This window comes from Microbacterium sp. (assembly GCF_031180975.1).
Lineage (GTDB): Bacteria > Actinomycetota > Actinomycetes > Actinomycetales > Microbacteriaceae > Microbacterium.
Genome location: NZ_JAPSLI010000002.1, coordinates 169,364 through 361,598, shown reverse-complemented (window position 1 = coordinate 361,598; position 192,235 = coordinate 169,364). Strand labels below are relative to the sequence as shown.

Genomic DNA, 192,235 nt, shown 5'->3' with positions numbered 1-192,235 from the left:
AAGAGCGCGTCGGGCCCGCACTCTACGACACCGGACTCGACGCCGGCGAGGGCCTCTGGCTCAGAACCGGGTGGGCAGGACGATCATGACACGCCCGACCCGTCCACACTTTCTTGCCGATAACCCGCCGATAACCCACAAACGAACAAGACCCGGGTCCGATGGACCCGGGTCTTGTTCGTTCTGTGCGCGAGGGGGGACTTGAACCCCCACGCCCTATGCGGGCACTAGCACCTCAAGCTAGCGCGTCTACCTATTCCGCCACCCGCGCATTTCAGTCGTTGCCGACCGAAGAACGACATTAGCACGTTCCCCTGGGTGGGACGAACCGGCAGCGCACCCGGGCGCGCCATCGGGCTTCGATAGCCTGAGGGCATGTCCGAACCGTCACTGCCCGAGGTCGTCGAGATCGCCCGCGACCTCATCCGCATCGATACGTCCAACTGGGGCGGGGGCAGGGCGAACGGCGAAAGAGAGGCGGCCGAGTACGTCGGCGCCTACCTGGAACGGCTTGGGCTGACGCCCGAGTACTACGAGCCAATTCCTCGCCGCACGAACGTGATGGCGCGCGTGCCGGGACGCGACGCGAGCCGTCCCGCGCTGGTCGTGCACGGCCACCTCGACGTCGTCCCCGCCATGGCCGACGACTGGAGCGTCGACCCGTTCGCCGGTGTCGTGCGCGACGGGATGCTGTGGGGGCGCGGCGCCGTGGACATGAAGAACATGAACGCGATGATCCTCACCGCCGTCGCCGAGATGCTCCGTGCCGGCGAACGGCCGGAACGCGATCTGATCCTGGTGTTCTTCGCCGACGAGGAGAACGGCGGAGTCGAGGGGTCAGCGCTCGTCGTCAAGGAAAGACGCGACTGGTTTCGGGGCGCGAAGGAGGCGATCAGCGAGGTCGGCGGATACTCCATCACCGTCGACGAGCGACGTGCGTACCTGCTCCAGGTCGGTGAGAAGGCGCTGATGTGGCTGCGCCTGGTTGCCAAGGGGCGCGCCGGCCACGGCAGCCGCTTCCACGACGACAATGCGGTCACACGCCTCGCCGAGGCGGTCGCCGCTGTGGGGCGAACACGCTGGCCGATCCGGCTGACGCCGACCACGCGCGCGCTGCTCGACGGGCTGAGCGCGCTCACCGGACGCTCCGTCGACGACCCCGACGCCCTCGCGGCGGCGGCGGGACCCGCGGAAGCCTTCCTGCGCTCCACGTTCCGCACCACCACCAACCCGACCGCGCTGACCGCCGGCTACAAGCACAACGTCATCCCTGAGACGGCAGAGGCGCTCATCGACGTGCGCGTGATCCCCGGCACCGAGGACGACGTCCTCGCCGAGCTGCAGCGCATCGTCGGCGACGACGTCGAGATCCAGACGGTGGTGCGCGACATCGGCATGGAGACGCCGTTCGAAGGGTCGCTGGTGGATGCCATGGTCGCGGCGCTCGGACGCCACGACCCCGGAGTCCCCGTGATCCCGTACCTGCTCGGCGCCGGTACCGACAACAAGGCGCTCGCCTCGATCGGCATCACCGGCTACGGCTTCGCGCCTCTCCGGCTCCCGGCCGACCTCGACTTCACCGGGATGTTCCACGGGGTCGATGAGCGGGTGCCCGTAGACTCGCTTGTCTTCGGCCAGCGCGTGCTCGCCGACCTCCTGCGCACCTGCTGACCGGCATCCGCACGCCGGCGCACGACGAAGAACCCCAGCCCAGCTCAGAAAGCGACGTATGCACCTGCTCGAAGCCCTCATCCTCGGCATCGTCCAGGGACTCACCGAGTTCCTCCCCATCTCGTCCAGCGCACACCTGCGCATCCTCGGCACCTTCCTGCCGTCCGGGGAGGACCCTGGGGCGGCGTTCACGGCCATCACCCAGATCGGCACCGAGACCGCCGTGGTGGTGTTCTTCTGGCGCGACATCGTGCGGATCATCGGGCAGTGGTTCCGCTCGCTCACGGGCAAGGCGCCTCGCAATGATCCCGATGCGCGGATGGGCTGGCTGATCATCATCGGCAGCATCCCGATCGTGGTGCTCGGCCTGGTGTTCCAGGAGAAGATCGAGACCGTGCTGCGCTCGCTCTGGCTGGTCGCGATCATGCTGATCGGCTTCGGCCTGCTGCTCGGCATCGCCGACTACGTCGGGGCGAAGCGCCGCAAGCTCAGCGACCTCACCTATCCGCATGGTGTCGCATTCGGATTCGCGCAGGCGCTCGCGCTGGTCCCCGGTGTATCCCGCTCCGGCGGCACGATCACCATCGGACTCTTCCTCGGCTACGAGCGGGCCGCCGCCGCCCGGTACGCCTTTCTGCTCGCGATCCCCGCCGTGTTCGGCAGCGGCTTCTTCCAGCTGTTCAAGCACTGGGACGACCCCAACCAGCACTTCGGCCTCGGCGAGACCTTCGCCGCCACCGGTCTCGCGTTCGTCGTGGCGCTCGGCGTGATCGCGTTCTTCATGAACTGGATCTCCAAGCGCAGCTTCCTGCCGTTCGTGATCTACCGCGTGCTGCTCGGGGTCGTGCTGCTGGTGCTGCTCGGCACGGGGGTCATCCCCGCCAGCTGAGTGCCGACCGCCCTGCGCCCTTCGTCCGGCTCAGCGCTTGTCGAATCCGTCGCCGCGGCGACGGAGATAGCGCTCGAACGCCTGGGCGATGGCGTCGCCCGAGGCGTCGGGGGAGTCCCAGGTGTCACGGGTGCGCTCGAGCTGGCGGATGTATTCCGTCATCTCCTCGTCCTCCGCCGCCGCCGCATCGATCGACGCCTCCCAGGCGGCCGCTTCGGTGCGCAGATGTTCGCGAGCGGGGCCGAAACCGGTGAGCTCCTCCAGCCGGTCCAGCAGCGCCAGCGTCGCCTTCGGCGACGGCGCGGCGGTGGCGACATAGTGCGGCACGCTCGCCCACAGGCTGGCAGCGGGGATGCCGGCGATCTCGGCGAAGTGCTCGAACACGCTGAGGATCCCGACCGGACCCTCGTACGTGGACTTCTCGAGACCATGCGTCTCGCGCACGGCCTCGTTCTGACTCGACGCGAACACCGAGATGGGACGCGTGTGCGGCACATCGGACAGCATCGCACCGAGGGTGATGAAGCCGGTCACGTCGTCGCGCAGTGCCACGTCGATGAACTCCCCGGCGAACGCCTGCCAGGCGCGCGCGGGCTCCGACCCGGTCAGCAGCCACAGTTCGGTGCCGTCCTCCTGCTCCAACCGCGGGCGCCACAGCGACGCCTCCGGCCAGCGCAGTTCACGACGTCCGGACGCATCCATCCGCGTCGAGGGGCGCGTGTACTGGTAGTCGAAGTAGAGCTCGGGGTCGACGGAGTGCACGAGCTCGTAGTCGGCGGAGTCGCGAAGCTGCGCGATGGCGCCGCTGGCGGCCTCGCCGGCGTCGTTCCAACCGTCGAAGGCGGCGACCACGATACGTGACCCGAGAACGTCCACCCGCTCTCCTTCCTGTCTATGCCCCGCCGGGGGATCACTCCAGGCTAGTCGCCCGGGCAGGCCGGCGGGCGGCCTGCGGCTAGGCTGGTTCGGTGAGCAGCAAGCCCAGCGCAGTCCTGTGGGACATGGACGGAACACTCGTCGACACCGAGCCGTACTGGATGGCGGCCGAGACCGAGCTCGTCGAGTCCTTCGGCGGGCGATGGACCCACGCGGAGGCCATGCAGCTGGTCGGCAATGGCCTGATGGACAGCGCCATCGTGCTGCAGTCGGCCGGGGTCGACATGGCTCCAGAGGCGATCGTGCAGACGCTCACCGATCGCGTCGCCGAGGCTCTCCGCACCCGCGGCGTCCCGTTCCGCCCCGGCGCCAGGGCACTGCTGGCGGATCTCCGCGCGAACGGCATCCCCACCGCCCTGGTGACCATGTCGTTGCGGCGGATGGCGCTGGAAGTCGTCAATCTGATCGACTTCGAGGCCTTCGACCTCGTGATCGCCGGCGACGACGTCACGCTGCCCAAACCGCATCCCGAGCCCTACCTCACCGCCGCGGAGCTGCTCGGCATCGACATCGCCGACGCGGTCGTCATCGAGGACTCGCCGACCGGCGTCGCAGCAGGGCGATCCTCCGGCGCCGTCACCCTCGGCGTGCCGCACATCGTCTCGCTGGACGAGGCCGGTGCGCACGAACTGTGGCCGACGCTCGAGCGCCGCACGGCACAGGACATCCGCGACCTGCATTCCCGCCTCGCCATGGAGGGCGCCCGATGAGCGCCGTCCGGCCGACGGGGCCGTTCCGCGAGGGGGACCGCGTGCAGCTCACCGGCCCGAAGGGTCGCCTGCACACCATCACACTCCGCAGTGACGGCGAACTGCACACGCACCACGGTGTGCTGCGGCACAGCGACCTGATCGGCCAGCCCGACGGCTCGGTCGTCACCAACAGCTCCGGACACGATTACCTGGCACTGCGCCCGTTGCTGCGCGACTTCGCGATGTCGATGCCGCGCGGCGCCGCCATCGTCTACCCGAAGGACGCCGCGCAGATCGTGATGCAGGCCGACATCTTCCCCGGCGCGACGGTCGTCGAGGCCGGCGTCGGATCGGGTGCGCTGTCGCTCGCCCTGCTGCGCGCCATCGGGAACGACGGGCGTCTGGTGTCCTTCGAACGCCGGGAGGACTTCGCCGATGTCGCGAAGGCGAACGTCGAGACGTTCTTCGGCGGCGCGCCGGACACCTGGGAGGTGGTGGTCGGCGACCTCGCGGAGCAGCTGCCGGTGCAGTTCCCGCCGGGCACCGTGGACCGCGTCGTGCTCGACATGCTCGCACCGTGGGAGTGCATGGATGCCGTCGCCGACGCGCTCACGCCCGGCGGCGTGGTGATCTGCTACATCGCCACCGCCACCCAGCTCTCCCGAGTCGCCGAGTACATCCGCGGCACCGGCCTGTTCACCGAACCGGACGCCTCCGAGACGATGGTGCGCGGCTGGCACGTGGAGGGACTCGCCGTGCGCCCCGACCATCGCATGGTCGCGCACACCGGCTTCCTGCTCACCGCGCGCAGGCTCGCGCCGGGCGCGATCCCGCCAGAGGTCCGTCGCCGCGCCTCGAAATCGAGCTTCAGCGACGAGGACGTGGAACTGTGGACGCCCGGGGCGGTCGGCGACAGGGAGATCACCGACAAGAACCTGCGCAAGCGTGTGCGGGAGGCGCAGAAGGCGGCCGACGGCGCGCGCAGGGCGGCCGCGTCGCGCCAGGCAGAGCAGCCTTCGCAATAGACTGGGGCGCGTGCGTAAATCGACCGCTGCCCTCGCCGCTCTCGCCCTCTCCGCCCTCGCGCTGACCGGGTGCTCCTCGGCCCCCAGCTTCGACGGGGCGTCCTGCGAGCGGGACTCGTCGGCGGGCCTCGCCAAGTCCGTGGAGGTGAGTGGTGACCTCGGCGAGCCGAAGGCGCAGCTGTCCACGCCGGTGCGGACCGAGGACACCGCGTACGCGGACGTCATCGTCGGCGAGGGCCGCGCCATCACGTCGTCCGAGCAGAACGCCATCGTCTCCTACGCGCTGTTCAACGGCGCATCCGGCGACGCACTCGACGCGGGCACCACGTTGTGGAACCCGGCGTCGGTCGCCGAGCAGCTGCCGGGTGTCGACGACGCGCTGAAGTGCGCCACGGCCGGGAGCCGCGTCGTCGTGTCCATCCCGGCGAAGGAGCTCGCCGAGGGCATGGCGGAGCAGGTCGGTCTGGGCGAGAAGGACAGCGTCATCGGCGTCCTCGACATCCGCTACGCGGCGCTGCCCAAGGCGGAGGGCCGTGATGTGTTCAACGACGCGAGCGGGTTGCCGACCGTCGTCCGCGCGTCGGATGGCCGGCCCGGCATCATCGTGCCGGACGGAGACGCGCCGTCGAAGCCCGTCGTGCAGACGCTGATCGAGGGAGACGGTGAGAAGGTCGGCGAGGGCAGCCCGATGTTCCACTACACCGCGGTGAACTGGTCGGATCGCACCGTTGCGGCATCCTCGTGGGAGTCCGGCATGGTTCTCGACGCGTCGGCGCTGCCGAAGGAGGTCGGCGAGCGGATCGCGAAGTCGACGGTCGGCTCGCAGTTCCTCGCCGTCGTCCCGGGTGATGGCGGGGATGCCACCGCGTACGTCGTCGACGTGCTCGGCGTCGTGCCCGAGGAGCTGACACGGCAATGAACCCCGTGCAGATCCCGGCCGAGGAGCGACTGACCAACCTCGTCGTCGCTCTGATGGCCACGGAGATCGGCCTCACCAAGCAGCAGATCCTGGAGAACGTCTCGGGCTACCGTCAGCGGGCCGAGGCGGGTGCCAAGCAGGACGCGCTGGAGAAGATGTTCGAGCGCGACAAGGACGAGCTGCGCGCCCTCGGCATCCCCATCGAGACCATCGGCGACCCCGCCGACCCGCACGATCTGCGCGAAGCCCGCTACCGCATTCCGCAAGCCGAGTACGACCTGCCGGCCGACATCGAGTTCAGCGCCGCCGAGCTCGCAGTGCTGCGCCTGGCCGGGAGCGTGTGGAGCACCGAATCCGTGTCGTCTGACGCGCAGTCGGGGGTGCGCAAGATCCGCGCGCTGGGCATCGACGGCGACGAACCGATCATCGGATTCGCGCCGCGGATCACCGCGCGGGACGCCGCGTTCCCTGCGCTCCAGGAGGGCATCGACCGCAGTCGCGTGGTGGTGTTCGAGTACCTCAAGCCCGGCGACGAAGCGCCGACCAGGCGCCGGCTGCGCCCGCTCGCCCTCGTCGACTATGAGGCGCGCTGGCACGTCTACGGCATCGATGTGGATGCCGACGCCGAGCGGACGTTCCTGCTGAGCCGCATCGTCAGTGACGTGAAGGTGACGGGGCAGAGCTTCGACCCGGCGCTGCGCGACGGCGCCGCCGAGCGTGCACTGGCCGGCTTGGAGGCCGTGGCCGCCGCGCAGAGCGCGCTGCTCGAGGTGACCCCAGGCACCGAAGCCGCGCTGCGTCTCGGGCGCCGGGCGACACCGGCGACCCAGGGGATCCGCGTCCGCTACGTGGATCGTCACATCTTCGCCGACGAGTTGGCCTCCTACGGTCCCGAGGTGCGGGTGGTCGAGCCGGCGGACCTGCGCGACGCCGTGATCAGCCGGCTGAGGGCGATCGCCGAACGGCATGCCCGCCCGGAAGGAGCGCAGGCATGACACCGCCGCAACAGCCGCCGCTGCTCGCGGCCGACCGGGTGCGGCTGTACCTCACACTGGTGCCGTACCTGCTCGAGCGCGGTCAGGTCACACTCGACGAGGCGGCCGCCGAGTTCGGCGTGAGCCGCGATGACATGCGCGCCATGGTCGAGAAGCTCACGGTGATCGGGCTGCCCGGCGACTCGGGATACTGGCAGCTGCCGCAGGAGATGTTCGACATCGACTGGGACCTGCTCGACGAGCACGACATCATCGAGATCACCAACGACGTGGCGCTGCGCCGGGTGCCGCGGTTCACGGCCAGGGAGGCGGCAGCGCTGCTCGCCGGTCTCCAGATGGTCGCGGCCGTCCCCGCAGTGTCGGAGTCCGGACTCGTGTCAGGGCTCATCGCGAAGCTGTCCCGCGGATCCGCCGACGCACCGCCCGATCTCGTCGTCGCCCCGGTGGAGGTCGGCGAGGTGCAGAACGTCGTGTCGCGGGCGCTGCACGAGGGCGTCGCGGTCTCGTTCACGTACCAGGCGCCGGATGCCGCGCCGACCACGCGCACGGTCGACCCGATGCAGATCCTCATCACGAATGGTCAGTGGTACCTGCAGGGCTGGTGCCACCTGCGTCAGGCGATGCGCACGTTCCATCTCGACCGGGTCAGCGACCCGCAGCTCACCGATATCGCGATCACGCATCGCGACGAGAAGGTGCCGGAGGCGTTCGGACAGGATGCCGCGGCCGGCGAGGTCACCGTCCGACTCCCGGAGCGACTGTCGCCGCTGCTCGGCGCGTTCGCCCGCGAGGAGGTCGAGCGGCGCGACGGGATGCTCACGGTGCGGCTGCGGATGGCGGATCCTCGGGGGATCAAACGGATCGCAGGCCGGTTCGGAGGAGCGCTGGAAGTGCTCGATCCACCCCTCGCACGCGACACCACCCACGACTGGGCCGCGGCGGGATTGGCGCTCTACCTTGCGCCGGAAGCCGCTGATGCTCGGTTAGACTGAACCGATCCCAAACGCTTAGGAGAACGTCATGTTCGGCAATCTCAACGGCTGGCACCTGGTCATCCTCCTCGTCGTCATCCTTCTTCTCTTCGGTGCGGCGAAGCTGCCTGCACTGGCCAAGAGCATGGGCCAGTCGGCTCGCGTCTTCAAGGGCGAGATGAAGGCGATGCGCGAGGAGGACGCGGCTGCGGAGAGCGCCAAGACCGACGGCAAGGTCGAATCGACGACCTCCGACACCGACGCCACGCCCGGCTCCGACCGCGGCACAAGCTCCAGCTGACGGACGTGGCAGTGGTGGATCGCCACGCCGCGAAGGAGGACGTGCCGCGCCACGAGCGGCGGATGTCGCTCGGAGCCCACCTTCTCGAGTTCCGCAAGCGACTCGTCCGCGCAGCGGCCGGCCTGCTGCTGGGGATGATCGTCGCGTTCATCGTGACCGATCCGATCATCGCCTTCATCTCGGAGCCGATCAATCGGATGGCTGAGGGCAGCGACTCGCTCACGGCCCTGACGTTCACGTCCGTCACGTCGCCGTTCGACCTGCGCATGCGTATGGCGTTCTCGATCGGCATCTTCCTGTCGGCGCCGATCTGGATGTGGCAGATCTGGGCGTTCGTGATGCCTGGTCTGACCCGCAAGGAGATCAAGTACACGCTGGTCTTCATGGCCGCCGCTCTGCCGCTGTTCTTCGCGGGCTGCTACGTCGGAACCCTGATCGTGCCTCATGTGATCGAGCTGATGGCCAGCTTCACTCCGGATGGCTCCCCGCTCCTGTACAGCGCAAAGGAGTACTACGACTTCGTCTTCAAGATGATGCTCGTCATCGGCGTCGCTTTCGTCCTGCCGGTGTTCCTCGTCGTGCTGAACTTCGCCGGCGTCATGTCAGGCAAGGCCATCCTGAAGGGGTGGCGCATCGCTGTGCTGATCGCCATGACGTTCGCCGCTCTCGCCACACCCGCCGCCGACGTCGTCAGCATGCTCCTGCTCGGAGGCATGCTGATCGTGCTCTACTTCGCCGCGGCGGGGGTGTCGTTGCTTCTCGACAAGCGCAAGCGCAAGCGCGCCATCGCCGCCGGACTCGACCCGGACCTGGTGGCATGAGCTCCCCGGCTGAGCGGTACGCGGCTGCCCGCGCGGCCGCCCAGCATCCGCAGACTCAGGCGTTCGCCGCCCGACAGCGGTTCGACCTCGACCCCTTCCAGCTCGACGCCTGCCAGTCGCTCGAGGACGGGCGCAGCGTGCTGGTCGCCGCGCCCACCGGCGCTGGGAAGACGATCGTCGGCGAGTTCGCGATCCATCTCGCCATGCAGACGCCGAACGACAAGGCGTTCTACACGACGCCGATGAAGGCGCTGTCGAACCAGAAGTTCCGCGAACTGGTCGACGTGTACGGTGCGGACGACGTCGGTCTGCTCACCGGCGACACCAACATCAACGGCAGCGCCCGGATCGTCGTCATGACGACCGAGGTGCTGCGCAACATGCTCTATGCGGACTCCGACGCGCTCCGCGGGCTGCGCTACGTCGTCATGGACGAGGTGCACTACCTCGCCGACCGTTTCCGCGGCCCGGTGTGGGAGGAGGTCATCCTGCACCTGCCGCAGAGCGTGCGGCTGATCTCGCTCAGTGCCACGGTCTCCAACGCCGAGGAGTTCGGCGACTGGCTGGACACCGTCCGCGGCGACACCGACGTGATCGTCTCCGAGACGCGACCGGTGCCGCTCGAGCAGCACGTCCTCGTCCGCGACGATCTGCTGCCGCTGTTCGACGACAGGGCGGGCATCGCGACGGCGCAGGTGAATCAGGAGCTGTTCCGCATCCGTTCGTTCACGGGGTCGCGCTACGACGACAACCGTCGCGCCCAGGAGTACCGCAGCGCGCGGCACGCCGGCCGGCAGGCGCTGCGCCCGCCGCGCGGGGGTCGTCGTCCCGTGCGCCAGTCCAACATGGGTCGCATCGAGCGCATGGACCGCCCCGACGTCGTGCGACTGCTGGAACGGTCGAACCTGCTGCCGGCCATCTTCTTCATCTTCAGTCGCGTGGGCTGCGACGCGGCCGTCCAGCAGATGCGCCGTGCGGGAGTGCGCCTCACCACTCAGGAGGAGCGCGAGCAGATCCGCGCCATCGTCACCGAACGCACCCGTTCCCTCCAGGACGAGGACCTCGACGTGCTCGGGTTCTGGGAGTGGCGCGACAACCTCGAACGCGGTGTCGCGGCCCACCACGCCGGCCTGCTGCCCGCCTTCAAGGAGGTCGTCGAGGAGCTCTTCCAGCGCAAGCTCGTCAAGGCCGTCTTCGCCACCGAGACTCTCGCGCTCGGCATCAACATGCCGGCGCGGACCGTGGTGCTGGAGAAGATGGAGAAGTTCAACGGCGAGGCGCGCGTCGCCATCACGTCGGGGGAGTACACCCAGCTCACCGGACGCGCTGGTCGCCGCGGCATCGACGTGGAGGGTCACGCCGTCGTGCAGTGGAGCGAGGGCATGGACCCGCAGGCGGTCGCCGCCCTGGCATCCCGCCGCACCTACCCGCTCAACTCGAGCTTCCGCCCGACCTACAACATGGCGGTCAACCTCATCGACCGTTTCGGGCGTCCTCGTGCCCGCGAGATTCTGGAGTCGTCCTTCGCGCAGTTCCAGGCCGACCGCGCTGTGGTGAGCCTGGCGCGCAAGGTGCGCAACGCCGAGGAATCCCTGGAGGGGTACCTCAAGGCGATGCAGTGCGACCGCGGCGACTTCCTCGATTACGCCCGCCTGCGCCGCGAGCTCAGTGATCTCGAGAAGAAGAACCGACGCGATGCCGGTCCGCGCGCCGCGCGGGACAAGCGCCTCGGCAAGATCCAGAACCTGCGCACCAGGATGCAGCGGCACGCGTGCCACTCGTGCCCCGACCGGGAGGCCCACGCGCGGTGGGCGGAGCGGTATTTCAGCCTCAAGCGGGAGACCGACCGCACGCGGCGGCAGATCGAGACCCGCACCGGCACCGTGGCGCGGATCTTCGACAGGGTGATCGACGTGCTGCAGACCGTCGAGTACCTCGAAGGGGAGGGGGACGAGCTGTCGCTGACGGATGCCGGACGCACCATGCGCCGCATCTACGGCGAGCGCGACCTCCTGGTCGCCGAATCGCTGCGTGCGGGCATCTGGCGCAGCCTGGACGCCGCGTCGCTCGCCGCGATGGCGTGCGCCCTGGTGTACGAGCCGCGCCGGGACGAACAGAACGCGGGGGAGCGGGGTCTGCCCCGAGGCGCGTTCCGGATCGCGTACGACGCCACCGAGCGGCTGTGGGCCGAACTGGATGACCTCGAGAAGGAGCACGGGTTGCCGGGCAGCGAGCCGCTGGCTCCAGGGCTCTCCGCGGCCATGCACTCGTGGGCGCGCGGGGGATCCCTCGACCGGGTGCTGATCGACGCCGACATGGCCGCAGGCGACTTCGTGCGCTGGGCGAAGCAGACCATCGATCTGCTCGACCAGCTGTCCATGGTTGCCGAGGATGCGGATCTCGCTCGGACGGCCCGCAGAGCGCTGGACGGCGTCCGGCGAGGGATCGTCGCGTACTCGGCGGTGTGAACGGATGACGGACGCGAGACGCGCGGCGCCGCGGCGCCCTGTGCTGCCGCTCTGGGTCGCGGTCATCGCGGCCGCCGCGGCCGGTGTGCTGATGGACCTCGCCTTCCCGGCGGTGGCGGTCTGGCCTGCGGCCTTCGTCGCAGTGGCCCTGCTGCTGGTCGCGCTGGACGGCAGGCGCGTGGGGGGAGCGCTGCTCGTCTCCGCGACCTACGGGATCGTGTTCTACCTGCTCCTGGTCTCGTGGACGTCACGTTATCTGGGCCCGTTGCCTTGGCTCGGTCTGACGTTCGTCGAGGGCGCACTCACTGCCGCGGCTCTCGTCCCCGTGGCGCTCGCGCTGCGTTGGCTCCCGCGCGCGTGGCCGCGGGCACGGGTCGTGCTCGTCCCCGTCGTCGTCGGTGCGCTGTGGCTGGTGCAGGAGCTGTTCATCGGCAACTGGCCGTACGGGGGATTCCCGTGGGCCCGCATTGGCATGACGCAGGCGCAGAGCCCGTTGGCGCCGCTCGCCTCCTGGCTGGGGGTGAGCGGGCTGGGCTTCCTGATGGTCGTCGCCGTCGCAGCGGTGATCGAACTCGTCCGAGCGCGCCGCCGGCTGCGCCCGGCCGTGCTCGCGCTGCCGCTCGTGGTGATCGCCGCACTGCTGCTCACGCCGGCGTTCCCGACCGCGGATGCCGGGCGGATGCGGATCGCGGCCGTGCAGGGCAACGGCACCACCGGGTACTTCGACGAGCGCGAGGCCTACGGGGTGATCCAGGCCCAGACCGATGCGACCACGCCGCTCGAGGGTGAGGCGATCGACCTCGTGGTCTGGCCGGAGGGCGGTGTCGACTACGACCCGTTCCAGGACCCCGGCACGGCACGCCGGTTGACGCGCGTGGTTTCCCGGATGGATGCGCCGTTGCTCGCCAACACCGCGACCGAACGAGGCGCCGACATCTTCAACACATCCTTTCTGTGGACGCCGGACGGCGAAGCCGCGCAACTGCACGACAAACGGCATCCGGTGCCGTTCGGCGAGTACGTGCCGGACAGACCGTTCTTCCGCGCCCTCGCCCCTGACCTGATCGACCTGATCCAGCGGGAGTACACGCCGGGCGACAACCCGCCTGTGGTGCGGGTCGGTGACGTCGGCGTCGGACTGGCGATCTGCTTCGATGTGATCTACGACGAGGTCATCCGTGAGGGGCTGAACAGCGGCGCGCAAGTGCTGGTGTTCCAGACGAACAATGCGGACTTCCGCGGCACGGACGAGAACCTGCAGCAGTTGGCGCTGGCCCGGATGCGCGCCATCGAGACCGGGCGCAGCGTCGTGAACGTGTCGACCGTGGGGACCAGTCAGATCATCGCACCGGACGGCCGGACCATTTCGTCCCTGGACGCCGATGAGGCCGGAGCGCTGCTCGAGGATGTCGAACTGCGTTCCGGCCTCACGGCTGGGGTCGTTCTCGGGCCTTGGATTCAGGGAATCCTGGTGGCTGCCGGACTATCAGGCCTCGCGGCCGCCGGGATCCTCACGGGCCGTCGGCGCTGAGTCAGGCTCCGATGCGCTCGCGCGTCGGGTCGTCGCCTGCGCCGCGGCGTGCGCGGATGTAAGCCAGGCGCTCTTCGAGCAACTCCTCGAGCTCGGCGCGCGTGCGGCGCTCGAGCAGCATGTCCCAGTGCGTCCGAGCCGCCTTCTCCTGCTCGTCGTCGCGCTTGACGGGCTCGCCGTCCACCTGCAGCACGGCCTCGGCACCGCACGAGCGGCACTCCCAGGTCGCGGGCGGCTCGGCGTCGGCGGCGAACATCAGCGTCGTGTCGTGGTTGCACGTCGGACACGTGTACGTGGTGGCGCGCCGCTCCATGAAGACGACGCCCTCTTCACTCTGAAGGCTCTGGGCACCCAGTCGGATGCCGCGAAGACTGCGATCTGCCATTGTGTGGTCCTCTCGTCGCTGTGAACGCTCGCGTTGTCAGGTATAACGCTCGCGTCTGTGCGCTTCATCCACGCGGGCGAGAAGCGGGCGCTATTCACAGTGGAATCCCAGGGCCGTGTGCCGTGGGCGCGTCAGAAGGGGGCGAGGACCTCGAGTGCCAGGTCGGTTCGGTCGGTGACGACGCCGTCCGCACCGGCCGCCACGAGCCGCATCATGTCAGCCGCCTCGTTGACCGTCCAGACGTGCACCTCCACTCCCGCACCGTGAGCGGAGCGGATGAAGGCGGGGGTGACGATGCGCAGCGGCCCCTGCCGCTCGGGGACCTGCACCGCGTCGATCGCTGCGAGAACGCGGGCAGGGGAGAGGCGCGCGGCCGACAGCGACTTCAACGCGGCGATGGTGGCGCGCCCGCCGGAGGTGGCGGGACGGATGGCTGCACCGGCGCGCAACGCGGCGGCCACGGCACGCGTGCGACGGGCGTCCGAGAAGCTGGTGACCAGCACCCGCTCGGTGTGGTCGGCGACGGCTCGCCCGAGCGGCTCGGCGGCGGCATCCGTCTTCACGTCGATGTTGAAGCGGATGCCGGGGAAGGCGTCCAGAGCATCCGGGACGGTGAGCAGACCGCCGTGCTCCGCCAGCACCGCGGCGAGCTCCCGGGTCCGAAGCTCGTCGATGCGACGGGTGTCGCCGGCCAGTCGCTGCAGCGTGTCGTCGTGGAAGAGGACGACATCGCCGTCGGCGGTCAGTCGGCAGTCGGTCTCGATGTACTCGGCACCGGCCGCGTGCGCGGCCGCGAACGAGGCCGCCGTGTTCTCCCACACCGCCGAGTCCTCACCCTCCGCGGAGATCAGACCGCGGTGGGCGAGGACTCGGGGATGTCGTGCTCCGGTGAGGTACGGGTGTGTCACGCGCCCGGTGTCGGGTCGGACGGTGCCGATCCGGGGCGCGGAGTGAACGCGGTCCCGATGCCCTTCAGCGCCTCAGTCAGCTCACTCGGAACGATCCACAGCTTGCTGGAGGGACTCTCGCTGATCTTGGGCAGCATCTGCAGGTACTGGTAGGCGAGCAGCTTGTCGTCGGGCCGACCCTGGTGGATGGCGCTGAACACGTTCTGGATCGCCTCCGCTTCGCCCTGTGCGCGCAGCACGGCGGCCTGCTTGTCACCCTCGGCCTTCAGGATCGCCGCCTGACGCTGGCCCTCGGCCTCCAGGATCTGCGACTGCTTCGAGCCCTCCGCCGTGAGGATGGCCGCGCGGCGGTCGCGCTCGGCGCGCATCTGCTTCTCCATCGAGTCTTGGATGGAGACGGGTGGGTCGATGGCCTTGAGCTCGACGCGGGAGACGCGGATGCCCCACTTGCCCGTGGCCTCGTCCAGCACCACACGCAGCTGCCCGTTGATGTTGTCGCGGCTGGTGAGCGCCTCTTCGAGGTTCAGTCCGCCGACCACGTTGCGCAGCGTGGTGGTGGTGAGCTGCTCGACGGCGCCCAGATAGTTCGCGATCTCGTACGTCGCGGCCCTGGCATCCGTCACCTGGAAGTACACGACGGTGTCGATCGACACGACCAGGTTGTCTTCGGTGATGACGGGCTGCGGCGGGAACGACACGACCTGCTCACGCATGTCGATGAGCGGCCGGAGGCGGTCGATGAAGGGCACGAGGATGTTCAGGCCGGGGCTGAGGGTCTTGTGATAGCGACCGAGACGCTCGACGATGCCCGCGGTGGCCTGCGGGATGATCCGGATGGACCGGGCGAGGGTCACCACCACGAAGATGATGACAGCGGCGACCAGGATCCATACGATCGCGGCCGAGATGAACGAGGAGTCGTCCATGGAGATGCTCCTATTCGCTGACGGGGCGGACGATGGCGGTGGCGCCGCTGATCTCGGCGACCGCGACGCGCGAGCCCTCGGGGATCGGCGTGCCGGTGAGGCTGCGGGCGGTCCAGGTGTCGCCGTTGCTGAGCTTCACTTGGCCGGAGATCTGGGTGATGTCGTGCAGCGCGATGCCGCGCAGATCGATCAGAGCCTCGACGTTGGATTTCGTGGGGTCCTCGCCGCGCCGCAGACGGTGCAGCAGCGGTGGCCGCAGGAACAGGATGAACAGGGCGGCGGCGATGCCGGCGATCAGCACCTGAGCCCACACTGGAAGACCGACCAGATCGGCGACCAGCCCGGCGGCGCCGCCGAGAGACAGCATCAGGAACGTGAAGTCCAGGCTGAGCATCTCGATGACCAGGAAGACCGCGATCAGCACGATCCACCCGATCCAGGCCCATTGCTCGATGACCTCGACGAATGCCGCGAAACCGTCCATGCGCCCCTCCTGCGGTCAACCTACCACGCGCGAGAAACCGCGGGTCGACCGGGAGCCTCGTTGTAGGGTGGGATGTCGCCATCCGCGCGCATCCCGAGCATCACGAGGAGTCAGGAATGACCCAGGTTCTCCCGGCAGGTTCCCTCGACGGCAAGGTGGCACTGGTCACCGGATCGTCCCGGGGCATCGGCGCCGACACGGTCCGCTACTTCGCCGAGGCCGGTGCGGACGTCGTCATCAACTTCCGCAACAAGGCGCCGCGCGCCGAGAAGCTCGCCAACGAGCTGCGCGCCCTCGGGCGCCGCGTGCTCGTCGTCGGGGCCGACCTGACCGATCAGGACTCCGTCGACGCCATGTTCGAGCGGGTTCGAGAGGAGTTCGGACGTCTCGACATCCTGGTGCTGAACGCATCTGGTGGCATGGAGTCCGGCATGGCAGAGGACTACGCCCTCAAGCTCAACCGTGACGCGCAGCTCGGCGTGCTGCGGGCGGCAGAGCCGCTGCTGGGCGAGGGCTCCCGCGTGGTGTTCGTCACCAGCCACCAGGCGCACTTCATCCGCACCACCCCGACGATGCCCGAGTACGAGCCGGTCGCCCGGTCCAAGCGCGCCGGTGAGGACGCGCTGCGCGAACTGATCCCCGACCTGGCGCAGAAGGGTATCGGCCTCACCGTGGTGTCGGGCGACATGATCGAGGGCACCATCACCGCGACCCTGCTCGAGCGCGCGAACCCCGGTGCGATCGCCGGGCGCCGGGAGTCGGCCGGCAAGCTCTACAACGTGCAGGAGTTCGCGGCCGAGGTCGCGCAGGCAGCGGTCGACCCTGTTCCCGACGACAACACGCGCCTCGTCGGCGACACGTCCGACTTCGTCTCGGAGTGACAAAGAATGCGGCCCCGGTTCTCACCGGGGCCGCATTCTTCCGTCGGGCACTCACTCAATACGTGGTGAGCGTCGCCAGATCCTCCTCCAGAGTGATCGCCCGCACGATCTGGACGACTCCGAGCGCGACCAGCGTGGCACCCAGCATGATCCACAGCACGACGGCGGCGTACAGCGGTGAGAGCAGCACGAACACGCCGGCGAGAATGCCGATGATCGCGTAGATCCACGTCCAGACCTTGGACGCGCCGGTGCCGAGCAGGCTCAGTGCGACCACCCCGTCGAAGATCCAGCTGACTCCGACGAAGACGGCGACGATGAGCGCGAACGTGACCGTCGCGGCGGCGAGGTTTGCGAATGCGATGACACCGGCGACGATGTACAGCAGCCCCAGCAGACTGTGGCCGATGCGCATCCAGCCGCGGTCTCGACCGGAGAACACGGCCAGCGCCAGGTAGACGAGCCCGCCGATGATCAGGTATGACGCCACGATGCCCGTGACGATCACCGCGGACTTGCCGGGCCAGATCAGCAGTAAGAGCCCGGTCACAAGTGCGAGCGCGCCGGAGACGGCGAGGAACGTCCGGATCGATCGGACGGCGTTCGTCGCCTGCGATGGCAGGAAGTCGGTCATGAGGATCCCTTCGCGAGAGAAGCGGTGACGGCCCCAGGCTAGCGCGGGCCGCCCGCGGGCGTGCCAGGATCGGAGCGTGTCCTCCCTCTCCGATGACGCGCGGCTGCGCGAGCTGGCGGCGCTGCGCCGCGTGCGCGACCGGATCGACCGGGAGTACGCAAAGCCCCTGGACGTGGAGTCGCTGGCGCGGCAGGCGCACATGTCGTCGGGCCACCTCAGCAGACGATTCCGCGACGTGTACGGGGAGTCTCCGTACGCCTACTTGATGACGCGCCGCATCGAGCGGGCCATGGCTCTGCTGCGGCGCGGCGATGTGAGCGTCACGGAGGCGTGCTTCGCGGTGGGCTTCTCGTCGCTCGGCACGTTCAGCACGCGATTCGCAGAGCTGGTCGGGATGCCGCCGAGCGCCTACCGACGCGATCCCGGCCTCGCCGCCGGCATCCCGTCGTGGATGGAGAAGCAGGCGACCAGACCGATCAGGAATCGAGAAGCGCGGCGCGGCGCCGCTGGGTAGCGTCGGGGTCATGGACATCACGATCAACGCGAGTTTCCTTCCGCACCTGGATGCCGACGAGTCGCTGACCTTCTACCGCGACGTGCTCGGGTTCGAGGTGCGCAAGGACGTCGGGTACCAGCAGATGCGGTGGATCACGGTGGGGCCCGGGGGTCAGCCGGACACGTCGATCGTGCTGCATCCGCCCGCTGTCGATCCCGGGATCAGCGACGACGAGCGCACGACGATCCTCGAGCTGATGGCGAAGGGCAGCTACGGTGGGATCGTGCTCGCCACCGCCGACGTCGATGCCGCGTTCGCCGAGATCGAGGCGAAGGGTGCCGACATCGTGCAGGAGCCGATCGACCAGCCGTACGGCGTCCGCGACTGCGCGTTCCGCGATCCCGCCGGCAACATGGTGCGCCTGCAGCAGAGCGCCTGAGTAGAGAGGACGACGATGGCCGAGACGCACATCGCCGACACCCACGACGTCATCCGCGTGCAGGGCGCGCGGGAGAACAACCTGAAGGACGTCAGTGTCGAGATTCCGAAGCGCCGTCTCACCGTATTCACGGGGGTGTCCGGTTCGGGCAAGAGCTCGCTCGTGTTCGACACGATCGCCGCGGAGTCCCGCCGGATGATCGACGAGACGTACAGCGCGTTCGTACAGGGCTTCATGCCGTCCGTGCCGCGCCCCGACGTCGACGTGCTCGAAGGGCTCACCACGGCGATCATCGTCGATCAGGAGCGGCTGGGTGCCAACCCGAGGTCCACGGTAGGCACCGTCACCGACGCGAACGCGATGCTGCGCATCCTGTTCTCGAAGCTGGGCGAGCCGCACATCGGCGGGCCGACCGCGTTCTCGTTCAACATCCCGACCCAGCGGGCCAGCGGGGTGATGACCGGGCCGAGCGGCGAGAAGAAGATCGTCAAGGACGCGATCTACCTCGGCGGCATGTGCCCGCGCTGCGAGGGCAGGGGAGCGGTGTCCGACATCGACCTGTCGAAGGTCGTCGACGAATCGAAGTCGCTCGATGAGGGAGCCATCATGGTGCCCGGCTACACGCCGGACGGGTGGATGGTGAAGGGCTTCTCGCAATCCGGGTTCTACCCGTCCGACAAGCCGATCTCCCAGTTCACCGACAAGCAGCGTCACCTCTTCCTCTACGGAGAGGTGACCAAGGTCAAGATCAGCGGCATCAACATGACCTACGAGGGTCTGATCCCGAAGATCACCAAGTCGATGCTGTCGAAGGACCTCGATGCGTTGCAACCGCACATCCGCGCGTTCGTCGAGCGCGTGGCATCCTTCACCACCTGCCCGGAGTGCGACGGCACCCGTCTGACCGAAGCGGCGCGGTCGTCGAAGATCGCCGGGATCAGCATCGCCGACGCGTGCCGGATGCAGGTGACCGACCTCGCCGAGTGGGTTGGCGGTCTCGACCTTCCCGGGGCCGGCCCTCTGCTGAAGGCGCTCTCCGCCAACTTGAACGCGTTCGTGACGCTCGGCCTCGGCTATCTGAGCCTGGACCGCCCGTCCGGGACGCTGTCCGGCGGTGAGGCGCAGCGCATCAAGTTGCTGCGGCACCTCGGCTCGTCGCTCACCGACGTCACGTACGTGTTCGACGAGCCGACCATCGGGCTGCATCCGCACGACATCCAGCGGATGAACATGTTGCTGCAGCGCCTGCGCGACAAGGGCAACACGGTGCTGGTCGTCGAGCACAAGCCGGAAGCCATCGTGATCGCCGACCACGTCGTCGACCTCGGTCCCGGCGCGGGCGGCGAGGGCGGCACGATCTGCTTCGAGGGCACGGTCGAGGGTCTTCGCGCGAGTGGCACCCTGACCGGCCGGCACCTGGATGACAGGGCGGCGCTGAAGGATGCCGTCCGCGAGCGCACCGGCGTCATCGAGGTCCGCGGCGCGAACGCGAACAATCTTCAGGACGTCGACGTCGACATTCCGCTCGGGGTGCTCACGGTCGTCACCGGCGTCGCCGGGTCGGGCAAGAGCTCGCTCATCCACGGTTCGGTGTCTCCCCGCGAGGGGGTGGTCTCGATCGATCAGAGCGCCATCCGCGGGTCGCGGCGCAGCAACCCCGCGACGTACACAGGGCTGCTCGAACCGATCCGCAAGGCCTTCGCGAAAGCCAACGGCGTGAAGCCGGCGCTGTTCAGCGCGAACTCCGAGGGTGCGTGCCCGACCTGCAAGGGTGCCGGTGTGATCGTCACCGAGCTCGGCTTCATGGACACCATCGAGACGCCGTGCGAGGACTGCGGCGGCAAGCGGTTCCAGGCGGCCGTGCTCGACTACAAGCTGGGCGGTCTGGACATCACCGAGGTGCTGGACCTTCCGGTGTCGAAGGCGCGCGGGTTCTTCTCAGCAGGCGAGTCGAAGATTCCCGCCGCGGCCGCGATCCTCGGCCGGCTCGAGGATGTCGGACTCGGCTACCTGTCACTTGGCCAGCCGCTGTCCACCTTGTCGGGTGGCGAGCGTCAGCGCGTCAAGCTTGCCATCCAGATGGGGGAGAGGGGCGACATCTACGTGCTCGACGAGCCCACCACCGGCCTCCACCTCGCGGACGTGCAGCAGATCCTCGGTCTGCTGGACCGGCTGGTGGACTCGGGCAAGACGGTGATCGTGATCGAACACCACCAGGCGGTCATGGCACACGCCGACTGGATCATCGACATCGGTCCGGGCGCCGGTCACGACGGCGGACGGGTGGTGTTCGAGGGCACCCCGGCGCAACTCGTGGGGGAGCGGTCGACCCTGACCGGTCAGCACCTCGCCGAGTACGTCGAAGCCGTGCCCGCGGCCCGCTGATGCTTCCGGCACCCGCCTCGGGTCGTTGAGCAAGCGCAGCGGCCCCTATCCCGGTCGTTGAGCGACGAGCGCAGCGATCGCTACCCGGTCGTTCGGCGACGAGCGCAGCGGTCCCCACCCCGGTCGTTGAGCGACGAGCGCAGCGAGGAGACGAAACGCATGGACCAGAACGAGATCGATGCCCGCATCCTGGCGTACTACGGTGACCACTTCGATGAGGATGCGCGTCTCTCGACCCGCTCCGCACAGCGGCAGGCGTCGCAGCAGCTGTCGGCGACGCGCGAGAACTGGCGTTCGAAGACGGCTCGTTCGACGCCGTGGTACTGCTCGGACCGCTCTACCATCTGGCCGCTGCGGAGGACAGACTGGCGGCGCTTCGAGAAGCCGGTCGGGTGACCCGTCCCGGCGGCCTCGTATTCGCGGCCGCGCTATCTCGATATATCGCGTTTGGCAGGGTTGCGCTCGCGCGCGAGGCTCAGGCATCCGTTCCGGGGGAGTGGCTCGACCTGATCGCGGCGGGCGTCCCCACGAGGGGTGGACGTTTCCCCGCCGGCCATTTCCACACCGCCGAGGAGCTCGAGGCGGAACTGGTCGCCGCCGGACTCGCAGTGGAAGAGGTCGTCGGTGTGGAAGGGCCCGCGGGGCTGTTCCTGGAATCCTCGCGCACGGTCGACGACGACATCCGTGAGGCGGCATTGGTGATCGCGCGCGCGTCGTCCTCCGCCCCCGCGATCCGCGACTTCAGCGCGCATCTGCTCGCGATCGCGCGCGTGTGAATCGTCAGCGCGCGTCGAGCAGCTCGGCGACCGCCTTGGCCGTCTTCGTGGCCGACATCGGGTTCTGCCCGGTGACGAGGCGATCATCGATCACGGTGTGCGGAACGAAGGGGAGAAGCGCCTTCTCGTACAGCGCTCCGCGCTTCCGGGCCTCCTCCTCGACGTTGTACGGGACCAACTCGTTGACCCCGGCGAGGATCTCCTCCTGCCACGCGAAGCCGGTGAGCTTCCGGCCGGTGATGAGGTAGCTGCCGTCGTCGAGCGTCGTGTTCAACAGTGCGCAGTATCCGTGACAGACCGCGGAGACGATGCCGCCGTTGTTGTGGATCTCGCGTGTGAGCCGCTGAAGTCCTTCGCTGTCCGGGAAGTCGTACATGACGCCGTGGCCGCCGGTGAAGTAGATGGCGTCGAACCGCGTGGGGTCGGTCTCGTCGGGTTTCGCGGTCTCGGCGAGCAGCGCCATCCGCGCGGGATCTTCGCGCCACGCCCTCGCGGACTTGTCGTAGGTGGGTCGCTTGAGTGAACGCGGCTCCAACGGCGACGTGCCGCCTTTCGGGCTGACGATCTGCTGCTCGAATCCGCGCTGCTCGAAGACGTGCCAGGCATGTGTGAGCTCGGACAGCCACAGCCCGGTCCGGTGGGATCGGTCTTCGTAGCTGCCGACGTTGGTGACGACGTGGAGGATTCGCTTGGCCATGCTCGAGTCTAAGTCGGTGGCTGCGCGACGACGAGAGCGCCAGATATCGGAACAGCCGATAATGCACATTATGTCAGAACACTTGATCGGGTGCGGCTGAAGGGACGTCCCCGACTGCGCATCAGGACGCCTGGCCAGTCCAGCATCCGCTCTCCTCGTTTCAGAACAGCGCAAGGGTCAGAGCGACTTCCGCATCTGCTGAGTGATCACGTCGTAGCCGGCCGACGCATACAGCCGGATCGCCGCCATGTTGTGGCCGAACACATTCAGCTCCAGGGCGGATTCCCCGGCTTCGCGCGCCGAGGACTCGACCGCGTGAAGCAGCGCACGCCCGTACCCCTGACCCCGTCGCGCTTCCGCCACTGCGAAATCATAGAGGAACGCCACTCCGGGCGCCCCGCGGGGGTGATCGAGAGCCACCATGCGTGGCCGACAGGATCTCCGTTCTGCCCGATGCCCTGCAGCAACAGCATCCGCGGCGTGTTCATCCCGTGGGGCAGCAAGGCGCTGTTCTCGTCGCGCGCTCGCTGCAGCGCACCCGCCGAGGGCCACCTCCCGGCAGCGACCTGTTCCCCCGCGTACTCCTCGGCGAGCGCCGTCTGCCAACGATCGAACTCCGAGCGTGTCATGGGACGAACCGTGACGGTCTCCATTCCGTCATGGTCGCATCAGGCCAATTGCGGGGTCGCATAGAACGACGCCGCGGATCAGCTCGCCGACTCGGTCAGTCCGTACACGTCCAGCCCGCCCGGGACGATCGTCACCACGGCGACCGCCGGGCTGCCGTCGGCTCCGTGCGCGCTCATCGTGACCTCGCCATCGTGGGCGAAGCCCACGCTCTCCTCCGCCGCCGAGCGCGCCTCGATCCGCACCCGTTCGGCGGTGAACGCCTCGATCGTCGCCAGCTCGGCGCGCCCCGGCACGCGATCGAGCATCGCCGACGCACGCACACCGAACCCGAGCGCCACCAGACCGCGCAGTCGGGACAGCCGCCCGCGCGCGTGCAGCACCCGCACGTCCAGCACCGCATCGTCGAGCCGACGACGCTGCAGCGGCACCATCGACGCCGAGGAGTTCTCCCCCGCCGCAACGGCAACCGACCAGACCCGCGCCTGTCTGCCGTCGACGCTGACGTCGATCGTCTCTGCACGCGCGAGCACGCGCACCGCGGCGACGACCGCAGCGACCGGCTTGCCGAGCGCCCTCTCCATTCCCTCACGCTCGGCGACGAAGTCCGGATAGACACCGACGGATGCCGCGTTCAGCACCGTCACCGGTGGGTCATCGTCGAGAGCCAGCTCGGCGACGTCGACACGCCGCCCGGCACCGGTGCGCAGGGCCTCGAGAGCGTCCTCGATCGTCGCCGCGCCCGCCGTGCGCGCGAAATGGTTGAACGTACCGCCGGGGAAGATCAGCAGCGGAAGCCCCGCACGCCGGGCGGCATCGGCGGCGGCCGCCACCGAGCCGTCCCCTCCCCAGACGCCGATCACCCGCGGCGGGTACGCCGAGCCGAGCGCGTCGCGCACGATGACGGGGATGTCGTCGCCCGGCGCCATCTGATGGATCTCGGCATGCGGCAGCGCCTCCGACAGGAACCCGACGGGCTCGGGCCGGAGCGGGTCGATTCCCGACGACGGATTGACGAGGATCAACGCACCCGCGCCGTCGGCAAGAGCCGGCAGCGCGATCACGGGTGCGGAATGCTCCGGCTCCGTGCGCGGACGTGCCGGCACCAGCATCCGCCCCACGATCGCGACAGCCGAGCCGAGCGCCACTCCCCCGACGACGTCCGACAGCCAGTGCGCCCCGGTGTGCAGGCGCGAGTACGCCACGGTGGCGCCGAGGGGTGCCAGCACGGCGCCCGAGCGACCCGATTCCAGCGCGACGCCCGTGACGAAGGCCGCCGCGGAGGCGGAATGCCCGGACGGGAACGATGCCGACGTCGGCATCCGCTTCAGGCGACGGGGAACCGGCACGTCCTTCAGCAGCGGCCGGTCGCCGCCGAAGATCCGTTTGCCGACGAGGTTCGCCAGCATGCTGCCGACGATGAGCGATGCGACACCGCGTACAGCCCCGCGGCGGGGCCGGCCGCCGATCGCGTAGAGGACGAACGCGATGGCGAGCCACAGTCGACTCCGGTCCGCGAGGTGCGAGAGCCGAGCCAGCGCGCGGTCGAGTTCGGGCAGATGACGGTGGCCGTTGATGGCGCGCCCCGCTCGGGCATCCATCCGACGCACCCAGCGCGGCAGGAGGCGCACTCGGCGGAGCGCGATGAGCGGATGTACGGGCAGCCCCATCTTCTGAGGGTAGACCCGGTTGTCAGGGCGCGGTACGGCAGGATGGACCGGTGCCGTCCTTTCCTGAAGTGACCCTCGCGGCCGGTTCGGGCGTCACGCTGTCGCCGCTGGACCTGGCCGATGCGCCTGCGCTGCTGCGTGCGGTGTCGGACCCGGAGCTGCGCCGCTGGCTCCCGCTCCCCTCCCCCTACACTCTCGACCTCGCCGAATCGTGGTGCACCACGGTCTCGGCGGGCATGCGCGAGACGGGTACCGGGTTCGTGCTCGGCGTGCGTCGCGACGGAATGCTTGTGGCGAGTGTCGACGCGAAGCGGGTCGACCGGAGGGCGCGAACTCTCGAGCTCAGCTACTGGACCGCCGCCGCCCACCGAGGACGCGGAGTGATGAGCACCGCCGTGCGGCGGGTCGCCGACTGGCTGCTCGACGACCTCGCGTTCGAACGGGTGGAGCTGCGCATCGCGACGGGAAACGCCGCGTCACTGCGCACCGCCTCCCGAGCCGGGTTCCGTCGCGAGGGCGTCGCCCGCAACGCCGGATTCACGGATGCCGGACGCGTCGACCTGGCCGTCTTCTCGCGGATCCCGGGTGACGGCGACCCGGACTGAACGCCGTCAGATCCTCCCGCGCACCGGCGTGCGCTCCACGGCGTCGCCGCCGTCCGGCATCGTCATCTCCGCCCGAACGCCGAGCAGGCGCACCTCCCGCTGTGTGTCGAGTCCGCTCGCCAATTCGACCGCCGCCGCGACGAAATCGTGCCGGTCCGTCGTGGGCGCTGAGAGCTTGCGTCCGATGGTCTTCGTGTCGAACGGCGCGTACCTGACCTTGAGATGCACGCGCACCACGGGCCTCCCCTCGGCGACGCAGTCGTCGAACGCCTGTGCCGCCAGCGTCCGCACCGCCTCCTCGACCTCAGCCGCGTTCGTCAGGTTCTGCTGGAACGTCGTCTCCCTGCTGTGGCTGCGGGCCACCCACGGCGAATCGTCGACGACCGCGGGACCCCGTCCGTGGCCGAGATCGTGATACCAGACGCCCATCTTCGGCCCGAACTCGGCCACCAGCTCCCCCGGGTCGGCGTCCGCGAGCTGCCGCACTGTGCGGATGCCGTGCTCGGCGAGCCGCTTCTCGATCCGCGACCCGATCCCCCACAGCTCGCGCGTGCCCCGCTCCCCCATCACCTCGAACCAGTTCTGCTCCGTCAGCCGGAACGTGCCCCGCGGCTTGCCGAACTCGGTTGCGATCTTCGCGCGCACCTTGTTGTCGCCGATGCCGACCGAGCAGTGCAGCGACGTCGCGTCGAGCACCGCACGCTGCGCGGCGCGCGCCACGCCCTCCGGATCGTCCGTGGTGACGCCGAGGAAACACTCGTCCCAGCCGATCACCTCCAGCACCACCCTCGGGAGCGCGCGCAAGGTGCGCATCACCGCGCCGGATGCCGTTTCGTACGCCTCGTGGTCGACGGGCAGGAACACCGCGTCGGGCGGCGCCTTGCGGGCGGCGATCTTCAACGGCATCCCGGAGCCGATCCCGAACGCCCTCGCCTCGTATGACGCCGTCGACACCACCGCACGCTCGGTCGGGTCCCCGTGCCCGCCGACGATCACGGGGCGGCCGGCGAGCTCCGGACGGCGCAGCACCTCGACCGCCGCGATGAACTGGTCCATGTCGACGTGCAGCACCCACGCGGTCGGTTCCATGACACGAGTGTGCCGGGCGGCGGCACGGATGTCACCCGCACGCACACTATCCTGCCGAGGTGGGCACAGTGCGGACGGCGGCATGGGACGGCAGCACGGCCGAGCTGGATGCCGTCGCGGAGCTGTACGCGCGGGTCTTCGCCGAACCGCCCTACCACGAGGACCCCGACGAAAGCCGGCGCTCGATCTCCGAGCGGATCCGCCGCTACGCAGACACCAAGGCGGCGTTCCGCCTGATCCTCGCCTGGGACGGAAACGACCTCGCGGGGTTCGTGCTCGGCATGGGCATCTCCGACGGCGACTGGTGGCGCGACCGCATCGCCGGCCTGGTCGCCGACGATGTGCGGCGCACATGGCTGCGGGACGAGTGCTTCTGCGTCGCCGAACTCGCGGTCGCGCCGGCGCATCGCCGCAGTGGGGTCGCAACCGCACTGTTGACGGCAGTCCTCGACGGCGTGCCGTACAAGACGGCCGTGCTCGGATGTCAAGCGGCGGCGCTCCCCGCGCGCCGGTTCTACGCGCGCGAGGGGTGGCAGGAGGTCGCCACCGGACTGCGGATCGGCGACTCCCCCGAGCAGTGCGTTCTCGCCAAGACGATAGGGTGAGCGGACCCCGGCGAATGGAGACTCCGACATGGCCGCTCCGACCCTGTACGCGTGGTTCCCCGGAAACGCGCGGGAGGCGCTCACCTTCTACCGTGACGTGTTCGGCGGCGACCTCGATCTGCACACCTTCGAGGAGTTCGGGCGCAGCGACGGTCCGGCGGACGCCATCGCGCACGGGACCCTGAGCGGCCCGGTCCGGTTGTACGGCACGGACGCGGTCGGCGATCAGCCCTCCGTCTCGCTGACCGGCGTCAGCATCGCGCTGCTCGGAACCGCGGATGGCGCCACGCTGACCCGGTGGTTCGAAGGCCTCTCCGAGGGGGCGGACATCCTCGACCCGTTGCAGAAGCGGCCGTGGGGAGCCACCGACGGACAGCTCGTCGACCGGCACGGCATCCGCTGGCTGATCGGCTTCGAGGACTGACACGGATGCCGGGTCGGCGGTCACCGATCCGGCGGTGCGTCGGTACTAGCGTGGAGGGGTGACCTCAACGCCTCTCGTCCGCTCCGAACCCGGGTGGCGCGCGTGGCTCGTCTGGTCGGTCGCCGTCGCCGCGTACGTGCTGGCGATCGCGAACCGCACCTCGCTGAGTGCGGTGGGCGTGGACGCGGCCGAGCGATTTCACGCCGACGCCGCCACGCTGTCGCTGTTCGCCGTGGTGCAGCTCGCCGTCTACGGCGGCATGCAGATCCCCATCGGCATCCTGCTCGACCGGCACGGGTCACGGCCGATCATGGCGATCGGGATGATTCTCATGGCCGTCGGCCAGCTGGTGATGGCCCTCTCCCCCAGCGTGGGTGTCGCCATCGTCGCCCGAGTACTGCTCGGCGCCGGCGACGCGGCCGTGTTCCCTGCGGCGCTGCGACTGGTCGCCACCTGGTTCCCGGCGCAGCGCGCCCCCGTCATGGTGCAGTTCACCGGCATCATCGGGCAGACCGGGCAACTCGTCGCCCTCATCCCGGTCGCCGCCCTGCTGCACGCCACGACGTGGACCGTCACGTTCAGCAGCATCGCCGGTCTCGGCATCCTGTTCGCGATCCTGGTCTGGCTGCTCGTGCGCAACCGCCCCGCCGAGCAGGCGATGGACGTGTCGGTGAACACCGAAACGGGTGTCGTGCGCGTAGTCACATCGGCCATCGACACCGGGGTCGGCATCCGCGCCGCCTGGGCGCACCCCGGCACGCGGCTCGCGTTCTGGTCGCACTTCGCGACGCCGTTCGCGGGCACCACCTTCGTCCTGCTGTGGGGCATGCCGTTCCTCACCGCCGGTGAGGGGCTGTCCACCGCCGGGGCCGCGGGGCTGCTGTCGGTGTTCGTCGTCGCCGGCATGCTCTTCGGGCCGGTGCTCGGTGAACTGTCCCGGCGCATCCCCACCCGCCGTTCGCTCGGGCTGGTGCTGCCCACCGTCGCGGTGCAGATGGTCGCCTGGCTGCTGGTCATCGCCTGGCCGGGGCCGGCGCCGTTCTGGTTGCTCATGGTGCTCGTCATCGCGCTCTCCGCCGGCGGACCGGCATCCATGATCGCGTTCGACCAGGCCCGCACGCACAATCCCGCCCACCGGCTGAGCACGGCCACGGGCGTCACCAACGCGGGCGGCTTCCTCGCCGCGCTCGTGGCCATCTTCCTCATCGGCCTCACCCTCGATCTGCAGGGCGCGGGAACCCCCGAGACGTACTCGCTCGAGGCGTTCCGGCTCGCCTTCCTCACGCAGGTGCCGCTGTGGCTGCTCGGCTCGGTGTTCATCGTGGTCGAACGCAAGCGCACCCGCATTCGCATGGGCCTCGACCCGGAACGGAGACGCCGATGACCACCGGTTACGAGTTCATCAACGGCGCAGACCTCATCGATCGCGCGCGCGTGCACGCCTGGCTCAGCGAACAGGCGTACTGGGCGAAGGGGCGCACGCGGGAGAAGCAGGATGCCGCGATCGACGGTTCACGCAATTACGGCATCCGTGATCGGGCGACCGGCGAGCAGGTCGCGTACGCACGCGTCGTGACCGACGGTGCCACCTTCGCGTGGCTGTGCGACGTGTTCGTCGCCCCGGCCGTTCGCGGCGCGGGCGTCGGGAAGATGCTCGTCGAGGGCGTCATCGCCGACCTGGAGCCGCTCGGGCTGCGACGGATGCTGCTGGCGACCGCCGACGCCCACGGGCTGTACGAGCGCTACGGGTTCACCCGGCCGGACGCCGGCGTCGACTACCTCGTCAAGACGATGTCCTGACCTCGCAGCGTCAGCCCCGTGGCGTCCAGCCGAGCGGGCGCGACCCGCCGCGTCTGCCGCGTTCGACATCGGCGCGCTCCGACCAGCCCTGCGCGGCGCCCCTGGTCTCGAACCCGCCACGAGCGAGCCGCATGCCGACGTCGTCGTGATGCATCCTGGGTGCCCCGCCGCGTCGCACACCGGCGCGCACGCTCCACGCGTCGTCGGCGAAGCCGCCGCCCCGGAAGACGCGATAGTCGTCGTAGCGGCCCGGGTCCAGGAGGTCCCAGCACCACTCCCACACGTTGCCGAGCGTGTCGAAGAGCCCGTTCAGGTTCGGCAGCTTCCCGCCGACGTCCTGAGGCGAGCCGACACCGTCGAGCGCTGTCCACGCGGCGTCGGCGAGCGGGGCGTAGTGCGGGCCGGTCGATCCTGCGCGGCACGCGAACTCCCACTCCGGCTCCGTCGGCAGCCGGTAACCGTCGCTGTCGACGTGCCAGGTGACGTCCTCGCCGTCGAATGTGTATGCCGGGTCCAGACCCTCCCACTCCGACGCGGCGTTGCAGAACCGCACGGCTCTCAGCCAGCTGAGGTCGCGCGCCGGCCGGCGCGGGTGGCGGGAGGGCACCCCGAGCACCTCGGCGAACTGCTCCTCGGTGACGGCGAGAACGCCGATCTCGAACGGCTCCAGCTCGATGGTGCGGTGCTCAGTCCGGCGGGCGTCGTGCAGCGTGACAGCGCCGCCGGCGATCGCCCGCATCTCCCAGAGGTCCACGATCAGCCTCGCGTCGCGAATCCGTCGCCGATCGGAGCAGCCGCCTTGCCAGGGAGGGGCACGACGAACAACCGCATGAAGAACTGGCACATCGGTCCCACGAGCAGCGCGAACGCGACCGTGCCCACGCCGACGTTTCCGCCGAGCACCCACCCGATGGCGACGATGGTCACCTCGATGGCCGTGCGCACCACCCAGATCGCCAGACCGGTGCGCCGGTGCAGCCCGGTCATCAGCCCGTCGCGCGGGCCGGGGCCGAAATGTGCGCCGATGTACAGGCCGGTGGCGGCGGCCAGCGCCGTGAGCCCGATGGCGAAGAAGGCGATGCGCACCCATAGCGGCTGATCCTCCGGAATGAGGAACAGCCCGACATCCGCGGACGGCCCGACGCCCAGCGCGTTCACCACCGTGCCGATTCCCGGCTTCTGCCGCAGCGGGATCCACAGCAACAGCACCAGGACGCCGATCAGAGTGGTGATCACGCCGAAGCTCAACGGCACGTGGTTGGCGATCCCCTGCGCGAGCACGTCCCACGGCGCGGCGCCGATCATGCCGCGGACCATGAACGAGATCCCGATCCCGTACAGGAAAACCCCGACCAGGAGTTGCACGATGCGGCGGGGCATGCGCCTGCCGCGCCAGCGGTTCACTGCGGAGACCTCTCCACCCACGCCGGATGCTTGGCGGCGCGGCCGTCACCGGATGAGGTCCTCGTCAATCGGCGTCGTACCCACGGCGCCACGTGCGCTCGGTAGTACGCCAGACCCGCAGGGTCGAGTTCAGGATGCTCTGCCGGCGACCACCACTCCTCGGGCGGCTCGAATCCGAGGGCGTGCAGCACCCGCGCTGCGACGCGATGATGCCCGTTGGCGTTCATGTGCAGCCGGTCCTCCGACCAGTACTGCGGCTGCGACAGCTCCCGGTCCGGCCAGTTGAGGGCACGGATCACGTCCGGCCGGTCGGCGATGCGGCGCAACACGGCGGCGGAGAGCTGGTCGCCGCGACGCTGGATCATCCGGCCCATCGGCAGCTGCCCGCTCGGGTTCGCCCCGGACAGCAGGATCAGTCGCACACCCTCCTCGTCGCACCGCCGCAGCACGCGGCTGAAGGCGTCGGCGATGTGCTCGATGTCGGCGTTGGGGCGCAGCATGTCGTTGCCCCCGCCGTTGAAAGACAGGTGCGTGGGCTTGAGGGCGAGCGCGGGTTCGAGCTGCTCCTGCACGATCGGCCACGCCAGGCGTCCGCGAATGGCGAGGTTGGCGTACTGGATCGGCTCGCCGATGGCATCCGCCCAGCCCTGCGCCGCGATGTCGGCCCAGCCCCGCACCCGGCCGTCGGCGAGCTCGTCGCCGACGCCTTCCGTGAAGGAGTCGCCGATCGCTACGAAACGCACTGCCGCCATGCTCTCAGCCTATTCCCGCGCCGGTCAGCGCTCGGCGTCGAGCAACCGCTGAACCCTCGGGATGACCTCCGTGCCGTACAGCTCGATGCTGCGCATCATCGCGTCGTGCGACAGCGTCCCCGTGGCGTACTTCAGATCGAAGCGCCCGAGCCCGAGCGTCCTCACCGTGTCGGCGATCTTCCCCGCCACACGGTCGGGTGAGCCGATGTACAACGCGCCGGCCGGGCCGACGTCGTTCTGGAAGCGCGCCCGGCTGTACGGCGGCCAGCCGCGTTCGCGACCGATGGTGTTGTTCATCGTCGCGAAGCCCTCGTATGCGGCATCCCACGCCTCATCGTCGGTGTCGGCGACGTGCCCCGGCGAGTGCACCGCCACGGGGTGCGCGGTGGTGCCGAAGCCCGCCACCGAACGGTGATACAGCTCGACGAACGGGGCGAAGCTGGCGGCCGGGCCGCCGATGATCGCGAGCATGAGCCCGAGGCCGTGACGGGCCACCCGCACCACCGACTCCGGGCTGCCGCCGACGCCGACCCAGGTGCGCAGGCCGCCCTCGGTCTTGGGGAAGACGTCGGCGTCGGTCAGCGGGGCGCGCATGGTTCCCGACCAGCTCACCGGCTTCTCGGTGAGCAGCTTCACGAACAGGTCGAGCTTCTCCTCGAACAGCGCCTCGTAATCGCGCAGGTCGTAGCCGAACAGCGGGAACGACTCGATGAACGACCCTCGACCCAGCACCACCTCGGCTCGCCCGTTCGAGAGCGCGTCGAGCGTGGCGAACCGCTCGTAGACACGCACGGGATCGTCGGACGACAGCACGGTCACCGCGGTGCCGAGCCGGATGCGCTCGGTGCGCGACGCGATCGCCGCGAGCACCATCTCAGGCGCAGACACCGCGAACTCGGCCCGGTGGTGCTCCCCCACCCCGAAGAAGTCGACTCCCACGCGATCGGCGAGCTCCGCCTGCGCCACGACGTTGCGGATGGTCTGTGCCGCGGTCAGCAGCTCTCCGTCCGCTCCGCGGGTGATGTCTCCGAAGGTGTCCAGCCCGAACTCGATGCCCATGTCACGCCTTTCCATTCAGACGGATGAACACGCACCGAGTCCGGGCCATTCCCGTCAGCCGCGGAGGAAGACGCCGCGCAGCGTGTCGAGCCCGACGCCTCCGATGTCGAGCGCGCGCTTGTGGAACTCCTTGAACGAGAACGTGTCGCCCTGCTCCTGCCGGACGGCGTCGCGCACCTGCTCCCAGATCCGCTGGCCCACCTTGTAGGACGGCGCCTGACCCGGCCAGCCGAGATAGCGGTTCACCTCGAAACGGCGGAACTCGTCGGGCATGTTCACGTTGCGGCGCATCATCTCCAGTGCGTAGTCGTGATCCCACACGCCGTCGCCATCCAGGCGCGGCTTGCCGAGGTGCACACCGATGTCGAGCACGACACGCAACGCGCGCATGCGCTGGCCGTCGAGCATGCCGAGACGATCTGCCGGGTCGTCCAGGTAGCCGAGTTGTTCCATGAGCCGTTCGGCGTACAGGGCCCAGCCCTCGGCGTGTCCGGACGTGCCCGCGAGCAGGCGGCGCCAGGTGTTCAGCTCCGCACGGTTGTAGGTGGCCTGCGCGATCTGCAGGTGGTGACCGGGGACGCCCTCGTGGTACACGGTCGTCAGTTCACGCCAGGTGTCGAACTCGGTCACGCCCTCCGGGACCGACCACCACATCCGGCCGGGACGGGAGAAGTCGTCGGTGGGGCCGGTGTAGTAGATCCCGCCCTCCTGGGTGGGGGCGATCATGCATTCGAGCTCGCGGATCTGCCCGGGAATGTCGAAGTGCGACGCACCGAGCTCGGCGATCGCCCGGTCACTGGTCTCCTGCATCCAGCGCTGCAGCGCGTCGGTGCCGTGCAGCTTGCGTGAGGGGTCCGACTCGAGGTGGGCGACGGCCTCCTCGACCGTGGCACCCGCCAGGATCTCGTTCGCGATCGCCTCCTGCTCGGCGACCATGCGGGCGAGTTCCTCGCGGCCCCACTCGTACGTCTCGTCGAGATCGATGGTGGCGCCCAGGAACCGGCGCGAGTTCAGGGCGTACAGGTCGCGCCCCACGGCATCCTGCTCGGATGCCGCCGGCGCGAGCTCGGAGGTGAGGAACGCGCGGAGCTCGTCGTAGGCGAGTCGGGCGGCGCCGGCGCGGTCGGCGAGGTCGCGGGCGAGGGATGCCGGAAGCTGACCGTCCTCGGGGCCGGCGTCGGCGACGAAGGCGGCGAAGAATCCGTCGTCGGCGCTGTACCGCTCGATCTGGGTCGCCACCTCGAGCACCTGACGGCGGGCAGGGACGACGCCGTGACGGATGCCGGCGTGCAGCGTCTCGGTGTACCCCCTGAGGGCTCCGGGCAGCGCGCCGAGCCGTTCCGCGATCACCGCCCAGTCGTCGACCTCACCGGTGGGCATGAGATCGAACGCCTGACGGAACTCCTGCGGTGCGGAGGCGATGACGTTGAGATCGCGCAGATGCCACTGCGCGTCGTGCAGCTCGAGCTGCAGCCGCAGCTCGCTGGACAGATCGGCCTTGGTGACCTCGTCGACGGCGTCGGCGGGCTCCAGACCCTCGAGGGCGGCGAGCGTGTCGCGAGCGGCCTGCACGGCCCTCTCATGACCTTCGGGGCTGAGGTCGTCGAGCCGGCCGTTGGCCTCATTGCGGCCGATGTACGTGGCCAGCACGGGCGACAGCTCGACGAGCGTGTCGACCCACTTCTCGGCGACGCCGTCGATCGCGGTGGGGGTGCGGGGTTCAGCAGTCATGGCTGCGAGCCTATCCTGCAGGCCGCCCGCCGTCGTCGGCGCGGACGATCAGTGAGCGGCCTCGTTCCAGTCGTGCCCCCGGCCCACCTGGACGTCGAGCGGCACCGAGAGATCGGCTGCGCCGGCCATCTGCGTGCGCACCACGGAGTCGACGACGTCCCACTCCCCCGGCGCGACCTCCACCACGAGCTCGTCATGGATCTGCAGCAGCACCCGTGAGCCGAGACCGCGCTCCAGCAACTCGTCGTGGATGCGGAACAGCGCGATCTTCATGATGTCGGCGGCGCTGCCCTGGATGGGGGCGTTCAATGCGGCGCGCTCGGCGTTCTCACGGAGCACGCGGTTCGGGCTGGACAGGTCGGGGAACGGCCGGCGGCGCCCGTAGATCGTCTCGGTGTAGCCGACCTCCTTCGCCGCCATCACGGATGAGCGCAGGTAGTCGCGCACGGCGCCGAAGCGGGCGAAGTACTCCAGCATCAGCTGCTTTGCCTCGGACTGTTCGATGCGCAGCTGCTTGGACAGCCCGAACGCGCTCAGCCCGTACACGAGGCCGTACGACATCGCCTTCACCTTGGTGCGCATCGCCGGGGTGACGTCCTCGGGGTCGACGCCGAACACGCGCGCGCCCACGAAGCGGTGCAGGTCCTCCCCCGAGTTGAACGCCTCGATCAGCCCGGCGTCGCCGGACAGGTGCGCCATGATCCGCATCTCGATCTGCGAATAGTCGGCGGTGAGGAGCGTCTCGTATCCCTCGCCGACCTGGAACGCACTGCGGATCCGGCGGGATTCGGCGGTGCGGACCGGGATGTTCTGCAGGTTCGGGTCGGTGCTGGAGAGGCGGCCGGTCTGGCTGCCGGTCTGCACGTACGTCGTGTGGATGCGGCCGTCGTCGCGGATGCCGACGTCGAGCGATTCGATGATCTGGCGGAGCTTGGTCGCCTCGCGATGCTGCGAGAGCTGTTCCAGGAACGGATGCGGCACGCTCTCCTGCAGGTCGGCGAGCGACGCGGCATCCGTCGAGTACCCGGTCTTCGTCTTGCGCGTCTTCGGCAGCTGGAGCTCCTCGAACAGGACCTCCTGCAGCTGCTTCGGCGAGCCGAGGTTCACCTCGTGGCCGATCGTGGCGTACGCCTGCTGCGCGATGGCGTCGGCCCGCTCTGCCAGCTCGGCGGAGAACTCCGACAGCACCTGGTGCGAGACCGCCACCCCCGCGAGCTCCATGTCGGCCAGGGTGAGCAGGGTGGGCAGCTCGATGTCGGTGAGCACGGTCACGACGCCGTCCGGCATCGCCGCGCGCAGCGCCTCTGAGGTGCGGAGGGTGAACCAGGCCTCCTGCGACGGCGTGGCGCCCTCGTTCTCGGGCACGAGCTGGCTCGGGTCCGCCTCGGGGAGCTTCTCACCCAGGTACCGCTCCACCAGGTTGGCGAGCGTCTTGTCGGGGAAGCTGGGGCGCATCAGCCACCCGCCCAGCAGCGTGTCGTCGGCGAGCCCGCCGAGCCGGATGCCCAGGCGCAGCAGCGCCTTCACCTGCGACTTCGCGGCGTGCATCACCTTCGGCTTGTCGGATTCCAGCCATTCGCGGAGGGCCTCCGCGGCGGCATCCGACCAGTCCGTCTCGTGCAGTTCGGTCGCGTTCGCGACGCCGAAGCGGATGCCGCGGCCGGCGTTCACGACCAGGTTGACGCCCAGCGGGCCGGGCTGCGCCATCGCCCACGCCGCGATCGCGCTGGGGTCGGACTGCAACGGTTCCGGCATCTCCACGGCATCCGCCTGGTCGCCGCCGTCGTCCTCGGCTCCGGCGGCCTCGAACACGCGCGGCAGCAGGGTGCGGAACTCGAGGCGCGCGAAGATGTCGCGCACGGCCTGCGCGTCGATCGGGGCGACCGGGATGTCGGCAGGCCCCACCGGCAGCTCGACGTCGCGCAGCAGACGGTTCAGCCGTCGATTGCGTCGGACGTCCTCGATGTGTTCGCGCAGGTTGCCGCCGACCACGCCCTTGATCTCATCGGCGCGCTCCAGCAGCGCGTCCAGGCTGCCGAACTGGTTTAGCCACTTCACCGCGGTCTTCTCGCCGACCTTCGGCACGCCCGGCAGGTTGTCGCTGGTCTCGCCGACCAGCGCGGCGATGTCGGGGTACTGCTCGGGGCGCACCCCGTACCGCTCCTGCACGGTGGTGGGGTCGTAGCGTTTGAGCTGCGACACTCCCTGCACGGAGGGGTAGAGCAGCGTGATGTCGTCGTTCACGAGCTGGATCGTGTCGCGGTCGCCCGAGACGACGAGCACGTCGAATCCCTGGTCGGCACCCTGAGTGGCGAGGGTGGCGAGGATGTCGTCGGCCTCCACGCCCTCCTTCGTGAGCACCGGGACGGACATCGCGGCGAGACAGTCCTGCAGCAGCGGGATCTGTCCGCGGAACTCCTGCGGCGTCTCGGAACGAGTCGCCTTGTACTCGGCGTACTCCTCGGTGCGGAACGAGTGACGGGACGTGTCGAAGGCGACGGCGAGATGGGTGGGCTTCTCGGCCTTGATGAGGTTCACGAACATCGACAGGAAGCCGTAGATGGCGTTCGTGTGCTGGTTGTCCCTGGTGGTGAAGTTGTCGACCGGAAGGGCGAAGAACGCCCGGTACGCGAGCGAGTGGCCGTCGACGACCATGAGGGTAGGCTTTGCGGAGTCCGTCACTCTGCAAGCCTAACGATGACGGCAGACACTCGCTGAGGAGGATGCGTGAGCGCGGTTTCGTCCGGTCTGGAATGGGCTGAGAAGGTCGGCAAGGGGGCTCTCGCGGAGCGGATGGGGATGGAGATCCTCGAACTGTCGGTCGATCGCGCAGTGGGGCGGATGCCGGTGGAGGGCAACACCCAGCCGTTCGGCCTGATGCACGGCGGGGCCTACGTCGTGCTGGGCGAGTCGCTCGGGTCGATGGCCGCGAGTCTGCATGCGGGGCCGGGGCGCATGGCGGTCGGCATCGACGTGAACGCGACGCACACGCGCGCCGCCACGAGCGGGATGGTGACCGGGGTCTGCACGCCGATCCACCTCGGGCGCAGCATGACCGTGCACGAGATCGTCGTCACCGACGATCAGGATCGGCGGTGCTCGACCATTCGCATCACGAACCTGATCCGGGACGTCGGCTGACGTCAGTCGTCCGTGAGGATCCGCTGGAACAGCAGATGGTCCTGCCAGCGCCCCGCGATGCGGAGGTACTGCGGCGCGAGCCCGATGCGCTCGAACCGGTTCGCTTCGTGGACGCGCTGTGACGCGACGTTGTGCACCAGAGTGCTCGCTTGCACCCGGTGCAGTGCGAGTTCTGACGAGCAGAGATCCAGCGCGACCGCCACAGCCCGGGTCATCACGCCGCGACCGGTCAGCCGTGCGTCGATCCAATAGCCCAGATTGCCGCTGAGGAACGCACCGCGCACCACGTCGGTGATGTTCACGCGCCCGACGATTCGTTCGCCCTTGGTGAGCACCAGCCGCAGGGCACGGCCTTCGGCGCGTTCACGCAATGCGACGCGGATGTGCTCGGCCTGCGCGGCCGACGTGTAGAAGTCCGCAGAGCGCTCCGGCTCCCACGCAGCGAGGTGGTCGCGGTTGGCGGTGTACGCGGCGGCGAGGCGCGCGGCATCCCCCTCCTGGACAGGGCGGAGCCGGACCCCGTCGCCCAGCAGGGTCACTGCTTCTTGGGCGCCAACTGCTCGATGATCGCCTTGGCGACGTCCTGCATGGTCAGGCGGCGGTCCATGGACGCCTTCTGGATCCAGCGGAACGCCTCGGGCTCGGACAGGCCCATCTTCTCGTTCAGCAGGCCCTTGGCGCGATCGACCAGCTTGCGCGTCTCGAAGCGCTCGACCATGTCGGCGACCTCGGCCTCGAGCGTGATGATCTGCTCGTGGCGGGCCAGGGCGATCTCGATCGCCGGGAGCAGGTCGTTCGGAGTGAACGGCTTCACCACGTAGGCCAGGGCGCCGGCCTCGCTGGCGCGCTCGACGAGTTCCTTCTGGCTGAACGCGGTGAGCAGCACGACAGGGGCGATGTTCGCCTTGTGCAGCTTCTCCGCGGCGCTGATGCCGTCGAGCTGCGGCATCTTGACGTCCATGACGACCAGGTCGGGTCGCAGTTCGGTGGCCAGCTGGACGGCGGTCTCACCGTCGCCCGCTTCGCCGACGACGTCGTATCCGTTGTCGCGCAGGATCTCGACGATGTCGAGGCGGATCAGCGATTCATCCTCGGCGACGACGACGCGTCGGGGTGCGGATGCCGTGGGCTGCTCAGGCTGCTCTTGCTCGGTCACGCATCCATCCTAGTGGAGAGGCCGCACGTGCCGCCTTCAGCGTGTGCGCGCGGCCCGGCGGCGTCCGCCTGCGCTACAGTCGAAGACGCACGAGCACGGGCCGGCGTGGCGGAATGGCAGACGCGGAGCACTCAAAATGCTTTGTCCGAAAGGGCGTGTGGGTTCGAGTCCCACCGCCGGCACATGCGCGAAGGGATCGCCCGCAGGGCGGTCCCTTCGCGCATATCCAGTGGAGTTCGCTCATGGGATCCGAAGTCCGGTGGGAAGGCTTCTGGAGCAGACTTTCGCTCCCATGGGGCCGGAAGGACGCGGGATCAGCGCCCGCCTAGCGCGCGCTTCGCCTCGTCCAGCGCACTCCGCGCCCGGGTGACCTCGTCCTCGGAGGTCGCGCGGCGCTTCTCGGCATCCTTCCGCTCGGCGTCGAGTCGCGTGGCCTCCGCCTGCACGCGCTCCAACTGCGCACGCAGGTCCTTCTCGCGCTCGGCGACGGACTGTTCCCGTTCGATGAGGATGCGGATGCGGCGCTCAAGGTCCGTCCGGTCGCGCTCGGCGCGCTCCAGCTCCTCCTCGGCGGCCCGCACGGCGCGCTCCGCCTGCTTGCGCTCCCGCCGGGCGCTCACTTCATCTGAGGGCGCCTGTGCGGTGGGCGGCGTCACGTCGAGACTGCCGGCGACGGCATCCGTGAGGTCGGCGGTGCCCTCCCCGGATGTCTGCAGCGGCCTGATGAGCCGGCCTGAGGTGACGGCCGCCGCGGCGGCGGGGTCGAACATGGCTGCGTTCAACGTCTGCTCCACCGCCTCGACGGTCGCGGCGGTGATCCGCTCGCCCCGCTCTGCGGCGAGCTCGGCGGCCCGCTTCGCGAGGCTGCGCACCAGCGCACGCCGCTCACGGTTGAGCCGGCTCATCGTCGCGGCGTCCAGATCCGCCTGCGCCTCCCGCAGCTCAGCGGCGAGCTCGAGCGCCTGGCCGAGCTGCGCGGCGTCCTCGCGCGCGAACAGATTCACCACCCAGGCGGCCAACAGCGGCTTGCGCAATGCCTTCACCTGCGCCGCCAGCGGACCATCCAGGTCACGCGCTCTGGCGTTGCGGGCGGATGTGAAGTCGCCTGGCGGCCGTGCGTACAGCTCCGCCGCGATCGCGTCGAACCCGTCAGCGGATGTCATGCCCTCATCCTGCCCGTCACTCCGCAAGAGCGGCGAGTTCCGCCATCACGCGCGGATGCGCGAGAACGCGGAAGTGTCCGCCGGTGTCCAGTTGCACGTTCTTCGCCCCGGGCAGTTCGCTTCCCTCGGGGATGTGCGGGTCGAACCGTCCGTAGATCGACACGATGCGCGCGTTCACGTCGCGCTGCGCAGCCAGCTCCACGATCCCCGGGTCGCGGGGTGAGAACGCCCGCAGCGCCCGCACGGGCATCACCACGGCGTAGCGCGAACCGCCGAATGGGGTGGCGACCGCCAGCATCCCCCGCACCCGCGCGCCCGCCCGCCCGAGCATGACCAGCTTCCCCGACAGGCCGCCCTTGCTGTGCGCCACGATGACGGCATCCTCGATCCCCGCCCGCTCGAGGAACGCGGTGACCTTCTCGGCCATCTCGGCAACAGGGCGCCGGTTGCGCTCCAGTTCCGTCAGCACGTGCACCGGGTGACCTCTTTCGTGCAGCCGCGTCACCATCGGCTGCATGAACTTCCACGTCTCGTACACGCCGGGCAGCACAACGATGGGTGCGCGCGTGCCCGACGTGAAGGTCGCCGGATCGGTGCGGTTGAACGCGGCCCTGGTCTGCCACAGCGCGGCGTACGCGTAGTCGCGCACCCACCAGCCGGCCTTCCGCAGCAGCTGGTTCATCGCTCCCCCGCCGTGGTCGGCGACGGCATGCCGACATGCGTGAGGATCGCCGCGGCCACGGCGGCCGGCGCCGAGTGCTGGGCGTTGTGCACCCGACCGGGGATCTCGGTGAGGGAACCAGTCCGCGCGGCATCCCGCAGGCGCTCGCACCACTCGCGTCCGGCGATGGGGTCCCGAGCTCCGCGCACGATCACGAGCGGCATCCGCAGGTCGGCGACGCGCCGCTCGATCGGATAGCCGAGCATGTGCCGCAGCTGCGTGAGGTACCACCGGGGCCCGCAGCGCAGGTAATCCGTGAACACGAGGGCGTTCGCGCCGGGCGGCTCGCCGAGGGTGTCGACGAAGAGAGCGCGCGACTGTCCGAACAGGGTCCGGTGCCGGGCGTCGGCCACCGGGCCGATCACGACGACGGCCCTGGTGAGCTCCGGGCGCTGGGCGCCCAGCTCCACGACCCACTGCGTGCCCATCGATTGGCCCACCAGCACGGCGTCACGGACGCCTTCGACGTCGAGGACGCGACCGATCGCCGCGGCCATCGCCGGAACGTCGAGGTCCGTGCCGGGCTTGGGCAGCCCGCCGAAACCGGGAAGATCGACCGCCAGGGTGCGCACCCGCGTCGCGAGCACGTCCTGCAGACGTGACAGGTACCGGTGCGACATGCCGATGCCGTGCACCAGCACGAAAAGGGGCATCTCCGAGGCGCTCGCGGGGCCCGTACGGAGGGTACGGAAAGCCAGGCGCCCGTCGTCGAGCCGATGCTCGCGCCTCACCGTGCCCGCTGTCATGCCCAGAACGCTACCCGAGCGCGGACGACGGAGGGCGAGGCCTTGCGGCCCCGCCCTCCGATGTGCTCAGATGCCGGACTTGTAGACCGGCGCCGCCCCGCCGACGGCATCCCCGACCTTGTGGACGCGGATGTCGTTCGTGGAGCCGATGATCCCGGGAGGGGAACCGGAGATCACGACGACCTTGTCCCCTTCCTTCGCCAGACCCTCGCCGAGCAGGTACTCGTCCACCTGGTGGTACATCAGGTCGGTGTGCTGCACCATCTCGACGAGGTTCGAGCGGATGCCCCAGGTCAGCGCCATACGGCGGCGGATGCCCGGCTCCGGGGTGAACGCGATCATCGGGATGCGCGAGCGCAGCCGCGACAGGCGGCGGGCGGAGTCACCGGACTGCGTGAACACGCACAGGAACTTCGCCTCGACGAACTCCGCCACCTCGAGCGCGGCGAGGGTGATCGCACCGCCCTGCGTGCGCGGCTTCGTGGTCAGCGGCAGGATGCGCTCCAGGCCGTGCTCCTCGGTGGACTCGATGATGCGCGCCATCGTCTCCACGACCCCGACCGGGTACTCCCCGACGCTGGTCTCGCCGGAGAGCATGACGGCGTCGGCGCCGTCGAGCACCGCGTTGGCGACGTCCGAGGTCTCCGCGCGGGTCGGCACCGGGCTGTTGATCATCGACTCCAGCATCTGGGTGGCGACGATCACCGGCTTCGCGTTGCGGCGAGCGAGCTCGACCGCGCGCTTCTGCACGATCGGCACGGCCTCCAGCGGCAGCTCCACGCCCAGGTCGCCACGGGCGACCATGATGCCGTCGAACGCGTCGACGATCTCCTCGAGGGCGTCGACCGCCTGCGGCTTCTCGACCTTGGCGATGACGGGGATGCGCACCCCCTCCTCCGCCATGATCTCGTGGACCCGTTCGACGTCCTTCGCGTTGCGGACGAAGGACAGTGCGATGATGTCGGCGCCGGTGCGCAGACCCCAACGCAGGTCGTCCTCGTCCTTCTCACTCAGCGCCGGCACGTTCACGGCCACGCCGGGCAGGTTGATGCCCTTGTTGTTCGACACCGCACCGGCGACGATCACGCGCGTGGTCACGACGGTGCCGTCGGTCTCGAGCACCTCGACGCGGACCTTGCCGTCGTCGATCAGGAGGAAGTCGCCGGGCTTGACGTCCTGGGGCAGGCCCTTGAACGTGGTGCCGGAGATCTCCTTGTTGCCGACGATGTCCTCGGTGGTGATCTTGAAGATGTCACCCTCGGCGAGCTCGTACGGCCCGCCCTCGAACTTGCCCAGGCGGATCTTCGGACCCTGCAGGTCGACGAGCACGGCGACAGCCCGCCCGGAGTCCTCGGCCGCCCTGCGCACGTTGGCGTAGTTGGCCTCATGGACGGAGTAGTCGCCGTGGCTGAGATTCAGCCGGGCGACGTCCACACCCGCATCGATCAGAGCCCGGACCTTGTCATAGGTCGAGGTGGCAGGACCGAGTGTGGCGACGATTTTCGCACGTCTCAACAGCTTCTCCAGGGTGAGAGGGGGATAACGGTGGTGGCGACGCTGCCGCGCTCAGCCTACGCGGGCTGGACGCTGAGCGCGACATCGGTGGGCCGCACCGGCGCGGGCAGCACAGTGGCGCCCATCAGATGCCGGTCGACGGCGGCCGCTGCCGCACGCCCTTCCGCGATCGCCCAGACGATCAGCGATTGGCCGCGCCCCGCGTCACCGGCGACGAACACGCCGGGCACAGTGGTGTGGTAGTCGCCGTCGCGCTGGATCACTCCACGGCTGGTCACCTCGGGGCGCGACTCGCCGTGGAAGCCATCGGTCTCCGGACCGGTGAAGCCCATCGCGATGAGGACGAGATCCGCCGGGATCTCACGCTCCGTCCCGCTCTTGGGTACACGCCGCCCGTCGACGAACTCCGTCTCGGCGACCCGAAGCGCCCGCACCTCGCCGGACGCGTTCCCGAGGAACTCCACCGTCGACGCGAGGTAGACCCGCTCGCCACCCTCCTCGTGCGCAGACTGCACCTCGAACAGGTTCGGCATGGTCGGCCAGGGCTGGTGCTCGGGCCTCGTCTCGCCGGGCTGGCGCCCGATCGCGAGGTTCGTCACGCTCAAGGCGCCCTGCCGGTGCGCGGTGCCGATGCAGTCGGCACCGGTGTCGCCGCCGCCGATCACGACGACGTGCTTTCCTGCCGCAGTGATCTGGTCGGTGACCGCGTCACCGGCGACCACCCGGTTGGACTCCACCAGGTACTCCATCGCGAAGTGCACCCCGTCGAGGTCACGACCGGGGATCGCGAGATCGCGCGGAACGGTCGATCCGGTGGCGATGAGCACCGCGTCGTAGCGGCTGCGCAGCTCGTCCCAGCTGATGTCCTTGCCGATCTCCACACCGGCGCGGAAGCGGGTTCCCTCGTCCTGCATCTGGCGCAGGCGCGCGTCGAGGTGACTCTTCTCCATCTTGAAATCAGGGATGCCGTACCGCAGCAGCCCGCCGATGCGGTCGTCGCGCTCGAACACCGCGACGGTATGGCCGGCGCGGGTCAGCTGCTGCGCGGCGGCGAGACCTGCCGGCCCGGATCCGACCACGGCGACGGTCTTGCCGCTGAGGCGCTGCGGGGGCTGAGGGGCCACCCACCCGCGGGCGAACGCCTCGTCGATGATGGACACCTCGATCTGCTTGATCGTGACGGCGGGCTGGTTGATCCCGAGCACGCAGGCGCTCTCGCACGGCGCAGGGCACAGCCGCCCGGTGAACTCCGGGAAGTTGTTCGTGGCGTGCAGCCGCTCGATCGCGGCGCGGCCCTCGTCGCGCCAGGTGAGGTCGTTCCACTCCGGGATCAGGTTGCCCAGCGGGCAGCCGGAGTGGCAGAACGGCACGCCGCAGTCCATGCAGCGGCTGGCCTGCCGGCGCAGCACTGCCTTGTCACCCGGTTCATAGACCTCTTTCCAGTCCATGATGCGGACGGGCACGGGACGGCGAGCGGGCAGCTCGCGCTCCGTCACCTTCAGGAAGCCTTTGGGATCAGCCACCGGTCACCTCCAGGATCCGGTTCCAGATGACGTCGCCGTCGGGGTCGATGCCCTCCGCGGCCGCCTCCTGGCGCATGGACTGCACGGCCGCGAAGTCGCGGGGCAGCACCTTGGTGAATTCGGACTGGACGGTCTCGAACCGGTCCAGAATGTCGGATGCCAGCGGCGATGCGGTCCGCTCGACGTGCTCGACGAGCAGGCTGCGCAACACCTCCAGGTCCGCGCGATCGAGCGGCTCGAGACGCAGCTCACCGGACGCCAGCGCCTCGGCGTTCACGCGTTCGGTGCGCAGTCTGCGGACGTACGCGATGCCGCCCGACATGCCGGCGCCGAAGTTGCGCCCGGTCTCGCCCAAGATCGCCGCCAGGCCGCCGGTCATGTACTCCAGGGCGTGGTCGCCGACGCCTTCGACGACCGCCGTCGCGCCGGAATTGCGCACCAGGAAGCGCTCGCCCACGACGCCCGAGATGAACATCGTGCCGCTGGTGGCGCCGTAGCCGATGACGTTGCCGGCGATGACGTTCTCGTGCGGGGCGAACCCGGCGTCTCGTGCCGTGCGGATGGTGATGTCACCACCCGACAGGCCCTTGCCGACGTAGTCGTTCGCGTCGCCCTCGAGCCGCAGGATGATCCCCGGCGGCAGGAATGCACCCAGCGACTGACCGGCGGTCCCGTGCAGCGTCACGTCGATGGTCTCCGGTGCGAGACCGGCGGCGCCATAGCGCGAGGTGACGTGATGGCCGAGCATGGTGCCGACGGCGCGCTCGGTGTTGCGGATCGGCAGCTCGATGACCACCGGCTCACGGTTCTCGAGCGCGTCCACCGCGAGGTCGAGCAGTGCGGTGTCGAAGTGCTTCTCCAGCTCGTGATCCTGTTCACGGCCGCTGCGGCGGGGTTCACCCGCCGGGAAGATCGGCCCCTCCAGGATCGGCGACAGGTCGAGTCCGTCGGCCTTCCAGTGCCGGATCGCGGCGTCGGTGCGCAGCAGATCGACGCGGCCGATCACCTCGTCCAGCGAGCGGAAGCCGAGCTCGGCGAGCAGCTCGCGCACCTCCTGGGCGATGAACTCCATGAAGTTCACCACGAACTCCGGCTTGCCGGTGAAGCGCTCCCGAAGCAGCGGGTTCTGGGTGGCGACGCCGACCGGGCAGGTGTCCAGGTGGCACACCCGCATCATGATGCAGCCGCTGACCACCAGCGGAGCGGTCGCGAAGCCGAACTCCTCCGCACCCAGAAGAGCGCCGATGATGACGTCGCGCCCGGTCTTCAGCTGGCCGTCGACCTGCACGACCACGCGGTCGCGCATGCCGTTCAGCATGAGCGTCTGCTGAGTCTCGGCGAGCCCCAGCTCCCACGGCGTGCCGGCGTGCTTGAGCGAGTTCAGCGGGCTCGCACCTGTGCCGCCGTCGTGGCCGGACACCAGCACCACGTCGCTGAGCGCCTTGGCGACACCGGCGGCGACCGCTCCGATGCCGGACTGGCTGACCAGCTTGGTGTGGATGCGGGCCTTCGGGTTGGCACGCTTCAGATCGAAGATCAGCTGCTTGAGGTCTTCGATCGAGTAGATGTCGTGGTGCGGCGGCGGGGAGATGAGGCCGACGCCGGGCGTCGCGTGACGGGTGCGCGCCACCCACGGGTACACCTTCTGTGGGGGCAGCTGTCCGCCCTCGCCCGGCTTGGCACCCTGGGCCAGCTTGATCTGCAGATCATCCGCCTCGGTCAGGTACTGGCTGGTCACGCCGAACCGGCCGGACGCGACCTGCTTGATCGCGCTGCGACGCTCCGGGTCGACCAGACGGTCCGGGTCCTCGCCGCCTTCGCCGGTGTTCGACTTGCCGCCGATCCGGTTCATGGCGATCGCGAGCGTCTCGTGAGCCTCCTGCGAGATCGAGCCGTAGCTCATGGCGCCGGTGGAGAACCGCTTGACGATCTCGGACACCGGCTCGACCTCGTCGATCGGCACCGGCGGCCGCTCCCCCGTCCGCAGCTCGAACAGACCGCGCAGCGTCTTCAGCTCCCGCGACTGGTCGTCCACGAGGCGGGTGTACTCGCGGAAGATGTCATAGCGCCGGGTGCGCGTGGAGTGCTGCAGCCGGAAGACCGTCTCCGGGTTGAACAGGTGCGGCGAGCCGTCACGGCGCCACTGGTACTCGCCGCCGGTCCACAGGCGTTCGTGAGCGCGTGCAGCCGAGTCCTCGGGGTAGGCGAAGTCGTGGCGGGCCTGGTTCTCGGCGAAGATGTCTTCGATGCCGATGCCGCCGAGCTTGGTCTCGGTGCCGGTGAAGTACGCGTCAACGAATTCCTGGCTCAGACCGATGGCCTCGAACACCTGCGCGCCGGCGTAGGACGAGACGGTCGAGATGCCCATCTTCGACATGATCTTGAGCACACCCTTGCCGAGGGCGTAGATCAGATTGCGCACCGCCTTCTCAGGGGTGATGCCGGTGATGAACCCGGTGCGGGCGAGGTGCTCGACGGTCTCCATCGCCAGGTACGGGTTCACGGCGGAGGCGCCGTACCCGATGAGGGTCGCCACGTGGTGGACCTCGCGCACGTCACCGGCCTCGACGATCAGACCGACCTTCATCCGGTTCTCGCGTCGGATCAGGTGGTGGTGCACCGCCGAGACCATGAGCAGCGACGGGATCGGGACGAGGTCCTTGTTCGAGTCGCGGTCGGACAGGATGAGGAACTCCGCGCCCTGCTCGATGGCGGCATCGGCCTCGGCGCACATCTCGGCGAGGCGTTCCTGCATCGTGTGGGGGCCGGCGTCGAAGTGGTACAGACCCTTGATGGTCGCGCTGGACCGGTCGGGCAGCGCCCTGTCGATGTGACGGATCTTGGCGAGCTCGTCGTTGTCGATCACCGGGAAGTCCAGTGTGACGGTGCGGGCGTGCTCGGGCGTCCATTCGAGCAGGTTGCGCTCCGGTCCCAGGCCGAGACGCAGGCTGGTGACGACCTCCTCGCGGATGGCGTCCAGGGGCGGGTTCGTCACCTGCGCGAACTGCTGCACGAAGTAGTCGAACAGCAGGCGAGGACGGTCGCTCAGCACCGCGATCGGGGTGTCGGATCCCATGGCGCCGAGCGGCTCGGTGCCATGCTGCCCCATCGGGGTGAGCAGGATGCGCACCTCTTCCTCGGTGTAGCCGAAGGTGCGCTGGCGGCGGGTGATCGACGCCGCCGGATGCACGATGTGCTCACGCTCCGGAAGGTCGGCGAGACGCACTGCTCCGGCATCCAGCCACTCCTGCCAGGGGTGCAGGGTGGCGAGCTCGCGCTTGATCTCCTCGTCCTCGACGATGCGCCGCTGCGCGGTGTCGACGACGAACATGCGGCCGGGACGCAGTCGGCCGCGGCGCTTGATGCGCTCGGGGGCGAACTCGAGGACACCCGTCTCGCTGCCGATGACGACGAGGCCGTCGGTGGTCTCGGTCCACCGGCCGGGACGCAGACCGTTGCGATCGAGGGTGGCGCCGACCAGGGTGCCGTCGGTGAAGATCAGCGCCGCAGGGCCGTCCCACGGCTCCATCTGGTTGGCGTGGAACTCGTAGAACGCGCGCAGGTCCGGGTCGATGTCGGCCTGCTTCTCCCACGCCTCGGGGACCATCATCATGATGGCGTGAGGCAGGCTGCGGCCGGTGAGGGTGAGCAGTTCGAGCACCTCGTCGAAGGACGCCGAGTCGCTCGCGCCGGGCGTGCAGATCGGCAGCAGCGGGCGCATGTCACCCAGCAGCTCCGACTCGAGCTGTGACTGTCGTGCGCGCATCCAGTTGCGGTTGCCGCCCACGGTGTTGATCTCGCCGTTGTGGGCGAGCATGCGCAGCGGCTGCGCCAGCGGCCACGACGGGAACGTGTTCGTCGAGTATCGGGAGTGCACGACGGCGAGCTCGGAGGCGAAGCGCTCGTCCTGAAGGTCGGGGTAGAACGGCTCCAGCTGCAGGGTGGTGACCATGCCCTTGTAGCCGAGCGTGCGGCACGACAGGGTGACGAAGTAGGCGTTCAGCTCGTGACCGGCGCGCTTGCGCAGCCGGTAGGCGATGCGATCCAGGGCGATGCCGGAGGCGGCGGGCTGCTCGGCGGTCGCGGGACGAGCCACGAACAGCTGCTCGAACGCGGGGCGTGCCTCGTCGGCGAGTTTCCCGAGGTGTTCGTTGGCGGTGGGGACGGCACGCCATCCCAGGACCGTGAGGCCTTCCTCCGCCGCGATGCGCTCGATGCCGGCTTTCTGCTCACGGCGTGCGCTCGAGTCGCGCGGAAGGAAGGCGAGCCCGGCGGCGTATTCGCCTGCGACGGGAAGATCGAAGTCGACGACCTCGCGGAGGAAGCCGTCCGGCATCTGCGTGAGGATGCCCGCACCGTCTCCGGTGCCGGCGTCCGAGCCGATCGCACCACGGTGCTCAAGGTTGCGCAGCGCCTGCAGCGCCAGCGCGATGATGTCGTGCCCTGGTTCCCCGCGGAGCGTCGCGACCATGGCCAGGCCGCAGGCGTCCTTCTCGTGGGCGGGGTTGTACAGCCCCTGCTTCGGGGGATAGGCGCCGGAGGCGCCGTAGGGAGGCTGGAAGTACACCAGATACCGTCCTCAGATTTCAGGTGAACCCGGGGACGACGCTGGCCCGCTCGTTCAGTGTGATGGATCTCACGCCGCGAGGCGGACTAGCGAGAGCCGTCCTCGTTACTGGGAGCGGTGCTTGTGGCGGGAGCTCCTGCGGCGATGCTCTCGACCGGAGGCTCGCTCAGATCGACGTAATCGCTGGGGTTCTGCGATTGTACATCGAGGTTCTCCGGTTCCCGTCCCGCCACGTAGGGAGACGGTTCACGGCCGGGATGGCGCCGCGTCTGCACGATGAAGACGACCACACCCACGATCACGCCGACGATCGCCGCCCACACGTTGGTGCGCAGGCCCAGGATGATGTCGCTCGGGTCGATGCGGATCGACTCCCACACGATGCGGCCCGCGCTGTACCAGGCCAGGTAGATCGCGAACAGCTTGCCCCACTGCGGGGCGAAGCGGCGGCTGATCCACAGCAGGACGATCACGCCGAGCCCGTTCCACAGCACCTCGTAAAGGAACGTGGGGTGGAACAGCGTGCCCTCGGGAAGCCCGGGCGGGAAGGCCGGGTTGTCCTGCTCGATCTCGAGACCCCACGGCAGATCGGTGGGCAGACCGAACAGCTCGTGGTTGAACCAGTTGCCGAATCGGCCCATCGCCTGCGCCAGCAGCAGCCCAGGGGCGAGGGCATCGGCGAAGGTCCAGAACCGGATGCCGGTCCACCGGCATCCGAGCCAGGCGCCGATCGCACCGCCGATCAGGGCGCCGTAGATGGCGATGCCACCGTCCCACACGTTCCAGATCGCGTCCTTCACGAACGGGTTCCACCATTCGTGGCCGTCGCGGAAGTAGAAGTCCGCGTGGGTGAACACGTGGTACAGCCGCGCGCCCACGATCGCCAGCGGCACCGCGAGGATCGCGATGTCGATGACGACCCACTTCTCGGCTCCTCGCCGGGTGAGGCGGTGGTTCGTGAGCAGCGTGGCGGCGACGATGCCCGCGATGATGCACAGCGCGTAGAAGTGGATGCGGAACACGCCGATCTCGATGTAGCTGACCGGCGGGCTCGGGATGCTGGTGAGCACGCCCGAGATGGTGCTGTGAAGCGCGAGGGACATGTGAGTGATTCTAGTTTCCTGTGTCGAAGCGCGCCGTCGGCGTGCCGGCGGCGAGGGCGCGAGTGGTCTCGGCGAGGGCGTCGAGGCCTCCGTCGCGGAGGGAACGGACCAGGGCGGTGCCGACGATCGCGCCATCGGCGTACTTGATGACGCCGGAGACCTGGTCGGGCGTCGAGATGCCGATGCCCACGCAGGCGCGCGTCGCGCCGCGGGCCCGCATGCGGTCGACGAGGGTCCGGGCGGCACGATCGAGCGCGTCGCGCTCACCCGTGATCCCCATGGTGGACACCGTGTAGACGAACCCGGTCGACGACGAGATCACCAGGTCGAGCCGTTCGTCCGACGAGGTGGGCGCGGCGAGGAAGATCCGGTCCAGACCGGTCCGCTCGCTGGCGGCGATCCACTCCCCCGCCGCCTCGGGTGTGATGTCGGGGGTGATGAGACCTGCGCCGCCCGCGGCGAGCAGGTCGTCGGCGTAGCGGTCAACGCCGTACTGCAGCACCGGGTTCCAGTACGTCATGACGACTACGGGCACGTCGGTCTGTGCGGTGATCTCGGCGACCGCGGTGAACAGGTCGCGCATGCGGAAACCGTTCGCCAGGGCGTGCTGGGTGGCCTCCTGGATGATCGCGCCGTCCATCACCGGGTCGCTGTACGGCGGGCCGAGCTCGATCACGTCGACGCCGTTGCGGGCCAGCGTGAGCGCGGCCTGGATGCTGGTGTCCAGGTCCGGATAACCGACCGGCAGGTATCCGACGAACGCGCCGCGGCCGGCGCCGTGCGCCTTGCGGATGGCCTCCTCGACGCGGCTCATGCCTGGGCGTCCTTCCGGTCGTAGAGGTCGAAGTACCGCGCTGCGGTGTCCATGTCCTTGTCGCCGCGACCGGACAGGCAGACCGCGATGATGCCGTCCTGGCCGAGTTCGCGTCCGATGCGCAGCGCACCGGCGAGGGCGTGTGCGGACTCGATCGCGGGGATGATGCCCTCGCTGCGGCTGAGCAGCCGCAGCGCCTGCATGGCCTCGTCGTCGGTGGCGGGGATGTACTCGGCGCGGCCGATGTCGGCCAGCCAGGCGTGCTCCGGGCCGACGCCCGGGTAGTCGAGACCGGCCGAGATCGAGTGCGACTCGATGGTCTGGCCGTCCTCGTCCTGCAGCACGTACGTCTTCGCGCCGTGCAGCACGCCCGGGCGTCCGCGCTCGATGGACGCGGCGTGCTTCGGGGTGTCGACGCCGTCACCGGCCGCCTCCACGCCGTACAGTTTCACGCCCTCGTCGTCCAGGAATGCATCGAACATGCCGATCGCGTTGGATCCGCCGCCGACGCATGCGACGACGGCATCCGGAAGCCGCCCGGCCTCCTCGAGAAGCTGCGCGCGGGCCTCTTCGCCGATGATCTTCTGGAAGTCGCGGACCATCGCCGGGAACGGGTGCGGGCCGGCTGCGGTGCCGAAGATGTAGTTGGTGGTCTCCACGGATGCCACCCAGTCGCGGTACGCGTCGTTGATGGCGTCCTTGAGGGTGCGGGAGCCGGTCTTCACGGGCACGACCTCGGCGCCCAGCAGCCGCATCCTTGCCACGTTCAGGGCCTGGCGCTCGGTGTCCACCTCGCCCATGTAGATCGTGCAGTCCAGACCGAACAGCGCCGCAGCGGTGGCGGTGGCGACACCGTGCTGTCCGGCACCGGTCTCGGCGATCACCCGGGTCTTGCCCAGGCGCTTGGTGAGCAGCGCCTGGCCGAGGACGTTGTTGATCTTGTGCGAGCCGGTGTGATTCAGGTCCTCGCGCTTCAGGAACACCCTGGCTCCGCCGGCGTGCTCGGCGAAGCGGGGCACCTCGGTGAGAGCCGACGGGCGGCCCGCGTAAGAGTGCAGCAGACCGGCGAGCTCGGCGCGGAAGGCGGGGTCGGCCATGGCCTGCTCGTATGCCTCGGTGAGCTGGTCGATCGCGGCGATCAGGGATTCCGGCATGTACCGGCCCCCGAACTCGCCGAAGAACGGGCCGTGCTGCTCGCGCAGGCTGGTCACGTGGTGCTCCGCCCGGTCGGTGCGGCGGCGCCCGCCGCCAGGAAGCTCTGCAGGGTGGCGACCGGGTCGCCGGTGACGAGCGCCTCGCCGATGAGAACCACGTCGGCGCCCGCCTGGCGGTAGTGCGTGACGTCCGCGGGCGTGAGCACCGCGGATTCGGCGATGCGGATCGTGCCCTCGGGGATGCGCTCGACGAGTCGACCGAACAGGTCACGGTCCAGCTCGAGGGTCTTCAGGTCGCGCGCGTTGACGCCGATCAGCTGGGCGCCGAGATCGATGGCGGCGTCGAGCTCGGCGGCGGAGTGGGTCTCCACGAGCGGGGTCATCCCGAGCTGCAGGACGAGGTCGTAGAGCTCCTGGAGCACCGCGGACTCGAGGCCCGCCACGATGAGCAGCACGAGGTCGGCGCCGGCCGCACGGGCCTCGAACACCTGGTACGGCGTGGCGATGAAGTCCTTGCGCAGCACGGGCAGCGACACGCGGGAGGTGACCGCCTCGAGGTCGGCGAGGCTGCCGCCGAAGCGGCGCTCCTCGGTGAGAACGCTGACGGCGGACGCGCCGCCCTGCTCGTACAGGGCTGCCTGCCGCGCGGGGTCGGGGATGTCCGCCAGGGCACCGCGCGAGGGGCTGGCGCGCTTGACTTCGGCGATGATCTTCACCCGCGCCGCGGGGGCGAGAGCGGCCAGCGCGTCCCGGGCCGCCGGACGCGCGAGAGCGTCCCGCTCGACCTGCGCCAGCGGCCGCGCCAGAGCGCGCCGTTCGGCATCCTCGACAGCGCCGGCCGTGAGGTCGGCGAGGACCATCAGTGCGCCTTCGGCGTGTACTTCGGGCCCTTGACCCCGTACCCGGCCTTCGCGAGCACCCAGCCCACGATCGCGCCGATCAGGACGACGGCTGCGGACACCCACACCAGGACGGGCTGGTTCATGCAGAAGAACACGGTGCCGGCGGTGAAGCCGACGAGCATGATCACAACGGCCGTCCACGCGGCGGGCGAGTGTCCGTGTCCGGGATCGGCGATCGGGTTGGTCATGTTCTCCTCCGGGAAGGGTCGGCGTCCGGTTCAGTCTATCGGGGTCCGTCGGTGGGGTCGGTTCCGTGCGACAGCTCGTCCCAGGAATCGACCGGGTCGAGCGGTCCGGAATCGTGGCGGCGCGAGCCGCCGCCGGCGCGGTAGCGTCGCCCGCCGGACTTCCAGCGGCGCGCCGTCAGCAGCGCCAGCATCGACACCGTGACGAGCAGGATCCAGCCGACGAGGGCGACCGACGGCCAGGCAGTGGGGTGCACCGCGGCGACGATCTCGTCGAGGGCGGCGTCGCCGGCGAGGCCCGTCGCGTCGGTGACGGCGGTTGCGGCCGCGGATGCCGGTGGCGCGACCGCGAGCGGCGCGGTGAGGACGATCAGCAGCACCCCGGCCGCGAGGGCGAGTGCCGCCAGCACGTGCCGCAGCACGCGGCCCGCGATGGACAGCGCGGCGCCGAGCGCGAGCACCGCCAGCGACAACGGCGCCAGCAGGGCGAGCACATCCGCCCCGGCGACAGCGAGCGGCGCCGCCCCGTCGGCGCGCTGCACGACCAGCCAGGTCTGCGTGGACGAGATCACTCCCGCTCCCCCAGCGAGGATGAGGCCGAGCACCGAAGGACCGCGGCCTCGGGAGGCGAGGGTCATCCGCGCTCGTCCTCGACGTGGTGCACGGTCAGGTCGCGGTCGTCGAAGCACGTGCGCGTGCCGGTGTGGCAGGCCGGGCCGTGCTGGTCGACGGTGAGCAGGATCGTGTCGCCGTCGCAGTCGACCTTCACGCCGTGCACCCGCTGGGTATTGCCCGAGGTGTCGCCCTTGCGCCAGTACTCCTGACGGGAGCGCGACCAGTACACCGCACGACCGCCGGTGAGCGTGCGGCGCAGTGACTCCGCGTTCATCCAGGCCAGCATGAGCACCTCGCGCGTGTCGAACTGCTGCACGACGACCGGTGCGAGGCCGTCGGCGTTCCAGACGACACGGGCGATGTCCTGTTCGATGTCGCTCACTTCGACTCGTCTCGTTCGCTCGGTGCGCCGTTCCGCACGACCACACCCGCGGCGCGCAGCGCGTCCTTGACGTCGCCGACGGTGAGCTGACCGCTGTGGAACACGCTCGCGGCGAGCACGGCATCCGCTCCCGCCGCGATGGCGGGCGGGAAGTGCTCCGGCGTGCCGGCGCCGCCCGAGGCGATCACCGGTACGGACGAGACCTCGCGCATCAACCGCACGAGCTCCAGGTCGAAGCCGTCCTTGGTGCCGTCGGCGTCGATCGAGTTCACCAGCAGCTCGCCGGCGCCGCGGTCGATCGCCTCTCGCGCCCACGCCAGTGCGTCCAGTGTGGTCTCGGTGCGGCCGCCGTGCGTGGTGAGCACGAAGCCGGACGGCGTGGCATCCGAGCGCTTGACGTCGAGCGACAGCACCAGCACCTGCGCGCCGAACCGGTCGGCGATCTCGTCGATCAGGTCGGGGCGGGCGATCGCGGCGGAGTTCACGCCGACCTTGTCCGCGCCGACCGAGAGCAGGCGGCCGACGTCGGCGACCGTGCGCACCCCTCCCCCGACGGTGAGGGGCACGAACACGTGTTCGGCGGTGCGCTGCACCACGTCGTACATGGTGGCGCGGGCGTCGACGGTCGCGGTGACGTCGAGGAAGGTGATCTCGTCCGCGCCCTGGGCGGCATAGTGCGCCGCGAGTTCGACGGGGTCTCCCATGTCGCGCAGGTTCTGAAAGTTCACGCCCTTGACGACCCGGCCCGCCGAGACGTCCAGGCACGGGATGACGCGTGCGGCGAGCGTCATCAGAGCCTCGCCGCGTGGATCGCGGTGACCAGGATCGCGCGCGCCCCCAGGGCGTACAGCGAGTCCATGATCTGGTTCATGCCGCGCCGCGGAATCATCACCCGCACGGCCACCCACCCCGCCTCGTGCAACGGCGAGATGGTGGGCGACTCGCGACCGGGGGCGATGGCGGTCGCCTGCTCGACGAGCTCGGCCGGCAGGTCGTAGTCGATGAGCACGTACTGCCGGGCGACCATCACGCCGCGCAGTCGACGCAGCAGCGTGTCGGTGCCCTCGACGTCGCCGGGACGGCTGATGAGCACCGCCTCGGACTCGATGATCACCGGGCCGAAGATCTCCAGGCCGGCCTGGCGAAGCGTGGTGCCCGTCTCGACGACGTCGGCGATCACGTCGGCGACCCCCAGGCGGACGGCCGACTCCACGGCACCGTCCAGCGGCACCAGCACGGCGGTCACGCCCCGCTCGCGCAGGAAGTCGTCGACCAGGCCGGGATAGGCGGATGCCACCCGCACGCCCTCCAGCTGCTCGATGGAGGTGTACCGGCCTGGAGGGCCGGCGAAGCGGAACGTGGAGCGGGCGAAGCCGAGGGCCTCGATCTCCCTGGCATCCTGCTGACGCACGTCGCGCAGCAGGTCGCGCCCGGTGATGCCGACGTCGAGGGCGCCGGAGGCCACGTAGGTGGCGATGTCGCGGGGACGGAGGAAGAAGAACTCGACGTCGTTGTCGGCGTCGATCAGGTGCAGGGTCTTGGTGTCGCGACGGCCGGCGTATCCGGCCTCGGCGAGCATCTCGGCGGCGGTCTCGGAGAGCGAGCCCTTGTTGGGGACGGCGATGCGCAGCATGGGGGTCTTTCTGTTCGAACGGTCGGAGCGGGACGCGTTCACAGATGTCGGTATACGTCCTCCAGGCTGAGGCCCTTGGCGAGCATCAGGACCTGCAGGTGGTACAGCAGCTGCGAGATCTCTTCAGCGGCGTTCTCGTCGGATTCGTACTCGGCCGCCATCCACACCTCGGCGGCTTCCTCGACGATCTTCTTGCCGATGGCGTGCACTCCGCGGTCCAGCTGTGCGACGGTGCCCGAACCCTCGGGGCGCGCAGCGGCGGTGGCGCTGAGCTCGGCGAACAGTTCGTCGAAAGTCTTCACGATTCCAGGCTAGCCGCTCGGGCACGGTCGCGAAGACTCGTGACCGCGGCCTCGACGTCGTCGGCCCCGTACACCGCTGATCCCGCCACGAACGTGTCGGCGCCCGCGGCGGCGGCCTGGGCGATGGTGTCCATCGAGATCCCCCCGTCGACCTGGAACCAGACGTCGGCGCCGCGGCGCCGCGCCTCATCCCGCAGGGCGCGCAGCTTCGGCATGGTCTCGGGCATGAACCCCTGGCCGCCGAACCCGGGCTCGACCGTCATCACCAGGATCTGGTCGAACTCGTCGAGGATGTCGTACAGCGCCGCCCCCGCGGTGCCGGGTTTGATCGCGACGCCCGCGCGCGAGCCGATGTCGCGCAGCCGCCGTGCCAGCGCGACGGGGTCGGCGGCCGCCTCGAGGTGGAACGTGACGCTCGCCGCCCCCAGCTCGGCGTAGCCGGGCGCCCACCGGTCGGGGTCGGTGATCATCAGGTGCACGTCGAGCGGCACCGGGCTGGTGGCCTGGATGCGCTCCACCATCTGCGGGCCGAAGGTGAGGTTCGGCACGAAGTGGTTGTCCATCACGTCGACGTGCACGAAGTCGGCGGTCGCGATGCGGGCGAGTTCGGCCTGCATGTTGACGAAGTCGGCGGCGAGGATGCTCGGGTTGATGCGCGGCGCGTCGGGAAGGGTCACGGAACTATCCTGCCTCAGGCGTGTCCGGCATCCGGCGCTGCAGCAGCGCGAGGAACATCGCGTCGGTGCCGTGCCGGTGCGGCCACAGCTGCGCCCGTCCAGTGCCGTCGTCGGCGAGGTCGATCGGTGAGGCGGACACGTCGGTCAGCACGGCGCGCGCGTCGAGCTCGACCAGGTCGTCGCGGCGGCGGAGCACCTCGGAGACCACGCCGCTGGTCTCCGCGAGATGCGGCGAGCAGGTGGCGTACGCGACGATCCCCCCGGGCGCGAGTGCGTCCGCGGCGGCCTCCAGCAGTTCGGTCTGCAGCTGCACCAGCTCGGCGACGTCGGCAGGGCTCTTGCGCCAGCGCGCCTCCGGCCGCCGCCGCAGCGCGCCGAGGCCGGTGCACGGCGCGTCGACGAGGATGCGGTCGAAGGCAGACGGATGCTGCGCCGCGAACACCCGTCCGTCGCTCTCGTGCACCGGCACCTCGACGGGCAGCGGGCGCAGCGCGTTGCGCACCAGGCCGGCCCGCGCCGGCACCACCTCGTTCGCCTCGAGGGCGGCACCGTCGCGGAGCGCGAGAGCGGCGAGCAGTGCGGTCTTGCCGCCGGGGCCGGCGCACAGGTCCAGCCAGCGCTCCCCCTCCCGGACGGGCCGGGCGGCTGCAAGCGCCAGGGCGACGAGCTGCGAGCCCTCGTCCTGCACGCGGACCGCGCCGCGGGAACCGCCGGTCGCCTGCCGCGGGTCGCCACCGGGCGAGCCGAATGCGGTCGGCGCGTACGGCCGGGCAGGTTCGCCGCGCGGCGCCAGCCCGGGCAGGGCGACGAGGGTGACCTCGGGCGAGACGTTGTCGGCGGCGAGCAGGGCTCCCAGTTCGTCCGCGCGACCCTCCGCGGCCAAGGCGCGGCGCAGCGCCCTGATCACCCAGACGGGGTGCGCGGTGCGCAGAGCGAGCCGTTCGTCGTCTGAGCGGGCGACCTGCTCGATGCGGTTCTGCCAGGTCTCCGGGGCGTCGCGGCCGATCCGGCGCAGCACGGCGTTCGCGAACCCGGCCGCTCCCCTGCCCTTCGCCGCCGACACCAGGCTGACCGACTCGTTCACCGCCGCGTGCGGTGCCACACGGGTGGCGAGCAGCTGGTGCGCGCCGAGGCGGAGGGCGTCCAGCACGGCGGGGTCGATGTCGGCGACGTCACGGCCCGCCGCCTGGCGGATGATCGCGTCGTAGGTGCCACGGCGGCGGAGGGTTCCGTAGGTCAGTTCTGTCGCGAGGGCGGCGTCCTGCGGGCTGAGCCCGGCGTCGGCGATCGCGCCCGGCAGCACCAGGTTGGCATAGGCGTCGGAATCGCTCACCGCGCGCAGCACGTCGTACGCGATGCGCCGCGCCGCCTGCACCGGCCGCGGCGTGCGGGGAGCCGGGCGAGCGGCGGGTGAACCCGGGCGCTGGGCGGCGCTCATGAGCCGGCTCGCAGGGTTTCGGCATCGCGCACGCCGCGCCACCAGTCGCCGGCGTTCATGGCGGCGCGACCGGCGGGTTGCACCCGCTGCACCCGCAGCGGGTCGCTGCCGGTGCCGACCAGCAGCTCACCCTTCCCGGCTCGGATCTCGCCAGGGGCGAGCGGTGCAGCTCCGGCGTCGCCGTCGTCCGCGCGGGCGGCGGCGAGGATCTTCACGCGGTGACCTGCGACCGTGGTGTGAGCGCCCGGCTCAGGAGTGACGCCGCGGTACCGCGCGTACACGGCGTCTGCCGGCTGCGTCCAGTCCAGCAGGCCGTCCTCGAGGCTGAGCTTCGGGGCGACGGTGACGTCGCCGACCTGCGGACGCGCGGTCGCAGTGCCCTGCGCGATCCCGGCAACCACGTCGCGGGTCAGGTGGGCGCCGTCGTCGGCGAGCAGGTGGAGGACCGCATCGGCGGTGGCGTCGGCCGGCACCCGCACCTCGCGGGTCGCGAACAGGTCGCCGGCATCCAGCTCAGGCACCAGCTGGAAGACGCTCACGCCGATGCGCTCGTCCCCGGCGATCAGCGCCCGCTGCACCGGTGCGGCTCCGCGCCAGCGCGGCAGCAGCGAGAAGTGCAGGTTGATCCATCCGTTCGTCGGGGTGGACAGCAGCGGTTCGCGCACCAGCCCGCCGTAGGCGACGATAACCCCGAGATCCGGACGCAGGGCGGCGATGCGCGCGGTGGCGTCGTCGTCGAGGCGGGCCGCCTTGATGACGGGCAGCCCGAGTTCGTCGGCGGCCTGCGCGACCGGTGACGGGGTGAGCACCCGCTTGCGGCCGAGGGGCGCGTCGGGCCGCGTGACGACCGCGGCGACGTCGTGCCCGACGGCGAGGGCGCGCAGGGTGGGGACGGCGACGGCCGGGGTGCCGGCGAAGACGAGTCGCATGAAGGTTCTCCGGGTGGGGTGGGGGCGGTGGAGCGTCAGATCTCCGGTTCGAGGATATCGAGATGCACCGAGAGCGAGGGCCGGTTCCTGCCGCGCCCGCGACGACTCTGCGCGGCGTCGGCGACCACGGCGGCGCGCAGGGTGGAGGCGACGGCCGCGCCCGCCCCGTAGCCGAAGCGCACCAGCGCGCGCACCCGCTCGTCGTCGTCATCGGTCGGCACCGGACCGAGCACGGCCTCCCCCGGCACGCCGATCTCGCTGAGGGCGGCGATGGCGGAGCGGACGGATGCCGGCAGGCCTTCGATCTGGGCCACGCGGGCGGTGGGCGGCATGTGCAGCGGCGCGCGCGCCTCCAGCTCGGAGCGTGCGTAGGCGGGCTGGGTCCAGGTGGCCAGGGCCTTCGCCGCGGGGCCGTTGACGCCGACGAGGTGCACCGGGGCACCACGGGCGGCAAGAGCCGCGGCGTTGGACCACCAGCGCAGGCAGGCCTCGCCGATGCGCAGCTCCGGCGCCTGCAGCATCCGTGCGCCGTCGAGGAGGATCACCGCGCGGTACCCGCCTTCGGCGAGCGGTTCGGCGCCGCGCGTGGCGACGACGAGGGCCGGCCTGGCGTCGATGCGCGTGACCGGATGTCGACCGTCCGAGACGATCACCCGCACGCCGGGGAACGCCCGGCCGAGCTCGTCGGCGGTGCGCTCGGTGCCCGAGGACGCCAGTCGCACCTGTTCGGACGAGCATTCCGGGCAGCGCCACGCGTGAGCGGAGCGGCCGCACCAGCCGCACACGGGGACCGCTCCGCGACGTCGGGCCCCGAGGGGTCCGTGGCAGTGCGCGCAGCGCGCCGGGACGCGGCACTGCGCGCACACCAGGGTCGGGGCGAACCCGGGGCGGGCGACCTGCACGAGGACGGGGCCGTCCGCCACGGCCGCTCGGGCGGCGGCGAAAGCGCTGGTCGGCACGCGCTGGGCGGCCTGTTCGAGTTCCTGCGGCGTGCTGAGCTGCACGCGGGGCGTGACGCGCCGCACGGCCGTGATGTCCTGCAGCCAGCCGTGCTGCACCAGCCGCTCCGCGTCGGTGGAGCGGGTGTGTCCTGCGAGCATCAGGGTGGAGCCCTCCTGCTCCTGGCGGAGCAGGGCCGCGTCCCTGGCGTGCACGTAGGGGGCGAGCGGTTCGGCGAGCAGCGGGTCGCCGTCGTCCCAGAGCGCCACCAGCCCGGCCTGCGCGGGCGAGTACACCGCTGACCGATTGCCCACGACGACGCACGGCGCGTCGGCGAGGGTGCGCAGGAAAGCACGGTACCGGTCGGGGTTGGGCTGGCGGGCGTCGTGTCGCACCACGGCCTCGTCGGGCACGAACTTCTGGAGGGCGGCGAGGAGCAGCTCCTGATCGCGGTGGTCGGGGACCACCAGGATCGCCGAGCGTCCGCCGCCCAGGGTGGTGGCGGCGGCGGCGGCCAGCATCATCGCCCACAGCGGCAGGCTGTCGGCATCCAGGCCGGGGATCGCTTCGACGGCGGCGCGGCCGTTTCCGGCGAGCAGCTCGTCGAGCCCCTGGTACGCGGCGATGACGTCGCGGGCGCGCGTCAGGGCGTCGGCGGCGATGACCGGCGGGTGCTCGGGCGGCCGCCACGCCTTCTCGACCCGCACCTGCCGTTTGGGGATCGCGAGACGGAGGACGTCGGATGCCGAACCTGCGGCGCGATCGGCGGCGCGGCGGGCGAGGCGGTACAGCCGGTCGGGCAGCACCTGCACGTCGGACACGACGCTCTCCACCTCGGAAAGCGCGCGCGCGGCATCCGTCTCCTCGGCGATCTCGACGATGTAGCCGTCCACGACGCGACCGGCGGTGCGCAGCGGCGCCTTCACGCGCACGCCGCAGGCCACCTCGCCCAGCTCGTCGGGCAGGACGTAGTCGAACAGTCGATCCAGTTGCGGCAGCGGCGAGTCGATGAGCACGCGCGCGACGCGTCGCCCTCCGGCGGGCTCAGGGGCCGGCACCGCGACCGCCTCAGAGCCCGGCGGCGCGGCGGAGCTCTTCGGCGCGGTCCGTGCGCTCCCAGGTGAAGTCGGGAAGCTCGCGGCCGAAGTGGCCGTACGCCGCGGTCTGGGCGTAGATCGGGCGGAGCAGGTCGAGCTCCTCGATGATCGCCTGCGGACGCAGGTCGAACACGTCGGTGATGGCTTTGGTGATCACCTCGTCGGCCACCCGGCCGGTGCCGAACGTCTCGACGTACAGGCCCACCGGACGGGCGACACCGATCGCGTACGCGACCTGCACCTCGGCGCGCCGGGCCAAGCCGGCGGCGACGACGTTCTTCGCCACCCAGCGCATGGCGTACGCGCCGGAGCGGTCCACCTTGGACGGGTCCTTGCCGCTGAACGCGCCGCCGCCGTGACGGGCGGCCCCGCCGTAGGTGTCGATGATGATCTTGCGCCCGGTCAGACCCGCGTCGCCCTTCGGGCCACCGGTCACGAACGGCCCCGCCGGGTTGATGTAATAGGTCAGCTCGGGCGACAGGTCCAGCCCGGTCTGCGCGAGCACCGGATCGATGACCGCAGCGCGGACCAGCTCCTTCAGCTCATCCTGCGACACGTCCGGGTGGTGCTGGGTGGAGAGCACGACGGCGTCGACGGTCTTCGGGGTGAATCCGTCGTAGCCGAGAGTCACCTGCGTCTTGCCATCGGGACGCAGGAACGGCAGTTCGCCTGAGCGGCGCACCTCCGTGAGGCGTTCCGCGATGCGGTGTGCGGTCCACGCCGCCATCGGCATCAGCTGCGGGGTCTCGTCGGTGGCGAACCCGAACATGATGCCCTGGTCGCCGGCGCCGAGCTCGTCACGCGGGTCGGTGGACCCGCCGTCGCGCTGCTCCTGCGCCTGATCGACGCCGTGCGCGATGTCGCTGGACTGCTCCCCCACCGACACGCTCACACCGCACGACGAACCGTCGAAACCGGTGTCGCTCGAGGTGTAGCCGATGCCGTTGACGACGTCGCGGACGATCGTCGGGATGTCGACGTACCCCTCGGTGCGGATCTCGCCGGCCACGTGCACCAGCCCGGTGGTGACGAGCGTCTCGACGGCGACGCGGGAGCCGCGGTCGACGGCGAGCAGGCCGTCGAGGATGCTGTCCGAGATCTGATCGCAGATCTTGTCGGGGTGGCCTTCGGTGACGGACTCGGATGTGAACAGGCGCAGTGCGCTCATCGAAGCTGCCCCGGCCGTCACTCGGCGTGACGGATGCGGAGCTTGTCCTCGTTGATCTCGTGCAGCGCGATGGTCAGCGGCTTGTCCTCGACAGACGAGTCGACGAGCGGCCCGACGTTGTCGAACAGGTTGCCCTCGTGCAGGTCGGAGTAGTAGTCGTTGATCTGGCGGGCGCGCTTAGCGGCGTAGATCACGAGCTCGTACTTGTTGTCGACGCGCTCGAGCAGGTTGTCGATCGGCGGATCGATGATGCCCTGGTTGGTTCCGGCCATGGTGGACCTCCTGATCAGGCGACGGGATCGTCGCGAAGTCGGTGAATGCGGGCGCGCGACCCTTCGAGAAGTTCGGTCAGCGCGCGAAGCCTGAGGACAATTCTACGACCTCGCGCGCCGCCGTGGCGACGTCGGCGTTCACGATGCGGTAATCGAACTCGTTCTGTGCCGCCAGCTCCACCCGCGCGGTGCGCAGACGACGGGCCCGTTCCTCGGCATCCTCGGTGGCCCGGCCGACCAGCCGGTGCACGAGCTCGTCCCAGGACGGCGGCAGCAGGAAGATGAGCGTCGCGGACGGCTCGGCAGCGCGCACCTGGCGCGCGCCCTGCAGGTCGATCTCCAGCAGCACGGTCTTTCCGGCGGCGAGGGCCTCGTCCACAGGACGCCGCGGCGTGCCGTAGCGGTGCGTGTTGTGCACCACCGCGTACTCGAGCAGCTCCCCCTCGGCGATGAGCCGGTCGAACTCGGCGTCGTCCACGAAGTAGTAGTGCACGCCGTCGACCTCACCGGGACGGGGTTTGCGGGTGGTCGCCGACACCGACAGATGGATCTCCGGGTGCGTCTCACGGATGTGTGCGGCGACAGTGCCCTTGCCGACGGCGGTGGGCCCGGCCAGCACGAGCAGCCGGCTGCGGCCTGCGCGGGGCGGCTTCACCGGGAACCGACGGTCCAGCCAGGCCGACAGGTCGGCGAGCTGGCGCACGCCCAGTCCGCCCAGCCGCTTCACCGGCGAGATGTGCAGCTCCTCGAGGATGCGGTCCCGCTTGCCCGCGCCGATCGCCGGGAGGGCCATCAGGAAGTCGGTGATGCGCATGGTGGCGGCGTCCGACGCCGGATCCTCGGTCGCGCGCCGCAGCACCTCCTGCGGTGTCACGACTCGCGTGGTGAGATCGCGCTTCAGCGCGGCGCGTGCGCGGCGGCGCTCCAGCGCTCTGCGCGATGCGGCTGCGCGATCGACCTCGGGGACGACCCGTCCTTCAGGCACTGAGCACCTCCCGGTAGCGTGCGGCTCGTTCGTCGATCGTATCGGCGAGACGGTCGGGACCGGCGCCGAGAATGCTGCGGCTTTCGCTGGCCAGCACGTTCGGCGCCAGGGCGCCGAAGCGGGCGGTGAGATCCTCCGGCGTGGCGCCCTGGGCGCCGAAGCCCGGAGCCAGGATCGGCGTGCCCTGCAGAGCGTCGTCGGGCAGGCCGAGCTCGACGCGGTCGACGGTCGCGCCGATCACCAGGCCGATCGGGCCGAGCCCGCCGTCGAACGCGGCCGAGCCGTTGGGCCAGGTCACGTCCCGGGCGACGCGGAGGGCGACGGTCTGGTCGTCGCCGGCCGCCACGTCGACGGTGCGCGCGGTCTGCAGCGAGGGCGCCTCCGGGTTGCTGGTCGCGGCGAGCACGAACAGACCCTTGCCTGCTCGCACGGCGGCGGTGATCGTGTCGCGGAGGGATTCCGGACCCAGGTAGGGGCTCACCGTGACGGCATCCGATTCCAGCGGGGACCCGGCCGCCAGCCAGGCGTCGGCGTACCCCGCCATGGTCGAGCCGATGTCGCCGCGCTTGGCGTCGGCGATCACCAGCAGCCCGGCCGCACGCGCCGCGGCCAGGACCTCCTCCAGGGCGGCGAAGCCTCGCGAGCCGAAGCGCTCGAAGAACGACACCTGCGGCTTGAGCAGTGCCACCCGGCCGGCGGCGGCGTCCACCACGCGCAGCCCGAACTCGCGGACGCCGGCGGCGTCCTGCCCGAGTCCCCACGCGTCCAGCAGTGCCGCGTGCGGGTCGATCCCCACGCACAGCGGTCCGTGCGCGTCGAGCGCGGCGCGCAGGCGCGAGCCGAACGGCGCGGTCACTTGGCGGCCGCCCTGTCCAGCGCGTACTCCTGCAGGCTGCGCACCGAGAAGCCCTCGTCGGCGGCGTCCATCCCGCTCACCGCGGCGCCCAGCACCGCCATGGTGGTGAACAGCGCCTTGTCGGCGGCGACGGCCGCCGCTCGGATCTCGTAGCCGTCGGCGCGGGCGGCACCTCCGCTGGGGGTGTTCACGACGATGTCGATGCGTCCCTCGTTGATGAGGTCGACGACGTTCTGCTCACCGCTGCCCTGCGTCTCGCTGTATTTCGCGACGACGGTCACGTCGATGCCGTTGCGGCGCAGGATCTCTGCCGTCCCCTCTGTGGCGACCAGCGAGAAGCCGAGCTGCTGCAGGCGGTGCGCGGGCAGGATGACCGCGCGCTTGTCGGCATCCGCCACCGAGATGAACACGGTTCCCGAGGTGGGCATGCCGCCGTACGCGGCCGCCTGGCTCTTCGCGAACGCGGTCGGGAAGTCGCGGTCGATGCCCATGACCTCACCGGTGGAGCGCATCTCCGGTCCCAGGATCGAGTCGACGGTGCGCCCGTCGGCGGTGCGGAACCGCTTGAACGGCAGTACCGCCTCCTTGACGGCGACCGGGGCGTCCATCGGCACGCGCGATCCGTCCTGCTGGGGAAGCAGCCCCTCGGCGCGCAGCTCGGCGATGGTCGCGCCCGCCATGATGCGGCTGGCGGCCTTCGCCATCGGGATGCCCAGCGCCTTCGACACGAACGGGACGGTGCGGCTGGCACGCGGGTTCGCCTCGATGACGTACAGCACGCCGGCGCTGATCGCGAACTGCACGTTCAGCAGGCCGCGCACGCCCACGCCCTGGGCGATGGCCAGGGTCGCGTCACGGACCCGGTCGACGTCGGTGCGGCCCAGCGACACCGGTGGCAGGGTGCAGCTGGAGTCGCCGGAGTGGATGCCGGCCTCCTCGAGGTGCTCCATCACGCCGCCGATGAACAGGTCCGTGCCGTCGTACAGCGCGTCGACGTCGAGTTCGATCGCGTCGTCGAGGAAGCGGTCGACCAGCAGCGGCTTGCCCTCCTCGATGATCACCTCGCCTGCCGTGCGGACGAAGTAGTCCCGCAGCGCCTCGGTGCTGTAGACGATCTCCATGCCGCGGCCGCCGAGCACGAAGCTGGGGCGCACCAGCACCGGGTAGCCGATCTCCTCGGCGATCCGCACGGCGCCCTCCACGTCGATCGCGGTGCCGCTGCGGGGCGCCACGAGGCCGGCGTCGTCGAGCAGGCGGGAGAACAGCTCACGCTCCTCCGCGAGGTCGATCGCGGCCGGGCTGGTGCCGAGCACGGTGTAGCCGGCGGCCTCGATGCCCTTCGCCAGGCCGAGCGGGGTCTGCCCGCCCAGCTGGCAGACGACCCCCAGGATGGTGCCGCTCTGCGCTTCGGCGTGCAGCACCTCGAGCACGTCCTCCAGGGTCAGTGGCTCGAAGTACAGCCGGTCGGAGGTGTCGTAGTCGGTCGAGACGGTCTCCGGGTTGCAGTTGACCATGACCGTCTCGTATCCGGCATCCGACAGCGCGAACGACGCGTGCACGCAGGAGTAGTCGAACTCGACGCCCTGACCGATGCGGTTCGGGCCGGAGCCGATGATGACCACCTTGGTGCGCTCGGACGGCGCGACCTCTGTTTCGAAGTCGTAGCTGGAGTAGTGGTACGGGGTGAGGGCGGGGAACTCGCCGGCGCAGGTGTCGACGGTCTTGTAGACCGGGCGCACACCCAGGCCGTGACGGAACTTGCGCACCTCCTCCTCGGCGAGACCGCGCAGCTGCGCGAGCTGTGCGTCGGAGAAGCCGTGCTCCTTGGCCAGGCGGATGGTCTCCTCGTCCAGCTCCGGGGCCGTGCGCACCGCCTCTGCGACCTCGTTGATCAGCACAATCTGGTCGAGGAACCACGGGTCGATCGCAGTGGCGTCGAACGCCTGCTGCACGGTGGCGCCCTTGCGCAGCGCCTGCTGCAGGGTGACAATACGGCCGTCGGTCGGGGTCTTCGCGACCTCCAGCAGCTCCTCGACGCTGCGCTCCTCCTCGCCCCAGTGGAAGCTGGATCCGCGCTTCTCCAGGGACCGCAGCGCCTTCTGCAGCGCCGTGGTGTAGTTGCGGCCGATGGCCATCGCCTCGCCGACCGACTTCATGGTGGTGGTGAGGGTCGCGTCCGCGGCAGGGAACTTCTCGAACGCGAACCGGGGCACCTTGACCACGACGTAGTCCAGGGTCGGCTCGAAGCTGGCCGGAGTGACGCCCGTGATGTCGTTCGGGATCTCGTCGAGGCGGTAGCCGAGGGCGAGCTTCGCGGCGAGCTTGGCGATCGGGAAGCCGGTCGCCTTGGAGGCCAGGGCACTGGAGCGCGACACGCGCGGGTTCATCTCGATGACGATGATCCGGCCGTTCTCCGGGTTCACCGCGAACTGGATGTTGCATCCGCCGGTGTCGACGCCCACGGCGCGGATGATGTCGATGCCGATGTCGCGCAGCTTCTGGTACTCGCGGTCGGTGAGCGTCAGCGCGGGGGCCACCGTGATCGAGTCGCCGGTGTGCACGCCGACCGGGTCGACGTTCTCGATGGAGCACACCACTACGGTGTTGTCGGCGGTGTCGCGCATCAGCTCGAGCTCGTACTCCTTCCAGCCGAGGATGGACTCCTCCAGCAGCACCTCGCTGGTCGGCGAGTCGTGCAGTCCCGCGCCGCCGATGCGCCGCAGGTCCTCCTCGTCGTAGGCGAACCCCGAGCCGAGGCCGCCCATCGTGAAGCTGGGACGCACGACGAGCGGGTAGCCGAGCTTCTCCGCGCCGGCGAGCAGCTCGTCCATGGAATGACAGATGACGGATGCCGCGACGTCGGCGCCCGCCTCCAGGACCAGGTCCTTGAAGATCTGACGGTCCTCGCCCTTGCGGATGGCGTCCACCTTCGCGCCGATGAGCTCGACGTCGTACTTCTCCAGGATGCCGCGGTCGTGCAGCGCCATGGCCGCGTTCAGTGCGGTCTGGCCGCCGAGCGTCGGCAGGATGGCATCCGGTTTCTCCTTGGCGATGATCGTCTCGATCACCTCGGGGGTGATCGGCTCGATGTAGGTCGCATCGGCGAAGTCGGGGTCGGTCATGATGGTCGCCGGGTTCGAGTTGACCAGGATGACGCGCACGCCCTCTTCCCGGAGCACGCGGCACGCCTGGGTGCCCGAGTAGTCGAACTCGCAGGCCTGGCCGATCACGATCGGGCCGGAGCCGATGACCAGGACGGAGTTGATGTCTTCGCGCTTGGGCATCAGTTGTTGTCCTTCTTGTCGCTGAGGTGCGCGACGACGAGATCGCGGAATCGGTCGAAGAGGTAGTTCGCGTCGTGCGGTCCGGCGGCCGCCTCGGGGTGGTACTGCACCGAGAAGGCCGGGATGTCGAGGGCGCGCAGCCCCTCGACGACGCGGTCGTTCAGGCCGATGTGGCTGACCTCGACCTTGCCGTACCCGTTCGGGCTGTCGAACGGGGCGTCCAGGGGTGCGTCGACGGCGAACCCGTGGTTGTGCGCGGTGATCTCCACGCGGCCGGTGGCCTTGTCGAGCACCGGCTGGTTGATGCCGCGGTGACCGAAGGGCAGCTTGTAGGTGCCCAGGCCCAGGGCACGGCCGAGCAGCTGGTTGCCGAAGCAGATGCCGAAGAACGGCAGGCCGTCGTCGAGCACCTCGCGCAGCAGCGAGACGTGGCCGTCGGAGGCGGCCGGGTCGCCGGGTCCGTTCGAGTAGAACACGGCCACGGGCTCGATCGCGCGGATCTCGTCGATCGTCGCGGTCTGCGGCAGCACGTGCACGTCGAAGCCGCGGGCGGCCAGGTTCTCGATGGTGGCCTGCTTGACTCCCAGGTCGAGCACGGCGAGGTTGCCGATGCGCTCACCGGTGGCGGGCGTCACCTGGGCGGACGGGACCGACACGGCCGCCGACAGGTTCTGCCCGGTCATCTCGGGCGCGGCGGTGACGCGGCGCAGCTGCTCGTCGGGGTCGAGGGCTGCATCGTCTCCGGAGAAGATCCCACCGCGCATGGACCCGGCCGACCGGATGTGCCGGGTGACGGCCCGGGTGTCGATGCCGCTGATGCCGACGATCCCGTCGCGCACCAGCAGGTCGTCCAGCGAGGTCGTCGCGCGCCAGTTGGACACGACGCGGGAGGGGTCGCGGACGATGTAGCCCGCCACCCAGATGCGCCGGGACTCGGGGTCCTCGTCGTTCATGCCGGTGTTGCCGATGTGCGGTGCGGTCTGCAGCACGATCTGTCCGGCGTACGACGGGTCGGTGAGGGTCTCCTGGTAGCCGGACATGCCGGTCGCGAACACCACCTCCCCGAGCGTGGTGCCTCGGGCGCCGTAGGCGCGGCCGGTGTAGCGGGTGCCGTCCTCGAGGACGAGCACGGCCTTCTCGGGGGTCGGGGTGGTCGAGGGTGTGGAAGGGTTCATGGGTTCACTCCGTTCTCCGGGGCGGCGCACAGGCGCTCGAGCTCCGGGAGGATCTGCTGCGGCTCGGCACTGACGAGGCGCAGGAAGGAATCGACGAGGATGCCGTCGGAGATCCGCCACACCAGGCGGACCAGTCCGTTCGGCTCCACGACACGGTCGATGGCGGTGGTGGCGCGGTCCGCGCGCACCAGGCGGTCCGAGGCCAGGAAGACCGTCGGGGCGCCGTCGAGGCTGAGCGCGACACCGCGGTCGGTGAGCACCAGCTCGCCGCGGGCGCGGTAGGTCAGCGGGGACACGGCAAGGCGCTCCAGCGGCTCGTCGTGTCTGGTCGTCGCCACGTACAGCACCTCGGAGCGACCGGTGACGTCGGCGTGCTCCGGCACGCCGAGCGGGGCGGTCAGGCCGGAGTCGCGCCGAAGACGCGCCCGCCAGGCGAGGAACATGGCGGCGAACACGAGGACGACGACCGCGGCGACGATGATTCCGGCGAGCTCGCGGCTCACTGGGCGAGCTCCTCGACCAGTGCACCGGACTCGACGGTGACGAGGCCGCCGTGCACGGTCCACTCCACCCGGCCGGGCAGCTCCCGCCCGAGGTAGGGCGAGTTGGCGCTGCGGCCGTGCAGGTCGGACTCGGTGAACACGCCCTGCGCGGTCGGGTCGTACAGCGTGATGTGCGCCGGCTCGCCGACCGCGAGGGGCCGGCCGTGGGATTCGAGTCGCCCGATGCGCGCCGGGGTGGCGCTCATCACGCGGGCCACGTCGGCCCAGTCCAGCATCCCGGTCTCGACCATCGACTGGTGCACCACGCGCAGGGCGCTCTCCAGGCCGACCATGCCGTTGGCCGCAGCCTGCCACTCGCACGCCTTGTTCTCGGACGGGTGCGGGGCGTGGTCGGTGGCGACGATGTCGATCGTGCCGTCGGCCAGCCCCTCGCGCACCGCGATGACGTCCTCCTCACGGCGCAGTGGCGGGTTGACCTTGTAACGCGCGTCGTAGCCGCGGACCAGTTCGTCGGTGAGGAGCAGGTGGTGCGGGGTGACCTCGGCGGTCACGGCGATGCCGCGCTTCTTCGCCCACCGGACGATGTCCACAGATCCCGCCGTGGAGAGGTGACACACGTGCAGACGCGAGCCGACGTGTTCGGCGAGCAGCACGTCACGGGCGATGATCGACTCCTCGGCGACGGCTGGCCAGCCGGCGAGGCCGAGCTCGGCGGAGACGGTGCCCTCGTTCATCTGCGCGCCCTCGGTGAGCCGCGGGTCCTGCGCGTGCTGGGCGATGACGCCGTCGAAAGACTTCACGTACTCCAGCGCGCGGCGCATGATCAGCGGGTCCCAGACGCAGAACCCGTCGTCGCTGAACACCCGTACGCGGGCGCGGGATGAGGCCATGGCGCCCAGTTCGGCGAGCCGCTCACCCTTCTGCCCGACGGTGACCGCGCCGATCGGCTGCACGGTGGCGTAGCGGGCGGCCTCGCCGAGGGCGAGCTCCTGCTCGACGACGCCTGCCGTGTCGGCCACCGGCGAGGTGTTCGGCATCGCGAACACCGCGGTGAAGCCACCCGCCGCCGCCGCCCTGGTGCCGGTGAGGACCGTCTCGGACGCCTCGTAGCCGGGCTCGCGCAGATGGGTGTGCAGGTCGACCAGGCCGGGGAGGGCGATCAGCCCCGAGGCGTCGACCACGCGGGCACCGGCGCGGCTGAGGCCGCTGCCGATCTCCGCGATGCGGCCGTCCTCCACCACCAGGTCGGCGGTCTCTCCTCCGGTCAGCTGAGCGCCGGTGATCACGAGAGATCCGGTCACTGCGCACCCCCTCGTTCGTCGTTCCGCTCCCCCGCCAGCAGCAGGTAGAGCACGGCCATTCTCACGGACACTCCGTTCGCCACCTGCTCGAGCACCGTCGAACGGGCGGAGTCGGCGGCTTCGCTGGAGATCTCCAGGCCCCGGTTCATCGGGCCGGGGTGCATCACAATGCTAGTCTCCGGCAGCGCTGCGACCCGCATGGCGTCGAGTCCCCAGAGACGGGAATACTCCCGTTCAGTGGGGAAATACGCGGCGTTCATCCGCTCGGCCTGGATGCGCAGCATCATCACCGCGTCCGGACCGGTCGCCAGGGCGGCATCCAGGTCGTACTCGACGGCGGCGGGCCAGAGCGACACGTTCTGCGGAAGCAGGGTGGGCGGCGACACGAGGGTGACGTGCGCACCCAGGGTGCTCAGCAGCCAGACGTTCGAGCGGGCCACCCGCGAATGCAGCACGTCGCCGACGATGACGATGCGCAGGCCTTCGAGGTCGCGGCCGCGGCTGGCGTCGCCGTAGAAGCGCTTGCGGACGGTGTACGCGTCGAGCAGGGCCTGTGTGGGGTGCTCGTGCGTGCCGTCGCCGGCGTTGACCACCCCTGCCGAGATCCAGCTGCTCGTCGCGAGGGTCTGCGGGGCGCCCGATGCCGAGTGGCGGACCACAACGGCATCCGCTCCGATCGCCTCCAGCGTCTGGGCGGTGTCCTTCAGGCTCTCGCCCTTCGAGACGCTGGAGCCCTTCGCGGCGAAGTTGATGACGTCGGCGGAGAGCCGCTTCGCGGCCGCCTCGAACGAGATGCGAGTGCGGGTTGAGTCCTCGAAGAACAGGTTCACCACGGTTTTGCCGAGCAGCGTGGGCAGCTTCTTGACCTGGCGGGACTGGGTGTCGGCCATGTCCTCGGCGACGTCGAGGATGCGCAGCGCCGTGGCGCGGTCGAGGGTGCGGGTGTCGAGCAGGTGCCTCATGCTTCGATCGTCACCTCGTCGGCGCCGTCGAGTTCGCGCAGCCGGACGTTGACGCGCTCGGAGCGGGCGGAGGGGATGTTCTTTCCGACGAAGTCGGGCCGGATCGGCAGTTCGCGGTGCCCGCGGTCGACGAGGATCGCGAGGCGCACGACGGCGGGCCGCCCGATCGACTGCAGGGCGTCGAGTGCGGCGCGGATGCTGCGGCCGGAGAACAGCACGTCGTCGACGAGGACGACGGTCTTGCCGTCGATGCCCTCGTCCGGGATGTCGGTGCGCTTGGGCGCCCTGGTCGGGTGCTGGGCGAGATCATCGCGGAACAGCGTCACGTCGAGCGATCCCACCGGGATGTCGGTGCCGGAGATGCCGCTGATCAGGCCGCCGAGGCGCTCGGCGAGGTGGACGCCGCGCGTCGGGATGCCGAGAAGCACCAGACCGTCCGCGCCGCGATTCGATTCGAGGATCTCGTGGGCGATCCGTGTCAGGGCCCGCGAGATGTCGGCTTCGTGCAGCACAGTGCGTGCGCCCATCAGCCGCTCCCTTCTCCGCCTCTCTGGACGGTGTTAAAGGTTGCTTTCCGGTTCAGTCTACCGGCTCAGGCTCCGACGGCCGTCACGCCCCGCTCACGTGCGACCTCGGCGAGGCTGCAGCACCCTGCGCCGTTCGGCGCGACGTGCCGCGCGACGTGCCGCGATGCTCTCCACGCCGGCCGCCGCGAGCCGTGCCACGAGTTCGGAGCGCGATGCGCCCGGCCATTCCTTCGCCGCGAGCTCCAGTCCGGCGGCGAGCTCTTGCGTCTGCGTCACCTGGATGCGAGGAAGTGCCATGACGGGGTGGTACAGGGGTCAGACGGCGGGACGAAGCGCCTCTTCGGTGACCTCGTCGACCTTCTTGGCGCGGATGGGGTGTCCGCTGGTGGAGAGGCAGCGACCGGTCTTCAGGTCCCACTTCCAGTCGTGCATGCTGCAGGTGAGCACACCGTCCTCGATCTTGCCGGTGCGGGTGAGGTCCGCACGCAGGTGGGGGCAGCGGCGCTGCACCACCCAGTCGCCGATCTCGGCGTCCTCGGTCTGGTCGGTCTGCTCCTGGTACCAGTTCTCGACGTACTCGATGCGATCGACCGACAGGCATTTGAAGAACGTGTAGATGAACTCGTTGAACTTGCCCTTGCGGCCGGCGCTGAACTGCATGGACAGGAAGATCGAGTTCGACCAGTCGATCTCGTGGTCCCGGATGTTGGTGGACACCAGGTCGGCGGGGATCGTGTACCAGAACTCGACGTCCTCGCCGGCGTACTCGCGCACCTTGGCCTTCGGGAAGTCGACGACCAGGTCGAGCTCGCCGATAGTCATGCGCACGGGTCCGCCGACGCCGAGGCGGATGGTGCGCGACTTCTTCAGCAGCGGCTCCCACCACGTCTTCAGCGCCTCGAGCATCTCGGCCGGCGGGAGGATCTCGGCACGGGAGGCCTCCTCGGCGCGGATCTCGTCCTGGCGGGTGGCGCGCTGCTCCTCGAGGTAGTCCCACTTGTCGTCGAAGATGCGGTCGATCTCTGCCTGGGTGTACAGGCTCTGCGTCACCGTCATCTCGCCGTGGTTCAGTTCGACGACGGTGCCGGGGATGAACAGTCGGCCGTCGTACTGCGGCGCCTGCTCCTTCAGGTGGGCGAGGAACTCCTTCTGGTCCGTGAAGATGGAGTCGCCGTTGCGACCGGTTCCGTTGAAGTCGAACAGCTCGTCGCGCAGGAACATCGGCGGGCCCGCCATCGGGAACACGTGTGGCGCGTCGACCTTCTCGATGTAGTACATGGCGCGCTTGTTCTGCGCCTCGCGCTTGAGGCGGGCGAAGTTCTGCTTGGCGTCCAGCGGCAGGTCGTAGACCATCGGCCACCAGATCGCGCCGGACACCTGGGTGAAGTACGCCTCCGGCTTGCCGAAAGCGAGCAGCTTCTCGAGGTCGAGCGGATGCGAGTCGTTCTGGTTGAGGATCGACGCCGTGCCGTCGTCGACGCTGAGCGACGAGTCGCCGATCGGACCGTCGCTGGGCGCGCGCAGCGGCGTGATCATGATCTTCAGGTCGCCGCGCTGGATGATCTCGCCTGCGGGCGCGTACGTGATGTTGTGGTAGCCCAGGGCCCGGATATCCTGCTCGAGGTCGTCGATGGGGTACTCGGGCAGCAGCACCTCGATGTCCTTCGAGATGTACCGCTCCAGCAGGCGCGGGTCGAAGTGGTCGCGGTGCCGGTGCGAGATGTACAGGAAGTCGGCCTCGCGGCCCAGACGCTCCCAGTCCAGCCCGCGGTTGTCGGGGAACGGGAACCACGAGCCGTAGAACGACGGACCGAGGACCGGGTCGCAGATGATGTTCCCGCCGCGTGTCTCGATGAACATCCCTGCGTGGCCGAGTCCCGTGATCCGCATGTCTCTCCTCCTGCTGTGAACGCCGGATCGATTCTACCGAGCGGATGCTGTGCGGCACCGGTCACCAGGCCGGAACGGCATCCGCGGTCCGCCGTCACGACTCGAGCAGTGCGCGGATGTCGTCGGCGGTGAGCGACTGTGAGAACAGCGCGTCGTCGTCCACGACAGCGGAGAACAACCGGGCCTTCCGCTGCTGCAGCGCCACCACCTTCTCCTCGATGGTGCCGGCCGCGATGAGCCGGTAGACGAACACCCGCCGCGTCTGCCCGATTCTGTGCACCCGGTCCACGGCCTGCGACTCCGCGGCCGGATTCCACCACGGGTCGAGCAGGAACACGTAGTCGGCCTCGGTGACCGTGAGACCGAAGCCGCCGGCCTTGAGGCTGATCAGGAAAACCGGCTGCTCCCCCGCGCGGAAGCCGTCGACGACCTCGGCTCGTCGTCGCGTCGACCCGTCCAGACGCACGTGCGCGATGCCCGCGGCGGTGAGCCGTTCCTCGGCGAGGTCGAGGAACGAGGTGAACTGGCTGAACACCAGGGCGCGGTGCCCCTCTGCGCGCAGCTCGTCGATGTGCTCCAGCAGCACGTCGAGCTTGCGCGACGGGATGGCGGCGTCCGGGTCGACGAGCGACGGGGACAACGCCATCATCCGCAGCATCGTCAGCGAACGGAACACGATGAACCGGTTGCGGTCGAGGTCGGCGAGCAGGCCGAGCACCTTCTGGCGTTCGCGCTGCAGCACCGTGTCGTAGCGGGCGCCGTGGGCGGGACTGAGCTCGACGATCAGCTCCTGCACCTGCTTCTCGGGCAGGTCGGCGGCGACGAGGTCCTTCGTGCGGCGCAGCATGAGGGGGCGGATGCGACGGCGGAGCCGATCCAGGCGGGCCCGCCGGTACGCCCCGCCCTCCTGGTTCTCGGGAACTTTGCCCTTTTCGATCGGCTGCACGTAGTCCTGCCGGAACTTCCGCGCCGACGGGAACAGCCCCGGCGCGGCCAACGACAGCAGCGACCACAGGTCGGTGAGGCTGTTCTCCAGCGGTGTGCCCGTGACGGCGATCGTGACGACGGATTTCAGGTCTGCGATCACGCGGTGCAGCCGGGTGGCGTTGTTCTTGACGAACTGGGCCTCGTCGAGGATGAGCCCGGCCCATTCCACCGCCTGGAACTGCTCGTCGTCGAGGCGCGCGAGCGTGTACGAGGTGACGATCAGGTCGGCACCCGCCGCGGCATCCGCGACGCTGTGGTCACGCCGGGCGAAGGTGCTGTCGATCACGCGCACCCGGAGCCCGGGTGTGAAGCGCGCCGCTTCGCTGCGCCACGTCGCCATCACGGAGGTCGGCGCGATGACGAGGAACGGCTTGGCGCTCCCCTGCTCGACGGCGTGCGCGATCAGGGCGAGCAGCTGCAGGGTCTTGCCGAGCCCCATGTCGTCGGCGAGGATGCCGCCCAGCCGGTGCCGCCACAGGAACGCCAGCCAGTCGAAGCCCTGCTTCTGATACGGGCGCAGCTGCGCCTGCAGCATCCGCGGTTCGGGGGTCGGCGGGATGGTCTCGACGTCGCGCAGGCCCTCGGCGAGGGCTCGCCACGCCAGCGCCGGCTCCGCGTGGTCGGCGAGGTCTTCGAACTCCTCCCAGAGGGTCGTCTGATAACGGCTGATCCGCGGCGTGGTCTCCCACTCGGCGAGCCCCGCCGCCTCGTCGATGAGGTCGCGGAGCCGCTGCAGCGCGGGGTGTGCGAGCGAGAAGTAGCCGCCGTCGGACAGCAGCATCTTCTTGCGGCCCAGGCTCAGCGCGGTGAACAGCGGGGTGAACGGGATGGTGCGGCCGTCGATCGTGACCACCACGCCCAGGTCGAACCAGTCCGGGTCGGTGGATTCGACGGTCGACACGGAGATCTCCGGGGCGGCGGTGAGTTCCCGGTAGTCCTTCCGCCGGCCGGTGACGACCACGCGCACGTCGCTGTCCTCGAAAGCGGTGAGCACCTTGGCCGCCCACTCGGCGGCCTCGATCCCCTGCAGGGCGCCGGTCGGGTGGAACGGATGCCGGATCGCCGCGCCCCACACCGCTTCGATGTCACGGAGACGGCGCGCTTCGGCATCCGGGTCGCGGAACGGCTCGCCGCCCGGCGCGAGCGGGACGTGCCCGTGCCCGGAGTACTCCCAGGCGAAGTGGTACTCCACGCGGTCGTCCGGGTGGAAGCGCACGCTGAGCACCGGCTCGGCGGTGGCGATCGGCGGCAGGTTCATCCCGGTGGCGCGAATCTCGGTCTGCCGTGCCAGCGCGGGGTAGGCGGTGGCGAGGAAGGCTTCCCGGTCGGCGGCCGGGACGACCACAGGCTGCGCGGCGACGATCGCCGCGCGCACGGCGGGTGCCAGCGCCACCGGCGCGAGCGTGACATCAAGGCGCTGCGCGCCGACCTCGATGAGGTACAGCCCGGATCCGCCGATCACGTGGACGGATTCCGCGGGGACCCGCTCGTCGTCGATGCGGACGTCCACGCCCACCGTGATACCGCCGCCGTCCGACGGGGAGAGTTCGAGCGCGGCCGAGGCGGATTCGGCCAGCCGCACCGTCGTGTGCCGCTGGGTCGGCTCCAGTGGCATGCCCAGGGCCGGCAGCGCACGCAGGTGATGCCAAAGCAGCGGGGACTGCACGCGATCGAGCACGATCCAGTCCCCGGCAGTGCCGGACAGCAACGAGTCGCGTGCGATGCCGAGGAAGTCGGTGAACCACTGCGCCTGCTCCGGTGTGAACCTGCCTGACGAGCGCCGGACGGTGTCCCAGCGCGCATCGCCCTGGATCCACCGGCCGGTGGCGGGGCTGCGCATCAACGGGCGAACCGCCAGCAGGATCTCCCCCTCTGGGCGGCGCAGGTCGTACGGTGAGGCCGCGTGGGCGGCGGGCGCGGCCCAGTGCTGGGGAGAGCGTGGCGGGCGGATGCGCACCTCGATCCCGACGGCGAGCGGGATCGGAGCGGATGCCGGCGCGGCGGGCGCGAACAGCAGCGAACGCCAGGACGGTCCGACCGGCGGGGCCGGTTCCGGCTCCTCCGCGGTGCCGACGAGCAGCGTCGCCACGATGTGCTTGCACGCGTACTGCATCGGACACGAGCAGGCGGTGCCGACGATGTCGCCGTCGCGGAAACGGATGCTGCACCAGTATGGTTCCGGCTCGGCGCCCTGCACCTCGCCGAGCAGGAGCTGCGCGGCGGCATCCCACTCAGTGGTGAGGACGCGCCCGCGCCGGGCGTAGTCGGCGCCGCGCTCGTAGCCGCCGTCACCGGCGAGCTGCCGCAGGGTGCGGATGCCGGGGCGCAGCGGTGTCATGACGACATCCTGCCGCCCCGCGCCGACATCGCGCCCGGATCAGCTCGCGCGGGCGATGCGGGCGAGGACGCCGTGCACGAACGCGCCGGAGTCCTCGGTGGAGAGCTCCTTGGCGAGTTCGACCGCCTCGTCGATCGCGACCGCGGTCGGAACCTCGTCGTTGAACAGGATCTCCCAGGTGCCGATGCGCAGCAGGGCACGATCGACGGCCGGCATCCGCTCCAGCTTCCAGTCGCGGCTGTGCGTGGTGATCTGCTCGTCGATCTCGTCGCGATGGTCGATGATGCCGTCGACGATGTCACGGGCGTACAGCCAGGACGCCTCGCGCGCGGGTTCGTTCGCGGCGCGCTTGGCGGCGGCCGCCAGGGAGACCGACACCTCTTCCCCGCGCACGTCGGCGGAGAAGAGGATGTCGAGGGCGCGCTTGCGCGCCTTGGTGCGTGCGCTCAAAGTCGATCGCCCTGGTCAGTCGTTGACGCGGCCGAGGTAGTCGCCCGTGCGGGTGTCGACCTTGACCTTGGTGCCGGTCTCGAGGAACAGCGGGACCTGGATCTCGTAACCGGTCTCGAGGGTCGCGGGCTTGGTGCCGGCCGACGAGCGGTCGCCCTGCAGGCCCGGCTCGGTGTAGGTCACCTCGAGCACGACCGACGCCGGCAGCTCGATGTACAGCGGGTTGCCGTTGTTCAGCGCGATCTGCACCTGCTGGTTCTCGAGCATGAAGTTCTTGGCGTCGCCGACCACGGTCGCCGGGACGGTGAGCTGGTCGTAGTCCTCGACATCCATGAAAACGAAGCCGTCGCCGTCGGTGTACAGGTAGGTGAAGTCGCGGCGGTCGACGTTCTCGATGTCGATCTTGGTGCCGGCGTTGTACGTCTTGTCGACGGTCTTGCCTGAGACGACGTTCTTGAGCTTGGTCCGCACGAAGGCGCCGCCCTTGCCGGGCTTGACGTGCTGGAACTCCACGACGCTCCAGAGCTGTCCGTCGATCTTGATGACGACGCCGTTCTTGATGTCTGCGGTGGATGCCATGCGGAGGAGTCCGTTCGTTTCGAGAGAAGGAGGGCCGGTCGACGCGCGGTGCGCGGACGGCCGACAGTCGATTCTACGGGATGCCCGCGGTGAGTCCGCGTCAGCCGATCTTGGCGACGAGCTCCCGCACCGCCTCGGCGTACCCGTCGACGCCGTGACCGACCACGCGCACGGCCGCCACGTCGTGCAGGTACGAGAAGTGACGGAACTCCTCGCGGGCGTACACGTCCGAGATGTGCACCTCCGCGAACGGCAGACCCACGCCGGTCAGGGCGTCCCGCAGCGCCACCGACGTGTGCGTCAGACCGCCGGGGTTGATGACGATGCCGGCGCAGTCCTCGCGGGCGGCGTGGATCGCGTCGATGAGGACGCCCTCGTGGTTGCTCTGGACGGCGCGGAGCTCGTAGCCGAGCTCGCGGGCGACATCCGCGGTGAGGCGCTCCACGTCGGCCAGGGTGGCGGAGCCGTAGATCCCCGGTTCCCGGGTGCCGAGCAGGTTGAGGTTCGGGCCGTTGACGAGGAGGAGGCGTCGGGAGGTCACGTCCGGCACGATATCAGCGGTCGGGCACGCCCGTGCGTCGCGCGCCCTGTTCACAACTCAGGAACAACCCGGCCCGCTGACGCGAAACCGGCCGATATCCGCGGATATCGGCCGGTTTCTCCTGAGTTGTGAACGGTGACTACAGCGCGCGGCGCATCACGTACTCGGTGCCGTTGACGTGCTGGGTGAGCTCACCGGTGCGCACGAACCCGCAGCGCTCGTACGCCGACACGGCACGGGCGTTGTCGACATGGACCTCCAGGATGAGCGCGGACCAGCCGCGCCCCTGCGCCCAGTCGGCCGCGGCATCGAGGAGGGCCTCGATCAGGCCCGCGCAGCGGTGCTCGGGGGCGACGTACACGCCGACGACCAGGCCCGAGTCCGCACGGTCGCGGTCGGCGAGCACGGTCGTCGTGCCGGCCCACGTGCCGTCGGCCGTGAGGGCGACGAATTGCGCCGCGGTGTCGCCGTCGGCGCTGTTGCGGGTGCGCTCCTGCCAGAACTCGTCCGGCTGGGCTGACGCGTTGTCCAGCGTCTCGAGGAAGGCCAGGTCCGCGACGGGGTCCGCGAGCGCCTGCAGGCGCAGCGCCTTCGCCTGCCGCCACTCGTCGGCGCGGATGCGCCGTACGGCCGTCACTCCGCGACCTCCTGGTAGGCGGCGAACAGCAGCGACTCGTCCGGCGCCTGCAGCACGGTCGGCTTGGCGATGTCGTCGAGCACGATGAAGCGCAGCATGCCGCCGCGTGCCTTCTTGTCGCGCTGCATGGTGGCGAGCAGCTGCTGCCAGGCGCCGGCGCGGTACGAGGTGGGAAGGCCCAGGGACTCCAGGACGGTGCGGTGGCGCTCGGCCGCGGCATCCGACAGCCGCCCGGCGAGCCGCGACAGCTCGGCGGCGTACAGCATGCCGACCGAGATGGCGGCGCCGTGCCGCCAGCGGTAGCGCTCGGCGTGCTCGATGGCGTGGCCGAGGGTGTGCCCGTAGTTGAGGATCTCCCGCTGCCCGGCCTCGCGGAAGTCGCTGGAGACGACCTTCGCCTTCATGTCGATCGCGAGCTCCACGGCGCGGCGGAACTCGTCCGTGGTGGTGTCGACGGCGCGTGCCGGGTCGGCCTCGATGATGTCGAGGATCTCGGGTGCCCAGATGAATCCGGCCTTGACGACTTCGGCGAAGCCGGCCGTCGCCTCGTTGGGGCTGAGGCTGGCCAGTTCGTCGAGGTCGCCGATCACCGCGCGCGGCGCCCAGAACGCACCGACCAGGTTCTTGCCCTCCGCCGTGTTCACGCCGGTCTTCCCGCCCACGGCCGCGTCGACGAGCCCGAGCACCGTGGTGGGCACCTGCACCACCTGCACGCCGCGCAGCCAGGTCGCCGCGACGAACCCGGCGAGATCGGTCACCGCTCCCCCGCCGTACCCGACGACGGCGTCGGTGCGGGTGAAGTCCGCCTGCCCCATCACCTGCCAGCAGAACGCGGCCACCTCGATGCGCTTGCCCTGCTCGGCATCCGGGATCTCGGCGAGCAGCACCTCGCGCGGGCCGTCGCCGGTGTCGGCGAGCAGGCGTTCGCGCAGGCGCGCGGCGCGCTCGGCGAGGGTCGGCGGGTGCACGACGAGCACCTTGCGCACCGACGGGGCGAGCGCCTGCGACACACGATCGAGGATGTCTCGGCCGACCGTGATGTCGTACGCGTCCTGTCCGGTGACGGAGATGGTGGTGGTGCTCATGCCTGTTCCTTCCTCCATGCGGCGATCTGCTCGGCGAGCTGCCGCATCGGACGCCGCGACGTGTCGACGGTGAGATCCGCGACCTGCTCGTACCAGTCCCTGCGCTGGGCGAAGATGGTCCGCCAGCGTTCCACGGGGTCCTCCTCGCCGTCCAGCAGCGGGCGCCCCGCCCCGCGGATGCGGTGGGCGACGACGTCGGCGTCGACGGTGAGGAACACCACGGGATGCTGTGCGAGCAGCGCTCTCGTCCCGGCGTCCGTCACCGCGCCGCCGCCCAGCGAGACCACCCCGCCCTCGGCGATCGCGGCCGCCACGGCCGCTCGCTCGAGCTCGCGGAAGTGCTGCTCACCCCGCTCGGCGAAGATCTGCGGGATCGGTCCGTGCTCCGCGGCGATCCGCTTGTCGGTGTCGATGAACGGCACCGACAGCAGCCGGGCGACCTTGCGCCCGACGCTCGTCTTGCCCGCGGCCATCGGGCCGACCAGGACCAGCGTGAGCGGAGGCTCAGCCGAGCTCATCATGCGCGAGCAGCGCCGCCTCGGACGCCGGAGCGGTGCGCAGCGCCTCGGGGATCGCGGCGAGGTACGACTCGAGGTTGCGGCGGGTCTCCGCAACGCTGTCGCCGCCGAACTTCTCGAGCACCGCGTTCGCCAGTTCGATCGCCACCATCGCCTCGGCGACCACACCCGCTGCGGGCACCGCGCACACGTCGGAGCGCTGGTGGTGCGCGGTGGCGGTCTCACCGGAGGCGACGTCGATGGTGCGCAGGGCGTGCGGCACGGTCGCGATCGGCTTCATCCCTGCGCGCACGCGCAGCACGGTGCCGGTGGACATGCCGCCCTCGGTGCCGCCGGCGCGGTCGGACGCGCGGGTGATGCCGTCGCCGGTCGGGAACAGCTCGTCGTGCGCGGCGGACCCTCTGCGGCGGGTGGTCTCGAAGCCGTCGCCGACCTCGACGCCCTTGATCGCCTGGATACTCATCAGCGCCTGGGCCAGGCGCCCGTCGAGGCGGCGGTCCCAGTGCACGTGCGACCCGAGTCCCGGCGGGAGGCCGTAGGCGAGCACCTCGACGATGCCGCCGAGCGTGTCGCCGTCCTTGCGAGCGGCGTCCACCTCCGCGACCATCAGGGCCGACGTGTCCGGGTCGAAACAGCGCAGCGGGTCGGCGTCCAGCCGGTCCACATCGTCGGGTGTGGGCAGCGGCGTGCCGTCGGGCACCTGCACCGGCCCGATCGAGAGGGTGTGGCTCACCAGACGGATGCCGAGCTCGGAGAGGAACCCGCGGGCGACGGCGCCCAGGGCGACCCGGGCGGCGGTCTCACGGGCGCTGGCGCGTTCGAGGATCGGCCGCGCCTCGTCGAAGTCGTACTTCTGCATGCCGACCAGGTCGGCATGGCCGGGACGCGGGCGGGTGAGCGGTGCGCCGCGACCCCGGGACTTGTCGGTGAGCTCCACCGGGGCAGGGTTCATCACCTCGACCCACTTCGGCCACTCCGTGTTGCCGATCCGCAGCGCGATCGGGCTGCCGAGGCTCCTGCCGTGGCGCACGCCGCCGGAGATGGTCAGCTCGTCCTGCTCGAACTTCATCCGCGACCCGCGGCCGTACCCCAGCTTGCGGCGCTGGAGATCGGCCTGGATCGCCTCGGCGGTGACGGGAACGCCGGAGGGCAGACCCTCCATGACGGCGATGAGTTCGGGGCCGTGCGATTCGCCGGCCGTGAGCACGCGGAGCATTGCTCTAGTCTCCCATGGCCGCGGAGCGCATCACGTCCACGATGACGTCCTCGTCCGGCAGCCGCTCCTGCTGCGTGCCGTGCAGGAAGATGCGGATCTGTCGCACCGCCTGGTGCAGCAGCATCTCGAACCCGGACAGCACGGTCCGGTGCGGCCAGGTCGCGGCCAGGGCGGACGGCCATGGCGCGTACGCCGCCTCGAACAGCACGCCCCCGGCATCCGCCAGCGGGGCGGAGTGCCGCTCCGGCAGCACCGTGCCGCTCGGCAGCGTCGCGACGGTGGCGTCAACCGGGCCCGCCGGGGCGTCGAACGGGGACACCGCCGTCGTGACGCCCAACCGCTCCCCCAGCGCGACGAGCCCGGCCGCCGCCTCGGGGCGTCTGGCGCGGATCTCCACCCGCTCGGCGCCGAGCTCGTGGAGGGCGACGAGGGCGGAGGCTGCGGTCGCGCCCGCGCCGAGGACGCGGGCCGAGCGGATGCCGCTCACCGACGCCTCCGTGAACGCGTCGACGATCCCGCCGACGTCGGTGTTGAACCCGCGCAGCCGCTCGCCCAGCAGCAGCGTGTTCACCGCGCCGGTGAGGGTGGCGTGCGGGTCCAACTCGTCGGCGGCCGCGTGCGCGACCTCCTTCAGCGGCATGGTCAGCGACAGTCCGCGCCAGGAGTCGTCGAGCCCGGCGAGCCGGGCAGGGAACGCGTCGGTTCCGACCCGCTCCCTGCCGTACTCCCAGTCCAGGCCGAGGGCGCGGTAGGCGGCGCCGTGCAGGGCGGGCGAGCGGCTGTGCCCGATCGGGTCGCCCCACACCGCGAGACGGCGGCGTGTCATGTCAGCATCCGGAGTCGGGGTTCTCGCGGCACCAGGCGTGCCATTTGTCGATGCCGCGCTGGTGCTCCTCGTACGTCGACGAGAACTGGGTCTCGCCGGTGTTCATGTTGATGGTCACGAAGTACAGCCAGTCGCCGTCGGCCGGGTGCATGGCGGCGTCGATCGCGGCGTCGCTCGGGTTCGCGATGGGACCGGCGGGCAGGCCGTCGATGACGTACGTGTTCCACGGGTTGTCGTCGTTCTGGGCCTCCTTCGAGGTGCTGGCCGACCCGGCGTGCAGTTCGCCGTACCCGTACTGCGCGGTCGAGTCCATCTGCAGCTTCATGCCCTGATCGAGCCGGTTCTGGATGACCCGGGACACCTTCGGGAAGTCCGGGGTGCGGCCCTCGCGCTCGATGATCGACGCGATCGTCAGGATGCGCTGCGCGTCGGCGTCCGGCACACCCGCCTCCTCGAGCGACTGGCGGGTGCGCTCGACCATGCGCGCGATGACGTCCTTCGCGGTCGCACCGGGGTCGAACGTGTAGACGGCGGGGAACAGCCAGCCCTCCAGGGACGGGCCCTGCACGCCGTACACCGCCGGGTCCTTCACCGCGGCCTCGAGATCGGCGAGCGGGATGCCGACGCCGTCGACGATCCGCGGCAGTGACGACTCGATGGTGCCGCCCTCGGGGATCCGCACGGTGTTCTCCATGCGGTTCGCGGGGTCCTGAAGCGCTTTCAGCGCCGCCTCGGCGGTCATCTTCTTCTGCAGCTTGTACACGCCGGGGTAGAACGTCACCGACGGGTCCTCCTCGAGCAGCCACTCGTAGAAGACCTCATCCGTCTTCGTGACGCCGGCCTCGTACAGGGCGCTCGAAACCGGGCGGCCGGTGTCGCCGGACCTGATGGTGACCAGTGCCTCGCCGTGCGCCTGCCCCTCCTCGTAGTCCTTCGGCTCGCCCCAACCCATGATGTCGCTGATGCGGTCGCCGTACGTGTTCCACACCCAGACGCCGCCGGCGGCGAGGCCGCCGACCAGTACGAGCACGATGATCAGCGCGATCAGGCACCCGCGGCCGCGAGGCTTGGCCCGCGGCTCCCGGTGCTGCTCGGGCGTGAACAGCGCCTCCAGCGACCCCTCGTCGTCGTGGGACGTCGGGTCCGTGCTCGACGCCGGCTGGGGCGCGGGCGCGGGCTCGTCGGGTGCGGATGCCGGCTCGGTGGGTGCGGATGCCGGCTCCGCGGGCGCCGGTTCGGATGCCGTCGACCCGCCGGGCGCCGGCCGGGACGACTCGTCGGGGGCCTGAGGGGTGGGAGCGGGGGCCGGCGGCGTCTGCTGCGCCTGACGGCGTGCGCGGCGTGTGCCGGGGGCGGGCGCCTCGTCGCGCGGCTCACGCTCGGGGATCGCGGTCGACGCCGTGGGGAGGTTGTCGAAGAGGTCGCCCAGCGAGCGGTCCTTTCCGGATCGGTCGGGCTCAGACATCGCGGGCCGGCTCCTCATCGGGCTCGATCAACGCACCGGCCGGGCGTCCGGTGCTCTTCTCCGTGTCGACCGCGTGCTGGAGCAGCACCACTGCGGCGACCTGATCCACAATGCTACGAGAGTTCTTCTGGCTGCGCCCCGATGAGCGCAGCGCGGCGTGCGCGCTGACGGTGCTGAGCCGTTCATCCACCAGGCGCACCGGCACGCCGGTGCGCGCCGCGATGCCCGCGGCGAACTCCCTGGCGTCCTGGGTGGAGGCGGTCTCGTCGCCCCGCATGTTCACGGGGAGTCCCACGACGATCTCGAGCGGCATCCATTCGGCGACCAGCTCGGCGATGCGATCGAGGGAGGCCTCGGTGCGCGGCACCGTCTCCACCGGCACGGCGAGCATGCCGTCGGGGTCGCAGCGCGACACGCCGACGCGCGCCTTGCCGACGTCGATGCCGAGACGGGTGCCCCGCCGGAAGCCGGTCACGCGGCCCGGAGCTCCGCGATCACGGCATCCAGCGCCGCGTCCAGCGCCGAGGCGTCGGTACCGCCGCCCTGCGCGACGTCGTCGCGACCGCCACCGCCACCGCCGAGCACGCCGGCGGCGACGCGCACCAGCGCGCCCGCCTTCGCACCCGCCGCGCGGGCGGAGTCGTTCGTGGCGACGACGACGATCGGGCGGCCGTTGGCGACGCCTCCGAACGCGACGACCGCGGCATCCGCGCCGAGTCGCTCGCGCACGCTCAGTGCCAGCGTGCGCACGTCGTCGGCCGAACCGACCTCACCCAGGGACGCCGACGCCACGCGGTACGCGCCGACCTGCTGCGCGGCCTCGGCCAGCGCGGGCACGCGACCCTCGCGCTCCTTCGCCTCGAACTGGGCGATGCGCTTCTCGGCCGCTTTGAGGCTGGCGGTGAGCTCCTCGATGCGTGCGGAGAGCTGGTCGCGGGGTGTCTTCAGGGCGGCGGTCAGCTGCGAGACCACGGCCCGTTCGGCGGCGAGCTCACGGAACGCGTCCTGACCGACCAGCGCCTCCACGCGGCGGGTCGACGACCCGACCGAGGATTCGCCGACGACGCTCACCAGCCCGATCTCGGCGCTGTTGGTCACGTGGGTGCCCGCGCACAGCTCGCGCGACCACGGACCACCGATGTCGACCATCCGCACGACGTCGCCGTACTTCTCGCCGAACAGCGCCATGGCGCCGGCCTCCTTGGCCTCGTCGAGCGAGACGATGCGCGTGGTGACCTCGAGCGACTCGTGCACGGCGCGGTTGGCGATGTCCTCGATCTCGGACCGCGTGTCCGCGGACAGCGGCTGCGACCAGGAGAAGTCGAAGCGCATGTATCCGGCGCGGTTCAGCGAACCAGCCTGCGTGGCCGTCGGGCCCAGGGTGTCGCGCAGGGCCGCGTGCACCAGGTGGGTCGCGGAGTGCGCCTGGCGGGCGGCGCGACGGTTGGCGGCGTCCACCACGGTGGTCGCGCGGTCGTCGACGGCCACCGCGCCCGAGGCGACGAGCACGGTGTGGCTGATGAGTCCCGGTACCGGTCGCTGCACGTCGAGCACGTCCAGCTCGAACCCGGTGCCGATGATGCTGCCCTTGTCGGCGACCTGGCCGCCGGACTCGGCGTACAGGGTCGTCTCGGCGAGGATCACCTCGGCGACCTGACCTTCGGTCGCGGTCTGCGCGGGGGCGCCGTCCACGACGATGCCGAGCACGCGGGACTCGGTCTGCAGGTCGGTGTAGCCGGTGAAGCCGGTCTCGCCGAGGGCGCGGAACTGCCGATAGACCGACACGTCGGCGAGCTGGCGCTTGCGATTGCGGGCGTCGGCCTTGGCGCGGGTGCGCTGCTCCTGCATGAGCGTGTCGAACGCCGCCCGGTCGACGCTGAGCCCGGCCTCCTCCGCGACCTCGAGCGTGAGGTCGATCGGGAAGCCGTAGGTGTCGTGCAGCAGGAACGCCTCGGAGCCGCTGAGGGTCGTGCCGCCGCTCCTCTTCGTCTCGCCGAGAGCGAGGTCGAGGATGGTCGAGCCCTGGGCGAGCGTGCGGCGGAAGGTCTCCTCCTCCGCATAGGCGGCGGCGGACAGCTGCGCCCAGTCGGTCTCCAGCACCGGGTAGGTCGCCTTCATGGCGTCGCGGGAGGCGCTGAACAGCTCCGGGAACGAGGGCGCGTCCACGCCCAGCAGGCGCATGGCGCGGACGGTGCGTCGCATCAGCCGGCGCAGGATGTACCCGCGGCCTTCGTTCGACGGGCGTACACCGTCGGAGAGCAGCATCAGCGAGGAGCGCACGTGGTCGGCGATGACGCGGAACCGGACGTCGTCCTCGTGCACCGCGCCGTAGCGGCGTCCAGACAACTCCACGGCACGGTCGAGCACAGGGCGCACCTGGTCGGTCTCGTACATGTTCTCGACGCCCTGCTTGAGGAAGGCGACGCGCTCGAGGCCCATGCCGGTGTCGATGTTCTTCTGCGGCAGCGACCCGGTGATGTCGAACTCCGTCTTGCCGCGGATGTTCTCGATGAAGTCCTGCATGAACACGAGGTTCCAGATCTCCAGGAACCGGGTGTCGTCGGCGGCGGGGCCGCCGTCTTTGCCGTAGGCGGGGCCGCGGTCGAAGAAGATCTCGGAGTCGGGACCGCCGGGGCCGGGCTGGCCGGTGTTCCAGTAGTTGTCCGCGCGGCCCAGGCGCTGGATGCGCTCCGGCTTCAGGCCGATCACATCGCGCCAGATCGCCTCGGCCTCGTCGTCGGTCTCGTAGACGGTGACCCAGAGGTCCTTCTCGTCGAAGCCCAAGCCGCCATCGGCCTCGGAGGTCGTGAGCAGCTCCCAGGCGTAGCGGATCGCGCCCTCTTTGAAGTAGTCACCGAACGACCAGTTGCCGAGCATCTGGAAGAACGTGCCGTGGCGGGCGGTGCGTCCGACCTCTTCGATGTCGTTGGTGCGGATGCACTTCTGCAGGTCGGCGATGCGCGGATGCGGTGCGGGCACGACCCCGGTGAGATACGGGATCATCGGCACCATGCCCGCCACCGTGAACAGCAGCGACGGGTCGTCGCTGACCAGCGACGCGGACGGCACGATGAGGTGGTCGTTCTTCTCGAAGTAGTCGAGGTAGCGCTGCGCGATCTCCGCGGTTTTCATAGAGCTCGTGGGTGTCCTTGCATATCAAGCCGCGCCCGGCATCCGCGGGCGTGGCAAGGGGGTGTCGGGTCAGTCGTCCGCCGGGTCGGACAGGCGCGCGTCCTGTGCGCGGTACGCGTCGCCGAGGATCGCGGTGAACTCCGAGATGCGCGCGTCGATCTCGGCGAAGATCTCCTGGCCGCGCGGGTCCTTGTTCATGAAGTGCGCGGCGACGAAGCCGCCGATCACGCCGATCAGGAACCACAGCACGTTCTTCATGTCGTCATCCTCGTCTTGGCCGCCGGACGCGGCCCCTCCATCGTAGGCGGAAACGGGGCCGGAGACGACGAGAGGCGCCGGGTGGCCCGACGCCTCTCGTGTGCGGATCGACTCAGCGACCCGAGTAGTACTCGACGACCAGCTGCACCTCACAGGTCACGGGGACCTCGGCGCGCTTCGGACGACGGACCAGACGTGCCTGCAGCTTGTCCAGCTCGACCTCGAGGTAACCCGGAACCGGGGGCAGCACCTCGGCGTGACCGCCGGCGGCTGCGACCTGGAAGGGCTCGAGGCTCTCCGACTTGGCCTTGACGTGGATGAGCTGACCCGGCTTCACGCGGAACGAAGGGCGGTCCACGGTCTGGCCGTCCACCAGGATGTGGCGGTGCACGACGAGCTGACGGGCCTGCGCGGTGGTGCGGGCGAAGCCGGCACGCAGCACGAGGGCGTCCAGACGCATCTCGAGCAGCTCGACCAGGTTCTCACCGGTCAGGCCCTCCTTGCGCTTGGCCTCGCGGAAGACGATCTGCAGCTGCTTCTCGCGGATGCCGTACTGCTCGCGCAGACGCTGCTTCTCGCGCAGACGGACGGCGTAGTCGCTGTCGGCCTTGCGCTTGGTGCGGCCGTGCTCGCCCGGAGCGTAGGGGCGCTTCTCGAGGTAGCGGGCGGCCTTCGGGGTGAGCGCCACGCCGAGGGCGCGGCTGAGACGGACCTTGCGGCGGTCCTGGGACTTCGTGACCACGAAGCATTCCTTCCGTGACGTGGACGCGTCTTTCGCGTCTCACGGGCGTATCTCCCCCGCTCTGCCGTCAGGCGCACGCCGGAGCGTCTGATCGGTGGGGTGTGAGTGAGGGGATGCCCGAAAACTCGGTTTCGAGCCGCTCCATCCTATCAGACGGGCTTGCGGCGCCCCGCCCGTGCTCAGCGGTCGCCGAGGATGCGGCGGATGCGCTCCAGCCGGGCGGACACGTCGCGTTCCGCGCCGAGCTGTTTGGGCTCGTAGTAGCGCCGCCCGACGAGCTCGTCCGGCAGGTACTGCTGGGGAAGGATGCCTGCGTCGCTGTCGTGCGGGTAGCGGTAGCCCTTGCCGTGGCCGAGCCGCTTCGCCCCCGCGTAGTGGGCGTCGCGCAGATGGATGGGGACCCGCCCGAAACCGCCCGCCCTGACATCGGCGATCGCGGCGTTGATCGCCGCATAGGCCGCGTTCGACTTGGCGGTCGTGGCGAGGTAGATCGTGGCCTCGGCGAGCGGGATCCGGCCCTCCGGCATCCCGATGAACGCCACCGCGTCGGCGGCGGCGGTGGCGATGACCAGCGCCTGCGGGTCGGCCAGGCCGATGTCCTCCGCGGCTGAGATGACCAGACGACGCGCGATGAATCGCGGGTCCTCCCCCGCTTCGATCATGCGCGCGAGGTAGTGCACCGCCGCGTCGGGGTCGGAGCCCCGGATCGACTTGATGAAGGCGCTGATGACGTCGTAGTGCTCGTCCCCCTGCCGGTCGTAGCGCAGCAGCGCGCGGTCCACGGCCTGCGCGACATCGTCGGCGGTCACCACGGGGACGGCGCTCGCGTCGTCGATCTCGTCGGACTCGGCGTCTTCGTCGCCGCCGTCCATGGCATCCGTGCCACCCGACAGCGCGACGGCGGCCGCCGCCTCGAGACCGGTGAGCGCGCGGCGGGCGTCGCCGGAGGCGAGCCGGATCAGCGCCGACCTGGCGTCGTCGGCGAGAGCGACCCGCCCGCCCAGCCCGCGCGCGTCGGTGAGGGCGCGGTCGACGAGCACGCCGATGTCGTCGTCGGTGAGCGGCTGCAGCGTGAGCAGCAGCGACCGCGACAGCAGCGGGGAGATGACCGAGAACGACGGGTTCTCGGTGGTCGCGGCGATGAGGATCACCCAGCCGTTCTCGACACCGGGCAGCAGCGCATCCTGCTGCGCCTTCGTGAAGCGGTGGATCTCGTCGAGGAAGAGGATGGTGGTCTGCCCGTACAGGTCGCGCTGGGTGATCGCCTCCTGCATCACCTCCCGGACGTCCTTGACGCCGGCGGTGATCGCCGACAGTTCGACGAATCGACGCCCCGACGATCGCGCGATCGCCTGCGCCAAGGTCGTCTTGCCTGTGCCGGGCGGACCCCACAGGATGATCGACACGGCACCCGGCGCGGCCGCCTCGGGGTCGGCGAGCGCCACGATCGGGGAACCGGCGCGCAGCAGGTGGCGCTGCCCGGCGACCTCGTCGAGGGACACCGGCCGCATGCGCACGGCGAGCGGGGTCTGTCCCGACAGCAGGGCGGAGCTCATCCCTCCAGGCTAGTGCGGGCCGCCGACACGGGGCCGCGTCCGCGCGGCGGTAGGCTCGCAGTCGTCGCACGAACACCGGAGAAGGAGTCGAGGATGGCGGGACGCGGGTCCAGGGCGCAGCGCGCACGCGAGGAGGCGGAGCGCGCCCGACTGTACGCCGCGCGCACGGCCTGGCACGAGCGGCAGGTCCGTCGCCGCCGCCGTGACACCGTGATCGCCGCGGTCGCAGGCGGTGTGATCGTCGTCGGTGCGCTTGTCAGCCAGGCGCTGCACGCCCAGATCACCGCCCCCGAGCCGGAGCCGTCGTCGACACCCACCGTGCCGTCGCCCGAGCCGTCGTCGGCGCCCACCGCGCCCTCCCCCGCGCCGAGCACGACGCCGACCCTGCCGAACGCGCCGACCGACGCGCCGACGCCGGTGCCGACGCAGACGCCGGACTGAGCGTCTCGCTCTCACACGCGACCCTCGGCCGAAGTGAGCGGAACGCTCCACGGCCGTAACGCACCGCACCTGTCCGCGAAACACGGGTGGACGACGCTGGACCGCAGTCCCGCACTCGTCCCACCCCGTGGAGGTTGCCCGTGTCCTACGTCAAGCCCGCCGATCTCGTCACCCGCATGGTCGACGCCGGCGCCTACAAGATCCAGATGTCCACTCGAGACACGCTGATCCGCTCGTTCATGGGCGCAGCGCTTCTCACCATCGCCGCAGCGTTCGCCGTCACTGTCGGCACCAGCACCGGGCAGCCGCTGCTCGGCGCCCTGCTCTTCCCCGTCGGCTTCGTCATGCTGTACCTGCTCGGGTACGACCTGCTCACCGGCGTGTTCACCCTCGCGCCGCTCGCCGTGCTCGACCGACGCCCGGGCGCCACCGTCCGGGGCATGCTGCGCAACTGGGGACTGGTGTTCGTCGGCAACTTCGGCGGCGCGTTCCTGGTGGCCGTGCTGATGGCGGTCTACTTCACCTACGGCTTCGCCACCGAGCCGAGCCCCGTCGGCGTCGCCATCGGCGAGATCGGCCACGGCCGCACCATCGGCTACGCCGAGCACGGCGCAGCAGGCATGCTCACGCTGTTCATCCGTGGCGTGCTGTGCAACTGGATGGTCTCCACCGGCGTCGTGCTCGCCATGATCTCGGACAGCGTCCTCGGCAAGATCGCCGCCATGTGGATGCCGATCATGCTGTTCTTCTACCTGGGCTTCGAGCACTCCATCGTGAACATGTTCCTGTTCCCGTCCGGGCTGCTGCTCGGCGCCGACTTCACGGTGATGGACTACCTGCTCTGGAACGAGCTGCCCACCGTGGTCGGCAACCTCGTCGGCGGTCTGCTCTTCGTCGGCGTCCCGCTGTACGTCACGTACGGTCGCCCCGCGCAGCGTCGGGTCGCGTCCGTGAGTGGCGCCCGCCCCGCTGCCGCCGCCCGCCCCGTGGCCGCGCCGGAGCCGGTCGGCGCGGCCTGACCGGAAGACGGTGATGCCCCGGCGGAACGGGAAGACCGTCGGGGCATCACCACGTCGCGTCGTGCGTGATCAATCGTCCGCGAGCGCGAGCCGGTAGCCGCGCTTCACGACCGTCCGGACGACGTCCGCACCGCCGAGCGCCTCTCGCAGCCGGGCCACAGCCATCTCGACGGCGTGCGCGTTTCCGCCGGCGCGGGGCAGCGAAGCCGCGAGCTCGTCGCGCGACAGCACGCGACCGCCGGCGTCGAACAGCGCGCCCAGCAGGGCGGCCCCGGCCCTGCTCAGCGGAAGGAACGCGTCCTCCAGCCAGGCGCCGCCGCTGCGCAGGGACAGTTCGCCCGCCGGCGTGCGCAGGACCGGGGCCGCTCCGCCGGGGCCGAGTGCGCCGACCACGCAGCGAGCCAGCGATCCGAGCCGGCCGCGATCGGCGACGGTGACGGCCATACCGGCATCCCGCAGCGGTGCCGCGGTAATCGGTCCCACCGCGGCCAGCAGCAGCCGGCCGGATCCCGCCCGGCGGCGCACCGCCTCGACGACGTTCGCGTCGGCGGCCGCGCGGAGCCATGCCGACGCGGACGGTGCCGACGTGAACAGCACCGCGTCGGCCTCGCCGCCGGCCGCCGACTGCACCGACTGGGTGAGCAGTTCCGGATCGCGCGGCTGCGCCCACCGGTACACGACGATCGGCGTCACCGTTGCCCCCTGACTCTCCAGCAGGGCGTCGAGTCCGTCCGACCCGGCGCCGTGGTGCTGCACCACGACCCGGCATCCGGTCAGCGGCGTGCGCAGGAGGTGCGCACCGACCTCGGCGGCGGTCTCCGTCGGCGCCACCCAGTCGGCCGTGAAACCGGACTGCTGGATCGCGCCGTGCGCCTTCGGACCGCGCGCGATGAACCGGGCGCCCGCCAGCGCGGCATGCAGTTGTTCGTCGAGGCCGTGCTCGTGCGCGGCGTCCATCCAGCCGCGGAACCCCACACCGGTGGTGACCACGACGACGTCGGGCGGCTCCGCGACGATCCGGCGGGTACGGCTCACGAGCTCGGCGTCGTCGGCGTTCGGCAGGATGCTGAGCGGCGGCGCGCACAGCACGTGAGCACCGCGGCGTTGGAGGGCGCTCGCGAGATCTCCTGCCCGGCGGTCGGCGGCGACGACGATCGTGCAGCCGGTCAGCGCAGCCGGGCCGGGGGCGCCCGGCGTCACCCGGCGGCTCCTCCCACCGCGACCTGCCGCGGAAGGAGCAGATCGGCGCGAGCCACGTCGCCGATCACGATGACCGCAGGGTTGCGGACGCCGGCGGCCGCGGCGTCCGCAACCACCGCGCCGAGCGTGCTGCGGATGGTGCGCTGCGCGGCGGTGTGGCCGTTCTCGACGATCGCCACCGCGCGCGCGGCGGGGATGCCGTGCCGCAGCGCGCTGTCGACGAGCCGCGGCAGGCCGGCGACGCCCATCAGCACGACGGTGGTGACCGTCTCGTCGGCGAGAGCGCGCAGCGTGGTGTCGGAGACCGGGCCCTGCCCGTTCACGACGTGGAAGGCCGATGCCACACCCCGATGCGTGACGGGGATGCCGGCCGCCTGCGGCACGGCGACGGCGCTGGACGGGGCGGGCACGACGTCGACGGGGATGCCGGCCGCCAGGCACGCGGCCATCTCCTCGCCGCCGCGGCCGAACACGAACGGGTCGCCGCCCTTGAGCCTGACCACCCGGCGTCCGGCCGTCGCGTGCGCGATCAGCAGCGCATTGATCTCGTCCTGAGGGACCGGATGATCCCCGGGACGCTTGCCCACGTCGATCACGAGCACGTCGGGGTCGAGTTCCGACAGGACGGCCGCCGACGGGCCCAGCCGGTCCGTCACGACCACGTCCGCCTCGGCGAGCAGCCGTCGGGCGCGCACCGTCATCAGGTCCACCGGACCCGGCCCGCCGCCGACCAGGTCGACCCGCCCCACGGCAGCCGCACGCCGCGCGCGCACCGGAAGCCTGCCCTCGGTCAGCAGCGTGCCGATCTCGTCGCGCACCCGCGCCGCGCGTGTCGGATCGACGCCCACCTCGCCGGCGACCCCGATCACCACGTCGCCGGATCGGATCTGCGCGGTCATCCGCGCCGTGCCGTGCGCGCCGTCTGAGGCGTTCACGCAGAACGTGCGGCGGCGTTCGCAGAGCGCGGCGATCGCCCGGTCGGTGACGGGATCGCCGGTCGCGGTGTGCACGACCCAGGCGCCGCGCAGGTCGGCGGAGCGAAAGCGCCGCGACCGCCAGGTCACGCCGGGGGCGTCGAGCAGGGCCCGCACCGCAGGCGAGAGCTCGGGGGCGACCAGGCGGACGCGGGCGCCGTCGGCGAGGAACCGGCTGATGCGCCGCGCCGACACGGCGCCGCCGCCGACGACGAGCACGAGCCGGTCGGTCAGGCTGAGCCCCAGGACGCTGGTCATCAGCACTCCCCAGCGCTCGCGTCGGACGGGGGCAGCAGATGCACCTTCTCGCCGCGCAGGACGACGCGCCACACCGTGAGCGCATGCGGCGGCTTGCCCTGCGTGTCGAGGCACTCGCCGGTGCGCAGATCGAACACCTGTTTGTGCATCGGCGAGGCGATCGTGGGGGCGTCGCCGCGCGTGCCGACGATGCCTCGGGAGATGACGTGCGCACCGCTGTACGGGTCGAGGTTCGACACCGCGTGCACCGTGCCGTCCCGGAGCAGGAACAACGCCACCTGCCGGTCGCCCACCAGGGCGGCGCGCCCGCGCTCCACCTCCAGGTCGCCGATCGTGCAGACCGCCGTGGTCGTGGCATCCGCGAGCAGGGTCATCGCCGCACCTCCAGTGTCGTCCCGGCGATCAGCACGCCGCCGTCGCTTCTCTCCTGCGCTGTGGCCGGCCGCACCTGCCCGCGCTCGGCGACGTACGCCAGCGACGGGTCGGGCGTGGACGCCGCGTTCACGAACGATTCGAACCGGCGCAGCTTCTCGGGGTCGCGCAGGGTCGCGGCCCACTCGTCCTCGTAGCCGGCGACATGTCGTGCCATGGCGGCGTCGAGGTCGGCGCAGATGCCCAGGGAGTCGTCGAAGATCACGCCGCGCAGGCCGTCCAGCCCGCCCTCCAGCTCCTCGCACCACGGGGCGGTGCGCTGCAGCCGGTCGGCGGTGCGGATGTAGTACATGAAGAAGCGGTCGATCGCCGTGATGAGTGCGTCGTCGGACAGATCGGATGCCAGCAACTGGGCGTGCCGGGGCGTGAACCCGCCGTTCCCGCCGACGTACATGTTCCACCCGGCCTCGGTCGCAATGACGCCGACGTCCTTCGATCGGGCCTCCGCGCACTCCCTGGCGCAGCCGGAGACACCCACCTTCAGCTTGTGCGGGGCGCGCAGCCCGCGGTAGCGCAGCTCGAGCCGCACCGCCATCCCGACCGAGTCGAGCACGCCGTAGCGGCACCAGGTGGAGCCCACGCAGGACTTCACCGTGCGCAGCGCCTTGCCGTAGGCGTGACCCGACTCGAAGCCGGCGTCCACGAGTCGCTGCCAGACGGCGGGAAGCTGTTCCAGCCGCGCGCCGAACATGTCGATCCGCTGCCCGCCGGTGATCTTCGTGTACAGGCCGAAGTCCTTCGCGATGTGCCCGATGGCGAGCAGGCCGTCCGGCGTGACCTCGCCGCCCGGCATCCGCGGGACGACCGAGTAGGTGCCGTCCTTCTGAAGGTTGGCCATCACGTGGTCGTTGGTGTCCTGCAGCGTCGCGTTCTCGCCGTCCAGCACGTGCCCGCCGACGAGCACGGACAGGATGCTGGCCAGCACGGGCTTGCAGATGTCGCAGCCCCGTCCGTGTCCGAACCGCTCGATGACACTGCTGAACGTGGTGAGCCCTGACACGCGCACGGCGTCGAACAGCATCCGGCGCGACATCGAGAAATGCTCGCACAGCGCGTCGGGAACCGCCTGGCCGAGCGTGGCCAGCTCCTGGCCGACGATCTTCTTCACCATCAGCACGCACGAGCCGCAGGTGGCGCCGGCGCGCGTGCACCCCTTCACCGCCGCCGCGTCGGTGCAGCCCTCCTCGTGCACGGCCTGCCGGATGCGGCCCGCTGTCACGTTCGCGCAGGAGCACACCACGGCCGCGTCGGGGAGGCTGCCGGAGGGCGCCTCGACGCCGCCCTCCGGCAGCAGGTACGCGGCCGGGTCGCCGCCGAGGGGCGCGCCGACGAGAGGGCGCAGAGCGCCGTACGCGGACGCATCGCCGACCAGGATGCCGCCCAACAGCGTCTTCGCGTCGTCGGACAGCACGAGCTTCTTGTACACACCGGCCACCGGGTCGGCGTAGACGACGTCCAGGGCTTGCGGGGTCGTGGCCATCGCATCACCGAAGCTGGCGACGTCTACGCCGGACAGCTTCAGCTTGGCCGACTCGTCGTAACCGGGGAAGGTGGCGTCGCCACCGAGCAGCACGTTCGCCGCGACCTCGGCCATCGCATATCCGGGTGCGACCAGGCCGACGCTGCGGCCCTCGAAACTGGCCACTTCGCCGATCGCGAAGATGCGCGGATCGCTGGTCGTGCACCGCTCGTCGATGCGCACTCCGCCACGCGGGTCGACGGCGAGACCTGCCCCTCTGGCCAGCTCATCGCGCGGTCGGACTCCGACGGTGAACACGACCACGTCCGCCTCGTGCAGCGTGCCGTCCTGGAACTCCAGACCGGTCACCTGCCCCGAGGCATCAGGGTCGAGGCGCGTGGTGCGCGCCTCGGTGCGCACGGCGATGCCCCGCGCCTCGATCAGACGCCGCAGCATCCGCCCGGCCGCTGGATCGAGCTGCGCCGACATCAGTCGGTCGGAGTACTGCACCACCGTGCAGTCCACATCCATCCCCTGCAGCGCACCGGCCGCCTCCAGGCCGAGAAGTCCACCGCCGACCACCGCACCCCGCAGCGGTCTGCCCAGTTCGGCGCGGCGTCGCTCCACGAAGGTGCGCAGCGACCGGACGTCCTCGAGGGTGCGGTACACGAAGCAGCCCGGCAGGTCCGCGCCGTCCACGGCCACGCGCGCCGCGTACGAGCCGGTGGCGAGCACCAGCGTGTCGTAACGGATGCCGCGCCCCGACGCGGTCGTCACCGTCGTGCGCCGCCGGTCGATGCGGCGCACCCGGTCGCCGGGGAACAGGCTGATCCTGTCGTCGTCGAAGACGCTCGGGTCGAGGGTGAGCTCGTCGGGCGTGGTGCCGTCGAAGTACCCGGTCAGCCCGACGCGGTCGTAGGGGTGCCTGCCCTCCTCGCCGATCACGGTGACGCGCACGGCGGCATCCGCGCTGAGCAGGCTCTCCACGAACCGGTGCGCGACCATGCCCGCTCCGGCGACGACGATCTCGGCGGTCTGCGATGCGGTGACGCTCATGCTCCTCCTCAGGTCCGGGGCGACTGGTCCCGACGCTAGGAGCGCGATGTTTCGCGGACCGACCGCGCCGCGTTACGCCCGGGGAACGTTCTCCTCACAAACCGGTAACGGCCGGGTGAGCGAGCGCGACGGGCCGGCAGAGAGATCGACGGGCACCGTCGTACTAGGCTGAACACCGTCCGTACCCCCCTCCGCGGCCTGGCCGCGCAAGGAGCACACTGTGTCTGCCACTGAGCCGTCCACCCCCGAGTCGCCGAACCCCGAGACGCCGAACGGCGAGGCCGCCGTCGTCGAACCGCAGACCGCGGACGCGACCGCGACCGCGCCCGCGTCGCCGGCCGCCGAGAGCGCAGTTGCTCAGGAGGCCGTGCAGGGCACCGACGTGCCCCCCGCTGCCGAACCCGTCGACGCCGACGCGCCCGCCTCCGACGCCGACGCATCTGGCTCCGACGCGTCGGGCGCTGATGACGCCGCCGCGGCTGAGTCGCCCGCCGAGACGCCTGGCGTCGCCGAGTCGGCGACCGACGACGAGCCGTCCCGGCCGGCCGCTCCCGCCCCCGCACCGCCACGCGTGCCGGGGCCGCCCCGCGTTCCCGCTCCGCCGCGCGTGCCGATGCCTCGCAAGGCGGCCGCGCCCGTCGCCCCGGCTCCGGTCGTTCCGCCGGTGGCCTCCGACGCCGCCGAGTGGGGTCGGGTCGCCGAGGACGGCACCGTCGAGGTCCGCGAGGGCGACACGTGGCGTCCCGTGGGACAGTACCCGGACGGCACCCCGGACGAGGCGCTCGCCTACTTCGCTCGCAAGTACGACGACCTGGCGCTGAAGCTCGGCACGCTCGAGACCCGCGCCAAGGCGGGCGGCACATCCGCCGCCGACCTCACCAAGCAGGCGAACCACCTGCTCACCGAGGTGACCGACGCCGCAGCCGTCGGTGACCTGGCCGGACTCCGCGCCCGTATCGAGTCGCTGGTCGCGTCGCTGTCGGAGGCCACCGAGAAGGAGGCCGCCGCGGCGAAGGAGGCGCTGGACGCCGCCATCGCCGAGCGCACGGCGATCGTCGAGAAGGCGGAGGAGATCGCCGGACGCGACCTCGCCAAGGTGCAATGGAAGCAGGTCACCGCCGAGATGGCCCAGCTGTTCGACGACTGGCAGGCGCACCAGCAGAACGGGCCGCGCCTGCCGAAGGGCGTCGCCCAGCAGCTGTGGAAGCGGTTCCGCCATGCGCGCTCCACCGTCGACAAGGCGCGCCGGGCGTTCTTCTCCGAGCTGGACGAGACGCACAAGGCCGCCCGCGACGCGAAGACCCGTCTGGTCGAGCGCGCGGAGGCGCTGGCGCCGCGCGGCGTGGACGGCATCCCTGCCTACCGCGACCTGCTCGACGAGTGGAAGGCCGCCGGCCGTGCCGGCCGCAAGGCCGACGACGCGCTGTGGGCGCGCTTCAAGGCCGCCGGAGACGCCCTGTACGCCGCCCGTGCCGAGCAGGCCGCCGCGGAGGAGGCCGACTCCGCTCCGAAGATCGAGGCGCGCGAAGCGCTGCTCGAAGAGGCGAAGGCCGTCGCAGACGAACCGAACCTCAAGCGCGCCCGTGCGCTGCTCACCCGCATCCAGCGGCAGTGGGACGAGATCGGCCGCATCTTCCCCCGCGAGAAGGAGCGCGCGCTCGACGACCGGCTGCGCACGATCGAGCAGGCGCTGAAGGCACGCGAGGACGTCGACTGGAAGAAGAACAACCCCGAGACGAAGGCGCGCGCCAACGACATGAGCGCGCAGCTGCTGGAGGCCATCGAGAAGCTCGAGGCCGAGCTCGCCGCCGCCGAGAAGGCCGGCGACGCCAAAGCAGTCAAGGACGCGACCGAGGCGCTGGCCGCACGTCGCGCCTGGCTGAGCGCACTCGGGGGCTGATCACCCCGGTTATCCACAGTGTGAGCGGTGCCCGCCCATCACCGGGCGGCACGGCTCACACTGTTGTGGTGCACCCGGTCCTGTTCTACCGTCCCGGCGAGCGGCTGTCGCTGCCCGAGCTGACCGCCGCGCGTCTGGACGGGCACGTCGTCGAGGTCGGTGACGGCTACATGCCCGCCGACACCGTCGAAGGGGCGGATGCCAGAGCGACCAGCATCGCCCATCTCGTCCCCGCGCGCACAGCCGCCTGCCGCGCGACCGCCGCGTGGGTGCTCGGCGCCGGCGACCGGCCGCCCACGGTGCACCACGTTCGAAGGGCGGGCCCGCACCGGGTGCGAATGGAACCCACCGCCCGGGTGGTGCACCACGACGCCGCGGCGCCGGCCGACGGCATCCTGTTCATCGCGGGAGTCGCCGTGACCAGCCCGCTGACCACCGCGGTCGAGCTCGTGTTCGCCGCCCTGCGGCATCCTCAGGACGAGAGATGGCTGCGCGCGCTGCTGCAGGTGTCGCCGGGGCTGGGGGCGCAGACGCGCGCCCGCCTTCAGGCGCTGCCGAGGATGCCGGGCCGGCGGATGGCGATCGATCGCCTGGAACTGCTGCTGACGGATCAGGACGTGGTGACTCGGTAGACGTCGTAGACGGCGTCGATGCGGCGTACGGCGTTGAGCACGCGGTCCAGGTGCACCGCGTCCCCCATCTCGAACACGAACCGGCTGAGCGCGAGGCGCTCGTCGGTGGTCGACACGGTGGCGGACAGGATGTTCACGTGGTGCTCGCTGAGCACACGGGTGACGTCGGAGAGGAGCCCGGAGCGGTCCAGCGCCTCCACCTGGATCTGCACGCGGAACACGCTCTTGGTCGTCGGCGCCCACTCCACCTCGACGAACCGTTCGGTGTCGGCGCTGAGCGCCTTCACGTTCACGCAGTCGGAGCGGTGCACGGACACGCCGCTGCCGCGGGTGACGAAGCCGACGATCGGGTCGCCCGGCACCGGCGTGCAGCAGCGGGCGAGCTTGACGAGGATGTCTGCGGCGCCGCGCACCAGGATGCCGGAGTCCCCGCCGCGCGGCTCGCGCGCCGGCTGCCGACCCGGCAGCTCGATGGCACCGGTGCCGGTGTCCTCCTCGTCGGAGACCAGCGCCGTGACCTTCTCCAGCACGGACTGGGTGGACACATGCCCTTCGCCGACCGCCGCGTACAGGGCGGACACGTCCTCGTAGCGCAGCTGACGGGCGACCTCGGCGAACGACTCCTGGCTCATCAGGCGTTGCAACGGCAGGTTCTGCCGCCGCATGGCGCGCGCGATGGACTCCTTGCCCTGCTCGATGGCCTCCTCGCGGCGCTCCTTCGTGAACCACCCGCGGATCTTGTTGCGCGCCCGCGTGCTCTTGACGAAACTGAGCCAGTCCTGGCTGGGGCCGGCGTCCGGGTTCTTGGAGGTGAACACCTCGACCACGTCGCCGCTCTTCAGCGTCGACTCCAGCGGGACGAGACGGCCGTTCACCTTGGCGCCCATGGTGCGGTGACCGATCTCGGTGTGCACGGCGTACGCGAAATCCACCGGGGTGGCCCCGGCCGGCAGGCCGATCACGCGGCCCTTCGGGGTGAAGACGTACACCTCCTTCGCGCCGATCTCGAACCGCAGCGAGTCCAGGAACTCGCTCGGGTCGGCGGTCTCGGCCTGCCAGTCCGAGATGTGCGCGAGCCACGCCATGTCGGTGTCGGAGGTGCGGCTGTCGACCTTGCCGCCGTTCATCCGCTCCTTGTACATCCAGTGCGCCGCCACGCCGAACTCGGCCTGCTGATGCATCTCGTGGGTGCGGATCTGGATCTCGACCGTGCGGCCGGACGGGCCGATCACGGTGGTGTGCAGCGACTGGTACAGGTTGAACTTCGGGGTCGCGATGTAGTCCTTGAACCGGCCGGGCAGCGGCGTCCAACGGGCATGGATCGCGCCGAGCACCGCGTAGCAGTCCCGCACCGAGTTCACCAGCACGCGGATGCCGATGAGGTCGTAGATGTCGTCGAACTCGCGTCCCCGCACGACCATCTTCTGGTAGACCGAGTACAGCTGCTTCGGCCGCCCGACCACCTTGCCGCGGATGCGCAGGTCGCGGAGGTCGTCGTCGACGGCCTGGATCACCTGCTGCAGGTACTTCTCGCGCTGCGGGGTGCGCTGGGCGATCAGGCTGTCGATCTCGGCGTAGATCTTCGGATGCAGCACGGCGAAGGACAGGTCCTCCAGCTCCGACTTGATCGTCTGGATACCCAGCCGGTGCGCCAGCGGGGCGTAGATCTCGAGCGTCTCCTTCGCCTTCTTCGCCGCCTTCTCCGGCGGGACGAAGCCCCAGGTGCGCGCGTTGTGCAGGCGGTCGGCGAGCTTGATGAGCAGCACGCGGATGTCCTTCGACATCGCCACGATCATCTTGCGGACCGTCTCGGCCTGTGCGCTCTCGCCGTACTTGACCTTGTCGAGCTTGGTGACCCCGTCGACGAGCATCGCGACCTCGTCGCCGAACTCGGCCGTGAGCTCCGCGAGGGCGTACCCGGTGTCCTCGACCGTGTCGTGCAGCAGTGCGGCGGCGATCGCCCGAGGGCCGAGGCCCAGCTCGGCGAGGATCTGCGCGACGGCGAGCGGGTGCGTGATGTACGGCTCGCCGCTCTGCCGGAACTGTCCCGAGTGCTTGTCGCGGGCGACCGCGTACGCCCGTTCGATGATGGGGAGGTCGCCGCGCGGATGGTTGGCCCGGACGGTGCGGATGAGGTTGTCGAGGTCGTTGACGCGGGGTGCGCGCGAGAAGATGCGGGGTACCAGCCGACGCAGGCTGGAGCCCTGCGATGTCGCCTGCGAATCCGCCATTCCTGCTCCCGTCCCGATCAGATCATCCTACGCGGGGCCGGACGGCTCCGACCCGCCGGCTCAGACGCCGGCGGTGGCCCGTTCGCGCGCCTGGAGCACCTTCGCGTCGCGTTGCGCGATGGCCGGCTCCTTCTCGCGGAACAGCGAGTACAGCGGGGCGGCGACGAACAGCGTCGAATAGGTGGCGACGATGATGCCGACGAAGATCGACAGCGAGATGTCGGTGAGCGTCTCCGCACCCAGCCAGAAGGCGCCGATGAAGAGGATCGCGCCCACCGGCAGAGCGGCGACCACCGAGGTGTTGATCGAGCGCACCAGCGTCTGGTTCACGGCGAGGTTGACCGACTCGCCGAACGTGCGCGTGGTCTGGTCGCCGTCCTCGGTGGTGTTCTCGCGGATCTTGTCGAATACGACAGTGGTGTCGTACAGCGAGTACGCCAGGATCGTGAGGAACCCGATGACGGCGGCGGGCGAGATCTCGAACCCGGCCAGCGCGTACACCCCCACCGTGATGACGAGCACGTCGAGCAGGCCGATGATGGCGGCGGCGGACATCTTCCAGGTCCGGAAGTAGATGGCGAGGATCAGGAAGGTCAGCGCGAGGAAGATCGCCAGACCCCACAGCGACTGCCTGGTGACGCTCTCACCCCACGCCGGCCCGATGAACGAGTCGGTGATCTCGGCCCGATCGACGCCGTAGGCGTCGGCGAGGGCCGCCGTCACCTGCTGCGTCTCGTCGGCGCTCATCTGGTCGGTCTGGACGCGCACGTCCTTGCCACCGACGACGACGACCTTGGTGGCCGCATCCGGGACGACCGAGCGGACGGCATCCGTCGCGAGCGACTGATCGGTCGAAGACGGCGCCTGCACGGTGAACTGCGACCCGCCGGTGAACTCGATCGAGAACTGGATCGGGCGGATCAGGGGCACGAGCGCCGAGGCGGCCACGAGCGCGATCGCGATGATGAACCACAGTCGGCGGCGGCCGACGAACGGGAACGACGTCTTCCCGGTGTAGAGCTTGTTGCCGAGCTCGTTCATGGAGAACATCAGGCGTCGGAGTCCTTCCCGGCATCCTTGGATCCCTGAGCGGCGAGGGCCTCAGCGCGTTTGCGCTCGGCGATGGTCTGGCGCTTCTCGGCCTCACCGCGGGCGGCCCGGTTGCGGGCGGCGCGGCCGGAGGACCCGGTCAGCGCCTCGCGGTACTGCGAGCGACCACGGTAGACCGCGCCCAGTGACTCGGGGTCGAGGCCGGACAGCTTGTGGCCGCCGCCGAAGAAGCGGGTGCGGGCGAGCAGCTGCATGACCGGGTGCGTGAAGATCACGAAGATGAACACGTCGATCAGCGTCGTGAGACCCAGCGTGAACGCGAAGCCCTTCACTGTGGAGTCCGCGAGGATGTACAGCACCACGGCGGCGAGCACGTTGATCGACTTGGAGATGTAGATGGTGCGCTTGGCTCGGCCCCAGCCGTCCTCGACGGCCGCGGTGATCGACTTGCCGTCGCGCAACTCGTCGCGGATGCGTTCGAAGTACACGATGAACGAGTCCGCGGTGAAGCCGATCGAGACGATCAGACCGGCCACACCGGCGAGCGAGAGCCGGAAGCCCATCCGCCACGCCAGGATGCAGATGATGATGTAGGTCAGCACCGCCATCACGCCGATCGATGCGATGATCACCCAGCCCAGCGCCCGGTAGCTGATCAGCGAGTACACCGCGACGAGCGCGAGACCGATGAGGCCGGCGATCAGGCCGATCTGCAGCTGCTGCGAGCCCAGCGTCGCCGAGATCGTGTCGGAGCTCTCCACGGTGAAGCTGAGCGGCAGCGCGCCGTAGCGCAGCTGATCGGCCAGCGCCTTCGAGCTCTCCTGATCGAAGCTGCCCGAGATGCTCGGCTTGCCGTTCATGATCGTCGCCTGCATGGCCGGTGCCGAGATCACGACGCCGTCGAGGACGAACGCGAACTGGTCGCGGGGGCTCTGCTGGGCGATGCGGTTGGCGTTCAGGCGCACGCTGATGTCGCCGAACACCTTGGTGCCGTTCTCGTCGAGGACGAGGTTGACGGTCCAGGCGCCGCTCTGCGGGTCGCGGCCGGCGGTGGCATCCTCGATGGCGGTGCCGTCGAGCTCCATCGGACCGAGCAGGTACTTCACCCGGTTGTCGGGGTCGCACGCGATGAGCGGCTGGTCGGCCGGCGGGTTGGGGTCCTCGCGCTCGGCGGTGCAGTCGTAGGACAGGAACTCGGCCTGCAGCCGTTCGGTCATCCACGCCGGGTCGCTGGCGTCGGTGGGCTCGGGGCTCGGCACCGCGTTCATCGAGTCGTTCGGGGTCGGGTACGGCGTGCTCTTGCCGTCCTCGCCCACGTACTCGGTCGCGGGGTCGGTCGCGGCGAGCACCGCGCGGAACTCGAGCTTCGCGCTGGCCTGGATTCGGGCACGGGTCTGCTCGTCGGCCACACCGGGAATCTGGACCACGATGTTGCGGCCGCCCTCGGTGGTGATGTCCGCCTCGGCGACACCGGCGGCGTCGACGCGCTGCCGGATGATCGAGGCCGCCTGGTCGAGCTGCTCCTGCGAGGGGTCGGCACCATCCTCGGTCTGCGCGCCCAGGACGATCTGGGTGCCGCCCTGCAGGTCGAGCGCCAGCTCAGGGGTCCACGAGCTCTTCTTGAACCCGTAGACGCCGATCGCGTTGATGCCGAACAGGACGGCGGTCACGATGAGCAGGCCGAGCAGGACCCGCCAGGCATGACGGACCGGAGATGATGAAGCCACGAAGTTCCGCTTTCCGCGTCAGGGGACGTTGTCGCGTCAGTTGTCGCCGTCGCGCTCGAGGCGCGCGCGGGTCTCCTCAGACGTCTCGAGACGGGGCGCCGCCGGCTCCGCCGGGGTGTCCGCCTCCACGGCATCCGCGTCGGCGGCGACAGCGGTGTCCGTGTCGGTGGGCTCGACGATGCGCAGGATCGCCTGGCTGTGCACCTCGATGACCACACCGGGTGCGATCTCGACCAGCGCGGGCTTGTCGAGGTCCTCGGCGTCGTAGGCGACGATCGTGCCGTACAGGCCGCCCTGCAGCAGCACCTTGACGCCGGGGAGGGTCTTCGCGGCCTTCTCCTCCTGCTCGGCCTTCAGCTGCTTCTGGCGCTTGCGCGTGTTCACGAACATGAACACGAGCATCACTGCGAGCAGACCGAAGAGGATGAGTTCCATGAGAAGAGAGCCTTTCAAGGTGCACGCCGAACGCGGCGGTGCGTGAGGGGGGCCGGGGCAGCCTTCAGCGATTATAGGTCATCGAACAATGCCGCCCCGTCGGGGTGCGGCACGCCCAGGTGCGCATACGCCTCGGGCATCGCGACGCGTCCGCGCGGGGTGCGACCGAGGAATCCGATCCGCACCAGGTACGGCTCCACGACGCTCTCGACCGTCTCCGCCTCCTCGCCCACGGCGACCGCCAGCGTGCTGAGTCCCACTGGTCCGCCGCGGAACCGCCGCACCAGCGCATCCAGCACCGCCCGGTCGAGCCGGTCGAGACCGATCGCGTCGACGTCGTACAGCTCCAGGGCCGCGCGGACGTCGTCCAGCGACGCCTCGTCGCCGCCGGCGTGCACGAGCGCGTAGTCGCGCACCCGACGCAGCAGCCGGTTCGCGATCCGAGGTGTCCCGCGGGAACGACGGGCGATCTCAGCGAGCGAGTCGTCGGGAAGGTGAACGCCCAGCACACCTGCGGAGCGCGAGATCACGCGCTCCAGATCGTCCACGCCGTAGAACTCGAGATGCCCGGTGAACCCGAATCGGTCGCGCAGCGGGTTCGGCAGCAGGCCGGAGCGGGTGGTCGCCCCGACGAGTGTGAACGGCGCCAGATCGAGCGGGATGCTGGTGGCGCCGGCCCCCTTGCCGACCATGATGTCGATGCGGAAGTCCTCCATCGCCAGGTACAGCATCTCCTCCGCGGAGCGTGCCATGCGATGGATCTCGTCGATGAACAGCACCTCGCCCGGTGTGAGGCTGGACAGCAGGGCGGCCAGGTCGCCGGCGTGCTGGATGGCGGGCCCGCTGGACAGCCGCAGCGGCCGCCGGCTCTCGTGCGCGACGATCATCGCCAGCGTGGTCTTGCCGAGTCCTGGTGGACCGGCGAGCAGGATGTGGTCGGCGGGGCGCTCCTGGATGCGAGCGGCGTCGAGCAGCAGCTGCAACTGACCGCGCACCTTGGGCTGCCCGACGAAGTCGCCGAGGCTGGTCGGCCGCAGTGCGCCCTCGATCGCGAGCTCGGTCTCGTCCAGCGGCTCCGCCGCGTCGCGTGCACCCTCAGCCACGTTGCGCTCCCGGTCCCAGGGCGGCGAGCGTGCGCCGCAGCAGCGCGGGCACCGACTCGCGCTCGGCATCGGTGGCGTCCTCGGCGGTCTGCGCGGCCGCCTCGGTGGCGACCTTCTCCGACCATCCGAGCCCGACCAGCGCCGCAGCGACCTGGTCGACGGTCGCCGTGGCGGCGGCGGCGGGTGTGCTCGCCACGCGCGGCCGCACTTTGCCGGCCAGCTGCACGACGATGAGCTTGGCGGTCTTCGGCCCGATGCCGGACACCCGCCGGAACGGTGCGTCGTCCTCGGCAGTAACGGCTTCCGCGATCTGGTCGACGGTGAGATGCGCGAGCACGCCGAGCGCCGACTTCGGCCCGACCCCGGTCACGCTCAGCAGCTGGCCGAAGATCTCCAGCTCGTCGCGGTCGGCGAACCCGTAGAGGGTCAGCGCATCCTCGCGGACGATGAGGCTGGTGTGCAGCCTCAGCCGCTCCCCCACGGCCGCGGTGTGCGCGACGTCCCCCGGGACGAACACCGAGAAGCCCACACCACCGGTCTCCAGGACGACGTGGTCGGACCCGGTGTGCAGCACGGTGCCGTGCAGGGAGGAGATCATGGGAACAGCCTAGCGAGCAGGTCGTACATACGTTCGAGCGACACGCTCTGCGTCGGCCCAGGCCCGTTGTGCCGGCGTCAGGGCGCCCGCTTGCGGCGCGGCGGCGGAGCCGCCGCGCCAGGCGTGGCACAGGGCGATGGCGAGAGCGTCGGCGGCGTCGGCGGGCTGCGGTGGTGCATCCAGGCGCAGAATGCGCGCGATCATGGATTGCACCTGCCGCTTGTCTGCGGATCCGTAACCGGTGACCGCCGCCTTCACCTCGCTCGGGGTGTGCGTGGCCGCGGGCAGACCCGCCTCGGCGGCGATGAGCAGGGCGACGCCGGACGCCTGCGCGGTGCCCATCACGGTCTGCACGTTGTGCTGGGCGAAGACCCGCTCCACCGCGACCGCGTGCGGCCTGTGCTCTGCGATGGCCTCTCGGATGCCGGCAGCGACGCGGGCCAGTCGCACCGAGATGTCCGCGTCCGCCGGCGTGCGCACCACGCCCACGTGCACGAGGGTGGCGCGCCGGGCGCGGTCGACGTCGACGATGCCGACACCGCACCGGGTGAGGCCGGGGTCGATCCCGAGAACGCGCAGGGTGGTCACTCCCTCAGGCTACGAGCAGCGCGAGAGCCCCGGACGCAGGCGCGCCCGGGGCTCTCGTCAAGATGTGCGGCGACCCGTCCGCCGTCCCGGCGGACGATCGGGTCAGTCCTCGTCGTTCTCCAGCTCGGCCTGCACTTCGGGCGACAGGTCGAAGTTGCTGAACACGTTCTGCACGTCGTCGCTGTCCTCGAGGGCATCGATGAGCCGGAACACCTTGCGCGCCGTCTCCGCGTCGATCTCGACCTTGAGGTTCGGCACGAACTCGACGTCGGCCGATTCGTACTCGATGCCGGCCTCCTGCAGCGCAGTGCGGACGGCGACCAGATCGGTCGCCTCGGTGATGACCTCGAACCCCTGCGCGTGCGGCTCGATCTCCTCGGCGCCCGCCTCGAGGGCGGCCATCATCACGTCGTCCTCCGTGGTGCCCTCGCCGCTGACGACGATGACGCCCTTGCGGGTGAAGTTGTAGGCCACCGATCCGGGGTCGGCGAGGGTCCCGCCGTTGCGGCTGAGGGCGGTGCGCACCTCGGCGGCGGCACGGTTCTTGTTGTCGGTGAGGCACTCGATCATCAGGGCGACGCCGTTCGGTCCGTAGCCCTCGTACATGATCGAGGTGTACTCGACCGACTCGCCGCCGATGCCGGCACCGCGCTTGATGGCGCGGTCGATGTTGTCCTTGGGGACGGAAGTCTTCTTCGCCTTCAGCACGGCGTCGAACAGCGTCGGGTTGCCGGCCAGGTCGGCGCCGCCGAGCTTCGCGGCGACCTCGATGTTCTTGATGAGCTTGGCCCACGACTTTGCGCGGCGCGCGTCGATGACGGCCTTCTTGTGCTTGGTCGTCGCCCACTTGGAGTGCCCGGACATATATCTCCGCTCGTGTGTTGCGCCCTCGGTGTCAGAGAAGGGCGTCGTCCATTCTATGCGTCGCACAGATAGCCTTGTTCGGCGACCGCGCCGGTGCGAGACTTCCGCCATGGATGATCGAGAGCACGCTCTCGACGCCGCACACCGCCGGGCATCGGAGTTCCTGGGGACCCTCGACGACCGGCCGGTGTGGCCGCGCGCGAGCTTGGACGACATGCTGGAGGCGTTCGGCGGGCCGCTGCCCGCGCAGGGCGCGCCCCCGGCCGACGTGATCGACGAGCTGGCGGAGCGTGCGGGCCCTGGCCTGGTCGCGATCCCAGGTGGTCGCTTCTTCGGTTTCGTGATCGGTGCGACCCACCCGGCCGCTCTCGCGGCGGACTGGCTGGTGTCCGCATGGGACCAGAACTCCGGGTCGTCGCTGTTGACGCCCGCCACGGTCGCGCTCGAGCGCGTCGCCGGGCAGTGGATGCTGGACCTGCTCGGCCTTCCGGACTCCGCCAGCGTCGGCTTCGTCACCGGCGGTCAGCTGGCGAACTTCACCTGCGTGGCCACGGCCCGCAACGCCGTGCTCGCGCGGGCCGGCTGGGACCTGGCCAGGCGTGGTCTGCGCGAGGCCCCTCCGGTGCGGTTGGTGGTGGGCGCCGATCGGCATGGCTCGGTCGACCGCGCCGCGCGCTTCCTCGGCTTCGGCGCGGACGAGCTGACCGTCGTGGACGCAGACGACCAGGGCCGCATGCGCCCGGCGGCACTCGAGGCGGCGCTGGCCGGCGGCACCGGTCCGCTCATCGTGTGCCTGCAAGCCGGCGAGGTGCACACCGGCGCCTTCGATCCGTTCCAGGAGCTGATGCCCATCGCCCGGCGTCACGACGCGTGGGTGCACGTCGACGGCGCCTTCGGTCTGTGGGCTGCCGCCTCGCCGTCGCTGCGGGCGCTCACCGCGGGCATGGACCAGGCGGACTCCTGGGCCACCGACGCGCACAAGACGTTGAACGTGCCATACGACTGCGGCATGGCGATCGTCCGTGATCCGGCCGACTCCATCGCGGCGTTCCGCACCGGCGGCGACTACCTCATCTACTCCGGCCTGGATCCGTGGGATGTCACGCCGGAGCTCTCCCGTCGCGCACGCGGCGTCCCGGCGTGGGCGGCGCTGCGCAGCCTCGGCCGAGACGGCGTGGCCGGACTGATCGACCGGCTGCACGAGAACGCGGTCGCGATGGCGGACGGCCTGGCCCGGATCGACGGCGTGGAGATCGTCAACGACGTCGGGTACACCCAGGTCATGCTGCGGCTCGGAACGGATGCCGCCACCCGTGCCCTCGGCGAGGCGATCCTCGCCGACGGGACGGCCGCGCTGACCGGCGCGGAGTGGCGCGGGCGCGCGGTGCTGCGCTGCTCGATGTCGTCGTGGGCCACGACGCGAGACGACGTCGAGCAGACCGTCGCGGCGATCCGCTCCCTGGTGACGTCATGATCATCGCGGTGGTGTTCGCGCTGCTGGCGGCGGCGTTCCACGTCTTCGCCTTCTTGATGGAGAGCGCGCTGTGGAGCCGCCCGGCGGTGCGTCGATTCATGGTCGGGCGTGCCGACGTCGCCGAGGATGTGCGGCTGTGGGCGTTCAACCAGGGCTTCTACAACCTGTTCCTCGCCATCGGGGCGGCCGTCGGGGCAGTCGCGTGGCTCACCGGCGCGGATGCCGTGGGCCGCACGCTCGTCGTGTTCACCTGTGCGTCCATGGCCGCCGCCGGCGTCGTGCTGTTCCTGAGCGATCGCCGACTGTGGCGGAGCGCCCTTGGGCAGTCGGTGCCGCCCGGAATTGCTGTCATCGCCGCGCTGCTGGCGTGATGTATCAGTGCCGGCCGATCAGTAGTGATACCGGGCCTGCAGGATGATGAGGTCGTCGCCGTCGACGAGGTAGACGAGCCGGTGCTCGTCGGTGATGCGCCGCGACCACGAGCCCTGTGCTCCGTACTTGAGTTGCTCGGGCTTGCCGATGCCCGAGAAGGGCTCGCGGAGGCAGGCGTCGATGAGCGTGTTGATCCGCTTCAGAATCTTTCTGTCGGCTGTCTGCCAGTGTGTGTAGTCGTCCCAGCCGGAGGGGTCCCAGACCAGCCGCACTCAGGCGTCCTCATCCGCGCGGTCGAGCTCGTGGGTCTCGGTCTTCCCGGCCCGCGCGCGGTCGTACGCGTCGAGCAGCCGCCGGGCGTTGGCCGGCGACCGGAACAGGTAGGCGGTCTCCTGCCAGGCGGCGTACTCGTCGGCGGGCATGAGCACGGCGTTGCCCTTGCGGGAGACGATCTCGACGGCTTCGCGATCCTCGTTGATCCGCTCGATCAGTGGGAACAGCGTCTTACGAGCCTCGCTGGCACTGATGGACATGACGGCTTCCTTGTCGGTAGTGGTACGGGAATATTGTACCACTCACTGACTCCGCGACCTCGTCGGGGCGCTCGGCGGCATGGCGTCACCGCGCCGCTGGCACGAGCAGCGTGCGCTCGCTCAGGCGCGCCTCGACGTGGTCGAGGAACCGGCGGTGGAAGCGCGTCTCGCCGGAGATCTCCGGATGGAAGCTGATGCCGATCAGGTGCCCCTGCTCGACGGCGACGATCCGCCCGTCCTCCAGCGCTCCCAGCGGCGTGGCGGCCGCGCCGACCGACTCCACCACCGGCCCGCGGATGAACGCGGCACGGACCGGCTCCGCGCCGAGGGCCGGCATGTCGAGCTCGGCCTCGAACGACTCGGTCTGGCGCCCGAAGGCGTTGCGGCGTACGACCACGTCCAGTCCCCCGAAGGTCTGCTGCCCGTCGATCGCGTCCAGGACCGTGTCGGCGAGCATGATCAGTCCCGCGCAGGTGCCCAGCACGGGCATTCCGGCGCGGATCTCGTGGCGGATCGGCTGCTGCAGCCCGAAGGTGCGGGAGAGCTTGTCGATCACCGTGGACTCGCCGCCAGGGATCACCAGGCCGGACACGGTCGCGAGTTCTTCGGGGCGGCGTACCGCCACCACGTCGGCGCCCAGCTGCGCGAGCAGGGCGGCGTGCTCGCGCACGTCGCCCTGCAGCGCGAGCACGCCGACCCGTGGGTTACCAGCCACGCTCGGCCAGCCGGTGCGGCGCGGGAAGGTCCGCGACGTTGATGCCCACCATCGCCTCGCCCAGTCCGCGGGACACCTCGGCGATGACCTTCGGGTCGTCGTAGAACGTGGTGGCCTTGACGATCGCCGCGGCGCGCGCGACCGGGTCGCCAGACTTGAAGATGCCCGAGCCGACGAACACGCCGTCGGCGCCCAGCTGCATCATCATGGCGGCATCCGCCGGCGTCGCGACGCCGCCCGCGACGAACAGCACGACGGGCAGCTGGCCGGTTTCGGCGATCTCCGCGACCAGTTCGTACGGGGCCTGTAGCTCCTTGGCGGCGACGTACAGCTCGTCCTTCGGCAGCGCCTGGAGGGCGGCGATCTCACCGCGGATCTTGCGGATGTGCTTCATCGCCTCGGAGACGTCACCCGTGCCGGCCTCGCCCTTGGAGCGGATCATCGCGGCGCCCTCGTTGATGCGGCGCAGCGCCTCGCCGAGGTTGGTGGCACCGCACACGAACGGCACAGTGAAGTTCCACTTGTCGATGTGGTTCACGTAGTCGGCGGGCGAGAGCACCTCGGACTCGTCGATGTAGTCGACGCCGAGCTCCTGCAGCACCTGCGCCTCCACGAAGTGGCCGATGCGGGCCTTGGCCATCACCGGGATGGACACCGCGTCGATGATGCTGTCGATCATGTCGGGGTCGCTCATGCGCGACACGCCGCCCTGCGCACGGATGTCGGCCGGGACCCGCTCCAGCGCCATGACGGCGACGGCACCGGCGTCCTCGGCGATCTTCGCCTGCTCGGCGGTGACCACGTCCATGATGACCCCGCCCTTCAGCATCTCGGCGAGTCCGCGCTTGACGCGCTGCGAACCGGTGGTGGTCTGCTCAGTGGCTGCCATGGGTCACTCCTCTTGTGACAAAGAACGGGTTTGGCCTATGTCAAAAGATAGCACCCTAGAATCGACCTGATGGACATGCGGATCAGCGGGACCACGGCGGCCGAGATCGCCGACAGCGTGCGCGGTCTGCGGGAGCGCGGACTGCTGCGACCGGGCGACGCGCTTCCTCCCGTGCGTGAGCTGGCCGGCATCCTCGGCGTCAACCGCAACACGGCCGTCGCGGCGTATCGGCAGCTCGCCCAGGCGGGTCTCGTGGTGTCCCGCGGTCGCGGGGGCACGGTGGTGGCGGGCGCCGAGAGCGTGGCGCAGGAGGGCGTCGCCGCCGATACGGTGTTGCGCGACATCGGGTCGGGAAACCCCGACCCGGCGCTCATCCCCGACCCCACCGCGGCCGTGGCACGCATCGCCGGACGGCCGGTGCTGTACGGCGAGCCCGTGATCGACGCGGGGCTCGAGGCGTGGGCCCGGGAGTGGATGACGGCCGATCTGCCGCGCGACGACCTGCGCATCACGGTCACCAGCGGCGCCGTCGACGCCGTCGAACGGCTGCTGGCGCAGGCGCTGACGCGCGACGACGCGGTGGCCCTCGAGGACCCCTGCTTCCTGTCCAGCATCCACACCGTACGGCTCGGTGGGTACCGGGCGGTCGCCGTGCCGGTGGACGACGAGGGCATGACCGTGGACGGCCTGCGGTCGGCGCTGGATGCCGGTGTGCGGGCGATCATCAGCACGCCGCGCGCACAGAACCCGACCGGGGTCAGCCTGTCCCCCGCCCGGGCCGCGGCGCTGCGGGACGTGCTCGCCGATCACCCGTACGTGCTGATCATCGAGGACGACCACTTCTCGCTGCTCTCCCCGCATCCGTACGCGACCCTGATCGGTCCGCAGCACCGGCGCTACGCACTGGTGCGCTCCGTGTCCAAGTTCCTCGGTCCTGACATGTGCCTCGCCCTCGCCGGCACCGACCCCACCACGGCCGAGCGGCTTGCGATGCGGCTCAGCCCCGGCACCACCTGGGTGAGCCACCTGCTGCAACGGCTCGCGCACGCGCAGCTCACCGACCGGCGGGTGCGCGAGCGCATCGACGCCGCCGGCCGGCACTATGCCGAACGGAACGCCGCGTTCGCGCGGACACTCGCCGCGCGCGGCATCCGCACCCCGTCCGCCGACGGGCTGAGCCTGTGGGTGGAGCTGCCGATCGACGCCAGGACGGCGGCGGAGCGGCTCATGCGGCGCGGGTGGCTGGCCCGCACTGGCGACGAGTTCCTGCTCGAGCACGCACCGGCGGCCTCCCGCCATCTGCGACTCACGGTGCACGATCTGACCGACGCCGAGGCGGCTCAGCTCGCGGACGACCTCGCGGATGCCGTGCGCTGACGCGCCATCCTCGTCAGCGCGGGCGTGGTGAGAGGATGGGGGGATGAAGATCCTCTCGATCCAGTCCGCCGTCGCCCACGGTCACGTCGGCAACTCGGCGGCCGTCTTCCCGCTGCAGCGCATCGGCGTCGAGGTGCTCCCGGTGTACACGGTCAACTTCTCCAACCACACCGGGTACGGCGCGTGGCGTGGTCCGATGATCGATCCGGCCGACGTGCGGGAGGTCATCACGGGCATCGAGGAGCGTGGCGTGATGCCGCAGATCGACGCTGTGCTCAGCGGCTACCAGGGCGGCGAGGGGATCGCGGACGTCATCATCGACGCCGTCGCGCGCGTGAAGGCCGCCAACCCGGATGCCGTGTACGCGTGCGACCCGGTGATGGGCAACGCCAAATCCGGGTGCTTCGTCGCTCCGGCCATCCCCGACCTGCTGCGCGACAGGGTCGTGCCCGTCGCCGACATCATCACGCCCAACCAGTTCGAACTCGGTTACCTCACCGGCACGACGCCGGCCGACCTGGACTCCACACTGGCGTCGGTGGACGCCGCGCGGGCCATGGGCCCGTCGACCGTGCTCGTCACCAGCGTGGAGCGCCCCGACCGCGAGGACGGGACGATCGAGATGCTCGCCGTGGACGACCGCGGTGCGTGGCTCGTCGCCACCCCGCACCTGCCGATGAAGGCGAACGGCTCCGGCGACGTCACCGCGGCGCTGTTCACCGCGCACTACGTCGGCACCGGTGACGCGAAGACGGCGCTGGAGCGCACCGTGTCGAGCGTGTTCGACCTGCTGCAGACCACCCTCGACTCCGGTGAGCGCGAGCTGCAGCTGATCGAGTCGCAGGAGTTCTACGCCGACCCGCGCATGCAGTTCACCGCCCGCCAGGTCCGCTGACGCCCGCGCCATCGCGGTCGTCGAAGCCCGCGGTCGTTGAGCGAGGAGCGGAGCGACGAGACGAAACGCACTCCCGCGCAAGAGCCCCGGTGGCCATCCGGTCGGCGCGGTTCGTCTCGCTGCGCTCGCTCAACGACCGGTGATGGCGCCCCCACCCGGTCGTTGAGCCCCAGGCGCGTCGAACTCAGGCCGGCCACGCCTCCGCGACCGCGTCGCGGACCTCGCCGAGCAGCTGCGGCAATGCCTTCGTCTTCGCGATGATCGGGAAGAAGTTCGCATCCGACGACCACCGCGGCACGATGTGCTGATGCAGGTGTGCGTCGACGCCGGCGCCCGCGATGGCGCCCTGGTTCATCCCCAGGTTGAACCCGTCGCAGCGCGACACGTCGCGCAGCACCCGCATGCCCGTCTGCGTGAGGGCTCCGATCTCGGCGACCTCCTCCGGTGTCGCCTGATCGTAGGTGGCGATGTGGCGGTACGGACACACCAGCAGGTGGCCGGAGTTGTACGGGAACAGGTTCAGCAGCACGAAGGCCGTCTCGCCGCGCGCGACGATGAGGCGCTCCTCGTCGTCGTACTTCGGAGCCTCGCAGAACGGGCACTCCTCACGCAGCGGTTCGCGCCCCGCCTGGATGTACGCCATCCGGTGCGGCGTCCACAGCCGCTGGAACTCGTCCGGCACACCGGCGAGGTGTCCGCCGTCCTCCAGCCCCGTGTGGAGCCCTGAGCCCGTCGACGCGTCCGTCACGCGAGATCCTCAGCGGTGAGCACCCGGGCGTGCGACGCGACGGCCGCTCGGATCCGTTCGATGGCGGTCGCGATCGGCACGCCGTTCTCCTGCGAACCGTCACGGAACCGGAACGACACCGTGCCGGCCGCGCGGTCCTGCTCCCCCGCGATGAGCAGGAGTGGCACCTTGGCGGTGGTGTGGTTGCGGATCTTCTTCTGCATCCTGTCGTCGGAGTGGTCGACCTCGGCCCGGATGCCGGCGGCGCGCAGCTGCCCGACCACCTCGTCCAGGTAGCGCGCGTACTCCTCCGCCACCGGCACGCCGACGACCTGGGCGGGGGCGAGCCACAGCGGGAAGTCCCCGGCGTAGTGCTCGAGCAGGATCGCGAAGAACCGTTCGATCGACCCGAACAGGGCGCGGTGGATCATCACCGGCCGGTGCTTCAGCCCGTCCGGCCCGGTGTACTCGAGCTCGAAGCGCTCCGGCTGATTGAAGTCGAGCTGGATGGTGGACATCTGCCAGGTGCGGCCGATGGCGTCACGCGCCTGCACCGAGATCTTCGGGCCGTAGAACGCCGCCCCGCCAGGATCTGCCACCAGGTCCAGACCGGATGCCTCGGCGACACGGCGTAGGGTGTCGGTGGCGACCTCCCACTGCTCGTCCTCGCCGAGGAACTTGTCCTTGCTGTCGTCCTTGGTCGACAGCTCGAGATAGAAGTCGTTCAGGCCGTAGTCGCGCAGTACCTGCAGCACGAACTCGAGGTTGCGGGTCAGCTCCTCCTCGACCTGGTCCTGGGCGACGTAGATGTGCGCGTCGTCCTGGGTCAGTCCGCGCACCCGGGTGAGGCCAGACAGGGTGCCGCTCTTCTCGTAGCGGTACACGGTGCCGAACTCCGCCAGACGCAGCGGAAGCTCACGGTAGCTGCGCCCTCGCGAGCGGAAGATCAGGTTGTGGAACGGGCAGTTCATCGGCTTCAGGTAGTAGTCCTGGCCCTGCCTGGTGACGTTGCCCTCGTCGTCCACGATCTCGTCGAGGTGCATCGCCGGATACATGCCCTCGGCGTAGGTCTGCATGTGACCGCTGGTGATGAACAGGTCGCCCTTGGTGATGTGCGGCGAGTTCACCATCTCGTAATCGTGCGCGAGCAGCTGCTCGCGCATGTAGCGCTCGATCTCGTACCGCACGATGCCGCCGCGGGGGTGGAACACCGCAAGCCCGGGGCCGACTTCGTCGGGGAACGAGAACAGGTCCATCTCGGCACCCAGGCGCCGGTGGTCGCGCTTGGCGGCCTCCTCCAGGCGCTGCTGGTAGGCGCGCAGCTCGTCCTTGGAGGGCCAGGCGGTGCCGTAGATGCGCTGCAGCTGCGGGTTCTTCTCGCTGCCGCGCCAGTACGCCGCCGCCACACGGGTGAGATCCCAGCCGTTGCCGATCATGCGGGTGTTCGGCAGGTGCGGGCCGCGGCAGAGGTCCTTCCAGGCCACCTCGCCGTCCTTGGCGACGTTGTCGTAGATGGTCAGCTCGCCCTCGCCGACCTCGACCGAGGCGCCCTCGGCGGCACTGCCGGCCGACGGCCCCTTCAGGCCGATCAGCTCGAGCTTGAACGGCTCACCGGAGAGCTCCTCGCGCGCCTCCTCGTCGGTGACGACGCGACGCACGAAGCGTTGACCCTCGCGGATGATCCGCTGCATCTCCTTCGAGATGGCCTTGAGGTCCTCGGGGGTGAACGGGGTGTCCACGCCGAAGTCGTAGTAGAAGCCGTCGGTGATCGGGGGTCCGATCCCCAGATTCGCCTGCGGCTTGATGCGCTGCACGGCCTGGGCGAGCACGTGCGCCGTGGAGTGGCGCAGGATGTCCAGGCCGTCCTTGCTGTCGATGGTGACCGGCTCGACCTCGTCACCATCGGTGATCGTCGCGGCGAGATCCTTCAGCACGCCGTTCACCCGCATGGCGACGACGGAACGATCGGTGAACAGGGCGAAGCCGTCGCGGGTTTCTGCGGCAGGCTGGGCGATGTCTGACACGGGGATTCTCCAGATAGACGATGGAATTGCGGCATCTCAGCTTCGGGCGCGCGCGGCGCCCTGCCCGCTCAGGCGCCCGGCGTTCGCGTGCCCAGACCGGTGACAGACGTCACGAGAGGGTTCGACACGGATTCCATCCCATGAGTCTACGCCGCCGCTGTCGGCATCCGTTCCCCGCCCTGCCGCCGACACGACGAGACCCCGGCGCGCTCGACAAGGCACGGAGCGCGGCGGGGTCTCATCTCATCGGCATCCGTTCGGCCCCGGGATGCCGAAGTCTCGCGTCAGACGCTGGTGTTGCGGCCGGATACCGCCCTGATCAGCCATGCGATGACGGCCAGGGCGAGCAGCACCAGACCGATCCACAGCAGGAACTGCAGGGCCTCCACCATTCCGCCGGTGATCGCGAGGATGATCGCGACGACGGCGACGATGATCAAGAGGATGTTCATGATCGTTCCTTTCCTACGCAGGTGCGGTGCACCGGCTGTTCCCTGACGCTACCGAGCCGCGAGGGCTGTGGCAGAGGGCCTTGACGCGCGGGCTTCGGCGGTGGCAGCGATGCCGGGCGGATGCCGTCGGCCGGTGGGCCCGGATTGTGCCAGGCCGTGTCGCCCAGGGGAAGGCCCCTGTCCGGGAGTCCTTCCGCGGGGTGAGATGGCTCATCCGCATACCGCGAACCGGAGGGACGACGCATGCGCGCCATGGTCTATCGGGGCCCCTACAAGATCGATGTGGCGGACAAGCCGGATCCGCGCATCGAGCATCCCAACGACGCGATCGTGCGGGTGGTGCGTGCCGGCATCTGCGGGTCCGATCTGCACCTGTACCACGGAATGATGCCCGACACCCGGATCGGTCACACCTTCGGTCACGAGATCGTCGGGGTCGTGGAGGACGTCGGGCCGTCGGTGCAGGGCCTCTCCCCCGGCGACCGCGTCATGGTGCCGTTCAACATCTCGTGCGGTTCGTGCTTCTTCTGCAGTCGCGGCCTGTTCTCGAACTGCCACAACGTCAATCCGAATGCGACGGCCATCGGCGGCATCTACGGCTACTCGCACTCCACCGGCGGGTTCGACGGAGGCCAGGCGGAGCGGGTGCGGGTGCCGTTCGCCGATGTCGGTCCGATGGTCATCCCCGACTGGCTGAGCGACGACGACGCGCTGCTGCTCACCGATGCGTTCTCGACCGGCTACTTCGGGGCCCAGCTGGGCGAGATCGCCGAACTCGACACGGTAGTGGTCTTCGGCGCCGGACCGGTCGGGCTGGCCGCCGCGCGCTCAGCCTGGTTCCTGGGCGCGGGGCGGGTGATCGTGGTCGACCACCTCGACTACCGACTCGAGAAGGCCAGGACGTTCGCCTACGCGGAGACCGTCGATATGCGCAGCCATCGCGACATCGTGCTCGCGCTGAAGCGGATGACCGGCGGGCTCGGCGCCGACGTGGCGATCGACGCCGTCGGCGCCGAGGCGGATGGCGTGCTGGTGCAGCACGTGCTGGCCGCCAAGTTCAAGATGCAGGGCGGGTCGCCCGTCGCGGTGAACTGGGCGATCGACGCGGTGCGCAAGGGCGGGCGGGTGGCCGTGATCGGCGCGTACGGTCCGATGCCGTCCGCGGTGCGGCTCGGCGACGCCATGAACAAGGGACTCAGCATCCGCGCGAACCAGGCGCCGGTCAAGCGGCAGTGGCCCCGCCTGCTCGAGCACATCCGAGCCGGGCATGTGCGACCGGGCGACCTGCTCACGCACCGATTCCGCCTCGGCGAGATCGCCGAGGCTTATCACGTGTTCTCATCCAAGCTCGACGACTGCATCAAACCGGTCGTCATCGTCGGAGAGGGATGACCGGATGCCGTACGACGCACGAAAGCCCGATCTCACACCGTCCGCGGAGGAGCTTCGGGAGCGGATTCCCGGGTGGGGTGCCGACCTCCCGGAGAAGCACCGTCGCACCTGGCAGGAGCGGGAGGATTACGGACCGACCGGGGCGCACTGGGAGCTGCCGGAGCAGCAACGGGGGCATCCCGACAGGGAGCGTTCGATCGAGCACTCGCGGCTGACGCCGGTGTTCGGCTCCGCGCAGCCGTTGCGCGGTGTCGCTGGCGCGGTGCGGCGGATCGCCTATCGGCGGTTCAGTGAGGGGCAGGCGCGGCACTGGTTGCTGCTGATCCTCGCCGACCGTGTGGAATCCGTCGGCGCGCACCTCCGCTCGTTCGCGACGGGTCGCCCGGACAATCCGGTGACGCAGACCGGTGCGCTGAGCGAGCCGCGGCACCGTCCGATCGGCTCGCGCCTCGGCCGAGGCCGCGTCGATCTCCGGCACACGTGGATGGATCCGTTCATCGTGGCGGTCCCGTGGCTGCTTCCGGTCGCGGCGCTCGTCGCCGGCGCGCGTCGCCGACGGCGAGGCGCCGGCCGGTCGTGACGCCGTTCGCACCCGGCGCAGACGAAGAAACCCCCGGCGTGGCCGGGGGTTTCGGGTGGTGCGCGATACTGGGATCGAACCAGTGACCTCTTCCGTGTCAGGGAAGCGCGCTACCGCTGCGCCAATCGCGCCTAAAGGCTATTCAGTTGTGCCGTGAGGTGGCGACGGGATTCGAACCCGTGTAAACGGCTTTGCAGGCCGGTGCCTAGCCTCTCGGCCACGCCACCGCGAGGTGGATTCGAACCCACATGCGGAAACCCCGAAGGGGCTCCTGCACTCGAGCGGATGACGAGACTCGAACTCGCGACCCTCACCTTGGCAAGGTGATGCGCTACCAACTGCGCTACATCCGCATTTCGTTCCCGGTGTCCCGGGCACTTCAAATACATTAGCTCAGGTTCAGCGCATCGCCAAACCGCGCCGCGCATCCGGGCGTGTCCGCCGGGACGCCACGCCCGGACCGCCGCCCGAGTCCTGACGGCGCCTGCGGATCGGGTATGCTCTTGATCTGTGCGGGGACGCACACAACTCCACACGGGCGATTGGCGCAGTTGGTAGCGCGCTTCCTTCACACGGAAGAGGTCATCGGTTCGAGTCCGGTATCGCCCACCACCGAAGCCTCCGGAGGCCGCCCTCCGGGGGCTTCTCCGTGTCCGCCCCTCGGCGTAGGGTTCAGGGGATGACGACCACCGCCACGCTGCCCGGCCCGTGCACCCTGTGCGGCTGCAGCGTGGGCACGCGCGCAAGCGGTGCGTGGCTCTGCGGCGACTGCGGCTGGCGCTACGGCGACGTGCCCGACTACGACCTCCCGCTCCCCCGGGTCCATGTCGTCTACTACCTCCGCTACGACCGACGCGTGAAGATCGGCACCAGCTGGCGACCGCGGCGGCGGCTGACCGGCATCCGCCACGACGAGCTTCTCGCCTTCGAACCCGGCGACCGTCGTGTCGAGCAGCGGCGGCACCGGCAGTTCGCCGATGTCCGCGAGGGCGGCGAGTGGTTCACCCTCACCCCCGAGCTCGAGGCGCACATCGGCGTCCTGCGCGAGGCCGGCGAACCGTGGCGGCTGTACGCGCGATGGCTCAGCGAGGAGCTCCGCAGGTGATGTTCGACGGCTTCACCTGCGTCGAGATCGACACGACCGATGCCCGCATCTTCGTCCGGCACCGTCGAGGAGCTGGAACACCCGTCATGCTGCTGCACGGACATCCGCGCACCTCCGCGACGTGGCACCGGGTGGCCGCGCTGCTCGCGGACGCCGGTCACGCCGTCATCTGCCCCGACCTGCGCGGGTACGGCCGCTCGCGGGGCCCCGCGCCGTCGCAGGACCACTCCGCTCACTCGAAGCGGGCCATGGCCGGCGACATGCTGCAGGTGGCGCATCGCCTCGGCTACCAGAAGATCAGGCTCGTCGGCCACGACCGCGGAAGCTACGTCGCGCTGCGACTCGCGCTGGATCATCCGGATGTCGTCGAGCGGGTCGTCCTGATCGACAGCCTGCCGATCTCCGAGCATCTCCGCCGCGCCGATGCGGAGTTCGCCACCGCGTGGTGGCATTGGTTCTTCTTCGCCCAGCCCGAGATCCCCGAGCGGGTGATCATGGCGGATCCTTCGGCCTGGTACGCACCGAAAGCGGATCCGGTGAGCATGGGCGAGGAGAACCACGCCGAGCTCATGCGGGCTGTGCGCACGCCCTCAGTCGTGCGCGCCATGCTCGAGGACTATCGCGCCGGTCTCACGGTCGACCGCGCGCACGAGCACGACGACGTGGCACGCGGGCGACTGCTCACCATGCCGGTGCTGATCCTGTGGTCGCTGCGCGACGACCTCGTGCGCCTGCACGGCGACCCGCTGGCCGTCTGGAACCGCTGGGCGGCGGATGTCTCAGGATTCGGGATCGACTGCGGCCACCACATCGCGGAGGAGGCGCCGCAGGAGCTCGCCGCCGCATTGATGGGGTTCTTCGCCGCGCAGTCTAGGCCCGCGCCCACCCGTACCGAGCGATGAGCGCCTCCGCGACGCGCCCGTACCGTCCGGCGTCCAGCACCGCCGCCTCGCGACGCATGCCGTCGGCGTGCACGCTGTACAGCTGCTCGATGTCCACCCACGACTCCCTGCCGCGGGAGTCCCAGTCGCCAGAGCCTATGGGCACGTAGTCCCGGTCGCCGTCCCGCGACCGGCTGGTCATGCGAACCGCGTACACCCGGTCGTCGGTCTGGCGCCCGATCACGAGCACCGGACGGTCCTTGCCGCGGCCGTCGTTCTCCTCGTAGGGCACCCACGTCCAGATCACCTCGCCGGAATCCGGCAGCCGATTGCGCGACGGCGAATACCCGACGGCCAGATCCGGCACGCTCTCCGGATCGATGCGCACCGTGGCGGTTCCGCCCTCGCGTCCGGCATCCCGCGCATGAGGAAGCGAGCCGACGCCGTCGGGCCGGAGCGTCGCATGGGGACGTCGCGGCTCGACCGGCTCGGCTCGCGACTCCCGCGACAGCGCCTTGACGAGGATGCCCGCCAGGGTGGCCAGGATGCTCTTCGAGGAGGTCACCTGCCCACCCTAGCGGGGTGATCACGCCTCGGTGAGGACGTAACCCTCTTCGCCGTGGACCACCAGATCGACGCCTGCGATCTCGTCCTCACTGGTGACCCGGAAGCCGATCGTCTTCTCGATCACCAGGCCGATCACCAGCGAGGTGACGAAGGCATACACCAGCACACCCAGACCAGCGATCGCCTGCAGGGCCAGCAGACGCACGTCGCCGCCGGTGAACAGACCCTGTCCGGTGGCGAAGAAGCCCAGGTACAGGGTGCCGAGCAGACCGCCGACCAGGTGGATGCCGACGACATCGAGCGAGTCGTCGAAACCGAGCCGGAACTTCAGCTCGACCGCCAGGGCGCAGGCGATGCCGGACAGCGCACCGAGCAGCAGTGCCCAGCCCGGGGTCAGGTTGGCGCACGCCGGGGTGATCGCCACGAGACCCGCGACAGCACCGGAGGCGGCACCGATCGACGTCGCCTTGCCCTCCTTGAGCTTCTCGACGAGGATCCAGCCGAGGATGGCGGCCGCGGTCGCGCCGAGCGTGTTGATGGCGATCAGACCGACCTTGCCCATGTCCTCGGACAGCCACTCGGCGCCGGCGTTGAACCCGAACCAACCGAACCACAGCAGCGACGCGCCGAGCAGGGTGAGCGGCACGTTGTGCGGCTTCTGGATGCCCTTCTGGAACCCGATGCGCTTGCCGAGCACGATGGCGAGGGCGAGGGCGGCGGCGCCGGCGGTGGTGTGCACGGCGAGGCCGCCGGCGTAGTCGATGACGGCGATGCCGCTGTCCTCGCCGAACAGCATCGAGCCCAGGTTCATGATCCAGCCGCCGCCCCACACCCATGCCGCGATCGGGAAGTAGCCGAGGGTGCCGAAGATGCCGACGTAGATCAGCCAGGGGCCGAAGCGGGCGCGGTCCGCGATCGCGCCCGAGATGAGCGCCACGGTGATGATGGCGAAGGTGGCGCCGTAGGCGATACCGAGCAGTGCCACGTTCGCGCCCTCGCCCGTCGCGGCGGTCGCGAGACCGAAGTCCGCGAACGGGTTGCCGGCGAACTGCCCTGGTTCGTCGACCGAGCTCATGGAGAAGCCGTAGAGGATCCACAGCACGGCGATCAGACCGATCGAGCCGAAGCTCATCATCATCATGCTGATGACGCTCTTGGCCTTCACCAGCCCGCCGTAGAAGAACGCCACGCCCGGCGTCATCAGCAGAACGAGCGCCGTTGCGGTCACGGCCCAGGAGATGTTGCCTGGAGCATCCATGTCGAACCTCACTTTCGGGAAGAAGTGAGACTCAGTGTGTTCCCGGTGCGTTTCGGATGATCGCGCCGTATGTTGCGGCCCGGTTACACCGCGCCCCCGAGTGTGACGATCGTGTTACTCGCCGCGGGCGTCGGCGTCCTTCCCCTCGGCCTCCGGCATCCCCGGTCCGGGGCCGGGACGCACCGCCGCGTCCTCGGCGACGTCCACCCGGGTGTTGCCGCCGACCTTCGTGACGTTCACGCGGGGTGCGGCGTCCTCCTCCGTCGCGTCGGGCGCGGCGGTGAGCTGATCGTGGCGCTTCTCGTCGGGAGTCATCGGCATGGCATCCTCCTGTCGTCCTGGGCGACCGACGCTAGCCGACCGTGGCACGAGCCGTCAGCGGGTTGAACTTCCGGGCGGCGGACGATAAAGGTGCGGGTGCTCAGGGGATGAACGCGATGTGCGCGACGCCAGACGCGGGGTCCGCGGTCACGCGCGACCGCACCCCGTACACGCCGTGGATCAGCTCCTCGCTGAGGACCTCGGCGGGCGGTCCTGCCGCGACCACCCGCCCGAAGCTCAGCACAACGACGGTGTCGCAGAACATCGCCGCCAGGTTCAGGTCGTGCATGGCGATCACGGTGGTCACCGGCAGGCCCGTCACGAGCCGTAGCAGATCCAGCTGGTGCCGGATGTCGAGGTGGTTGGTGGGCTCGTCCAGCAGCAGTTCGCGGGGTTCCTGGGCGAGCGCCCGCGCGATGTGCGCCCGCTGCCGCTCACCACCCGACAGCGCATGCCAGAGCCGGTCCTCCTTGCCGACCAGATCCACCTGGGCGAGAGCGTCGCGCACGACCGCGTCGTCGCGTGCCGATCCACCGCCGAACAGGCCGCGGTAGGGCGTGCGCCCCAGGCGCACGACGTCGTAGACGGTGATGTCGGCATCCGTCTCCGCCTGCTGGCTGACGGTGGCGACCTTCTGCGCGACCTCTCGCCGGCCGATGCCGGAGATGTCGTCACCGTCGAGGGTGATGAGACCGCGGTCGGGCCGCGCGAGTCCCTGCAGCAGCCGCAGCAGCGAGGACTTGCCGGACCCGTTCGGGCCGAGCAGACCGACGGTCTGCCCCGGCTGCGGGTGCAGGGTGACACCGTCGACGACGAGCGCGCCGCCGCGGGTCCAGGAGACGTCGGTGGCCGAGAGCGTCATGGCGTCGCCTTCCGACGGATGAGGAGCAGCACGAACACCGGCACGCCCACAATGGCGGTGCCGACACCGACGGGCAGCGGGGAGGGCGTGAAGATGACGCGCGACCCGGCATCCACCCACACCATGAAGATCGCTCCGAGGACGGCGGTCGCGGGAAGGATGCGGGAGTGTCGCTGACCGAACAGCAGGCGCGCCGCGTGCGGCAGCACGAGGCCGACGAAGCCGATGGCGCCGGCGACGCTCACCAGCGCGGCGGTCAGCAGGGCCGTGAGCGTCAGGAGGATGATGCGCGTGCGCGCGACGTGGATGCCGAGCGACGCCGCGATGTCCTCGCCGAACGCGAAGGCGTCGAGGGAGCGCATGTAGCCCATCGCGATGACGGTGCCGACGAGGGCGACCGCCGTGGTGAGCAGCACGTCGTCCCAGCGCATCCCCTCGAGCGAGCCGAGCAGCCAGAACATGATGCCCCTCGTCTCGTCGGAGTCAGCGAACGCGAAGATCACCAGCGACGTCAGCGCCGAGAACAGTTGGGTGCCGGCCACGCCGGCCAGCACGATCGCGCTCACTCCTCCGTTCGCGTAACGGCCGACCAGCAGCACGAACGCGAAGGCGACGAGCGCTCCGATGAAAGCGCCGCCCGACAACCCGAGTGCGGTGCCGCCGAGGCCGAGCATCCCGACAACCACGGCGCCCGTCGACGCGCCGGACGACACCCCGAGGATGAACGGGTCGGCGAGCGGGTTGCGCAGCAGGGACTGCAGGATGGCGCCGCACACCCCGAGCCCCGCGCCGCAGGCGGCGGCGACCAGCGTCCGCGGCATCCGGTCCTGCCAGACGATGGCGTCCTCGGAGACCCGCACCGGGATGTCGGTGATGCCGAGATGGTTCAGGACGATGTCGCGGACGTTGACGAGGGAGATGTCTGCCGGCCCCAGGGTCACGGCGACGGCGACCGAGCCGAGGAACAGGGCCAGCCCGCCGAGCGTCAGCAGGACGAACGGGACCGTCCGGCGTCCACCGCGCCGCGATGCAGAGCGGATGCCGGAGGCGGGCGTCGTCACCGTGCGACGCACTCGCCGGCGTCCCGGGCCCACTCCTGGATCTTCTCCAGACCCTCGACGTAGCGGATCGACGGGTTCATCTCGGCGCCGTGCAGCGCGAGGAAGCAGCGGTTCTGCACGGCCTTCATCGTGCGCGCCAGCGGGTCGCTCTCCAGGAACGCGATCTTGTCGTCGAGACGGTCGCCCGGGAAGCGGTCGCGTTGCAGGTCGCCCAGCACGAGGATCTGCGGCTCGGCGTCGACGAACGCCTCCCACCCCGTCGCTGGCCAATCGTCGGGCACGTCCGCGAACGCGTTCTCCATGCCGGTCAGGGAGGCCAGCAGCGAGGGCGCACCGAAGCCGCCGGCCACGTACGGCGTCTTTGTGTCGGCGAACCAGAACGCCACGGTCGCCCCGTTCAGGTCGACATCCTGCAGCGCCTCCTCGGTGCGCTTCTCGAGGTCGGCCAGCAGTTCCTCCCCGCGGTCACTGACATCGAAGACGGCGGCGAGTTCGCGGATCTCCTGGTACAGCGCGTCGAGCGTGAGCGGCCTCGTGCGGGTCCCGCCGCCGTTGATGCTGACACCGTCCTCGCAGTCGGTCGGTGACAGGTAGGACGGGATGCCGGTCTCGGCGAGGCGCTCTCGGGACACGACCCCGCCCTCGGCCCGATAGTGCCGACCGAACGACGCGGTCACGAAGTCGGGATCCGACCCCAGCAGCACCTCGTACGTGGGAGCGTTGTCGGCCAGGCGCGGCACATCCTCGTTCGCCGCCGCGAGGCTCGGCAGGATCGGGTCCGTCCACGATGCGGTGCCCACGATGCGGTCTGCGAGACCCAGCGACAGGAGGATCTCGGTCGCGTTCTGGTCCAGCGAGGCGACGCGCTGCGGTGCGGCCTCGAAGACCACCTCGTGACCGCAGTTCTCGATCGTGAGCGGATACTGGGTGTCGCCGGAGCCGGCTGCGGCGGGCGCCGCGGAGTCCACGACCTCGGATGCGCCGCATCCGCTCAGGGCCAGCGCCGCTGCGACGGCTCCGGTCAGGAACGCCAGGCGCGTCGGAATCGTACGCTTCACGCGCGGTACCTCGATCTCGGGTGGGGAAGGTGACGACTTAGGCTGCCTTATCTTCCCGACCGCCTCAAATCGGGTGAGCGGCGCGGATCACTCCGAGACCGAGTGGGTCAGCGCGTTCAGCCGCGAGATCGCCCGCAGGTACTTCTTGCGATACCCGCCTGCCAGCATCTCGTCGCTGAACACGCCGTCCAGCGCCGCCCCGGTCGCCGCCACCGGGATCTGGGCGTCATAGACACGGTCGACGAACGCGACGAAACGCAGCGCCTCCGACTGATCGGTGAGCACACGCACGTCGCGCAGCCCGACCAGCGTGAGGCCGTCGATCACCCGGATGTACCGCGACGGGTGCACGTGGGCCAGGTGGCGGATGACGGCCGAGAAGTCGTCGTCCGATGCGACGCCGGCGGCGCCGGCATCCGCGACCGTGCGGGCGTACTCGGCGTCGTCGAGCACCACCGCGTGCCCGTCGATGGCGCGCTGGCGGTAATCGACGCCGTCGATCCGCAGTGTCTGGAAGCTGTCGGCCATGGCGTGGATCTCGCGCAGGAAGTCCTGCGCCGCGAACCGGCCCTCCCCCAGCGCGTTCGGCGGCGTGTTCGAAGTCGCTGCGAGCTTCGTCCCGGACGGGACCAGTTCGCCGAGCAGCCTGGTCATCACCATGGTGTCGCCGGGATCGTCGAGTTCGAACTCGTCGATGCAGAGCAGGTCGGCGCCGCGCAGCAGGTCGACGGTGTTCTTGTAGCCGAGCGCACCGACCAGGGCGGTGTACTCGATGAACGAGCCGAAGTACTTCCGGCGTGCGGGGAGCGCGTGGTAGATCGACGCCAGCAGATGGGTCTTGCCCACGCCGAAGCCGCCGTCGAGGTACACGCCGGGCTTCATCGGCGTCTCCTTCGGGGCCCGCCGGAACAGTCCTGTCCGCTTCACCGGCTCACCGCGCCCGGCGAAGCGCTGGAGAGTCCGCTTGGCCTCCTCCTGAGAGGGGTGTGCCGGATCGGCGCGATAGCTCTCGAAGGTGGCGTCGTCGAACTGCGGCGGCGGAACCAGGCTCGCCAGCATCTCCGTGCCGGTGACCGACGGGGTGCGGTCGGTCAGGTGCACGATGCCGGTGGTGGTCGTCTGAGTCATCCGATTCCTGTGTCGAAGTCTTACGATCCGGATGCGGGCCAGCCCGAGGGGATCTATCGTCGTAGGGACGGATCAACACTACGCCGTCCCTCACCTCCGCGCCCTTCCACCCTCAAGGAGCCTCCGTGACCGTCGAGTTCGACACCACCACCGCCAAGTTCGCCGAGTACGCCGAGCCCGGACGTCTCGTGAGCACCGACTGGTTGGCCGCACATCTGGGCGAGCCCGGCCTCGTGGTCGTGGAGTCCGACGAGGACGTGCTGCTGTACGAGACCGGACACATCCCCGGCGCGGTGAAGGTCGACTGGCACACCGAGCTCAACGACCCGGTGGTCCGCGACTACGTCGACGGCAAGGGCTTCGCCGAGCTGCTCAGCCGCAAGGGCATCAAGCGCGACGACACCGTCGTGATCTACGGCGACAAGAACAACTGGTGGGCGGCGTACGCCCTGTGGGTGTTCTCGCTGTTCGGCCACGAGGACGTCCGGCTGCTGGACGGGGGCCGCGACCGCTGGATCGCCGAGGGCCGCGAGCTCACCACCGAGGTGCCCTCGCCCGAGCCCACCGACTATCCGGTCGTGGAGCGGGACGACTCGGTGCTGCGTGCTTACAAGGACGATGTGCTGAAGTTCATCGGCACCGGTCCGCTGATCGACGTCCGCTCCCCCGAGGAGTACAACGGTGAGCGCACCACCGCACCCGCCTACCCCGAGGAGGGCGCGCTGCGCGCCGGTCACATCCCGACGGCGAAGAGCGTGCCGTGGGCGCGGGCGGTCGCCGAGGACGGCGGCTTCAAGTCCCGCGCTGAGCTGGACGCCATCTATCGTGACGAGGCGGGCGTCACGGACGCAGACCAGGTCATCGCCTACTGCCGGATCGGTGAGCGCTCCAGCCACACCTGGTTCGTGCTCAAGCACCTGCTCGGCTTCCAGAACGTCCGCAACTACGACGGCTCGTGGACCGAGTGGGGCAGCGCCGTGCGGGTGCCGATCGTGGCCGGGACCGAGCCCGGCTCGCTGTGAGCGTGTGACAATTGCAGGGATGACCCAGACGCGCGTTCCCGACACCCTCGCGGAGTTCCGCGACCAGTTCCTCGAGCTCCCCGAGCCCGAGCGGCTGCAGCTGCTGCTGGAGTTCGCCAACGAGCTCCCGCCGGTGTCCGAAGAGGTCGCGAACCACCCCGAGATGTGCGAGCGCGTGGCGGAGTGCCAGTCGCCGGTCTACATCTACGTCGAGGTGAACGACGACATCGTCACGATGCACGCCACGGCGCCGCCGGAGGCCCCGACCACCCGCGGATTCGCGAGCATCCTCGTGCAGGGCGTCACCGGTCTGAGCGCCGACGAGGTCCTCGCCATCCCCGACGACTTCCCGCAGAGCATCGGTCTGACGCGTGCCGTCTCGCCGCTGCGGATAGGCGGCATGACGGGAATGCTGATGCGCGTGAAGAAGCAGGTCAGGCAGAAGCGCTGACTGCGAGTCCCTGTTCGCGCATCCAGTCGTTGATGGCGGCCGTCCACCGCGTCTGGTCGTGGTTCCACAGCTTCGTGTGCCGAGCGCCCGAGAACGGCGGCATCGTCACGATGTCGGGCCGAGCGGATGCCAGTGCGTGCGACGCGTCGGTGGGAACGAACCCGTCGTCGTCGCTGTGCAGGATCAGCACCGGCGCCTCCAACTCGTCCGCCCGTGCGACCATGTCCAGGCGATCGAACGGGATGGCGTGGTCCGCCCCGCTCAGGCGCGCCGTGACGGAACGCGACAGCGCGGTCATCGCCAGCCCGGGCAGCGGGTCGCGCAATCCCTTCAGGGCCGCCTGGAAGCGCAGCACCGCGCGCCAGTCGACGACGGGCGACTCCAGGATCAGCCCGGCGATGGCAGACCTGTGCTCGGAGGACACCGCGGTCTGCAGCGCGACCGCGCCGCCCATCGACCAGCCCATCAGCACCACGCGGTCGGCGCCGTGTCGCAGGGCGTGGCCGATCGCGGCATCCACATCCAGCCACTCCGACGCACCGAGGGTGTAGCTGCCCGCGCGGCTGCGTGGCGCCTCCCCGTCGTTCCGGTAGGAGACGACCAGAGTGGGCAGGCCCAGCGCGTGGAACACCGGCACCGCCCGCAGGCACTCCGCCCTGGTGGTGCCGCGGCCGTGCACCTGGATGACCCACGTACTCGAGTCCGCGGGGAAGAGCCAGGCCGGGCACGGGCCGGCCGGAGTGCCGATGCTCACTGCTTCCCACGGCAGGTGCAGCTCGGTGGGGCTGACGTAGTACCACCCGGAGAACGCCGCGTCGCGGTCCACGCGTGCGCCGGGCTCGATCTTCGTCAAGAGCTTGCGACGGACGCTGTGCGCGTCGGCGCTGAGCACCGCACCGAGCTTGACGTACCCGTAGGTACCAGAGGTGAACAGGCCGTAGCGACCCGGCAGCTCGGTGTCGAGGGTGCGGCTCAGTTCGATCGTCTGCGCCCCCGTGTCGACGGCGATGATCCGGGTGTCGTTGGCCCGTGGCGTAGGTCGCACGACATGCCGCGCGGTGGAGAGGATCGCCGCGGCGGCGCCCACGGCCGCGAGGGCGGGGACGGCGACGGCTACGGCGTGCCTGAGACTCTTCATCGCCTCCTGACTCTAGCCTGTCCACGTGACCGCACACCCGGATGCCGCCTCGCTCTTCGAAGAGGCCGCCGTTCAGCTGCGCGAGACGGTCTTCCGCTCCGACATCGTCGTCAGGGAGATCCCCTCTCCCGCAGGTCTCGCACCGTTCTCGATCGCCCTCGCGGCCGATGTGCGCCCGGACGATCACGGTGATTCGGTGTACGGCACTGGACGCTTCGTGCTGCTGCATGACCCCGATGAGCCGGGCGCCTGGGACGGCCCGTGGCGGATCGTCGCGTTCGCGCAGGCACCCCTGGAGCCGGAGATCGGCACGGATCCGCTGCTGGCAGATGTCGCGTGGTCCTGGCTGGTGGACGCGTTGGAGTCGCGGAACGCGGTGTACCACTCCGCGTCGGGCACCTCGACGAAGATGCTGTCGAAGGGGTTCGGCGGGCTGTCGGGCGAGGGCGACGGCGCGCAGATCGAGCTGCGCGCGTCATGGACGCCTGAAGGACCGATCCGGCCGCATGTGGAAGCATGGGCGGAGCTGGTGGGGATGCTGGCGGGCCTGCCGCCCGGATCCGAGAACGTCGCCGTGTTCGGCGCGAGAAAGGGCGGCCGTGGCTGAATACTCCGTGATCGAGGACCGCACGGAGTTCGCCGACGCCTGTCGGGCACTGGCCGCAGGCGCCGGCCCTGTCGCGGTCGACGTCGAAAGGGCCTCCGGGTTCCGCTACTCGCAGCGCGCCTACCTCGTGCAGGTGTTCCGCCGCGACGCCGGCGTGTTCCTCTTCGACCCGCCCGCGATCGGCGACGTCAGTGCGCTCCAGGACGCCATCGGCGGCGAGGAGTGGGTGCTGCACGCCGCCAGCCAGGATCTTCCGTCGCTGCGCGAGCTCGGGCTCGAGCCGCCGTCCATCTTCGACACCGAGCTCGCGGCACGGCTGCTGGGCCTGGAGCGTGTCGGTCTGGCCGCCGTCGTCGAGCACACCATCGGGGTGGCACTGGCCAAGGAGCACTCGGCGGCCGACTGGTCGACGCGCCCGCTGCCGGCGGCATGGCTCGAGTACGCGGCTTTGGACGTCGTGCACCTCGTCGACGTTCGGGACGCCCTTGCCGCCGAGCTGGCGGAGGCGGGCAAGTCCGAGATCGCCGCGCAGGAGTTCGCCGCCACCCTCGCACGACTGCCGAAGCCGCCTCGCGAGGAGCCATGGCGCCGCCTCAGCGGTCTGCACCGGGTGCGCGGGGCCCGCAACCTCGCCGTCGCGCGCGAGCTCTGGACGGCGCGCGAGGAGTACGCGCAGCAGATGGACGTCTCCCCCGGGCGGCTCGTGCCCGACCGGTCGCTGCTCGCGGCCGTTCTCGCGGCTCCCCCGAGCAAACAGGCGTTGGCAGGCCTGAGCGACTTCAACGGTCGTGCCAGCCGCAGCCAGCTCGACCGCTGGTGGCAGGCCATCGTGCGCGGCCGGGAGACCGAGGATCTCCCTCGCGAACGGGTGCCGAGCGACACGCTCCCGCCCCCGCGTTCGTGGGCGGAACGCAACCCGGAAGCCGATCGACGCCTGAAGGCGGCGCGCCCGGCGGTCGAAGCCATCGCCGAGCAGCTGCACATGCCGACGGAGAACCTTCTCACCCCCGATCACCTGCGACGCCTGGCGTGGCAGCCGCCCGGCCTCGACACCGAGTCGATCGCCGCAGCGCTGGAGAAGCTCGGGGCCCGCCCCTGGCAGATTGCGCACACTGCACAGAAGATCGCTGAAGCCTTTGTAGAAGCGATGCAATCGCCCGCGGAGCCCGCCGAGGACGCTTCGTAGGTTCGACCCAACCGATTCCGGGCGCTTCCCGCCCGTCCATAGGCTGAGATCATCCCAACCTATGGAGGCAGAGTGGCCGAGATCTCGGACGTCTTCTTCGTCGATGGAGTGCGCACCCCGTTCGGGCGCGCCGGCGAAAAAGGCATGTACTGGAACACCCGCGCGGACGACCTGGCCGTGAAGGCGACCATCGGGCTGATGGAGCGCAACGCCGAGGTCCCTGCGGACCGCATCGATGACGTCGCCATCGCCGCGACCAGCCAGACCGGAGACCAGGGCCTCACGCTCGGCCGCTCGGTGGCGATCCTGGCGGGTCTCCCCCAGACCGTGCCCGGGCTCGCGGTCGAGCGCATGTGCGCCGGCGCCATGACCTCCGTCACCACCATGGCCGCGTCCATCGGCATCGGCATGTACGACCTGGCACTGGCCGGCGGGGTCGAGCACATGGGGCACCACCCCATCGGGGGCAACGCCGACCCCAACCCGCGGTTCGTCGCGGAGAAGATGGTCGACCCGGGTGCGCTGAACATGGGCGTCACCGCGGAGCGGATCTTCGACCGGTTCCCGCACCTCACCAAGGAGCGCTCCGATCGGTTCGGCATGCTCAGCCAGCACAAGGTGCAGGCGGCGTACGACGCCGGGAAGATCCAGCCCGACCTCGTGCCGGTCGCGGTGAAAGGGCCCGACGGCGCGTGGGGCCTCGCCACCGAGGACGAGGGTCGCCGCCCGCAGACCACCATGGAGGACCTGGCGGCGCTGAAGACCCCGTTCCGCCCGCACGGGCGCGTCACGGCCGGCACCTCGTCGCCGCTGACCGACGGCGCGACCATGTCGCTGCTCGCCGGGAAGCAGGCCGTGAAGGAGCTCGGCCTGAAGCCCAAGATGCGGATGGTCTCGTTCGCGTTCGCCGGGGTCCAGCCGGAGATCATGGGCATCGGCCCGATCCCGTCCACCGAGAAGGCGCTCAAGAAGGCCGGTCTCACGATCGACGACATCGGCTTGTTCGAACTGAACGAGGCCTTCGCCATCCAGGTGATCTCGCTGCTGGATCACTTCGGCATCGCGGACGACGACCCGCGCGTCAACCAGTGGGGCGGTGCGATCGCGATCGGTCACCCGCTGGCGGCATCCGGGGTGCGACTCATGATCCAGCTCGCCGCACAGTTCGCCGAGCGCCCCGACGTCCGGTACGGCCTGACCGCCATGTGCGTCGGCCTGGGTCAGGGCGGCTCGGTCATCTGGGAGAACCCGTTCTACGACGGAAAGAAGAAGAAGTGAGCTACGAAGACGTCGATTTCTCTCCCCTGAAGGCGCTGGCCGAGGGCGAAGTCGTCACGCACTCCCCGGTGCGCGACATCCGTCTGGCATCCGGCAAAGTGCTGGCGCTGATCACCCTCGACAACGGTCGTGACCACACCCGGCCCAACACGCTCGGCCCCGCGACGCTGCTGGAGCTGGGCGCGACGCTCGACTCGCTGAAGTCGCGGGCGACGTCGGGTGAGATCCACGCCGTCGGCATCACCGGCAAGCAGTACATCCTCGCCGCCGGCGCCGACCTGTCGGACATCAGCAAGGTGCGCTCACGCGACGACGCCAGGCTCATCGCGCAGCTCGGCCACAAGGTGCTCGGCTCGCTGTCCGAGCTCGGCGTGCCCTCGTTCGCGTTCGTGAACGGACTGGCGCTCGGCGGCGGTCTGGAGATCGCCCTGAACTCCACCTACCGGACCGTGGACGCGTCGGCCGCGGCGGTAGCGCTGCCGGAGGTGTTCCTGGGCATCATCCCCGGCTGGGGCGGCGCCTACCTGCTGCCGAATCTGATCGGCATCGAGAACGCGCTCGAGGTGGTCATCTCCAACCCCCTCAAGCAGAACCGGATGCTGAAGCCGCAGCAGGCCTTCGAGCTCGGCATCTTCGACGCCATCTTCTCGCCCGCGAACTTCCTCGAGAACTCGCTCGCGTGGGCCGACGCCGTGCTCGGCGGCCGGAAGGTGGAACGACGCAACGAACCGGGGCGGATCGAGCGACTCACCAAGTGGCCGATCGCCATCAAGATGGCGCGCGGGATGCTGGAGTCGAAGATCGGCACGGTGCCGAAGTCACCGTACGCGGCCCTCGAGCTGCTCGACAAGGCCCGCAGCGGCACGAAGGCGGAGGGCTTCGCGCGGGAGGACGAGGCCCTCGCCGACCTCGTCACCGGCGACCAGTTCGCGGCGTCCATGTACGCCTTCGATCTGGTGCAGAAGCGTGCCAAGCGGCCCGTGGGCGCCCCCGACAAGCAGTTGGCGAAGAAGGTCACCAAGGTGGGCGTCATCGGCGCGGGCCTCATGGCCAGCCAGTTCGCGCTGCTGTTCGTGCGCAAGCTGCAGGTGCCGGTGCTGATCACGGACCTCGACCATGCGCGTGTCGACAAGGGCGTGGCCCACATCCACGACGAGATCGGCAAGCTCGAGGCGAAGGGTCGGGTGGACGGGGACACTGCCAACAAGCTGCGGTCTCTGATCACCGGGACGACCGACAAGAGCCTCTACGCGGACTGCGACTTCGTCATCGAGGCCGTCTTCGAGGAGGTCGGGGTCAAGCAGGCCGTCTTCGGGGAGATCGAGAAGATCGTCGCCGAGGACGCCATCCTCGCCACCAACACGTCGTCGCTGTCCGTCGAGGAGATCGGCGCGAAGCTGGCGCACCCGGAGCGCCTCGTCGGCTTCCACTTCTTCAACCCGGTCGCGGTGATGCCGCTGATCGAGGTGGTGAAGACGCCGGCGACCGACGAGCAGGCGCTCGCAACCGCGTTCGTGGCCGCGAAGGGACTCGGCAAGAACGCGGTGCTCACCGCGGATGCCCCCGGCTTCGTGGTGAACAGGCTCCTGGCGAAGGTGATGGGCGAGGCCGCGCGCGCCGTGTACGAGGGCACGCCCATCGCTGACGTCGAGAAGGCGTTCGCGCCGCTCGGACTGCCGATGGGACCGTTCCAGCTGATCGATCTGGTGGGCTGGAAGGTGGCCGCGCACGTGCAGGACACCATGGTGCGCGCCTTCCCCGACCGGTTCTATGCGAACGAGAATTTCCACGCGCTGGCGGAGCTCGAGCAGGTCGTGGAGAAGGACAAGGGCGGACGCGTCACCGGCTGGTCGAAGGCGGCCGAGAAGGCGATCAAGCCGGCCGTCGGATCGACCCGGGTGAGCGCTGAGGAGATCCTCCGGCGTGTGCAGGACGGCCTCGCACAGGAGATCCGCATCATGCTGGACGAGGGCGTGGTGCCCGAGGTGGAGGACATCGACCTGTGCCTCATCCTCGGCGCGGGTTGGCCGTTCATCGACGGCGGTGCGTCGCCGTACCTGGACCGGGAAGGGGCGTCCGAGCGCGTGTTCGGCGACACGTTCCACCACCCGCCGATCCGGGGTGTCGCGCACCGCTGAGCGGAGGGTGTGACGGGCGGGGGGCGATGCGCCTCCCGCCCGTTTCCGTGCGCGGAAACGCTGTGGAACGTGCGTCGAACAGCGAATGAACTCCTCGGCGGCAGGCCGGTCTGCGGGCTTCACGGTCCGCCGCAGGCGGCACAGTGGACTCATGGACATGCTCGTGACGATGCTCAGCGGCAGGGGGATGTCGGGCCTGCTGAAGACCGGGACGGCGGTGCTCACCATCCTGCTCGTGGTGCCCGCGCTGCTGAAGCTCTTCGTCGTCACAGTCGACGAGGGCTGGGCGGCGATCCGCACGCGCAACGGTAAACCGATCATCCGCAACCGTCCGCCGCGCAGGCGCACCGCGACCGGCACCGTCGGCGAGGTGGTGGTCCTCGCCCCGGGCTCGCACGGCGCGTTCCCGTTGTTCTACTGGTACCGGCTCGTCGACGTCCGTTGCCGCGCCACGGATCTGCCGGCACGGGAGATGACCGGCGCCGGCGGACACCAGCACCGGGTGCATGCCTCGTTCGAGTGGCGCCCGATCGCGACCGGTCGCGATCTTCGGGTGTTCGAATTGGACGTCGTCAACGTCAAGGAGCGCGCGTCGAACATCGTCGGTGCCGCGCTGCGCGACACCATCCGGCTGATGGAGGGCACCGAGCTGCCGCACAACGACGAGATCAGCGCGCGCGTGCTCGCCGCATGCGCCGCACAGGTGCGCGAGACCTGCGGGGTGGAGCTGTTGCGCGTGATGGTCACCGGCGACGCCCTCACAGACGGCTATCTCCTGGCAGGAGCCCTCCGCGACGCGGATCGACCGGCTGCGGCGCTCGGAGCGCTGCACGCACTGAACTGAACGTTCCAGGTGATCTCGCAGCATGACGTACCAGCAGGGGGCGGTGATGGCATTCGGCCCACGCGACCTGCGCCGCGGTATGATCGCCGCCTGGTTGGTGTTCCTCACCGAGACGTCGGTCTTCCTCGTCGCCCAGGGGCTGACGTCCGCGAGTCCCCCTGACCAGGCGGTCACCGCGCTCGTCCTGTACGGGTTGCCGATCGTTGCGATCGCCTCCGGCCTCACGGTGCTCTTCGCCGCCCCTGCCGCGTGGCTGCTGGGCCGGTTGCTGACGCGCGTCACGCGCGTGGCACTGCACGTGGTCGCGCTTGGGGCACTGGGCGCGCTGGCGGGCACCGTCGCAGTGCTCGTCATGACGCCGTCGCGGCCGCAGTTCACGGCACTGATGACCCCGACCGCGTTGTGGATCATCGCCATGGCCGCTGTCGCCGCGGCCGCCGGCTGGGCCTGGGCGGCGCGGCGCGTGCAGCGCGGTCGGCGGGTCTAGCGCTGTTCGTGCACCGGCAGTTCGATCGCGCCGGTGTGATCCCCTTGGCGGGCGATGGGCACCCGCCGCCCCAACACCTGTGCCACCACGTCGTGGGCGATCTTCGCGGCGGTCAGACCGGCATCGGCGAGGATCTCTTCACGGGACGCGTGGTCTATGAACTCGTCCGGCACTCCGAGCTCGTCCACCGCCGTGTCGATGCCCGCTTCGCGCAGCACCTGCCGCACGCGGGTGCCGATGCCGCCGACCCGGATGCCGTCCTCGAGCGTGATCACCAGCCGATGACGCGCCGCAAGCTCGACGATCGACTCCTGCACCGGGATCGCCCAGCGCGGGTCGACGACAGTCGCGCCGATGCCCTGGGCACGCAGCCGCTCCGCGACGTCGAGGGCGAGCGAGGCGAACGGACCGATGCCGACCAGCAGCACGTCCTCGGTGTCGTCCTGCGCGAGAACGTCGACGCCGTCCGACAGCCGCCGCACGGCGGGGATGTCGGCCGGGATGGCGCCCTTCGGATAGCGGATCACCGTCGGGGCATCGCGCACCTCCACCGCTTCGTCGAGCACCTCCTGCAGGCGGGTGGCGTCGCGCGGGGCGGCGATGCGGATGCCGGGGACGAGCTGCAGCATGGCCAGGTCCCAGATGCCGTGGTGGCTGGGACCGTCGGGTCCGGTGACCCCGGCACGATCGAGCACGAACGTGACGCCGGCCTTGTGCAGCGCGACGTCCATGAGCACCTGATCGAAGGCGCGGTTCATGAAGGTCGCGTAGATGGCCACGACCGGGTGCAGGCCGCCGAACGCGAGACCGGCGGCAGACGCCACCGCGTGCTGCTCGGCGATCCCCACGTCGTAGACGCGGTCGGGGAACCGCTCGGCGAACGGCGCGAGGCCGGTGGGCCGGAGCATCGCGGCGGTCATCGCGATGACGTCCTGCCGGCGCTCCCCGACCCCCACCAGGGCCGACGCGAACACGTCCGTCCAGGCGCGCGATGACGACATCGACAGCGAGCCGCCCGTGGCGGGGTCGATGCGCCCGACGGCATGGAACTGGTCGGCCTCGTCGTCCCTGGCGGGCTGATAGCCACGACCCTTCTCGGTGATGGCGTGCACGATCACCGGAGCACCGTACTCGCGCGCGAGCTGGAGGGTCTCGGTGAGGGCCTCGATGTCGTGCCCGTCCACCGGCCCCAGGTACTTGATGTCGAGATTGGAATACAGCGCGGCGTTGTTCGTGAAGCGGGACAGGAACCCGTGCGTGCCGCCTCGGACGCCGCGGAACACCGCCCGCCCGAGCGGCCCGAACGTGCGGAACAGCCGGTCCGACTTGCGGTGCATCTCGCGGTAGGCGGCAGCCGTCCGCACGCGGTTGAGGTAGCGGGACATGCCACCGATGGTGGGTGCGTAGGAGCGGCCATTGTCGTTGACGACGATCACGAGGTTGCGGTCGTTGTCGTCGGTGATGTTGTTCAGCGCCTCCCAGGTCATGCCGCCTGTGAGCGCCCCGTCGCCGACGACGGCGACGACATGACGGTCGGCGCGGCCGGTGGCCGTCATGGCGCGGGAAACGCCGTCCGCCCAGCTCAACGAGCTCGAGGCGTGCGAGGACTCGACCACGTCGTGCGGGCTCTCCGAGCGCTGCGGGTACCCGGCCAGCCCACCGCGGGAGCGCAGCCCGTCGAAGTCCTGGCGGCCGGTGAGCAGCTTGTGCACGTAGGACTGGTGGCCGGTGTCGAAGATGATGGGGTCGTCCGGCGACGAGAAGACCCGGTGCAGTGCGATGGTCAACTCGACGACGCCGAGGTTCGGCCCCAGATGCCCGCCTGTCCTGGACACGTTCTCGATCAGGAATGCACGGATCTCCTCGGCGAGCGTGTTCAGCTCCGCCGTCGAGAGCCGGTCGAGGTCCCGCGGTCCGGTGATGCTCGGCAGTATCGGCATCGACGCTCCTCTTCGACTCCGCGAAGGCCCGCGGCGGATGCCGGCGAGCACCGTCCCATCCTACCGGCGCACCTTCCGAGGAACCCGGGAACGGCAGGGGCCCGGATGCCGTCGGCATCCGGGCCCCTGCGGTCCGCACTCAGACCAGCGAGCGCAGCACGTACTGCAGGATGCCGCCGTTGCGGTAGTAGTCCGCCTCACCGGGGGTGTCGATGCGCACCACCGCGTGGAAGGTGATCGTCTGCTTGCCCTCGGGCGAGAACTCGCTCGGCTCGGCGGTGACCTTCACGGTCTTCGGGGTGACGCCCTCGTTGAGCTGCTCGAGGCCCTCGATCGACACGATCTCGGTGCCGTCCAGGCCGAGCGACTCCCACGACTCGCCCGCCGGGAACTGCAGCGGCACGACGCCCATGCCGATCAGGTTCGAACGGTGGATGCGCTCGAAGCTCTCGGTGATGACCGCCTTCACGCCGAGCAGGTTGGTGCCCTTCGCCGCCCAGTCGCGCGACGAACCGGAACCGTACTCCTTGCCACCGAAGATCACCAGCGGGGTGCCCTGCGCCTGGTAGTTCATCGCCGCGTCGTAGATGTACGACTGCGGACCGCCGGGCTGGGTGAAGTCGCGGGTGAAGCCGCCCTCGATCTGCTGACCGTCGTTGACGGCCTTCACCAGCGCGTTCTTCAGGCGGATGTTGGCGAACGTGCCACGGATCATCACCTCGTGGTTGCCACGGCGGGAGCCGTACGAGTTGAAGTCCTTCTGCGCCACGCCGTGCTCGGTGAGGTACTGCGCGGCCGGGGTGCCTGCCTTGATGTTCCCGGCCGGGCTGATGTGGTCGGTGGTGACCGAGTCGCCCAGCGTCGCCAGCACGCGCGCACCCGTGATGTCAGTGACGGGAGCGGGCGTGAGCTCCATGCCGTCGAAGTAGGGCGCCTTGCGCACGTAGGTCGAGTTCTCGTCCCACTCGAAGATCGGGCCGGTCGGGGTCGGCAGGTTCTTCCAGCGCTCGTCGCCGTCGAACACGGTGGCGTACTGCTTGATGAACTGGTCGCGGGAGATCGACGAGTCGATGATCTCCTGCACCTCCTCCGGCGCCGGCCAGATGTCCTTGAGGAACACGTCGTTGCCGTCCGCGTCCTTGCCGAGCGGGTCGGTCTCGAAGTCGAAGTGCATCGTGCCGGCCAACGCGTACGCGACCACCAGCGGAGGGCTGGCGAGGTAGTTCATCTTCACGTCAGGGCTGATGCGGCCCTCGAAGTTGCGGTTTCCGGACAGCACCGCCGTGACAGCCAGGTCGTGCTCGTTGATCGCGGCGGAGACCTCTTCGATCAGCGGGCCGGAGTTACCGATGCAGATCGTGCACCCGTAACCGACGGTGTAGAAGCCGAGACCCTCGAGGTCCTTGTCCAGGCCCGACTTCTCGTAGTAGTCGGTGACGACCTTCGACCCGGGGCCGAGCGTGGTCTTCACCCACGGCTTCTGCTTCAGGCCCTTCTCGCGTGCCTTCCGCGCCAGCAGACCGGCGGCGATCATCACCGACGGGTTCGAGGTGTTCGTGCACGACGTGATCGCCGCGAGCGTGACGGCACCGTTGTCGAGCAGGTACTTCTGCCCGTCGGGGGTCGCCACCTCGACCGGGTTGGATGCCGGGTGCGGGCCGCCCGCGAAGAGCAGCATCGATTCCGCGTGTTCCGTCTCGTGCTGGTGGGAGACGCCGTTCTCGGACACGTGCTCGTGCTCGACGCCGGGGGTGGTGCCGGGGTCGGATGCCGGGAACGTGCCCTCGACCTCGACCGAATCCTCCTGGGTGGCGGCGTAGTTCAGGATGTCCTTCTCGAACTGCGTCTTCGCCTCCGACAGCAGGATGCGGTCCTGCGGGCGCTTCGGGCCGGCGATCGACGGCACCACGGTCCCGAGGTCCAGCTCGAGGTATTCACTGAAGTGCGGCTCGACCGACGGGTCGTGCCACAGCTTCTGCGCCTTGGCGTACTGCTCGACCAGCGACACGGCCTGCTCCTCGCGGCCGGTGAGGCGCAGGTAGTCCAGGGTGACGTCGTCGATCGGGAAGATGGCCGCGGTGGAGCCGAACTCCGGCGACATGTTGCCGATCGTGGCGCGGTTGGCAAGCGGGACGGACGCGACGCCCTCGCCGTAGAACTCGACGAACTTGCCGACCACGCCGTGCTGGCGGAGCATGTCGGTGATGGTGAGCACGACGTCGGTGGCGGTGACGCCGGCCGGGATCTCGCCGGTGAGCTTGAAGCCGACCACTCGCGGGATGAGCATGGAGACCGGCTGGCCGAGCATCGCGGCCTCGGCCTCGATGCCTCCGACGCCCCACCCGAGGACACCGAGGCCGTTGACCATGGTGGTGTGCGAGTCGGTGCCGACGCAGGTGTCAGGGTAGGCGCGCAGCACGCCGTCGACCTGGCGGTCGTAGACGACCTTGGCGAGGTGCTCGATGTTCACCTGGTGCACGATGCCCGTGCCGGGGGGAACGACCTTGAAGTCGTCGAAGGCGGTCTGGCCCCAGCGCAGGAACTGGTAGCGCTCGCCGTTGCGCTCGTACTCGATCTCGACGTTGCGCTCGATGGCGTCGGGGCGTCCGAACAGGTCGGCGATGACCGAGTGGTCGATGACCATCTCGGCAGGCGACAGCGGGTTGATCTTGTTGGGGTCGCCGCCGAGGGCGGTGACCGCCTCACGCATGGTGGCGAGGTCGACGATGCAGGGCACACCGGTGAAGTCCTGCATGACCACGCGCGCCGGCGTGAACTGGATCTCGGTGTCCGGTTCGGCGTTGGGGTCCCACGAGCCGAGCGCCTCGATCTGCGCCTTGGTGACGTTCGCGCCGTCCTCGGTGCGCAGCAGGTTCTCGAGGAGCACCTTGAGGCTGAAGGGGAGCTTCTCGTGACCGGCGACCGTGTCGATCCGGAAGATCTCGTAGTCGGTGCTGCCGACCGTCAGGGTGCTCTTGGCACCGAAGCTGTTCACCGTGGACACGAATCCGTCTCCTTCTGATCGGATGGGAGCGACAGGCGGTTCCATCTTGCTCGCCGAGTCGGCGCCGAGGCTAGCAAGGCGGGCCTTACCAGTCTGCGTCCGCGCGCCGTTCGGCGGAAGCACCCAATTTATCTTGATGTCGAGATAAATCTAGCAGAACGGGAACGGCATCCGGGTCATTCGACGCGCCGGTACAGCGCCCGCACGACCAGCCAGGTCACGGCGACCATCGGGGCGAACAGGGGCAGGCCCATGACCAGTTTGAGAGTGCCGAGCAGCGTCACCTGGTCGGTGAGGTAGAGGGGCAGCTGCACGCCGAGACGCAGCAGGAACAGCATCCCCCACGCGATGGCGAGCCAGAAGAACGCGCGGCGCTTGCGGCGGTCGGCGCGCCAGGCCGTGCCCTCCCCCATCAGGAAGCCGACGGCGAGGCCGATGATCGACCAGCCGATCAGCGCCGACACGATCATCGCGGTGCCGTAGACGGCGTTCGTGATCAGGCCGGGGACGAAGTTGTCGGCGCCGCGGCCGGTCCACAGGGCCAGCAGGGCCGCAGCCCCGGCGGCCGCCAGGCCGCCGAGCGCAGCCGACGGCGGCGACTTCTGCAGCAGGCGCACCACGGTGAACACAGCGGCCAGACCGACCGACACACCCAGGGACAGGATCAGCGGTTCGGGGCGCAGCGTGAACAGGACGACGAACGCGAGGCTGGGCAGCACCGACTCGAGGATGCCGCGCCAGCCCCCCATCGCGCCCCAGACCACCCTGTGGGTGCTCTCGCCGCGCGGGTCGAGGCCGGCGCGTCGCGCTGCGGCACCCAGCGCCGCACCGATCAGCTCCGCCGCAGGCGGCTCGGGCCGCTCGGCCGGATCGTCGGGCGTCGGGTCGTCGGGGTGGGTCACGCGGCGCCCGGCGTGGACGGCATCTTCAGCGGGATCAGATCGCGGGGCGGCATCGGCGACCCGCCGCGCACGACCACGATCGACCGGAACAGGTCCTCCACCTGCTCGGCGGCGGTGGGGTCGGATGCCGCATCCCCGCCGATCACGCCGCGGAGGAACCAGCGGGGTCCATCCACTCCGACGAAGCGCGCCAGACGCATGCCGGAACCCTCCGCAGCGGTGGCGGGCACCTCGGCGAGCAGTTCCTTGCCGAGTGGGCCTTCGCGCTCCTCGACCCGTCCGCCCTGCGCGCGGATCTGGTCGCGCAGCTGCACGCGCGTCTCGTCCCAGAGGCCCCGCGAGCGCGGGGCAGCGAACGGCTGCACCTGCAGTGAGGAGCCTGCGTAGTCGAGTCCCACCGCGACGATGCGCTTGGTCTGCTCCTCGACCTCCAGCCGGAGGTTCAGGCCTTCCCTCGGCAGGACCTTGATGCCCCCGAGGTCGATGTACGGGCGGACCGGGTTCGCCTCGCTGTCGTCGAACGGACCGGCCGTGGCGCGGTCTGCCGGCGCCGACTTCAGCGTCGGTTCGATCTCTTCAGTCATTCGCTCTTTCCCTGCGTGTAGCCGGTGGATCCGAAGCCGCCGTCGCCGCGCACGCTGTCCGGCAGCTCGTCGACCGGCACGAACCGCGCCTGGTGGACGGGCATCAGGATCAGCTGGGCGATGCGGTCCCCGACCGCCACATCGTACGCGCTGCTGCTGTCGGTGTTCAGCAGGCAGACCTTGATCTCGCCGCGGTAGCCGGCATCGACGGTGCCCGGCGCGTTGACCACGGTGATCCCGTGCTTGGCCGCCAGCCCGCTGCGCGGCACGACGAACGCGGCGTACCCCTCCGGGAGCGCGATCCGTACCCCCGTGCCGACGAGTGCGCGGGCGCCGGGCTCGAGGCGGACGGCCTCCGCGGCGACGAGGTCGGCCCCGGCGTCTCCGGGGTGGGCGTACGCCGGCGGTGCGGCGGCGATAATGGGGACGTCAACGGAATGAGTCACCCCATGAGGCTAATGCAGAACGACGCGAGCACCGCCCGCGATACCTATCGGGAGCGGCTCACGCCGAGCCTGTGGATGCTGGTGGCGATCGCCGTCGCCGGGCCGATGGCGGCGCTGGTGTTCGTGCCGGTGGGATCCACGATCGCCCTGCTGGTCGGCGTGGGTGTCTCGTCGGTCCTGGTGGCCGCGGCGGTCGTGCTCTCCCCCGCCGTGCGCGTCACCGGGACCGTGCTGCACGCGGGCCGGGCGCACATCGACGCCCGGTGGCTCGGCGACCCGCAGCCGTACACGGGCGAAGAGGCCCGCGACCGGCGCACCAGGGACATCGCCCGTGACGGCTGGCACCTGATCCGCGGGGGTGTCGACGGTCTGGTCGTCGTGCCGATCACGGATCCGGCGGACCCGGTGCGCAGCTGGACGATCTCGTCGCGCACGCCGGATCGGCTCAGCGCCGCCATCCGCGCGGCGCGCGCCGCGGCCGGGTCCTGAACCGCCCCTGACAGCAGAACGCGCCCCTGGACAGCAGAACGCGCCCCTGGCCGTGAGACCGGGGGCGCGGACGGGAGCGTTCGTCAGGCGGCGCACTCCTTGCAGATCGGGCCGTCGGCGCCCTCGTGATCGAGCTGCGAGCGGTGCTTCACCAGGAAGCAGTTCATGCAGGTGAACTCGTCCTGCTGGGCGGGCAGCACCACGACGTCGAGTTCGACGTCGGAGAGGTCCGCGCCGGGCAGCTCGAAGCCGGTGGGGTTGTCGGCGTCCTCGACATCGCCGGAGCTGGATCGAGTGTCCGGCACACGCTCCTTCAGGGCATCGATCGACTCGGTGTCGTCTTCGCTCTTACGTGGGGCGTCGTAGTCGGTGGCCATGCGTTAGGTCTCCACTTCCGTGGTGCGAGTGGTTTCAGGGGAACGCCGTTTCGGGGGAGCGGCGGCCATAGTTTGCACGAGTGCGAAGCTTTTAGCAAATGCGTCCCGGTGCCCCAGGGGAAACTCGCGGCGCGCCCGCAGTATTCCCGGTCCTGCTCGATGTGGCGTGGCACCATGAACGCACACCCATCAGAGGGGCATTCGCATGGAAAACGTCACCATCGTCGGCACTGAATCGGGAGTCCTCGTCCTCGCCACGGAGTCCGGGCAGCGCTTCGCGCTGCCCATCGACGACGTGCTGCACCGTGAGATCCGGCGGGCGACCCGCGATGCGGAGCCGGCCGCCACCAAGCTCGCCGCCAGTCCCCGCGACATCCAGGCGCACATCCGTGCCGGTCTGTCGGCCAAGGAGGTCGCGGAGCTGCTGGGCGTCAGCGAGTCCGACGTGGCCCGCTTCGAAGGACCGGTGCTCGCCGAACGCGAGCACATCATCGACCAGGCGCTCGCCGTGCCCGTGCTGATCGGCAGCGACGTGGAACCGGACGCGCAGCCCACCTTCGGCACCGCCATCCGGGCAAAGCTCGCCGAGGTGGAGGCGTCCGACGAGCGCTGGGCGAGTTGGAAGGACGAATCCGGCTGGACGGTGAAGCTCGAATTCACCGCCAACGACGTCGCACACGACGCGCGCTGGAGCTTCGACCCGCGTCGGAGCACCCTCGCCCCGTTGAACGCGGACGCCACGCAGCTGTCGCGCCAGGGCTCGCTGCCCGAGGGCCTGATCCCGCGCCTGCGCGCGGTCGACGGTGAGAAGGTGTCGCCGTACAAGGACGACAGCCGGTTCGATTCGGGGGCGTTCGGCCCGCGCGTGCTGCCCCAACCAGACGCCTCCGACGACGGGCCGCCCCTCGCTCCCGAGCGTGCCAGCGCCGCGGTGCAGGATGCCGCAGCCCGGCGCGCGCCCGAGGAGTCGCACACCAGCGCCGAGACCGCCGATCTGCTCGAGGCGCTGCGGCGACGGCGCGGTCAGCGCGAGTCCGCTCCCCTGTTCGAGGATGACGAGCACCGCTCGGAGCCGAAGCCGATCGCCCTGTTCGGTGACGACGAGGCGGAGCCGTCACGGGACAGCACGCCCGAACGGGAACCTGGCCGCGAGTCGCGCCCGGAGTCGAACGACAGCGCGAGCAACCGTCGTCGGCGCCGAAACTCGATGCCGTCCTGGGACGAGATCGTGTTCGGTGCCCGCACCGACGAGTAGCCGCAGGCCCGGTGACGGGCTGAGCCGCGTTCGGTGAGATCGTGAACGGTCGTCAGCGGGCGAACGCGCCGAGGCCGATGAGCGGCACCCGCCACTCCTCCGGTGTCAGCCCGCCGTGCTGCCCGACCATGCCCCTGCCGCGCTGATCGGGTGCTTCCGCGTCGTACAGCGCGGTATTGCCCCGCGCGATAACGACCAGGTCGCCGATGCGCTGCCGCGCGGCATCCGTCACCCCGTGCCCGAAAAGACCGCCGTCGATCGCTTCGGTGCGGCTGACCACATCGGCGAACTCGCTCAGCCCGTCCCGCCATCGGGCGAGCACAGCGGGCAGTGCGGCGTCCTCGTGCAGGTAGACGTGCAGCATCCGGGGCTCCCCCCCGATGTGCCGCACCCCGTCGTGCCAGCCGTCGGCGGCCTCCAGCACCAGCTGCCGGTGGGCGGGAACGTCGATCATGCCGTGGTCGGCGGTCACCGCGACGCCGACACCGGAGGGCGCGCGCCGCGACAGCGCGGCGTCGATGTCCTCCAGCGCATGCACCCACTCGCCGGAGTCGATGCCGCGCTTGTGGCCCGCCTTGTCCGCTTCGGGGATATAGCAGTACACCAGCGCGCCGTCGTACTCGTCCGCGAGCTGCCAGGCCAGCTCCACGCGGTCGGCTGCCGTCTTCGCCGAGCGGTAATCCGCGCCGCGCAGCGTCGCGCGTGTGAACCCGCTGGTGGCGTAGGCGGGCAGTCCCACGGCGAACGCCGGGTGGCCGGCCGCAGTGGCCTGCTCGAAGATGGTCGGCGACGGCTGCCAGGCGAGCGGGTCGATGCCGGCGCGCTCCCAGTCGCTCAGCTGGTTGACCAGCGCGTCGCTCTCGGGGTCGCGCACTCGGTAGCCGACCAGGCCGTGCGTGCCCGGCTGCACGGCGGTGAGGATGCTGGTGAGCGCGGCGGCCGTCGTGGTCGGGAACACCGACCCCACGACGTCCTTCTTGGCCATGGCGGAGGCCAGCGTGCGCGCGTGGCCGGCGTGCGCCCGCAGCGAGATCGCCCCGAGCCCGTCGACGACGACGAGCACGGCCGAGCGCGCGCGGCCGAACCAGTCGGATCCGTCGCGGACCGCGGCCATCAGCTGCGGCGCCACCCCGGCGATGCTCCGGGTCGCGTCGGGGCTGGACGGTAGCATGAGAGACATCCGGGCCAGTCTGTCACAGGGGTCCCGACGCGTCGCTCCTGAGCCGCGACGCGAGTCCGCACCGATCGTCCAGCAGGAAGTCCATGCCGCGCAGCGAGTCGCCCGAGTCCGTCCAGGAGCGCATCCAGGACATCGATCTGTCCCAGGAGATGCAGGGGTCGTTCCTCGAGTACGCGTACTCGGTGATCTACTCGCGGGCGCTGCCCGACGCGCGCGACGGGCTCAAGCCGGTGCAGCGACGCATCCTGTACCAGATGGCGGAGATGGGCCTTCGGCCCGACCGCGGGCATGTGAAGAGCGCGCGCGTGGTCGGCGAGGTGATGGGAAAGCTGCACCCGCACGGCGACTCCGCCATCTACGACGCGCTCGTCCGCCTCGCCCAGGACTTCGCGCTGCGCGTGCCGCTGGTCGACGGGCACGGCAACTTCGGCTCACTGGACGACGGCCCCGCCGCGTCCCGGTACACCGAGGCGCGCCTGGCGGCATCCGCTCTCGCGATGACCGAGAGCCTCGACGAGGACGTCGTCGACTTCGTCCCGAACTATGACGGCCAGTTCCAGCAGCCGGCGGTGCTGCCGTCGGCGTTCCCGAACCTGCTGGTGAACGGTGCGAGCGGCATCGCGGTCGGCATGGCGACGAACATGGCGCCGCACAACCTCATCGAGGTGGTCGCCGCCGCGAACCACCTGCTCGAGAACCCGGACGCCACCACCGAGGACCTGATGGAGTTCGTGCCCGGGCCGGACTTCCCCTCCGGCGGCATCCTGATGGGTCTGGACGGCGTGAAGGACGCCTACCTCACCGGTCGCGGCGCGTTCAAGCTGCGCGCGAAGACCTCGATCGAGTCGCTCGGTCCGCGCAAGACCGGCATCGTCGTCACCGAGCTGCCCTATCAGGTGGGTCCGGAGCGCGTGATCGAGAAGCTCAAGGACGCCGTCACCGCGAAGAAGCTGCAGGGCATCAGCGATGTGCAGGACCTGACCGACCGGCACAATGGGCTGCGCCTGGTCATCACGGTGAAGACCGGCTTCGACCCGGCCGCCGTGCTGGAGCAGCTGTTCCGGTTCACCCCGCTCGAGGACTCGTTCTCGATCAACAACGTCGCCCTCGTCGACGGTCAGCCGCGCACCCTCGGGCTGCGCGAGCTGCTCAGCGTGTACCTGCAGCACCGTGTCGAGGTGGTCACGCGCCGCAGCAGGTACCGCCTCGACCGGCGGAACGAACGGCTGCACCTGGTGCGGGGTCTGCTCATCGCGATCCTCGACATCGACGAGGTCATCCAGGTCATCCGCACCTCCGACGACTCCGACGCCGCGCGGGCCCGCCTGCAGACGGTGTTCGACCTCGACGAGGTGCAGGCCGAGTACATCCTCGAGCTGCGCCTGCGTCGCTTGACCAAGTTCTCCCGCATCGAACTGGAGGCCGAGCGCGACAAGCTGCTCTCCGAGATCGCCGAGCTCGAGAAGCTGCTCGCCGACCCGGCCCTGGTGCGCGCGCAGGTGTCCCGCGAGCTGGATGCCGTCGCCGAGACGTTCGGCACCCCGCGGCGCACCATCCTGCTGAACGCGGCGCCGCCGAAGGCCCGCTCGGCGAAGTCCGCCGCGGAGCTTCAGATCGCCGATGCTCCCACCGTCCTGCTGCTGTCCACGACCGGCCGCGCGGTGCGCGTGGACCCGGAGCCCGGCGCGTCCATCACGGTGCCGGCGCGGCGCAGCAAGCACGACGCGATCCTGGCATCCGTCACCACCACGACCCGCAGCGAGATCGGGGCGGTGACCAGCCGCGGGCGTGTGCTGCGCTTCACTCCGGTTGATGTGCCCGCCGTGCCGGCGGCATCCGTCCAACTCGGTGCCGGCGTGCGCATCGCCGACTACCTCGGCATCACCGACCGCTCGGAGCGTGTCGTGGGCCTGATCCGGTTCGAGGACGAGACCCCCGTCGCGCTGGGAACCAGGGACGGCGTGGTCAAGCGCGTCGTCCCCGCCACGCTGCCGGCGCGCCCCGAGGTGGAGATCATCGGTCTGAAGCCGAAGGACGTCGTGATCGGCGCCGCCCCCGCGCCCGACGACGCGGAGCTGGTCTTCGTCTCCAGTGACACGCAGCTGCTGCACTTCTCGGCTGCGAACGTGCGCCCGCAGGGCGCCCCTGCCGGCGGGATGGCCGGCATCAAGCTCGCCGCCGGTGCCGAGGCGATTTTCTTCGGCGTCGTGACGCCGGACTCCCCCGCGGTCGTCGTGACGGTTTCCGGCGCCAGCGGTGCGATCCCCGGAACGGATGCCGGACGTGCCAAGGTCAGCGAGTTCGCGGAGTTCCCGGCGAAGGGGCGCGCCACCGGCGGCGTCCGGGCGCAGGCGCTGCTGAAGGGCGAGGATCGTCTCGCGCTGGCGTGGGTCGGTGTGGAGCCGCGTGCTGTCGGGCCCGACGGCGCTGCCAGGACCCTCCCCGCCGGAGGCGCGCGCCGCGACGCGTCCGGCACGCCGCTGGACGCGGTCGTCGGTTCCGTGGGCACCGCGATCGGCTGATCCGCCCGCTGCTCGCACCGGGTGAGCGCCAGTTTCTGGCATCCGTCCGGCGTTCGCACCAGGTGCGCAGCAGTTTCTGGCATCCGCTGCATCGATCGATGGCGCGGATGCCGGAAAGTGCAGCGCACACGTGACGGGGAGGGCACGGCGGCGGGCGCACGCGACCGCGTGGCGTCAGGCGTCGATGGCGTCGCGGCTCAGGCGGTCGCTGGAGGTCATGATGAACTCCCGGCGCGGGGCGACCTCGTTGCCCATCAGCAGCTCGAAGGTGCGCACCGCGGCATCGGCCGCCTCGGCGTCGGCGAGTGTGACACGGCGCAGCAGCCGACCGGACCGGTCCATCGTCGTGGTGGCCAGCTGATCGGCATCCATCTCGCCGAGACCCTTGTAGCGCTGGATCGGATCCTGCCAGCGCTTGCCGGCCTTCTGCAGCTTTGCGAGCAGCGCGTGCAGCTCCGCCTCGGAGTACGTGTAGATCGTCTCGTTCGGCTTCGAGCCGGGGTTCATCACGATCACCCGGTGCAGCGGCGGCACCGCCGCGTACACGCGACCGGCCTCCACGAGCGGGCGCATGTAGCGGAAGAACAGCGTCAGCAGCAGTGTTCGGATGTGCGCGCCGTCGACATCCGCGTCGCTCATGAGGATCACCTTGCCGTACCGGGCCGCGTCCAGATCGAACGTGCGGCCGGAGCCTGCACCGATCGTGGTGATGATCGCCGCGCACTCGGCGTTGCCGAGCATGTCGCTGATCGACGCCTTCTGCACGTTGAGGATCTTGCCTCGGATCGGCAGCAGCGCCTGGAACTCGCTGTTGCGCGCGTGCCGTGCGGTGCCCAGCGCCGAGTCGCCCTCGACGATGAACAGCTCGCTGCGGCTGACGTCGTTGGACCGGCAGTCCACCAGCTTCGCGGGCAGCGACGACGACTCCAGCGCGGTCTTGCGCCGCTGTGTCTCCTTGTGTGCCCGCGCCGAGACACGGGCCTTCATCTCCGAGACGATCTTGTCCAGCAGCATGGACGCCTGGCTCTTGTCGTCGCGCTTGGTCGAGGCGAACCGCTCGCCGAGCTGCTTGCGGACCACCTGAGCGACGATGCTGCGCACCGCCGGAGTGCCGAGGACTTCCTTGGTCTGCCCCTCGAACTGCGGCTCGGGCAGCGTCACGGTGAGCACGGCGGTGAGGCCGGCGAGCACGTCGTCCTTCTCCAGCTTGTCGTTGCCCACCTTCAGCCGGCGGGAGTTCTGGTCGACCTGTGAGCGCAGTGTCTTCAGCAGCTCCTGCTCGAACCCCTGCTGGTGCGTGCCGCCCTTCGGCGTCGCGATGATGTTCACGAACGAACGGATGACGGTGTCGTATCCGGTCCCCCAGCGCAGCGCGATGTCCACCCGGCACTCGCGCTCGACCTCGGTGGCGCGCATCGAACCGTCCGGCTGCAGCACAGGCACGGTCTCGGTGAAGGAGCCGGTGCCATGCAGCCGCCAAGTGTCGGTGATCGGGGCGTCGGCAGCGAGGTAATCGACGAACTCCGAGATCCCGCCCTCGTACAGGTAGGAGGTCTCGATCGGAGCGGCCGATCCCGCCGGATCGGTCTCGGTGATGGGCGCATCAGGCCGGGGCCGCTCGTCGCGGATGACCAGCTCCAGCCCGGGGACGAGGAACGCGGTCTGGCGGGCGCGATCCTCGAGGTCGCCGAGCTGGAACGCGGCGTCCTTCGTGAAGATCTGTCGATCGGCCCAGTAGCGCACCCGCGTGCCGGTGATGCCCTTGGCGACCTTGCCGACGACCCGCAGCTCGCTGCGCTCCTCGAACGGCGTGAACGGGGCATCGGGACGCGGTTCGCCGTCGTCGGTGAACACGCCCGGCTCGCCGCGGTGGAACGACATGGCGTAGGTCTTCCCCCCGCGGTCGACCTCGACGTCCAGTCGCTCGGAGAGTGCGTTGACCACAGAGGCGCCGACGCCGTGCAGACCGCCGGACGCCGCGTACGAGCCGCCGCCGAACTTCCCACCCGCGTGCAGCTTCGTGTACACCACCTCGACGCCGGAGAGCCCGGTGCGCGGCTCGATGTCGACCGGCACGCCACGCCCGCGGTCGCGGACCTCGACGCTGCCGTCGCCGTGGAGCACGATGTCGATCCGCGAGCCGTTCCCGGCGACCGCCTCGTCGACGGAGTTGTCGATGATCTCCCAGAGGCAGTGCATGAGACCCGGCGAACCGTTCGATCCGATGTACATGCCGGGGCGCTTGCGGACCGCCTCGAGCCCTTCGAGCACCTGCAGATGATGGGCGGAATACTCGGCGGTCACGATTCACGATTCTATTCCTCACCGGGGGCTCCGGCGGTCAGACACTCCCCACGGTCGGCAACCCCGAGCGCACCGCGTACGCGCACAGCGAAACACGCCGTGATCCGGGCATGCACCCAGGTGTCACGTGGTTGTATTGAGGACGCTCGACCGATACCCGAGGAGGCACCGAGATGAACGCTACGACTGAGCGAGAGACCGTCGAGTACCGCCTCACCGCTGTCGACCGCTGCGACTCCTGCGGAGCGCAGGCCTACATCGCCGCGAAGGTCAACGGATCCGAGCTGCTGTTCTGCGCCCACCACGGACGCAAGTACGAGGAGAAGCTCCGCGCGGTGGCCACCAGCTGGCACGACGAGACCGCGCGTCTCATCGAGACCGACTGACCCGTCCGGTTCCGCCCATCGGCGTCAGTCGCGCAGCACCCGGCGGACTGCCGGCGTGAGGCGGGTGAGGATCTCCTCGCCGACCGTGTCGATGTGCTCGGCGAGGCGGGTGGCATCCGCTTCCCCCTGCTCACCCGCGCCGAACACGACGACCTCGTCTCCCGCCGCGGCGCCCGGCCACGACTCCACCACTGTCGTGTCGGCGTCGACCCGCACGATTCGCCGAACTCCCCGCGGCGTCCCGACGCCGACTCCGCGCAACGTCGAAGGCAGTCCGTGGTAGGCGCCCACGCCGACCTCGACCCCCTGGTCCGTGATGCGGGTCACCCGCGCCACCAGCCGGGCGATCGGCCGCACGCCGTCCAGGTGCGGCCCGTCGGCGGAGCGGATGCCGTAGCAGAACGCTCCGATGCGGCACAGCGAGCCGCGCAGTTCGGGGCGCCACCAGGACGCCGCCGACGCGGTCAGGTGCAGCACATCGGGTGATCCCCCGGCATCCTGCAGACGTGCCACCGCCGACAGGAACGCGACGCGCGACTGGTCGTCCTCCTCGTCACTGGCTTCCGCGAGATGACTCCACACGCCGGCGACGTGCACGATGCCGCGGATCTCCGCCTCGCGGGCGATCGCCACGGCCTGGTCCCACTCCTCCGGGCGAAAGCCGTTGCGGTGCAGGCCGGTGTCGATCTTGAGGTGCACGTCGGCGCGCACGCCCAGCCGCTCGGCGGCGGCGATGACACCGCGCAGATAGCCGGCCGAGCCGACGCCGAGGTCGATGCCGGCGGACACCGCACGCTCGGCCTCCTGCGGGGTGGAGGTCGCCCAGGCGAAGATCCGGCCGTCGCTGAGCGCGCGGATGCGCAGCGCCGTGTCGACGTCGTAGGCACCGAACCACTCCACACCGCACTCGACGGCGATGGGCACCGCCCAGTCGACGCCGTGACCATACGCGTCGTCCTTCATCACCAGCATCAGGTCGGACGGGGCGATCCGCTCCCGCACGGCCTGTACGTTGCTACGGAACGCCGACCGCGAGATCTCCAGCACCGGTGCGCTCATGCCACCCACTCCCGTCGCACATGCCGGCCGACCACGACGACGAGCTCCAGCGCGGACATCCCGGTCGCCGCCTCCCACGACGCGAGAGCGTCGCACGCCGGGCCGTCCCCGCCGAAATAGACCACCGGCGCGCCGGCCTCGACGTCGTGACCTTCGAGATCGACCACGCACACGTCCATCGCGATCCGTCCGACCACCGGGCGCATCGCTCCCGCCACCTCGACGCGCACACGGTTGCCGAGGGCGCGCACGATGCCCTGCGCATAGCCGCCGGTGACCAGCGCGACACGCGTGTCGTGCGGCGCCCGGTGCGTGTACCCGTACGAGACCGCCTCGCCGGCGTGGAGCGGCTTCGTGGACAGCACCTGGCCCTCGAGGCGCATCACCGGCGGCGCGTCACGTGCGGGGACCGTGTCCCCCGCGCCCGGGATGCCGAACAGGGCGCCCGGGTCGACTTCTGCCGTGACGCGCGCGCGGTCCGGATCGGTGAGAGCGCGGACGCCGGCCGCCCGGACGCGCTCGGAGGCGGCGTCGTCGTCCACCAGGATCGCCGCGGCCCCGGCATCCGCCACCAACTGCGCCACCCCGTCCAGCCCGTGACCGTAGGCGTCGTGGCGCAGGTCGACCACACGACCCTCCACCAGCCGGGCCGCGCGGGCCGTCAGCGCGGACCGCGACAGGACCGCGGTCGGCAGCGCACTGCAGTGCTCCATCTGGTCCCCCGGGGCTCAGAGCTGGATGGTGTTGAAGACCTTGTCGTGCACGAGCTGCTCGATCTTCGCGCGCGCGCCTGCGGCGTAGCCGTCCAGGGCCTCCACACCGGCCCCGAGCTGCCAGGATGCACCACGCCGCGCGGCGACGGTCTGCAGGATCCCGACGGTCAGCTCGGGGTTGAGCGGCAGCAGCGGCCCCTGCACGTTCGATGCGAAAGCGTTGCCCGCGCGGACCAGTTCACCGCGGCCGGCGCCGGACGGCAGCGCAAAACTGCCGCGCCCGGAGACCACACGCCCGAACGCCGAAGCCGCGTCGTCGACGGTCCACTCGCTCGCATGGTCCTCGAACCCGATCACGCGTCCCAGCGGCGACTGGGCGACGATGTACCCCACCTTGCGCTCACGGGTGCGCACGACGTCGGCCGGGAAGACCCCCAGCCCGTCGAGATACTCGCCGTCCAGGGCGGCCACGCCCCGGCTGAGCAGCTCGGCACCGCCGCCGACGGCGAGCAGCGCACCGCCGTCCGCGACGAAAGATCGGATGCCGTCGGCGTGGCGTTCCAGGTCGTCGCGCACCGTCCGCATGGCGGACAGCGGCCCGTTGCCGACGATGACGACGTCCGGCGCCTCCGGGAAGGCGTCCCCCGGCGCCACTCGGACGATGTCGACGGCGACGCCGGCGCGCTCCAGCCGCACCTGGAGGGCGCGGACGTTGCCGCGGTCGCCGGTGATGCCGAGCTCGACGGGGTACAGCTGCGCGATGCGCACGGATGCCGTCATCGGCGCGCCACCTCCTGGTCGCCATGGCCGAGAAGCCTGCGGCCGATCATCATGAGTTCGTAGTTCACGAACCAGGTCTGCCGCCCCGCCGCCGTCTGCGGGAACTCCCGCATCAACGCGACGGCCTTCTCCATGTCGGGTTCGACGGCGCCGATGCGCACGCCGGCGTGCTCGAGCGCCAACGCCAGCTGGTACGCCTTCTCGCCGGTGACCACATCGACCGCGTGCAGCGCGTCGAAGTCCACGTCGTACAGCCAGGACACGTCCGGCGTGCCCTCATCGATCGCCATCAGCACACGCTCCGGCGTCTCGTCCAGCGCATCGAGGTTCATCTGCAGGCTCGGCGCGTTCTTGAACATCACGAACTCGACCTTCTCGCCCGCGGGATCGCGCCGCAGCGGGATCACCTCGCCGCGCCCGTACGCGGGCGCCATACGCGAGAAGCCGGTCGACGCGGCCTCGGTCGAGAACCGGTCGCCGAGGACGCGGGAGGCGACAGCCAGGGCGGCGGCCGCGTCGGCTGCGTAGTGCAGCCCCCGCGCGGGCAGGCGCACCGGCACGTCGGCGTCGGCCACCCGCACGACGATGTCGCGCGCCTGCACCCGACGCACCTCGGAGTACGCCTCACGAGCCAGCGTGCCGGCATTGCCGCTGCGCGTGTCAGCGGCGTTGGCCAGACCGTGCTTGGACGCCGCGACGATCTCCTCGGCGACGCCGAAGAACGACACCGGGGCGCGCATGGCGCTCTCGTCGATCTTGCTCAGGTACGGGTCGTCGCGGTTGACGACCACGTGCGCGTGGGCGCGGCGGGACGCGTCGAGCATCATGTCGGCCACGCGCTCGGTCTCATAGAACCGGTACAGCTGGTCCACCTGCACGTTCAGCGACAGGATCACCGACGGCGAGAGCCTGTCGGCGAGGTCGGCCGCGTACCCCTCGTCGATCTCCAGGACCGCGACGTCGGCGCGGACCCGGCCGGTGAGCGTGGCGTCCGCCAGCAGTGCACTGGTGACACCCTGCGGAAGGTTGGCACCGGTCGGGTTGGTGAACACGGTCAACCCGTGCGCGCGCAGCGCCTCACTGACCATGTGCGTGGTCGTGGTCTTGCCGTTGGAGCCGAGCACGAACACCACGCCGTACGGGAACTGATCGGCGAGGGTGGGCAGCAGCGACGGCGCGAGCTTGTTCGTCAGATAACCCGGGAACGCCGACCCTCCGCCGCGAAGGCGGGTCGCGAAACGGGCGAGCTTGCCCGCCAGCACCGGGAAGACGTACCGCAGACCGGCGGAGCGCGCCTGAGGTGCGACGGAGCTCATTCGAGGTAGTCCCGCAGCGACTGCGAACGGCTCGGATGGCGCAGCTTGGCCATCGTCTTCGACTCGATCTGGCGGATGCGCTCACGCGTCACGCCGAACGTGTCACCGATCTGGTCGAGGGTCTTGGGCTGTCCGTCGCCGAGGCCGAACCGCATCCGGATCACGCCGGCCTCGCGCTCGGAGAGCGAGTCGAGCAGCTGCTCGAGCTGACGCTGCAGCATGGTGAAGCCCACGGCGTCGGCGGGCACGACCGCCTCGGTGTCCTCGATGAGATCACCGAACTCGCTGTCGCCGTCCTCACCGAGCGGCGTGTGCAGCGAGATCGGCTCTCGGCCGTACTTCTGAACCTCGATGACCTTCTCCGGGGTCATGTCGAGTTCGCGCGACAGCTCCTCGGGGGTGGGTTCGCGTCCGAGGTCCTGCAGCATCTGCCGCTGCACGCGGGCGAGCTTGTTGATGACCTCGACCATGTGCACCGGGATGCGGATGGTACGGGCCTGGTCGGCCATGGCGCGGGTGATCGCCTGACGGATCCACCAGGTGGCGTAGGTGGAGAACTTGAAGCCCTTGGTGTAGTCGAACTTCTCGACCGCGCGGATCAGACCGAGGTTGCCCTCCTGGATCAGGTCGAGGAACTGCATCCCGCGTCCGGTGTAGCGCTTGGCGAGCGAGACGACCAGACGCAGGTTCGCGCCGAGCAGGTGGCTCTTGGCGCGCTGGCCGTCGCGGGCCACCCACTGCAGGTCGAGCCCCAGCTGGCTGGACTTCTCGGCCTCGCTCATGTGCGAGAGCTTCTCCTCGGCGAACAGACCCGCCTCGATGCGCATGGCGAGCTCGACCTCTTCGGCCGCGTTCAGCAGCGCGACCTTTCCGATCTGCTTGAGGTAGTCCTTGACCGGGTCCGCGGTGGCTCCGGTGATCTGCGTGGAGTACACAGGGACGTCGTCCTCGTCACTGGACGAGATGACGATGGCGCCGGTGGGCAGCGGCTCGGTGAAGGCGGGCTTCTTGTCGCCCTCCTCGTCGTCGGTCTCTCCGGCGGCCTCGACGGCGTCGTCGTCGACCTCGGTCTCGTCGTCCTTCTTGCCGGCGCGCTTGGCGGGCGCCTTCTTCGCAGCGGCCTTGGCGGCCGTCTTGCGGGCCGGAGCCTTGGGCTCGGCGGTCTCGTCCGCGGCGGCGTCGAGCTCGGGGGCCTCGGCCTCCGCGGCCTTCTTCGTCGTGGTCGTCCGGGTCTTCTTGGTCGTGGCAGGAGTCACGTTTCGCCTTTCACAGGGGCGGTGCGCACGCCCCCGGCCATTTCGGACACTAGTAAGACCCTTGTCAAGCCCGGCGTCGGAAACGCCGGTTGACAACGGGTCAGACATCCATTATCACACACCGCGGAGCCGTGGGCCTCCCTCACCGGCCCTCCTCCGTGTCGTCGTGAGCGCGCGCCGCGGAACGACGGGCTCAGCGCTGCTTGTCGTCGTCGCCGGGTCGGCGCGTCGCGAGGTAGCGCTCGAGTTCGGCGGCCAGCTCGTCGGCGCTGGGCAGGTCGCGCTCGTCGAACCCGCGCTCCTCCCCCTCCTCCGCCTCACGGCCGGACATGTAGGCGTCGTAACGGGCCTCGAGGGTGTGCACCATCTGCAACAGCTCCTCGCTGCCCTGCACCTGCTCCTCCACCCTGGCGAGATACTCCTCGCGGGCGAGCTGGACGGCATCCGTCTTCAGCACCAGACCGGTGGCGACCATCACCTTGTCGGCGGCGGCGAGCACTGTGTCGGGATACTCGGTGTCGGCGAGGTAGTGCGGCACGAGGAGGACGAAGCCCGCGATCCGGACGTCCTGCTGGGCGATCCGGTACTCCAGCAGGTGCCCCGCCGTCGCGGGCACCTGGGTGCGCGGTCGCCACACCGAGTGCGCGGCGGTGAGATCGTGCCGGTTCCCGCTGACCGTGGTGCCGAGGGGACGCGTGTGCGGCACCGGCATCGCGATCGAGTGCACCCAGGTCACCGTCTTCACCTGGAATGCGTCGATGAAGTCCAACACCACGTCCGAGAACGCGTTCCACGCGAAATCGGGCTCGTAGCCGGACAGCAGCAGGAAGGGCTGCCCGAGCGCATCGCGCGCGAGAGCGAGCTCGAGACGCGCGGGGCGGAACTCCGTCAGGTGGTCCTGGTCGAACACGATCACGGGCCGACGGGCCCGGTAGTCGAGGAGCACGTCGTTGTCGAACACGGCGATCGGATCCGGCGCGGTGGTGGCGTGCAGGTGCTCGATGAGCCCGGAGACCGCGCCGCCGGCGTCCGTGAAACCGGTGAGCAGGATGACCATCGGCAGCCCGGTGGGCACGTCCGGCCCCCCGGAGACGGACTCGTACAGCTCGGCGGAGAACGGCATGGCTCCATGCTACGAGCCGCGGGACGCGCCTGGCGGGTCATCCGCATGCTGACAGCGAACACGCGGAGTCACGTCGTGCCCGCGCTGGGGCGGGCGTGCTCCATAGGATGGGAGCCATGACCCTTCCCGTGATCTCGACGACGACCGATCCGTTCCCCGGAAGCGACGCAGACGCGGCCGTGCTGGTCATCGCCGATCCGGAGAGCGCGCCTGAGTCGTTGGAAGGTTTCGAGGGCCTCGCCGCGGCACTGTCCGGTGTGGGCTTCCGCGATGCGGCGTCCTCGTTCACCCGCGTACACGTGCCCGCCGTGACGCCCCTGCCGTTCGCGGTGGTGAGCGTCGGCAAGGAGCCGAACGCCGCCGCCGTGCGTGACGCCGCGGCCACCGCCCTTCGCACGCTGACGGGCTTCCCGACCGTCTCCCTCTCCCTCGCCCCGGGTCTGGAGCAGTTCGCCGCCGCCGCGGCGGAGGGCGCGCTGCTCGGCGGGTACCGGTTCGAGGACTACAAGGCGCAGAAGAAGCCCTCGCGCGCAGATGCGGTCGTGCTGCACGCGGACGTCGCGGAGGACGACCTGGCACGGGCCCGCGTGATCGCGGAGGGCGTCGCCCTGGTGAAGGATCTGGTGTCGGTCCCGGCGGAATGGCAGAGCCCGGCCGAGCTCGCGCAGTCGGCGGTGGATGCCGTCGCCGAGCTGCCCGTGGACGTGACGGTGCTGGACGAGAAGCAGCTGGAGGAGCAGGGCTACGGCGGGATCCTCGGCGTCGGGCGCGGTTCCGATCGCCCGCCGCGTCTGGTGCGCCTGGAGTATTCCCCGGGCGACGCGCGGCGTCACATCGCCTTTGTCGGCAAGGGCATCACCTTCGACACGGGTGGTCTGTCGCTCAAGCCCGCCGCGAGCATGGTGGGCATGAAGTTCGACATGGCCGGCGCGGCGACCATCCTCGCCGCGACCCGCGCCATCGCGGCGCTGGAGTTGCCGGTGCGGGTGACGGCCTGGATGTGCATCGCCGACAACATGCCATCCGGGCGCGCCACGCGCCCCGGTGACGTGCTGCGGATGCTGGATGGCCAGACCGTCGAAGTGCTCAACACCGACGCCGAGGGCCGACTGGTGCTTGCGGACGGGCTGGTCGCCGCCAGCCGGGAACAGCCCGACGTCCTCATCGACGTCGCCACGCTGACCGGTGCGATCCTCGTCGCGCTCGGCAAGCGGCACACCGGCGTGATGGGCGAGGAGGCCGCGGTGCGCGAATATCTCGATGCGGCCGCGAGCGTGGACGAACCGGCCTGGCCGCTGCCGCTCCCCGAGTACATGGAGGAGTCGCTCGACTCCCAGATCGCGGACATGGTGAACGCCAACATGGGCGACCGTTCCGGCGGTTCCCTGTTCGCCGGGCTGTTCCTGCAGCGTTTCGTCGGACGCGCCGGGGACGCCGACGACGCCCCACGCATCCCCTGGGTGCATCTCGACATCGCCGGTTCGGCGGAACACACCGGTTCGCCGTACGGCTTCACCGAGAAGGGACCGACCGGCGCGACCGTCCGCTCGCTGGTCGCCTTCGCGCAGGCGTCCGTCAAGGAGGCATGATGGCCACGCACGAATTCGACCTCGTCATCCTCGGCGGCGGCAGCGGCGGCTACGCCGCGGCGCTGCGCGCCAGCGAGCTCGGTCGCAAGGTCGCGCTGATCGAGAAGGACAAGCTCGGCGGCACGTGCCTGCACCGCGGCTGCATCCCGACCAAGGCGCTGCTGCACGCCGCCGAGGTCGCCGATCACGTCCGCGACGCGGCGTCCGTCGGGGTGACCGCCACGTTCGAGGCGATCGACCCGGCCGGGGTGCGCAGGTACCGCGAGGGCATCGTCGCCAAGAAGCACAAGGGTCTCGAAGGTCTCATCAAGGCACGCGGCATCACCGTCGTGCAGGGCACCGGCCGACTCGACCCAGACCGCTCGGTCGTGGTCGGCGACGACCGCTACGTCGGGGCCGACATCGTGCTGGCGACGGGCTCGTACAGCCGCTCCCTGCCCGGGCTCGAGATCGGCGGACGCGTCATCACCAGCGAGCAGGCGCTCGCCCTCGACGAGGTGCCACAGCGCGTCATCGTCCTGGGCGGAGGCGTGATCGGCGTCGAGTTCGCCAGCGTGTGGCGATCGTTCGGCGCCGAGGTAACGATCGTCGAGGCGCTGCCGCACCTCGTCCCCAACGAGGACATCGCCCTCAGCAAGGGGTTGGAGCGCGCCTTCCGCCGCCGCGGCATCGCCTACTCCCTCGGCACCCGGTTCCAGGCGGCCGAGCAGGATGCCGACCAGGTGACCGTCACACTCGAGGACGGCACCACCGTCACCGGCGACTACCTGCTGGTCGCGGTCGGTCGCGGCCCCGCCACCGCCGACCTCGGCTTCGCAGAGGCGGGCGTCCGGCTCGATCGCGGTTTCGTGGTGGTCGACGAGCAGTTGCGAACCGGGGTGCCCGGCGTGTGGGCGGTCGGCGACATCGTCCCCGGGCTGCAGCTCGCGCACCGCGGCTTCCTGCAGGGAATCGCGGTGGCTGAGCGCATCGCCGGCATGACCGTCGCACCCCTCCCCGAGACGCAGATCCCACGGGTGACGTACTGCAGCCCGGAGGTCGCGTCGGTCGGTATCACCGAGGAGGCGGCGGTCGCCGCTCACGGAGCGGATGCCGTCGTCGCGTACGACTACAACTTGGCCGGCAACGGCAAGAGCGAGATCATCGGCACGGGCGGCACCGTCAAGGTCGTTCGGCTGAAGGACGGACCCGTTCTCGGCGTCCACCTGCTCGGTGATCGGGTGGGCGAACTCATCACGGAGGGCCAGCTGGCCGTCTCGTGGGAGGCGCACCCCGAGGACCTGGCCCCGCTCATCCATGCGCACCCCACACAGAGTGAGGCGCTCGGCGAGGCATTTCTCGCCCTCGCCGGAAAACCGCTCCACGCACTCTGATCCGTAACAACTGACGCCCAGGTCACTAAGCTGAAGGCGTCACAGATTTCAAAGGAGACTCCGTCATGAGCACACCCGTGGTCCTCCCCGCTCTCGGTGAGAGCGTCACAGAGGGTACGGTCACCCGCTGGCTGAAGCAGGTCGGCGACACCGTTCAGGCGGATGAAGGCCTGCTCGAGATCTCGACCGACAAGGTCGACACCGAGATCCCCTCCCCCGTCAGCGGCGTGATCGAGGAGATCCTCGTCGGTGAGGACGAGACCGTCGAGGTCGGTGCGCTCCTCGCGCGCATCGGCGACGGCAGCGGTGCTGGAGGCAGCGGCGACGCGCCCGCGGCAGCGGCACCCGCCGCGGAGCAGACCGCGCAGCCCGAACAGGCGGCACAGCCCGAACAGGCGGCACAGCCCGAGGCTGCGCCCCAAGCCGCAGCGCCCGCGGCCGCGCCGGCGGAAGCGGCACCGGCTCAGCAGGCGCCCGCGGCGTCCGGAGACGCGACCGATGTCGTGCTGCCCGAGCTCGGCGAGAGCGTGACCGAGGGTACGGTCACCCGTTGGCTGAAGCAGGTCGGCGACGAGGTCGCCGTCGACGAGGCACTGCTTGAGATCTCGACGGACAAGGTCGACACCGAGATCCCGTCGCCGGTCGCCGGCACTCTGCAGGAGATCCTGGCGGCCGAGGACGAGACCGTCGCCGTGGGCGCCGTCCTGGCGCGTATCGGGTCGGGTGCCCCCGCTCCCGCACCGCAGGAGGCCCCCGCCGCCCCGGCTCAGGAGGCCCCCGCCCAGCCCGCGGTTCCCACGCCGCAGGAGGCCCAGCCCGCTGCTCCGGCTCCGGCACCGCAGGCAGCTCCGGCACCGCAGGCAGCTCCTGCCCCCGCGGCACCGGCCCCCGCCCAGTCGGCGGCACCGCAGCAGGCCGCCCCGGCCGAGCCGACCTCCGACTCCGACACCCTGTACGTCACCCCGCTGGTGCGCCGCCTGGCCAGCCAGCAGGGCGTCGACCTGGCATCCGTCAAGGGCACCGGCGTCGGAGGCCGCATCCGCAAGGAGGACGTGCTGAAGGCGGCGGAGGCCAAGGGCCAGGCACCGGCGGCTGCCCCAGCCGCCCCGGCAGCGAAGCCGCTCGAGGTCTCCCCGCTACGCGGCACCACCCAGTCGATGTCGCGTCTGCGCAAGGTCGTCGCCGAGCGTGCCGTCGCCTCGCTGCAGCAGACCGCTCAGCTGACGACGTTCGTCGAGGTGGACGTCACCAAGCTGTCGGCCTACCGTGAGCAGGTGAAGGGCGAGTTCCAGCAGAAGACCGGCAACAAGCTGTCCTTCCTGCCGTTCTTCACCCTCGCCGCCGCGGAGGCGCTGCAGGCCTTCCCGATCATCAACTCGACGGTCGACGGCGACAAGATCGTGTACCCGGAGACCGAGAACATCTCGATCGCGGTGGACACCGAGCGCGGCCTGCTGACCCCGGTCGTCCGCGATGCCGGGTCGAAGAACCTCGCTCAGCTCGCGCACGACATCGCCGATCTGGCGACCCGCACCCGCGACAACAAGCTGAAGCCGGATGAGCTGGCCGGTGGCACGTTCACCGTCACCAACACCGGTTCGCGCGGCGCGCTGTTCGACACCCCGCTGGTGTTCCTGCCGCAGTCGGCGATCCTCGGCACCGGCACGGTGTTCAAGCGTCCGGGTGTCGTCACGGTGGACGGTGTGGACGCGATCGCGATCCGCTCGTACGTCTACCTGGCACTGTCGTACGACCACCGCACGATCGACGGCGCCGACGCCGCGCGCTTCCTCGGCGCCATGAAGGCCCGTCTCGAGGCGGCGGACTTCGCCGCCCAGCTGGGGATCTGACCGCTCACCCCTCACCGGATGGCTGGTCCGCGACGTCGTACACGTCGCGGACCAGCCATCCGTCGCCTTGGCGCTCGAGCACCAGCATCTGCTCGCCGCGCGTGCCGGCGGCACCCAGCTTGAGCACCGCGAGGTCGCCGTAGTCCTCCACCGGCTCGACCCCGCGCACGGCATCCGCACCGGTCAGGCGCGCCATGACCGCATCGGCCGCGCCCGCCGCGATCGACCCGGCGCACGCGCGGTCGCCGTCTTCCAAGCAGGCGGCGATCTCCACCAGCAGGTGTTCGGCGGCGCGGACGACGTCTTGCGGCTCCGGTGGGCTGTCCGCGGCGTCGGAGCCCTGCGGGTCGGGGCCGCCCGGCGTGGTGGGCGCGGGCTTCGTCGCGTTCTCCGGGGCACCCGCCGACGGCATCCGCTCCGTCGCATCGGGCTCGACCGCCCCTGAGTCCTCGCCACCGACCGGCCAGAGCAGCCCGCCGAGCAGCACGGCACCCGCGGCGGCCCCACCGACGGCGAGCATTCGTGCGCGCCGTGGACGCGCGGGCGGTGCCGGCTCGCCGGGCCCACCCGCATGCGGTCCGCCGCCCGTCAGCCGGCGCAGCATCCGTGCGCGGACCTCGTCGAGCCACGCGTCGCATCGCTCCCGCAACCGATCGACGACGCTCGTCACGCGCGCGGCGGCCGGCAGCGGCGCCGATGAGGGGCGGGCGCGGCGGGCGGCCCCCGTGCGCTGCTCGGTGACCCGGAGGGCGTCCTGCGGGAGCACCGCGCGATGCACGGGGATGTCGCTCACCCGTTCCGGCGCGAACACCTCACGCTCCAGGGCGCGGGGCGCGGCGAGCTCGCTCAACTCGCTCTCCCAGCGGGCGAGGCTGCGCGCGACAACCCGCGGATCGTCCGGCATCCGCTCGATCTCACCCAGCACCCGCTGCATGGCGCGATCCGTGCACTCCTCACGCAGTCGCGCGACGACCTCGCGGGTCGCTGCGATGCATCCAGCGCCCTCGCCCGGTACGAACAGTGGTCGAGCGTCGTCGGCCAGCCACCAGGATCCGGTCAGCGGGTCGTCGCCCGCTTCCTCGACCGCGCGGAGCATGCTGCCGGTCAGGGTGACGATCTCGCCCGCCGCGAGCGGGCGCCCCGCTGCGATTCGGCGGCCGAGGAACGCATCGACCCGGTCCGGGCACCACGGCAGCAGCACGTCGTGCCCGTCCACGCGGCGGACGAGGTCGCGGACGCCGGCGATGTGCTCGGCACCGGCATAACGCCACAGCGCGGCATCCGCCTCCGATGCGTCGACGCGCACCCGCACCGCCTCACCTGCCACGACCAGCGCGCCGGCGAAGGCGGATTCGTGCGCCTCCACCCGGCGGATGGCGCGGTGCGCGCCTGGGACGAGTGTCGTGCTGGCATCCATGTCGTCCATCTGAGCGCATCCCGCGACGAGGGAGCGGGCCGAGGGCAGCGTTGGGGACAACTCTGCGCCCGCGTGCGGATGTGCAGGGCGATCGGAGGCCCGCGACTCGGTAGGCTGGAGGTATGGCAAAGCGTGCTCCCGAACCCGAGAAGCGTCCGGGTTTCTTCTCACAGATCCGTTCGCTGTTCCGGTTCACGCGTGAGGTGTACAGCTGGCTGCCCTGGGCGCAGATCGCGATTCTCATCGGCGGCGTGCTGATCGGTCTCATCATCGGTCTGCTGCTCGGTCAGACCGGCGTGCTGCCGCTGATCCTCTGGGGCATCACCGGTCTCATGATCGGCATCCTCGGCGCGATGTTCCTGATGACGCGCCTGTCCACCAAGGCGATGTACGCCAAGATCGACGGCATGCCCGGCGCCTCGGGCCACGTGCTGAGCACGAGCCTCGGCCGCAGCTGGCAGGCCGCCGACACCCCGGTGGGCATCAACCCGAAGACGCAGGAGGCGGTGTACCGCGCCGTGGGTCGCGGCGGCATCGTCGTCGTCGGCGAGGGCAGCCGCGGCCGTCTCACCCGCCTGGTGAACGAGGAGCGCGTGAAGGCGCAGCGCGTCGCGCACGGCGTGCCGGTCACGGTGCTCTACGTCGGTCACGGCGAGGACGAGGTGCCGATCGCCGATCTCGCCAAGACCATCAAGAAGCTTCCCAAGGCGATCGACAAGGCGACGATGGCGGCCGTCATCCGCCGCCTGGAGTCGGTGTCGCAGTCGCTGTCGTCGCTGCCGATCCCGAAGGGGATCGACCCGACCAAGGTGCGGGCGCAGCGCCCGCGCTGATCACGCTCTGCACGAATGAGAGGAGCCGCTCCCCCGATCGGGAGCGGCTCCTCTCATTTCTCATTCGCCCAGCGGCTCTTTCGGGAGCCGGCGCACCTTGGCGCGGCGTCGACGGCGCTCGGGGATCATGGAGCGCATCTCCTCCAGCTTCCCGAAGCACAACAGCCGGTCCTCCGCCTCGAGGACGACGTGCTTGCGCGGGTTCGGGATCACACTCACGCCCCGGTGCAGCGTCAGCACCGTCACGTCGCGCTCCCAGAGCCCGAGGTCGCCCAGCTTCATGCCGACCTGCTCGGCGCCGGCGTGCACGAGCAGCTCGGCCACGCCGTACCCGGTCGAGACGCTCAGCCGCTGGCGGATGTCGATCTCGGGGAACGCGACCTGCCCCGCGATGTAGTCGATGATCGCGCCGGCGACGTCGAGCTTGGTGGCCGTCTCGATGCCCTGCAAGCCCGGCGACGAGTTCACCTCCATGACGAGCGGGCCCTCATCGCCCTCCAGCATGTCCACACCCGCGACCCGCAAGCCCATGATCTGCGCCGAGCGCACCGCCGTCTGCTCGTACACCGGGTCGAGGGTGACCGGCTCGACGCGCCCGCCGCGGTGCACGTTGGAGCGGAACTCGTCGCCGTCGGCGACGCGACGCATGGCGGCGACGACGCGGTCGCCGACCACGAGCGCGCGGATGTCCCGCCCGCGGCTCTCGGCGATGAATTTCTGGATCAGCACGTTCTGCTTGGTGGAGTGCAAGGTCTCGATGATCGCCTCGGCGACCTTCACCTGCGGCGCGAGGATCACGCCGATGCCCTGGGTGCCCTCCAGCAGCTTGATGACGACCGGCGCTCCGCCGACCCGCTCGATCGCGGGTCGCACGTCGGCGCGGTTGCGCACGAACGCGGTCGCCGGCATCGCGATGTTGTGCCGGGACAGGATCTGGTTCGCCCGCAGCTTGTCACGCGCACTCGTGATGCCGTTCGCGGTGTTCGGCGTGTACACGTCCATCTGCTCGAACTGGCGTACCACGGCGGTGCCGAAGTACGTGATCGAGTTGCCGATCCGCGGCAGGATCGCGTCGTAGTCGCTCAGCTGCCGCCCCCGGTAGAACAGGTCTGGCGCGTCCGCCGTCAGGTCGATCGCGAACCGCAGCGTGTTCAGCACTTTCACGTTGTGGCCCCGCTGCTGCGCTGCGGCGCGAAGGCGCTGCGTCGAGTAGGCCTGCGGTGCGCGTGAGAGGACGGCGATCTTCACAGAGGTTTCCTGCCAGGATGTAGGGGTGGGTCGGTCCTCTCATTCAAACACGCTGACAGGGTGGCGTGAGTGGGTCGCGCTGCCCGACCTCCGCATCGACTGGATCAAGGCGAAGATAGACACCGGTGCCCGCACCTCCTCGCTGCACGCCTACGACCTGCAGGAGTTCGAACGTGAGGGCGAGCAGTGGGTGCGCTTCACGGTGCGGCCGTGGCAGGACAGTCAGGCGGATGCCGTCGTCGCCGAGCTGCCGGTGCACGACCGGCGCGCCGTGCGCAGCTCGTCGGGTCACGCGCAGGAGCGGATCGTCGTGCAGTTGATGATCCGGCTCGTCGACCGCGAAGTGCTCGCCGAGGTCACCCTCAGCAACCGCGACGAGATGGGATTCCGGATGCTGATCGGGCGCGAAGCACTGCGTCGCGGATTCGTCGTCGACCCCGCACGCTCGTTCCTCGGCGGGCGCGCTCCGAGAGAGATGCGCAGGCGCAACCGCGGCAAGGAGTAGTCAGCCGCGCAGCAGCAGCGTGCCGGCCGCCTTGTCGTGCAGGCCGCGCTGATCGGCATCCCAGATCACCGCGGGGATGACGAGGATCAGCAGCAGCGTGCGCACGAGCGGACGCCACAGACCCACCCAACCACCGCCCTGCCGCACCACCCGCAGGCCGAGGATGCGGTGGCCGGGGCTGCCACCGGCCGTGGGGATGAACACGACCTGCACGGCCGCGAAGATGAGCAGGGTGGCCATCGCGTCGTAGCGGAAGAACGCCATGGAGATGATCACCGCGGCGCCCCAGTCGATCACGAGCGCGGCCAGACGTCGGCCCACCCGGGCGATGCTGCGCGGCCCCTCCGAGGGAAGTCCGAGTCTCACTCCGGGGTAGTCATTGGCGGGATCCGTCACCCGTTCAGCCTACCGACGGCGCGTAACATGCCCGAAACACGACGGACACCGCCGGGAAACGGCGCGGCCGTAGCCTGCGTAAGGTTGCAGTGAACCGATACCCGATCAGGAGTCGTTACATGTTCAAAGATCCCGCAGAGGTGCTGAGCTACATCAAGGACGAGGGCGTCAAGTTCCTCGACATCCGCTTCACCGACCTGCCCGGTGTCCAGCAGCACTTCAACATCCCGGCATCCGCCGTCGACGAGGACTTCTTCCGCGACGGCCAGCTGTTCGACGGATCGTCGATCCGCGGGTTCGCGAGCATCCACGAGTCGGACATGCAGCTCATCCCGGATGTGACCACGGCGTACCTGGACCCGTTCCGTGCCGAGAAGACGCTGATCATGGTCTTCGACATCTACAACCCGCGCACCGGCGAGATCTACTCGAAGGACCCGCGCCAGGTCGCCAAGAAGGCAGAGAAGTACCTCGCATCGACCGGCATCGCCGACACCGCGTTCTTCGCCCCCGAGGCGGAGTTCTACATCTTCGACGACGTGCGCTACGAGGTCACCGCTGGTAAGAGCTTCTACGCGGTGGACTCCGAGGAGGCGGCGTGGAACTCCGGCCGCAAGGAGGAGGGCGGCAACCTCGGAAACAAGACGCCGTTCAAGGGCGGCTACTTCCCGGTGTCGCCGGTGGACAAGCAGGCCGACCTGCGTGACGACATCTGCCTGAAGCTGGCCGACGCCGGCCTCATCGTCGAGCGCTCGCACCACGAGGTGGGCACCGCCGGCCAGGCCGAGATCAACTACCGCTTCGACACCATGGTCCGCGCGGCCGACGACGTGCTGAAGTTCAAGTACATCGTCAAGAACACCGCCGAGGAGTGGGGCAAGACCGCCACGTTCATGCCGAAGCCGCTGTTCGGCGACAACGGCTCGGGCATGCACACCCACCAGTCCCTGTGGCTGGACGGCAAGCCACTGTTCTTCGACGAGACCGGTTACGCGCAGCTGAGCGACACCGCCCGCTGGTACATCGGCGGCCTGCTCAAGCACGCGCACGCCGTGCTGGCGTTCACCAACCCGACCCTCAACAGCTACCACCGTCTGGTGAAGCACTTCGAGGCGCCGGTGAACCTGGCCTACTCCGCCGGAAACCGCTCGGCCGCCGTGCGCATCCCGATGACCGGCTCCAACCCGAAGGCCAAGCGCATCGAGTTCCGCGTGCCCGACGCCTCCGGCAACCCCTACCTGGCGTTCGCCGTGCAGCTGATGGCGGGTCTGGACGGCATCAAGAACCGCATCGAGCCGATGGAGCCGATCGACAAGGACCTGTACGAGCTGCCGCCGGAGGAGGCGAAGAACATCCCGCAGGTGCCGAACTCCCTGCTGGACTCGCTCGAGGCGCTCCGCAACGACCACGACTTCCTGCTCGAGGGCGGCGTGTTCACCAAGGAGCTGATCGACACCTGGATCGAGTACAAGTACAACAACGAGATCCTGCCGATGGCGCAGCGTCCGCACCCGTACGAGTACGAGCTGTACTACGGCGTGTGAGCCGCACCTGAACGACGAGGATCCCCGGTCTGCAGAGACCGGGGATCCTCGTCGTTCTGCGGGCGGTCAGGCCTCGGGTGACGTCACACCGTCGGCCGGCTGCATCCGTCGGCCGGATTCTCCCGCCGCCCACGACGCCAGGAGCCTCATCCGCTCCGCCGAGGCCGAGCCGGGCTCGGCGGTGTAGATCGTGACAGTCAGCCCCGGCTCGGACTCCATGGCCATGCCCTCGTAGGCGAGGGTCATCTCCCCCACGACCGGATGCCGGAACGTCTTGAAGCCCGTGCCGTGGTGGCGCACGTCGTGCGTGCCCCACAGCCGCCGGAACTCGGTGCTGCGGGTACTGAGCTCGCCGATCAAGTCGTGCAATTCCTTGTTGTGCGGGTCGCGTCCCGCCTCGGTGCGCAGGATGGCGACGGTGACCTCGGCGAACATGTCCCAGTCGGGGTAGAAGTCGTGCGCCCGCGCATCGAGGAACGTGAAGCGCGCGATGTTCGGCGGCTGCCCCGGCATGTCGTACACGTCGCGGTAGAAGGCGCGCGCCAGGGCGTTCGCGGCGAGGACGTCCATCCGTCCGTTGCGCACGAACGCCGGCCCGTCCGTGACGGCGTCCAGGATCCACTGCAGACTGGTGTGCGGCGTCCACGACCTGCTGCTGCGGCGCCGCGGCGGCCGGGCGACCGGGCTCGCCGCATGGGCCAGATCGAACAGGTGGGCGCGCTCGGCGTCGTCCAGGCGCAGCGCCCTCGCCAGGGCGTCGAGGATCTCGGGCGACGCGCCGCTGATCGCGCCGCGTTCGAGTTTCGTGTAGTACTCGACGCTGACCCCGGCGAGGGCCGCCACCTCGCTGCGACGCAGGCCCTGCACGCGCCGGTTCGACCCGATGGGCAGACCCACCTGGTCGGGGGTGACCCGGGCCCGGCGCGAGGTCAGGAACGCCCGCACTTCCGCTCGATTGTCCATCCCACCACCGTACGGCTCGCGTCGGCACGGAAGGAGGCCCCGGCAATACCCCCTTCCTCCGGGTCTCCCTCGTGCCGTCACAGCGTGCTTGGTTGGATGCTCCCCGAGAGTGGAGGATCCCCATGCGCGCTGTCATCATGCACGCCCCCGGCGACGTCCGGGTCGAGAACGTCGACCGGCCCGCGATCGTCGAGCCGACGGATGCCGTCATCCGCCTCACCGCCGCCTGCATCTGCGGGTCCGACCTGTGGCCGTACCGCGGCATCGAGCGCCTGCGTCGCCCGACGCGGATGGGCCACGAGTACCTCGGAGTCGTCGACGAGATCGGCGCCGACGTCCGCGATCTCGCTGTCGGCGATCTCGTGGTCGGCTCGTTCGTGGCATCCGACAACACCTGCGAGATCTGCGAGGCCGGCTACCAGTCCCGCTGCGTCCACCAGGTGATGATGGGGTCCATCGGAACGCAGGCCGACTACGCCCGCATCCCGCTCGCCGACGGCACGCTGGTGAAGGTGCCCGGTGAGCCGACGCCCGCCCAGGCCCGCAGCCTGCTGGCCGCATCCGATGTTCTCGGCACAGGCTGGTTCGCGGCCGTCGCCGCTGAGGCGGGACCGGGCAGGACGGTCGCTGTCGTCGGCGACGGCGCCGTGGGTCTGCTCGGCATTCTTGCCGCGCGCAGGCTCGGTGCTGAGCGGATCATCGCCATGTCCCGTCACGCGGACCGTCAGGCGCTCGCCCGAAGGTTCGGCGCCACCGACATCGTGGAGGAGCGCGGCGAGGCGGGCGTCCAGCGCATCAAGGAGCTCACCGGCGGGTACGGCGCGCACAGCACGATCGAGGCTGTCGGCACCCAAGAGGCGATGGAGCAGGCGATCCACGTCACCCGCCCCGGCGGTCATGTCGGATTCGTCGGCGTCTCGCACGGCGTGCAGCTCGACGGTCTCGACCTGTTCTTCTCCAGCGTGCACCTGCACGGCGGACCAGCACCGGTTCGACGATTCCTGCCCGAGCTGATCGACCTGATCATGACGGACCAGATCGATCCGGGTGTGGTCTTCGATCTCGAGTTGCCCATCGAGGACGCCGCGGAGGGGTACCGGGCGATGGACGAGCGTCGGGCCACCAAGGTCCTTCTCACGGTGTGACGCCGCGCATGGCCTCCCCCACGACCAGCCCGCCCGTCGGCCGCGCGCTGGCGACGCTGCTCATGCTGCTGACCGTGTTCGGTCCGATCTCGATGGACCTCTACCTGCCGGTGCTCCCCGCTCTGACCGCAGAACTCGGCGCGTCGACTCCCGCCGCGCAGCTCACCCTCACGGCATGTCTGATCGGCCTCGCCGCGGGCCAGGTCATCGCGGGACCCCTGTCCGACCGTTTCGGACGCCGCACACCGCTGCTCATCGGGATCGCCACGTACGCCGCGGCCTCCGCGCTGTGCGCGATCAGCCCGACGGTCGAGACGCTCGTGATCGCCAGGCTCGTGCAGGGACTCGCCGGCGCGGTCGGCATCGTGATCGCGCAGGCGGCCGGTCGAGACGTCTACGAGGGGCCAGCGCTGATCCGGTACTACGGGAGGCTCACCGTGCTGGGCGGACTCGCGGCGATCGTCGGGCCGGTGATCGGCGGTCAACTGGCGCGACTCAGCGACTGGCGCGGGCTGTTCCTGTTCCTCGCCGGCATCGGCACCGCGCTGCTGCTCGCCTCGGCGGCGCTGTTCCGGGAGACCCTGCCGTCGAAGTCCCGCACGTCCGGCGGGCTGGTGCAGTCGGCGCTCGACATCCGGACACTCCTCACCGACCGGCTGTTCGTCGGGGCCGTGCTCATCTGTGGCTTCACGTACGCGGCGCTGTTCGCGTACCTGTCCGGCGCGACATACCTACTGCAGGAGACGTACGGACTCAGCCCGCAGGGGTACTCGGTCGCGTTCGCCGCCAACTCCGCCGGGTTCATGCTCTTCGGTTTCCTCGGCGGCCGCAGCGCCGAGCACTGGTCTGAGCGCGGCACGCTGATCGTCGGTGTGACGATCAGCGGTCTCGGCGCGCTCGGACTGCTGGCCACCGGACTGCTCGGACTGCCGCTCGTCGTCGTGCTGGCGTCGCTCTTCGCACTGGCGTCCGGGGTCGCCTTCGCGTCGCCGCCGACCACCTCTCTCGCTCTCGCCGACTACCCCCAGCTGGCCGGAACGGCGTCGTCCGTGCTCGGCCTGGCACGGTTCGGCCTGGGCGGGATCGCTGCTCCGCTCGTCGGCCTCGACGGGTCCGGGGCGGTGCTTCCGCTCGGTATCGTGACCGTCACGTCGCTTCTGCTGGCAGCCGCCGCCCTGGCCGCGTTCGTCGGTCGCGAACCCCGACGGCATCCGGTCGATCCGGCGGTGCGGCTGTCGACCGACACCATCCGCGTCGTCACGAGCGAGTGACTCTCAGAAGGGAGAGAAGATGAGGTACACACGCAGCAGCACGGCCACGGGGATCGGGCCCAGTCGGCGGTCGGCTGCGCTCATGTGCGGTTCGCGCCGGGAGCGCGGACCGCGTGGCACACCCATCCCCGAGGGCAGACGCTCTACGTCACGGACGGCGTCGGACTCGTCGCGCGCCGTGGAGGCGAGATGCAGGAGATCCGTCCCGGAGACAGCGTGTACATCGAGCCCGGCGAGGAGCACTGGCATGGCGCGACGTCCGAGCGCTTCATGGCGCACGTCGCGATCCAGGAGGCCGACGACGAGGGCCAGGTCGTCACCTGGCTCGAGCACGTCACGGACGAGGAGTACACCGCCTCCTGACCGGGAGACGGCCCGAGACAAAACTTGAGCCGAATTGGCTCAATCCTGGGAATGCGGGATGCCGGCGCGCTGTTGACCACGGTGGACGAACCACGACGAAGAGGACGGAGGTGAGAACCATGACACTGCCCGTGCCACGATCCGGAGGCAGCGCCCCCGAGCGCTGGGATCCGTTCCGTGAGATCGAGGACCTCTACACCCAGATGGGCCGCTGGATGGACTCGACCTTCGGACGCTCCGACGCGTCGATGAGCGGATGGTCACCCCTCGCCGACGTGTCGGAGACCGAGGACGCCTACACGGTCGAGGTGGAGTTGCCGGGTGTGAAGCGCGACGACATCAACATCGAACTGTCCGGCGCGGATCTGATCGTATCCGGAGAGCTCAAGGAGAGGGAGCGCGAGGGCCTGTTCCGGCATCGCACACGGCGCACCGGCCGCTTCCACTACCGGGTGCACCTGCCCGACGCCGTCGACGCAGACGGCGTGAAGGCCACCCTGGACGAGGGCGTGCTGAGCGTCCGCGTGCCCAAGAGCGAGGCGGCCAAGCCGCGGCGCATCGCGATCGAGGGCGCCTGACCCCACTGCCATCGAGGCCTCGGCCGAACCGGCCGGGGCCTCAGCAGTGCACCGGCACGGCACCGGGCTGGATGCGCACCTCGAGCGTGGAGACCTCACCGGCCTCTTCGCCGTCGATCTCGAACGGTACGGGGACGTCCAGCGACACGCTGACCGTCTCCGCCGTCAGGTGGCGAGCCGAATCCGTGCTCACCGCGTCGCCCGCGCCACCCAGGATCCGCCTCAGGCCGTTGTCCCACACCACGGAACGGACGGTCTGCATCCACTCCAAGGCGTTCTCCGCGCTGACCAGCAGCAGGTCGAGGCGGCCGTCGTCCGGTTCGGCATCCGGAAGCAGCGTCACACCGCCTTGGATCATGCCGCAGTTGCCGATCAGCAGGGTGTGACCGGTGGCACGTTCGAGGTCTCCGCCGTCGACCGTGAGATCGAACTCGACGGTCTCCGCGGCGGTCACGGCGCGCCCCATCGCCTCGACGTACGCCAGCCAACCGGCCTTGTCCTTCAGATCGTCGTCGGTCTCGGCGAGCATGTGCGCGTCGAGACCGAATCCGATCATCACCAGGAAGCCGGTCTCCTCGTCCTGCTGATCTGCGCGCACCCACCCCATGTCGATGCGGCGCGTCTCCCCCGCCGCGATCACCGCCAGTGCCTTCTGCATGTCGCCGAGCGGGATGCCGAGGTTCCGCGCCAGCAGGTTGCCGGTCCCCTGCGGCACGATGCCGAGCGTCGGGGTGCCCTTGCCCTGTCCCGCTGCCGACGAGACCACCTCCGCCACGGTGCGCACCGTGCCGTCGCCGCCGACGGCGATCACCGTCTCGCATCCCGCGAGCACCGCCTCCGCCGCCATCGCCCGGCCCGGATCCTCGGCCCGCGTCTCCCACCACATCACCTCGGTGTCGTCGCCGAACGAGGCCTCCACCGCTGCACGCAGCTCCTGCTCGGCGACCTTCGTCGGGTTCCACACGATGCCGATCTTCGTCATCTCTCGCTCATCCTCCTGCGTCGATATCGCCGACCGCATGCCGGCGCCCCTCATCCGTAGAACTGCTGCTCGAACACGCGGCGTGCCCGCCGGGTGACCCGCAGATAATCCTCGTCCAGCGCGATGGCCGATCGGTCGGGATAGCCGAGCAGCCGCCCGACGCCGTCCAGCTCGCGGATGTCGGTCGGCAGCGCATCCCTGGTCTGCCCGGTGAGCAGCGTCATCGCGGATCGGAGCCGGCTGGACAGCACCCACGCCTCCCGGAGCAGTTCCGCCGCCTCTGCGGGAATCAGCCCGGCGTCCACCGCGGCCGTCAGCGCGCGCAGAGTGGAGGTGGTGCGCAGCTCGGGGATGCGGAACCCGTGTTGCAGTTGCAGCACCTGCACCATCCACTCCACGTCGCTGAGGGTCCCCGGCCCCAGCTTCAGATGCCGGCGCGGGTCCACGCCCTGTGGCAGCCGCTCGCCCTCCACCCGCGCCTTGATCCGCTTGATCTCCCGCACATCCTGCGGCGAGACGTCCTGCGGGTAGCGCACGCTGTCGGCCAGTTCCATGAAGCGCGCGATCAGTTTCGCACTCCCGGCGACGCCGCGCGCACGCAGCAGCGCCTGCGCCTCCCACGACAGCGACCAGCGTCGGTAGTACTCGGCGTAGGCGTCGATCGTGCGCACGATCGGACCGTTGCGCCCCTCCGGCCGCAGGTCCGCGTCGAGGTCCAGGGGCACGCGGTGGTCCGCGAGATGCTCCCGCAGCCCCGCGACGATGTCCTGCGCCAGCCGCTGCGCCCGCTGCGGCTCCACGCCGTTGGGGTCGTACACGAACAGCACGTCCGCGTCCGAGCCGAAGCCGAGCTCCGCACCGCCGAACCGCCCCATGCCGATGATGGAGAAGTCGAGCGCGTCGTCCTGGGCCGGGACCACCTCGCGACGGACCGCCCGCAGAGCCGCCTGGATGGTCGCCTCGGTGATCTCGGTCAGCGCCTGCGCGACCTCCTCGATGCCGATGCTGCCCAGCACCGCGCCCATCGCCGTGCGCAGCAACTCCCGGCGCCGCAGCGCCCGGACCGCCCGCAACGCCGGCTTCGTCGTCGCATGCCGCGTCTGGATCGCGCGCGCCTCCTCGTCCAGCGCCGCCCAGCCGCGCGGGCGGAGAGCCTCGGCGCTGTCCAGCCAGGCGACCGACTCCGGGGTCCACTCCATCAGCTCGCCCACGTACCGTGAGCTCGACAGCAGCAGGGTCAGGCGCTCCGCTGCCCCGGACGAGTCGCGCAGCATGCGCAGGAACCAGTGCGTGTCGCCGAGTCGTTCACTGATCCGGCGGAACGCGACCAGACCGTAGTCCGGGTCGGTGCCGTCGGCGAACCAGCGCAGCATCACCGGCATCAGATGCCGCTGGATGGTCGCCTTGCGGCTGATCCCCGATGTGAGAGCGGCGATGTGGCGCAGCGCTCCGCCCGGGTCCCGGAAGCCGATCGCGGCGAGCCGCTCCCCCGCCTGCGCCGTCGACAGGGTGCGCTCCTCCGCGGGCAGGGACGCGACGGCGGTGAGCAGCGGGCGGTAGAACAGCCGCACGTGCTGCTCGCGCACCTCGCGCCGGACGCCCTCCCACACCTCACGGATGCCGGTGGCGCTGTCGGCCAGGCCGGTGGCGCGTGCCAGCAGACGCAGGCCGTCGTCGTCGCGCGGCACGAGGTGCGTGCGCTGCAGGTCGCGCAGTTGCAGCCTGTGCTCGATGAGACGCAGGATGCGGTACTGCTCGGCGAACGACGCCGACTCGACGCGCCCGATGTACCCGCCCTCGACGAGGGCGTCCAGGGACTCCAGGGTGCCGCGTGTGCGCAGGCTGGGGTCGCTCAAGCCGTGCACGAGCTGCAGCAGCTGCACCGTGAACTCGATGTCGCGCAGGCCGCCGGGGCCGAGCTTCAGCTGGTAGGCGACGTCCTCCGGCGGGATGTGATCGGTGACCCGTTCCCGCATCCGCTGCACACTGCCGACGAAGTCCTCGCGCGCCGCGCTCGACCACACCTTCGGCTGTACGGCGGCGATGTATTCGGCGCCGAGCTCCGGATCGCCGGCCAGTGCTCGCGCCTTCAGCAGTGCCTGGAACTCCCAGCTCTTCGCCCAGCGGTCGTAGTAGGCCAGGTGCGAGCCGAGGGAGCGCACCAGGGGGCCCTGCTTGCCCTCGGGCCGGAGCGCGGCGTCGACCTCCCACAGCGGCGGCTCTGACTCCACGCCGGACAGGGCGCGCATCGTCTCGCGGGCCAGCCGGGTGGCGATGTCCACGGCCCGCGCCTCACCGACGATCTCCTCGTCCGCGGTGCCGGCGACGAAGATCACGTCGACATCGCTGACGTAGTTCAGCTCACGCGCCCCCGCCTTGCCCATCCCGATGACCGCCAGCCGGGTGGCGGCGATCTCGGCCGCCGACGCCTGCCGTCCATCCGTTGCGAGCTCCGCCCTGGCGATCGCGAGCGCCCCTTCGAGCGCCGCGGCCGCAGCATCCGCAAGGGCGGCCGACACCGCGGCGACCGCCGCGACGGCATCCGGCGCGGCGAGGTCGGCAGCGGCGATCTCGGCGAGGCAGCGGCGGTATTCGATGCGCAGCGCCACCCGGGCCGCGTCACCGGCGCTGCCGAACCCGTCGCGCTCATCGACCGCGGCCAGCATCCGGGCGCGGAGCTCGTCGGGGCCAGGCAGCTCGGTGCGGCGCAACCCGTCGGTCGTGAAGGCGCTCGGTCGGCGGACGAAGAAGGCCGCCAGCCCGGGCGAAGCGCCCAGCAGTCGCCACGCGGCGGTGCGCGTCTCGGCGTCCCGCAGCACACGCGTCACGATCTCGGCGTCGCGCCGGGCGATGCGCAGCAGACCGGTCGCGGCCGCATCGGGGTCGGCAGCGTCCAGCCCGTCGACCAGCTCGACACGGTCGAGACCGGTCAATTCGGCGAGCTCGGTGAGCGCGGCGGACGCCGCCGAAAGCTCGACGAAGCCGAGCCGAGCCAGCGCCGACAGCGACACTGATGCGTCAGGGCGCGCCATGGCCGCGTCTCAGAGCAGTCCGAGGTTGTTCTCGAGCTCGAACGGCGTCACCTGACCGCGGTACGCCTCCCACTCCTTGCGCTTGTTGAGCAGCACGTAGTTGAAGACCTGCTCGCCCAGCGTCTCCGCCACCAGCTCTGACTCCTGCATGTACTCGAGGGCGTGGTCCAGGCTGGCCGGCAGCGGGGCGTACCCCAGCGCACGTCGTTCCGCGTCGCTGAGGGACCACACGTTGTCCTCCGCCTCGGGCGGGAGTTCGTACTCCTCCTCGATGCCCTTGAGCCCGGCGGCGAGCATCAGCGCGTAGGCGAGATACGGGTTGCACGCCGAATCCAGGGCACGGTACTCGACGCGTGTCGACTGGCCCTTGTTGGGCTTGTACATCGGCACGCGCACCAGGGCGGAGCGGTTGTTGTGCCCCCACGTGACGAAGCTCGGCGCCTCGTCGCCGCCCCAGAGTCGCTTGTACGAGTTGACGAACTGGTTCGTGACCGCGGCGATCTCGTTGGCATGCCGCAGCAGGCCGGCGATGAAGCGGCGGCCGGTCTGCGACAGCTGGTACTTGGCCCCCGCCTCGTAGAACGCGTTGGTGTCGCCCTCGAACAGCGACATGTGGGTGTGCATGCCACTGCCGGGGTGGTTGCTGAGCGGCTTCGGCATGAACGTGGCGTACACGCCCTCCGCGATGGCGACCTCCTTCACCACGGTGCGGAACGTCATGATGTTGTCGGCGGTGGTCAGAGCGTCGGCGTAGCGCAGGTCGATCTCGTTCTGCCCGGGGCCGCCCTCGTGGTGGCTGTACTCCACCGAGATGCCGAGGTCCTCCAGCATCCGCACCGAACTGCGGCGGAAGTCGTGCGCGGTGCCGCCGGGGACGTTGTCGAAGTAGCCGGCCGAGTCGACCGGCACGGGGCCCTCCGGCCCGAACGACGACGACTTCAGCAGGTAGAACTCGATCTCGGGGTGCGTGTAGAAGGTGAACCCGGCGTCGGCGGCCTTCGCGAGCGCGCGGCGCAGCACGTTGCGCGGGTCGGACACGGCCGGCCGCCCGTCCGGCGTGGTCAGGTCGCAGAACATCCGCGCAGTGGGATCCACCTCACCGCGCCACGGCAGGATCTGGAATGTGGTCGGGTCGGGCTGCGCCAGCAGGTCGGATTCGAAGGTGCGGGTGAGGCCTTCGATGGCGGAGCCGTCGAACCCGATCCCCTCGGCGAAGGCGCCCTCGACCTCGGCCGGGGCGATCGCCACCGACTTCAGCGTGCCGATGACGTCGGTGAACCAGAGGCGCACGAACTTCACGCCGCGCTCCTCGATCGTGCGGAGCACGAAGTCGCGCTGCTTGTCCACGCTCACCTGTCGCCCTCGGCCTTGCGGCCCCAGCCGTCCTCTGCCGCCTCTTCCTCGGCCCACGCCCGGGAGCGCTCACGGAGGGTCTCCGGCGCCCGGGCCGCCTCCTCGGCCGTGTCGAACGGACCGACGCGATCGACGGCGGCGGACTGCATGCCGAACTCGACCTCTCCGGTGCTGAGGTTGTACCAGTACTTCTCGTCGCCGTCGGACATGCCAGCTCCTTCGTCGGGATCTCGTCACGATCCTAATCCCGCGCGTGGACGTCGCTAGGCTAATCGCCATGGCACAGGCAATCGGCGTCGACATCGGCGGCACGGGCATCAAGGCAGGAATCGTCAACCTCGCGCACGGCACGCTCGACTCCGAGCGCGTTCGCGTCCCCACGCCGCAGGGTGCGCGTCCCGCGGACGTGCTCGAGACGGTCCGAGAGGTGCTGCAGGTACTCGGCGTGGCCGACTCGCAGCTGCCGCTCGGCGTCGCGTTCCCCGCGATCGTCAAGCGCGGCCGCACCCTGTCCGCCGCGAACATCGCGAAGGACTGGATCGGCTTCGAGGCGGAGAAGTTCTTCGAGGACGGCCTGGGCCGCCACATCAGCTTCGTGAACGACGCGGATGCCGCCGGCGTGGCGGAGGCGCGACACGGCGCAGCGCGCGACGCCAGGGGCCTGACCATCATGACCACGCTCGGCACCGGGATCGGCTCGGCCTTCCTGTACGACGGCGTCCTCATCCCGAACACCGAGCTCGGCCACCTCAAGCGTGACGGCGAATCGATCGAGCGCTGGACGGCTTACTCGGCGATGGAGCGCGAGCAGCTCTCATGGGTGGACTGGTCCGCGCGCCTGCAGGAGTTCTACAGCCACGTCGAGTTCCTGTTCAGCCCCGACCTGTTCGTCGTCGGCGGCGGCGTCTCCAAGCACCCCGAGAAGTTCCTGCCGCTGCTGGAGCTGAACACCCCGATCGTCGCGGCCGTGCACCGCAACTCGTCCGGGATCATCGGCGCCGCCTCTCTCGCGGCCGACATCTGACCCGACACGTACGCGCAAATGCCCGGATCCGAGCGGATCCGGGCATTCGTGTTGAGGAGCGAGCGGGCCGGCCTGTACGCCGGGTTCTGTTCCGGGGCGCGAGCCCCTTCGACGGCCATCTCTCTCGGCGACACGTTGCCGTGCCGCTCCAGCGACCTACCCGAGGACTCGGCGGGCCGCGTCATCATCCTCTGTCTGGTCTTGCTCCGGGCGAGGTTTACCTGGCGGGACGCGTCACCGCGCCCCCCGGTGGTCTCTTACACCACCCTTTCACCCTTACCGGACCGGAGTCCGGCGGTCTTCTCTCTGTGGCACTGTCTCGCGGATCACTCCGGGTGGGTGTTACCCACCGCCCTGCCCTGCGGAGCCCGGACGTTCCTCGGTGCGGTGAACCGCAACGCGACCGTCCGGCCGACCCGCTCGCATGCCCAGTCTACGCGGACTTGCCCGCGTGATCACTGGTGCGCAGGTCGAGCGGGATGTCCACGGGGAAGCCGGGGAACAGCCGCGCCGTGGCCGCATCGGCCGCCTGCCGCACGGCATCCGCCACGGCCTCGGCCTGCTCGCGCGGGCAGTGCACGATCACCTCGTCGTGCAGGAAGAACGCCAGGTGCGCCCTGGTCGAGAACACCGGCCCCGAGGCGGTGGCGGGGACGGATGCCGGGGGCAACGCACTCAGCCGGTGGCGGATCTCCGCCAGCCACAGCAGCGCCCACTCGGCGGCGGTGCCCTGCACGACGAAGTTGCGGGTGAAGCGGCCTCGATCCCGCGCCCGGCTGCGTGCGCGGGACTCGTCCGCACCGCCGGCGCCCGGGTCGCTGGCACGCGACTGGGTGCTCTGCCAGCCGGCATCCGGTCGGGGCGAGCTGCGCCCGAGCAGGGTGCTCACCACGCCGCCGTCCTCCCCCGTCCTCGCCGCCGCGTCGACCAGGCCCATCGCGCGGGGGAACACCGCGCGCAGCCGCGGTACGAGGCGTCCGCTCTCACCGGTGGTCGCCCCGTACATCGCGCCGAGCACGGCGTACTTCGCCTCGTCGCGCGTGGCGACCGCACCGGAGCGGACCACGCCCTCGTAGAGGTCTGCGCCGCGCGCGGCATCCGCCATGGCGGTGTCCTGCGACATCGCGGCGAGCACACGCGGCTCGAGCTGGGCGACATCCGCGCCGACCAGCGTCCAGTCCGGATCGGCGCGCACCGCCTCCCGCAGCTGCCGCGGGATCTGCAACGCTCCCCCACCCGACGACGCCCACCGGCCGGTCACGACGCCACCGGTGAGGTACACCGGCCGGAACCGGTCGTCGTGCACCCACTCGTCGAGCCATGCCCAGCCGTTCGCGGTGAACAGCCTGGCCAGCTTCTTGTACTGCAGCAGCGGCGCGACGACCGGGTGCTCGACGCGCGACAGCTCCCAGCGCGATGTGGACTCCACGAACACGCCGGCGCGGTGCAGAGTGCGCAGCAGCCGAGGCGGGCTGTCGGGGTTGACGCTCTCGTCGTCCAAGAGGCGCGCGATCTCGGTTGCGAGGCGCGCCATGATCGCCGGCCGTCCACCTCGCAGCGGCCGCGGGCCGAGCTGCTCGTCGAGGATCCGCTCGTGGACGGCTCTGCTCCACGGCAGACCGGCGGCCGTCATCTCCTCCGCGACCAGTGCGCCCGTCGACTCCGCCGCGCACAGCAAGGCGAGCCGGCCGTCGGCAGCGCGCGCGAGGGCCTGCTGCTGACGCACCCACTCCGCCCGCACCTCCTCGAACGACTCCGCAGTGCTGCTGTCGTCGCCGGATACCTCGAACAGGCCCGGCGCCGCGGTCGCTGCCACGGGGTCCTCCCGCAACCAGAGAGCGGATGCCGCCAGCGGCGGCTCCAGTGCTGCTGTGTCGCGCAGGATCGCATGACACAGCAGCAGGTCGTGGGCGCGACGCAGGCGCACACCCGCCGCGAGCAGCGGCGGGTAGAACGAGCGGAGGCTCCGCACGGTCCAGCGCGGTGCGTGCTCGACCTCCAGCTGGCGCACCCGGGCGACGAGAGCGGCATGCGTGACGCGCACCGGTGCGGACGGCGTGCCATCGGTGACGAGCGACAGGAGCCAGTCGCCGGCGTCCGCACGGCCGACGAGCACGACGGCCGGAGACGCGGAGTTCACGTCCTCAGGTGTACCAGCGGGTTCGGACGTCGCGCGTCACAGCCCGGACTCGTCGGTCCGGACGAGGATGCAGCCGCACTCCGGGCAGGAGACGATGTCGTCGTCGGCCGCGCGGCGGATGGCGGTGATGTCGGTGCCGGCGAGCACCATCTGGCAGCCCTCGCAGACTCCGCGGCGGAGCAGACCGACGCCCACGCCGCGCTGCGCGCGGCGCTCGTACTCGGCGAGCAGTGCGTCGTCCACGGACCGCGCGAGCGCGTCGCGGTCCCGGCCCAGCTGCTCGACCTGGGTCGCGGCGGCGGCCATGTCGGCCTTGGCCTGCGCGGTCAGCTGCACGCCCTCGGCGTTGGTCTGGTCGATGAGCGCCTGCTGCGCGTCGACGGCGGCCTGCGCCTCCTCGACCCTGCCCATCACGTCGAGCTCGGCGTCCTCGAGGGTGCTCAGTCGGCGCTCCAGGCTGACGATCTCGTTCTCGAGGGCTTGAGCCTGCTTGGAGTCGGTCGCGGCGGCGAGCCGCTGCGCGTCACGGTCGCGGCGCTCCTCGGCCAGGGCGACGTCGGACTCGAGTCGCTTCAGTTCGGCCTTGGCGTCCTCGAGCTTTCCGGTCAGCTGCGTCAGTTCGCGCAGCTGCTCCTGGCGCAGTCCGGACAGCTCGTTGATGCGGGCGCCCTGTGGCGGCTTCGTCCGGGCGGTCTCCGCCTGCCGGATCCGCCGGTCGAGGTCGGCGATGTCGAGCAGGGTGCGCTGGTTCTCCGGGCTGGCTTTCACGTCTCAAACCTACCCGCAGCGAGCGAGGCCGTCGCCACTTGTGAGCGACGTGCCGAGCGAGCAAGGGTTGCAGGCGCCCGCGCCGATCACCCGCAGCGCTCAGCGCTGGACGCCCGCCTCCCCGTCCACGTACAACCAGGTCCGGTCCTCGCGCACGAAGCGGCTCCGCTCGCGCAGGACACCCCGCCCCTCGGCATCCCGATGCACCGCGGCGAACTCGACGATCCCGTCGCGGTCGAACGGGCCGCCGCCCACCACATCGAGGATGTCCAGCCGCACCCACCGCACCTCCTCGTCGAGGTCGAGCCGGGCAGGCCTCGTCGACGGGTGCCACGTGCGCAGCAGGTGCGCGGCGTCGCCGATGGCGAAAGCGGTGAACCGGGAGCGCATGAGGCGCACAGCGGTGGGCGCCACGCCCGTCGCGAGCACGGGGGCGCAGCAGGAGCCGAACACGTCCCCGCTCGTGCACGGGCAGCGGTCGACGTCGGCGGGGGCGGGAACCGGAGACATGCAGCAATGCTCTCAGGCCCGCTGACCGACGCGGTGATCGTCCTAGGCTGGCTGGGACGCGAGACAGAAGGAGAGCACATGACCGACGCCCCGATGTTCACCGCCCACAACGGCTTTCGGCTCCCCGCGGTGGGACTGGGCACCTACGGCCTGCGCGGTGACGCCGGCGCGGATGCCGTGACGGCCGCCATCGACGCCGGCTATCGCCTCGTCGACACGGCGTTCAACTACGAGAACGAGGGAGTGGTGGGCGCGGGTGTCGCCGCCGCATCCGTCGACCGGTCGGAGATCATCGTCACCACGAAGCTGCCTGGTCGCCACCACGCCGCCGCGAAGGCTCGCACCAGCATCGAGGAGAGCCGTCGCCGCCTCGGTCTGGACGCCACCGATCTGCACCTGATCCACTGGCCGAACCCGAGCGTCGGCCGGTACGTCGAGGCGTGGTCGGCTCTGGTCGACGCGCAGCAGCGCGGCACCGTGCGTCAGATCGGCGTGTCCAACTTCCTGCCTGAGCACCTCGAGCGCGTCGAGTCGGAGACAGGCGTGCGCCCGGTGGTGAACCAGATCGAGGTGCATCCGTACTTCCCGCAGACGGAGGCGCTCGCGTTGCACGCCGAGCGCGGCATCCTCACCGTGGCGTGGAGCCCGCTCGGGCGCGCGAAGGAGCTGCTGCAGGAGCCGGTCATCCTCGAGGTCGCGGCCGCGCACGGCATCACCCCGGCACAGGCGGTTCTCGCGTGGCACGTCGCCCGCGGCACCGTGGCGATCCCGAAGGCCGCGTCGCTCGACCACCAGCGCTCGAACCTCGCGGCCGCCCAGGTGGCGCTCGACGACGCCGAGGTCGAGGCGATCACGGCCCTGGGCCGAGCCGACGGGCGACTGTTCGACGCGGACCCCGCCACGCACGAGGAGATGTGACCCGGGCTCGGACATCCCGCGCTCGTATACTTGCCGGGATGTCCGAGCACACCGAATCCCTCCCGTCCGCGGCTCCCGTGCGCCGTGCGGTCGATCGCCGCGGCGTCGACATCTCGCGCGCGCTCGACCGGCACGACCGCCGGATCGGATGGATGGACCTGCTGCGCGGACTGTCGATCCTGCTGGTGATCCTGCACCACAGCACGCAGATCGTCGACTACCGGATCGGCGAGGTGCCCGCGTTCTTCGAATTCCTCAGCGCGTTCTTCGCTCCGTACCGGATGCCGATGCTGATGTTCCTGTCAGGGCTGCTGGTGGCCGGTTCGCTGAAGACGCCCACCGGCCCGTACATCTGGGGGAAGGTCCGACGGATCCTCTGGCCGATCGTGGTGTGGACGCTCGTGTACGCGGCATCCGAGCGCATCGTCGGGCAGGGCGACTACATGCCGTGGGAGCTCGGGTTCTGGAACACCTACCTCTGGTTCATGCAGTTCATCTTCGCGTACTACCTCCTCGCGCTGCTGATCCGGTGGATCCCCGCCTGGGTGATGGTCGCGGTGCCGTTCGTCGTGATGTTCCTCATCCCGGCGGAGCTCGAGCTGCTGCAGCGGTTCTTCTACCTGATGCCGTTCTTCTTCCTCGGCGCCTTCATCGAGAAGCACTGGGACCAGTACGCCCGGTTGCTGAGCGTGCCGCTCGCCGCAGTGCTCTCGGTGATCCCGCTCGGCGTGGCGCTGTACTCCGGATTCGTGGACGCCCTCTGGTACGAGCCGTGGTCGGCGCTGCCCGCCATTCTGGGCATCCTCATCCTGGTCCGGCTCACCGCGGTCGTGCCCGACGCCGGATGGCTGGCGCCGGTGCGCTTCGTCGGCAGGTACTCGCTGATCTACTACGTCGCGCATTACCCGGTGTTCGCCGCCCTCGGCTGGCTGGCGATGAAGGCCGGCATCACGACCCCGGGCATCGGCCTGGTGGTGATCTTCACCGCGACCGTCGCGATCTCGACGGGGTTCGCCCTGCTCGGGCGACGGATGCCGGTCAAGCTGCTCTTCGAGCTGCCGAAGCGGCCGTGGCCGGCGCGGAGGACTCAGCCCGAGCGCCGGTAGTGCATCGCCACCACGCCGCTGCCGAGCGGGTGCGCTGAGATCAGGTCCAGCCGCCGGGTGCTGGGCAGACCGCGCTGGTACAGCGTCGGGCCGTGACCGGCGATCCTGGGGTGGACGAGGAACCGGTACTCGTCGATCAGGTCCAGGCGATCCAGCTCGACCGCGAGGCTGCCGCTGCCGAGCAGCACCCCCGTCGGCGTGGCGTCCTTGAGCTGCTGCACGCTCGTGCGCAGGTCCCGGGCGAGGTGGTGGCTGTTGCTCCACGGGTAGTCGGAGCGGGTGGACGACGCGACGTACTTCGGCTTGGCCTCCAGCTTGACCGCCCATTCACGCAGCGCCGCAGGCGCGTCCTGCTCACCCCGCGCGATCGGCGGCCAGGAGTTCTCCATCAGCTCGTAGGTGACCCGGCCCCAGAGCATCGCACCGGACCTGTCCATCAGGTCGGTGAAGTAGGCGTGCGTCTCGTCGTCGGCGATGCCCTCCCGGTGGTCGACGCAGCCGTCCAAGGTCACGTTGATGCTGAAGGTCAGCAGTCCCATGGCGCGAGTCTACGGAGAAGCCGACCTTCGGTCACCCCATAGGCTGGTCGCCGAGCGCCGGTACGTCGAGAGGTAGTCGTGAGCATTCCCCTGATCCAGATCGATGCGTTCGCCGAGGTGCTGTTCGAAGGCAATCCCGCTGCGGTGATGCCGCTGGATCGGTGGCTTCCGGACGAGGTCCTCCAGCGCCTGGCACTGGAGAACAACCTCTCGGAGACCGCGTTCCTGGTCGAGCGCGTGGCGGACGACGCGCCCGACTCGTCCCGGCCCGCCTACGATCTGCGCTGGTTCACCCCCGCGACCGAGGTGGACCTGTGCGGGCACGCCACGCTGGCCGCCTCGTCGTACCTGTTCGACGACGTGCATCCCGACGTCGACGCCCTCCAGTTCTCCACCCGCAGCGGGTGGCTGAGCGTCAGCCGATCGGCGGACGGTCTGCTGACCATGGACTTGCCGACCGAGACGCCGGCGCCGGTCGACGTGGATCCGTCGATCGCGCGTGCGCTCGGCGCCGAGGTGCTCGAGGCGCATCGCGCGACAGACCTGATCTACACGGTGGCGGACGCCGAGACGGTTCGCGCTCTCACCCCGGACCTGACGTTCCTGGCGTCGCTGCCGGTGCGCGGGATCGCCGTCACCGCGCCCGGTGACGGCACGGAGTTCGACTTCGTGTCGCGCTGGTTCGGGGCTCAGGCCGGCGTCCCCGAGGATCCGGTGACCGGGTCCTCGCACTGCCAGCTGGCCCCGCTGTGGGCACAGCGGCTGGGCACGCACGAGATGACCGCGCGACAGATGTCGCCGCGGGGCGGGACGGTGGCGATCCGGCTGCAGGGCGATCGCGTCCTGCTGTCCGGACGGTGCGTGCGGTATCTGGAGGGTTCGGTCACGCTGCCGCTGTGACGGGTGGAGGGTGGGCCCTGCCGGGATCGAACCGACGACCTACGGTGTGTAAAACCGTTGCTCTACCAGCTGAGCTAAAGGCCCTGACCGGCCCAGTCTACCCCGCGTCGGATGCGCGCCTCGTCCGCCGGGAGGGATAGGCTGAGCACAGCGCGCGTTGTGCCGAGCCGACAAGGCTCCCCCGCGACGCATCCCGTTTCCTTGGCACGACCTGCCAGTAAGACGAAAGGCTCCACCGTGACCGTTCACGATCAGGATCCATACTCCCAGGGCCCCCTCGACAGCGATCCGGACGAGACCGGCGAGTGGCAGCAGTCGCTCGACGAGCTGGTGGAGGCCAAGGGCCACGGGCGCGGCCGCGAGATCATGCTCAGCCTGCTCAAGCGCTCCAAGGAGCTGCACCTGGGCGTGCCGATGGTCCCGACCACGGACTACATCAACACGATCGCCCCCGAGAACGAGCCGGACTTCCCCGGTGACGAGGAGATCGAGCGGCGCTACCGCGCATGGATCCGCTGGAACGCCGCGGTCACCGTGCACCGTGCGCAGCGCCCCGGCATCGGCGTCGGCGGCCACATCTCCACCTACGCGTCCTCGGCGTCGCTGTACGAGGTCGGCTTCAACCACTTCTTCCGCGGCGCCGACCACCCGGGCGGCGGCGACCAGATCTTCATCCAGGGCCACGCCTCCCCCGGCATCTACGCCCGCTCCTTCCTCGAGGGGCGCCTCACCGAGCAGCACCTCGACGGCTTCCGTCAGGAGAAATCGCAGGCACCGTTCGGCATCCCGTCCTACCCGCACCCGCGGCTCATGCCGGAGTACTGGCAGTTCCCGACCGTGTCGATGGGGCTCGGTCCCATCAACGCGATCTACCAGGCGATGTCGAACAAGTACCTCGCCAACCGTGGCATCAAGGACGTCTCCGACTCGCACGTGTGGGCGTTCCTCGGCGACGGCGAGATGGACGAGGTCGAGTCCCGCGGTCAGCTCCAGGTCGCGGCGAACGAAGGCCTGGACAACCTCACCTTCGTGATCAACTGCAACCTGCAGCGCCTGGACGGTCCTGTCCGCGGCAACGGCAAGATCATCCAGGAGCTGGAGTCGTTCTTCCGCGGTGCCGGCTGGAACGTCATCAAGGTGGTGTGGGGTCGGGAGTGGGACGACCTGCTCGCCCGCGACACCGACGGCGCGCTGCTGAACATCATGAACTCCACGCCCGACGGCGACTACCAGACCTACAAGGCGGAGTCCGGCGCGTACGTGCGCGAGCACTTCTTCGGCAAGGACGAGCGGGCAGCCGCGCTGGTCAAGGACTACACCGACGACCAGATCTGGCACCTGCGACGCGGCGGCCACGACTACCGCAAGGTGTACGCCGCATACAAGGCCGCGATGGAGCACAAGGGCCAGCCCACCGTCATCCTCGCCAAGACCGTGAAGGGCTACGGTCTCGGACCGCACTTCGAGGGCCGCAACGCGACCCACCAGATGAAGAAGATGACGCTGGAGAACCTCAAGACCTTCCGCGACACCATGCACATCCCGATCACGGATGCGCAGCTCGAGGAGAACCCGTACCTGCCGCCGTACTACAACCCCGGTCCGCAGGACGAGACGATCCAGTACATGCTCGAGCGCCGCCGCACCCTGGGCGGGTTCATCCCCGAGCGCCGTGCCACGCACGTGCCGATCTCGCTTCCCGACGACTCCGCGTACGCCCTGCCGAAGAAGGGCTCGGGCACGCAGGAGGTCGCCACCACGATGGCGTTCGTGCGTCTGCTCAAGGACCTGCTGCGCTCGAAGGACTTCGGTCACCGGATCGTGCCGATCATCCCGGACGAGGCGCGCACGTTCGGCATGGACGCGTACTTCCCGACGGCGAAGATCTACAACCCGAACGGGCAGCACTACACGTCGGTGGACCGCGAGCTGCTGCTGGCGTACAAGGAGAGCCCGCAGGGCCAGATCGTGCACGTCGGCATCAACGAGGCGGGCGCTCTCGCGGCGTTCACCGCCGCCGGCACGTCGTACGCCACGCACGGCGAGCCGCTCATCCCGATCTACATCTTCTACTCGATGTTCGGATTCCAGCGCACCGGCGACGCCCAGTGGGCGGCGGGCGACCAGATGGCACGCGGATTCATCATCGGCGCGACCGCCGGCCGCACCACCCTGACCGGTGAGGGCCTGCAGCACGCCGACGGCCACTCGCACCTGCTCGCGGCGACGAACCCGGCGACGGTGTCGTACGACCCGGCGTACGGGTACGAGATCGCGCACATCGTCCGCTCCGGTCTTGAGCGGATGTACGGCGGCGAGCACGAAGACCCGAACGTGATGTACTACATCACCGTCTACAACGAGCCGCTCGTCCAGCCCGCTGAGCCGGAGGGGGTCGACGTGGACGGAATCGTCCGCGGGATCCACCGCATCTCGCAGGGCGAGGGCGACGGCCCCCGCACCCAGCTGTTCGCCTCGGGCGTCGGCGTGCCGTGGGCGCTGGAGGCGCAGCAGCTGCTGAAGGACGACTGGGGCGTCGTGGCCGACGTGTGGTCGGTCACGTCGTGGACCGAGCTGCGCCGCGACGGTGTGGCCGTCGACCAGCACAACTTCCTGCACCCCGACGAGGAGCCGCGCACGGCGTACCTCACCCAGAGGCTGCAGGGTGCCGAAGGCCCGGTGATCGGCGTCAGCGACTTCATGCACGCCGTGCAGGACCAGATCCGTCCCTGGGTTCCGCAGCCGTACTACACGCTGGGCGCCGACGACTTCGGCTTCTCGGACACGCGCGCCGCGGCCCGCCGGTTCTTCAAGATCGACGGCCCCTCGATCGTGGTGCGCGCCCTCCAGGCGCTGGCCGCGGAGGGCAAGGTCGACCGCTCCGCCGTGGGACAGGCCATCGAGAAGTACCGCCTGTTCGACGTGAACGCCGGCACGAGCGGGAACGCCGGCGGCGAGAGCTGACCTTCGTGACCGGTTCCTCACAGCCGGCCATGGACAAGGCCGCCACGCTCGCCTGGCTGCGCCGGATCTCCGGCGACATCGCCACGGTGACGATCAAGCGGCTGGAGGACACCCTCCCCTGGTATGCCGACATGCCACCGGCCCGACGCTCCGCCGTCGGGCTGGTGGCCCAGGCCGGCATCACCTCGTTCATCCAGTGGTACGACGACCCGAACTCCACCCCGTGGATCGCGGCGGACATCTTCGCGGCCGCGCCGCGTGAGCTGCTGCGCAGCGTCAGCCTGCAGCAGACCCTGCAGCTGATCCGGGTGACCGTCGAGGTCACCGAGGAGCGCGTCGCGGGCAAGGGCGAGCATCTGCGCGAAGCGATCCTGCTCTACTCACGCGACGTCGCATTCGCGGCCGCCGACGTGTACGCGCGCGCGGCCGAGGCGCGGGGACTGTGGGATGCCAGGCTGGAGGCGCTCGTCGTCGACTCGATCCTCACGGGTGAGGCGGACGAGGAGCTGCCCAGCCGGATCGCAGCGCTGGGCTGGCACGGCCACGGCGAGGTGTGCGTCATCGTCGGGACCACTCCCCCGCAGTTCGACGTGGACCAGGTCCGCCGCACTGCGCGGAAGCTGTCGGTGGACGTGCTGATCGGTGTGCAGGGCTCCCGGCTCGTTCTCGTCATCGGCCGCGCACGAGTGCCCGGCAAGGAGAACGAGGGCGAGGATCTGCCGTTCGAGGAGATCGCGAACCGCCTGGAGCCCTCGTTCGGTCCCGGTTACGTCGTGCTCGGCCCGCCGGTCGCCGCGCTCGTGGACGCCGGGCAGAGCGCCCGCGCCGCCCTCGCCGGGTTCGCCGTGGCGCGGGCTTGGCGTGGCGCGCCTCGGCCGGTGCAGGCGGACGATCTGCTCCCCGAGCGGGCGTTGGCCGGCGACGCACTCGCGAAGCAGACGCTGATCGAGCGGATCTACCGACCGCTGCAGGCGCACTCGCCCGACCTGGTCGCCACGCTGTGGAGCTACCTCGACAACGGCCGCTCGCTGGAAGCCACCGCGCGCGAGCTGTTCGTGCACCCCAACACCGTCCGCTACCGGCTCAAGCGCGTCAGCGAGGTCATCGGCTGGGACGCCACCGGTCCGCGGGAGGCCCTGATCCTGCAGACCGCCCTCATCCTCGGCTCCATCGGCACCACCGAACCGGTGCGCCGTCGTCCGCTCGCCCGGCGCCGCTGACCACGAGCAGCGCCTGTGTGCGCCACGCACAAGCGAAATCGAGATTCTTGTGATGGATCATCCACCGGATCGCACCGATCGTTGGCAGACTGGGAAGGTGATCGTCGTCGCCTGCCCCGGACAGGGCTCTCAGACCCCCGGATTCCTCGCACCCTGGCTCGAACTCGACGGCGTCGCCGACCGTCTCGGCGCTTACTCGGAGGCCGCCGAGGTCGACTTGATCGCGCACGGCACCGAATCGGATGCCGACACGATCCGCGACACCCGCATCGCACAGCCGCTCATCGTCGCCGCCTCTCTCGTCACCCTCGCCGCGCTCGAATCGCGCGCCGGGCGGCGCGCCGACGGCATCGCCGGTCACTCGGTCGGTGAGCTCGCCGCCGCCGCCGGAGCCGGGGTGATCAGCGACGCCGACGCCATGCGGCTGGTCGGCATCCGCGGCCGCGCGATGGCGGATGCCGCCGCCGCGGCGGAGACCGGCATGAGCGCGGTTCTCGGCGGCGACCAGGAGGCCGTCGAGGCGCGCCTGGCGGAACTCGGCCTCAGCCCCGCCAACTACAACGGCGGCGGACAGATCGTCGCCGCGGGCGCCATGCCGGCTCTCGCCGCTCTCGCCGAGGAGCCGCTGCGCGGCACCCGGGTGGTACCGCTGCAGGTCGCGGGGGCGTTCCACACCGAGTACATGTCCTCGGCGGTGGAAACCCTGCGCGACGCGGTCGCCGGCGTTCCGGCATCCGATCCGCAGGTGACGCTCTGGACGAACCGCGACGGCTCCGTCGTCACCGACGGCCGCACCGCCCTCGACCACATCGTCGACCAGGTGTCCTCCCCGGTGCGGTGGGACCTGTGCATGGCGTCGTTCGCCGACCGCGGCATCACCGGCCTGATCGAACTGGCGCCCGCCGGCGCTCTCACCGGCCTGGCCAAGCGCGGCCTGCGCGGCGTTCCCGCCGTCGCGGTGAAGACCCCTGATGACCTCGACGCAGCCGTGGCGCTGCTGAACGGAGACGCCAAGTGACGACGCTGAAGCAGGCCACCGGTCCCGCGTACACGCGCATCTACTCCGTCGGCGCCGCCCGCGGCGAGAACGCGGTCCCGAACGACGACCTGGTCGGCCCGATCGACTCCAGCGACGAGTGGATCCGTCAGCGCACCGGCATCATCACCCGCGCGAGGGCCAGGCCCGAGACCGACGTCATCTCCCTCTCGACGGATGCCGCACGCGAGGCCATCGAGCGCTCCGGCGTCCCGGCCGACCAGATCGACTTGGTGATCGTCGCCACCGTCAGCAACCCCAAGCAGACGCCGTCGGTGTCGGCGATCGTCGC

Annotated in this window: 182 protein-coding genes, 7 tRNA genes, 1 other RNA gene and 1 pseudogene (1 of these 191 only partly in view); 67 read left to right on the top strand and 124 right to left on the bottom strand. The window is 70.2% G+C overall.

The annotated features are described in order from the left end of the window. Nucleotides 1-186: 186 nt before the first annotated feature. Nucleotides 187-271, bottom strand: a tRNA-Leu gene (locus RIF65_RS04745). A gap of 104 nt (nucleotides 272-375) precedes the next feature. Here RIF65_RS04745 and RIF65_RS04740 point away from each other — a divergent pair. After that, nucleotides 376-1,671, top strand: a complete 1,296-nt coding sequence (locus RIF65_RS04740; protein ID WP_309064191.1) for a M20/M25/M40 family metallo-hydrolase — start codon at nucleotides 376-378, stop codon at nucleotides 1,669-1,671. A gap of 58 nt (nucleotides 1,672-1,729) precedes the next feature. Next, nucleotides 1,730-2,560, top strand: coding sequence for an undecaprenyl-diphosphate phosphatase (locus RIF65_RS04735; RefSeq protein WP_309064192.1), 831 nt, complete (start codon nucleotides 1,730-1,732; stop codon nucleotides 2,558-2,560). Between the two features lie 30 nt (nucleotides 2,561-2,590). On the opposite strand, the gene RIF65_RS04730 is transcribed toward RIF65_RS04735, so the two are convergent. Then, entirely contained in the window at nucleotides 2,591-3,436 is an 846-nt protein-coding gene (locus tag RIF65_RS04730; protein WP_309064193.1) for a PAC2 family protein, read from the bottom strand. A gap of 92 nt (nucleotides 3,437-3,528) precedes the next feature. On the opposite strand from RIF65_RS04730, the gene RIF65_RS04725 reads away from it, so the two are divergent. The 9 genes from RIF65_RS04725 to lnt all read left to right on the top strand — a co-directional run bounded on the left by RIF65_RS04725 (nucleotide 3,529) and on the right by lnt (nucleotide 13,219). Further along, the gene (locus RIF65_RS04725) at nucleotides 3,529-4,206 is read left to right on the top strand and encodes an HAD family hydrolase (protein ID WP_309064194.1); all 678 of its coding nucleotides are present in this window, start codon (nucleotides 3,529-3,531) and stop codon (nucleotides 4,204-4,206) included. Beyond that, on the top strand, nucleotides 4,203-5,213 hold the full coding sequence (locus RIF65_RS04720) for a tRNA (adenine-N1)-methyltransferase (RefSeq protein ID WP_309064195.1): 1,011 nt from the start codon (nucleotides 4,203-4,205) through the stop codon (nucleotides 5,211-5,213). Before RIF65_RS04725 ends, RIF65_RS04720 begins: the two co-directional genes overlap by 4 nt. A 10-nt stretch (nucleotides 5,214-5,223) precedes the next feature. Further along, the gene (locus RIF65_RS04715; RefSeq protein WP_309064196.1) at nucleotides 5,224-6,132 is read left to right on the top strand and encodes a hypothetical protein; all 909 of its coding nucleotides are present in this window, start codon (nucleotides 5,224-5,226) and stop codon (nucleotides 6,130-6,132) included. After that, entirely contained in the window at nucleotides 6,129-7,127 is a 999-nt protein-coding gene (locus RIF65_RS04710) for a helix-turn-helix transcriptional regulator (RefSeq protein ID WP_309064197.1), read from the top strand. Before RIF65_RS04715 ends, RIF65_RS04710 begins: the two co-directional genes overlap by 4 nt. Then, nucleotides 7,124-8,119 (top strand): helix-turn-helix transcriptional regulator, encoded by a 996-nt coding sequence (locus RIF65_RS04705; RefSeq protein WP_309064198.1) that lies wholly within the window; start codon nucleotides 7,124-7,126, stop codon nucleotides 8,117-8,119. Before RIF65_RS04710 ends, RIF65_RS04705 begins: the two co-directional genes overlap by 4 nt. Nucleotides 8,120-8,147: 28 nt before the next feature. After that, nucleotides 8,148-8,399 (top strand): Sec-independent protein translocase subunit TatA, encoded by a 252-nt coding sequence (gene tatA / locus RIF65_RS04700; RefSeq protein WP_309064199.1) that lies wholly within the window; start codon nucleotides 8,148-8,150, stop codon nucleotides 8,397-8,399. Nucleotides 8,400-8,461: 62 nt separating this feature from the next. Beyond that, nucleotides 8,462-9,220: a twin-arginine translocase subunit TatC gene (gene tatC / locus RIF65_RS04695; RefSeq protein WP_309064490.1), complete on the top strand. Its 759-nt coding sequence runs from the start codon at nucleotides 8,462-8,464 to the stop codon at nucleotides 9,218-9,220. Next, a complete protein-coding gene (locus RIF65_RS04690) occupies nucleotides 9,217-11,688 on the top strand; it encodes a DEAD/DEAH box helicase (RefSeq protein WP_309064200.1) in 2,472 nt (823 codons plus the stop codon). The genes tatC and RIF65_RS04690 overlap by 4 nt, the downstream gene beginning before the upstream one ends. A 4-nt stretch (nucleotides 11,689-11,692) precedes the next feature. Continuing rightward, nucleotides 11,693-13,219 carry an apolipoprotein N-acyltransferase gene (gene lnt / locus RIF65_RS04685; protein WP_309064201.1) on the top strand — a complete coding sequence of 509 codons (1,527 nt, stop codon included), beginning with the start codon at nucleotides 11,693-11,695 and terminating at the stop codon, nucleotides 13,217-13,219. Nucleotide 13,220: 1 nt separating this feature from the next. Here lnt and RIF65_RS04680 read toward each other — a convergent pair whose 3' ends face one another. The 4 genes from RIF65_RS04680 to RIF65_RS04665 all read right to left on the bottom strand — a co-directional run bounded on the left by RIF65_RS04680 (nucleotide 13,221) and on the right by RIF65_RS04665 (nucleotide 15,922). Continuing rightward, nucleotides 13,221-13,604, bottom strand: coding sequence for an RNA polymerase-binding protein RbpA (locus RIF65_RS04680; RefSeq protein WP_309064202.1), 384 nt, complete (start codon nucleotides 13,602-13,604; stop codon nucleotides 13,221-13,223). A gap of 131 nt (nucleotides 13,605-13,735) precedes the next feature. Continuing rightward, a complete protein-coding gene (locus tag RIF65_RS04675) occupies nucleotides 13,736-14,512 on the bottom strand; it encodes a glycerophosphodiester phosphodiesterase family protein (protein ID WP_309064203.1) in 777 nt (258 codons plus the stop codon). Then, complete coding sequence (locus tag RIF65_RS04670; RefSeq protein WP_309064204.1) at nucleotides 14,509-15,438, bottom strand: SPFH domain-containing protein; 930 nt, start codon at nucleotides 15,436-15,438, stop codon at nucleotides 14,509-14,511. Before RIF65_RS04670 ends, RIF65_RS04675 begins: the two co-directional genes overlap by 4 nt. A 10-nt stretch (nucleotides 15,439-15,448) precedes the next feature. Beyond that, on the bottom strand, nucleotides 15,449-15,922 hold the full coding sequence (locus tag RIF65_RS04665) for an NfeD family protein (RefSeq protein ID WP_309064205.1): 474 nt from the start codon (nucleotides 15,920-15,922) through the stop codon (nucleotides 15,449-15,451). A gap of 116 nt (nucleotides 15,923-16,038) precedes the next feature. Between RIF65_RS04665 and RIF65_RS04660 the strand changes: the two genes are divergently transcribed. Further along, nucleotides 16,039-16,803, top strand: a complete 765-nt coding sequence (locus RIF65_RS04660; protein ID WP_309064206.1) for an SDR family oxidoreductase — start codon at nucleotides 16,039-16,041, stop codon at nucleotides 16,801-16,803. A gap of 55 nt (nucleotides 16,804-16,858) precedes the next feature. Here RIF65_RS04660 and RIF65_RS04655 read toward each other — a convergent pair whose 3' ends face one another. Continuing rightward, the gene (locus RIF65_RS04655) at nucleotides 16,859-17,437 is read right to left on the bottom strand and encodes an HdeD family acid-resistance protein (protein WP_309064207.1); all 579 of its coding nucleotides are present in this window, start codon (nucleotides 17,435-17,437) and stop codon (nucleotides 16,859-16,861) included. Between the two features lie 76 nt (nucleotides 17,438-17,513). On the opposite strand from RIF65_RS04655, the gene RIF65_RS04650 reads away from it, so the two are divergent. The 5 genes from RIF65_RS04650 to RIF65_RS04630 all read left to right on the top strand — a co-directional run bounded on the left by RIF65_RS04650 (nucleotide 17,514) and on the right by RIF65_RS04630 (nucleotide 21,533). Next, the gene (locus RIF65_RS04650; protein ID WP_309064208.1) at nucleotides 17,514-17,951 is read left to right on the top strand and encodes a helix-turn-helix transcriptional regulator; all 438 of its coding nucleotides are present in this window, start codon (nucleotides 17,514-17,516) and stop codon (nucleotides 17,949-17,951) included. Nucleotides 17,952-17,961: 10 nt separating this feature from the next. Continuing rightward, on the top strand, nucleotides 17,962-18,372 hold the full coding sequence (locus RIF65_RS04645; protein WP_309064209.1) for a VOC family protein: 411 nt from the start codon (nucleotides 17,962-17,964) through the stop codon (nucleotides 18,370-18,372). Between the two features lie 15 nt (nucleotides 18,373-18,387). Continuing rightward, complete coding sequence (locus RIF65_RS04640; protein WP_309064210.1) at nucleotides 18,388-20,757, top strand: excinuclease ABC subunit UvrA; 2,370 nt, start codon at nucleotides 18,388-18,390, stop codon at nucleotides 20,755-20,757. Between the two features lie 159 nt (nucleotides 20,758-20,916). Continuing rightward, nucleotides 20,917-21,153: a hypothetical protein gene (locus RIF65_RS04635; protein ID WP_309064211.1), complete on the top strand. Its 237-nt coding sequence runs from the start codon at nucleotides 20,917-20,919 to the stop codon at nucleotides 21,151-21,153. Then, entirely contained in the window at nucleotides 21,045-21,533 is a 489-nt protein-coding gene (locus RIF65_RS04630) for a class I SAM-dependent methyltransferase (protein WP_309064491.1), read from the top strand. The genes RIF65_RS04635 and RIF65_RS04630 overlap by 109 nt, the downstream gene beginning before the upstream one ends. Before the next feature lie 4 nt (nucleotides 21,534-21,537). Here RIF65_RS04630 and RIF65_RS04625 read toward each other — a convergent pair whose 3' ends face one another. The 3 genes from RIF65_RS04625 to RIF65_RS04615 all read right to left on the bottom strand — a co-directional run bounded on the left by RIF65_RS04625 (nucleotide 21,538) and on the right by RIF65_RS04615 (nucleotide 24,527). After that, entirely contained in the window at nucleotides 21,538-22,230 is a 693-nt protein-coding gene (locus RIF65_RS04625) for a type 1 glutamine amidotransferase domain-containing protein (protein ID WP_309064212.1), read from the bottom strand. A 177-nt stretch (nucleotides 22,231-22,407) separates the two neighbouring features. Next, nucleotides 22,408-22,593 (bottom strand): GNAT family N-acetyltransferase, encoded by a 186-nt coding sequence (locus RIF65_RS04620; protein WP_309064213.1) that lies wholly within the window; start codon nucleotides 22,591-22,593, stop codon nucleotides 22,408-22,410. Between the two features lie 344 nt (nucleotides 22,594-22,937). Further along, nucleotides 22,938-24,527 (bottom strand): bifunctional phosphatase PAP2/diacylglycerol kinase family protein, encoded by a 1,590-nt coding sequence (locus RIF65_RS04615; protein ID WP_309064214.1) that lies wholly within the window; start codon nucleotides 24,525-24,527, stop codon nucleotides 22,938-22,940. A gap of 50 nt (nucleotides 24,528-24,577) precedes the next feature. Between RIF65_RS04615 and RIF65_RS04610 the strand changes: the two genes are divergently transcribed. Then, nucleotides 24,578-25,132 carry a GNAT family N-acetyltransferase gene (locus RIF65_RS04610; protein WP_309064215.1) on the top strand — a complete coding sequence of 185 codons (555 nt, stop codon included), beginning with the start codon at nucleotides 24,578-24,580 and terminating at the stop codon, nucleotides 25,130-25,132. A gap of 6 nt (nucleotides 25,133-25,138) precedes the next feature. Here RIF65_RS04610 and RIF65_RS04605 read toward each other — a convergent pair whose 3' ends face one another. After that, nucleotides 25,139-26,221 (bottom strand): DNA polymerase IV, encoded by a 1,083-nt coding sequence (locus tag RIF65_RS04605; RefSeq protein ID WP_309064216.1) that lies wholly within the window; start codon nucleotides 26,219-26,221, stop codon nucleotides 25,139-25,141. Nucleotides 26,222-26,280: 59 nt separating this feature from the next. Here RIF65_RS04605 and RIF65_RS04600 point away from each other — a divergent pair, with 59 nt between their 5' ends. Genes RIF65_RS04600 through RIF65_RS04585 form a run of 4 tightly spaced genes read left to right on the top strand, consistent with a single transcriptional unit; the run spans nucleotide 26,281 to nucleotide 29,050 of the window. Further along, the gene (locus tag RIF65_RS04600; RefSeq protein WP_309064217.1) at nucleotides 26,281-26,826 is read left to right on the top strand and encodes a GNAT family N-acetyltransferase; all 546 of its coding nucleotides are present in this window, start codon (nucleotides 26,281-26,283) and stop codon (nucleotides 26,824-26,826) included. Between the two features lie 28 nt (nucleotides 26,827-26,854). Beyond that, complete coding sequence (locus RIF65_RS04595) at nucleotides 26,855-27,250, top strand: VOC family protein (protein ID WP_309064218.1); 396 nt, start codon at nucleotides 26,855-26,857, stop codon at nucleotides 27,248-27,250. Nucleotides 27,251-27,308: 58 nt separating this feature from the next. Then, nucleotides 27,309-28,634, top strand: coding sequence for an MFS transporter (locus tag RIF65_RS04590; protein WP_309064219.1), 1,326 nt, complete (start codon nucleotides 27,309-27,311; stop codon nucleotides 28,632-28,634). Next, entirely contained in the window at nucleotides 28,631-29,050 is a 420-nt protein-coding gene (locus tag RIF65_RS04585) for a GNAT family N-acetyltransferase (protein ID WP_309064220.1), read from the top strand. Before RIF65_RS04590 ends, RIF65_RS04585 begins: the two co-directional genes overlap by 4 nt. Nucleotides 29,051-29,060: 10 nt before the next feature. Here the strand turns inward: RIF65_RS04585 and RIF65_RS04580 are convergent, their stop codons facing one another. The 6 genes from RIF65_RS04580 to polA are packed head-to-tail and all read right to left on the bottom strand — an operon-like array spanning nucleotide 29,061 to nucleotide 36,678. Continuing rightward, nucleotides 29,061-29,789 carry a formylglycine-generating enzyme family protein gene (locus RIF65_RS04580; protein WP_375142125.1) on the bottom strand — a complete coding sequence of 243 codons (729 nt, stop codon included), beginning with the start codon at nucleotides 29,787-29,789 and terminating at the stop codon, nucleotides 29,061-29,063. Between the two features lie 17 nt (nucleotides 29,790-29,806). Further along, entirely contained in the window at nucleotides 29,807-30,475 is a 669-nt protein-coding gene (gene yczE / locus RIF65_RS04575; protein ID WP_309064221.1) for a membrane protein YczE, read from the bottom strand. Beyond that, entirely contained in the window at nucleotides 30,451-31,206 is a 756-nt protein-coding gene (locus RIF65_RS04570; RefSeq protein WP_309064222.1) for an SGNH/GDSL hydrolase family protein, read from the bottom strand. The genes yczE and RIF65_RS04570 overlap by 25 nt, the downstream gene beginning before the upstream one ends. Nucleotides 31,207-31,230: 24 nt before the next feature. Next, nucleotides 31,231-32,265, bottom strand: a complete 1,035-nt coding sequence (locus RIF65_RS04565) for an LLM class flavin-dependent oxidoreductase (RefSeq protein ID WP_309064223.1) — start codon at nucleotides 32,263-32,265, stop codon at nucleotides 31,231-31,233. A gap of 54 nt (nucleotides 32,266-32,319) precedes the next feature. After that, nucleotides 32,320-33,996 carry a DUF885 domain-containing protein gene (locus RIF65_RS04560; protein ID WP_309064224.1) on the bottom strand — a complete coding sequence of 559 codons (1,677 nt, stop codon included), beginning with the start codon at nucleotides 33,994-33,996 and terminating at the stop codon, nucleotides 32,320-32,322. A 48-nt stretch (nucleotides 33,997-34,044) separates the two neighbouring features. Further along, nucleotides 34,045-36,678 (bottom strand): DNA polymerase I, encoded by a 2,634-nt coding sequence (polA, locus tag RIF65_RS04555; RefSeq protein ID WP_309064225.1) that lies wholly within the window; start codon nucleotides 36,676-36,678, stop codon nucleotides 34,045-34,047. Nucleotides 36,679-36,789: 111 nt separating this feature from the next. Here polA and RIF65_RS04550 point away from each other — a divergent pair, with 111 nt between their 5' ends. Continuing rightward, a complete protein-coding gene (locus tag RIF65_RS04550) occupies nucleotides 36,790-37,137 on the top strand; it encodes a hotdog fold thioesterase (protein WP_309064493.1) in 348 nt (115 codons plus the stop codon). Between the two features lie 2 nt (nucleotides 37,138-37,139). Here the strand turns inward: RIF65_RS04550 and RIF65_RS04545 are convergent, their stop codons facing one another. After that, nucleotides 37,140-37,676 carry a GNAT family N-acetyltransferase gene (locus RIF65_RS04545; RefSeq protein ID WP_309064226.1) on the bottom strand — a complete coding sequence of 179 codons (537 nt, stop codon included), beginning with the start codon at nucleotides 37,674-37,676 and terminating at the stop codon, nucleotides 37,140-37,142. Next, nucleotides 37,673-38,293, bottom strand: coding sequence for an ANTAR domain-containing response regulator (locus RIF65_RS04540; RefSeq protein WP_309064227.1), 621 nt, complete (start codon nucleotides 38,291-38,293; stop codon nucleotides 37,673-37,675). Before RIF65_RS04540 ends, RIF65_RS04545 begins: the two co-directional genes overlap by 4 nt. 99 nt (nucleotides 38,294-38,392) lie before the next feature. Between RIF65_RS04540 and RIF65_RS04535 the strand changes: the two genes are divergently transcribed. Continuing rightward, nucleotides 38,393-38,475, top strand: a tRNA-Leu gene (locus RIF65_RS04535). Between the two features lie 132 nt (nucleotides 38,476-38,607). Here the strand turns inward: RIF65_RS04535 and RIF65_RS04530 are convergent. From RIF65_RS04530 to RIF65_RS04300, 47 genes are all read right to left on the bottom strand, one after another. Next, nucleotides 38,608-39,456: a transposase gene (locus RIF65_RS04530; RefSeq protein ID WP_309064228.1), complete on the bottom strand. Its 849-nt coding sequence runs from the start codon at nucleotides 39,454-39,456 to the stop codon at nucleotides 38,608-38,610. Between the two features lie 16 nt (nucleotides 39,457-39,472). Beyond that, nucleotides 39,473-40,138: an esterase/lipase family protein gene (locus tag RIF65_RS04525; RefSeq protein ID WP_309064229.1), complete on the bottom strand. Its 666-nt coding sequence runs from the start codon at nucleotides 40,136-40,138 to the stop codon at nucleotides 39,473-39,475. After that, the gene (locus RIF65_RS04520) at nucleotides 40,135-40,830 is read right to left on the bottom strand and encodes an alpha/beta fold hydrolase (RefSeq protein WP_309064230.1); all 696 of its coding nucleotides are present in this window, start codon (nucleotides 40,828-40,830) and stop codon (nucleotides 40,135-40,137) included. Before RIF65_RS04520 ends, RIF65_RS04525 begins: the two co-directional genes overlap by 4 nt. A 159-nt stretch (nucleotides 40,831-40,989) precedes the next feature. Beyond that, on the bottom strand, nucleotides 40,990-42,438 hold the full coding sequence (pyk, locus tag RIF65_RS04515; RefSeq protein WP_309064231.1) for a pyruvate kinase: 1,449 nt from the start codon (nucleotides 42,436-42,438) through the stop codon (nucleotides 40,990-40,992). 56 nt (nucleotides 42,439-42,494) lie between these two features. Then, on the bottom strand, nucleotides 42,495-43,961 hold the full coding sequence (locus tag RIF65_RS04510) for a glutamate synthase subunit beta (protein ID WP_309064232.1): 1,467 nt from the start codon (nucleotides 43,959-43,961) through the stop codon (nucleotides 42,495-42,497). Continuing rightward, on the bottom strand, nucleotides 43,954-48,528 hold the full coding sequence (gene gltB / locus RIF65_RS04505) for a glutamate synthase large subunit (protein WP_309064233.1): 4,575 nt from the start codon (nucleotides 48,526-48,528) through the stop codon (nucleotides 43,954-43,956). Before gltB ends, RIF65_RS04510 begins: the two co-directional genes overlap by 8 nt. An 86-nt stretch (nucleotides 48,529-48,614) precedes the next feature. Beyond that, nucleotides 48,615-49,631: a prolipoprotein diacylglyceryl transferase gene (gene lgt / locus RIF65_RS04500; protein WP_309064234.1), complete on the bottom strand. Its 1,017-nt coding sequence runs from the start codon at nucleotides 49,629-49,631 to the stop codon at nucleotides 48,615-48,617. A gap of 10 nt (nucleotides 49,632-49,641) precedes the next feature. Next, complete coding sequence (gene trpA, locus RIF65_RS04495; RefSeq protein ID WP_309064235.1) at nucleotides 49,642-50,445, bottom strand: tryptophan synthase subunit alpha; 804 nt, start codon at nucleotides 50,443-50,445, stop codon at nucleotides 49,642-49,644. Next, entirely contained in the window at nucleotides 50,442-51,599 is a 1,158-nt protein-coding gene (trpB, locus tag RIF65_RS04490; protein ID WP_309064494.1) for a tryptophan synthase subunit beta, read from the bottom strand. Before trpB ends, trpA begins: the two co-directional genes overlap by 4 nt. A gap of 53 nt (nucleotides 51,600-51,652) precedes the next feature. Beyond that, nucleotides 51,653-52,459, bottom strand: coding sequence for an indole-3-glycerol phosphate synthase TrpC (gene trpC / locus RIF65_RS04485; RefSeq protein WP_309064236.1), 807 nt, complete (start codon nucleotides 52,457-52,459; stop codon nucleotides 51,653-51,655). Then, nucleotides 52,459-52,689 (bottom strand): HGxxPAAW family protein, encoded by a 231-nt coding sequence (locus RIF65_RS04480; protein ID WP_309064237.1) that lies wholly within the window; start codon nucleotides 52,687-52,689, stop codon nucleotides 52,459-52,461. Before RIF65_RS04480 ends, trpC begins: the two co-directional genes overlap by 1 nt. A gap of 35 nt (nucleotides 52,690-52,724) precedes the next feature. Continuing rightward, nucleotides 52,725-53,324 (bottom strand): Trp biosynthesis-associated membrane protein, encoded by a 600-nt coding sequence (locus tag RIF65_RS04475; protein ID WP_309064238.1) that lies wholly within the window; start codon nucleotides 53,322-53,324, stop codon nucleotides 52,725-52,727. Next, the gene (gene hisI / locus RIF65_RS04470) at nucleotides 53,321-53,683 is read right to left on the bottom strand and encodes a phosphoribosyl-AMP cyclohydrolase (RefSeq protein WP_309064239.1); all 363 of its coding nucleotides are present in this window, start codon (nucleotides 53,681-53,683) and stop codon (nucleotides 53,321-53,323) included. The genes RIF65_RS04475 and hisI overlap by 4 nt, the downstream gene beginning before the upstream one ends. Then, on the bottom strand, nucleotides 53,680-54,474 hold the full coding sequence (gene hisF, locus RIF65_RS04465) for an imidazole glycerol phosphate synthase subunit HisF (protein WP_309064240.1): 795 nt from the start codon (nucleotides 54,472-54,474) through the stop codon (nucleotides 53,680-53,682). The genes hisI and hisF overlap by 4 nt, the downstream gene beginning before the upstream one ends. Next, nucleotides 54,474-55,316 (bottom strand): ATP phosphoribosyltransferase, encoded by an 843-nt coding sequence (hisG, locus tag RIF65_RS04460; protein ID WP_309064241.1) that lies wholly within the window; start codon nucleotides 55,314-55,316, stop codon nucleotides 54,474-54,476. The genes hisF and hisG overlap by 1 nt, the downstream gene beginning before the upstream one ends. Before the next feature lie 38 nt (nucleotides 55,317-55,354). Next, complete coding sequence (locus RIF65_RS04455; protein ID WP_309064242.1) at nucleotides 55,355-55,618, bottom strand: phosphoribosyl-ATP diphosphatase; 264 nt, start codon at nucleotides 55,616-55,618, stop codon at nucleotides 55,355-55,357. Further along, on the bottom strand, nucleotides 55,615-56,295 hold the full coding sequence (rpe, locus tag RIF65_RS04450; protein WP_309064243.1) for a ribulose-phosphate 3-epimerase: 681 nt from the start codon (nucleotides 56,293-56,295) through the stop codon (nucleotides 55,615-55,617). The genes RIF65_RS04455 and rpe overlap by 4 nt, the downstream gene beginning before the upstream one ends. Before the next feature lie 4 nt (nucleotides 56,296-56,299). Next, on the bottom strand, nucleotides 56,300-57,733 hold the full coding sequence (locus RIF65_RS04445; RefSeq protein ID WP_375142124.1) for an RsmB/NOP family class I SAM-dependent RNA methyltransferase: 1,434 nt from the start codon (nucleotides 57,731-57,733) through the stop codon (nucleotides 56,300-56,302). Beyond that, nucleotides 57,730-58,662, bottom strand: coding sequence for a methionyl-tRNA formyltransferase (gene fmt, locus RIF65_RS04440; protein WP_309064244.1), 933 nt, complete (start codon nucleotides 58,660-58,662; stop codon nucleotides 57,730-57,732). Before fmt ends, RIF65_RS04445 begins: the two co-directional genes overlap by 4 nt. 35 nt (nucleotides 58,663-58,697) lie before the next feature. Next, a complete protein-coding gene (locus tag RIF65_RS04435) occupies nucleotides 58,698-60,659 on the bottom strand; it encodes a primosomal protein N' (RefSeq protein ID WP_309064245.1) in 1,962 nt (653 codons plus the stop codon). Between the two features lie 10 nt (nucleotides 60,660-60,669). Beyond that, nucleotides 60,670-61,866: a methionine adenosyltransferase gene (gene metK / locus RIF65_RS04430; RefSeq protein ID WP_309064246.1), complete on the bottom strand. Its 1,197-nt coding sequence runs from the start codon at nucleotides 61,864-61,866 to the stop codon at nucleotides 60,670-60,672. 17 nt (nucleotides 61,867-61,883) lie between these two features. Then, on the bottom strand, nucleotides 61,884-62,138 hold the full coding sequence (gene rpoZ / locus RIF65_RS04425; protein WP_309064247.1) for a DNA-directed RNA polymerase subunit omega: 255 nt from the start codon (nucleotides 62,136-62,138) through the stop codon (nucleotides 61,884-61,886). A 76-nt stretch (nucleotides 62,139-62,214) separates the two neighbouring features. Beyond that, nucleotides 62,215-63,123, bottom strand: coding sequence for a guanylate kinase (gene gmk / locus RIF65_RS04420; RefSeq protein ID WP_309064248.1), 909 nt, complete (start codon nucleotides 63,121-63,123; stop codon nucleotides 62,215-62,217). After that, nucleotides 63,116-63,979 (bottom strand): orotidine-5'-phosphate decarboxylase, encoded by an 864-nt coding sequence (pyrF, locus tag RIF65_RS04415; RefSeq protein WP_309064249.1) that lies wholly within the window; start codon nucleotides 63,977-63,979, stop codon nucleotides 63,116-63,118. The genes gmk and pyrF overlap by 8 nt, the downstream gene beginning before the upstream one ends. Further along, nucleotides 63,976-67,263 carry a carbamoyl-phosphate synthase large subunit gene (gene carB, locus RIF65_RS04410; protein ID WP_309064250.1) on the bottom strand — a complete coding sequence of 1,096 codons (3,288 nt, stop codon included), beginning with the start codon at nucleotides 67,261-67,263 and terminating at the stop codon, nucleotides 63,976-63,978. Before carB ends, pyrF begins: the two co-directional genes overlap by 4 nt. After that, nucleotides 67,263-68,438 (bottom strand): glutamine-hydrolyzing carbamoyl-phosphate synthase small subunit, encoded by a 1,176-nt coding sequence (gene carA / locus RIF65_RS04405; protein ID WP_309064251.1) that lies wholly within the window; start codon nucleotides 68,436-68,438, stop codon nucleotides 67,263-67,265. The genes carB and carA overlap by 1 nt, the downstream gene beginning before the upstream one ends. Beyond that, the gene (locus tag RIF65_RS04400; protein WP_309064252.1) at nucleotides 68,435-68,941 is read right to left on the bottom strand and encodes a PH-like domain-containing protein; all 507 of its coding nucleotides are present in this window, start codon (nucleotides 68,939-68,941) and stop codon (nucleotides 68,435-68,437) included. The genes carA and RIF65_RS04400 overlap by 4 nt, the downstream gene beginning before the upstream one ends. Continuing rightward, a complete protein-coding gene (locus RIF65_RS04395; RefSeq protein ID WP_309064253.1) occupies nucleotides 68,938-70,242 on the bottom strand; it encodes a dihydroorotase in 1,305 nt (434 codons plus the stop codon). Before RIF65_RS04395 ends, RIF65_RS04400 begins: the two co-directional genes overlap by 4 nt. Beyond that, complete coding sequence (locus RIF65_RS04390) at nucleotides 70,239-71,204, bottom strand: aspartate carbamoyltransferase catalytic subunit (protein ID WP_309064254.1); 966 nt, start codon at nucleotides 71,202-71,204, stop codon at nucleotides 70,239-70,241. The genes RIF65_RS04395 and RIF65_RS04390 overlap by 4 nt, the downstream gene beginning before the upstream one ends. Continuing rightward, nucleotides 71,201-71,731 carry a bifunctional pyr operon transcriptional regulator/uracil phosphoribosyltransferase PyrR gene (pyrR, locus tag RIF65_RS04385; protein WP_309064255.1) on the bottom strand — a complete coding sequence of 177 codons (531 nt, stop codon included), beginning with the start codon at nucleotides 71,729-71,731 and terminating at the stop codon, nucleotides 71,201-71,203. The genes RIF65_RS04390 and pyrR overlap by 4 nt, the downstream gene beginning before the upstream one ends. A 93-nt stretch (nucleotides 71,732-71,824) precedes the next feature. Beyond that, nucleotides 71,825-72,028 (bottom strand): hypothetical protein, encoded by a 204-nt coding sequence (locus RIF65_RS04380; RefSeq protein ID WP_309064256.1) that lies wholly within the window; start codon nucleotides 72,026-72,028, stop codon nucleotides 71,825-71,827. Nucleotides 72,029-72,046: 18 nt separating this feature from the next. Beyond that, a complete protein-coding gene (locus tag RIF65_RS04375; protein WP_309064257.1) occupies nucleotides 72,047-73,621 on the bottom strand; it encodes a Rieske 2Fe-2S domain-containing protein in 1,575 nt (524 codons plus the stop codon). Nucleotides 73,622-73,715: 94 nt separating this feature from the next. Then, complete coding sequence (locus RIF65_RS04370; protein ID WP_309064258.1) at nucleotides 73,716-76,946, bottom strand: DEAD/DEAH box helicase; 3,231 nt, start codon at nucleotides 76,944-76,946, stop codon at nucleotides 73,716-73,718. A 39-nt stretch (nucleotides 76,947-76,985) separates the two neighbouring features. After that, nucleotides 76,986-77,396 (bottom strand): transcription antitermination factor NusB, encoded by a 411-nt coding sequence (nusB, locus tag RIF65_RS04365; RefSeq protein ID WP_309064259.1) that lies wholly within the window; start codon nucleotides 77,394-77,396, stop codon nucleotides 76,986-76,988. A gap of 15 nt (nucleotides 77,397-77,411) precedes the next feature. After that, on the bottom strand, nucleotides 77,412-77,975 hold the full coding sequence (gene efp / locus RIF65_RS04360; RefSeq protein ID WP_309064260.1) for an elongation factor P: 564 nt from the start codon (nucleotides 77,973-77,975) through the stop codon (nucleotides 77,412-77,414). A 100-nt stretch (nucleotides 77,976-78,075) separates the two neighbouring features. After that, complete coding sequence (gene aroQ, locus RIF65_RS04355; protein WP_309064261.1) at nucleotides 78,076-78,516, bottom strand: type II 3-dehydroquinate dehydratase; 441 nt, start codon at nucleotides 78,514-78,516, stop codon at nucleotides 78,076-78,078. 139 nt (nucleotides 78,517-78,655) lie between these two features. Continuing rightward, complete coding sequence (locus tag RIF65_RS04350) at nucleotides 78,656-79,153, bottom strand: GNAT family N-acetyltransferase (RefSeq protein WP_309064262.1); 498 nt, start codon at nucleotides 79,151-79,153, stop codon at nucleotides 78,656-78,658. Further along, complete coding sequence (gene aroB, locus RIF65_RS04345; protein ID WP_309064263.1) at nucleotides 79,150-80,238, bottom strand: 3-dehydroquinate synthase; 1,089 nt, start codon at nucleotides 80,236-80,238, stop codon at nucleotides 79,150-79,152. Before aroB ends, RIF65_RS04350 begins: the two co-directional genes overlap by 4 nt. Then, nucleotides 80,235-80,756, bottom strand: coding sequence for a shikimate kinase (locus RIF65_RS04340; protein WP_309082489.1), 522 nt, complete (start codon nucleotides 80,754-80,756; stop codon nucleotides 80,235-80,237). Before RIF65_RS04340 ends, aroB begins: the two co-directional genes overlap by 4 nt. Continuing rightward, nucleotides 80,743-81,972, bottom strand: coding sequence for a chorismate synthase (gene aroC, locus RIF65_RS04335; RefSeq protein ID WP_309064265.1), 1,230 nt, complete (start codon nucleotides 81,970-81,972; stop codon nucleotides 80,743-80,745). The genes RIF65_RS04340 and aroC overlap by 14 nt, the downstream gene beginning before the upstream one ends. Before the next feature lie 4 nt (nucleotides 81,973-81,976). Next, a complete protein-coding gene (locus RIF65_RS04330) occupies nucleotides 81,977-82,798 on the bottom strand; it encodes a shikimate dehydrogenase family protein (RefSeq protein ID WP_309064266.1) in 822 nt (273 codons plus the stop codon). A gap of 1 nt (nucleotide 82,799) precedes the next feature. Further along, entirely contained in the window at nucleotides 82,800-84,263 is a 1,464-nt protein-coding gene (gene mltG, locus RIF65_RS04325) for an endolytic transglycosylase MltG (protein WP_309064267.1), read from the bottom strand. After that, nucleotides 84,256-84,738 carry a Holliday junction resolvase RuvX gene (gene ruvX / locus RIF65_RS04320; RefSeq protein ID WP_309064268.1) on the bottom strand — a complete coding sequence of 161 codons (483 nt, stop codon included), beginning with the start codon at nucleotides 84,736-84,738 and terminating at the stop codon, nucleotides 84,256-84,258. Before ruvX ends, mltG begins: the two co-directional genes overlap by 8 nt. After that, nucleotides 84,735-87,395, bottom strand: a complete 2,661-nt coding sequence (alaS, locus tag RIF65_RS04315; RefSeq protein ID WP_309064269.1) for an alanine--tRNA ligase — start codon at nucleotides 87,393-87,395, stop codon at nucleotides 84,735-84,737. The genes ruvX and alaS overlap by 4 nt, the downstream gene beginning before the upstream one ends. Before the next feature lie 69 nt (nucleotides 87,396-87,464). After that, entirely contained in the window at nucleotides 87,465-87,653 is a 189-nt protein-coding gene (locus tag RIF65_RS04310; protein ID WP_309064270.1) for a hypothetical protein, read from the bottom strand. Between the two features lie 112 nt (nucleotides 87,654-87,765). Beyond that, nucleotides 87,766-88,395: a 30S ribosomal protein S4 gene (gene rpsD / locus RIF65_RS04305; protein ID WP_309064271.1), complete on the bottom strand. Its 630-nt coding sequence runs from the start codon at nucleotides 88,393-88,395 to the stop codon at nucleotides 87,766-87,768. A gap of 179 nt (nucleotides 88,396-88,574) precedes the next feature. Then, nucleotides 88,575-89,951, bottom strand: coding sequence for a replication-associated recombination protein A (locus RIF65_RS04300; protein WP_309064272.1), 1,377 nt, complete (start codon nucleotides 89,949-89,951; stop codon nucleotides 88,575-88,577). Between the two features lie 93 nt (nucleotides 89,952-90,044). Between RIF65_RS04300 and RIF65_RS04295 the strand changes: the two genes are divergently transcribed. Both RIF65_RS04295 and RIF65_RS04290 read left to right on the top strand, forming a co-directional pair. Next, nucleotides 90,045-90,392, top strand: a complete 348-nt coding sequence (locus tag RIF65_RS04295; protein ID WP_309064273.1) for a hypothetical protein — start codon at nucleotides 90,045-90,047, stop codon at nucleotides 90,390-90,392. A 140-nt stretch (nucleotides 90,393-90,532) separates the two neighbouring features. Then, entirely contained in the window at nucleotides 90,533-91,411 is an 879-nt protein-coding gene (locus RIF65_RS04290) for a formate/nitrite transporter family protein (protein ID WP_309064274.1), read from the top strand. A gap of 69 nt (nucleotides 91,412-91,480) precedes the next feature. Here the strand turns inward: RIF65_RS04290 and RIF65_RS04285 are convergent, their stop codons facing one another. Genes RIF65_RS04285 through nirB form a run of 4 tightly spaced genes read right to left on the bottom strand, consistent with a single transcriptional unit; the run spans nucleotide 91,481 to nucleotide 96,790 of the window. Next, nucleotides 91,481-92,611 carry a uroporphyrinogen-III synthase gene (locus tag RIF65_RS04285; RefSeq protein ID WP_309064275.1) on the bottom strand — a complete coding sequence of 377 codons (1,131 nt, stop codon included), beginning with the start codon at nucleotides 92,609-92,611 and terminating at the stop codon, nucleotides 91,481-91,483. After that, nucleotides 92,608-93,843 carry a uroporphyrinogen-III C-methyltransferase gene (gene cobA / locus RIF65_RS04280; protein ID WP_309064276.1) on the bottom strand — a complete coding sequence of 412 codons (1,236 nt, stop codon included), beginning with the start codon at nucleotides 93,841-93,843 and terminating at the stop codon, nucleotides 92,608-92,610. Before cobA ends, RIF65_RS04285 begins: the two co-directional genes overlap by 4 nt. Further along, nucleotides 93,843-94,217, bottom strand: a complete 375-nt coding sequence (nirD, locus tag RIF65_RS04275) for a nitrite reductase small subunit NirD (protein WP_309064277.1) — start codon at nucleotides 94,215-94,217, stop codon at nucleotides 93,843-93,845. Before nirD ends, cobA begins: the two co-directional genes overlap by 1 nt. Next, a complete protein-coding gene (nirB, locus tag RIF65_RS04270) occupies nucleotides 94,214-96,790 on the bottom strand; it encodes a nitrite reductase large subunit NirB (RefSeq protein ID WP_309064278.1) in 2,577 nt (858 codons plus the stop codon). Before nirB ends, nirD begins: the two co-directional genes overlap by 4 nt. 220 nt (nucleotides 96,791-97,010) lie before the next feature. On the opposite strand from nirB, the gene RIF65_RS04265 reads away from it, so the two are divergent. Together RIF65_RS04265 and RIF65_RS04260 are read left to right on the top strand one after the other, a co-directional pair. Beyond that, a complete protein-coding gene (locus RIF65_RS04265) occupies nucleotides 97,011-98,690 on the top strand; it encodes a DUF349 domain-containing protein (protein WP_309064279.1) in 1,680 nt (559 codons plus the stop codon). Nucleotides 98,691-98,758: 68 nt separating this feature from the next. Next, the gene (locus RIF65_RS04260) at nucleotides 98,759-99,322 is read left to right on the top strand and encodes a hypothetical protein (protein WP_309064280.1); all 564 of its coding nucleotides are present in this window, start codon (nucleotides 98,759-98,761) and stop codon (nucleotides 99,320-99,322) included. On the opposite strand, the gene RIF65_RS04255 is transcribed toward RIF65_RS04260, so the two are convergent. From RIF65_RS04255 to RIF65_RS04220, 8 genes are all read right to left on the bottom strand, one after another. After that, the gene (locus tag RIF65_RS04255; protein ID WP_309064281.1) at nucleotides 99,301-101,553 is read right to left on the bottom strand and encodes a RelA/SpoT family protein; all 2,253 of its coding nucleotides are present in this window, start codon (nucleotides 101,551-101,553) and stop codon (nucleotides 99,301-99,303) included. The two genes, RIF65_RS04260 and RIF65_RS04255, sit on opposite strands and share 22 nt — an antisense overlap. 60 nt (nucleotides 101,554-101,613) lie before the next feature. Further along, nucleotides 101,614-102,603 carry a protein translocase subunit SecF gene (secF, locus tag RIF65_RS04250; protein ID WP_309064282.1) on the bottom strand — a complete coding sequence of 330 codons (990 nt, stop codon included), beginning with the start codon at nucleotides 102,601-102,603 and terminating at the stop codon, nucleotides 101,614-101,616. After that, nucleotides 102,603-104,330 carry a protein translocase subunit SecD gene (gene secD, locus RIF65_RS04245; protein WP_309064283.1) on the bottom strand — a complete coding sequence of 576 codons (1,728 nt, stop codon included), beginning with the start codon at nucleotides 104,328-104,330 and terminating at the stop codon, nucleotides 102,603-102,605. Before secD ends, secF begins: the two co-directional genes overlap by 1 nt. A 36-nt stretch (nucleotides 104,331-104,366) precedes the next feature. Beyond that, nucleotides 104,367-104,765: a preprotein translocase subunit YajC gene (locus RIF65_RS04240; RefSeq protein WP_309064284.1), complete on the bottom strand. Its 399-nt coding sequence runs from the start codon at nucleotides 104,763-104,765 to the stop codon at nucleotides 104,367-104,369. A 71-nt stretch (nucleotides 104,766-104,836) separates the two neighbouring features. Continuing rightward, nucleotides 104,837-105,868 carry a Holliday junction branch migration DNA helicase RuvB gene (gene ruvB / locus RIF65_RS04235; RefSeq protein ID WP_309064285.1) on the bottom strand — a complete coding sequence of 344 codons (1,032 nt, stop codon included), beginning with the start codon at nucleotides 105,866-105,868 and terminating at the stop codon, nucleotides 104,837-104,839. Beyond that, nucleotides 105,861-106,466 carry a Holliday junction branch migration protein RuvA gene (gene ruvA / locus RIF65_RS04230; RefSeq protein WP_309064286.1) on the bottom strand — a complete coding sequence of 202 codons (606 nt, stop codon included), beginning with the start codon at nucleotides 106,464-106,466 and terminating at the stop codon, nucleotides 105,861-105,863. Before ruvA ends, ruvB begins: the two co-directional genes overlap by 8 nt. 9 nt (nucleotides 106,467-106,475) lie before the next feature. Beyond that, the gene (gene ruvC / locus RIF65_RS04225) at nucleotides 106,476-107,054 is read right to left on the bottom strand and encodes a crossover junction endodeoxyribonuclease RuvC (RefSeq protein ID WP_309064287.1); all 579 of its coding nucleotides are present in this window, start codon (nucleotides 107,052-107,054) and stop codon (nucleotides 106,476-106,478) included. Between the two features lie 102 nt (nucleotides 107,055-107,156). Then, nucleotides 107,157-107,918 carry a YebC/PmpR family DNA-binding transcriptional regulator gene (locus RIF65_RS04220; protein ID WP_309064288.1) on the bottom strand — a complete coding sequence of 254 codons (762 nt, stop codon included), beginning with the start codon at nucleotides 107,916-107,918 and terminating at the stop codon, nucleotides 107,157-107,159. Between the two features lie 109 nt (nucleotides 107,919-108,027). Here RIF65_RS04220 and RIF65_RS04215 point away from each other — a divergent pair, with 109 nt between their 5' ends. Then, entirely contained in the window at nucleotides 108,028-109,392 is a 1,365-nt protein-coding gene (locus tag RIF65_RS04215) for a pyridoxal phosphate-dependent decarboxylase family protein (protein WP_309064289.1), read from the top strand. After that, on the top strand, nucleotides 109,389-109,763 hold the full coding sequence (locus RIF65_RS04210; RefSeq protein WP_309064290.1) for a DUF1304 domain-containing protein: 375 nt from the start codon (nucleotides 109,389-109,391) through the stop codon (nucleotides 109,761-109,763). The genes RIF65_RS04215 and RIF65_RS04210 overlap by 4 nt, the downstream gene beginning before the upstream one ends. An 18-nt stretch (nucleotides 109,764-109,781) precedes the next feature. On the opposite strand, the gene RIF65_RS04205 is transcribed toward RIF65_RS04210, so the two are convergent. From RIF65_RS04205 to pdxS, 4 genes are all read right to left on the bottom strand, one after another. Then, on the bottom strand, nucleotides 109,782-110,036 hold the full coding sequence (locus RIF65_RS04205; RefSeq protein ID WP_309064291.1) for a Txe/YoeB family addiction module toxin: 255 nt from the start codon (nucleotides 110,034-110,036) through the stop codon (nucleotides 109,782-109,784). After that, nucleotides 110,037-110,297, bottom strand: a complete 261-nt coding sequence (locus RIF65_RS04200; RefSeq protein WP_309064292.1) for a type II toxin-antitoxin system Phd/YefM family antitoxin — start codon at nucleotides 110,295-110,297, stop codon at nucleotides 110,037-110,039. A gap of 85 nt (nucleotides 110,298-110,382) precedes the next feature. After that, complete coding sequence (pdxT, locus tag RIF65_RS04195; RefSeq protein WP_309064293.1) at nucleotides 110,383-111,012, bottom strand: pyridoxal 5'-phosphate synthase glutaminase subunit PdxT; 630 nt, start codon at nucleotides 111,010-111,012, stop codon at nucleotides 110,383-110,385. Further along, nucleotides 111,002-111,901: a pyridoxal 5'-phosphate synthase lyase subunit PdxS gene (gene pdxS, locus RIF65_RS04190; protein WP_309064294.1), complete on the bottom strand. Its 900-nt coding sequence runs from the start codon at nucleotides 111,899-111,901 to the stop codon at nucleotides 111,002-111,004. The genes pdxT and pdxS overlap by 11 nt, the downstream gene beginning before the upstream one ends. A 69-nt stretch (nucleotides 111,902-111,970) precedes the next feature. Here pdxS and RIF65_RS04185 point away from each other — a divergent pair, with 69 nt between their 5' ends. Both RIF65_RS04185 and pdxY read left to right on the top strand, forming a co-directional pair. Further along, nucleotides 111,971-113,278, top strand: a complete 1,308-nt coding sequence (locus tag RIF65_RS04185; protein WP_309064295.1) for an aminotransferase class I/II-fold pyridoxal phosphate-dependent enzyme — start codon at nucleotides 111,971-111,973, stop codon at nucleotides 113,276-113,278. A 43-nt stretch (nucleotides 113,279-113,321) separates the two neighbouring features. Continuing rightward, nucleotides 113,322-114,173, top strand: coding sequence for a pyridoxal kinase PdxY (gene pdxY / locus RIF65_RS04180; RefSeq protein WP_309064296.1), 852 nt, complete (start codon nucleotides 113,322-113,324; stop codon nucleotides 114,171-114,173). Nucleotides 114,174-114,357: 184 nt separating this feature from the next. Here pdxY and RIF65_RS04175 read toward each other — a convergent pair whose 3' ends face one another. The 3 genes from RIF65_RS04175 to RIF65_RS04165 all read right to left on the bottom strand — a co-directional run bounded on the left by RIF65_RS04175 (nucleotide 114,358) and on the right by RIF65_RS04165 (nucleotide 117,376). Next, nucleotides 114,358-114,921: an HIT family protein gene (locus tag RIF65_RS04175; protein ID WP_309064297.1), complete on the bottom strand. Its 564-nt coding sequence runs from the start codon at nucleotides 114,919-114,921 to the stop codon at nucleotides 114,358-114,360. Further along, nucleotides 114,918-116,849 carry a threonine--tRNA ligase gene (thrS, locus tag RIF65_RS04170; protein WP_309064496.1) on the bottom strand — a complete coding sequence of 644 codons (1,932 nt, stop codon included), beginning with the start codon at nucleotides 116,847-116,849 and terminating at the stop codon, nucleotides 114,918-114,920. Before thrS ends, RIF65_RS04175 begins: the two co-directional genes overlap by 4 nt. 359 nt (nucleotides 116,850-117,208) lie before the next feature. Further along, the gene (locus tag RIF65_RS04165; RefSeq protein WP_309064298.1) at nucleotides 117,209-117,376 is read right to left on the bottom strand and encodes a hypothetical protein; all 168 of its coding nucleotides are present in this window, start codon (nucleotides 117,374-117,376) and stop codon (nucleotides 117,209-117,211) included. A gap of 243 nt (nucleotides 117,377-117,619) precedes the next feature. On the opposite strand from RIF65_RS04165, the gene RIF65_RS04160 reads away from it, so the two are divergent. Further along, nucleotides 117,620-118,768: a zinc-dependent alcohol dehydrogenase gene (locus RIF65_RS04160; protein WP_309064299.1), complete on the top strand. Its 1,149-nt coding sequence runs from the start codon at nucleotides 117,620-117,622 to the stop codon at nucleotides 118,766-118,768. Between the two features lie 4 nt (nucleotides 118,769-118,772). Continuing rightward, nucleotides 118,773-119,348, top strand: coding sequence for a hypothetical protein (locus RIF65_RS04155; protein WP_309064300.1), 576 nt, complete (start codon nucleotides 118,773-118,775; stop codon nucleotides 119,346-119,348). A 56-nt stretch (nucleotides 119,349-119,404) separates the two neighbouring features. On the opposite strand, the gene RIF65_RS04150 is transcribed toward RIF65_RS04155, so the two are convergent. The 3 genes from RIF65_RS04150 to RIF65_RS04140 form a co-directional block, all read right to left on the bottom strand. Next, nucleotides 119,405-119,479 (bottom strand) — tRNA-Val (locus tag RIF65_RS04150). A gap of 25 nt (nucleotides 119,480-119,504) precedes the next feature. Further along, nucleotides 119,505-119,575 (bottom strand) — tRNA-Cys (locus RIF65_RS04145). A gap of 53 nt (nucleotides 119,576-119,628) precedes the next feature. Then, a tRNA-Gly gene (locus RIF65_RS04140) sits at nucleotides 119,629-119,701 on the bottom strand. A 183-nt stretch (nucleotides 119,702-119,884) separates the two neighbouring features. Here RIF65_RS04140 and RIF65_RS04135 point away from each other — a divergent pair. The 3 genes from RIF65_RS04135 (at nucleotide 119,885) to RIF65_RS04125 (ending at nucleotide 121,355) form a co-directional block, all read left to right on the top strand. Further along, a tRNA-Val gene (locus tag RIF65_RS04135) sits at nucleotides 119,885-119,960 on the top strand. Between the two features lie 67 nt (nucleotides 119,961-120,027). Beyond that, a complete protein-coding gene (locus RIF65_RS04130; RefSeq protein ID WP_309064301.1) occupies nucleotides 120,028-120,453 on the top strand; it encodes a GIY-YIG nuclease family protein in 426 nt (141 codons plus the stop codon). After that, on the top strand, nucleotides 120,426-121,355 hold the full coding sequence (locus RIF65_RS04125) for an alpha/beta fold hydrolase (RefSeq protein WP_309082488.1): 930 nt from the start codon (nucleotides 120,426-120,428) through the stop codon (nucleotides 121,353-121,355). Before RIF65_RS04130 ends, RIF65_RS04125 begins: the two co-directional genes overlap by 28 nt. Here the strand turns inward: RIF65_RS04125 and RIF65_RS04120 are convergent. The 7 genes from RIF65_RS04120 to zapE form a co-directional block, all read right to left on the bottom strand. After that, nucleotides 121,324-121,899, bottom strand: a complete 576-nt coding sequence (locus tag RIF65_RS04120; RefSeq protein ID WP_309064302.1) for a type II toxin-antitoxin system PemK/MazF family toxin — start codon at nucleotides 121,897-121,899, stop codon at nucleotides 121,324-121,326. The two genes, RIF65_RS04125 and RIF65_RS04120, sit on opposite strands and share 32 nt — an antisense overlap. A gap of 21 nt (nucleotides 121,900-121,920) precedes the next feature. Further along, nucleotides 121,921-123,159 (bottom strand): ammonium transporter, encoded by a 1,239-nt coding sequence (locus RIF65_RS04115; protein WP_309064303.1) that lies wholly within the window; start codon nucleotides 123,157-123,159, stop codon nucleotides 121,921-121,923. 114 nt (nucleotides 123,160-123,273) lie between these two features. Beyond that, nucleotides 123,274-123,480: a multidrug transporter gene (locus RIF65_RS04110; RefSeq protein WP_309064304.1), complete on the bottom strand. Its 207-nt coding sequence runs from the start codon at nucleotides 123,478-123,480 to the stop codon at nucleotides 123,274-123,276. A gap of 100 nt (nucleotides 123,481-123,580) precedes the next feature. Beyond that, complete coding sequence (locus RIF65_RS04105) at nucleotides 123,581-124,342, bottom strand: ABC transporter ATP-binding protein (protein ID WP_309064305.1); 762 nt, start codon at nucleotides 124,340-124,342, stop codon at nucleotides 123,581-123,583. Next, nucleotides 124,339-125,403 (bottom strand): FecCD family ABC transporter permease, encoded by a 1,065-nt coding sequence (locus RIF65_RS04100; RefSeq protein ID WP_375142123.1) that lies wholly within the window; start codon nucleotides 125,401-125,403, stop codon nucleotides 124,339-124,341. The genes RIF65_RS04105 and RIF65_RS04100 overlap by 4 nt, the downstream gene beginning before the upstream one ends. Beyond that, on the bottom strand, nucleotides 125,400-126,461 hold the full coding sequence (locus RIF65_RS04095) for an ABC transporter substrate-binding protein (RefSeq protein ID WP_309064306.1): 1,062 nt from the start codon (nucleotides 126,459-126,461) through the stop codon (nucleotides 125,400-125,402). The genes RIF65_RS04100 and RIF65_RS04095 overlap by 4 nt, the downstream gene beginning before the upstream one ends. 87 nt (nucleotides 126,462-126,548) lie before the next feature. Then, on the bottom strand, nucleotides 126,549-127,589 hold the full coding sequence (gene zapE / locus RIF65_RS04090; protein ID WP_309064307.1) for a cell division protein ZapE: 1,041 nt from the start codon (nucleotides 127,587-127,589) through the stop codon (nucleotides 126,549-126,551). A gap of 125 nt (nucleotides 127,590-127,714) precedes the next feature. Between zapE and RIF65_RS04085 the strand changes: the two genes are divergently transcribed. Further along, nucleotides 127,715-128,611 (top strand): sulfurtransferase, encoded by an 897-nt coding sequence (locus RIF65_RS04085; RefSeq protein WP_309064308.1) that lies wholly within the window; start codon nucleotides 127,715-127,717, stop codon nucleotides 128,609-128,611. Nucleotides 128,612-128,630: 19 nt separating this feature from the next. After that, nucleotides 128,631-129,062 (top strand): SufE family protein, encoded by a 432-nt coding sequence (locus RIF65_RS04080; protein ID WP_309064309.1) that lies wholly within the window; start codon nucleotides 128,631-128,633, stop codon nucleotides 129,060-129,062. Here the strand turns inward: RIF65_RS04080 and RIF65_RS04075 are convergent. Continuing rightward, entirely contained in the window at nucleotides 129,046-130,200 is a 1,155-nt protein-coding gene (locus tag RIF65_RS04075) for an alpha/beta hydrolase family protein (protein WP_309064310.1), read from the bottom strand. The two genes, RIF65_RS04080 and RIF65_RS04075, sit on opposite strands and share 17 nt — an antisense overlap. Nucleotides 130,201-130,225: 25 nt before the next feature. Between RIF65_RS04075 and RIF65_RS04070 the strand changes: the two genes are divergently transcribed. From RIF65_RS04070 to RIF65_RS04045, 6 genes are all read left to right on the top strand, one after another. Next, complete coding sequence (locus tag RIF65_RS04070; RefSeq protein WP_309064311.1) at nucleotides 130,226-130,807, top strand: DUF3000 domain-containing protein; 582 nt, start codon at nucleotides 130,226-130,228, stop codon at nucleotides 130,805-130,807. Further along, complete coding sequence (locus tag RIF65_RS04065; RefSeq protein WP_309064312.1) at nucleotides 130,800-131,993, top strand: HRDC domain-containing protein; 1,194 nt, start codon at nucleotides 130,800-130,802, stop codon at nucleotides 131,991-131,993. The genes RIF65_RS04070 and RIF65_RS04065 overlap by 8 nt, the downstream gene beginning before the upstream one ends. 72 nt (nucleotides 131,994-132,065) lie before the next feature. Continuing rightward, nucleotides 132,066-133,271 carry a thiolase family protein gene (locus RIF65_RS04060; protein WP_309064313.1) on the top strand — a complete coding sequence of 402 codons (1,206 nt, stop codon included), beginning with the start codon at nucleotides 132,066-132,068 and terminating at the stop codon, nucleotides 133,269-133,271. Continuing rightward, nucleotides 133,268-135,409: a 3-hydroxyacyl-CoA dehydrogenase NAD-binding domain-containing protein gene (locus RIF65_RS04055; RefSeq protein WP_309064314.1), complete on the top strand. Its 2,142-nt coding sequence runs from the start codon at nucleotides 133,268-133,270 to the stop codon at nucleotides 135,407-135,409. Before RIF65_RS04060 ends, RIF65_RS04055 begins: the two co-directional genes overlap by 4 nt. A gap of 151 nt (nucleotides 135,410-135,560) precedes the next feature. Beyond that, entirely contained in the window at nucleotides 135,561-136,253 is a 693-nt protein-coding gene (locus RIF65_RS04050) for an SPFH domain-containing protein (RefSeq protein WP_309064315.1), read from the top strand. Between the two features lie 22 nt (nucleotides 136,254-136,275). Then, on the top strand, nucleotides 136,276-136,740 hold the full coding sequence (locus tag RIF65_RS04045; RefSeq protein ID WP_309064316.1) for a hypothetical protein: 465 nt from the start codon (nucleotides 136,276-136,278) through the stop codon (nucleotides 136,738-136,740). Here RIF65_RS04045 and dxs read toward each other — a convergent pair. The 5 genes from dxs to dut form a co-directional block, all read right to left on the bottom strand. Continuing rightward, nucleotides 136,737-138,680 carry a 1-deoxy-D-xylulose-5-phosphate synthase gene (gene dxs, locus RIF65_RS04040; RefSeq protein ID WP_309064317.1) on the bottom strand — a complete coding sequence of 648 codons (1,944 nt, stop codon included), beginning with the start codon at nucleotides 138,678-138,680 and terminating at the stop codon, nucleotides 136,737-136,739. The two genes, RIF65_RS04045 and dxs, sit on opposite strands and share 4 nt — an antisense overlap. 139 nt (nucleotides 138,681-138,819) lie before the next feature. Next, nucleotides 138,820-141,729, bottom strand: a complete 2,910-nt coding sequence (locus RIF65_RS04035; protein WP_309064318.1) for an aconitate hydratase — start codon at nucleotides 141,727-141,729, stop codon at nucleotides 138,820-138,822. Nucleotides 141,730-141,860: 131 nt separating this feature from the next. Next, nucleotides 141,861-142,586, bottom strand: coding sequence for a DUF3159 domain-containing protein (locus RIF65_RS04030; RefSeq protein ID WP_309064319.1), 726 nt, complete (start codon nucleotides 142,584-142,586; stop codon nucleotides 141,861-141,863). Continuing rightward, nucleotides 142,583-143,170, bottom strand: coding sequence for a DUF3710 domain-containing protein (locus RIF65_RS04025; RefSeq protein WP_309064320.1), 588 nt, complete (start codon nucleotides 143,168-143,170; stop codon nucleotides 142,583-142,585). Before RIF65_RS04025 ends, RIF65_RS04030 begins: the two co-directional genes overlap by 4 nt. Beyond that, nucleotides 143,167-143,616 carry a dUTP diphosphatase gene (gene dut / locus RIF65_RS04020; RefSeq protein WP_309064321.1) on the bottom strand — a complete coding sequence of 150 codons (450 nt, stop codon included), beginning with the start codon at nucleotides 143,614-143,616 and terminating at the stop codon, nucleotides 143,167-143,169. Before dut ends, RIF65_RS04025 begins: the two co-directional genes overlap by 4 nt. 3 nt (nucleotides 143,617-143,619) lie before the next feature. On the opposite strand from dut, the gene RIF65_RS04015 reads away from it, so the two are divergent. Further along, nucleotides 143,620-144,105, top strand: a complete 486-nt coding sequence (locus RIF65_RS04015) for a DUF3093 family protein (RefSeq protein WP_309064322.1) — start codon at nucleotides 143,620-143,622, stop codon at nucleotides 144,103-144,105. 83 nt (nucleotides 144,106-144,188) lie between these two features. Here RIF65_RS04015 and RIF65_RS04010 read toward each other — a convergent pair whose 3' ends face one another. Continuing rightward, the gene (locus tag RIF65_RS04010; RefSeq protein ID WP_309064323.1) at nucleotides 144,189-144,482 is read right to left on the bottom strand and encodes a DUF4193 domain-containing protein; all 294 of its coding nucleotides are present in this window, start codon (nucleotides 144,480-144,482) and stop codon (nucleotides 144,189-144,191) included. Between the two features lie 205 nt (nucleotides 144,483-144,687). Here RIF65_RS04010 and sepH point away from each other — a divergent pair, with 205 nt between their 5' ends. Further along, nucleotides 144,688-145,737 (top strand): septation protein SepH, encoded by a 1,050-nt coding sequence (gene sepH, locus RIF65_RS04005; protein ID WP_309064324.1) that lies wholly within the window; start codon nucleotides 144,688-144,690, stop codon nucleotides 145,735-145,737. 52 nt (nucleotides 145,738-145,789) lie between these two features. Here the strand turns inward: sepH and RIF65_RS04000 are convergent, their stop codons facing one another. Continuing rightward, nucleotides 145,790-146,917 (bottom strand): alkaline phosphatase family protein, encoded by a 1,128-nt coding sequence (locus RIF65_RS04000; RefSeq protein ID WP_309064325.1) that lies wholly within the window; start codon nucleotides 146,915-146,917, stop codon nucleotides 145,790-145,792. Nucleotides 146,918-147,000: 83 nt separating this feature from the next. On the opposite strand from RIF65_RS04000, the gene RIF65_RS03995 reads away from it, so the two are divergent. Then, a complete protein-coding gene (locus RIF65_RS03995) occupies nucleotides 147,001-149,439 on the top strand; it encodes a DNA gyrase/topoisomerase IV subunit A (protein ID WP_309064326.1) in 2,439 nt (812 codons plus the stop codon). 174 nt (nucleotides 149,440-149,613) lie between these two features. Here the strand turns inward: RIF65_RS03995 and RIF65_RS03990 are convergent, their stop codons facing one another. Further along, entirely contained in the window at nucleotides 149,614-151,743 is a 2,130-nt protein-coding gene (locus RIF65_RS03990; RefSeq protein WP_309064327.1) for a DNA gyrase/topoisomerase IV subunit B, read from the bottom strand. A gap of 173 nt (nucleotides 151,744-151,916) precedes the next feature. On the opposite strand from RIF65_RS03990, the gene RIF65_RS03985 reads away from it, so the two are divergent. Further along, nucleotides 151,917-152,129: a DUF7455 domain-containing protein gene (locus RIF65_RS03985; protein WP_309064328.1), complete on the top strand. Its 213-nt coding sequence runs from the start codon at nucleotides 151,917-151,919 to the stop codon at nucleotides 152,127-152,129. A 24-nt stretch (nucleotides 152,130-152,153) separates the two neighbouring features. Here RIF65_RS03985 and RIF65_RS03980 read toward each other — a convergent pair whose 3' ends face one another. The 6 genes from RIF65_RS03980 to RIF65_RS03955 all read right to left on the bottom strand — a co-directional run bounded on the left by RIF65_RS03980 (nucleotide 152,154) and on the right by RIF65_RS03955 (nucleotide 158,376). Beyond that, a complete protein-coding gene (locus RIF65_RS03980; RefSeq protein WP_309064329.1) occupies nucleotides 152,154-153,188 on the bottom strand; it encodes an alanine racemase in 1,035 nt (344 codons plus the stop codon). After that, nucleotides 153,185-153,901, bottom strand: a complete 717-nt coding sequence (locus RIF65_RS03975) for an alanine racemase (protein WP_309064330.1) — start codon at nucleotides 153,899-153,901, stop codon at nucleotides 153,185-153,187. The genes RIF65_RS03980 and RIF65_RS03975 overlap by 4 nt, the downstream gene beginning before the upstream one ends. A gap of 15 nt (nucleotides 153,902-153,916) precedes the next feature. Then, entirely contained in the window at nucleotides 153,917-154,681 is a 765-nt protein-coding gene (locus RIF65_RS03970) for a glutamine amidotransferase (RefSeq protein ID WP_309064331.1), read from the bottom strand. Then, the gene (locus RIF65_RS03965) at nucleotides 154,678-155,997 is read right to left on the bottom strand and encodes a MurT ligase domain-containing protein (RefSeq protein WP_309064332.1); all 1,320 of its coding nucleotides are present in this window, start codon (nucleotides 155,995-155,997) and stop codon (nucleotides 154,678-154,680) included. The genes RIF65_RS03970 and RIF65_RS03965 overlap by 4 nt, the downstream gene beginning before the upstream one ends. Continuing rightward, a complete protein-coding gene (locus tag RIF65_RS03960) occupies nucleotides 155,994-157,253 on the bottom strand; it encodes an RNA polymerase sigma factor (RefSeq protein ID WP_309064333.1) in 1,260 nt (419 codons plus the stop codon). Before RIF65_RS03960 ends, RIF65_RS03965 begins: the two co-directional genes overlap by 4 nt. A 193-nt stretch (nucleotides 157,254-157,446) precedes the next feature. Next, nucleotides 157,447-158,376, bottom strand: coding sequence for a proteasome assembly chaperone family protein (locus RIF65_RS03955; protein ID WP_309064334.1), 930 nt, complete (start codon nucleotides 158,374-158,376; stop codon nucleotides 157,447-157,449). Nucleotides 158,377-158,492: 116 nt separating this feature from the next. On the opposite strand from RIF65_RS03955, the gene RIF65_RS03950 reads away from it, so the two are divergent. The 3 genes from RIF65_RS03950 to sucB all read left to right on the top strand — a co-directional run bounded on the left by RIF65_RS03950 (nucleotide 158,493) and on the right by sucB (nucleotide 163,188). Then, a complete protein-coding gene (locus RIF65_RS03950; protein WP_309064335.1) occupies nucleotides 158,493-159,965 on the top strand; it encodes a leucyl aminopeptidase in 1,473 nt (490 codons plus the stop codon). After that, a complete protein-coding gene (gene lpdA / locus RIF65_RS03945) occupies nucleotides 159,965-161,338 on the top strand; it encodes a dihydrolipoyl dehydrogenase (protein ID WP_309064336.1) in 1,374 nt (457 codons plus the stop codon). Before RIF65_RS03950 ends, lpdA begins: the two co-directional genes overlap by 1 nt. 65 nt (nucleotides 161,339-161,403) lie before the next feature. Then, on the top strand, nucleotides 161,404-163,188 hold the full coding sequence (sucB, locus tag RIF65_RS03940; RefSeq protein ID WP_309064337.1) for a 2-oxoglutarate dehydrogenase, E2 component, dihydrolipoamide succinyltransferase: 1,785 nt from the start codon (nucleotides 161,404-161,406) through the stop codon (nucleotides 163,186-163,188). A 4-nt stretch (nucleotides 163,189-163,192) separates the two neighbouring features. Here sucB and RIF65_RS03935 read toward each other — a convergent pair whose 3' ends face one another. Then, a complete protein-coding gene (locus tag RIF65_RS03935; protein WP_309064338.1) occupies nucleotides 163,193-164,605 on the bottom strand; it encodes a hypothetical protein in 1,413 nt (470 codons plus the stop codon). 122 nt (nucleotides 164,606-164,727) lie between these two features. On the opposite strand from RIF65_RS03935, the gene RIF65_RS03930 reads away from it, so the two are divergent. Then, entirely contained in the window at nucleotides 164,728-165,438 is a 711-nt protein-coding gene (locus RIF65_RS03930; protein ID WP_309064339.1) for a DUF4191 family protein, read from the top strand. 60 nt (nucleotides 165,439-165,498) lie between these two features. On the opposite strand, the gene RIF65_RS03925 is transcribed toward RIF65_RS03930, so the two are convergent. After that, the gene (locus RIF65_RS03925; RefSeq protein ID WP_309064340.1) at nucleotides 165,499-166,686 is read right to left on the bottom strand and encodes a RimK family alpha-L-glutamate ligase; all 1,188 of its coding nucleotides are present in this window, start codon (nucleotides 166,684-166,686) and stop codon (nucleotides 165,499-165,501) included. A gap of 25 nt (nucleotides 166,687-166,711) precedes the next feature. On the opposite strand from RIF65_RS03925, the gene RIF65_RS03920 reads away from it, so the two are divergent. Next, nucleotides 166,712-167,191 (top strand): ATP-dependent zinc protease family protein, encoded by a 480-nt coding sequence (locus RIF65_RS03920; RefSeq protein WP_309064341.1) that lies wholly within the window; start codon nucleotides 166,712-166,714, stop codon nucleotides 167,189-167,191. Here the strand turns inward: RIF65_RS03920 and RIF65_RS03915 are convergent, their stop codons facing one another. Next, on the bottom strand, nucleotides 167,192-167,587 hold the full coding sequence (locus RIF65_RS03915) for an RDD family protein (RefSeq protein ID WP_309064342.1): 396 nt from the start codon (nucleotides 167,585-167,587) through the stop codon (nucleotides 167,192-167,194). 119 nt (nucleotides 167,588-167,706) lie between these two features. On the opposite strand from RIF65_RS03915, the gene glnA (RIF65_RS03910) reads away from it, so the two are divergent. Beyond that, on the top strand, nucleotides 167,707-169,131 hold the full coding sequence (glnA, locus tag RIF65_RS03910; RefSeq protein WP_309064343.1) for a type I glutamate--ammonia ligase: 1,425 nt from the start codon (nucleotides 167,707-167,709) through the stop codon (nucleotides 169,129-169,131). A 66-nt stretch (nucleotides 169,132-169,197) separates the two neighbouring features. On the opposite strand, the gene RIF65_RS03905 is transcribed toward glnA (RIF65_RS03910), so the two are convergent. Continuing rightward, a complete protein-coding gene (locus RIF65_RS03905) occupies nucleotides 169,198-170,094 on the bottom strand; it encodes a helix-turn-helix transcriptional regulator (protein WP_309064344.1) in 897 nt (298 codons plus the stop codon). 122 nt (nucleotides 170,095-170,216) lie between these two features. Here RIF65_RS03905 and RIF65_RS03900 point away from each other — a divergent pair, with 122 nt between their 5' ends. From RIF65_RS03900 to RIF65_RS03885, 4 genes and pseudogenes are all read left to right on the top strand, one after another. Continuing rightward, nucleotides 170,217-171,239: a zinc-dependent alcohol dehydrogenase family protein gene (locus tag RIF65_RS03900; RefSeq protein ID WP_309064345.1), complete on the top strand. Its 1,023-nt coding sequence runs from the start codon at nucleotides 170,217-170,219 to the stop codon at nucleotides 171,237-171,239. Between the two features lie 8 nt (nucleotides 171,240-171,247). Next, nucleotides 171,248-172,510 carry a multidrug effflux MFS transporter gene (locus RIF65_RS03895; protein ID WP_309064346.1) on the top strand — a complete coding sequence of 421 codons (1,263 nt, stop codon included), beginning with the start codon at nucleotides 171,248-171,250 and terminating at the stop codon, nucleotides 172,508-172,510. A gap of 60 nt (nucleotides 172,511-172,570) precedes the next feature. Next, nucleotides 172,571-172,873, top strand: a pseudogene (locus RIF65_RS03890) ((R)-mandelonitrile lyase); the annotation flags it as partial. 119 nt (nucleotides 172,874-172,992) lie between these two features. Next, nucleotides 172,993-173,451, top strand: a complete 459-nt coding sequence (locus tag RIF65_RS03885) for an Hsp20/alpha crystallin family protein (protein WP_309064347.1) — start codon at nucleotides 172,993-172,995, stop codon at nucleotides 173,449-173,451. A gap of 40 nt (nucleotides 173,452-173,491) precedes the next feature. Here RIF65_RS03885 and RIF65_RS03880 read toward each other — a convergent pair whose 3' ends face one another. From RIF65_RS03880 to RIF65_RS03865, 4 genes are read right to left on the bottom strand one after another with little or no spacing between them, the layout of a single operon-like run. Next, nucleotides 173,492-174,433 (bottom strand): diacylglycerol/lipid kinase family protein, encoded by a 942-nt coding sequence (locus RIF65_RS03880; protein WP_309064348.1) that lies wholly within the window; start codon nucleotides 174,431-174,433, stop codon nucleotides 173,492-173,494. Between the two features lie 50 nt (nucleotides 174,434-174,483). After that, complete coding sequence (locus tag RIF65_RS03875; RefSeq protein ID WP_309064349.1) at nucleotides 174,484-177,465, bottom strand: bifunctional [glutamine synthetase] adenylyltransferase/[glutamine synthetase]-adenylyl-L-tyrosine phosphorylase; 2,982 nt, start codon at nucleotides 177,463-177,465, stop codon at nucleotides 174,484-174,486. 9 nt (nucleotides 177,466-177,474) lie between these two features. Next, nucleotides 177,475-178,812 (bottom strand): type I glutamate--ammonia ligase, encoded by a 1,338-nt coding sequence (glnA, locus tag RIF65_RS03870; protein ID WP_309064499.1) that lies wholly within the window; start codon nucleotides 178,810-178,812, stop codon nucleotides 177,475-177,477. Between the two features lie 2 nt (nucleotides 178,813-178,814). After that, nucleotides 178,815-179,027: an SPOR domain-containing protein gene (locus tag RIF65_RS03865; protein ID WP_309064350.1), complete on the bottom strand. Its 213-nt coding sequence runs from the start codon at nucleotides 179,025-179,027 to the stop codon at nucleotides 178,815-178,817. Between the two features lie 68 nt (nucleotides 179,028-179,095). Between RIF65_RS03865 and ppgK the strand changes: the two genes are divergently transcribed. Beyond that, entirely contained in the window at nucleotides 179,096-179,842 is a 747-nt protein-coding gene (ppgK, locus tag RIF65_RS03860; RefSeq protein ID WP_309064351.1) for a polyphosphate--glucose phosphotransferase, read from the top strand. Between the two features lie 59 nt (nucleotides 179,843-179,901). Here ppgK and rnpB read toward each other — a convergent pair. The 4 genes from rnpB to RIF65_RS03840 form a co-directional block, all read right to left on the bottom strand. Further along, nucleotides 179,902-180,261: RNase P RNA component class A (rnpB, locus tag RIF65_RS03855), an RNA gene on the bottom strand. A gap of 14 nt (nucleotides 180,262-180,275) precedes the next feature. Then, nucleotides 180,276-181,982: a bifunctional 3'-5' exonuclease/DNA polymerase gene (locus RIF65_RS03850; protein ID WP_309064352.1), complete on the bottom strand. Its 1,707-nt coding sequence runs from the start codon at nucleotides 181,980-181,982 to the stop codon at nucleotides 180,276-180,278. A 36-nt stretch (nucleotides 181,983-182,018) separates the two neighbouring features. After that, entirely contained in the window at nucleotides 182,019-182,750 is a 732-nt protein-coding gene (locus RIF65_RS03845; RefSeq protein ID WP_309064353.1) for a zinc ribbon domain-containing protein, read from the bottom strand. A 99-nt stretch (nucleotides 182,751-182,849) separates the two neighbouring features. Continuing rightward, nucleotides 182,850-183,260, bottom strand: coding sequence for a YchJ family protein (locus RIF65_RS03840; RefSeq protein ID WP_309064354.1), 411 nt, complete (start codon nucleotides 183,258-183,260; stop codon nucleotides 182,850-182,852). A 78-nt stretch (nucleotides 183,261-183,338) separates the two neighbouring features. On the opposite strand from RIF65_RS03840, the gene RIF65_RS03835 reads away from it, so the two are divergent. Together RIF65_RS03835 and RIF65_RS03830 are read left to right on the top strand one after the other, a co-directional pair. Continuing rightward, nucleotides 183,339-184,178, top strand: coding sequence for an aldo/keto reductase (locus RIF65_RS03835; protein WP_309064355.1), 840 nt, complete (start codon nucleotides 183,339-183,341; stop codon nucleotides 184,176-184,178). A gap of 38 nt (nucleotides 184,179-184,216) precedes the next feature. Next, on the top strand, nucleotides 184,217-185,284 hold the full coding sequence (locus tag RIF65_RS03830; RefSeq protein ID WP_309064356.1) for an acyltransferase: 1,068 nt from the start codon (nucleotides 184,217-184,219) through the stop codon (nucleotides 185,282-185,284). Here the strand turns inward: RIF65_RS03830 and RIF65_RS03825 are convergent. Continuing rightward, on the bottom strand, nucleotides 185,266-185,823 hold the full coding sequence (locus RIF65_RS03825; protein ID WP_309064357.1) for a dihydrofolate reductase family protein: 558 nt from the start codon (nucleotides 185,821-185,823) through the stop codon (nucleotides 185,266-185,268). The genes RIF65_RS03830 and RIF65_RS03825 overlap by 19 nt on opposite strands. A gap of 78 nt (nucleotides 185,824-185,901) precedes the next feature. Here RIF65_RS03825 and RIF65_RS03820 point away from each other — a divergent pair, with 78 nt between their 5' ends. After that, nucleotides 185,902-186,723, top strand: a complete 822-nt coding sequence (locus RIF65_RS03820; RefSeq protein ID WP_309064358.1) for a PhzF family phenazine biosynthesis protein — start codon at nucleotides 185,902-185,904, stop codon at nucleotides 186,721-186,723. A gap of 11 nt (nucleotides 186,724-186,734) precedes the next feature. On the opposite strand, the gene RIF65_RS03815 is transcribed toward RIF65_RS03820, so the two are convergent. Then, nucleotides 186,735-186,807, bottom strand: a tRNA-Val gene (locus RIF65_RS03815). 153 nt (nucleotides 186,808-186,960) lie between these two features. Here RIF65_RS03815 and aceE point away from each other — a divergent pair. From aceE to RIF65_RS03795, 4 genes are all read left to right on the top strand, one after another. Then, nucleotides 186,961-189,687, top strand: a complete 2,727-nt coding sequence (gene aceE, locus RIF65_RS03810) for a pyruvate dehydrogenase (acetyl-transferring), homodimeric type (RefSeq protein ID WP_309064359.1) — start codon at nucleotides 186,961-186,963, stop codon at nucleotides 189,685-189,687. A gap of 29 nt (nucleotides 189,688-189,716) precedes the next feature. Continuing rightward, nucleotides 189,717-190,907, top strand: coding sequence for a PucR family transcriptional regulator (locus RIF65_RS03805; protein WP_309064500.1), 1,191 nt, complete (start codon nucleotides 189,717-189,719; stop codon nucleotides 190,905-190,907). A gap of 97 nt (nucleotides 190,908-191,004) precedes the next feature. Then, nucleotides 191,005-191,925 (top strand): ACP S-malonyltransferase, encoded by a 921-nt coding sequence (locus RIF65_RS03800; RefSeq protein WP_309064360.1) that lies wholly within the window; start codon nucleotides 191,005-191,007, stop codon nucleotides 191,923-191,925. After that, nucleotides 191,922-192,235, top strand: the beginning of a protein-coding gene (locus tag RIF65_RS03795; protein ID WP_309064361.1) for a beta-ketoacyl-ACP synthase III. Its footprint extends 685 nt past the window's final position; the window shows 314 of its 999 coding nt (coding positions 1-314); it begins with the start codon at nucleotides 191,922-191,924; its stop codon lies off the right edge, out of view. The genes RIF65_RS03800 and RIF65_RS03795 overlap by 4 nt, the downstream gene beginning before the upstream one ends.

Coding starts and splice junctions, on each gene's coding strand:
- RIF65_RS04740 (WP_309064191.1), top strand. CDS start 376: ATGTCCGAACCGTCACTGCCCGAGGTCGTCGAGATCGCCCGCGACCTC.
- RIF65_RS04735 (WP_309064192.1), top strand. CDS start 1,730: ATGCACCTGCTCGAAGCCCTCATCCTCGGCATCGTCCAGGGACTCACC.
- RIF65_RS04720 (WP_309064195.1), top strand. CDS start 4,203: ATGAGCGCCGTCCGGCCGACGGGGCCGTTCCGCGAGGGGGACCGCGTG.
- RIF65_RS04710 (WP_309064197.1), top strand. CDS start 6,129: ATGAACCCCGTGCAGATCCCGGCCGAGGAGCGACTGACCAACCTCGTC.
- RIF65_RS04705 (WP_309064198.1), top strand. CDS start 7,124: ATGACACCGCCGCAACAGCCGCCGCTGCTCGCGGCCGACCGGGTGCGG.
- tatA (WP_309064199.1), top strand. CDS start 8,148: ATGTTCGGCAATCTCAACGGCTGGCACCTGGTCATCCTCCTCGTCGTC.
- tatC (WP_309064490.1), top strand. CDS start 8,462: ATGTCGCTCGGAGCCCACCTTCTCGAGTTCCGCAAGCGACTCGTCCGC.
- RIF65_RS04690 (WP_309064200.1), top strand. CDS start 9,217: ATGAGCTCCCCGGCTGAGCGGTACGCGGCTGCCCGCGCGGCCGCCCAG.
- lnt (WP_309064201.1), top strand. CDS start 11,693: ATGACGGACGCGAGACGCGCGGCGCCGCGGCGCCCTGTGCTGCCGCTC.
- RIF65_RS04680 (WP_309064202.1), bottom strand. CDS start 13,604: ATGGCAGATCGCAGTCTTCGCGGCATCCGACTGGGTGCCCAGAGCCTT.
- RIF65_RS04670 (WP_309064204.1), bottom strand. CDS start 15,438: ATGGACGACTCCTCGTTCATCTCGGCCGCGATCGTATGGATCCTGGTC.
- RIF65_RS04665 (WP_309064205.1), bottom strand. CDS start 15,922: ATGGACGGTTTCGCGGCATTCGTCGAGGTCATCGAGCAATGGGCCTGG.
- RIF65_RS04660 (WP_309064206.1), top strand. CDS start 16,039: ATGACCCAGGTTCTCCCGGCAGGTTCCCTCGACGGCAAGGTGGCACTG.
- RIF65_RS04655 (WP_309064207.1), bottom strand. CDS start 17,437: ATGACCGACTTCCTGCCATCGCAGGCGACGAACGCCGTCCGATCGATC.
- RIF65_RS04645 (WP_309064209.1), top strand. CDS start 17,962: ATGGACATCACGATCAACGCGAGTTTCCTTCCGCACCTGGATGCCGAC.
- RIF65_RS04640 (WP_309064210.1), top strand. CDS start 18,388: ATGGCCGAGACGCACATCGCCGACACCCACGACGTCATCCGCGTGCAG.
- RIF65_RS04635 (WP_309064211.1), top strand. CDS start 20,917: ATGGACCAGAACGAGATCGATGCCCGCATCCTGGCGTACTACGGTGAC.
- RIF65_RS04625 (WP_309064212.1), bottom strand. CDS start 22,230: ATGGCCAAGCGAATCCTCCACGTCGTCACCAACGTCGGCAGCTACGAA.
- RIF65_RS04615 (WP_309064214.1), bottom strand. CDS start 24,527: ATGGGGCTGCCCGTACATCCGCTCATCGCGCTCCGCCGAGTGCGCCTC.
- RIF65_RS04605 (WP_309064216.1), bottom strand. CDS start 26,221: ATGGAACCGACCGCGTGGGTGCTGCACGTCGACATGGACCAGTTCATC.
- RIF65_RS04595 (WP_309064218.1), top strand. CDS start 26,855: ATGGCCGCTCCGACCCTGTACGCGTGGTTCCCCGGAAACGCGCGGGAG.
- RIF65_RS04585 (WP_309064220.1), top strand. CDS start 28,631: ATGACCACCGGTTACGAGTTCATCAACGGCGCAGACCTCATCGATCGC.
- RIF65_RS04580 (WP_375142125.1), bottom strand. CDS start 29,789: ATGCGGGCGATCGCCGGCGGCGCTGTCACGCTGCACGACGCCCGCCGG.
- RIF65_RS04570 (WP_309064222.1), bottom strand. CDS start 31,206: ATGGCGGCAGTGCGTTTCGTAGCGATCGGCGACTCCTTCACGGAAGGC.
- RIF65_RS04565 (WP_309064223.1), bottom strand. CDS start 32,265: ATGGGCATCGAGTTCGGGCTGGACACCTTCGGAGACATCACCCGCGGA.
- RIF65_RS04560 (WP_309064224.1), bottom strand. CDS start 33,996: ATGACTGCTGAACCCCGCACCCCCACCGCGATCGACGGCGTCGCCGAG.
- RIF65_RS04550 (WP_309064493.1), top strand. CDS start 36,790: ATGGGGATGGAGATCCTCGAACTGTCGGTCGATCGCGCAGTGGGGCGG.
- RIF65_RS04530 (WP_309064228.1), bottom strand. CDS start 39,456: ATGACATCCGCTGACGGGTTCGACGCGATCGCGGCGGAGCTGTACGCA.
- RIF65_RS04525 (WP_309064229.1), bottom strand. CDS start 40,138: ATGAACCAGCTGCTGCGGAAGGCCGGCTGGTGGGTGCGCGACTACGCG.
- RIF65_RS04520 (WP_309064230.1), bottom strand. CDS start 40,830: ATGCCCCTTTTCGTGCTGGTGCACGGCATCGGCATGTCGCACCGGTAC.
- lgt (WP_309064234.1), bottom strand. CDS start 49,631: ATGTCCCTCGCGCTTCACAGCACCATCTCGGGCGTGCTCACCAGCATC.
- trpA (WP_309064235.1), bottom strand. CDS start 50,445: ATGAGCCGCGTCGAGGAGGCCATCCGCAAGGCGCACGGCGCCGGCCGC.
- trpB (WP_309064494.1), bottom strand. CDS start 51,599: ATGCCGGAATCCCTGATCGCCGCGATCGACCAGCTCACCGAGGCATAC.
- trpC (WP_309064236.1), bottom strand. CDS start 52,459: ATGGTCCTCGCCGACCTCACGGCCGGCGCTGTCGAGGATGCCGAACGG.
- RIF65_RS04480 (WP_309064237.1), bottom strand. CDS start 52,689: ATGACCAACCCGATCGCCGATCCCGGACACGGACACTCGCCCGCCGCG.
- RIF65_RS04475 (WP_309064238.1), bottom strand. CDS start 53,324: ATGACCCTCGCCTCCCGAGGCCGCGGTCCTTCGGTGCTCGGCCTCATC.
- hisF (WP_309064240.1), bottom strand. CDS start 54,474: ATGACGCTCGCCGCACGCGTCATCCCGTGCCTGGACGTCTCGGCGGGC.
- hisG (WP_309064241.1), bottom strand. CDS start 55,316: ATGCTGCGCATCGCCGTCCCCAACAAGGGCTCGCTCTCCGAGACCGCC.
- RIF65_RS04445 (WP_375142124.1), bottom strand. CDS start 57,733: ATGAGCGCCGCCCAGCGCCCGGGTTCACCCGCCGCTCGCCCGGCTCCC.
- fmt (WP_309064244.1), bottom strand. CDS start 58,662: ATGCGACTCGTCTTCGCCGGCACCCCGGCCGTCGCCGTCCCCACCCTG.
- metK (WP_309064246.1), bottom strand. CDS start 61,866: ATGAGCGCACTGCGCCTGTTCACATCCGAGTCCGTCACCGAAGGCCAC.
- rpoZ (WP_309064247.1), bottom strand. CDS start 62,138: ATGGCCGGAACCAACCAGGGCATCATCGATCCGCCGATCGACAACCTG.
- carB (WP_309064250.1), bottom strand. CDS start 67,263: ATGCCCAAGCGCGAAGACATCAACTCCGTCCTGGTCATCGGCTCCGGC.
- carA (WP_309064251.1), bottom strand. CDS start 68,438: ATGAACCCTTCCACACCCTCGACCACCCCGACCCCCGAGAAGGCCGTG.
- RIF65_RS04390 (WP_309064254.1), bottom strand. CDS start 71,204: ATGAGGCACCTGCTCGACACCCGCACCCTCGACCGCGCCACGGCGCTG.
- pyrR (WP_309064255.1), bottom strand. CDS start 71,731: ATGGGCGCACGCACTGTGCTGCACGAAGCCGACATCTCGCGGGCCCTG.
- RIF65_RS04380 (WP_309064256.1), bottom strand. CDS start 72,028: ATGGCACTTCCTCGCATCCAGGTGACGCAGACGCAAGAGCTCGCCGCC.
- RIF65_RS04375 (WP_309064257.1), bottom strand. CDS start 73,621: ATGCGGATCACGGGACTCGGCCACGCAGGGATGTTCATCGAGACACGC.
- RIF65_RS04370 (WP_309064258.1), bottom strand. CDS start 76,946: ATGACACCGCTGCGCCCCGGCATCCGCACCCTGCGGCAGCTCGCCGGT.
- efp (WP_309064260.1), bottom strand. CDS start 77,975: ATGGCATCCACCGCAGACATCAAGAACGGCGTCGTCATCAAGATCGAC.
- aroB (WP_309064263.1), bottom strand. CDS start 80,238: ATGAGCACCACCACCATCTCCGTCACCGGACAGGACGCGTACGACATC.
- RIF65_RS04340 (WP_309082489.1), bottom strand. CDS start 80,756: ATGAGCTCGGCTGAGCCTCCGCTCACGCTGGTCCTGGTCGGCCCGATG.
- aroC (WP_309064265.1), bottom strand. CDS start 81,972: ATGCTCCGCGTGCTCACGGCCGGCGAATCGCACGGCCCCGAACTCATC.
- RIF65_RS04330 (WP_309064266.1), bottom strand. CDS start 82,798: ATGACACGCCGCCGTCTCGCGGTGTGGGGCGACCCGATCGGGCACAGC.
- mltG (WP_309064267.1), bottom strand. CDS start 84,263: ATGTCTGAGCCCGACCGATCCGGAAAGGACCGCTCGCTGGGCGACCTC.
- alaS (WP_309064269.1), bottom strand. CDS start 87,395: ATGAAAACCGCGGAGATCGCGCAGCGCTACCTCGACTACTTCGAGAAG.
- RIF65_RS04310 (WP_309064270.1), bottom strand. CDS start 87,653: ATGAAGAACGTGCTGTGGTTCCTGATCGGCGTGATCGGCGGCTTCGTC.
- RIF65_RS04300 (WP_309064272.1), bottom strand. CDS start 89,951: ATGAGCTCCGCCCTGCTGTCGGGACAGACCCCGCTCGCCGTGCGCATG.
- RIF65_RS04295 (WP_309064273.1), top strand. CDS start 90,045: ATGGCGGGACGCGGGTCCAGGGCGCAGCGCGCACGCGAGGAGGCGGAG.
- cobA (WP_309064276.1), bottom strand. CDS start 93,843: ATGACCAGCGTCCTGGGGCTCAGCCTGACCGACCGGCTCGTGCTCGTC.
- nirD (WP_309064277.1), bottom strand. CDS start 94,217: ATGACCCTGCTCGCGGATGCCACGACCACGGCGGTCTGCACGATCGGC.
- nirB (WP_309064278.1), bottom strand. CDS start 96,790: ATGAGCGTCACCGCATCGCAGACCGCCGAGATCGTCGTCGCCGGAGCG.
- RIF65_RS04255 (WP_309064281.1), bottom strand. CDS start 101,553: ATGGCGGATTCGCAGGCGACATCGCAGGGCTCCAGCCTGCGTCGGCTG.
- secF (WP_309064282.1), bottom strand. CDS start 102,603: ATGTTCTCCATGAACGAGCTCGGCAACAAGCTCTACACCGGGAAGACG.
- RIF65_RS04240 (WP_309064284.1), bottom strand. CDS start 104,765: ATGGAACTCATCCTCTTCGGTCTGCTCGCAGTGATGCTCGTGTTCATG.
- ruvA (WP_309064286.1), bottom strand. CDS start 106,466: ATGATCTCCTCCCTGCACGGCACCGTGCTGCACACCGGGTCCGACCAC.
- RIF65_RS04220 (WP_309064288.1), bottom strand. CDS start 107,918: ATGTCCGGGCACTCCAAGTGGGCGACGACCAAGCACAAGAAGGCCGTC.
- RIF65_RS04215 (WP_309064289.1), top strand. CDS start 108,028: ATGGATGATCGAGAGCACGCTCTCGACGCCGCACACCGCCGGGCATCG.
- RIF65_RS04210 (WP_309064290.1), top strand. CDS start 109,389: ATGATCATCGCGGTGGTGTTCGCGCTGCTGGCGGCGGCGTTCCACGTC.
- RIF65_RS04200 (WP_309064292.1), bottom strand. CDS start 110,297: ATGTCCATCAGTGCCAGCGAGGCTCGTAAGACGCTGTTCCCACTGATC.
- pdxS (WP_309064294.1), bottom strand. CDS start 111,901: ATGGCAGCCACTGAGCAGACCACCACCGGTTCGCAGCGCGTCAAGCGC.
- RIF65_RS04185 (WP_309064295.1), top strand. CDS start 111,971: ATGGACATGCGGATCAGCGGGACCACGGCGGCCGAGATCGCCGACAGC.
- pdxY (WP_309064296.1), top strand. CDS start 113,322: ATGAAGATCCTCTCGATCCAGTCCGCCGTCGCCCACGGTCACGTCGGC.
- thrS (WP_309064496.1), bottom strand. CDS start 116,849: ATGCGGGTGAACGGCGTGCTGAAGGATCTCGCCGCGACGATCACCGAT.
- RIF65_RS04165 (WP_309064298.1), bottom strand. CDS start 117,376: ATGAACATCCTCTTGATCATCGTCGCCGTCGTCGCGATCATCCTCGCG.
- RIF65_RS04160 (WP_309064299.1), top strand. CDS start 117,620: ATGCGCGCCATGGTCTATCGGGGCCCCTACAAGATCGATGTGGCGGAC.
- RIF65_RS04155 (WP_309064300.1), top strand. CDS start 118,773: ATGCCGTACGACGCACGAAAGCCCGATCTCACACCGTCCGCGGAGGAG.
- RIF65_RS04130 (WP_309064301.1), top strand. CDS start 120,028: ATGACGACCACCGCCACGCTGCCCGGCCCGTGCACCCTGTGCGGCTGC.
- RIF65_RS04125 (WP_309082488.1), top strand. CDS start 120,426: ATGGCTCAGCGAGGAGCTCCGCAGGTGATGTTCGACGGCTTCACCTGC.
- RIF65_RS04115 (WP_309064303.1), bottom strand. CDS start 123,159: ATGGATGCTCCAGGCAACATCTCCTGGGCCGTGACCGCAACGGCGCTC.
- RIF65_RS04110 (WP_309064304.1), bottom strand. CDS start 123,480: ATGCCGATGACTCCCGACGAGAAGCGCCACGATCAGCTCACCGCCGCG.
- RIF65_RS04105 (WP_309064305.1), bottom strand. CDS start 124,342: ATGACGCTCTCGGCCACCGACGTCTCCTGGACCCGCGGCGGCGCGCTC.
- zapE (WP_309064307.1), bottom strand. CDS start 127,589: ATGACTCAGACGACCACCACCGGCATCGTGCACCTGACCGACCGCACC.
- RIF65_RS04080 (WP_309064309.1), top strand. CDS start 128,631: ATGACCCAGACGCGCGTTCCCGACACCCTCGCGGAGTTCCGCGACCAG.
- RIF65_RS04075 (WP_309064310.1), bottom strand. CDS start 130,200: ATGAAGAGTCTCAGGCACGCCGTAGCCGTCGCCGTCCCCGCCCTCGCG.
- RIF65_RS04050 (WP_309064315.1), top strand. CDS start 135,561: ATGGACATGCTCGTGACGATGCTCAGCGGCAGGGGGATGTCGGGCCTG.
- RIF65_RS04045 (WP_309064316.1), top strand. CDS start 136,276: ATGACGTACCAGCAGGGGGCGGTGATGGCATTCGGCCCACGCGACCTG.
- dxs (WP_309064317.1), bottom strand. CDS start 138,680: ATGCCGATACTGCCGAGCATCACCGGACCGCGGGACCTCGACCGGCTC.
- RIF65_RS04035 (WP_309064318.1), bottom strand. CDS start 141,729: ATGGAACCGCCTGTCGCTCCCATCCGATCAGAAGGAGACGGATTCGTG.
- RIF65_RS04025 (WP_309064320.1), bottom strand. CDS start 143,170: ATGACTGAAGAGATCGAACCGACGCTGAAGTCGGCGCCGGCAGACCGC.
- RIF65_RS04015 (WP_309064322.1), top strand. CDS start 143,620: ATGAGGCTAATGCAGAACGACGCGAGCACCGCCCGCGATACCTATCGG.
- RIF65_RS04010 (WP_309064323.1), bottom strand. CDS start 144,482: ATGGCCACCGACTACGACGCCCCACGTAAGAGCGAAGACGACACCGAG.
- sepH (WP_309064324.1), top strand. CDS start 144,688: ATGGAAAACGTCACCATCGTCGGCACTGAATCGGGAGTCCTCGTCCTC.
- RIF65_RS04000 (WP_309064325.1), bottom strand. CDS start 146,917: ATGTCTCTCATGCTACCGTCCAGCCCCGACGCGACCCGGAGCATCGCC.
- RIF65_RS03995 (WP_309064326.1), top strand. CDS start 147,001: ATGCCGCGCAGCGAGTCGCCCGAGTCCGTCCAGGAGCGCATCCAGGAC.
- RIF65_RS03985 (WP_309064328.1), top strand. CDS start 151,917: ATGAACGCTACGACTGAGCGAGAGACCGTCGAGTACCGCCTCACCGCT.
- RIF65_RS03980 (WP_309064329.1), bottom strand. CDS start 153,188: ATGAGCGCACCGGTGCTGGAGATCTCGCGGTCGGCGTTCCGTAGCAAC.
- RIF65_RS03975 (WP_309064330.1), bottom strand. CDS start 153,901: ATGGAGCACTGCAGTGCGCTGCCGACCGCGGTCCTGTCGCGGTCCGCG.
- RIF65_RS03970 (WP_309064331.1), bottom strand. CDS start 154,681: ATGACGGCATCCGTGCGCATCGCGCAGCTGTACCCCGTCGAGCTCGGC.
- RIF65_RS03965 (WP_309064332.1), bottom strand. CDS start 155,997: ATGAGCTCCGTCGCACCTCAGGCGCGCTCCGCCGGTCTGCGGTACGTC.
- RIF65_RS03955 (WP_309064334.1), bottom strand. CDS start 158,376: ATGCCGTTCTCCGCCGAGCTGTACGAGTCCGTCTCCGGGGGGCCGGAC.
- RIF65_RS03950 (WP_309064335.1), top strand. CDS start 158,493: ATGACCCTTCCCGTGATCTCGACGACGACCGATCCGTTCCCCGGAAGC.
- lpdA (WP_309064336.1), top strand. CDS start 159,965: ATGGCCACGCACGAATTCGACCTCGTCATCCTCGGCGGCGGCAGCGGC.
- sucB (WP_309064337.1), top strand. CDS start 161,404: ATGAGCACACCCGTGGTCCTCCCCGCTCTCGGTGAGAGCGTCACAGAG.
- RIF65_RS03935 (WP_309064338.1), bottom strand. CDS start 164,605: ATGGATGCCAGCACGACACTCGTCCCAGGCGCGCACCGCGCCATCCGC.
- RIF65_RS03930 (WP_309064339.1), top strand. CDS start 164,728: ATGGCAAAGCGTGCTCCCGAACCCGAGAAGCGTCCGGGTTTCTTCTCA.
- glnA (WP_309064343.1), top strand. CDS start 167,707: ATGTTCAAAGATCCCGCAGAGGTGCTGAGCTACATCAAGGACGAGGGC.
- RIF65_RS03905 (WP_309064344.1), bottom strand. CDS start 170,094: ATGGACAATCGAGCGGAAGTGCGGGCGTTCCTGACCTCGCGCCGGGCC.
- RIF65_RS03900 (WP_309064345.1), top strand. CDS start 170,217: ATGCGCGCTGTCATCATGCACGCCCCCGGCGACGTCCGGGTCGAGAAC.
- RIF65_RS03895 (WP_309064346.1), top strand. CDS start 171,248: ATGGCCTCCCCCACGACCAGCCCGCCCGTCGGCCGCGCGCTGGCGACG.
- RIF65_RS03885 (WP_309064347.1), top strand. CDS start 172,993: ATGACACTGCCCGTGCCACGATCCGGAGGCAGCGCCCCCGAGCGCTGG.
- RIF65_RS03880 (WP_309064348.1), bottom strand. CDS start 174,433: ATGACGAAGATCGGCATCGTGTGGAACCCGACGAAGGTCGCCGAGCAG.
- RIF65_RS03875 (WP_309064349.1), bottom strand. CDS start 177,465: ATGGCGCGCCCTGACGCATCAGTGTCGCTGTCGGCGCTGGCTCGGCTC.
- RIF65_RS03865 (WP_309064350.1), bottom strand. CDS start 179,027: ATGTCCGACGGCGACGAGAAGTACTGGTACAACCTCAGCACCGGAGAG.
- ppgK (WP_309064351.1), top strand. CDS start 179,096: ATGGCACAGGCAATCGGCGTCGACATCGGCGGCACGGGCATCAAGGCA.
- RIF65_RS03840 (WP_309064354.1), bottom strand. CDS start 183,260: ATGTCTCCGGTTCCCGCCCCCGCCGACGTCGACCGCTGCCCGTGCACG.
- RIF65_RS03835 (WP_309064355.1), top strand. CDS start 183,339: ATGACCGACGCCCCGATGTTCACCGCCCACAACGGCTTTCGGCTCCCC.
- RIF65_RS03830 (WP_309064356.1), top strand. CDS start 184,217: ATGTCCGAGCACACCGAATCCCTCCCGTCCGCGGCTCCCGTGCGCCGT.
- RIF65_RS03825 (WP_309064357.1), bottom strand. CDS start 185,823: ATGGGACTGCTGACCTTCAGCATCAACGTGACCTTGGACGGCTGCGTC.
- RIF65_RS03805 (WP_309064500.1), top strand. CDS start 189,717: ATGGACAAGGCCGCCACGCTCGCCTGGCTGCGCCGGATCTCCGGCGAC.